The sequence below is a fragment of the Aliivibrio fischeri genome, from assembly GCF_009727955.1.
GTDB classification, from domain to species: Bacteria; Pseudomonadota; Gammaproteobacteria; order Enterobacterales; family Vibrionaceae; genus Aliivibrio; species Aliivibrio fischeri_A.
In genome coordinates, this window is sequence record NZ_WOBR01000003.1 from 115,344 (window position 1) to 346,029 (window position 230,686).

At 38.2% G+C, this 230,686-nt stretch carries 207 protein-coding genes and 2 pseudogenes (1 of these 209 running past the window's edge); 90 read left to right on the plus strand and 119 right to left on the minus strand.

What is annotated here, in order from left to right:
* Positions 1 to 120 precede the first annotated feature (120 nt).
* From GNP81_RS02355 to GNP81_RS02410, 12 genes are all read right to left on the minus strand, one after another.
* Positions 121 to 1,746: a methyl-accepting chemotaxis protein gene (locus GNP81_RS02355; RefSeq protein WP_155674090.1), complete on the minus strand. Its 1,626-nt coding sequence runs from the start codon at positions 1,744 to 1,746 to the stop codon at positions 121 to 123.
* A gap of 320 nt (positions 1,747 to 2,066) precedes the next feature.
* The gene (locus GNP81_RS02360) at positions 2,067 to 3,317 is read right to left on the minus strand and encodes an MCP four helix bundle domain-containing protein (protein WP_155670427.1); all 1,251 of its coding nucleotides are present in this window, start codon (positions 3,315 to 3,317) and stop codon (positions 2,067 to 2,069) included.
* Between the two features lie 236 nt (positions 3,318 to 3,553).
* Entirely contained in the window at positions 3,554 to 4,006 is a 453-nt protein-coding gene (locus GNP81_RS02365) for an NfeD family protein (protein ID WP_155670425.1), read from the minus strand.
* Between the two features lie 9 nt (positions 4,007 to 4,015).
* Positions 4,016 to 4,939 carry an SPFH domain-containing protein gene (locus tag GNP81_RS02370; RefSeq protein ID WP_017019351.1) on the minus strand — a complete coding sequence of 308 codons (924 nt, stop codon included), beginning with the start codon at positions 4,937 to 4,939 and terminating at the stop codon, positions 4,016 to 4,018.
* A 184-nt stretch (positions 4,940 to 5,123) separates the two neighbouring features.
* A complete protein-coding gene (locus GNP81_RS02375) occupies positions 5,124 to 7,298 on the minus strand; it encodes a TonB-dependent receptor (protein ID WP_155674091.1) in 2,175 nt (724 codons plus the stop codon).
* Positions 7,299 to 7,402: 104 nt separating this feature from the next.
* On the minus strand, positions 7,403 to 8,701 hold the full coding sequence (locus GNP81_RS02380; RefSeq protein WP_155674092.1) for a lysine N(6)-hydroxylase/L-ornithine N(5)-oxygenase family protein: 1,299 nt from the start codon (positions 8,699 to 8,701) through the stop codon (positions 7,403 to 7,405).
* 28 nt (positions 8,702 to 8,729) lie between these two features.
* Positions 8,730 to 10,490: an IucA/IucC family protein gene (locus GNP81_RS02385; protein ID WP_155674093.1), complete on the minus strand. Its 1,761-nt coding sequence runs from the start codon at positions 10,488 to 10,490 to the stop codon at positions 8,730 to 8,732.
* Entirely contained in the window at positions 10,490 to 11,401 is a 912-nt protein-coding gene (locus tag GNP81_RS02390; RefSeq protein WP_155674094.1) for a GNAT family N-acetyltransferase, read from the minus strand. The genes GNP81_RS02385 and GNP81_RS02390 overlap by 1 nt, the downstream gene beginning before the upstream one ends.
* On the minus strand, positions 11,394 to 13,169 hold the full coding sequence (locus tag GNP81_RS02395) for an IucA/IucC family protein (protein WP_155674095.1): 1,776 nt from the start codon (positions 13,167 to 13,169) through the stop codon (positions 11,394 to 11,396). The genes GNP81_RS02390 and GNP81_RS02395 overlap by 8 nt, the downstream gene beginning before the upstream one ends.
* Before the next feature lie 148 nt (positions 13,170 to 13,317).
* Positions 13,318 to 15,321: a Fe(3+)-hydroxamate ABC transporter permease FhuB gene (fhuB, locus tag GNP81_RS02400; protein WP_155674096.1), complete on the minus strand. Its 2,004-nt coding sequence runs from the start codon at positions 15,319 to 15,321 to the stop codon at positions 13,318 to 13,320.
* 11 nt (positions 15,322 to 15,332) lie between these two features.
* A complete protein-coding gene (locus GNP81_RS02405) occupies positions 15,333 to 16,220 on the minus strand; it encodes an iron-siderophore ABC transporter substrate-binding protein (RefSeq protein ID WP_155674097.1) in 888 nt (295 codons plus the stop codon).
* A gap of 37 nt (positions 16,221 to 16,257) precedes the next feature.
* Positions 16,258 to 17,025, minus strand: coding sequence for an ABC transporter ATP-binding protein (locus GNP81_RS02410; RefSeq protein ID WP_196587394.1), 768 nt, complete (start codon positions 17,023 to 17,025; stop codon positions 16,258 to 16,260).
* A gap of 134 nt (positions 17,026 to 17,159) precedes the next feature.
* On the opposite strand from GNP81_RS02410, the gene GNP81_RS02415 reads away from it, so the two are divergent.
* The gene (locus GNP81_RS02415; protein WP_155674099.1) at positions 17,160 to 18,365 is read left to right on the plus strand and encodes an MFS transporter; all 1,206 of its coding nucleotides are present in this window, start codon (positions 17,160 to 17,162) and stop codon (positions 18,363 to 18,365) included.
* A 3-nt stretch (positions 18,366 to 18,368) separates the two neighbouring features.
* Here the strand turns inward: GNP81_RS02415 and GNP81_RS02420 are convergent, their stop codons facing one another.
* Complete coding sequence (locus tag GNP81_RS02420; RefSeq protein ID WP_155674100.1) at positions 18,369 to 19,100, minus strand: siderophore ferric iron reductase; 732 nt, start codon at positions 19,098 to 19,100, stop codon at positions 18,369 to 18,371.
* Positions 19,101 to 19,178: 78 nt separating this feature from the next.
* Positions 19,179 to 20,627 (minus strand): sensor domain-containing diguanylate cyclase, encoded by a 1,449-nt coding sequence (locus GNP81_RS02425; RefSeq protein WP_155670403.1) that lies wholly within the window; start codon positions 20,625 to 20,627, stop codon positions 19,179 to 19,181.
* A 269-nt stretch (positions 20,628 to 20,896) separates the two neighbouring features.
* Here GNP81_RS02425 and dbpA point away from each other — a divergent pair, with 269 nt between their 5' ends.
* The gene (gene dbpA / locus GNP81_RS02430) at positions 20,897 to 22,285 is read left to right on the plus strand and encodes an ATP-dependent RNA helicase DbpA (RefSeq protein WP_012535236.1); all 1,389 of its coding nucleotides are present in this window, start codon (positions 20,897 to 20,899) and stop codon (positions 22,283 to 22,285) included.
* Positions 22,286 to 22,383: 98 nt separating this feature from the next.
* Here dbpA and emrD read toward each other — a convergent pair whose 3' ends face one another.
* The 5 genes from emrD to GNP81_RS02455 all read right to left on the minus strand — a co-directional run bounded on the left by emrD (position 22,384) and on the right by GNP81_RS02455 (position 28,226).
* A complete protein-coding gene (gene emrD / locus GNP81_RS02435; protein WP_155674101.1) occupies positions 22,384 to 23,586 on the minus strand; it encodes a multidrug efflux MFS transporter EmrD in 1,203 nt (400 codons plus the stop codon).
* Between the two features lie 275 nt (positions 23,587 to 23,861).
* Positions 23,862 to 25,313, minus strand: a complete 1,452-nt coding sequence (locus GNP81_RS02440) for a sensor domain-containing diguanylate cyclase (protein ID WP_155670397.1) — start codon at positions 25,311 to 25,313, stop codon at positions 23,862 to 23,864.
* Between the two features lie 236 nt (positions 25,314 to 25,549).
* On the minus strand, positions 25,550 to 27,052 hold the full coding sequence (locus GNP81_RS02445) for a DEAD/DEAH box helicase (protein WP_155674102.1): 1,503 nt from the start codon (positions 27,050 to 27,052) through the stop codon (positions 25,550 to 25,552).
* A gap of 154 nt (positions 27,053 to 27,206) precedes the next feature.
* The gene (locus tag GNP81_RS02450) at positions 27,207 to 27,929 is read right to left on the minus strand and encodes a YebC/PmpR family DNA-binding transcriptional regulator (RefSeq protein WP_017019338.1); all 723 of its coding nucleotides are present in this window, start codon (positions 27,927 to 27,929) and stop codon (positions 27,207 to 27,209) included.
* Positions 27,930 to 28,019: 90 nt separating this feature from the next.
* Positions 28,020 to 28,226 carry a DUF3283 family protein gene (locus GNP81_RS02455; protein ID WP_012535376.1) on the minus strand — a complete coding sequence of 69 codons (207 nt, stop codon included), beginning with the start codon at positions 28,224 to 28,226 and terminating at the stop codon, positions 28,020 to 28,022.
* A gap of 376 nt (positions 28,227 to 28,602) precedes the next feature.
* Between GNP81_RS02455 and GNP81_RS02460 the strand changes: the two genes are divergently transcribed.
* A complete protein-coding gene (locus GNP81_RS02460; protein WP_155674103.1) occupies positions 28,603 to 28,989 on the plus strand; it encodes a pilus assembly protein PilA in 387 nt (128 codons plus the stop codon).
* A 66-nt stretch (positions 28,990 to 29,055) separates the two neighbouring features.
* Here the strand turns inward: GNP81_RS02460 and GNP81_RS02465 are convergent, their stop codons facing one another.
* Positions 29,056 to 29,250: a PA3496 family putative envelope integrity protein gene (locus tag GNP81_RS02465; protein ID WP_155650836.1), complete on the minus strand. Its 195-nt coding sequence runs from the start codon at positions 29,248 to 29,250 to the stop codon at positions 29,056 to 29,058.
* Between the two features lie 303 nt (positions 29,251 to 29,553).
* Between GNP81_RS02465 and GNP81_RS02470 the strand changes: the two genes are divergently transcribed.
* A complete protein-coding gene (locus GNP81_RS02470; RefSeq protein ID WP_336495460.1) occupies positions 29,554 to 29,871 on the plus strand; it encodes a YkgJ family cysteine cluster protein in 318 nt (105 codons plus the stop codon).
* Between the two features lie 24 nt (positions 29,872 to 29,895).
* On the opposite strand, the gene GNP81_RS02475 is transcribed toward GNP81_RS02470, so the two are convergent.
* Positions 29,896 to 30,387: a M48 metallopeptidase family protein gene (locus GNP81_RS02475; protein ID WP_005421957.1), complete on the minus strand. Its 492-nt coding sequence runs from the start codon at positions 30,385 to 30,387 to the stop codon at positions 29,896 to 29,898.
* A 317-nt stretch (positions 30,388 to 30,704) separates the two neighbouring features.
* Between GNP81_RS02475 and GNP81_RS02480 the strand changes: the two genes are divergently transcribed.
* Positions 30,705 to 31,643, plus strand: a complete 939-nt coding sequence (locus GNP81_RS02480; protein ID WP_155651841.1) for a halovibrin HvnB — start codon at positions 30,705 to 30,707, stop codon at positions 31,641 to 31,643.
* Positions 31,644 to 31,757: 114 nt separating this feature from the next.
* Here GNP81_RS02480 and gbpA read toward each other — a convergent pair whose 3' ends face one another.
* On the minus strand, positions 31,758 to 33,236 hold the full coding sequence (gene gbpA / locus GNP81_RS02485; RefSeq protein WP_155674104.1) for an N-acetylglucosamine-binding protein GbpA: 1,479 nt from the start codon (positions 33,234 to 33,236) through the stop codon (positions 31,758 to 31,760).
* Between the two features lie 303 nt (positions 33,237 to 33,539).
* Between gbpA and GNP81_RS02490 the strand changes: the two genes are divergently transcribed.
* Entirely contained in the window at positions 33,540 to 33,725 is a 186-nt protein-coding gene (locus GNP81_RS02490) for a ParB family protein (protein WP_155674105.1), read from the plus strand.
* A gap of 276 nt (positions 33,726 to 34,001) precedes the next feature.
* On the opposite strand, the gene GNP81_RS19360 is transcribed toward GNP81_RS02490, so the two are convergent.
* Positions 34,002 to 34,172, minus strand: a complete 171-nt coding sequence (locus tag GNP81_RS19360; protein WP_236798260.1) for a hypothetical protein — start codon at positions 34,170 to 34,172, stop codon at positions 34,002 to 34,004.
* 26 nt (positions 34,173 to 34,198) lie between these two features.
* Between GNP81_RS19360 and GNP81_RS02500 the strand changes: the two are divergent.
* The 3 genes and pseudogenes from GNP81_RS02500 to GNP81_RS02510 all read left to right on the plus strand — a co-directional run.
* Positions 34,199 to 34,664: pseudogene (locus tag GNP81_RS02500) on the plus strand (glycine radical domain-containing protein); the annotation flags it as partial.
* 468 nt (positions 34,665 to 35,132) lie between these two features.
* The gene (locus GNP81_RS02505; protein WP_155674106.1) at positions 35,133 to 36,398 is read left to right on the plus strand and encodes a RidA family protein; all 1,266 of its coding nucleotides are present in this window, start codon (positions 35,133 to 35,135) and stop codon (positions 36,396 to 36,398) included.
* 370 nt (positions 36,399 to 36,768) lie between these two features.
* Positions 36,769 to 38,157 carry an SLC13 family permease gene (locus GNP81_RS02510; RefSeq protein ID WP_155674107.1) on the plus strand — a complete coding sequence of 463 codons (1,389 nt, stop codon included), beginning with the start codon at positions 36,769 to 36,771 and terminating at the stop codon, positions 38,155 to 38,157.
* Positions 38,158 to 38,241: 84 nt separating this feature from the next.
* Here GNP81_RS02510 and GNP81_RS02515 read toward each other — a convergent pair whose 3' ends face one another.
* Positions 38,242 to 39,189 (minus strand): hypothetical protein, encoded by a 948-nt coding sequence (locus GNP81_RS02515; protein WP_155674108.1) that lies wholly within the window; start codon positions 39,187 to 39,189, stop codon positions 38,242 to 38,244.
* 555 nt (positions 39,190 to 39,744) lie between these two features.
* On the opposite strand from GNP81_RS02515, the gene GNP81_RS02520 reads away from it, so the two are divergent.
* On the plus strand, positions 39,745 to 40,776 hold the full coding sequence (locus GNP81_RS02520) for an alpha/beta hydrolase (protein WP_155674109.1): 1,032 nt from the start codon (positions 39,745 to 39,747) through the stop codon (positions 40,774 to 40,776).
* A gap of 27 nt (positions 40,777 to 40,803) precedes the next feature.
* On the opposite strand, the gene GNP81_RS02525 is transcribed toward GNP81_RS02520, so the two are convergent.
* The 6 genes from GNP81_RS02525 to GNP81_RS02550 form a co-directional block, all read right to left on the minus strand.
* The gene (locus GNP81_RS02525; RefSeq protein ID WP_155674110.1) at positions 40,804 to 42,504 is read right to left on the minus strand and encodes a class I SAM-dependent methyltransferase; all 1,701 of its coding nucleotides are present in this window, start codon (positions 42,502 to 42,504) and stop codon (positions 40,804 to 40,806) included.
* Positions 42,505 to 42,758: 254 nt separating this feature from the next.
* Positions 42,759 to 44,042 (minus strand): LlaJI family restriction endonuclease, encoded by a 1,284-nt coding sequence (locus GNP81_RS02530; protein WP_155674111.1) that lies wholly within the window; start codon positions 44,040 to 44,042, stop codon positions 42,759 to 42,761.
* Positions 44,029 to 46,026, minus strand: coding sequence for an McrB family protein (locus tag GNP81_RS02535; protein ID WP_155674112.1), 1,998 nt, complete (start codon positions 46,024 to 46,026; stop codon positions 44,029 to 44,031). Before GNP81_RS02535 ends, GNP81_RS02530 begins: the two co-directional genes overlap by 14 nt.
* Before the next feature lie 55 nt (positions 46,027 to 46,081).
* The gene (locus tag GNP81_RS02540) at positions 46,082 to 47,005 is read right to left on the minus strand and encodes a hypothetical protein (RefSeq protein ID WP_155674113.1); all 924 of its coding nucleotides are present in this window, start codon (positions 47,003 to 47,005) and stop codon (positions 46,082 to 46,084) included.
* Positions 47,002 to 48,597, minus strand: coding sequence for an ATP-binding protein (locus GNP81_RS02545; protein ID WP_155674114.1), 1,596 nt, complete (start codon positions 48,595 to 48,597; stop codon positions 47,002 to 47,004). The genes GNP81_RS02540 and GNP81_RS02545 overlap by 4 nt, the downstream gene beginning before the upstream one ends.
* Positions 48,594 to 50,414, minus strand: a complete 1,821-nt coding sequence (locus tag GNP81_RS02550) for a DEAD/DEAH box helicase (RefSeq protein ID WP_236782300.1) — start codon at positions 50,412 to 50,414, stop codon at positions 48,594 to 48,596. The genes GNP81_RS02545 and GNP81_RS02550 overlap by 4 nt, the downstream gene beginning before the upstream one ends.
* Positions 50,415 to 50,558: 144 nt before the next feature.
* Between GNP81_RS02550 and dcm the strand changes: the two genes are divergently transcribed.
* The gene (dcm, locus tag GNP81_RS02555) at positions 50,559 to 51,878 is read left to right on the plus strand and encodes a DNA cytosine methyltransferase (RefSeq protein WP_336495211.1); all 1,320 of its coding nucleotides are present in this window, start codon (positions 50,559 to 50,561) and stop codon (positions 51,876 to 51,878) included.
* Positions 51,879 to 51,922: 44 nt separating this feature from the next.
* Here dcm and GNP81_RS02560 read toward each other — a convergent pair whose 3' ends face one another.
* Positions 51,923 to 52,267 (minus strand): type II restriction endonuclease, encoded by a 345-nt coding sequence (locus GNP81_RS02560; RefSeq protein ID WP_155674117.1) that lies wholly within the window; start codon positions 52,265 to 52,267, stop codon positions 51,923 to 51,925.
* A 393-nt stretch (positions 52,268 to 52,660) separates the two neighbouring features.
* On the opposite strand from GNP81_RS02560, the gene GNP81_RS02565 reads away from it, so the two are divergent.
* Positions 52,661 to 53,080: a hypothetical protein gene (locus GNP81_RS02565; RefSeq protein ID WP_155674118.1), complete on the plus strand. Its 420-nt coding sequence runs from the start codon at positions 52,661 to 52,663 to the stop codon at positions 53,078 to 53,080.
* A 60-nt stretch (positions 53,081 to 53,140) separates the two neighbouring features.
* Here GNP81_RS02565 and GNP81_RS02570 read toward each other — a convergent pair whose 3' ends face one another.
* From GNP81_RS02570 to GNP81_RS02595, 6 genes are all read right to left on the minus strand, one after another.
* Positions 53,141 to 53,377: a hypothetical protein gene (locus GNP81_RS02570; RefSeq protein ID WP_011263032.1), complete on the minus strand. Its 237-nt coding sequence runs from the start codon at positions 53,375 to 53,377 to the stop codon at positions 53,141 to 53,143.
* A 164-nt stretch (positions 53,378 to 53,541) separates the two neighbouring features.
* Positions 53,542 to 54,369, minus strand: a complete 828-nt coding sequence (locus GNP81_RS02575; RefSeq protein ID WP_155674119.1) for a CPBP family intramembrane glutamic endopeptidase — start codon at positions 54,367 to 54,369, stop codon at positions 53,542 to 53,544.
* 157 nt (positions 54,370 to 54,526) lie between these two features.
* Positions 54,527 to 54,976 carry a PTS sugar transporter subunit IIA gene (locus tag GNP81_RS02580; protein ID WP_196587387.1) on the minus strand — a complete coding sequence of 150 codons (450 nt, stop codon included), beginning with the start codon at positions 54,974 to 54,976 and terminating at the stop codon, positions 54,527 to 54,529.
* The gene (locus tag GNP81_RS02585) at positions 54,973 to 56,229 is read right to left on the minus strand and encodes a PTS ascorbate transporter subunit IIC (RefSeq protein WP_011263029.1); all 1,257 of its coding nucleotides are present in this window, start codon (positions 56,227 to 56,229) and stop codon (positions 54,973 to 54,975) included. Before GNP81_RS02585 ends, GNP81_RS02580 begins: the two co-directional genes overlap by 4 nt.
* Before the next feature lie 15 nt (positions 56,230 to 56,244).
* On the minus strand, positions 56,245 to 56,514 hold the full coding sequence (locus GNP81_RS02590) for a PTS sugar transporter subunit IIB (RefSeq protein WP_011263028.1): 270 nt from the start codon (positions 56,512 to 56,514) through the stop codon (positions 56,245 to 56,247).
* 291 nt (positions 56,515 to 56,805) lie between these two features.
* Positions 56,806 to 57,276, minus strand: coding sequence for a hypothetical protein (locus GNP81_RS02595; protein ID WP_196582732.1), 471 nt, complete (start codon positions 57,274 to 57,276; stop codon positions 56,806 to 56,808).
* 201 nt (positions 57,277 to 57,477) lie between these two features.
* Between GNP81_RS02595 and GNP81_RS02600 the strand changes: the two genes are divergently transcribed.
* Positions 57,478 to 58,185 (plus strand): DNA-3-methyladenine glycosylase I, encoded by a 708-nt coding sequence (locus GNP81_RS02600; RefSeq protein ID WP_155674121.1) that lies wholly within the window; start codon positions 57,478 to 57,480, stop codon positions 58,183 to 58,185.
* Between the two features lie 9 nt (positions 58,186 to 58,194).
* Here the strand turns inward: GNP81_RS02600 and GNP81_RS02605 are convergent, their stop codons facing one another.
* From GNP81_RS02605 to GNP81_RS02615, 3 genes are all read right to left on the minus strand, one after another.
* On the minus strand, positions 58,195 to 58,545 hold the full coding sequence (locus tag GNP81_RS02605; RefSeq protein WP_063646209.1) for a rhodanese-like domain-containing protein: 351 nt from the start codon (positions 58,543 to 58,545) through the stop codon (positions 58,195 to 58,197).
* Positions 58,546 to 58,729: 184 nt separating this feature from the next.
* Positions 58,730 to 60,214: a dipeptide/tripeptide permease DtpA gene (gene dtpA / locus GNP81_RS02610; protein WP_155663786.1), complete on the minus strand. Its 1,485-nt coding sequence runs from the start codon at positions 60,212 to 60,214 to the stop codon at positions 58,730 to 58,732.
* Between the two features lie 344 nt (positions 60,215 to 60,558).
* On the minus strand, positions 60,559 to 62,025 hold the full coding sequence (locus GNP81_RS02615) for a peptide MFS transporter (protein WP_155658275.1): 1,467 nt from the start codon (positions 62,023 to 62,025) through the stop codon (positions 60,559 to 60,561).
* Positions 62,026 to 62,356: 331 nt separating this feature from the next.
* On the opposite strand from GNP81_RS02615, the gene GNP81_RS02620 reads away from it, so the two are divergent.
* The 4 genes from GNP81_RS02620 to GNP81_RS02635 all read left to right on the plus strand — a co-directional run bounded on the left by GNP81_RS02620 (position 62,357) and on the right by GNP81_RS02635 (position 66,118).
* Complete coding sequence (locus GNP81_RS02620; protein WP_155674122.1) at positions 62,357 to 63,469, plus strand: NADH:flavin oxidoreductase; 1,113 nt, start codon at positions 62,357 to 62,359, stop codon at positions 63,467 to 63,469.
* Between the two features lie 189 nt (positions 63,470 to 63,658).
* Entirely contained in the window at positions 63,659 to 64,039 is a 381-nt protein-coding gene (gene gloA / locus GNP81_RS02625) for a lactoylglutathione lyase (RefSeq protein ID WP_005421912.1), read from the plus strand.
* A 12-nt stretch (positions 64,040 to 64,051) separates the two neighbouring features.
* Entirely contained in the window at positions 64,052 to 65,155 is a 1,104-nt protein-coding gene (locus GNP81_RS02630) for an alkene reductase (RefSeq protein ID WP_155674123.1), read from the plus strand.
* A 111-nt stretch (positions 65,156 to 65,266) separates the two neighbouring features.
* Positions 65,267 to 66,118 carry a DMT family transporter gene (locus GNP81_RS02635; RefSeq protein WP_196587395.1) on the plus strand — a complete coding sequence of 284 codons (852 nt, stop codon included), beginning with the start codon at positions 65,267 to 65,269 and terminating at the stop codon, positions 66,116 to 66,118.
* 3 nt (positions 66,119 to 66,121) lie between these two features.
* Here GNP81_RS02635 and GNP81_RS02640 read toward each other — a convergent pair whose 3' ends face one another.
* From GNP81_RS02640 to GNP81_RS02650, 3 genes are all read right to left on the minus strand, one after another.
* Positions 66,122 to 67,051: a Gfo/Idh/MocA family protein gene (locus GNP81_RS02640; RefSeq protein ID WP_155665460.1), complete on the minus strand. Its 930-nt coding sequence runs from the start codon at positions 67,049 to 67,051 to the stop codon at positions 66,122 to 66,124.
* A gap of 196 nt (positions 67,052 to 67,247) precedes the next feature.
* Positions 67,248 to 67,784 carry a GNAT family N-acetyltransferase gene (locus GNP81_RS02645; protein ID WP_155674125.1) on the minus strand — a complete coding sequence of 179 codons (537 nt, stop codon included), beginning with the start codon at positions 67,782 to 67,784 and terminating at the stop codon, positions 67,248 to 67,250.
* Positions 67,785 to 67,859: 75 nt separating this feature from the next.
* Entirely contained in the window at positions 67,860 to 69,029 is a 1,170-nt protein-coding gene (locus GNP81_RS02650) for a MerR family transcriptional regulator (protein ID WP_155674126.1), read from the minus strand.
* A gap of 218 nt (positions 69,030 to 69,247) precedes the next feature.
* Between GNP81_RS02650 and GNP81_RS02655 the strand changes: the two genes are divergently transcribed.
* On the plus strand, positions 69,248 to 69,907 hold the full coding sequence (locus tag GNP81_RS02655) for a nitroreductase family protein (protein ID WP_005421904.1): 660 nt from the start codon (positions 69,248 to 69,250) through the stop codon (positions 69,905 to 69,907).
* Positions 69,908 to 69,982: 75 nt separating this feature from the next.
* On the opposite strand, the gene GNP81_RS19435 is transcribed toward GNP81_RS02655, so the two are convergent.
* The 4 genes from GNP81_RS19435 to GNP81_RS02675 form a co-directional block, all read right to left on the minus strand.
* Entirely contained in the window at positions 69,983 to 70,105 is a 123-nt protein-coding gene (locus GNP81_RS19435) for a hypothetical protein (protein ID WP_005421903.1), read from the minus strand.
* 450 nt (positions 70,106 to 70,555) lie between these two features.
* Positions 70,556 to 71,656: an ABC transporter permease gene (locus GNP81_RS02665; RefSeq protein ID WP_005421902.1), complete on the minus strand. Its 1,101-nt coding sequence runs from the start codon at positions 71,654 to 71,656 to the stop codon at positions 70,556 to 70,558.
* Positions 71,653 to 72,579, minus strand: a complete 927-nt coding sequence (locus GNP81_RS02670; protein WP_011263012.1) for an ABC transporter ATP-binding protein — start codon at positions 72,577 to 72,579, stop codon at positions 71,653 to 71,655. The genes GNP81_RS02665 and GNP81_RS02670 overlap by 4 nt, the downstream gene beginning before the upstream one ends.
* Before the next feature lie 4 nt (positions 72,580 to 72,583).
* On the minus strand, positions 72,584 to 73,534 hold the full coding sequence (locus GNP81_RS02675) for an HlyD family secretion protein (RefSeq protein ID WP_155674127.1): 951 nt from the start codon (positions 73,532 to 73,534) through the stop codon (positions 72,584 to 72,586).
* Positions 73,535 to 73,725: 191 nt separating this feature from the next.
* Here GNP81_RS02675 and GNP81_RS02680 point away from each other — a divergent pair, with 191 nt between their 5' ends.
* Positions 73,726 to 74,211, plus strand: a complete 486-nt coding sequence (locus GNP81_RS02680) for a hypothetical protein (protein ID WP_012535577.1) — start codon at positions 73,726 to 73,728, stop codon at positions 74,209 to 74,211.
* On the opposite strand, the gene GNP81_RS02685 is transcribed toward GNP81_RS02680, so the two are convergent.
* On the minus strand, positions 74,203 to 74,631 hold the full coding sequence (locus GNP81_RS02685) for a hypothetical protein (protein WP_146866155.1): 429 nt from the start codon (positions 74,629 to 74,631) through the stop codon (positions 74,203 to 74,205). The two genes, GNP81_RS02680 and GNP81_RS02685, sit on opposite strands and share 9 nt — an antisense overlap.
* 34 nt (positions 74,632 to 74,665) lie before the next feature.
* Entirely contained in the window at positions 74,666 to 74,950 is a 285-nt protein-coding gene (locus GNP81_RS02690; protein ID WP_065621266.1) for a hypothetical protein, read from the minus strand.
* A gap of 392 nt (positions 74,951 to 75,342) precedes the next feature.
* On the opposite strand from GNP81_RS02690, the gene GNP81_RS02695 reads away from it, so the two are divergent.
* The gene (locus tag GNP81_RS02695; protein WP_236798250.1) at positions 75,343 to 76,050 is read left to right on the plus strand and encodes a LuxR C-terminal-related transcriptional regulator; all 708 of its coding nucleotides are present in this window, start codon (positions 75,343 to 75,345) and stop codon (positions 76,048 to 76,050) included.
* Between the two features lie 328 nt (positions 76,051 to 76,378).
* Here GNP81_RS02695 and GNP81_RS02700 read toward each other — a convergent pair whose 3' ends face one another.
* The gene (locus tag GNP81_RS02700) at positions 76,379 to 78,262 is read right to left on the minus strand and encodes a methyl-accepting chemotaxis protein (protein ID WP_155674128.1); all 1,884 of its coding nucleotides are present in this window, start codon (positions 78,260 to 78,262) and stop codon (positions 76,379 to 76,381) included.
* A gap of 445 nt (positions 78,263 to 78,707) precedes the next feature.
* Between GNP81_RS02700 and GNP81_RS02705 the strand changes: the two genes are divergently transcribed.
* Entirely contained in the window at positions 78,708 to 81,116 is a 2,409-nt protein-coding gene (locus GNP81_RS02705; RefSeq protein WP_155674129.1) for a beta-mannosidase, read from the plus strand.
* A 67-nt stretch (positions 81,117 to 81,183) separates the two neighbouring features.
* Here the strand turns inward: GNP81_RS02705 and GNP81_RS02710 are convergent, their stop codons facing one another.
* The 4 genes from GNP81_RS02710 to GNP81_RS02725 form a co-directional block, all read right to left on the minus strand.
* Positions 81,184 to 82,119 carry a LysR family transcriptional regulator gene (locus GNP81_RS02710; protein WP_041941167.1) on the minus strand — a complete coding sequence of 312 codons (936 nt, stop codon included), beginning with the start codon at positions 82,117 to 82,119 and terminating at the stop codon, positions 81,184 to 81,186.
* A 78-nt stretch (positions 82,120 to 82,197) separates the two neighbouring features.
* Positions 82,198 to 82,872 carry an NAD(P)H-binding protein gene (locus tag GNP81_RS02715; RefSeq protein ID WP_155674130.1) on the minus strand — a complete coding sequence of 225 codons (675 nt, stop codon included), beginning with the start codon at positions 82,870 to 82,872 and terminating at the stop codon, positions 82,198 to 82,200.
* A 93-nt stretch (positions 82,873 to 82,965) separates the two neighbouring features.
* Entirely contained in the window at positions 82,966 to 83,583 is a 618-nt protein-coding gene (locus GNP81_RS02720) for a response regulator transcription factor (RefSeq protein ID WP_155674131.1), read from the minus strand.
* Between the two features lie 8 nt (positions 83,584 to 83,591).
* Complete coding sequence (locus GNP81_RS02725) at positions 83,592 to 85,289, minus strand: sensor histidine kinase (RefSeq protein ID WP_155674213.1); 1,698 nt, start codon at positions 85,287 to 85,289, stop codon at positions 83,592 to 83,594.
* Positions 85,290 to 85,701: 412 nt separating this feature from the next.
* Between GNP81_RS02725 and GNP81_RS02730 the strand changes: the two genes are divergently transcribed.
* From GNP81_RS02730 to GNP81_RS02765, 8 genes are all read left to right on the plus strand, one after another.
* The gene (locus GNP81_RS02730) at positions 85,702 to 86,685 is read left to right on the plus strand and encodes a sulfurtransferase (protein ID WP_065624504.1); all 984 of its coding nucleotides are present in this window, start codon (positions 85,702 to 85,704) and stop codon (positions 86,683 to 86,685) included.
* 29 nt (positions 86,686 to 86,714) lie between these two features.
* Complete coding sequence (locus tag GNP81_RS02735) at positions 86,715 to 88,511, plus strand: FAD-dependent oxidoreductase (RefSeq protein ID WP_063649920.1); 1,797 nt, start codon at positions 86,715 to 86,717, stop codon at positions 88,509 to 88,511.
* A complete protein-coding gene (locus tag GNP81_RS02740) occupies positions 88,508 to 89,281 on the plus strand; it encodes a heterodisulfide reductase-related iron-sulfur binding cluster (protein ID WP_005421872.1) in 774 nt (257 codons plus the stop codon). Before GNP81_RS02735 ends, GNP81_RS02740 begins: the two co-directional genes overlap by 4 nt.
* 15 nt (positions 89,282 to 89,296) lie before the next feature.
* Positions 89,297 to 89,974 (plus strand): TVP38/TMEM64 family protein, encoded by a 678-nt coding sequence (locus tag GNP81_RS02745; protein ID WP_005421869.1) that lies wholly within the window; start codon positions 89,297 to 89,299, stop codon positions 89,972 to 89,974.
* 240 nt (positions 89,975 to 90,214) lie between these two features.
* Positions 90,215 to 91,360, plus strand: coding sequence for an ABC transporter substrate-binding protein (locus tag GNP81_RS02750; RefSeq protein WP_054776211.1), 1,146 nt, complete (start codon positions 90,215 to 90,217; stop codon positions 91,358 to 91,360).
* 17 nt (positions 91,361 to 91,377) lie between these two features.
* A complete protein-coding gene (locus GNP81_RS02755) occupies positions 91,378 to 93,039 on the plus strand; it encodes an ABC transporter permease (RefSeq protein ID WP_155674132.1) in 1,662 nt (553 codons plus the stop codon).
* Positions 93,040 to 93,052: 13 nt separating this feature from the next.
* Positions 93,053 to 93,700 (plus strand): ATP-binding cassette domain-containing protein, encoded by a 648-nt coding sequence (locus tag GNP81_RS02760; RefSeq protein WP_069594206.1) that lies wholly within the window; start codon positions 93,053 to 93,055, stop codon positions 93,698 to 93,700.
* Positions 93,693 to 94,301: a CDP-alcohol phosphatidyltransferase family protein gene (locus GNP81_RS02765; RefSeq protein WP_155663768.1), complete on the plus strand. Its 609-nt coding sequence runs from the start codon at positions 93,693 to 93,695 to the stop codon at positions 94,299 to 94,301. The genes GNP81_RS02760 and GNP81_RS02765 overlap by 8 nt, the downstream gene beginning before the upstream one ends.
* A 78-nt stretch (positions 94,302 to 94,379) precedes the next feature.
* Here the strand turns inward: GNP81_RS02765 and GNP81_RS02770 are convergent, their stop codons facing one another.
* Entirely contained in the window at positions 94,380 to 95,750 is a 1,371-nt protein-coding gene (locus GNP81_RS02770) for an NCS2 family permease (protein ID WP_155674133.1), read from the minus strand.
* 476 nt (positions 95,751 to 96,226) lie between these two features.
* Between GNP81_RS02770 and GNP81_RS02775 the strand changes: the two genes are divergently transcribed.
* On the plus strand, positions 96,227 to 97,783 hold the full coding sequence (locus GNP81_RS02775) for a methyl-accepting chemotaxis protein (protein ID WP_155674134.1): 1,557 nt from the start codon (positions 96,227 to 96,229) through the stop codon (positions 97,781 to 97,783).
* 160 nt (positions 97,784 to 97,943) lie between these two features.
* Complete coding sequence (locus GNP81_RS02780) at positions 97,944 to 99,791, plus strand: M3 family metallopeptidase (RefSeq protein ID WP_155674135.1); 1,848 nt, start codon at positions 97,944 to 97,946, stop codon at positions 99,789 to 99,791.
* Positions 99,792 to 99,837: 46 nt separating this feature from the next.
* Here the strand turns inward: GNP81_RS02780 and GNP81_RS02785 are convergent, their stop codons facing one another.
* Both GNP81_RS02785 and GNP81_RS02790 read right to left on the minus strand, forming a co-directional pair.
* Positions 99,838 to 100,827: an esterase/lipase family protein gene (locus tag GNP81_RS02785; RefSeq protein ID WP_155674136.1), complete on the minus strand. Its 990-nt coding sequence runs from the start codon at positions 100,825 to 100,827 to the stop codon at positions 99,838 to 99,840.
* 122 nt (positions 100,828 to 100,949) lie between these two features.
* Positions 100,950 to 101,564, minus strand: a complete 615-nt coding sequence (locus GNP81_RS02790) for a TetR/AcrR family transcriptional regulator (RefSeq protein WP_063649259.1) — start codon at positions 101,562 to 101,564, stop codon at positions 100,950 to 100,952.
* A gap of 234 nt (positions 101,565 to 101,798) precedes the next feature.
* On the opposite strand from GNP81_RS02790, the gene GNP81_RS02795 reads away from it, so the two are divergent.
* From GNP81_RS02795 to GNP81_RS02805, 3 genes are all read left to right on the plus strand, one after another.
* Positions 101,799 to 102,866: an MBL fold metallo-hydrolase gene (locus GNP81_RS02795; protein ID WP_155674137.1), complete on the plus strand. Its 1,068-nt coding sequence runs from the start codon at positions 101,799 to 101,801 to the stop codon at positions 102,864 to 102,866.
* Between the two features lie 160 nt (positions 102,867 to 103,026).
* The gene (ggt, locus tag GNP81_RS02800) at positions 103,027 to 104,781 is read left to right on the plus strand and encodes a gamma-glutamyltransferase (protein ID WP_155674138.1); all 1,755 of its coding nucleotides are present in this window, start codon (positions 103,027 to 103,029) and stop codon (positions 104,779 to 104,781) included.
* Between the two features lie 167 nt (positions 104,782 to 104,948).
* Positions 104,949 to 106,043 carry a YdcF family protein gene (locus tag GNP81_RS02805; protein WP_155674139.1) on the plus strand — a complete coding sequence of 365 codons (1,095 nt, stop codon included), beginning with the start codon at positions 104,949 to 104,951 and terminating at the stop codon, positions 106,041 to 106,043.
* Positions 106,044 to 106,121: 78 nt separating this feature from the next.
* On the opposite strand, the gene GNP81_RS02810 is transcribed toward GNP81_RS02805, so the two are convergent.
* Together GNP81_RS02810 and GNP81_RS02815 are read right to left on the minus strand one after the other, a co-directional pair.
* Positions 106,122 to 106,679 (minus strand): ferredoxin-type protein NapF, encoded by a 558-nt coding sequence (locus GNP81_RS02810; RefSeq protein WP_012535515.1) that lies wholly within the window; start codon positions 106,677 to 106,679, stop codon positions 106,122 to 106,124.
* Positions 106,679 to 107,263: a molecular chaperone TorD family protein gene (locus GNP81_RS02815; RefSeq protein ID WP_005421852.1), complete on the minus strand. Its 585-nt coding sequence runs from the start codon at positions 107,261 to 107,263 to the stop codon at positions 106,679 to 106,681. Before GNP81_RS02815 ends, GNP81_RS02810 begins: the two co-directional genes overlap by 1 nt.
* 336 nt (positions 107,264 to 107,599) lie before the next feature.
* Between GNP81_RS02815 and GNP81_RS02820 the strand changes: the two genes are divergently transcribed.
* The 10 genes from GNP81_RS02820 to GNP81_RS02865 all read left to right on the plus strand — a co-directional run bounded on the left by GNP81_RS02820 (position 107,600) and on the right by GNP81_RS02865 (position 121,205).
* Positions 107,600 to 110,038: a DmsA/YnfE/YnfF family dimethyl sulfoxide reductase gene (locus tag GNP81_RS02820; protein WP_155674140.1), complete on the plus strand. Its 2,439-nt coding sequence runs from the start codon at positions 107,600 to 107,602 to the stop codon at positions 110,036 to 110,038.
* A gap of 10 nt (positions 110,039 to 110,048) precedes the next feature.
* A complete protein-coding gene (locus GNP81_RS02825; RefSeq protein WP_005421848.1) occupies positions 110,049 to 110,663 on the plus strand; it encodes a DMSO/selenate family reductase complex B subunit in 615 nt (204 codons plus the stop codon).
* A gap of 1 nt (position 110,664) precedes the next feature.
* A complete protein-coding gene (locus GNP81_RS02830) occupies positions 110,665 to 111,510 on the plus strand; it encodes a dimethyl sulfoxide reductase anchor subunit family protein (RefSeq protein ID WP_155674141.1) in 846 nt (281 codons plus the stop codon).
* Positions 111,511 to 111,881: 371 nt separating this feature from the next.
* Positions 111,882 to 112,406 (plus strand): pilus assembly FimT family protein, encoded by a 525-nt coding sequence (locus tag GNP81_RS02835; RefSeq protein WP_133416295.1) that lies wholly within the window; start codon positions 111,882 to 111,884, stop codon positions 112,404 to 112,406.
* On the plus strand, positions 112,396 to 112,935 hold the full coding sequence (locus GNP81_RS02840) for a type IV pilus modification PilV family protein (protein ID WP_155658246.1): 540 nt from the start codon (positions 112,396 to 112,398) through the stop codon (positions 112,933 to 112,935). Before GNP81_RS02835 ends, GNP81_RS02840 begins: the two co-directional genes overlap by 11 nt.
* Positions 112,935 to 113,729 carry a PulJ/GspJ family protein gene (locus GNP81_RS02845; protein ID WP_155674142.1) on the plus strand — a complete coding sequence of 265 codons (795 nt, stop codon included), beginning with the start codon at positions 112,935 to 112,937 and terminating at the stop codon, positions 113,727 to 113,729. Before GNP81_RS02840 ends, GNP81_RS02845 begins: the two co-directional genes overlap by 1 nt.
* Positions 113,701 to 114,135, plus strand: coding sequence for an MSHA biogenesis protein MshP (locus tag GNP81_RS02850; RefSeq protein WP_155674143.1), 435 nt, complete (start codon positions 113,701 to 113,703; stop codon positions 114,133 to 114,135). The genes GNP81_RS02845 and GNP81_RS02850 overlap by 29 nt, the downstream gene beginning before the upstream one ends.
* Positions 114,128 to 118,522, plus strand: coding sequence for a DUF6701 domain-containing protein (locus GNP81_RS02855; RefSeq protein ID WP_155674214.1), 4,395 nt, complete (start codon positions 114,128 to 114,130; stop codon positions 118,520 to 118,522). Before GNP81_RS02850 ends, GNP81_RS02855 begins: the two co-directional genes overlap by 8 nt.
* Before the next feature lie 22 nt (positions 118,523 to 118,544).
* Complete coding sequence (locus tag GNP81_RS02860) at positions 118,545 to 119,465, plus strand: M14 family metallopeptidase (protein WP_155674144.1); 921 nt, start codon at positions 118,545 to 118,547, stop codon at positions 119,463 to 119,465.
* Between the two features lie 264 nt (positions 119,466 to 119,729).
* Positions 119,730 to 121,205 carry a peptide MFS transporter gene (locus GNP81_RS02865; RefSeq protein WP_155674145.1) on the plus strand — a complete coding sequence of 492 codons (1,476 nt, stop codon included), beginning with the start codon at positions 119,730 to 119,732 and terminating at the stop codon, positions 121,203 to 121,205.
* 67 nt (positions 121,206 to 121,272) lie between these two features.
* Here the strand turns inward: GNP81_RS02865 and GNP81_RS02870 are convergent, their stop codons facing one another.
* Positions 121,273 to 123,000, minus strand: coding sequence for an ATP-binding protein (locus GNP81_RS02870; protein ID WP_155674146.1), 1,728 nt, complete (start codon positions 122,998 to 123,000; stop codon positions 121,273 to 121,275).
* Positions 123,001 to 123,018: 18 nt separating this feature from the next.
* Positions 123,019 to 123,552 carry a heme NO-binding domain-containing protein gene (locus GNP81_RS02875; protein ID WP_155674147.1) on the minus strand — a complete coding sequence of 178 codons (534 nt, stop codon included), beginning with the start codon at positions 123,550 to 123,552 and terminating at the stop codon, positions 123,019 to 123,021.
* A 280-nt stretch (positions 123,553 to 123,832) separates the two neighbouring features.
* Between GNP81_RS02875 and GNP81_RS02880 the strand changes: the two genes are divergently transcribed.
* The gene (locus GNP81_RS02880) at positions 123,833 to 124,294 is read left to right on the plus strand and encodes a hypothetical protein (RefSeq protein ID WP_133416288.1); all 462 of its coding nucleotides are present in this window, start codon (positions 123,833 to 123,835) and stop codon (positions 124,292 to 124,294) included.
* Positions 124,295 to 124,347: 53 nt separating this feature from the next.
* Here GNP81_RS02880 and GNP81_RS02885 read toward each other — a convergent pair whose 3' ends face one another.
* Entirely contained in the window at positions 124,348 to 125,121 is a 774-nt protein-coding gene (locus GNP81_RS02885; protein ID WP_133416287.1) for a hypothetical protein, read from the minus strand.
* 379 nt (positions 125,122 to 125,500) lie between these two features.
* Between GNP81_RS02885 and GNP81_RS02890 the strand changes: the two genes are divergently transcribed.
* Entirely contained in the window at positions 125,501 to 125,683 is a 183-nt protein-coding gene (locus tag GNP81_RS02890; RefSeq protein ID WP_011262970.1) for a hypothetical protein, read from the plus strand.
* A 9-nt stretch (positions 125,684 to 125,692) separates the two neighbouring features.
* A complete protein-coding gene (locus GNP81_RS02895; protein WP_155674148.1) occupies positions 125,693 to 126,901 on the plus strand; it encodes an MFS transporter in 1,209 nt (402 codons plus the stop codon).
* Between the two features lie 88 nt (positions 126,902 to 126,989).
* On the opposite strand, the gene GNP81_RS02900 is transcribed toward GNP81_RS02895, so the two are convergent.
* Genes GNP81_RS02900 through GNP81_RS02925 form a run of 6 tightly spaced genes read right to left on the minus strand, consistent with a single transcriptional unit; the run spans position 126,990 to position 132,243 of the window.
* The gene (locus tag GNP81_RS02900) at positions 126,990 to 127,736 is read right to left on the minus strand and encodes a phosphatase (protein WP_155674149.1); all 747 of its coding nucleotides are present in this window, start codon (positions 127,734 to 127,736) and stop codon (positions 126,990 to 126,992) included.
* 9 nt (positions 127,737 to 127,745) lie between these two features.
* Positions 127,746 to 128,480: a nucleoside/nucleotide kinase family protein gene (locus GNP81_RS02905; protein ID WP_155670277.1), complete on the minus strand. Its 735-nt coding sequence runs from the start codon at positions 128,478 to 128,480 to the stop codon at positions 127,746 to 127,748.
* Between the two features lie 9 nt (positions 128,481 to 128,489).
* The gene (locus tag GNP81_RS02910; protein ID WP_155670275.1) at positions 128,490 to 129,008 is read right to left on the minus strand and encodes an MltR family transcriptional regulator; all 519 of its coding nucleotides are present in this window, start codon (positions 129,006 to 129,008) and stop codon (positions 128,490 to 128,492) included.
* A gap of 58 nt (positions 129,009 to 129,066) precedes the next feature.
* Positions 129,067 to 130,338 carry a zinc-binding dehydrogenase gene (locus tag GNP81_RS02915; protein ID WP_155670273.1) on the minus strand — a complete coding sequence of 424 codons (1,272 nt, stop codon included), beginning with the start codon at positions 130,336 to 130,338 and terminating at the stop codon, positions 129,067 to 129,069.
* Between the two features lie 50 nt (positions 130,339 to 130,388).
* Entirely contained in the window at positions 130,389 to 131,786 is a 1,398-nt protein-coding gene (locus tag GNP81_RS02920) for a PTS mannitol transporter subunit IIBC (protein WP_155674150.1), read from the minus strand.
* 13 nt (positions 131,787 to 131,799) lie between these two features.
* Complete coding sequence (locus GNP81_RS02925; RefSeq protein WP_005421821.1) at positions 131,800 to 132,243, minus strand: PTS sugar transporter subunit IIA; 444 nt, start codon at positions 132,241 to 132,243, stop codon at positions 131,800 to 131,802.
* 558 nt (positions 132,244 to 132,801) lie between these two features.
* Between GNP81_RS02925 and GNP81_RS02930 the strand changes: the two genes are divergently transcribed.
* Genes GNP81_RS02930 through GNP81_RS02940 form a run of 3 tightly spaced genes read left to right on the plus strand, consistent with a single transcriptional unit; the run spans position 132,802 to position 137,557 of the window.
* Positions 132,802 to 134,985: a TonB-dependent receptor plug domain-containing protein gene (locus GNP81_RS02930; protein ID WP_155674151.1), complete on the plus strand. Its 2,184-nt coding sequence runs from the start codon at positions 132,802 to 132,804 to the stop codon at positions 134,983 to 134,985.
* Positions 134,986 to 134,987: 2 nt separating this feature from the next.
* Positions 134,988 to 135,569, plus strand: coding sequence for a YfiR family protein (locus GNP81_RS02935; protein WP_155674152.1), 582 nt, complete (start codon positions 134,988 to 134,990; stop codon positions 135,567 to 135,569).
* Positions 135,566 to 137,557 (plus strand): sensor domain-containing diguanylate cyclase, encoded by a 1,992-nt coding sequence (locus GNP81_RS02940; protein ID WP_155674153.1) that lies wholly within the window; start codon positions 135,566 to 135,568, stop codon positions 137,555 to 137,557. Before GNP81_RS02935 ends, GNP81_RS02940 begins: the two co-directional genes overlap by 4 nt.
* Here GNP81_RS02940 and GNP81_RS02945 read toward each other — a convergent pair.
* Entirely contained in the window at positions 137,538 to 138,839 is a 1,302-nt protein-coding gene (locus GNP81_RS02945; protein ID WP_196587388.1) for a diguanylate cyclase domain-containing protein, read from the minus strand. The two genes, GNP81_RS02940 and GNP81_RS02945, sit on opposite strands and share 20 nt — an antisense overlap.
* Positions 138,840 to 139,079: 240 nt before the next feature.
* Between GNP81_RS02945 and GNP81_RS02950 the strand changes: the two genes are divergently transcribed.
* Positions 139,080 to 139,610, plus strand: a complete 531-nt coding sequence (locus tag GNP81_RS02950; protein ID WP_196587389.1) for a DUF2975 domain-containing protein — start codon at positions 139,080 to 139,082, stop codon at positions 139,608 to 139,610.
* An 11-nt stretch (positions 139,611 to 139,621) separates the two neighbouring features.
* Positions 139,622 to 139,834: a helix-turn-helix domain-containing protein gene (locus tag GNP81_RS02955; RefSeq protein ID WP_005421814.1), complete on the plus strand. Its 213-nt coding sequence runs from the start codon at positions 139,622 to 139,624 to the stop codon at positions 139,832 to 139,834.
* A 63-nt stretch (positions 139,835 to 139,897) separates the two neighbouring features.
* On the opposite strand, the gene GNP81_RS02960 is transcribed toward GNP81_RS02955, so the two are convergent.
* Entirely contained in the window at positions 139,898 to 140,797 is a 900-nt protein-coding gene (locus GNP81_RS02960; protein WP_196587396.1) for a LysR family transcriptional regulator, read from the minus strand.
* Positions 140,798 to 140,962: 165 nt separating this feature from the next.
* Here GNP81_RS02960 and GNP81_RS02965 point away from each other — a divergent pair, with 165 nt between their 5' ends.
* Positions 140,963 to 141,682, plus strand: coding sequence for an SDR family oxidoreductase (locus GNP81_RS02965; RefSeq protein WP_011262955.1), 720 nt, complete (start codon positions 140,963 to 140,965; stop codon positions 141,680 to 141,682).
* A 141-nt stretch (positions 141,683 to 141,823) separates the two neighbouring features.
* Here GNP81_RS02965 and GNP81_RS02970 read toward each other — a convergent pair whose 3' ends face one another.
* The gene (locus GNP81_RS02970; RefSeq protein ID WP_063646273.1) at positions 141,824 to 142,240 is read right to left on the minus strand and encodes a VF530 family protein; all 417 of its coding nucleotides are present in this window, start codon (positions 142,238 to 142,240) and stop codon (positions 141,824 to 141,826) included.
* A gap of 201 nt (positions 142,241 to 142,441) precedes the next feature.
* Here GNP81_RS02970 and GNP81_RS02975 point away from each other — a divergent pair, with 201 nt between their 5' ends.
* Genes GNP81_RS02975 through GNP81_RS02985 form a run of 3 tightly spaced genes read left to right on the plus strand, consistent with a single transcriptional unit; the run spans position 142,442 to position 144,271 of the window.
* On the plus strand, positions 142,442 to 143,362 hold the full coding sequence (locus tag GNP81_RS02975; RefSeq protein WP_162200288.1) for a permease: 921 nt from the start codon (positions 142,442 to 142,444) through the stop codon (positions 143,360 to 143,362).
* A gap of 55 nt (positions 143,363 to 143,417) precedes the next feature.
* Positions 143,418 to 143,813, plus strand: a complete 396-nt coding sequence (locus GNP81_RS02980; protein WP_155674157.1) for an ArsR/SmtB family transcription factor — start codon at positions 143,418 to 143,420, stop codon at positions 143,811 to 143,813.
* A gap of 8 nt (positions 143,814 to 143,821) precedes the next feature.
* Positions 143,822 to 144,271, plus strand: coding sequence for a pentapeptide repeat-containing protein (locus GNP81_RS02985; protein WP_196587397.1), 450 nt, complete (start codon positions 143,822 to 143,824; stop codon positions 144,269 to 144,271).
* A gap of 99 nt (positions 144,272 to 144,370) precedes the next feature.
* Here GNP81_RS02985 and GNP81_RS02990 read toward each other — a convergent pair whose 3' ends face one another.
* Genes GNP81_RS02990 through GNP81_RS03000 form a run of 3 tightly spaced genes read right to left on the minus strand, consistent with a single transcriptional unit; the run spans position 144,371 to position 149,567 of the window.
* The gene (locus GNP81_RS02990) at positions 144,371 to 147,433 is read right to left on the minus strand and encodes an efflux RND transporter permease subunit (protein WP_155674159.1); all 3,063 of its coding nucleotides are present in this window, start codon (positions 147,431 to 147,433) and stop codon (positions 144,371 to 144,373) included.
* Positions 147,433 to 148,494 (minus strand): efflux RND transporter periplasmic adaptor subunit, encoded by a 1,062-nt coding sequence (locus GNP81_RS02995; protein WP_155663746.1) that lies wholly within the window; start codon positions 148,492 to 148,494, stop codon positions 147,433 to 147,435. Before GNP81_RS02995 ends, GNP81_RS02990 begins: the two co-directional genes overlap by 1 nt.
* Entirely contained in the window at positions 148,494 to 149,567 is a 1,074-nt protein-coding gene (locus GNP81_RS03000; RefSeq protein WP_011262948.1) for an efflux RND transporter periplasmic adaptor subunit, read from the minus strand. The genes GNP81_RS02995 and GNP81_RS03000 overlap by 1 nt, the downstream gene beginning before the upstream one ends.
* 242 nt (positions 149,568 to 149,809) lie before the next feature.
* Here GNP81_RS03000 and GNP81_RS03005 point away from each other — a divergent pair, with 242 nt between their 5' ends.
* The 3 genes from GNP81_RS03005 to GNP81_RS03015 all read left to right on the plus strand — a co-directional run bounded on the left by GNP81_RS03005 (position 149,810) and on the right by GNP81_RS03015 (position 152,401).
* Entirely contained in the window at positions 149,810 to 150,550 is a 741-nt protein-coding gene (locus GNP81_RS03005; protein ID WP_155674160.1) for a TetR/AcrR family transcriptional regulator, read from the plus strand.
* Positions 150,551 to 150,555: 5 nt separating this feature from the next.
* On the plus strand, positions 150,556 to 151,434 hold the full coding sequence (locus GNP81_RS03010) for an AraC family transcriptional regulator (protein ID WP_155674161.1): 879 nt from the start codon (positions 150,556 to 150,558) through the stop codon (positions 151,432 to 151,434).
* Positions 151,435 to 151,546: 112 nt separating this feature from the next.
* The gene (locus GNP81_RS03015) at positions 151,547 to 152,401 is read left to right on the plus strand and encodes a nuclear transport factor 2 family protein (RefSeq protein WP_155674162.1); all 855 of its coding nucleotides are present in this window, start codon (positions 151,547 to 151,549) and stop codon (positions 152,399 to 152,401) included.
* A gap of 68 nt (positions 152,402 to 152,469) precedes the next feature.
* On the opposite strand, the gene GNP81_RS03020 is transcribed toward GNP81_RS03015, so the two are convergent.
* On the minus strand, positions 152,470 to 153,534 hold the full coding sequence (locus tag GNP81_RS03020; RefSeq protein ID WP_196587390.1) for a DUF1214 domain-containing protein: 1,065 nt from the start codon (positions 153,532 to 153,534) through the stop codon (positions 152,470 to 152,472).
* 145 nt (positions 153,535 to 153,679) lie between these two features.
* On the opposite strand from GNP81_RS03020, the gene GNP81_RS03025 reads away from it, so the two are divergent.
* Positions 153,680 to 154,624 carry a LysR family transcriptional regulator gene (locus GNP81_RS03025; RefSeq protein WP_155674163.1) on the plus strand — a complete coding sequence of 315 codons (945 nt, stop codon included), beginning with the start codon at positions 153,680 to 153,682 and terminating at the stop codon, positions 154,622 to 154,624.
* A 345-nt stretch (positions 154,625 to 154,969) separates the two neighbouring features.
* On the opposite strand, the gene GNP81_RS03035 is transcribed toward GNP81_RS03025, so the two are convergent.
* Together GNP81_RS03035 and GNP81_RS03040 are read right to left on the minus strand one after the other, a co-directional pair.
* On the minus strand, positions 154,970 to 155,809 hold the full coding sequence (locus tag GNP81_RS03035) for a LysR family transcriptional regulator (RefSeq protein WP_155674164.1): 840 nt from the start codon (positions 155,807 to 155,809) through the stop codon (positions 154,970 to 154,972).
* Positions 155,810 to 155,843: 34 nt separating this feature from the next.
* Positions 155,844 to 156,731 carry an AraC family transcriptional regulator gene (locus GNP81_RS03040; RefSeq protein WP_155674165.1) on the minus strand — a complete coding sequence of 296 codons (888 nt, stop codon included), beginning with the start codon at positions 156,729 to 156,731 and terminating at the stop codon, positions 155,844 to 155,846.
* 204 nt (positions 156,732 to 156,935) lie between these two features.
* Between GNP81_RS03040 and GNP81_RS03045 the strand changes: the two genes are divergently transcribed.
* Positions 156,936 to 158,141, plus strand: coding sequence for a sugar efflux transporter (locus tag GNP81_RS03045; protein ID WP_155674166.1), 1,206 nt, complete (start codon positions 156,936 to 156,938; stop codon positions 158,139 to 158,141).
* Positions 158,142 to 158,298: 157 nt separating this feature from the next.
* Complete coding sequence (locus GNP81_RS03050; protein WP_155674167.1) at positions 158,299 to 158,673, plus strand: hypothetical protein; 375 nt, start codon at positions 158,299 to 158,301, stop codon at positions 158,671 to 158,673.
* A gap of 124 nt (positions 158,674 to 158,797) precedes the next feature.
* Here GNP81_RS03050 and GNP81_RS03055 read toward each other — a convergent pair whose 3' ends face one another.
* A complete protein-coding gene (locus GNP81_RS03055; RefSeq protein ID WP_155674168.1) occupies positions 158,798 to 159,160 on the minus strand; it encodes a DoxX family protein in 363 nt (120 codons plus the stop codon).
* A 99-nt stretch (positions 159,161 to 159,259) separates the two neighbouring features.
* On the opposite strand from GNP81_RS03055, the gene GNP81_RS03060 reads away from it, so the two are divergent.
* The gene (locus GNP81_RS03060; RefSeq protein WP_155670236.1) at positions 159,260 to 160,141 is read left to right on the plus strand and encodes a LysR family transcriptional regulator; all 882 of its coding nucleotides are present in this window, start codon (positions 159,260 to 159,262) and stop codon (positions 160,139 to 160,141) included.
* Here the strand turns inward: GNP81_RS03060 and GNP81_RS03065 are convergent.
* On the minus strand, positions 160,119 to 160,847 hold the full coding sequence (locus GNP81_RS03065) for a DMT family transporter (protein WP_155674169.1): 729 nt from the start codon (positions 160,845 to 160,847) through the stop codon (positions 160,119 to 160,121). The two genes, GNP81_RS03060 and GNP81_RS03065, sit on opposite strands and share 23 nt — an antisense overlap.
* 314 nt (positions 160,848 to 161,161) lie before the next feature.
* Between GNP81_RS03065 and GNP81_RS03070 the strand changes: the two genes are divergently transcribed.
* Complete coding sequence (locus GNP81_RS03070; protein ID WP_155659691.1) at positions 161,162 to 162,091, plus strand: LysR family transcriptional regulator; 930 nt, start codon at positions 161,162 to 161,164, stop codon at positions 162,089 to 162,091.
* Between the two features lie 62 nt (positions 162,092 to 162,153).
* Here the strand turns inward: GNP81_RS03070 and GNP81_RS19365 are convergent, their stop codons facing one another.
* Together GNP81_RS19365 and GNP81_RS19370 are read right to left on the minus strand one after the other, a co-directional pair.
* The gene (locus tag GNP81_RS19365) at positions 162,154 to 162,780 is read right to left on the minus strand and encodes an alpha/beta hydrolase (protein WP_336495474.1); all 627 of its coding nucleotides are present in this window, start codon (positions 162,778 to 162,780) and stop codon (positions 162,154 to 162,156) included.
* Positions 162,781 to 162,786: 6 nt separating this feature from the next.
* The gene (locus tag GNP81_RS19370) at positions 162,787 to 163,194 is read right to left on the minus strand and encodes a hypothetical protein (RefSeq protein ID WP_236798251.1); all 408 of its coding nucleotides are present in this window, start codon (positions 163,192 to 163,194) and stop codon (positions 162,787 to 162,789) included.
* 747 nt (positions 163,195 to 163,941) lie between these two features.
* On the opposite strand from GNP81_RS19370, the gene GNP81_RS03080 reads away from it, so the two are divergent.
* Both GNP81_RS03080 and GNP81_RS03085 read left to right on the plus strand, forming a co-directional pair.
* Positions 163,942 to 164,646, plus strand: a complete 705-nt coding sequence (locus GNP81_RS03080) for a hypothetical protein (protein ID WP_155674170.1) — start codon at positions 163,942 to 163,944, stop codon at positions 164,644 to 164,646.
* A gap of 86 nt (positions 164,647 to 164,732) precedes the next feature.
* The gene (locus GNP81_RS03085; RefSeq protein WP_146864501.1) at positions 164,733 to 165,755 is read left to right on the plus strand and encodes a DUF1214 domain-containing protein; all 1,023 of its coding nucleotides are present in this window, start codon (positions 164,733 to 164,735) and stop codon (positions 165,753 to 165,755) included.
* Here the strand turns inward: GNP81_RS03085 and GNP81_RS19440 are convergent.
* A complete protein-coding gene (locus tag GNP81_RS19440; protein WP_272870214.1) occupies positions 165,745 to 165,873 on the minus strand; it encodes a hypothetical protein in 129 nt (42 codons plus the stop codon). The two genes, GNP81_RS03085 and GNP81_RS19440, sit on opposite strands and share 11 nt — an antisense overlap.
* A gap of 301 nt (positions 165,874 to 166,174) precedes the next feature.
* On the opposite strand from GNP81_RS19440, the gene GNP81_RS03095 reads away from it, so the two are divergent.
* The 4 genes from GNP81_RS03095 to GNP81_RS03110 all read left to right on the plus strand — a co-directional run bounded on the left by GNP81_RS03095 (position 166,175) and on the right by GNP81_RS03110 (position 170,121).
* Entirely contained in the window at positions 166,175 to 167,266 is a 1,092-nt protein-coding gene (locus GNP81_RS03095) for a calcium:cation antiporter (protein ID WP_155674171.1), read from the plus strand.
* 63 nt (positions 167,267 to 167,329) lie between these two features.
* Positions 167,330 to 167,974 carry a DedA family protein gene (locus GNP81_RS03100; protein WP_155674172.1) on the plus strand — a complete coding sequence of 215 codons (645 nt, stop codon included), beginning with the start codon at positions 167,330 to 167,332 and terminating at the stop codon, positions 167,972 to 167,974.
* A gap of 9 nt (positions 167,975 to 167,983) precedes the next feature.
* Positions 167,984 to 169,375 (plus strand): magnesium transporter, encoded by a 1,392-nt coding sequence (locus GNP81_RS03105; RefSeq protein WP_155659686.1) that lies wholly within the window; start codon positions 167,984 to 167,986, stop codon positions 169,373 to 169,375.
* 95 nt (positions 169,376 to 169,470) lie between these two features.
* On the plus strand, positions 169,471 to 170,121 hold the full coding sequence (locus GNP81_RS03110) for a MarC family NAAT transporter (protein ID WP_155659685.1): 651 nt from the start codon (positions 169,471 to 169,473) through the stop codon (positions 170,119 to 170,121).
* A 125-nt stretch (positions 170,122 to 170,246) separates the two neighbouring features.
* On the opposite strand, the gene GNP81_RS03115 is transcribed toward GNP81_RS03110, so the two are convergent.
* The 6 genes from GNP81_RS03115 to secD form a co-directional block, all read right to left on the minus strand.
* Positions 170,247 to 173,300, minus strand: coding sequence for an efflux RND transporter permease subunit (locus GNP81_RS03115; protein WP_155674173.1), 3,054 nt, complete (start codon positions 173,298 to 173,300; stop codon positions 170,247 to 170,249).
* Complete coding sequence (locus tag GNP81_RS03120; protein WP_146864513.1) at positions 173,300 to 174,391, minus strand: efflux RND transporter periplasmic adaptor subunit; 1,092 nt, start codon at positions 174,389 to 174,391, stop codon at positions 173,300 to 173,302. The genes GNP81_RS03115 and GNP81_RS03120 overlap by 1 nt, the downstream gene beginning before the upstream one ends.
* A gap of 117 nt (positions 174,392 to 174,508) precedes the next feature.
* A complete protein-coding gene (locus tag GNP81_RS03125) occupies positions 174,509 to 176,308 on the minus strand; it encodes a mechanosensitive ion channel family protein (RefSeq protein ID WP_146864515.1) in 1,800 nt (599 codons plus the stop codon).
* Between the two features lie 488 nt (positions 176,309 to 176,796).
* Positions 176,797 to 177,480 (minus strand): hypothetical protein, encoded by a 684-nt coding sequence (locus GNP81_RS03130; protein WP_155674174.1) that lies wholly within the window; start codon positions 177,478 to 177,480, stop codon positions 176,797 to 176,799.
* 232 nt (positions 177,481 to 177,712) lie between these two features.
* Complete coding sequence (gene secF, locus GNP81_RS03135; RefSeq protein ID WP_155674175.1) at positions 177,713 to 178,654, minus strand: protein translocase subunit SecF; 942 nt, start codon at positions 178,652 to 178,654, stop codon at positions 177,713 to 177,715.
* Positions 178,641 to 180,401 carry a protein translocase subunit SecD gene (gene secD, locus GNP81_RS03140; RefSeq protein ID WP_155659680.1) on the minus strand — a complete coding sequence of 587 codons (1,761 nt, stop codon included), beginning with the start codon at positions 180,399 to 180,401 and terminating at the stop codon, positions 178,641 to 178,643. Before secD ends, secF begins: the two co-directional genes overlap by 14 nt.
* A 251-nt stretch (positions 180,402 to 180,652) precedes the next feature.
* Between secD and GNP81_RS03145 the strand changes: the two genes are divergently transcribed.
* From GNP81_RS03145 to GNP81_RS03165, 5 genes are all read left to right on the plus strand, one after another.
* Entirely contained in the window at positions 180,653 to 181,012 is a 360-nt protein-coding gene (locus GNP81_RS03145) for a hypothetical protein (RefSeq protein ID WP_155659679.1), read from the plus strand.
* 219 nt (positions 181,013 to 181,231) lie between these two features.
* Complete coding sequence (gloA, locus tag GNP81_RS03150) at positions 181,232 to 181,615, plus strand: lactoylglutathione lyase (RefSeq protein ID WP_155674176.1); 384 nt, start codon at positions 181,232 to 181,234, stop codon at positions 181,613 to 181,615.
* A 29-nt stretch (positions 181,616 to 181,644) separates the two neighbouring features.
* Positions 181,645 to 182,742 (plus strand): alkene reductase, encoded by a 1,098-nt coding sequence (locus GNP81_RS03155; protein ID WP_155674177.1) that lies wholly within the window; start codon positions 181,645 to 181,647, stop codon positions 182,740 to 182,742.
* Positions 182,743 to 182,858: 116 nt separating this feature from the next.
* Positions 182,859 to 183,710 carry a DMT family transporter gene (locus tag GNP81_RS03160; protein ID WP_155674178.1) on the plus strand — a complete coding sequence of 284 codons (852 nt, stop codon included), beginning with the start codon at positions 182,859 to 182,861 and terminating at the stop codon, positions 183,708 to 183,710.
* 103 nt (positions 183,711 to 183,813) lie between these two features.
* Complete coding sequence (locus tag GNP81_RS03165) at positions 183,814 to 185,049, plus strand: dipeptidase (RefSeq protein ID WP_155659675.1); 1,236 nt, start codon at positions 183,814 to 183,816, stop codon at positions 185,047 to 185,049.
* 46 nt (positions 185,050 to 185,095) lie between these two features.
* Here the strand turns inward: GNP81_RS03165 and GNP81_RS03170 are convergent, their stop codons facing one another.
* Both GNP81_RS03170 and GNP81_RS03175 read right to left on the minus strand, forming a co-directional pair.
* Positions 185,096 to 186,076 carry a helix-turn-helix domain-containing protein gene (locus tag GNP81_RS03170; RefSeq protein WP_155659674.1) on the minus strand — a complete coding sequence of 327 codons (981 nt, stop codon included), beginning with the start codon at positions 186,074 to 186,076 and terminating at the stop codon, positions 185,096 to 185,098.
* Entirely contained in the window at positions 186,073 to 187,071 is a 999-nt protein-coding gene (locus tag GNP81_RS03175) for an AraC family transcriptional regulator (protein WP_155659673.1), read from the minus strand. The genes GNP81_RS03170 and GNP81_RS03175 overlap by 4 nt, the downstream gene beginning before the upstream one ends.
* A 214-nt stretch (positions 187,072 to 187,285) precedes the next feature.
* Here GNP81_RS03175 and GNP81_RS03180 point away from each other — a divergent pair, with 214 nt between their 5' ends.
* From GNP81_RS03180 to GNP81_RS03195, 4 genes are all read left to right on the plus strand, one after another.
* Positions 187,286 to 187,927 (plus strand): DUF3299 domain-containing protein, encoded by a 642-nt coding sequence (locus tag GNP81_RS03180; RefSeq protein ID WP_155659672.1) that lies wholly within the window; start codon positions 187,286 to 187,288, stop codon positions 187,925 to 187,927.
* Between the two features lie 11 nt (positions 187,928 to 187,938).
* A complete protein-coding gene (locus tag GNP81_RS03185) occupies positions 187,939 to 189,111 on the plus strand; it encodes a dipeptidase (RefSeq protein WP_155659671.1) in 1,173 nt (390 codons plus the stop codon).
* A gap of 203 nt (positions 189,112 to 189,314) precedes the next feature.
* Positions 189,315 to 190,637 (plus strand): carbohydrate porin, encoded by a 1,323-nt coding sequence (locus GNP81_RS03190; protein ID WP_155674179.1) that lies wholly within the window; start codon positions 189,315 to 189,317, stop codon positions 190,635 to 190,637.
* 96 nt (positions 190,638 to 190,733) lie between these two features.
* A complete protein-coding gene (locus GNP81_RS03195) occupies positions 190,734 to 191,978 on the plus strand; it encodes an NADH:flavin oxidoreductase/NADH oxidase family protein (protein ID WP_155659669.1) in 1,245 nt (414 codons plus the stop codon).
* A 111-nt stretch (positions 191,979 to 192,089) separates the two neighbouring features.
* Here the strand turns inward: GNP81_RS03195 and GNP81_RS03200 are convergent, their stop codons facing one another.
* Together GNP81_RS03200 and GNP81_RS03205 are read right to left on the minus strand one after the other, a co-directional pair.
* The gene (locus GNP81_RS03200) at positions 192,090 to 192,392 is read right to left on the minus strand and encodes a DUF3861 domain-containing protein (protein ID WP_012534959.1); all 303 of its coding nucleotides are present in this window, start codon (positions 192,390 to 192,392) and stop codon (positions 192,090 to 192,092) included.
* A 124-nt stretch (positions 192,393 to 192,516) separates the two neighbouring features.
* A complete protein-coding gene (locus GNP81_RS03205; protein ID WP_155674180.1) occupies positions 192,517 to 193,122 on the minus strand; it encodes a TetR/AcrR family transcriptional regulator in 606 nt (201 codons plus the stop codon).
* A gap of 152 nt (positions 193,123 to 193,274) precedes the next feature.
* On the opposite strand from GNP81_RS03205, the gene GNP81_RS03210 reads away from it, so the two are divergent.
* Positions 193,275 to 195,134, plus strand: coding sequence for a methyl-accepting chemotaxis protein (locus tag GNP81_RS03210; protein ID WP_155674181.1), 1,860 nt, complete (start codon positions 193,275 to 193,277; stop codon positions 195,132 to 195,134).
* 41 nt (positions 195,135 to 195,175) lie between these two features.
* Here the strand turns inward: GNP81_RS03210 and GNP81_RS03215 are convergent.
* A pseudogene (locus GNP81_RS03215) lies at positions 195,176 to 195,613 on the minus strand (DDE-type integrase/transposase/recombinase); the annotation flags it as partial.
* Between the two features lie 9 nt (positions 195,614 to 195,622).
* Positions 195,623 to 195,934 carry a DUF3861 domain-containing protein gene (locus tag GNP81_RS03220; RefSeq protein ID WP_155674182.1) on the minus strand — a complete coding sequence of 104 codons (312 nt, stop codon included), beginning with the start codon at positions 195,932 to 195,934 and terminating at the stop codon, positions 195,623 to 195,625.
* Between the two features lie 147 nt (positions 195,935 to 196,081).
* On the opposite strand from GNP81_RS03220, the gene GNP81_RS03225 reads away from it, so the two are divergent.
* The gene (locus tag GNP81_RS03225) at positions 196,082 to 196,507 is read left to right on the plus strand and encodes a MarR family winged helix-turn-helix transcriptional regulator (protein ID WP_186809414.1); all 426 of its coding nucleotides are present in this window, start codon (positions 196,082 to 196,084) and stop codon (positions 196,505 to 196,507) included.
* A gap of 26 nt (positions 196,508 to 196,533) precedes the next feature.
* Here the strand turns inward: GNP81_RS03225 and GNP81_RS03230 are convergent, their stop codons facing one another.
* A complete protein-coding gene (locus GNP81_RS03230) occupies positions 196,534 to 197,484 on the minus strand; it encodes a LysR family transcriptional regulator (RefSeq protein WP_155652889.1) in 951 nt (316 codons plus the stop codon).
* Between the two features lie 177 nt (positions 197,485 to 197,661).
* Here GNP81_RS03230 and GNP81_RS03235 point away from each other — a divergent pair, with 177 nt between their 5' ends.
* The 3 genes from GNP81_RS03235 to GNP81_RS03245 all read left to right on the plus strand — a co-directional run bounded on the left by GNP81_RS03235 (position 197,662) and on the right by GNP81_RS03245 (position 200,841).
* On the plus strand, positions 197,662 to 198,474 hold the full coding sequence (locus GNP81_RS03235) for an enoyl-CoA hydratase/isomerase family protein (RefSeq protein ID WP_045103431.1): 813 nt from the start codon (positions 197,662 to 197,664) through the stop codon (positions 198,472 to 198,474).
* An 80-nt stretch (positions 198,475 to 198,554) separates the two neighbouring features.
* The gene (locus GNP81_RS03240; protein ID WP_155674183.1) at positions 198,555 to 199,436 is read left to right on the plus strand and encodes a radical SAM protein; all 882 of its coding nucleotides are present in this window, start codon (positions 198,555 to 198,557) and stop codon (positions 199,434 to 199,436) included.
* 283 nt (positions 199,437 to 199,719) lie between these two features.
* Complete coding sequence (locus GNP81_RS03245) at positions 199,720 to 200,841, plus strand: DUF1254 domain-containing protein (protein ID WP_155674184.1); 1,122 nt, start codon at positions 199,720 to 199,722, stop codon at positions 200,839 to 200,841.
* Positions 200,842 to 200,905: 64 nt separating this feature from the next.
* Here GNP81_RS03245 and GNP81_RS03250 read toward each other — a convergent pair whose 3' ends face one another.
* Complete coding sequence (locus GNP81_RS03250) at positions 200,906 to 202,420, minus strand: peptide MFS transporter (RefSeq protein ID WP_155674185.1); 1,515 nt, start codon at positions 202,418 to 202,420, stop codon at positions 200,906 to 200,908.
* A gap of 333 nt (positions 202,421 to 202,753) precedes the next feature.
* Entirely contained in the window at positions 202,754 to 202,939 is a 186-nt protein-coding gene (locus GNP81_RS03255) for a hypothetical protein (protein ID WP_155674186.1), read from the minus strand.
* Positions 202,940 to 203,255: 316 nt separating this feature from the next.
* Here GNP81_RS03255 and GNP81_RS03260 point away from each other — a divergent pair, with 316 nt between their 5' ends.
* Both GNP81_RS03260 and GNP81_RS03265 read left to right on the plus strand, forming a co-directional pair.
* Positions 203,256 to 203,486, plus strand: a complete 231-nt coding sequence (locus GNP81_RS03260; RefSeq protein ID WP_155674187.1) for a D-fructose-6-phosphate amidotransferase — start codon at positions 203,256 to 203,258, stop codon at positions 203,484 to 203,486.
* Between the two features lie 145 nt (positions 203,487 to 203,631).
* Entirely contained in the window at positions 203,632 to 203,784 is a 153-nt protein-coding gene (locus tag GNP81_RS03265) for a hypothetical protein (RefSeq protein ID WP_155656287.1), read from the plus strand.
* Positions 203,785 to 203,840: 56 nt separating this feature from the next.
* On the opposite strand, the gene GNP81_RS03270 is transcribed toward GNP81_RS03265, so the two are convergent.
* The 11 genes from GNP81_RS03270 to rsgA form a co-directional block, all read right to left on the minus strand.
* Positions 203,841 to 204,092 carry a hypothetical protein gene (locus GNP81_RS03270; RefSeq protein WP_005421716.1) on the minus strand — a complete coding sequence of 84 codons (252 nt, stop codon included), beginning with the start codon at positions 204,090 to 204,092 and terminating at the stop codon, positions 203,841 to 203,843.
* A gap of 178 nt (positions 204,093 to 204,270) precedes the next feature.
* On the minus strand, positions 204,271 to 205,176 hold the full coding sequence (locus GNP81_RS03275; RefSeq protein WP_155674188.1) for a dihydrodipicolinate synthase family protein: 906 nt from the start codon (positions 205,174 to 205,176) through the stop codon (positions 204,271 to 204,273).
* Entirely contained in the window at positions 205,173 to 206,864 is a 1,692-nt protein-coding gene (gene ilvD, locus GNP81_RS03280; RefSeq protein WP_155670212.1) for a dihydroxy-acid dehydratase, read from the minus strand. The genes GNP81_RS03275 and ilvD overlap by 4 nt, the downstream gene beginning before the upstream one ends.
* 2 nt (positions 206,865 to 206,866) lie before the next feature.
* Positions 206,867 to 208,015: a galactonate dehydratase gene (dgoD, locus tag GNP81_RS03285; RefSeq protein ID WP_155670211.1), complete on the minus strand. Its 1,149-nt coding sequence runs from the start codon at positions 208,013 to 208,015 to the stop codon at positions 206,867 to 206,869.
* An 11-nt stretch (positions 208,016 to 208,026) separates the two neighbouring features.
* Positions 208,027 to 209,307, minus strand: coding sequence for a TRAP transporter large permease (locus tag GNP81_RS03290; RefSeq protein WP_017019957.1), 1,281 nt, complete (start codon positions 209,305 to 209,307; stop codon positions 208,027 to 208,029).
* Positions 209,307 to 209,813: a TRAP transporter small permease gene (locus GNP81_RS03295; RefSeq protein WP_155670209.1), complete on the minus strand. Its 507-nt coding sequence runs from the start codon at positions 209,811 to 209,813 to the stop codon at positions 209,307 to 209,309. The genes GNP81_RS03290 and GNP81_RS03295 overlap by 1 nt, the downstream gene beginning before the upstream one ends.
* A gap of 57 nt (positions 209,814 to 209,870) precedes the next feature.
* Positions 209,871 to 210,863: a TRAP transporter substrate-binding protein gene (locus GNP81_RS03300; protein WP_012535649.1), complete on the minus strand. Its 993-nt coding sequence runs from the start codon at positions 210,861 to 210,863 to the stop codon at positions 209,871 to 209,873.
* Positions 210,864 to 210,895: 32 nt separating this feature from the next.
* A complete protein-coding gene (locus tag GNP81_RS03305; protein WP_005421707.1) occupies positions 210,896 to 211,537 on the minus strand; it encodes a 2-dehydro-3-deoxy-6-phosphogalactonate aldolase in 642 nt (213 codons plus the stop codon).
* Positions 211,530 to 212,435: a 2-dehydro-3-deoxygalactonokinase gene (locus GNP81_RS03310; protein ID WP_336495459.1), complete on the minus strand. Its 906-nt coding sequence runs from the start codon at positions 212,433 to 212,435 to the stop codon at positions 211,530 to 211,532. The genes GNP81_RS03305 and GNP81_RS03310 overlap by 8 nt, the downstream gene beginning before the upstream one ends.
* A gap of 93 nt (positions 212,436 to 212,528) precedes the next feature.
* On the minus strand, positions 212,529 to 213,248 hold the full coding sequence (locus GNP81_RS03315; RefSeq protein WP_155674189.1) for a FadR/GntR family transcriptional regulator: 720 nt from the start codon (positions 213,246 to 213,248) through the stop codon (positions 212,529 to 212,531).
* 127 nt (positions 213,249 to 213,375) lie between these two features.
* A complete protein-coding gene (gene rsgA / locus GNP81_RS03320) occupies positions 213,376 to 214,437 on the minus strand; it encodes a ribosome small subunit-dependent GTPase A (RefSeq protein WP_155674190.1) in 1,062 nt (353 codons plus the stop codon).
* 524 nt (positions 214,438 to 214,961) lie between these two features.
* Between rsgA and GNP81_RS03325 the strand changes: the two genes are divergently transcribed.
* Positions 214,962 to 216,431: a lipid-binding SYLF domain-containing protein gene (locus GNP81_RS03325; RefSeq protein ID WP_155674191.1), complete on the plus strand. Its 1,470-nt coding sequence runs from the start codon at positions 214,962 to 214,964 to the stop codon at positions 216,429 to 216,431.
* 46 nt (positions 216,432 to 216,477) lie between these two features.
* Here the strand turns inward: GNP81_RS03325 and GNP81_RS03330 are convergent, their stop codons facing one another.
* The 7 genes from GNP81_RS03330 to GNP81_RS03365 all read right to left on the minus strand — a co-directional run bounded on the left by GNP81_RS03330 (position 216,478) and on the right by GNP81_RS03365 (position 224,374).
* Complete coding sequence (locus tag GNP81_RS03330; RefSeq protein ID WP_155674192.1) at positions 216,478 to 217,116, minus strand: 3'-5' exonuclease; 639 nt, start codon at positions 217,114 to 217,116, stop codon at positions 216,478 to 216,480.
* A gap of 79 nt (positions 217,117 to 217,195) precedes the next feature.
* A complete protein-coding gene (locus GNP81_RS03335) occupies positions 217,196 to 218,809 on the minus strand; it encodes an ABC-F family ATPase (RefSeq protein ID WP_155674193.1) in 1,614 nt (537 codons plus the stop codon).
* A gap of 227 nt (positions 218,810 to 219,036) precedes the next feature.
* The gene (locus tag GNP81_RS03340; RefSeq protein ID WP_155674194.1) at positions 219,037 to 219,576 is read right to left on the minus strand and encodes a porin family protein; all 540 of its coding nucleotides are present in this window, start codon (positions 219,574 to 219,576) and stop codon (positions 219,037 to 219,039) included.
* Positions 219,577 to 219,787: 211 nt separating this feature from the next.
* On the minus strand, positions 219,788 to 220,966 hold the full coding sequence (locus tag GNP81_RS03345; RefSeq protein WP_155674195.1) for a lytic polysaccharide monooxygenase: 1,179 nt from the start codon (positions 220,964 to 220,966) through the stop codon (positions 219,788 to 219,790).
* A 271-nt stretch (positions 220,967 to 221,237) separates the two neighbouring features.
* Positions 221,238 to 221,777, minus strand: a complete 540-nt coding sequence (locus tag GNP81_RS03350; RefSeq protein ID WP_155674196.1) for a hypothetical protein — start codon at positions 221,775 to 221,777, stop codon at positions 221,238 to 221,240.
* Positions 221,778 to 221,998: 221 nt separating this feature from the next.
* Complete coding sequence (gene katE2, locus GNP81_RS03360; protein WP_005421686.1) at positions 221,999 to 223,447, minus strand: catalase KatE2; 1,449 nt, start codon at positions 223,445 to 223,447, stop codon at positions 221,999 to 222,001.
* 54 nt (positions 223,448 to 223,501) lie between these two features.
* A complete protein-coding gene (locus tag GNP81_RS03365; protein ID WP_155670191.1) occupies positions 223,502 to 224,374 on the minus strand; it encodes a patatin-like phospholipase family protein in 873 nt (290 codons plus the stop codon).
* A 406-nt stretch (positions 224,375 to 224,780) separates the two neighbouring features.
* Between GNP81_RS03365 and gfa the strand changes: the two genes are divergently transcribed.
* Positions 224,781 to 225,344, plus strand: coding sequence for an S-(hydroxymethyl)glutathione synthase (gene gfa / locus GNP81_RS03370; protein ID WP_155674197.1), 564 nt, complete (start codon positions 224,781 to 224,783; stop codon positions 225,342 to 225,344).
* A gap of 90 nt (positions 225,345 to 225,434) precedes the next feature.
* Here the strand turns inward: gfa and GNP81_RS03375 are convergent, their stop codons facing one another.
* Together GNP81_RS03375 and msrB are read right to left on the minus strand one after the other, a co-directional pair.
* Positions 225,435 to 225,737: a VF_A0006 family four-cysteine protein gene (locus GNP81_RS03375; protein ID WP_017019972.1), complete on the minus strand. Its 303-nt coding sequence runs from the start codon at positions 225,735 to 225,737 to the stop codon at positions 225,435 to 225,437.
* 139 nt (positions 225,738 to 225,876) lie between these two features.
* Positions 225,877 to 227,013 (minus strand): peptide-methionine (R)-S-oxide reductase MsrB, encoded by a 1,137-nt coding sequence (gene msrB, locus GNP81_RS03380; protein WP_155674198.1) that lies wholly within the window; start codon positions 227,011 to 227,013, stop codon positions 225,877 to 225,879.
* Between the two features lie 225 nt (positions 227,014 to 227,238).
* Between msrB and GNP81_RS03385 the strand changes: the two genes are divergently transcribed.
* Positions 227,239 to 228,345 (plus strand): M20/M25/M40 family metallo-hydrolase, encoded by a 1,107-nt coding sequence (locus tag GNP81_RS03385; RefSeq protein ID WP_155670185.1) that lies wholly within the window; start codon positions 227,239 to 227,241, stop codon positions 228,343 to 228,345.
* Positions 228,346 to 228,522: 177 nt separating this feature from the next.
* Positions 228,523 to 228,693, plus strand: coding sequence for a hypothetical protein (locus GNP81_RS03390; RefSeq protein WP_155674199.1), 171 nt, complete (start codon positions 228,523 to 228,525; stop codon positions 228,691 to 228,693).
* Between the two features lie 5 nt (positions 228,694 to 228,698).
* On the opposite strand, the gene GNP81_RS03395 is transcribed toward GNP81_RS03390, so the two are convergent.
* Positions 228,699 to 230,240, minus strand: coding sequence for a DUF4832 domain-containing protein (locus tag GNP81_RS03395; protein ID WP_155674200.1), 1,542 nt, complete (start codon positions 230,238 to 230,240; stop codon positions 228,699 to 228,701).
* Positions 230,241 to 230,548: 308 nt separating this feature from the next.
* Positions 230,549 to 230,686 carry the 3' portion of a RidA family protein gene (locus GNP81_RS03400; RefSeq protein WP_155674201.1) on the minus strand. The gene runs 210 nt beyond the window's last position, so only the last 138 of its 348 coding nucleotides appear in the window; its start codon lies off the right edge, out of view; the stop codon is at positions 230,549 to 230,551.

The window sequence follows — 230,686 nt, forward strand, 5'->3', positions numbered from 1 at the left end:
CAGTGCAATTTTTTTAAAAAAATTTTTATTCATTCCTTAAATTATTATTGTTCTCCAATGAATTCATAAAAAAAAGTGATGACATTTGCCATCACTTTACTCTTTAAATTCAATCAAAAATTAAACTTTAAAATACGATAAAGAAGTTTGTAATTTATTTGCTAGTTGCGCTAATTCAATACTAGATTGAGCCGTTTGCTCTGCACCTAACGCAACTTCGCTTGCCGATAAACTCATGCTTTGAATATTACGGCCTAGCTCTTCTGTTACTGAGTCTTGTTGACTACATGCACTTGCAATTTGAATGCTCGTATCCGTTACTTTCATCATGGTTTCTTCAATCATTTGAATTGAGTTACCCGTTTGAACGCTTTGCTCTACACAAACACGGATCTTAGAACAACTTTGATCTGTCGCTGATTTAGCGTGTGCAGCACTTGCTTGTAACTTTTCAATAATCTCAACGATTTCACTTGTTGATGATTGAGTACGACCAGCAAGAGAACGAACTTCATCGGCAACAACCGCAAAACCACGACCTTGCTCACCAGCACGAGCCGCTTCAATCGCTGCATTCAGTGCTAATAGGTTAGTTTGATCAGCAATACCACGGATAACTTCAACAACTACGCTGATGTTATTTGATTCACGTTCTAGCTCTTCAACCAACTCACCTGCTTGCTCGATATCACGAGAAACAATCTGAATTTGCTCAATGTTAGATTGAACGTCTTGGTTACCTTGCTTCGCTTCTTCTGACGCTTCTAAAGCAGACGTTGATGCTGTTTCAGTGTTATTTGCTACATCAGCAACCGTTGCCTTCATTTCTTCCATTGCAGCGGCAACCATTGTGATGTCTGATTGCTGTTGTTGCATGCCACGTGAAGATTGCTCAGAGATCGCACTCATTTCTTCAACCGCAGCTGAAAGTTGAGTTACCGCAGAAATCGTATCTTCAATTAAAATACGCAATTGGTTCTGCATCTCAATATTAGTATCAGCCAATGCACCTAATTCATCATTACCAATTTCTTCTCGATTAAGTTCAAAAGTTAAATCACCTGATGCTATGGCTTTAGATTGCTCAACCACTAAGTTTAATGGACGACAAATTTGGCGAGCTAAAAAGAAAGTAACAAAGATCATGAATGCTATTAATGCACTGAATGAAACTTTTGTTGCCATTGTTACACTATCAACACTACGCATAATTGAAGAACGGTTGTTAGCAACAAAACCCAAATTAGTTTCAACCAACGCATCCATCGCATCACCTAATTCAAGAAACTGTGTAATAGATTTAGAAAGCTCTAATTGTGCTTGCTCAATATCTCTATTTTGAATCAACACAGGGAAGTTTTTTAAAAGATCTTCATACTTTTTCCAATGTGTTAAAACGCGATCAAAAACTCTACGTTCATTATCACTACTTACCGTACTTTCATATTTTGCTAACTCTGCATTTATCATACTTTCCTGAGATGCCAATGTCGCAATCAAGTTTGGTAAGTCTTCTTGCTTAAGTGTTAATCCTGCATATTGATTACGTCGATGCGTATTCATATCAAAATACAAATTTTCAACAGAAATAACACTAGGAACCGTTGAATCAGCAAAATTAACAACCCTTTCCTCAACTTTATTTAATTCCTGCAATAAAAAAGTAGCAAATGCTACAATAACTAATGCAATAACTAAAAATACAGCGGCAATTTTATTACGAACCGCTAAATTCTTATAACTCATAATTCACAACCTTTGGTTTAATTTATATTTTTATTGTCATTATTTTTATTAGATATCTGACAAGGGCGCGGAAGGTATACGAAATGAGTATAAAAGTACACCACATTATAAATGTGATAAATATCAACAATTAAAGTAAATTAAGTAAAAACATTAATTCAATTGAAATATTGGGGTAGGTATGTAAAAAAAGTGAACAATTCATCACATCTAATATAATAAATTATTCACTTTAAATAATATAATTGTGAAATTACTTTTTTAAACGTTCAAAAGTCAAAATAATAACGTCAAATAACATTACATCCATTATTATATAGTTACACTTTAAAATAAGATAAAAATGTTTGTAGTGTATTTGCTAATTGAGATAATTTTATTCTCGATTGCTCTATGTTTTTATACGTCATATTTTCTTGCAATGATTCTATAAACGTCACTGCTTTTTTCGTTGAGAGTTGAGTATGACTAGCAAGAGCATGAGCTTCAGTAACCATCACTTCAAAACGAGTATTCTGCTTATCCAAATTAGAAGCTTCATTCGCAATATTCGTAGCAAATGTATGCGTTGCTTCAGCAATATTGTTCATTATTTCAATGATGCTATTTAATTTAATTGACTCTTTTTTAGGCTCATCAATAGCTGTTTTTATATCGTCAATTGCAGCCGCAACAATCGTAATATCAGCAGGAGTTGTCGTATTAGTAAACGATTTTTCCGAGCTGTCATTCATTTCTTTAACTTCGATGGAAAGTTGAGTTACCGCTGAAATTGTATTTTCAATTAACGTTCGTAATTGATGTTGCATTTCAATATTTGTATCCGCTAATGCACCTAGCTCATCATTGCCAATTTCTTCACGACGAAGTTCAAAGGTTAAATCTCCCGCTGCGATCGCTTTAGATTGCTCAACAACCAAATGTAATGGACGGCAAATTTGACGAGCTAAAAAGAAGGTGATAAAAATCATAAATACAATTAATGCACTAAATGACACTTTTGTCGCAGTGGTTACGTTATCAACACTGTGCATGATGGCTGTTCGGTTATTCGCAACAAACCCTATATTGATTTGTATTAACCCATCTAATGCCGCACCTACGTTTTCAAATAAAATGAACGAACTCACTAACTCTTTCTGTGCTTGTTTGATTTCTTGATTACTAACTAAGCTATTAAAACCTTTAAGTTGAGTCGTATAGGTTTCCCAGCTATTTTTAACACGATCAAAAATCCGACGTTCATGTTCAGTAATAACTGTTGCTTCATACGCTGCAAGTTCAGCTTTAATGTCATTTTCTTGCTTAGACAAAATGGTTAAAAAGCCTAATGCATCTTTTGTTTCATAATTTAATGCTGCATATTGATTTCGACGATATGCATTCATTTCAAAATATAATTCTTCTGCTGACAACACACTCGGTACTGTAGAGTCAGTAAAGTTAATTACTTCTGCTTCTACTTTATTTAATTCTTGTAAAAGGAATAGAGCAAACGCCACCATTACCAAACCAATAACAGAAAAAACAGTAGCAATTTTCTTTTGCACCGTTAGGTTTTTATAATCCATAATTTTTGTCCATTGAATTAACTTATAATTATTTTTATCGCCATAGCTAGATTCTTTGGCTAGGATGCAAAAAGTAAAATAAAAAGACACAAAAGTACATTAATTTATGAATATATGAATGCAAGATAATTATATTTGAAACAAAGAAATATGTTTCACAGAGAATATGTAAAAAAAGTGAATAATTCATTGCGCTTAAATACAACAAATCATCCACTTTAAATAAAAATGTTAAATTATTTCTTTACTGGTTCAATCGTCAAAATAATACCGTCAACAGAAACCACACGAACTAATGTTCCTTTTTCTATATCAACGGCACTTTTGGCTGACCATGTTGTATCACCTAATACAATTCGACAAGAACCGGCATGAATATCTTCTTCCAAACGAGATGTTTGACCAATCAGTTGCTTCTCTTTTTGATTAAGCGCTCTTTTTGCATCAGAGCTCATGTCTTTTTTATGCTGATATCGCCACCACAACCAAGTTGTAAAAAGTGAAAATACAGCAAAACTGATCCACTGCATTTGCCAACTAAGTGGAATTACGGCATAGAGTGCTCCAACAGCCACCGCTGATAACCCTATCCATAAAAAATAACCAGCCGTTCCTAGTAACTCACCAGCAAGCAGCAGTAATCCTAATGTCAGCCAATGCCAATGGTTCATTTGTTCAAAAAATTCCATGATGAACTCCTATTTTTGGACCTCTTTATCTGCTTTGAACATCTCAGCAATACCAGCGACAGAGCCCATTAAACCAGTAGCTTCTAATGGTAGCATAATAATTTTTCCATTCTCTGCTTGGCCAATCGATTTAATTGCCTCAGTATAACCCTGAGCAATAAAGTAATTTACGGCTTGTACGTCACCTTGAGCGATCGCTTCTGATACCATTCGAGTTGCATTTGCTTCTGCCTCAGCGGCACGTTCACGAGCTTCTGCTTGTAAAATTGCAGCTTGCTTATCACCCTCAGCTTTAAGAATTTCCGCTTGCTTATGGCCTTCTGCTTTTAAGATCTCTGCTTGACGTACCCCTTCTGCTTCTAGTACATCTGCTCGTTTATTACGTTCAGCTTTCATTTGTGCATTCATTGCAGCAGTTAGATCTGCTGGCGGTTGCACATCTTTAATCTCAATACGGGTAACTTTTACACCCCATGGATTTGTTGCGGCATCGACAATAGCTAACAGTTTTACGTTAATCATATCTCGTTGGCTTAGCATTTCATCTAGTTCCATCGAGCCCAAAACCGTACGCATGTTCGTTAATGTAAGATTGCGAATAGCATGTTGAAGGTCACTCACTTCATAAGCGGCTTTTGCTGCATCAACGACTTGAACAAAACAAACAGCATCAATAGTTACATTAGCGTTATCTTTAGAAATAACTTCTTGTGCAGGAATATCAAGAACTTGTTCCATCATATTAATTTTCTGTCCAATACCATCAACAAACGGGATAATAATATTTAGACCAGGTTGCAATGTTTGCGTATATCGACCAAAGCGTTCTACGGTCCAATTATACCCTTGAGGTACCATTTTAACCCCTAGAGCAATAAGAATTAAGACCAAGAAAACCAAAACGCCAATGGTAATTAATGTGTCATATGTCATTAGTTGTCATCCTTTTCTAATTTATAAATAGCTAAACTTTCTACACCTTATAAATAAAATGCTTATATTTCAATCATACCGAATTATCATCATCAATATATGGACACACTCGGCAGTTATTAATAAAAAATAAGGCTATCTAACTAGAGATAGCCTTACCAATTTATTTATTAACAAACGATAATTAATACTTAACTTGATAATTCAGGGTATAAGTTCGACCTCGGCCTTTGTAATCGTATGCTGCTGCATCGTAGTGGCTAGAATATAAGATCTGAGCTCGTTGTCCCCAAGCCGTTGTATAATCTTTATCAAATAGATTTTGAATACCAAAACCTAGACTTCCTACAGGCAATTCATAACTACCGACTAAGTCAAATACGGTATAGCCAGATAGTTCATTATCACTTGAATCTTTATAATCAAACATGGTTTGACTTTGCACTTTTAACGCCAAATCAGATTCATACCAACCTACCCACGAGTTTGCTTTAGATGTACTTGCCTCCCCCGCACTTAAATCATCCCATTTTCCATCCGTTTGTAATTCTGAAATTACATAATGACCAGAAGCCCCTACTTGAAGGTTATCCATCACCCAATACGATACTAATGCTTCAGCACCATAAACTCGTTTTTCATTATCTACATCTTCAATTAACAACGTTTTCTTATTGTATTTAACTGAATTATCCGATTGAGAAAAATACGCCGCAGTTTGAAAACTCAAAGCACTTTGATCGGTTCTAAAACCAACCTCATAGCTGTTTGTTTTTATCCCTGACATTTTAGAACCAGCAACATTAATGCTATTTTGAAGCGTGTAATGACCATTTGCATCAGCTGCAGAATACGAGCCTTGCCCGTAATATTTAGCAGGGTCGGCCAAATCAAACCCTTGTGAGAAGTTCGCCCATATTTGTGACTCTGGAGTCAATTTATATATCGTACCAAAGTTAAACAAACCAACGGTATAGTCTGTTTCACCACCAGGTACGGCATCAGCTGAAACACCATTTCCTGCGGCAATTTTCTTTTGAATCTTATAATCGACAAAATCATCGATCTTATTATTCATATATTGATAACGATAACCGCCTTCAATAGACCAATCATCAGTGATATTAATATCGGCTTGAATAAAGCCAGCAACAGAGCCAACTTCTACACCTGGATAACGCCCAACTTTTGCATACGTTTTATTAACCAAATTTCCAGAGTTATTGGCAATGGTTGGATCAAATAAAGCCTGATTACTATCAAACTTATCCATATAAGCATCTACACCATAAACCAAATTCACTTTTCCAAATGATTTCGCAAGTGCTGTTTTTAAAGAGATAACATCCGTCGTTTGCTGAGAAGCACTTTGGTAATATGGCGTATAAGTTTGATCTTCTTTACGATAAGACGCTTCTACAACCAACTGGTGACCGAATACTTCTGAATCACTATAAGCAGCACTTAACATAATACGTTCGGTACCATGTTGGCGATCCGACTCAAATCCTTCTCTTACGTCAATAAACTGATTATTTTTAATGTAAAGCCCGTAAGGAGAATCTTGTTGGCTATCATAATATTGAGCTAAAAAATTGATGTTCTTCGTATCAGAGATAGCAAAATCAACCGTACTTTGTAAATCAATCGTCTCATTATATTGCAATGAACCTTGAGAAATATCAGGCGTAACAATATCGCCATTTGCATCATAGTATCCCTGAGTTTCAGTATATACGGCAGATACTCTCGCTTTTACTTTCTCTGTACCACCAGAGATGGATTGTGCAAGTTTATAATCAAAATCATCTCCACTATTAAAACCTGAGCTGCCACTCACATAACTTTCAAATTGCAATTCATCACTGTCTGCTTTTTTTGTAATGATGTTAATTACACCACCAGTAGCACCCGCACCATAAATCGAGGTTGCACCAGAGAGTACTTCAATTCGCTCAATATTAAATGGATCAATTGCATCAAGCTGACGACTAATTGGGCGAGAAGATTGCAACGAAACACCATCAATCATCACAAGCATTGCACGGCCACGTAAATTCTGACCGTAATTGGTTCTTGCGCCACTACTCACATCTAAAGATGGGATCGTCGCTGATAGAATCTCACCCAGTGTTTTACCACCGCGATATTCTTGTTCAATTTGCTCCGAATCAACAAACCATACTGTTCCTGGAATTTCACAGATCGCTTTAGGCGTTCGGCTTGAAACCACCACCATGGTTTCTTCAGTTGTCGATGTATATTCCTCAGCCTGAACAGACATAGCAACACTCGTCGTTGCAACAGCGACTGCCATTGCCACTAGAGTTAACGGATAATTCCCTTTTTTAACGTTCATCTACTTTCTCTTTTTTATATTATTACCACAACAAATGAATACGAATGATAAAAATCCGTATTCAACTATTTTTTTAAATTTTTATAAAACCAAACCATAAAGATTCACACGGTTGTGGGTTCACACACCTTCGGTTCGGAGATCCAATCAATCATTCCAGGGTTAGACGCAATGTCATATACCGCGCTCCCTGTTAACTGATTAATAATACGAGCACTACGCCATGCCATTAGACTCAATTGAGGCTCTGCAATACCATGACTATGCATACCGGCATTAACAGCAAATATCTTGTTGTTCTTGCTACCTTTCCATTTCAATTCAAATTCAGGCGTTAATTGATATCGGCCTTGTTCATCAAGATCCAACAAAGGAAGAATGGAATTCAAACAAGCCGGATAAGGAGACTTAAAACCAGTTGCTAAAATGACAATGTCCGCTTGATGTATTTCTAACTGCTGGCTTAATGCGTTATGAAGACCTAGCGAAAATTCAGACTCATTAATATTTAATGAATTCATTGTTCTATGTGGTAACAACCGAACCCATTTATCTTCTTTTAATACATCAAAACGATGGTATAACTCTCGATATATGTCTAATAGTGCAAGTTGAGTTATGCCGTCTGAAGTGAGTTTTTGAGCCTCAATTTCCGATTGTTTAACATTAGGAGCCAAGTTAACAAACGCATTAACATAATCAGGAGTAAAAAATTCATTAGTAAATGATGCTTCATCTAATGGCTGAAAATTAGAACGTCGTGAAACCCAATCTAATGAGGCAGGTTTACCCCATTTTTCTCGCAGCACATTTAAAAATATGTCAGCACCACTTTGGCCACCACCCACAATCACAACACGCTTATTCGTAAAATCACGAGAACGTAATCCCATCTCCGCAGCATGAAAAACACTTGGACCTATATGTGGAACGGCACACTCTGGAATAAAAGGAACCTTACCAGTACCAATGCATAAGTTTTTCGCCTCATACACTCCATTAGTCGTTTGGATTTCAAACGAATCACCGTTAAATTCAACACTCTCAACATGGGTTGAGAATTTCACATTACTTAATTGCTGAGAAACCCATACCAAATAATCTGAAAACTCATGACGGCTAATACAACTTAATTCTGCGGATAAAAACCGATAGAATTTCTTATTCTTCACTAAATAAGATACAAAAGAGTAAGGGCTTTCAGGATACACCGCACTGACTAAGTCTTTTAAAAACATCGTCTGCATATTGGTGTTATCAAGTAATAAGCCGGGGTGCCAAGCAAAAGACTCTCGACTTTCAAAAAAAGTCGCATTAATGTGTTTTTCAGGCTCCAAAAGCGACGCTATGCTTAGGTTAAAGGGACCAACACCAATCCCTGCCAAATCCAATCTGACTGTCATGTTATTCTTTCTCCATTTAATATTATTGTTATTGATTTAAAGCGATGTACAGTGGGTTATCTACCTTATCGTCCATATCAGGAAACATACGAGAAACACTCGAATCCGTACTATGTCGAAATTTAGCTAAATTAAGCCCTATACGTAATATTCTGGGTTTAAACAGATCCAAACGTTCAAATCTATCTTTATATTCAGGGGTCATAGCCATATAGGTATTAACTCGTTGAGCAAGTACCTTATAGAACTCAATTTCTGGCAATCCTAGAGTTTCGACAAGTGGTGAAATAAAACGAAGAACCGTCACGAAATGGCCTGTTTGCAAATCATGAATAATTAACTCTTCAGGTAATTTAACGGTTACGTCTTTAACTAAAGGATTAAGGGTTTCTTGCTCTGGAATGTCTCGTTCAACAAGGCGCATATCTCCCTGAAAATCTTTCAATAAAATGCGCTTTGGTACCCCATTTTCCATAACTAACGTTACGTTTTGCCCGTGGGCAATGAGGGATACACCATATTTACAGAGTAGGTGATAGAAAGGGATCACAACGGCATCAAACAGCTTATCTAACCACCCTTCTATTGATAATCCAGAGGTTTGAATGTACTCAGAAATCAGAGGCACACCAGATTCATCAGACTCCATCAGTGCTGCTATTAATATCGCACTCTCATTTTCACCAAGTTTAGATTGCGCTGATTCTCTCCATATCACACCAAGTAACTCATGGTAACGATAAGGCGCATCGGTCAGTCGCTTATAATCTGCTTGAGCAACAAATCCTGCAGCCGGCTCTTGCAACACTTCAGCTTTCTTATCAACGAATAAAGAATCCGATTTAAAAACAGAATCCAACCAATCAGATGCTACTGGGCCTGCAAGAATATAACGCCCAGGAATACCACGATAACAAGAAGTATTCATGATCGTTAAAGGCAGCTTAATATCATAACTCTCTGGACGAGTTACATTACTCAGTGTTCTAATTGATAATTGCGGTAAAAAGTCATCTCCAAATTCCCCCAAATAAACCAACGTTTTCTCGGCCATTTCTCTGGAATATAGAATTGATAATTTTTGATCCCATTGCCAAGGATGCACTGGCACAAACGTATATTCGCTACTATCAACATTAAATGATGAAAGCTGTGAATTCATAACATGCAGTTCATCATTACTTACAGCAGAAAGTACCAACTGTTTCCAGTCCACTTTATTGCTCATCGCTTTCTCTAAGATGGATTCATGCACCGCCACCCAAGCTAATTGAAATGCTCTCTCAGCTTCTGGGGCGTACAATGAAAGATCTTGTGTTCCCCACCCTCGACGACCTTTGTTAAAAGCAAACTTAGGATGACCATTAAACAAAAGCTGTTGTTGTTCACATGATAAAAAAGCCAACTCATTTGCAGACATATTCATTTTACGCCGTGCAAGCTTGCAATCACCTAACAAAGTGGCATTCAAATCTTCAAAATGTTCAGCTAACGATTCATCACTAATGTCAATAACATCTTGAATATCAATCATAAATTGAGCTGCTAACACATCAGAATTCAAACTTTTCTGTTTACGAATTAGCGAACTAGGTTCGATAACTATTTGTCCCCAAATATTGGTTTTACCTAAGAATTGGTAACAAACACCATCATCAAGGAACAATACATAACCTTGATTATTTTGCTCTATTTTAAACGCTTGTTCATAAGCTAACTCACTGATTAATTTAGCCACCATTTTACGATTTGCCGCTGGCCAGTGAGTATGTAATGCAATTTGATCCATCACCACTGCTCCAAAAAGAATGCCTGTCGTTTAATCATCATTAATGCTGAACGTTTATGAGGGAAATTAAATTCAAAACATTTTTTGTATCCAACTTCTTGTATGCGATTGAATAAACGATGATTATCCGCCCTTGGCTCCAATACAATTCGCTGAGTTCTCACCTCATCTATAAAGAGGTAATGGCTGATCGCTCGCATCCAACAATTAAAATATTCTGGTCCTCTAAATGCTTCCTCACCCACCAAAAGGTGAATCCCACGATCATAAGGTTGAACATCGTAATACGGACTTAATCTGTCTTCACTTACCCAATATGCTTCAACATAACCAAATGGTTCACCATTAAACTCACCAATAAGAGGAATAATATGTGGATCATCCAAACGTTCTTTAATGAATTCAGCCAACTTTTCATAACTCCATGCTTGCTCCCAAAAATTAGCGACTCGAGGATCATTCATCCATGCTGTAAATCGCTCTAAATCCTTCTCAAGCTCAAACACTCTAAAGCTAATTTTTGCATCAATATTATGGTCATGGCGTTGATATACTTTTCCTTTTGGCATTTCAGGACGCAACGGATGATGACGATACTGTAGTAGTGTTTGAACTTCTCGCCAAGGAAACAAAGTAGAGGGAGAATGCAAATGCCATGGTTCAACTTGTTGATAAAACCCTTCTCTTGATAACCTATTTTGATAAAGACTCGGAAGTGATTGAAGCAATAGGCTTGGTATCTCTGATTCACAATCAATCTCTGAGAGAGTTGGGTTGGTACTAAAAATATGATCAATTTCTTGTAAAGATGTCTCGATAAGCTGAGTGTCTTCAAGATCCTGATTTGAAACGGTAAAAGTAATTGTGGGGCTTGGCTCTACGTTAAAAATGAGCGTTGTATATTTACACATTCATCACATCCTTTATATGAACTAGTGGATTGGGTAAATCAAAATAAATAACTGATGGATCAGGAATTGAATTCTCATTCATGTTTTGCAAATAACAATAAAAGTTACCTTTACAGCACAACGCTTCACTCTCTAACACATAGTCTAAACAACGAGGAGCCCTTACGCCTTTTGCTTTTAATACCTCAAGTTGTTTACGCAACTCTTTTAATAAGGTTTGTTCACTCACGCCGCAATAAGCTGAAATAGATGCAATGACATTAAACGTAGAATTGATAATTAAGTAATAAGCAAAATAACGTCTTACCTTGTCATCATTCCAATAGTTTTCAATATCTTGCTTTGTTTGTTTTAAAGCTTCGGGAAAACGCTCAAACGCTAAATCTGTATATCCTGTTCCTTGACAATCACGATAGTACATACCGATAGGAAACCCTGACTTCATCTGCATAACAATATTCTGCTGATGAGCTAAAAAGACCAAGCCATAATTAGCCTGAAGATTAAATAAAGGGATAACTGTGTATTGACAATAAGCACTAAACCATTGCTCTGCAACTTGGGATAACGACTGCTGGGACAATTTTGTATAATGCTTAATTCTTTTCGCCAATAAGCTTTCACCACCATAAGGATTTTGTTGTGTTAATGTAGCAAGAACAACTGCTTCTTCTTCTGGTTTTGAGCTTAATGGATTATCACGAAATGCCACAAGACTCTCGTCCACGACCTCACCCGACTTATTAGTTAGCCCCAAATAACTGGGTTCTTGCATAACTTGAAAACCTTGTTCTTGTCCCAATTCATTACTTAACTCAGTATCATGAAATAATTGGTTTAATCGGGTTCCGCGTATCACTTCTTTTAAAGATAAATTACGAATGGAATTGGTTAACTTCACACTTAATGAAAACTTCAACATATACGGTAAAGTCGGTGAATACAGTGAACGAGTTGATGAGGTTGGATACCATGTTGAACCGATCTCACCAAGCTCTCTAATTAGCCCAGACTGAATATAAGATTTAATATCTTCATTATCTTGTAAGACCGTCCACTGCCAAGGATGAACCGGAAATAGGTGCTCACCTTCATGAGTAACACCACTCAAAGCTAAAGATAAGAGATGATCTTGAGAAACCAGTTGGTCTAACCGCTCTTTCGCATTGTACTGTCCAGAAGAACCAGAAATCAGAATTGATGAATCAACAACCAACCAACATAAAGCAAACTCACCACCTAGCTCGGGAGAATACTTTCTCGCATCTTCTTCGCTAAATTGCTCACGACTTTTAGGGGCTGGATGGAAAGAATGTCCAATCAGTAAACCTTGTTCTGCTTGTTGAAAATTTAATGCTTCAGAGAATAGAATCGTTGAATATGGATTGTTTCTAGCTCCAATATACGTATTACTGTAACTCTCATTTACTCGCTCTAGAAAAGTTTCTTTCTGCTCTTTCGTTATTAACCCTATCAACGCTGGTTGTTCTAATATTTTCTCTACGACCTCTTCAAAGCCGATGGCTCTGGACTCCTCTGCATACAATACTGCAGGGAAACAATATTCATGCAGCCCAACTGATGATACATAATTTAATGGAATTTGAATCTCATCAGTGTTCCCTAAAGGAATTCGGTAATAAGCTTCATATTGATTGTTTATTATTTGAATTGCAGCGCATTCTCTAGCCAAAGAATTAAGGAAACAGGCAGCAGGAACATCATTCCCTCCCCTTATTGCGTAGTCAAACTCATCATTAGTTTTCATAACATTTCCGTTGTTTTTAATTAACGAATGCGAATGCTAATAATTCTCATTAAAATGATCAACTGTTTTTTATCGAATTTATAAAATAATTTAAATTTTGTGCTGCACCATAAAAATATGTTTAATATCAATAATTAAAACAAGGGTATTACTTTCGCATTAAATATAAAAAGTAGATACCACCAATTAATGATGCCAATAATCCTGCTGGGAATTGCCATGGGAACCACATAACTCGGCCTATCCAATCCGCTAAAATCATTAAACAACCGCCTAACAAACTCGCAGCAATAAGTTGATGTGAAGCTTGATATTGATGAAGAGAGCGTGCCATGTGGGGAGCTAATAAGCCAATAAAACTAAGAGGTCCGATAATAATCGTACATAGCGTGGTTAAGGCGGCGACAAACAATAATAGTAACAATCGAACTCGACGGCAGCACAAACCTACACTACTCGCTACCGTGTCTCCCAACCTCATTAAATCTAACCATCGATGAAATTTCAGCGCTAAGATAAGAAACAACAACACCCCTATCGCAAGTAAATACACATCATTCATCGAGACTAAATAAGTTGAACCAGATAACCAGGTTAATAGTGCTTTAACGTTATCTTGTCCTGATGATAAGGCAATTCGTAAAAACGCATCTAACCCTGCACTTAAGGCTATTCCTGTTAGTAGCATTTGAATTGGAGCAAAATGATGTTTTCTTCCCATAAGCCATATTACCAACGTGACAATTAATGCCCCTAAAGTACCCAGTAACATCTGTTCATGCCTATCTATTGCAACACCAGAAACAGCGCCTAAAACTAACGCCAGTGCCGCACCAGAACTAATCCCTAAAATCTCAGGACTTGCCATTGGATTCATTGATACCCTTTGGATCACGGTTCCAGCAATAGCTAATCCAACCCCGGCTAAGAACGCAACAAATACTCGCGGTATTCTTAACTCGATAATGGATATATCAAAGGTTATCGCCCAGCCAAGTTGTCCTTTACCAAGTAATACTGCGCCAATAAACAAAACAACAATCAAAAAAGACAATGGAACAGCAACAAATCTAAGGCTTCTTACTCGATATACAATTTGCGAGGTTGCTCTCACCTTCATCTCTGACTGTAATTGTTGTCGATTTAATAACCACAACAAAAAAGGAGCACCAAGTAATGCGGTCATGGCTCCCGTTGGTAATAACTCACCACCCACACCTGAAAATGGCTGTATAATTAAATCAGCAAACAAAAGCATTACACTACCAATAACACCACTCATTAAAATTTGAGTAGATAACCCTCTTGCACCACACATTCGAGCTATTGCAGGAGCAACTATCCCAACAAAACCAATCAAACCAACTTCACTCACCACAGCTGCGGTAATACATATAGCTAAGGTCAACGATATCACTTTAATCTGCTTTATATTAATCCCGATAGAGGAAGCTACATGCTCACCTAGCTGAAGTGCAGACAAGGGGCGAGCAAGTAATAAGATTGCGATAACAGGAAAGATAACGAATGGAATAAGCCTTGATACACTACTCCAATCATTTTGATTTAATGTACCCGCCCCCCACACAAATACGCTCGTTAATTGTTGCTCATTTAATAACAACAACATGGTATTTAAAGACCCAAAAAACAGACTAACAACCATTCCAGCTAGCACCATATGTACAGGTGAAAAACCACGTTTTGCTGATAATAAAAACACTAATCCGGTGGCAAATGCTCCTCCTAAAAATGCAGGAATAAATCCATTAATAGAACTACTAACAGGTAAAAACAAAATACCAAGAACCATCCCCAATTCAGCTCCAGCAGCAACCCCTAACGTCGTTGGTGAAGCGATAGGATTACGTAATACAAACTGCATAACACAACCAGCAATCGCCAAACCAAAACCTGATAGCACAGCAATGGATATACGGGGAAGATAAGTTAAATACGTAATTAATTGCTGATAATCAGATGAATCATAATGAAATACGGTTTTCCATAATAAATCGATACCTTGAGAATAAGGTGCGGTCCATTGCAATAAGCTCAATAAAACAATACAAACAAATACAACATAGCCAACGTTCTGTTTACTTCTATTATGACCTACCTTAGGGTGGTGTGCTGGACTCAATATACGCATTCGTTCATCCGTTACTGAGTTAATTGTTGAGTAATATGATTACTAAACCGTTGTGCAGATATGAGTCCTCCAAAAGTCCAAATAGCGGGAAGTTCATAAACTGAATTTGTACGTGTGAATGCCATCGCTTGCCATAAGGCTGATTGAGTTAATTTTACTTTCTCTTCTTCTTTTAATGGACCAAAGATAAGCACATTCGCTTGTTGATATTGAGCGAGCTTCTCAATACCTGCAGTCGTGAATCCCCACAAATTTGTCGGTTCATACCAAGCATTTGTTAACCCCATAGCATTGATTGTTGATTGTGCTAATGACCCCTCGCTATGAATGCGAACGGTTTTTTCATTAATAAAACGAATAAAAAGCAATGGGTTTTCCTGATGTTGTCGTATTTTATTCCCATTTTCAGCCAATATGTTTTCTGTTTGTTTAATTAACTGCAATGCGTGCTGCTCTTTATTTAGCAAACGGCCTAATTGTATCGTCACGTCTTTAGCAGAAATTAGGGGCGTTTTTTTATTGCTATAAACGGTATAAACCAAGGTAGGAGCAATCGTGTTTAATTTTTCATACATTGCACTCATGTGCTGACTAATTAAAATAACATCAGGGTTCAACTCTGTAATCAGCTCTAAATTGGGTTCTCGTCGTGAGCCAACATCCAATACGTTCGAAGAAAGCTCAGGCGTCATCACCCACGCTTGATACCCTTTCGCATCTGCAACGCCCAATGGTTCCCCCCCCAAACTTAAAACAGTTTCGGCTAACACCCAATCTAACGCTATAATTTTTTGTGGTGCCCTTGTTATCTCAGTTAAACCTAATTCATGTTTAATCTCTGCTGTTTGTGCAGGCATCGCGTACATCACCAACATCATCAGGCTAATCACTTTATACATGGTTGTTTTCCTTTTCTGATTCTCTTATTTTCCACAATTAGGGGATATAGCTGATCACTTGCCCTGTATCAGGATGAGAAAATAGCGCTAAATCCATACCGTAAATTTGCTTTAAGGTTTGAGTATTCATCACACTCTTTGGCGCTCCTTGCGCAATGACACACCCAGAATGCAGAGCAATCAAATGATCGCTAAATTTCGCAGCCATATTTACATCATGTAATACCATAATGACGGTTAGATTTAGGGTTTGATTCAACTCTCTTATCAAGGCCAATAATTCATATTGGTGTGCAATATCTAATGCTGATGTGGGTTCATCCAATAAAATACACTGACTTTGTTGAGCCAATAACATCGCCACCCAAGCTCTCTGCCTCTCACCACCAGATAATGTCGCTACAAAACGATCTCGAAATGGCGTCAACCCCACTTTTTCAATCGCCTCATCTACCAATTGATTGTCTTTTCTACTATAGCGTCCAAATGCGCCTTTCCATGGATAGCGTCCAAAACAAACCAATTCACGAACCGTCACACCATCGGTAATCGGAGGGTGTTGGGGTAAATAAGCAACCTGCAATGCAAAATCTTGTTGTGAAAACTGGTTAATTGATTTGCCATCAAATAGCACATGGCCTGATGTCGGTGCATTTTGACGACTAAGTAATTTCATTAACGTAGATTTGCCGCACCCATTGTGCCCTAAGAGCGTAGTAACTTTATTGGTAGGAAAAGATAAACAAGTTGACGCTAAGATTGTTTGTCCGTCGATTTCAAACGACGCATCGACAAGCTGATACATGAGGGTAATAAAATAATCTGTCCATGAATGATGAGCAGACCTTAACATAAAGAAATGTTAATGATAATTATTTTTATTCACATATTTTAAAAAGTAAGATATAAAGAGCGAGACATTTAAAACAGGAAGTTCAAATGCCCTCTTTTTTCGACAAAAATACCCATATATCAATTCAACTCATCATTATTGGATTAGTGGCCGCGCTAATGGGTATTGGGCAGAACGGCTTACTTGTCTCGCTTCCATTTTTAGTCACTAATTCAGCTTTTGCACTACCGACGTGGTCAATTATCATTGCAGTTGGTAGCTTTCTCTTTCTACCCTCAGCACCATTTTGGGGGAAATACAGTGATAAAAAAGGCCCTAAATGTGTGGTATTGCAAGCTTTGTTCGGAATGAGCTTCAGCTTCTTACTTCTGCTTACTTTTACATTTCTAAGTAATGACCATCCCAATTACGCTGGTTTTTGTTTAATCGGATTGATCATTGCACGAGTCATCTACGGTTGTACCGTTTCTGGAATGGTTCCAGCTAGCCAGCATTGGGCCATTCTTCTATGTGGTGAGGAGAATCGATTACAAGCCATTACATCCGTCAGCATTGGGTTAAGTTTAGGCCGCCTTCTTGGGCCAATATTATCAATTCTGCTATTAAAATCAGGTCCCTATTCACCTTTGATTATGATGGTTTGTTTTCCTCTTCTCGCTCTATTCGCCGCTTTTATGTTGCCAAACCCATCGCAAATAAATAACCACAATAAATCGTCTCACCAAGTGAGTTCTTTTATTCCAAGCATAAGATTAATGCCTTACCTGCTTACAGGACTATTCTTGTGTCTAACCATTGCGCTATTGCAATACAGTTTCTCGCCATTAATAGAGAGCATTACCGATTGGTCACCAAATAAAATCAGTGATGTGATTGGAATACTATTAACCATTAGCGCAACAGTTACCTTGATCACCCAAGTATTCGTCATCAAAAAGAAAAAAATACAAATCACGACCATGTATTACTTAGGAGCAATCTGCTTGCTACTGGGTTATCTAATATTCACGCTACATTCAATATGGCTATTAGGAATTGGAATGGCAATAACCGCCTGTGGAGCTGCCTTATTAGTACCAGCCTATACAACAAAGGCCACCTCCATGGATAAAGATAACCCTGGTTCTGTGGCTGGCTATATATCAATGTCACACACCCTTGGTTACGGTATCGCTTCATTATTTGCTTATACTGCAACCATTTCACCTATTTACCCTATCTACATCTGTATTCTATTTTCTGTAGGAATTTTAGTCATTGCCTTCATGAAACCTCAAATAAACAAGGCGTAGCAGTTAACGTTTATTATCCGGATGACGAGGGCAATCGGGGCATAATTTACGACCATCACATTTATACACTAAACAGCAACTAGTACGCACCAATCGAAGTTGATTCGTGTTCCTATCAATCTGTAAACTGGATAAATGCTTATTAGGTAATGAAAATGCCTCTAACCAAAGCTTAGCCTGTTCAAGTAAATATTCGTTAGATAATGTAGGTAAGTAGGTTTGCAATTTTACAATGCAATTAAGCAAACCATCAGCCAATAAATGATGAGTAAAACCCGGTCTAATCCGAGTCCATTGAGATATATCTTCTCGATATGAAGAAAAAAGCTCACTCAGTTGCAAAGCAACAGATGAAATTAAATGTTCATTGGTTCCAAACGTTAAATCTGAATGATGAAACGTATAACCCGCTACAAAATCAGCCTTAATCTCTTGGCTCATTTCTTTAATATTAGGGAGCGCTCTAAGCTGATAAATGGAGATAAATGCAATGTACACAGGCTGCCAACACAATAAATCCCATGTTCTTGTTAACCAATATGCCTTCCCGCTTTCAGGAGAAATCTTAGATAAGCGATCATAAAGCGCTTTTATTTGTTCACTATTGTTTTTCGATATATGGAGTTGCGGATCTGCATGAGCACAATCAGTTTGATTAACAAAATGTCCATTCAGATAAGGAGTAACCTCTTTTGAGGACTGAAAAAGTAATTCAAAATATTCGCTATTTCGCATATAAAAAGTACAACACCAACCAATAAAGCAGAGGCGTAAGAATAATCATCAAACAGGATAAATGCAAATAATTATCAATTACAATTCACATTTAACACAATTACGCCCAAATTCTTTTGCTTTATAAAGTTGAGTATCTGCAATATTTAATAACTCATGAAGGCTCGTTGTTGCTTCATTTACTGTTGTAACACCCATACTGCATGTCATTGATAATTCTTGACCATCAACCAAAACAGAAAGATCTCTAATCACATTTTGTAGACTTTCAGCAATCATCATGGCCTGCTCTTTATCTTTATTATGAAGAAGAACAATAAACTCATCGCCACCCAGTCGAGCTACAATATCATCTTGATTAATTTGTGCTGAACACGCCTCAGAAAATGCTGTGATCATTTGGTCACCAACATCATGTCCAAATTTATCGTTATATTCTTTAAAATTATCAATATCACACATGATCAACGAGAAAACTTGTTTATCGTTTTGATACGTTTTAAATACTTTGTTCGCCTGTTTCTCGAAGGCTCGACGATTATTTACACCAGTAAGGTAATCGTTATAAGCCAACTCTGAATATTTATCTTTTTGTGCGCGTGTTTTCTTTAAATAATTAAGATTAAATAACAATAAACCGATAATAACCGCAAAGCAGCCAATCACAGCCATTAATGAAAGAGATAGTTTTGTTTGCCAATAATCTTGCTCTTTCGTTACCACCACAATAAAGGGTAGGCCTTTAATCTTACGAGCATAGATCGTATCAAGTGTCCCATTATCATAAATATCAGAAGACATAATCACTTCATTATCATGATAAAATTTCTCTAAAATACTAGGATCCACAGACGATAAATCAATGCCTTTCCCTAAAGGTAAATTACCTTTAGGTATTGCAGAAAGAAGCTTCATATTGGTACTTAAAATCGCGATACCCATTGAAGATGGAAGCTGAAGCTGACTTAACGTTATATTAAAAAAGCTTAAATTAGTCGAAAGACATACGATACCTTTTAGCTTCCCTTCATCATCAATGATCTTTTTTCCATGAACCACAACATTTCGCCCAGCTAGATCGATAAAAGGCAAAGTGACAACACTGTCTTTAGTCTTTTGATTAATAAGAGATTTACAATATTCACGTTCAGAAAGATTAATATTACGAAGCGTTTCACTGTGAGTTAATACACAAGTGTCATCAACCACAAATGCAAGTGTTGCATTAGGCAAGGCATCTTCTTTTTCTTTTAAATAAAATTGTTCATTTTGATGCTTAACAAGATCGTCTTCGATACGAGTTGGTCCTGATTCAGCTAAATCACGAGCCATATCATTTAGCACCGCATCAGAATCTGAAAAAGACTTAATTAACCATAGCTCAACAAAGCTCGCATTAAACTTTAAGCGTTCAACAACACGAGAGCTATCCGTTTGATAAGAAGTGAAAAGATAAAATAAAGATAAAAGGAAAAGTAAGACCCCAATCGCCATTGAGCTATAAAAAAAAGCACTTTTATTTTTCATCTGACCCTTATTTGACGCTTATTATAATTATTTGACGCCGAAATATAACATAAGATGTAAATTTGTAAAATTTATAAGTAGGTCACTTTTTTACACTATTTTATGCCTTTATTTACGCTAATACCTTAATACCTCCTACACCATCTAAATGGTGATGCTTTTATATACAGAAAAACTGTGATCTCCCTTGCTTTTTTAGCCTCTTATCTTTACTCTGCCATCCATTGGACAATTATCACTTTGTCACTACTTGTTTAAAGGAAATTACCTTGAGTCAAACATCTTTCTCATCATTAGATCTGCATCCGTCACTTTTACAAAACCTAGAAACACTAGGTTATAACGAAATGACACCAATCCAAGCACAAAGCTTACCTTTCATGCTAAAAGGGAAAGATGTTATTGCCCAAGGAAAAACGGGCTCAGGTAAAACAGCGGCATTTGGTTTAGGTTTATTAGCTAACCTAAATGTAAAACGCTTTCGTGTTCAATCTTTGGTTTTATGCCCAACACGTGAACTGGCTGATCAAGTAGCAAAAGAAATTCGTAAACTTGCTCGTGCAATTCATAACATTAAAGTACTCACTTTATGTGGCGGCGTTCCTTTTGGCCCACAAATTGGTTCATTAGAACACGGTGCTCACATTATCGTTGGTACTCCTGGTCGTGTTGAAGAACATCTTCGTAAAGGTTACCTAAACTTAGATAACCTAAATACATTTGTTCTTGATGAAGCTGACCGTATGTTAGAAATGGGCTTCCAAGATGCAATTGATGCGGTATTAGATCACGCTCCAGTTAAACGTCAAAATCTTCTATTTAGTGCGACTTTCCCACCGCAGATCAAATCCATTGCTGATCGCATCATGAACGATCCAATCATGACGAAAGCGGAAGAAACCGTTGAAAATACTTCTATTAATCAGCACTTCTTTAAAGTGGGTGATTTTGAAGATCGTCTAGAAGCACTGCAAATTCTATTACTTAAGCATCAGCCTGAATCAACGGTTATCTTCTGTAATACAAAACGTGTAACCCAAGAAGTGGCAGATGAACTTCGCCATTACGATTTCAGCGTAACCGCACTTCACGGTGATTTAGAACAACGTGACCGTGATAAAGCGCTAGTACGTTTTGCAAATAAGAGTACGTCGATTCTTGTTGCAACCGACGTTGCTGCACGTGGTTTAGATATCGAATCTCTTGATGCTGTTGTTAACTTTGAATTATCTCGTGATCCTGAAGTACACGTTCACCGTATCGGTCGTACAGGCCGTGCTGGTAATAAAGGTATTGCTCTAAGCCTTTTCAATGAAAAAGAGATGCACAACATTGCTCAAATCGAAGAGTACATGAACATTGATATTCGTGATGAAGCCCTACCAAGTGCTGATTACCTAAAAGAGCCTGCTTACTACGCTGAGATGGTAACTCTATGGATTGACGGTGGTAAGAAAAACAAACTACGTCCGGGTGATATCTTAGGTGCACTTACTGGTAAAGACGGTATCGAAGGCAAGATGGTTGGTAAGATCAACGTATTTGATTTCCATGCTTATGTTGCTGTTCATAATACCGTTGCAAAAGCAGCGCTTAAGAAACTAGAAAGTGGCAAAATGAAAGGCCGTAGCTTCCGCGTAAGCCGTATGCGTGGCTAAACCCCGATTCATATCAAGTAGTGACCATATCACTATAAATAAAAAGGCCGAGTAGAGATTATCTACTCGGCCTTTCTTTTCAAAAAATACCAATCCAGTTAGACCGCTAATGGCATTTCGCTTGATGGCGGAATTGAATGCACTTTACGCAAACCATATACCGCAAGTAACGCCATTAAGAACATAATCAAGCCTACTGGCATTTGGCTATCAGCAGGAATGAACGACGCCACCATAGTTGCTAAACCAGCACCCAAGTTTTGCATACCACCTAATAAGGCACCAGCTGTACCTGCATGGTATGGAAATGGTGATAAAGCACCTGTTGTTGCTGCTGGAAACAAAATGCCCGCCCCCAAGAAATACAACACCGCACCACCAATCAATGTTAATGCTGTGGTTAATCCCATTAAACCCGGAATTAATACAATTGCAGCGCCCAACACAATTGAAACTAGGCCAACATCAAGTGACTTCTTCTCAGACCAATGCTTAGCAATAACACTTGATAGCGCTGCACCCGCTAAATAACCGGGAATAGGCAGAATAAACAAAATACTTACCGTTGTTGCTGGCAATTTTAATTTACCACCGAGCAATACACCGGCAGCAGCTTCAAAAACAGCAACACCAGCAAAAGTGGCAACAAGACAAATTAGATAGCCTTGGAAGCGGTGCTCAGATAAAACATGGCGATAGCTTTTCCAAACCGCATCTTTACGACGAACTTCTAAAGGAAGGGTTTCCTTCATTGAAGTCACCATAATGATCATAACCGCGATACTAAACAGAGCTAAAAATAAGTAGCTTGAACGCCAACCAAATGCTTCAGTTAAGTAACCACCTAACACTGGAGCCAAAAGTGGTGAAAACATCATACACATACTGATAATACTATTGGTTCTATGTAGTTCATCACCAGAATAGCAATCACGTGGAACTGTACGGCACATTACACCTGCTGCACCAATACCTAAACCCTGAACAAAACAGCCAGCTAAAAACAGCGCATAATCATGAGCAAATAACGCAACTAATGTGCCGGCAATATATAATGCTAAGCCAGATAAAATCACAATACGACGACCAACACGATCAGAAATCGGGCCATAGAAAAATTGTGATAAGCCATAAGGGATCAGATACACCGCCATTACCGCCTGTAAAGAGGCAGGACTTACCTTGAATTCACTTGCCATGTAACCAATTGATGGCACATACATAGTTTGGCTCATTTGACCAACAGCAACTAAAATAACGATCAAAAAACTGAACGTCGCAAGTGAATACGACTTTTGCATGACTGCTCTCCACAAAAACAGTAATTATTAATAAAAAATAATAAGGTGTGATAATTAATAAAAAATAATAAGGTGTGATAATTAATAAAAGAAAGGTTAGGAATAAAAGTTGAATTATCCTCTAACCTTATGGCGCGAGATGATAAGGCGTATAAGAGAAACTGGCAATCAAATTACCTTATATTTCACAAGAGATTTTTTGTGGATTTTGGATTAGTTTTTCTAATGAAAAATCCAGCAAGATAACTCACTGGATTTAATGGGGGGAGGAAATATTAAACTGATATAAAAACTTGGTTTCGCCCTAAACGCTTTGCTTCATAAAGCGCTTCATCGGCACGGCTTAATAGTTTGCAGGCATCGAAAACATCATCATGCATTTCACTTACACCGATGCTGCTCGTTAGTTGTACCAATTGACCATTAATTCTTATTTCTATATTGCGTATTGAACAAAGCAGTTCATTAAGTATCACGTCCGCCTCATCCCTGCTTTTATTACTTAACAACATGACAAACTCATCGCCACCTAAACGAGCAAAATGATCATCAGTGTCACAGATATTTTCACAAGCACGACTAAATAAACGCAACACCTCATCACCAACTTCATGACCATAGGTATCATTTATTTGTTTAAAATAATCAATATCAAACAGTGCAACAGAAAATGTCTGGTTTTTAGAGTGATAGTTTTGAATAAAGCCTAACACTTTCGCTTCAAAGCAACGTCGATTACATGACCCTGTCAAATCATCAAACAAGGCAAGTTTAGAGTAATGCTCAGCTTCACTACTGAGTTTTCCAAAATAATAAGCGTTTTTAACAAGGAAAATGGCAAATATAAGTAATAAAGCAAAAACGGTAGAAATTGCAATATAGAGAGGCGTAACCCAATGAGATTTGGCTTTGGTGACTAATATAATAAATGGGAGATCAGATACTTTTTTTACAAAAACTCCCTGATAAGAACCATCATATTTCTCATGCGATTCAAACATGATCTCTTGATTATATTTTAACCCTTTAATTTCTTTCTTAGGAATATACTCAAAGTTTAATTTTTTACCTATTGGCAAAAATTTAGGAACCGTAGAAGCCAATACCGTGAAATCACTGCTCAATACTGAAATAGAACTAATATTCGTTAAATTTACACTTCTTAACGCTTTAGAAAAAAAAGAAAAATCCGTAATGATACCTACAATTCCTGCAAAATTTCCGTACTTATCATTAACCGTTACACTTTGAGAAATCACATTTCGGTTTAAAATGTCTTTAAAAGGAGTAGTAATAACCGAGTTTATTTCTTGATCGCTTTTCTTTAATTTTTGGCAGTACTCTCTAGAAGAAAGATCAACACCACCAATTGTCTTAGTATTTAATAAAACACAATCTTTATCGACAGCAAAGACATGAACAGCATTCATCAATGTTTGATAATGAATTTCAAATAACTCTCCATACTCTTCATCATGAACCTCATCAAAAGGCAGGGAAGCAAAGTCCTCTTCTGTTAATGAATCAGAGAGCTCATGTAATACATTATTGGAATGGTAAAAAGCCGTCTGAATCCAAGAAGACACATAATTCGCATTAAACTTTAACTCGTTCTCAATCAATCGACTTTGTTTGTTATAGCTCTTTGTCACATAAAAAATAGCACAGGTCATTGCGATACTTAACAGTAGCAAAGACCCAACAGCAACGATATTTTTTATCCTCATTATTCCTCAAAGCATTCACTTGACTAATTTATACCCACAAAGGTACACCAAGTTTATTAACATACACATGGTTTCATAAGACTTTTGATAAGTGTATCAATAAAAAGTCACCATCTCACATCCAAGACAACCAGCATCTAACAACTAATACCGTCTCAAGTAAGGAGATATATAGCTTATAAAAAAACCGGCGAAAATGGCCGGTTTTATTACTTTTTTACATAAGCAAAAAAAGATCAGTCTGCTTTTGGTTTGCGTGCTGGTCGTGGACCTTGACGACGTGGTTTTACATCCGATTTTGGAGTAGATTTTGATTTACCAAAGTTACTGCCATTACCGCGATTTTCGCCAGTTCCTTTCGTTTTAGGTTTACCAGAAAATGGACGTTTTTTCTTATCCGAACCCGTACCCTCTTTCTTAGAAGATGGATTATTTATAGGAGCACGTTTAGCCGCTGGCTTTTGACCTTGTTTTGCACCTTGTTTATTGCCATTACGATTTTCACCTGAACGCTGACCATCTTTATGTTCAACTCTTGGTGCTTTTGGCTTCTTAGGTTTTTTCGGTTTAATCGGGCGAGTATCCAGTTTTGATTCTGGTACTTTATTTACTGGCTCAAAACCTTCTAACACATGACGAGGCAATACTTTTTGAATTAAACGCTCAATAGCAAACAATTCTTTCGCTTCATCTTCGCTCACAAAAGAAATGGCTTTACCCGTTGCACCAGCACGACCAGTACGACCAATACGGTGAACATAATCTTCAGGTACTTTTGGTAAATCAACGTTAATCACTTGAGGCAGTTGCTCGATATCCAAACCACGCGCTGCAATATCCGTCGCTACAAGTACTCGTACTTGACCACTCTTAAAGTTTGCTAACGCTTTAGTACGCGCACCTTGGCTCTTATTTCCATGAATGGCCGCCGCACTTACGCCCTTCTCTTCTAGCGTTTTAGCAAGGCGGTTTGCACCATGTTTGGTTTTACTAAAGACTAAAACTTGCTTCCAATCATTGTCTTTAATCAGTTTAGTAAGCACTTTAGGTTTACGGCCTTTATCCATTACATAAACTGATTGCTCTACTGTTTCAGCCGTTGTGTTACGTTTAGCGACTGAAATCTCAACAGGATCTTTCACTAGCCCTTTTGCTAATTGACGGATCTCATCTGAAAACGTTGCAGAAAAAAGCAAGTTTTGACGGTTTTTAGGAAGCTTAGCTAAGATTTTTTTAATGTCATGAATAAAGCCCATGTCTAACATACGGTCAGCTTCATCCAGAACAAGAATTTCTAATTGATCAAACTTAATCGCATTTTGATTAGCAAGATCCAGTAAACGACCTGGTGTTGCTACCAAAACATCCACACCACGACGCAAACGTTGCATTTGTGGATTTACTTTTACGCCACCAAAAACAACATCAGAAGTAAGCGGTAGGTTCTTACTATACTTCTCAACACTTTCGTGTACTTGCGCAGCTAACTCACGTGTAGGCGTTAATACTAACGCACGAACTTGATTAAACTTACGCTTTGGGCCGTTCGATAAACGCTCTAATAGAGGTAATGTGAAGCCTGCTGTTTTACCTGTCCCTGTCTGTGCAGCAGCCATAACATCCTTGCCTTCAATTACTGCTGGAATTGCTTGTAATTGAATTGGTGAAGGCGTGCTATAACCTTGTTCTTCTACAGCTTTTAAAATAGGGGCAGATAAGCCCAGAGAGGTAAAACCCATACAATCATTATCTCTATATAAATATTATGCGCAAAACTGCGAGCGCTGTAGGATACAGTAAGTTCGAGATTACTCAATCCTAAAGCCATTATTAAAAAGAAAAAGCCGAGCAACATAGGCTCGGCTTTTATCATTTTGAAAATTAAAGGACTGATTAGTCTTCTAATTCTGCGTTGTGATAAACCTGTTGAACATCATCACAATCGTCTAGCATGTCTAAGAATTTTTGGAATTTCTCAGCATCTTCACCAGTTACTGGTGTGTGGTTTTGAGGAACAAAAGTGATCTCTTCAACATCTAGAACTAAGTCTGGGTATTCTGCAGCTAAAGCAGTTTTTACTTTAAAGAACTCAGTGTTTGGAGCAAATACTGTGATTACGCCATCTTCAAGTTCAATATCAGTAACGTCAGCATCTTGCATCATTAGTGCTTCAAGTACTGCTTCTTCGTCGTCGCCTTTAAACTGGAATACAGCTTGGTGATCGAACATGTGAGCACTTGTGCCTGGGCTACCAATTTTAGCACCAGTTTTAACGAAACATTGGCGAACGTCTTGGAAAGTACGGTTACCATTGTCAGTTAGACAGTCAACGATTACGCTTGCGCCGCCTGGTGCAAAGCCTTCGTAGCGTGCGTGTTGGTAATCTTCACCACCGCCGCCAGTTGCTTTATCAAGGGCTTTGTCAATTACGTGTGCAGGAACTTGGTCCTTTTTCGCTTTTGAAATAAGGTGTCTTAGAGACAAGTTCATGTCTGGATCTGCACCGCCATTCTTAGCACACATGTAAATTTCTTTACCGTATTTAGAATAAACTTTGATTTTTGCGCCCTGTGTTTTAGCCATTGAGGCCTTGCGCACTTCAAAACTTCTTCCCATCGGGATTCTCTCTTATGTTTGTTGACTTAAAATTATGGGCAGGATTCTACCAAAATACTTAAGGGGTACGCTAGTAAAGATCAAGGAACCTTACGCTACGCCCATTTTTGTTTTATATTTTTCGATAGATTGCTGAAAAAACAGACGCTCGGTCTCATCTTCTAGCTTCTCTGCTTCTATCGTCCAAAGTTCTGGACCTGCTTTTGCATTTTTTACCTTCCAAACAAAGAACGCAGCTTGTTTATCGAGTTCGATTTTATTTTTTTCTTCTGGAGGTAATAGCGAAAGGTTATTCATAACAAGCTCATTTAATTAATCACGCCCAAATTCTAATGCTTCGGCACCAAATTTTCTAGCAATAAAAAATGACACCGCATTCTAACTTTAAAAATCATAGATTTAATGGATGTATTTCACTTCTATCATTTAGTGAACATCCCACTAATGAAGGCATTCTCTAAATTAATTTGATATTGCACCCATTTTTTCTCAAAAGTGCTACATTGCTAATATGTTAATTATCAATTATTACTATAGAATAGATCGATTCGCTTTTGTTTCTATGAAATACAATTTAGAAATGAGAGCTTGTATTAAGCTCCTTCGTGAAAATAGTCCGTTGAATAGTCAAAACGGCACACCATGAAGTGTATGGTTCAGTGAGTAACTCAAAATGAAAAGTAATAAAAAAATCCACCCAAAAGAGTTGATCGTTGCAGTCATGATTTTAGGTGCACTGGGTTTTGCAGCTAAGCCTTTCTTCTCAAACATTGAAAGTAAGGCAAAACAAAGAGTATTAAGTAACATTAAAACTTCTGTTGAGCATGCTAACCAAATTGCAAGTGATAACCCACTTGATAACAACTCAGTAATTAGACTGATAAAGCCTGAAGATAATCTACTTGTTTCTATTCAAGAAGTGGATGGTCAACAGAAACTGTATATCGGATTTGCAGATTCAGCTGAGAACATTAAAAACGCAGATTGTTACTTTATGTATAATCAAGCAAATCAATCTGATTCTGTATCAAGCAGTAAACTTGAAACGAGCGGTTGTTAAAAACAAGAATGCGCCGGTTCTGGCGCATCTATAAGTATTTAAAGGTATGAAGGTAGAAATCAAAAACTAATGGATAAGACCTAATTCTTTTGCTTCTTCAAGCGTAAGTCCGCTTTCTCTAATCTCACGCATCGCTTCAATACGACGACGTGCCGCTGCTTTTCTTTGACACTCTGTAATATTTGTTACCACTTCATCACTTACTTCGTACTTGCCTTTCATATCGGTGATTTCACCGTGATCAATTGAATTAATAGACATAATAATAACCTCCTAAATCCATACCTTTCAGGTGTATGTTTAGCAAAGGAGATTACCGATGTTAAACCTATTCATTCGAGAATGTGAGCTAAGTAATATTTGTGATTTTTTTTCAAAAAAAGACTATCACTAATATTGTCAATTGAACTACATTTAAGGTTCTACCCTACGCAAAACCTCATTGACCCAGATCACGACTTAGCATATCAAGACATTCTATTTTTTAAATAAATTATCGAGACTTTCTAGAAAGTAGCGCGTACCCTGTGAATATTAACAAAAAACACATTAACTGGAGCACCAGTGAGTATTAATATCGTAGAGCTACCTTCTGACACACATAGTCCTTCTAACATTACCTGTTCTAATTGCCGTGCATGCTGTTGCCGCTTAGAAGTCATGCTCATCACAGATACGGGTGTACCAAAAGAACTCATTGAGAAAGATCAATGGGGTGGTGAAATAATGAAAAGATTAGATGATGGCTGGTGTGCCGCAGTGGATCGCGACACCTTGATGTGCACCATCTATGAAAACCGTCCATGGATTTGCAGAGAATTTGAAATGGCTTCTTATGAATGTGAAACCGAGCGCAAAGATAACGAGATCGACCCTCGCTAAATATCAAGTTTAGAGATTAAAAAATCACACCGTTTCTAAATAAGTTAGATACAAACGAGCATCAAACTCTAACTGGTGATATTCCGGCTCCATATGACAACAGAGAGCATAAAACGCTTTATTATGCTCTTTCTCTTTAATGTGAGCCAACTCATGCACCACTAACATTCGCAGTAACGGCTCTGGTGCTTTTCTAAATACACTTGAAATCCGAATTTCATTTTTGGCTTTCAACTTATTTCCGTGAATACGTGAAACAAACGTATGCAAACCTAATGCGTTATTTACAACATGGATCTTAGGGTCATACACCACTTTACTTAATGGTGATGATTTCTTTATGTATTTATTTTTCAATGCTTGAGTGTACTCGAACAGCGCTTTTTCTGACGTAATATCATGCATGGTTGGGTACTTATTTTTTACCCATTCTGCTAATTTTCCATTCTCAATCATTGGAGCAACTTGCGCCAAAATATGTTCAGGGTAGCCCTGAAGGTACTTTAATTTATTCATTTTATGTTATATCAACACCATTATCGTAGTGCTATTGTACCTCTCTTTTGATTCGACTCAATAAATAACCGTAATTCATTACTTAGTTGAATTAATTCCATATTCAGTACATTTATATTATCAAGACATTAATTTTAGTTTGTTTATTTCACAAAATTTATTTTTACTTTTAATTTATATTCTTAGCAGACTAGGTCAAAAAAATTAAATATAACGTTTTTTTACACATAGTTTATGCTCAAATAACAATTTAAGATTCATTTCGATTATTAAAAACAATCAATTTTTATTTATATAATTATTAAAAGGAATGAATTATGTCTAAGTTGGTATTAAGCGTTTTTCTCATTATAAGCAGTGCCAATGCCTTTGCTTTTGCTAAGCCACCACCACCCCAACCACCAACAAACCCGCCTGGTTATTCTGTTGTTACGCCTGAATTAGGTAATAAAGTGGTTAAGAACTTAATGGAGAATTATTACGATACAAGAGCCAATTGCGGCGCTTCGCATCGTTCTTCTTATCTATGTAGTGGGGTCACATTACGAGGTACTCAACCGGGTAATTACCATGTATGGGAGCCGAGCCCATCATCAGAAAAAAGCGGCGGTGTTTCTTTCTCATACCTTCGTACTGATGCTAAGTTCTCACGCCTTGCTTATGGATACAAAAGTGGCTTTACCATTTATCCAACGTTTGAGTTAGTTGGTAGTGCCTTAGACCTTGAATATCTTTGCTTTTTCCCTGTGGATGCAGATACAAACCGACGTGATGATGCTGGTTGTGGCGCTCATAGCTCGTACCAATCAAACAGCGGTGAGTGTAATGCACAAGGTATTTATTCGGAAGGTCAATGGGTAAATCACTACAATTCAACATCAAGTAATGGTGATAACCGCGATCATCATCAATGTGGTTTTAACATTCAATATTACTACCCTAATGCCACAGAATTTGTCGCATCTAACTTTTATCAAGGGCTGCAAGCAATGCGTGATGTGAGTGGTCAAACGAATAACAAGCAAAACGAAATTCGTATTAAAACATGGGATAAAAGCTTAGGCCGTCAAACTCCAGTTCAAGCTTTCTTTTATATTGATATAACAGGTCAAGAAGGATTAAATGAAGCGAGATCTTACCAGCAAGATTTCTATAATATGTATGGTTTAATAAAACCTGTGGTTAAATTAGACTTGCCAGCAACTTGGGATGATGAAGCTAAATTTACGTTCTCAATGGATGATCAAGGTATTTAATTTATAAATAAGATAATCTTATAAATTATATATAATCTATAAATAAAAAGAGCCTTCAAATTATATATTGAAGGCTCTCTTATTATTTTTATCGCTATAATCTAATAAACAATATTAGTTTACTTTATCCCAAGCCATAGACCAATCAGAGCCTACACCTGGTGCAAAGTTAGTTGCTGTTTCAGTCCATTGCACACAGTAACCAGAGTATGGAAATTCTTTACATTGGTAAACATTGCCATCTTCTGCTAATACTTTCGTACCTGCTTTATAGCCCTTCACACCTTCTGGGAATACAAAGTCAAAGTCACCTGATGATGGAGGCGTTACCGCTTCTTCAACTAAGTGGAAATCAGACATCTCTTGTTTGATTAGCTCGCCATCCATGTTTTTGATACGAGAAACCAACATGTGATGACCTTTCTCAGACTTAGATAGTGCCATTACTACTGATTTTGCATCGCCATCTTTTAACGTTACATTCGTGTTTGCTAGCGCTTCTTTACCGTGGTTATAAACCGTTAGCTCAACATTCATGTCACCTGTTGCATATAGACTTAAATCTAATTCAGTCGCTGAATCACCAATTGTGTATTCAGACGCCAAACCTTCAATATCTAAGTTATATACAGGCTCAACAACCTCTAGATCGTAGCCAATTTCAACGCTCTTTAAACCACTTCCCGCTTTCAGATAAACAGGGTTAGCACCGTATTGAGGTGAAAATTCACTCTTATCATTTAGTTGACCAGCACCAATATTTTGCTGCTCTTTATTGATCTTTGTTGCTAACGCATGTGTCCAGTTATTTGCTTGGCCTTGTGTTTCATTCTCAATCACTAATTCAGTAGAAAGAGAAGCGTTTTCGCCAGATGCATCAAACACACGAGTAAATACACGATCACCCACGTTTAAATCACGAGTTGGATTAATTTGACCACCTTGAGACCAAGTTGGATCAACCACACCACCATTACCGTCAAACTTAACGTCAATTACATTATAGAATGCAGCTGCAGTATCACCCACATCCCAAACAGCAAGAATAACTTGGTAGCCTTCACGCTCAGGAACAATACATTCGTGTGAGAACGTATTTGGGTATAGAGGCGGTTTTTCCATGTTGTATTCAAGTTCACAGAACGGAGTCAGATCAAATGAATCACGCGTTAATACCGCATTTGGATTCCAGTTCTGTTTCGTCATGTAGTACTTCCACGTTCTTGTTACGTGGTTTGCTGTAAACGTCCATTCAAACGTTTGTGCACCAGCAGTAATTGGACGTTTAACCCAACGATCAGCTGTTTGTTCGTTTAATTCAGAAAATTGAACCAGACCAGCACCTGCGATTTGACCATCAGCAGGACCTTTCTCAGGGAAACCTTCAGGGCCTTCAACACTTTGTGGTTCCCATTGAACAGCACCACAGTCGCGGTTTTTTTCTTGAGTATCTGATGTTGGGAATTTACACAGCGCTGCGCGAGAGCCAGCAATACCATCATTAGTTTCAGATACATAACCATGTGCCGATACGCCTGAGCTTACCGCCATCATAGATAACGCAATCAGCGTTTTTGTTGAGCTTTTGTTCATTACTTTACCTTTAATACAGTTATTATTATGTTTTTTGTTCTGCACAGTCTTTCAATAAGTTTGGTCGCCTATTTTTGATAATTTGACATGATTGGGCAGGCGCTGAAATGTAATGGAAAGAATTTATAAAAACGATTTTTACTGCATTAAAATGGAATTCAAATCACACATTATTATTTTTTGTAACTTATTGTAAATAAAGAAATAAAAGAGACCTTAGCATTCCAACCGCCAAGCAAATAACCACAACAAAAACCATTCGTAAAGCAAATACAACCAAACAATTAATCAACAAGATAAATAATGGAAGCCAAACTTAAAAAGCCGACAGATAAAGTTACCTGGAATACGACAACACTAGCCGATTTTGATGATAAAAATACGTATGCAAAAGTTGTAAAAAGTAGTGATAACCGTGGGTTGAAAATTGAGTTAAGCCGCTTACCTTCTGAGCTTTACGATGACATTATCAATGTATGTATCGGATAAAATGAACGCAGGATCGATAGATAATTAAAGTGGGGACAATGGGGGTTGTTTTTAAATCTTAGGAAAACACAATCATCTTAACGTTAAAATTTGTAGACTACTAAATTCAGGTTGAATAGGCCTACTAATGCTAAATACGATTAGGCATTGGCCTCCAAGAACTTATATAGTTACTCCCTCGTGAATTCGTCTTAGCTCTTCTAATGCAAGAGCGATAATGTTTTGCTTATCCGTGTCTTCTTCATTGATAATAAACGATTCAATAATATCAAGGGGTTAAGATTCAGGCGTCAGTATGACTTGTTTAACAATCTCCTTTATCTTTGCTCGATATTGCAAGCGTTGTTGATCTGGCTTTACTAGCTCTTGTTTTACGGCTAGGTATTCTTTTGTTGGACGCTCGTACGCCCATAAATACAGATCACGAAGCAGCTCAATTCTATTCATTTCGTACACACCAAGTACCGCTTCCAGTTGAATACGGTAAGAAAACAGGTAACACCCCGATGGTCGTCGTGCAGGTATGCCTTTTGGTCCGGGTGCAAACCCAATGCATGGACGAGATGAAAATGGAGCAGTAGCGTCGCTAACATCCGTATCAAAACTGCCATTTGCTTACGCTAAAGATGGTATTTCTTATACTTTCTCTATCGTACCAAATGCACTTGGTAAAGATGAAGATGCACAAAAACAAAACCTTGCAGCACTTATGGATGGTTACTTCCACCACGAAGCCGCAAGCGTAAATGAGGGAATTGAAGGTGGTCAACATCTAAATGTTAACGTATTAAACCGTGATACATTGCTAGATGCTGTTGAACATCCAGAAAAATACCCACAATTAACCATTCGAGTATCAGGCATGCTGTACGCTTTAACTCACTAACTCGTGAACAACAACAAGACGTAATTAGCCGTACATTTACAGAGCAAATGTAACATTCATTATATTATGAATAGCAACGCCACTTCATTATGAGGTGGCGTTATTTTTAGATGCTAATATATTCATGGTCAGTAGAAATAAATATTGATTACGATAGATTTCACTTTCAACATTATATTCATAAAAAAGTAACGTAAATTAATTTAGCCCTAAACCACTAGAACTAGTAATTAATTTCTTTTAATAGATTTCAAACCAAACAACAAAGAATATAAGATACTGATAAATAAGATTAAAATCCAATAAAATATAAACCACCCATTAAATAAACTGATAATTCAATCCCATATAAACATAAATGAATGTAACTTCAAATATAAATCACTTATATATGTAGATATATTCATAATCAGCAATAAATTACCTTATAGCCTTATATTGGTCATATTTTTACATTACGCTCTTTTTTAATTGAGATTACCCACCAACTCAAATAATTAATTTCACAAAGGAAATATCACATGAGTAATCGTATAATTAAATTATCAAGAAACACTGAAAATGCCCCAATTAATGCAGAATCAACACAATCTGTCGCCTTCTCTCATTACAATAATATTTCGGCTCAATTACCTATAGAGCCAAAGACAGGCAAGTTGATCTCTAATGAAGTAAAAGAACAAGCATTGCAGTGTTTAAAAAACATTGAATCGATTGTAAAAAGCATTGATCACGTAAAAGAAGACATCATTAAAATTACTGTTTTTGTAAAAAATATCGAAGATACTAACGCTATAGATAGCATTTATGCTGATTTCTTCCAAAATGAATTTCCTACTCGAACCGTTGTTGCTGTCGCTGATTTACCAATGGATAACGCATTAGTACAGATGGATGCACTTATCTCAAATGGTGAAGGAACGTACCCACAAGCACCGTGTGCACTGCTCAAAATGGCAAGAAATACAAACAATGCCCCAACGAACGAAGTGTCGACACAAACCGTTGCTTTTTCTCACTACAACAATATTTCAGCGCAACTGCCTATCGACCCAGTAACCAATCAATTAATCACAGGCGATGTAACAGAACAAACCACTCAATGCTTAAAAAACATCAAAGCAATTTTAGAAAGCATTGATGTACCTTTTGATGACATCGTTAAAGTTAATATTTTCCACAAAAATGCCTCAGATATTGATGCGATAAACAAAGCGTATACTACGTTCTTCCCCGATTCAGCCATCGCAAGAACACACGCCTACGTCCCAGCAAGAACAACGGTTATTGCCGCCGATCTACCAATGGGAGCTCTAGTTCAAATAGATGTTGTCGTATCACATGGTGATGGTACGCCACCACAAGCCATTGAAGATCGCCACGGCATTGTTATTAAAGCAAATAACACAAACAATGCTCCACTCAATGCATTATCAACACAAACCGTTGCTTTCTCGCATTACAACCATATTTCAGCACAGTTACCGATCAATCCTCAATCTAATAAGGTTGAAGTAAATACGATTGCAGAACAAACAGAACAATGTTTAAACAATATTAAAGCCATTGTAGAAAGCATTAACCATGAAATGGACGATATTGTAAAAGTGAACATTCAACTTAAAGATATCTCAGATATAACCACGGTAAATGAAATCTACACCTCATTTTTTAATAGCGAACTTCCAGCAAGAACCGTTATTGGTGTATCTGATATTTCTATGAATGCTCTCATTCAAATCGATGCAGTAGTCTCAAACGCAGAAGGCACTCCACCGCAACAATAAATTCATGATTCATACTCAGGCTTACTTAAGATAGTAAGCCTGTTCATACTTACCTCACATTACATCAATACCGAGAATCAAACCCTAACTCATTATAAATAAAAAAAAACCAACAAACCCTCTCATTTCAATACTATTTTAAGTTGCTATCCCCCTACAAATAACAGTTAACACAAGAGTAACATTTAAAGTGCAATTTCTGTTTAAAACGTGATCTTAAATAGAGTTACAACATTATATAAACGATCTAAACGACACTCCTCATAACCTTCCATTTACTACGGTTAATATTCTGTAACAATAACAAGTGATATCAAAACATATTGATAGAAAGTTGGTCTGAAAATTCATCGTTAGAATGGAGTTCATCATGCTCAAAAATGAAAACCTACCGTTACCCACAAATACCAGGGAATGGTTCTTGAATAAAAACAGTCTTATTATCGTTGCAGATATCATTCTGTTTATCCTGCTCTATAATTTCCTCCCATTTGAAAGAGACGTTGTGCTTGGATTAAGTATCTTAGCGTTTGTTGCTATTTTATGGCTCACCGAAGCCATGCACGTTAGTATCACCGCCCTTTTAGTTCCTATGTTTGCCATTGGTTTTGGCATTTTTGATACAGGAAAGGCACTCAGTAACTTCGCAAACCCGATTATTTTCCTTTTTCTTGGTGGTTTTGCTCTGGCTGCCGCACTTCACAGACAAGAGTTAGACAAAGCCATTGCAGATAAAGTATTGGTCTTAGCAAATGGCAAAATGAGCACCGCTATTTACATGCTATTTGGGGTAACAGCAGGGCTATCAATGTGGATAAGTAACACGGCCACCACAGCCATGATGCTTCCTCTAGTCTTAGGTGTATTAAACAAAGTAAATTCCAAATCAGGCCACAATACTTATGTGTTCGTTTTACTGGGTATTGCTTACTGTGCCAGCATTGGCGGGATCTCAACTATCGTTGGTAGCCCACCTAACGCCATTGCAGCGGCAGAAGTTGGTCTGAGCTTTACTGAATGGATGGCTTTTGGTGTACCAATTACTTTGGTTCTACTGCCAACTACAGTAGCACTTTTATACTTCATGCTAAAACCCAACTTAAATGAAGTGTTTGAGTTAAATCGAGAACCAATTGCATGGGATAAAGGCAAAGTCGTTACTCTCATGATTTTTGCCCTTACGGTTACCTTATGGATTTTCAGCAAACCAATTAATGCCATGCTAGGCGGATTCTCAAAATTCGATACTCTAGTAGCATTAATGGCGATCATTCTGGTTGGATTTGCGCGAGTCGTGCAGTGGAAAGACATTGAAAAAACCACAGACTGGGGCGTACTGCTATTGTTTGGTGGTGGTATCTGTTTAAGTAACATCCTAAAAGCAACCGGAACCAGTACCTTCTTAGCGCATAGCCTGAGTGATATTCTTTCCCAAGCTGGCATACTATTCACCATCTTAACCGTAGCGGCTTTTGTGGTGTTCTTAACTGAGTTTGCAAGTAACACAGCAAGTGCTGCTCTGCTTATTCCTGTATTTGCAAGTGTTGCTGAAGCTCTTGGTATCTCACCGGTTGTGCTTTCAGCCATGATAGCTATCTCAGCTTCTTGTGCCTTCATGCTGCCAGTTGCAACCCCACCTAATGCCATTGTCTTTGGCTCTGGTCATATTAAACAATCTGAAATGATGCGAGTAGGTATTTACTTAAACCTTGTCTGTATCGTTATTTTAACTGGATTCGCCGCTATTTTCTGGGCGTAACCTATTACTATCAATAATAAAAAAGCCTTGGTGAACACTTATGTCACCAAGGCTTTTATTTTAAGATTCCATTTCTAAGCGGCTTTACTCGTTCCAAAACTCATCATTTGGATCCTTTTCTTCACGCCATTTAGGATCTTGTCTTGCCGTTAAATACCACTGTAATCCATCAAATAATGCAAAAGCCGTTGGCCCACCTAAATGTTCAAACGCACCAAAAAAAGCATCTTCCATATGCATCAAGGTTTCTAAATCTGCACATTGGTGTTCAATCGCCCACTCTATCGCCTCAGGCTGAACGGTGGCTTCAGGCATAACAATAGAAACTAATGGAAAAGTAACATCATTATTATCAAGTTGAGACTCTTCTAGAATATCGACTCTGTCTTGCTCTTGTTTTTGGATCTCATCAATAATGGCATTTCGCTCTTTATTACTGATATCACGATTTAACTCAGCAATACGTAATCCATAAGCAAATCGCTCAGAACCAACAAGTTCAACTAGTGTTTCTAGTAATATTTTATCTAATGATAAAGCTTTAACATGGTGATCAATACACGCTTGAACACTTAAATAACGCACACCGTTAAACTCAAACCCATAACTCTCATCTCCTTCTAGTGGAGATCCATCAACACACAGCTCCCAACCGACATAATCAACTCGTGCTTTTGCTATTTCATACATTTGCCATGCACTTTTTCCAAAACCTTCAAGTACTGCGCCATGAAACTCAGCCTCTTCAAGCTCTTCTTTTGTCCATTGCAAACCAATACCCAAATGCTTGGCGTATTTATTCATTAATGCGTGTTTTACTTTATCTCGATAAGACCAAATAGATTCAGACACACCAGAGGATGAAAAAGACAAACACTCTTTACATGCTGGTAGTTCAATTGGTTGATGGAATATATGATGAACTTGACGTGAAGAACTAGGAAAAGAGAGAAGATCATACGAAGGCTCGCCACAAAACCAGCATGTATGTCTTAGATTAAAAGGAACATCAATAAGAGAGTAATTAACCATGGGGCATCCAACAACGCATTCGAAAAATGCATTCTACCCCATGATAACGGAAATTGGATTACTCTTTTCTTCTTAAGATCCCCAACGTATGAAAAGCCATTGGAATTATCACGACGATAAGAATCGAGATTAAAATTTCCATAAACGTCATAAATGAACTTTGATCACTTATATAGAACATACTGTTACCCTGTGTTATGTAAGCCAATGTCGCCTAGCCTCACAATGCATATATTTGCATTTTTATTTTTGTGAGTGTTTTTGAGTTGTACTACTCTTTTATTTTTATAAATCTATTATGAGCTTTTTTTATGACAAAATGAAACTATTCAATACAAACATATGCACCAGATTCACAAACTGAGAATAAAATTAACCTATTGATATATATGATAATAAACACAAGTATCAGTAAGGGTCTTAAAATCGATACATCTGTACATATCTTTACATAATCACTTAGCTCTCATCCGCAACTCAGTATCTTTTCACTTCTCAAATTATTCATTCATCCTATCCTTATAGCTTACGATTAATGCATCTCAGGGACATGAAATGATCTTCATATTAAGCACTCGCAAGCGCATCGGATTTTTTCCAAATGAAAAGCACACCAATGAACCAGGTGAAGCTCATTATCTAATGCTGCCAGATGAAGCAACGAGCCCTAATTTAAGCCAACATCAACTGCCACAAGATGCATGGGTAACCGCATTAACCAACCAAGCCACAACGGGACGCCACCCAGAGACTCATCCCCTAGCCCAATATAAAACCGGCAATATCCTGTTTTTTGCTCATGGCTATAACAACACCCAAGAAGAAATCGTTTCACGCCATAAACTGCTTGAGAAACAGCTAAAACAACATGGGTATACAGGAACAGTAGTGAGTTTTGATTGGCCTTGTGCGAACTACACATTAAATTACTTAGAAGACAGAATGGACGCCTACAAAAGCGCTATTCAATTGGTGACAGGTGGCATAACCCCATTAGCGATAAACCAACTGCATGAGAAAGAAAACCAGTGCGACATCGATATTCATTTACTAGGCCACTCAACAGGGGCTTATGTGATTAGAGAGGCATTTTATCAAGCAAGTAAAAATCGAACTTTGCAGCGAATTCACTGGAACGTGAGTCAAATCTGCTTTATTGGTGGGGATATTGCGCAAAAATCATTAATCCAATGTGACAGTAAATCTGCCCCTATGTTTGCTCAATCGAGCCGAATTACCAACTACCAAAGCCCTTATGATAGCGCATTAAAAATCTCTAATATTAAGCGAGCTGGGTTATTCCCTCGTTGTGGACGTGTTGGGTTACCTAGCGATGCACCCTCAAACCTTGTTAACGTGCACTGCGGCGATCACTGGAAACTGCTTACAGAGCCAGAAGAAAATAAATCCATAGGCAACTGGAGCCACTCTTGGCACTTTCACTGTAATCACTTTATGGAAGATTTGGCTCACACCTTAAAAGGCGATATAGATAGACACGCCATTCCCACCCGTGAATGCGTCAATGGCGAATTAAGACTAACGGTAAAAACACCGGTGACAATTAGCAAGAAAAGACTGAAATGATGGGAATGATGGGAATGGTGAAAAAGATCACCACTCATTAATTAATAAGCGACTTTGGACGCCTTTGATTTGAAATCCCATTGCATCGAATACTTCTTCAAAATCTCTACATTGTTGCGGAATATTTGGTAAGGATAGCGTTGCTTCATTAAAAAAGCGTTTCTGCTCACTTGGTGTTTGCCATGCTAATTGCCACCAATCCAAAATAGTTGATTTTGATTTCTCAAGTCTATCTCGTGAAGGCACTTTATCACTTTTCTTTAAATTTAATGACTGACTCGAAGGTAATAGATTCCAATGATCATTATTTGGCCAATACGCAAAAGGTAAGCAATGATCAACATGATATTCTCGCTTAAGTTTTGTTTGTCCCCAAACGCACCTAATCGAATATCCATCAGCTTGTAAGGCTTCTATTTTCGAGCGAACTCTATGAGTATCATGCTTTTTATCTAACCACATTAAACAGTCATGATACGTTTGTAGCGTTATATTGTTTTCTCTATTAGCTTCAAAACGCTGCATTTCAGATATCCACTGATTAACAACTAATGGTTCAATCCAAGAATAATAAAGGCGAAAACACTCCCAAAGATTTTGCTTTAAAACAAACGAGCCAAAACTTTCAAAGAACGTCGGATCAAGAACAATACTTGATTCCATTTTACGTCTCTTCGATGGTGCTAATGTTGAAAACTCTTTATTATTTTCTTTTAAAGTACCCGAATAAATAAATTTAATCGGTCCATCTTTCATGGTTTTAATCGCAGCTTGAATCGCTTTTTGTAATGCTTCCGCTTCTTCGTTATAAAATACAGCACCAATAGCCAGATCATCCGCAGATAAATGCTTTAACTGCTCCCAACCATCTGCCGTTATAAACGCTAAACCTTTTTTGGTATTACTATTTTGTTGAATATTACCAACATCAATTAATCGTTTATAAGCCTTAATCCAATAAAGAGCGACTAAACCTAGTGGTATCGATACTTCTCCATCCGTTCGATCCATAACGCAGCCTGAGTGAGCATCTGCAATACGAAGTAGTACACGAAGTAACGCTAATTTATAAGTCGAACTTTTACTATCATTAACAATAATGTGACGAACTTTATTAAGATCGCCTGAACCATCATCAGGTAAGCTCATCACAACCGTTTGCCATTGAATAGCACCACGTTTTAAAGCATCAGATTCAATCTCAGTAACTAAGCGAGTATGTAAGCAAGCATCTTTTGCAAATTGAGCTAACTCATCAGAAGAACAAGAATATCCTTCCCTTCCATCAGAAAAGCCACCATGTCGTAAGCTAATGACTAAGCAACCATTAGGAGCTAATAAATTAGAAAGTTTTCGAAAAGCACGAGCTCTATATGATGGTGCGATATGCATCCATACCGCACTCACTAAAATAACATCAAAGCGCATACCTAACGCTTGAACACGGCTTAATTCAGGAAGTACATCATCGAGCCATTGAACCTGCTTTCCGGTATAGTTTTGACCTAGTTCACGCATTGATTTTGCAGGCTCAAGTGCGATGACAGAGCAGCCTTGCTCAGAAAACCACTTAGAATCACGTCCAACTCCAGCGCCAACATCTAAAACCTTATCCCCCGAACATGGCCAAAATGGCTTCCAACAGGCATGAACATCTTCAAAATTAACCGAAGTATAATCTTGAAAAAGAGTTTCAGAATTTTGATTATAGAATTGAATATTATCCATATGCTTTGTTGAACTACCTTAATTAACCAACGGAAAGCTTTGCTGTATCATGCCACATATAAGCGGGCATTAGTGCTTTAGTTTCCAAGTAATATTCACAAATACTATGTAAACAGAACCTATCCCAAAATAATTAATAGTGCTACACAAAAGAACCGTACTTATAGTCTCTTTCATGCTATATTAAGTGGGCCAATTTAAAGTAAACTAACTTTCAAAGTTAGATCTAAAAAGCCACCTCGTGTGGCTTTTCTTTATTCATTCTTTGAAAATATTTCATTAGTCAAATTACTTAATTTTTCACCCTTAACATAAAATTCAAGTAACTCAATCGGGTCTTGATAATGACAATGAATTGTCCCATATTCATCTAAACAGTCTGTTGGTAATTTCACTTCAACCCCTCGACTAGCAATATGTGCTGATTTGAGTTTTGCATTGCAACCAGGGAATATGAAGTGATTGGACACTAAAGTTCCTTCACCTTCCAGCTGACGTACTGCTTGTTGGTAATAAAACTGTTTTACTAAATCAGGCCAGCCAGGCGCAGTTGCTGATGAACTTGCCTCATAGTATTTTGCATCTATAACTGCAAATCGGCGCTCATCAGAATGTTTAAGTACTGTATCAGTTCGCTGGCCTTTTTGAGGCACAGAAATAAATTCCTCATTAACTGTTTGATACACAGGGACAGGTAATTTACTGTTTACTGCATATTTTCCAATTAAGCATTCATCAAGCATCGACTCCCAAAGGTTGTGAAATTTGCGAACCCCTATCAATATATAATTACTCTCATTTCCCTTTTTTTCTCTAAGATATTTAATCAAGGCTTTTATCAAAAACATATCTCTTTCAGAATAACTAAGCTGCAATTGCCGTTCAAGATATGAAACCTTCGCTTCAATGCTCCTTATAGAGCTAACAAGAGATTCTACTTTCAAATCGAAATGAGAAAAAGCACCAAACCATAAAGTTCCATAATCTAACAGTAATTCTTTGATAATTTCTGCATGTATCTTTGCTGTTTCACAATATGTAAGATACCTAGCACGAGATGATTGCAACTCTAAATAAACAGAACCACCAGAAGCTGGATAAGATGAACTACGAGAGATAGTACGGGACCAATTAACTTTACCAGAGTTAACAGTATTCTCTTTTACTCGACGGACGTATAACCCATTAGTTCGGTAATCATCGAGTAACGAGATCGCTAAAGAGAACTGCCTGCCGCCGATAACCTCATCGTTATTCTCTTGTGCATAAACACCACTATCTTTATCTTGATAATATTTAAGTAAAGCTTGAAGAAGATAGTAACCTGCGATGCCACCATCTTTAATTGAAGCAAGATGGTTACGAGGTAAAAATACAGCTAAACCATCGCTGTAAGATATAACACCGCAAAAATGTATCCTCTGCATATCAGGAGCAATAAGTCCTTGGTCACGTAATGCATCAATAACTGAACTAGGTATGGACGCATCCGTAAGAGAAATACGATCCGATAAGTAGAAAATTTTATTCTGAGGCATCTTTTACAGTCTCAGTAATTCCTAATTTTTGACCTTTCTCTGCAATTTTTTCTTCTATCTGTGAATTAAAAACTGCAGTATTTTTCCTAAAAGCACTCGATAACTTCCCGAACGTTTTGTATTTAGCTGAGAAAATTTTCTTTGGGCCTATATGACGTAAAACATCATCCCATAAGTAAACAAACAGCTTTCCATTCAAAGTTTCTTTTGCTGTCAGGCTATTTTTCATTTCCCTTTTAGTTAAGAAAAATGGGCCAATTAGTCGGTCTTCAGCCACGTTGCAGTCAATTAAAGCATCATTAATAATCTTAGCTAGCTCCGCCCAAAAAATGTTATATTCACCATCGCTGGTGGCAATCTGAAAGTTATGATTAGGCACGTCAGGGTTAGAAAAGTCTATATCAATATATTGAAAGCTCCAACGACGTTTAAACGCTGCATCCATCGGCATGACCGCTTGATCACTACTGTTCATAGTGGCGAGTATCGATAGGTTAGCAGGTATTTCTAGCTGCAATAATTCAGGCGCACCTACTGAACTAAGTTGTTCATTAATATGCATAAGCATATCTGGGTCAGACGCATCTATTTTATAAGTACTTTGACCATTCTTATCCCTATCTAAAAGTTGGAACAACTCGCCAAATACAGCTGCAGCAGGAGCTCGATTGATCTCTTCAATAATTAAGCAGATATGTTTACTTGGATGGGATTTTGCTTCTATTAATGCCTTAGTAAACGGACCTTGGCGGAATTGATAAGCAACGTTGGATTTACCGTTTTCGTCTGTTGCCATGTTAGGTTTAAGAGCACCGACAAAATCACCGTATTGAGTGTCTGGATGAAAGACTGTTACGATGGTGTCGGCTCCTTCACACTCTACATTATGAATGTGGTGGCTCTTACCTGTTCCAGGTGCACCATAAAAAATTTTATTGGTCGCGCCTGTAAATGCGGGGGATGTATCGTCAAAGCGAAGCGAAGATCTAAAGAAAAACTCACCATTCTCTTTTTGAATAGACATGTTTTTCCAATGTACAGAAACAAGATCAGAAACCACTTCCACTAGCTCATCTGTATCGAGTAATCCTTTTTTAATATATACATACTTATACAGCGATGAATGATGAATAGGCACTTCAACATACTGACTATTACCCGACTCCTGTGAGCCGCTAAACAAAAATGCTTTATCTACAGTTCCCCAATCTGAATAACGGTCTGAATCTTTTGAGAAATAAGAATCGAGTAAGCCTTGCCATCCCAATGTAGATAAAATCTGAACAATTAGCTCGTCTCCATTTTCAGCCTTAAATAAATATGGAACTGAGGTAGAGTAGTTTTCCATAAGAATTGCGTATGCGAGTGGAGCCTGAGAAAACGCATAGAGTAACTGTCCAAGTAGATCAGAACTCGCATTTGGAACAGGTATAGCTTGCAACAAAATTGATGACATGAAATCACTCTCTGAGCGATACTTCTTCCCTTTAGTTTTACCATCGTTAATAATATTTTTGCCGCCCATTCGATTAGAGCTATCTTTAAAAGCGCTAATGAAGTTAGCTTTACTATGTGAATCTAAAGTATTTAATACATGATTTGACGGTTGCTGGGTATTGATTAAATTTTCAAAGTCAGAAGCGGTGGGAACAGAATTTTTTACTTGAGAGAAAAGCCTCATATAGTTGTTTAATAAAACAACTAAAGGTTGAAGTTTTACTGCATACAAGAAATATTGACTAGGGATATAACATTGATTAGTTGTCTTTGTTTTTTTGTTGTTAATCGTAACTAATGCATGTTGATCGAACATTTCTATGTCTATTGGAAGTTGGTTAAAAGCTTTTTTGACCTCATCATCAAATGTTATGTCGTCAAACATAAATCCATTTAACCACTGGTTATTATATCGGTTATTTTCTAACTCTTTATTGTCAGAGTCATTCTTAAACCAACTTCCGACAGTATTTATTCTTGAAAGCATTACTTTCTTATCCCTAAAATTCAATTACAACTACCCGTAGGTAGCTGTATAGAGGTTAATCGTGCTTAATCCAAAGACTACGTGAGATCTCTTGGCGTAGGTTTTCTATCAATTTCTTGTTGGTATCTGAAAACTGGCCGTTCTCAAACTCACCCATAAAAAACAGACATTCAGCTAACGGCCTTGATTGCTCTTCCGACAGGTTACGCATAAGGGGGTGTTCATTATTAAGCGTGATAAAATGATCATCTTCATACCCCGGTTCCCATAGCGAACCATCACTTGTTTTAGCCAGACGAACATCAATATCTTCGATCAGAGGAGCGACTATTCTGTAGTTACTCAAATGCTCTCCTCGACCAGAACAAAGGATACGAAAATCCAGTAAGCCATTAAAAATAGCGACTAAAGCGTCACCAAATCCAGCTCTATAAATACCGTAGCGATCCGCAATAATATTGCCAAACATATCCGTATTAGCTGTACCAACCCTCTCACAATCAGGAATCAAAGCGTAATGCGCTTTTACCGCTTCAGGCATAAAAATACGAGCATATTTTTTACCTTGGTGTTGAAGTGCCTCAGCAACTTTTTCAGTTAAGAAGGTGAACGCATCAAGCCCTAAGATGTCCGCTATTTCATAAGCCATACGAGTAATTTCAGAACGTTCTGGTAATTGCTCATTGAGCCAAGCTAGCAAGACGGAGTGCTTTTTCTTTAAGTCTCCCTTAGGGAGATCGGTCACTGCAACCTCAAAGGTACTTTCAAATTGCTCTTGATGGCTAAATGCCACAGCACTTGCCGCTAGCTGGTAAACGTAATCAGTAACGATATGATCTGATTCATTAAAAATTCGGTTGAACAAATCTATGGGGATAGGAATTGTCGTCTTCCAAAAAATCAGGCCATCCACTCGATACTTCGGATTTTTATCATTCAAATAACGTTTAAAATCGGATAAATCATATTGGTAACTCATTCATCTTCCTCCACATCAGGTAGCTCTATACTTAAATGGCGCAGTGTTTGACTTACCTTTTGGCGAAATCCATTCAACGTATGCTTGTTAGTATCAGAGAATTCACCGTGCTCAGCATTTGATAAACTCCACAGCAGCATATCGAGAGCTTTCATGGCCTCGACGTTATCCTTACAGACGTTATACATTTTGTGAAAATAAGGGTGAGACTTACCTAGCGTGACACATGTATTTCCTTCTTCATCACATGAAGGTTCCCATAAACAATCACCTAGTAATGATTCTTCCTCATGTACTCTCACGGCTTTGTCATCATATACACGAATGCCCTCAATCACGGTCGGTTTCATCTGATTTTGATTGCGAATTGTCACCGTGTCACCATCAACTTTAATTTCAGAGTTCTTGGTGTGCTTTTTATGTTTATCAATCGCCTTATCTGCAGGGCCATGCGCACGTTTAGTATTAGCAGAAGTTAAGCGCTCTTGACCCTTCAACAACTCTTGACGCCAAGGAGCAATAAGACGCTTTAGCTCTTCTCTCACTTCGACAGGAATAATGACTCGGCTCTTACGAAAATCAATACTGAACACATCATCGAGTTCATGGCTGAAATTCAGCTCAACTCTAAGTCGCGTGATCTTACTTTCTTTTTTATACATACGATGTGGCCAGCCATCGTGCCAGATAAGGCGACCTTCACGATAAATGTACAGCCCTTGATTATCTAGGCTATAGCGAACGTATTCTCGTTCATCTGCATCAAGTTCGTTTTGAGAGGGGATAACACCGCCTTTAACGGTAAAGTGAAGCTCTTTATTACCAACTTCAATTGGTACTGGCCTCTCTTTCAAAATACGAGAGCGAGCACCGTCGGCATTACGATTCAAGTCAGCACAGAGAGGGTCCCAACCTTTTAAATTGACAGCTGGGTTGTCTCCAACTTTCATTGAGATGGTTACTTCACCAGAGTCTAAGAACTTAAAGAATACAGCGCTTAACTCTAAAGAAAGCTCTTTACCAAGAGACTTAATTTGATCGCGCATTTGCTTTTCACTGCCAGCTTTAACCAAACGGTCGATATTTTCCCAAATGATCATGGTACCGCTAGTTTCAGATAAATCGTTGAGTGCATCAAAGTAATCGTAATACTCATCTTCATCTGGAGTTTCTAGCTCCCAACGGTCTGACTTAATGATGTTATCAATGTCCCATGCTCGCCCGACATTGCAGCCATTTTGGTGAGATAACACGACAAGGCGGCGACAGAATGCAGTAGAAGCCGTTTTAAGCCCCATACCGAATTTACCCAATGATTTAGGGTTATCACGGCGTGGCGAGCCATAACGCATAGCATTTCGAAGTTGCTCTTCTGACATACCATCACCATTATCACTTATGATGACTCTAAACTCTCCAAACATATATTGGAGCTCAACCTCTATGTGAGTGGCATTCGCTGCAATAGAGTTATCAATAATGTCGGCAAATGCAGCCTCTTTGTTATAACCGGTATCACGTAAACTCTCGACGAGTCGGGCCGCTGAGGGACGAAAGTCATCTTCTTCTGGTAGTTCTATTGTTTTATTCATGAGCCTAGCGTTTCCAAATATTCAAGCATAATCTGCTTATCTGTTTCTTTATCATCAGTGACCGAGACTACACGATCACTAAGCTGCTGTTTTAAGCGAATACGTTCATCAATTTTTTCTTCAATTGTATCTGCATAGTACATGTAGTAGACATTCACTACGGATTTCTGGCCATTACGCCAAGCCCTTGCAGTCGCTTGCTCTTCGAGGGCAGGATTCCATTGACGACAGTAATGAATCACATTCGTTGCAGCTGTAATATTTAACCCCATCCCAGCGGTTCTAGGATGCAGTAACAGAACATCAAAGCCTTTTGATGAAGAAAAGGTATCAATTAGTGATTGCCGTTCATCATTGGGTGTCCTACCATCAATAACACCACTCAGTATGCCATATCGCTCATTTATTGCACCCTGAATTAAATCAATTATCTTTTGGAAAGTGGCAAAAATAATAACCTTCTCATTAGCTTGCACAATGTTATCCAACTGAAGCATAAGTAACTCAAATTTAGCACTATGCTTAATGAGAGAGCTGACATCATGAGTTAATGTGGGCTCAACCAAAGCTGGGTGAGCAGTAAATTGTTGGAGTTTATTTATCAATGGTAAAATCCCACCGCCGCCACTTTCATTATCGCGCTGCATCTCTTCTATCAATGACTCGTATTTTACTTTTTCAGTTTCCCCCAAAGAAACAGCCGTGTGTATATCAAGCTTTTCTGGCAATTGCTCTAACACATCTTTTTTCATTCTTCGTAAAGTAATTTGACGTAAGCTGCTTTCAAGCTCTTCCAAATTTTCATTAAGAGTTTCTAACAAATCAGAATGTACATAACGACTCTTAAAGTCGTCTTGCTTCCCTAGAAACCCCTTAAATACAAGGTCGGTTAGCGCCCAAGCATCCATCAAGCTATTCTCTACAGGGGTCCCCGACATAGCTACAGTTACACCTAGATTCAATCGACGCGCGGACAGTGAACGACTGGATTTGGGATTCTTCAACATACTTGCTTCATCGAACAATGCGAGATCAAAATACATTTCTTCGAACATCGTAATATCCGATGACATTGTCGTGTAAGGAGTGATCACAACATTATGCTCATCAAAAGCAGAGGAAACCCCTCTGCGATACTTTCCATAGTGAAGGTATGGGATAATACTTGGAGCAAAAAACTGGAACTCTCTAACCCAGTTATCGAGTAAAGGGTTCGGAACCACAATAAGAATTTTACTATTGTGATTTTTCTCCAAAACATCACAACACAGTGCTATCACTTGTGCTGTTTTCCCTAACCCCATATCATCTGCAAGAATTGTCCCTACGCCACTTTCAACACAAAAACTAAGCCAGTTAACTCCTTCTTCTTGGTACGGATATAGCGATTGTACAAACAATTTTTCATGATGAGCTTGCTTTTTCTTACTCTCTCTAAGCTGTTCAATTAAATAATCAGGGAACTCATCAATCAAACCTTCTAAGCGCAAAGAACGGAGGAGTTTCATTAACTTAGATAACGGTAAATCTCCAAAAGCAATAGCTAAGTATTCATAGATACGAGAGCTCACAAAATGCACTCTTCTACCAGTCGAGATAAAGTAACCATACTTAACTAATGCATTCGTTTGCTCTTCATCTAACCGCTGCCCTCGAAAAAACAACTTAAAATTAGGAGTTGGTTCTATTTCAAATTCAAAATGAACTTGAGCTGGACGTTTTGATATAACCAAATTGACTTCAACATCATTTACAATGGCAGATAATTTACCAAGCTTAAACAAAAGCTCAGCTTCAACGTAATTATTATCTTGCATGACAACTCCATTACATATTGTATAAGTCATTCTTACCTTCTTTTTACAGGGTTAAAAACAGGATAAACGCTTGCATTTTTTCATGTTTAAATATACAGTGCCAGAAATAACAGGGGCACAAACCGGATACTTGAAAAAAACATGGTGCATACATTGAATACTTCTAACTATATCAAAGAATTACGAATTAAACTTGGTTTGGGTCAACGAGAATTAGCAAATTTGATAGGATTAGGGAAAGACGGCGAGCGAACAATTAGAGGCTGGGAAGCTGGTGAACATAAGCCTTCACCTCTAAAGTGGGGAAAAATTGTTGATCTCGAAAATGAAATGCAAAAATACTACGACAATGCCCCTTTAAAACAAGGGAAAGTAGAAAATGCTAATTTTCGATTTATCGATCTTTTTGCTGGTATTGGTGGTATTCGTTACCCATTCCAACAATTAGGTGGTCACTGTGTATTTACTTCTGAATGGGATAAATTCGCACAAAAAACCTACCTAGCTAATTACGGTGATATGCCAAATGGTGATATTACTAAAATTTCTGCAAATGAGATTTCAGATCACGACATTCTTTTAGGTGGATTTCCTTGCCAAGCGTTTTCTCAGGCTGGGTTAAAGCAAGGGTTTAGCGACACTCGAGGAACAATGTTCTTCGAAGTTCAAAGGATTTTAGCTACGAAACGACCTAAAGCTTTTCTACTTGAAAATGTTAAACAGCTTAAAGGGCATGACAAAGGACGAACTCTAAAAACGATCATGGATATCTTACAAGGTAAACATGAACAGCAAATTCCTGAAGATGTACCTATGAGTGAAGAAGCTCGTCATGCTTTACAAGATAAGTTGAACTATTGGGTTGACGTACGTGTACTAAGAGCAGGAGACTTTGGTGCTCCTCAAAATAGAGAGCGTGTTTTCATCATCGGTTTCAATAAAGATGAATATCCAAACATTGATTTTGACAATGCTTTCACTTGGCCTGAACCACCAAAGACACCAACACGTGTTGGAGATATCTTGGAAACAGAAGCTGAACTAGCTGCAGATCATAATAAATATGCTAAAGACCGCTTTACAATTTCAGATAGACTATGGGAAGGGCACCAAAAGCGTAAAGCAGAACATAAAACAAAAGGAAATGGGTTTGGTTACTCTCTCTTCAATGCTGAAAGTGAATACACCAATACGATTAGTGCTCGATATTATAAAGATGGTTCAGAGATTCTAATTGACCAAAGCCAACTAAACAAAAATCCACGTAAGCTCACACCACGCGAGTGCGCAAGATTACAAGGTTTTCCTGAAAACTTTAAAGTTGATGCAGTTTCGCAAAATCAAGTGTATCAACAGTTTGGTAATTCAGTCTGCATGAATGTCATCCATGCGGTAGCAGAACAGATGGTTGATACGCTGACAGCAGCAGAACAGCTGACTAATGAGCAGATACAAGCAGGCTAATTTGTTAAGAATCAGCCCCATTTGGGGCTGAAATAAATGAAAATTTAGATAATCAGCTCAACCCAAAAATTATCAGACGTATCCACACCTAATACTAATGTGCTGTTTTCTTTAGCGAGGTTCATGACTTCATTTGTTTGGAAGTAAAGTCGATACTCAGAGCGAGTTGCATGATTCACTCGAGCATCATACCAAGTCACACCAGACTCAATATAGCCATCTTGCCCTCGAATAGAGAACCGAGCGGTAAAAGATTGCTTTGCTGTACCTAAAATATCTTTTAACTGAATAACACCATTCAGTTCGTGCTGATTAGAACGATTAGGTAAAGCTTCAACTGCTGACAGCGTTTTTACGCATGATGGACTTAAATTCAGAGCACCTTTCATATTATAGATCCTATGTTTACAACTAATATGAATATATATGGGGATACCCTGCGGCATATCAAATAGATAAATAAATCATAGATAAAACTTGTGATTTAAAGCACTCTCTAACTCATTACTTATATAGCATATATAATTTGATAAACAGCAACACTAAACAAGCTTCATTTCTCTTAAGGCTGAAAATATTTTTCTACTGCTCCCCCTAGCCCTGATTGTGACCCGTAGGGACAAGACACAGTGAAGCGTTTTGTGGCTTGGTTGAGCCATTGGTGTGTTGCGAAGAATGAGTAATGCACCAATTCGCGAAATAAAGCAGGTTGCCCGCAGGGTGCTTCTTACCTTTATACCGTGCTAGAATTAAACATTCCCCAAATGAATGATATGTATTAAATGAAAAAGTATTTCTTATTGTTAGCTCTGTTCTCTGGTGTTTGTTTCGCAAAACCACAGGTGTATTTTGGTGCTGATGCCCTCTCAAACTCTAGCGCTTATTCTTTACAGTCTGGCTTTTATTTCCCTGTTAACCAAGAACTGGATTTTGGGTATGAGTTAGATTTCACGCAATGGAACCAAGATGTTCATTCATTTGGTATCAACATTAAACCGGCTTTTCGTAAGCAACAATTCTACCTAGCGCCAATTGTCGGCATGCATTACTTTAATAGAGATATTGATTACAGCTACAGCCTTGGGGCTGAGGTAGGGTACGATTTTGAACGTGTGACTATCAGAGCTGGATACAAAGACGTATCTGAAGCCTTTTATGATAATGATGCGTTTTATGTGGGTGTCGCGGTTCGTTTTGATTAATCATTAACGAGTAAATATCTTGATGATTAAGCAATTATAAAATTCCTTAATCATCAAGCGTTATGCGATGTTGTTTAGCTCTCGCTGCTTATCCATGTAAATCTTTAAACGGTTTACTCTGGATTCTATTTCTTGCTCTTTTATCTCTCCGCGCTTTAGGGCAAAGTTGATGGCTTGTTGGTCGTAGACGCCTTCGTTTTGCATTTTCATGTTGCTAATGCTGTTCTTTAATACTTCTTGGCTTTTTTCTCTTTCAATGGATTCCATTTGAATTTTGCCAACAGCTTCTACCTTCATATAACCTCAGTGAATGATTGTCTCTTATATGTGAGACTTTAGTTCTAAGCGTGATGGCGGTCAAGATATACTGAATGGGGTTTCGCAAATTATTGGCTTAAGTCAGTAAATAAATGCAAAAGCCCACTCAGTTTCATTTATAAAAGTTATTTAAATTGAGTGAGTTATTTCATTATTGGGTATGTGAAAAACACCAAGTGAATGAAGTTAAACAAGAAGTGGAACGCAACCGCTACCCACAAGCGTGCGCTGTAGTGAAAGGCTAATCCATAACCCACACCTGCTAAGGTAGCAAAAACAACCAAGAGTAAACCGCCGCCAATATGGGCTGCACCAAATAGTACACTGGCTACGGCTACCCCTGCTATCCAACCAAATCGTTTACTGAGTGATTGTTGTATAAAACCTCGGAAAAAGGCTTCTTCGGCTACACAAGTTAGCAATAAGTTATTTAATGCAAACAACCACCACCAATTAGGGATCGTGAACTCTGGTTTTAATGCACCTAATCCCCACGCAAGAGGCAACAAGCTAAAAAGTGGAATCGCGGTATAAATAAGTGCTTTTTTGTTGATGCTGGCTTTGCTTCCCAATAGAGCGGGATAAGCAAGTAGTAATCCAAATAAGATAAGTGGTTTATCTAGATTTAAATATAAGGTGAATGGAACGCTTAATGGGCCGGTAACAACGGCATCCAATACTTTGGCATTGTTAAAACCGGGGATTAAATGAAGAAATAATGCAATGCACCATAAGAAGATAAATAGGTATGCCCCTAGTTGCCATTTTTTCTCTAAGCTTGGTGTTTTGTAGGCAACAAGCAAACCTGCTGCTATCCCTACTAACCCAACAATGTTTAGTCGTTGCTCTATAATAGCACCAATTAAGGTGATACCAAGTAGGGCAAAACTGGCTTTGGTTTGATTGATAAATGCTAAGATGATAGCCAACGCAAGCGGGATCCAAATCCACATAGAAATATCTAATATCATTACTTTTTCCTTTGAAGTGATGTGACGTCTAACGCGTCTTAAATGTGAAACGAGATTACTTCAATATTGCTGAAAAAAATAGTGAAAAAAGTGCAGATTTGTTAAATAAAAACCTCGCTGCAAGAGCGAGGTTTGGTTTGAATTACTAGGGGGGATTCTAGTATTTTTTTAGGATATCTTTAATGTCTGATTCAGTTTCAGCTTGAATGATTGCATCTACATCTTCTTCATTTTGGAATAACTCTGAAAGCGCCATAATGGTATGAATGTGACTATCAGAATCCATCGCAGCAAGAGTAACAGAGAAGTACACATCACCATTATCTTCTGACTCTAAATCAACACCATTTTTAAACACTGTAATTTGCAGTGCAGCTTCGTTTACGCCATCTTCTGGCCTTGCGTGTGGCATTGCGATTTTAGGAGCCAGTACATAATAAGCACCAATTTCTTTATGCTTTTGTTTAATGGCTTCTAGATAACTTGCTTCTACTTTTCCATTTTTGATCAGTAGTGAACAGGTTAAATCTAATGCTGCATCCAGTGTTAGCTCTTTTTCTGTCGTAATAACAATGCCTTCGTTACCAATTAAATCTAATAAACTCATGACACAATCCATCCAAGAACAAGACCAACAACACCAAAGTCAAAATCAGCAAATGTTGTTGCTTCTAGACCTAAGCCACCAAGTACTGGAAGCAGTAGCATTGGTAAGAATGAGATACATAGACCTTGAGTAAATGCGCCTAGTACCGCACCACGTAAACCACCCGTTGCATTACCGTATACGCCTGCTGCACCACCTACGAAGAAGTGAGGAACAACACCCGCAACAATAATTGTCCAACCAAATGCACCTTGAATACCCATTGCAACTAGACCTGCTGTGAATGAGCTTAAGAAACCGATTAATACTGCGTTAGGTGCCACTGGGAATACCATTGGACAATCTAGCGCTGGTTTTGCACCTGGTACTAATGTATCTGAAATACCTTTAAATGCAGGAACGATTTCAGCAATCAGCATTTTTACACCTTGCAGTACGATGTATACACCACCAGCAAACGTTAATGACTGCATGAAAGTAAATACAACCCAGTTTTGGCCGCCAGATACACTTTCTACAAACTCACCACCTGCAAATACAGAAGCAAGTAAGAAGAACAGAAGCATGGTAGTTGCTACGGCTACTGGAGTATCACGTAGGAACATTAAGCTTTTTGGTACATTAATGTCTTCTGTTGATTTTGATGTGTCACCAAATTTGCTACCAATGTAACCTGAAATCACATAAGACAAGGTTGAGAAGTGACCCATCGCCAGCTGATCGGTACCCATTACTTTTTCAGTATATTTTTGGGCAATAGCAGGCATGATAACCATTAATGAACCAACAATAACTGACCCCAGCGCCACTAATGTTGTGCCTGTAATATCTGCTGTCGATAGAATTACCGCGACAAGCATAGACATAAACATGGTGTGGTGACCCGTTAAAAAGATATATTTTAAAGGTGTGAAACGAGCTAATAATATATTTACGATGAACGCAAAGAACATAATTAATGCCATTTCATAACCAAACGCTTCTTGTGCTAATGCCACAATCGCTTCGTTATTTGGAATAACACCACTTACACCAAAAGCTTCTGTAAATACCGCTGAGAAATTATTTAATGCACCAACTAATGCGCCTGCACCAAAACCAAGAATTAAGAATCCCATTACGGTTTTAATTGTGCCTTTTAGAATGGTTGATATATCTGATTTTTGGGCAACAAGGCCAATAAATGCAATTAAACCAACCATAATTGCTGGCTCTTTTAATAAGCCGAGCATGAACTCAAAGAAATTTGCCATAATAGTGACCTTAGCTTAGATGAATGTTTTTAACTGCGCTTCGATTGATGCTTTATCAAAAATATTGGCAAGACTTACGATGTTTTGTTTACCCGCTTCTTCAAGCTGAGTCGCTACATCTGTTGCTGCAACCCAAATATCGGCATTGCTAGATGCTGCTGATGACAAATCTTCATGATCAATTTCAGCTTCTAAACCAATTTTCTTTGCCACTTCTTTTACTGCCATTTCCATCATTAAAGAAGTGCCTAAACCGTTTCCACATACAACTAAGATCTTTTTCATTTTATATACTCTACTGTAGGGTTTCAGGAACTAAATAATAAGCTCCCGAGTTATTATGTAATGAATCTTAAAGAGTAAAACGGAGATTTAAATAGATCTAAATCACAAAGTCAAAATGAGATTGTGACGCAGATCTACTTAATAAGGTCTTATTGATAGGGATATTTCTTATTTTATTTTTTAGGGTTTTATTATATTTGAAGAGTGTGATCTAGATTGGAATTTATATTTTAATTAAGCTCGTAATTATTTAGCGCGTATTTTCTCGTTATTTTATTTCGAATAAATCTATTATTTACCGTAATCAGTAAGCATTTTTTTCAGTAAATTATTCACATCCTTGGTTTTTTTGTTTCTCTTAGTTAATGCACTTAACGAGGTTGGCAATTCAGGCTCTTCTTTGGTAGTTGTTGGCTCTTCTGCTTTGGTTTTCATTTTTTGAACCGCAGGCAATAGCATGCGTACTTCTTCACCACTTTCTGTAGTAAGTAATACGATATTTTCAGATTCAACTTGAACAATGGTTAAGATGCCGTGTTTTACAGACTCAACCTTCTCCCCCACCATGATCGATTCTGGTGGCACTGAACGGTCTGCCAATTGGCCACTTCTTAATTTGGCTGCACTAATTGCACGAATGTTGCCCGTATTCTCAAAAGCAACAATCACGGTGTGAGTATTGTAGTATTCAATAACAGTGACATAACCGTGTTTTTTTGTTTTAAATCGCGCCCCATTTTGCATATCCAATGGCGCATCCATCTTTTTTGCTAGCATTACTTCTTCCTACTTCACTCTACTAAACACTTTATGTAATACAGATTTTTGCACCATTTAAATGTTCAGTTACTAGTAAGTATATATATTTCACTAATATACATCTATCATTACGCCTCTTTCTTGTGCAGTTCTTACCATTATTGTTACTATCTTAGTCTCATTTCTCTATCGTCGGTTTTTATCATGAGCATTGAAAAGTTTGAATCTATTTATGAGCGAGCAGCACTCCGCAAAGGTGGAACTGCGCAGCTTGAGTTGTTATTAAACAAACCATTACCTCGTAGTGAATTAGCAAAAATTCCTGATGATCGTTGGTTAGCGGCATTTACAGAGAAGGTTTTTCAATGTGGTATTTCTTGGAATGTAGTGAGAAAGAAATGGCCTAATTTTGAAGAGGTCTTTTTCCAATTTCGCATTCAACCATTATTAATGCAGCCTGACGAAGTATGGGAAGAAAAAGCACAAGACCCACGCATTATTCGTCATTTAACCAAAGTAAAAACCATTCCTGCAAATGCGATGATGATCTATTCTGCCGGATTACAACACGACTCTTTTGGTAACATGGTAGCGAACTGGCCAAGTGAAGACATCACCGGATTATGGGCTTACTTAAAGAAACACGGTCAACGTTTAGGTGGCAATACTGGTGCTTATGCATTACGCCAAATGGGAGTTGATACCTTTATCTTATCTTCTGATGTGGAGTCTTACTTACGTAATTACGACATTATTGATGGTGGTCGAGATACAAAACGTGTGCATCTCGCAGCAAACCAAGCGTTTAATCAATGGAAAGAGGAATCAGGCCGCAGCTTATCTGAGATCAGCCAAGTGATCGCTTATAGCTGCGGTGATAATCGAGTGCTTATTTCAGCCTCCGAGCAGTAAAACATATCACTATGGTGTTGGTTTAGTCGATTGCATTTCAACTAGACCACCACCGTTATATACCTCTTTGAATCCCACTTGCTTTAAGTAACTCATGGCTTTTCCTGAACGAGCACCACTTCGGCAATACACTACTATCGGTGTGTCTTTATCTATTTTAGCAAACGCTTTATCTACCGTATTTAACGGGTAGTTCGTTGCGCCATCTAAATGCCCTTGGTCAAATTCCCCAGGAGTTCGCACATCAATTAATAATGCGCCCTGCTCTACTTGCTCCCATGCTTGTTCACTTCGCTCTGAGCTCCAGCTATTAAAAGAGAACATAGCCAATAGCGCACATAAACCTGCTTTTATTTTCATGTGTTTATCCTTCACAATTCGATTTATGCTAATCCTAATTCAGAGTGGGATACCTCACCTATTCTATTGTTCAAATTTATAAGCAGAGATCAAAAAAACCAGCCTATTTCTTCTATGATAAGAAGAAATAACACTGGTTTTTTATTATTTCAGCCTAATCACATTAAGCTGATGCAAATCTTAATTATGCGTTTGCTGCTTCTGTTTGACCTTCAGATTCACCACGAATAATACGAGTTAACTTAGGTGCAATTAATAGCGTAATCACAGCAACACCTGCAGTTGCATAACCAATCTTACCAAATACATCACTGTAGATAGCTAGCGTTTGGTTTGCGTCAGTTAAACCTGCTGGTGCAGTTGTTAATGCAGCAACCCAACCTGCGATAACCGCAGCCGTTGCTGATGTTAAGAACCACATACCCATTGCAAAGCCCATCATACGTTGTGGTACCAGTTGAGCTACCATCGCAAGACCTAGACCAGACACTAAAAGCTCACCTAAAGATTGGAAAGCGTAACAGATAACCAACCAGTTAGAGCTCATGATCCCATCTTCATTTGCAAAGTTAGCGCCGAACTTTAGAACTAAGAAAGACAATGCACACAGCACCATACCGAAAGCGAACTTGTAAGGCATCGCAAAACGCTCACCTAAGTTTGTGTAAGCCATCGCTAGGATTGGGCTCGCAATCATGATCCAGAATGGGTTTAGTGCTTGGAATTGCTCAGGAGCAACAGAAATACCCAGGATGTTGTGTTCGATATTATGAATCGCAAAGAAGTTTAATGACGTTGGCATTTGGAAATACAGCACAAAGAACACAACGCCTTGCAGCATTAATACGAACGCTACCAGCATTTTTGCACGCTCTAAACCAGAGATTTTAAATGCTTCTCTCATGTAAAGCGCAACAATCGCAATACCAACCACAACTAAAATAGCGTGAGCGTAAAATAGGTTTTGCAGTAATACTGAGCATAAGAAGCTAAGAGCAACCGTTGCTGCAACGACACCTAAGTAATGCGTTTTATTTACTGCGATAAGATCCGGTTCTGAACCAACACCTTTCACCATACGAGAGCACATAATGAAATTAAGAACAGTGATGATCAGACCAACCGCACTCACACTAAATGCCATGCCATAGCCAAACTGGTTTGCAATCCAAGGCGTTAACAGCATAGAGAAGAATGAACCAAGGTTAATCGCCATGTAATACATTGTGAATGCACCATCTAAACGGTTATCGTCTTTATCATAAACTTTAGCGAGTAGACTTGATGGGTTCGCTTTAAATAGACCATTACCCATAGTAATAAAGCCCATTGCGACATAAATTAGACCAGAACCACCAATATTACCCGCCGATGCCGACACACCTAATAGTGCGTAACCAATGGTCAATATCAAGGCACCTAAAGTAATGGTTCGTTTGGTACCAATGACTTTATCACCAACCCAGCCACCGATAGCAACAGAGCCAAAGATAAGCGCTGAGAAAGCACCGAAAAGTACAAATGATTCAGACTCTGACATTCCTAGAATTTTAACCAGATAAACCGCTAAAATTGCTTGCATGCCATAGAAGCCAAAACGCTCCCAAAACTCTATAGAAAAGATCAGATAAAACTGCTTAGGCTGCTTGAATACATTCAAGTTAGACATAAATTAATCCCTGTGTATGTGTTGTGATTGCTTCTTTTTTTATGCATTTTTACGCATTACACAACCAACTTACGTTTTTAACATTTACTTATCACTAGCCATAAATGAAATCTAAATTATCATTTTTAAAAAATAGAGATAACCGTTTAATGATCAATAATTTACACAAAGTTACCAACAGAAACATTTTGCAACATTTTATACTGACATTGCCATGACAATTAATTTGGAACACAGCAATTCGGCATTTATTGATTCTTAGAAGTTAAGGGAAATTTGAATGATTAAGAGGAAAGAGATAAGGAACAGCAAGCCATAGCAGCTTGCTGTTATTTATAATGGAATTAAATAGTTGCTTGTTTACGGTGTTTAAAGTCCACCAATAAACCTAAAACAAACACGCCAATTGTTACAAAAAGGATACTTTGGAATACATGGTGATATTGCGTTGCCGATACAATTAAATCCAGTGTTCCTGCATTTTCACCCGTCCCCGTTGATGTGAATTGAGCAATATCTGCAGCAAGATAATTTGCTACCGAGCCACCAGCAAGCATATAAATGCCAGCTAACGTACCTGTTGCACCGTGTGGATTTAAACGTGTAATCGCAGCTAATGCCACAGGATCAATAAACAGTTCTGCTACTCCAATGCACAATAAACCAATTAATAACCACACAAAGGTAGTTTGACCACTTGCCATTGCTAATTTTGATGACAAAGTAATTAAACTAAAGCCAGCAGTAAGCAATAAAAGACCGATATTCAGTTTAGTTAGCGTTCTCACTGAGATGCTTTTTGAATCTAACATTTTCCATAGCCACGCCACCGCAGCACCACCTGCAATCACAGCAATTGGGTTAATGGATTGAAAAAAAGCCGTTGGGATAATAAAACCACCAATATTGGTATCTATATTACGTTCAATGAATAGACTAATTGAGCTACCACCTTGTTGATCAAACGCCCAAAATACCGTACCAAACAACATAAAATACATGATGGAATTTAGCTTTTGACGATCTTCTTCATCACTCTTACGGTATAAGTTGATGATGTGAACCAAAGACATTAAGCAAATCACTAATAGAATGTAACCTGCCCATAAGTTTTTAAGCACAAATACTAAACCAACAGCAGCGACAACCAATGAAGCAAGTAGCAATGACCAATGTGGAATGCCTGCACTTTTTTTCTGAAGTGCTGGTAAATTTGGTTTACTTACATGAGAAAAGTTTTTACGCCCTGTCATGAAAATACATAGACCAAGTAACATCCCAATCCCTGCAAGTGAGAAACCCACGTGCCATCCCCATTTCATTGCAGCGAAGCCACATAGAATTGGAGAAATCATCGAGCCAATATTGCCACCAATATAAGAGATTGAGAAACCCGCCTCACGGCCATGTTCTTGCTCTTTCGTTTGATACAGTTCACCCAACAAACAGCTTGAATTGGTTTTAAAAAATCCGTAACCACAAATAATCAAAGACAAGGCAATATATAAGGTGGTGTGATCGCTGCTTGGAAAGCTCAGCACAAAGTGCCCACCCACCATCAACAAGCTACCTAAAATTACCGACCAGTAATTACCTAAATACTTATCCGCTAAATAGCCACCAATAATAGGAGTTACATACACAAGCGATGTATACGCACCATACAAAGCGTAGGCATGTTGATCTGACATTAATAGCTTTTCAGTTAAGAAAAGAATTAATAAAGAGCGCATACCGTAGTAACTAAAGAATTCCCACATTTGGATTGCAATAATATGGAATATCCCTTTAGGTTGTTTGATTGTATTCATCTATTGTCCCACAACTGCTAGAGAGAATAAGAGCACCCCATTTTCATTGGTACTTATTCATTAATATTGGGTAAACATACACAGCATCGATAAAAACACCAAGAAGTTTGCGGCGAAACTCGTGCAACATAAGTTTTCAAAAATAGTGTTCTATAAATAACCAAAAAAAATCATATAAAAACAGCTATATAGGAAAGAAGTAAGAATAATTATCCCTATTTTGTTTGTTGTTTAATCGGATATGACATGAACTTAATACAGATTAAGTTTTTTGCTTTATATTGACGCTAAAATCGCCCCATAAAATAAAACCAGTAATAGAGGAACACACTTGAGCACTTTGTTTACCGAAACCCGCATTGGCAACATGACACTTAAAAACCGCTTCATGAGAAGTGCAACGTGGGAAAATATGGCAACAGAAGACGGCCATATGACAGACAAGTTATACGATATCTACGAAGAGCTCGCTAAAGGTGAAGTTGGCTTAATTGTTACTGGCTATGCAAACATTGTTGAAGAAGAAAAACCCAACGCTGGCATGATGGGTATGTATAACGATTCTTTCATTGAAGAGTACAAAAAGCTGACTGAACTTGTACACCTAAATGATTCAAAAATTGTTATGCAGCTTGCTTATGGTGGCACTAAAACGACTTATAATGTTGGCGAACGTGTTATTTTTGCTCCAAGTGATGTGTGTGAACGTGGTACACAAACACAAGGCAAAGCGATGACAAAAGACGAAATCGACTACATTGTTAATGCGTTTGCCAAAGCAAGCCTAAGAGCAAAAGAATCTGGTTTTGATGGTGTTGAAATCCATGCGGCTCACACCTATTTAATCAACCAGTTTTTAAGCCCTTACTATAACCGTCGTGAAGATGAATATGGCGGTAGCTTAGATAATCGTATGCGTTTCTTACTAGAGATCTACGCTGAGATCAGAAAACAAGTGGGTGACGATTACCCTATACTAGTAAAATTAACGGCTTCTGAGTTCTTTGAAGGTGGTTTAACGTTCGATGAGACTCGAATCATCTGTAAAAAACTGGAAGAGATCGGTGTTGATGGGATCATCATTTCAGGCAACATTCACGGTAATGCAAGCACACTTGTTGGTGAATCTTTTGATGGCTATACACTTCAAGAAGAAGGTTATTTCCATGAATATGGTAATGTGATCAGCCAAGATGTTAACGTTCCTGTGATCACCGTTGGTGGTTTAAACGACATTAATGCCATTGAAAAGATTGCTGAAGAAACGAATATCCAATACTTCGCTTTATCGCGTCCTTTACTTGCAGAGCCTCAGCTAATTAAACGTTGGAAAGAAGGCAATAGAGCCGAAGTCGATTGTGAGCGTTGTTCTAAGTGCCGAACCAAACGTGGCAACTTCTGTGTGGTTTATAAAAAAAGAAAACCAAAGAAAGAATGCGCTTAATCCATACGTTATAAATTAAAAAATGCCGCAGATAACACTGCGGCATTTTTGTATCTATCATTAAAACCGCCCGATCTTAATAACAAAAAATTATTAAATTAATAAAAAATCATAATTTCATAAATTTAGTCATCTTGCGTATCGTTAGCTCATACAAACGACAACAATCAGCACTGGCAAGGTGAAATCATGCAATTTCTACATACGATGATCAGAGTGACAGACTTAAAACAATCTATTGAATTTTATACCAAAGTTTTAGGGATGAAAGTGCTCGATCACAGCGAAAACAGTGAATATCGCTACACACTCGTTTTCATTGGTTATGAAGAAGGCGGAACAAGTATCGAGTTGACGTATAACTGGGATACCGATAATTACGACATGGGTAATGCGTTTGGTCATTTAGCCTTAGGTGTCCAAGATATTTATGCGGCTTGCGATAACATCAAAGCACTAGGCGGTAACGTGACTCGTGAAGCAGGGCCAGTAAAAGGCGGTACAACGCATATTGCGTTTATTACAGACCCTGATGGTTATCAAATTGAGCTTATTCAATTAAGCAAATAAGAGGATTTATTGATGAAAAATGCACTATTTCAACCAATGCAACTTGGTAATCTGACACTAAAAAACCGTATCGTTATGCCTCCTATGACTCGCTCTCGTGCAAGCCAACCGGGTAATATTGCGAACGATATGATGGCCGAATACTATGCTCAACGTGCAAGTGCGGGTCTTATTATCGCAGAGGGAACTCAAATTTCAGAAATGGGCCAAGGCTACGCATGGACTCCGGGAATTTATTCTCAAGAACAAATCATTGGTTGGAAAAAAGTGACTGATGCCGTTCACACTAAAGGCGGTACTATTTTCGCTCAGCTTTGGCATGTAGGCCGTGTCACTCACCCTGAAAACATTGGTGGTCAACAACCTATTTCTTCTTCTGCACTTAAAGCAGAGAACGTAAAAGTATTCATCGATAACGGTACTGATGCTCCAGGTTTTGTTGATGTTGTTGAGCCTCGTGAAATGACTCAGCAAGATATTAACGATGTTATCGCAGAATATCGCCAAGCGGCATTAAACGCGATTGAAGCGGGCTTTGATGGTATTGAGCTTCACGCTGCCAATGGTTATTTAATTAACCAATTCATTGACTCTGAAGCAAACAACCGTACCGATGAATACGGTGGTACTATCGAAAATCGTCTGCGTTTTCTAGGCGAAGTTGTCGAAGCAGTAAATGAAGCTATTGGTCACGACCGTGTTGGTGTTCGCCTTGCTCCATTTACTTCTCTAAATGGCACAGTCGATAAAACACCAGTAGAAACCTACACGGCAGCAGCAGCATTATTAAACAAACTCAACGTGGTTTACATGCACATTGCAGAAGTGGACTGGGATAATGCTCCTGAGACGCCAGCAGAATTTAAAACAGCAATTCGTGAGGCTTATCAAGGCACGATTATTTATGCTGGTCGTTATAATACAGGTAAAGCGGCGCAAGCACTGACAGACAACCTTGCAGATCTAGTTGGATTTGGTCGCCCATTTATTGCGAATCCTGATTTGCCTAATCGTATTAAAAACGATTATCCATTAGCAGAGCACGATCCAAACACGCTATTTGGTGGTACACAACAAGGACTTGTAGATTACCCTGAGTACCAAGAAGCGCATTAAATTTAAAACAAGTGAACCAACTGCACATAACCCTGCTCTTTTGAGTGGGGTTATTTTTTATAAATGATGATAACACTGGTATTATCGTCATTTTTATCAAGAGATAACATCATGCGCGGAATGATCTATTTAATTATTGCTACCATTCTGGCTGCCATTGGCTGGGGAGCATCAAAAATGGTCGTGATGACCATACCCGGTGATATTTTTATTGGAACTCGATTTCTGCTAGCTAGTTTTGTGCTTGCACCCTTTTGTTTTAAACAATTTCGCACATTAACTGGCAAACAAATTTTAGCCTTAAGTGGGGTTGGGTTGGTTTTATCTTTTGCTCTGCAAGTTTGGGTGTATGCCGTATCCATCACCACATCACTTGCTGAAGGCGCATTCATCATGAGTTTAGCGATGATCATTGCACCTATCATTTCATGGATATTATTTCGCAATAAACCCAATAGAGCCTTTTGGATTGCCCTACCAATATCAGTACTTGGAATGATTTTGCTGACGTTAGGAAATGGTTGGAAGTTGGAAGCCAGTCAACTTGGCTTTATGCTATCTGCATTATTACTTTCCATGCATTTTGTGCTTAATAAACGCATTATTGGCTCAGTAACACCATTGCTATCGATTTGTGTTCAGCTATTTATTGTCGGTATTAGTGGATGCTTATATGCCTCTTTTAATTCTCATCCTCCATTTGAAATCACTCAACACGCCATCTTTTGGTTTTTGATTTCTACCATTGTTGCCACAGCAATTCGATACCTTGCACAAACACTCGGGCAATTCTCAGTTAACATTGAAACCGCTTCACTCATCATGATATTAGAGCCGGTTTGGACGCTTGTATTGAGTATTAGCGTACTTCATGAAGTTGTCGCACCTCAAAAACTCATTGGAGGTGCGGTCATATTTTTATCTTTATTTGTTTATATTAAACTATCAAGAAGGCTGAAATAATTGTTATTTCAATTGGTTGTGTATTTTCTGATACACAGCCTCCGCCAATTGGTGACTGGCAAGGTTACGATCCGCTGTTGCGGTTGATAACTTGCCTTTTTCCACCACTCGAATCCAATCTTTAATCATAGTTTCAAACCCTTTACTTGTTAGCATTGGCGTCCAATCTTTCAATACTAACTTTTGCTCTGTGCTGTCTTTCCATTGTCGGCCTTCAACAAATGACGGAAACTCAAAAGATTGATTTTCATAACCAACAGAAACTCGCTCTGTGGTCACACCAAAATGACGATCCATCGAGGCATGCAGTATTGTCTCTCCAACTTGCCATTGAACGTCTAATCTTGCTAACTGTGTTCCCTGCATTTGATGAATAACATGAACATCATCAATGGTGGACTGAGCGTTTAAATTTACGCTATCCAATGGGTGTATAAAATCATCAAAGATAAAGGTTCGTAAATCACCCGGTAAAGCATGACGATGTTTTTCCCAACGTAATGAACGCAATTTACCTACCGTTCCGTTCGCCAGCTCTGGTACAAATTGGTTATACAATGGAATATGTCGGCGATTAAACCCAACATAAAGTGGCGTGTTATATTGCTCTGCAATCGTATACAACAACTCCGCTTCTTGTGCAGAATCCGCAAGTGGTTTATCAACAAAGGTTGGGATACCGTTTTTCAAGAAAAAAGAAGCAATATCAAAATGAACTTGAGTTGCAGCATGGATCATTACAGCATCCACACCCATTTTTAGAAGCTGATGATAATCTTGGCAAGTCCCTTCTATACGATATTTAGACGATAATTGTATGAGCGTGTCAGGGTTTCGTGTACAAAAAAGCGGTTGAATGCCCGGAAGTTGAGTAATGACGGGCAAATACGCTTTTTGCGCAATGTCACCTAAGCCGATTATTCCTATTTTCATTATTATCCTTTTAAAGGCGAGTATGCCTTAGTGTTATTATAATAATGAGAATGCCAAATCAAATACGTCCTGTCTAAACATTCGTACTGGAAAGGTGAATAGAATGGGTAAATATACGCAAAAAGGGATAACCGTACTTACTACAAAGTACAATTATCCCTTTTTATCGATATACTAAAGAAACAATGAGTAACGGTTACCAGAGTCGCAAATTATTAAGAGCAGCAACGCATTTTGAGCGCCCCGGAATATAAGTTAATACTTCATCATTTAAAGATTGAGCTAACCAGCTATACAAATAACTCAATGGAATTGGAGACTTAAATTGTTCTTCGCTTATGACCTCAAAACCAACTCTTTCATAAAACTTTGGCTCACCATAAGTAAATACCAACTCAACACCTTCTTGTTTCAAAACTTCAAGACCATGATTAATAAGCATCTGACCAACACCTTTATTTTGATATTCAGTATCGATCACAACAGGGCAAAGTAAAAATGCCGTTGTATCTATTTCAAATGTTAAGCGTGTAAAAAAGATACTTCCAACAATTTTGCCGTTATCTTTCGCAACAAAAATAAACATATCATCAGAGTCTGTTGTTGCAAAAAGATCTTTGATTAATGCACCAATCAATGTACCTTCATCAACCCCTTCTGATTTTGAAAAAGTACGAGTAACCAGATCCGTAATTTCTTGAGTTTGTTCAACATGATATTGAGAGTAATCCATTCCACAACCTTATATGTTTTATCGTTTTTCAAAGCATAATCTGTAAAATGACAAATAGGTCAGTAGTTTTTGTTCTTAACGAGACCTTAGTATAAAAATCTCATAATCGAACTCATTTGCTCTCTGTTTAAAAGCGGTTATTTCATTCTCAAAATCAATTAATACTGGAGAATCTATTAATTTATCTTTTAATGTATCTAATCGCTCGATTAAGGGATGGTAATACGCTTCCCATGCGGCATCACTAAGAGAAAAGTGTTCAATAACCTCATAACCTGCTTGTTGTGCATGCTTAATTCGCTCTGAAACTGACACCATATCTGGGTACTCTTTTTTCCAAAAAGACAAGGCACTCTCGCTTGGTTTATCCGTACTCCAAACTAAATCGCTTACCACAAGAACACCATCTTCACTTAATAATGGTTTCCATGCTTTTAACGCATTTTGAACTCCCATAATGTAGGCACTGCCTTCTGACCAAATAAGATCAAAACTCTTTGCCTCAAACGGCATTTTAGCCATATCTGCACACACCGTTGTGATCTTATCTTCTAAACCATTTTGTTGCATTTTTTTCATTAAATGCTTGAGTGCAAACTCTTCGTTATCAACTGCGGTAATCATCGCATCGGAATGTCGAGCAAAAAGTTCAGTCGCAATACCTTGTCCACAACCAATTTCAAGTAGTGTCATTGGTTTATTAGGTACTTTCTGTAATGCTTTTAATGTGTCACTTTCAGAACCTGGCCCCCATCTTTCTAACTCTTTAAAAATCAAATCAAAATCTTGCATGTAGCGTTCATGTTCGTTCATATCTTTAGATAACCATTTCAGTCTCATTGCTTGCTTTTCATCAAAGCCTTGTTTCATTAACCATTCAATATGCGCTTCTGGTGCTAGTTGGTCTAATGACTCGTGCCAGTCTGTTAAACTGCTTTCTCCTAATAAAGCGGCAAGCAACTGGCGTGAATTTTGTTTTTGCTCTATCTCTTGATCCAATTGTTCTAAACGCTCAACTAAAACCTCACGGTTCACTTTAGCATCAAGACAAGCTTGGCACTCTTTAAGCGTTAATCCACCTGCTTGAAGGTTTTGTAATAACACCAATCGTTGCGCATCTTTCTCACTGTATTGACGGTAACCATTGTTTAAACGTTCGCCTTTTATCAAACCCAATTTTTCGTAATAGAGTAAGGTCGTTCTTGATAACCCCACTAACTCTGCAAGTTGTGATATACGGTACATGGTTGGCTCCTGTTAAATAAGACTTACCGTTCAATTGATACCCATCATAAACTGTAAAGCTATAGACAGGTCAACAATTATGGAACTTTTATTCCATAGTGATTGGATCTTTCATCTCTTTTTCTCGTCTTTGATTTTCTTTATCTTACTCACATCAACGACGAGTAAAGAAAATATAAACTCGCGCTTTTGTTCACCAGATTTAGGAAATAGCTCATATGACTCACCCAATTATTGCTGATTTAAATTCTCGTTATACTGCTAAAAAATACGACGCAACAAAGCGCATTTCAGCAGAAGATATGGACGTAATTAAAGAAGCGATTCGTCTATCTGCATCTTCAATTAACTCTCAGCCTTGGAAATTCATTGTTCTTGAAAGTGAAGAAGCAAAAGAACGTTTTCATGGTACATTTGCGAACATGTTTGAATTTAATCAACCACACGCAAAAGAAGCATCGCACACGATTTTATTTGCACACAACCCAAACTATACAAAAGACCAATACCGTAAAGTAGTGGATGCAGAAGTTGCTTCTGGCCACTTACCTGCTGAGCGTTACAACGATATGCTAGATGGCGCTTTTGGCTTTGTTGAATTAAATACTAACGAAGCAGGTTTTAATGGTAACTGGACAAAAGCACAAAGCTATATTGCTCTAGGTAACACACTGCATACTCTTGCTCGTATGGGCATTGCATCAACATCAATGGAAGGTGTTGACTCTGCATTGATTGGTGAAGAGTTTAAAGATGAGTTAGATGGTTATGTATGTGATTTTGCCCTTGCTTTGGGTTATCACAAAGATGGCGAAGATTATAACCACGGCCTACCAAAAGCACGTTTACCAATGGAAGATGTGATTACAACACTTTAATTTTTCCTAATGTAAATAAAAAAAGAGCACATAACCAATGTGCTCTTTTTTATTTTTAAGATAAGTCATCGTGTCTTACTCTTTTTTACTGAATTCAACGATAACAGCAACCGTCAACGCACAAATTACAATCGTGATGGCATAACTTATCCATATAATTAACTCTGTAAGTGGGCTTAACCCTTCCAATAAAAACATGACTCCTCCTTGAGCATACTTTCTCTTTTGGATTCTCATTTTATACACAGAGACAATATTCATAATGTGACAGCCCGCAAAATTTACGACGCTTATCTCTTAAAAATGTAATTAAAATAAACGTATTGCTATTAACTAATCTCATAGTTACATCAAAGTGTTGCTTATGTCGAATTGAGACTCACAAGCTCATATTTTGATTTGATAAGATAAGTTTTCTTCCCATACTAGATCTTGATAATAAAAAAAGATAAGGGAAACTTATGGATAAAATAGTCTGCCCATGCTGCCAACAACATCAAGAATGGTTCTATAGCGAAACCCGCCATATTTGGGTTTGTATCTGCGGAAATGTGATTTTTATCGCTTAAGGTACACAAGCTTTAGATTGGAATAAAAACGCCCTGAATTGGTGCTCAAACAATCAGGGCATTCTCTCTATTTAACCAATCAATCCAATGATTTCTTAAACCGTTTAGACGCGACAAACAGTCCTATTAATGTAAACACAATCATCCAAATCGTGTCACGCCATAAGTCCATTAAATCAGCCCCTCTTAATACGATACCTCTAATCAACCGCATAAAGTGGGTTGCGGGTAATACCTCTGCTATCCATTGAGCTATGACAGGCATACCTTCGTACGGAAACATAAAACCAGATAACAGTATAGATGGAAGGAGTATAAAGATCGTCATTTGCATCGCTTGCAACTGTGTTTTTGCGATTGTTGAAATTACCAAACCAAGCGTCAAACTTGCTGATATAAATAGCAATGTTCCAAATAATATTTGTGATAACGAACCATTAATAGGCACATCAAAAATAGCGTAGCCTAAACCAAGAATGATCAAAACTTGAATTAAGCCGACAAAGATATAAGGGATAATTTTTGCGACCATGAGTTCAAATGAGCGGATCGGAGTGGTGATCAATAACTCTAAATTGCCTCTTTCACGCTCTCTAACAATTGCAGAGCTAGTAAAAAGTACCATGGTCATGGTTAATATAACGCCCAATAAACCAGGAACAATATTGACCGCAGAACGTCGGCTAGGGTTATAAAACAAAGTAACTTCAAATGTTTTGGCTTTGGCTGTATTTCTTACATCAAAATCCAAATCAACCAATGGCATGGTCTGTAATGACAAAATAGCAGCACTTATCATGGTATCTGAGCCATCAACTATCCATTGGCCAAGTTCTCTTTTTTGCATGACTCGTTGAGTAATGTCTTTTGGTAAGACTAAGGCGGCACGAACCACACCTTGTTGAATGGCCTTTTCAGCTTCTTCAACCGTAGGGTAATACTGCTTTATACTAACCACTTGAGTTACTTTAACTGACTCCGTAATTAAGCGTCCTAATGTACTCTCACTTTGATCAACAACAGCGACCGGAATATCCCTAATATCCGTGTTAATGGCATAGCCAAACAACAACAATTGAATTAATGGGATCATAATAACCATTCCGAACGTCAACTTATCTCTAGATAGCTGGCGTATTTCTTTCATCATGATGGCTTTCATGCGATTCATTGATTTCATTGACGTCCCTTCCCTGTTACGGTAACGAAAACATCTTCTAAGCTAGGACGAGCGATATTCATTTCCGCGTCTTTTAATTCACTAAAATTCGTTCTTAACCATAAAATAGGGTCATCAATATGTTGGTGAATAAGCACTCGTAAACGGATCCCTAGTTGAGCGGCAGAACGTACCTCATCACAAGCGATTAATTTTGCTTTTAACGCTCGTAAGTTATTCGCTTTTACCTCGACAATATTAACCCCCATGTTTGCCATGAGTTCTTCAGGCTCACCATCAGCCCGAATAATACCTGACTCCATAATCGCTAAACGATGACAACGTTCAGCCTCATCCATGTAGTGAGTCGTCACGAGAATGGTGGTGCCTTTATCTGAAAGATCGAATAATTGCTCCCAAAACTCTCGTCGATTTTCAGGGTCAACCGCTGATGTAGGCTCATCTAAAAACAAAAGTTCTGGATTATGCATAGTGGCAGCGGCCAATGATAATCTCTGCTTTTGGCCACCACTCATTCCTGATACTCGTTGTTTGCGTAGCTGATCAAGGCCATATGTCGCTAATTGTTCAGAAACTCGTGCATTTAATAATTGCTTTTCCATACCAAAGATTTGGCCAATAAATTCTAGGTTCTCTTCAACACTTAAATCATCGTATAACGAGAACTTTTGAGTCATGTAACCAATCTTTAAGCGTAACGCTTCCGACTCTTTTGGTATGCATAAACCCAGTACATCAACGGTTCCTGATGTTGGACTTAATAAGCCTGTTAGGGTTCGAATAGTTGTTGATTTACCACACCCATTCGGCCCTAAAAAACCATAAATGCTGCCTTTAGGTACGGATAAGTTAATCCCATCAATCGCGGTAAAATCACCGAATTTTTTTACGACCTCTTTTGCTTGAATTGCCAATTCAGTCATATGCTTAATCCTTACTCAATTGAACTTGAGCAGGTACACCTGAAGGTAATAAAGCGGCTGATTCGGGTAAGTCAACCTCAGCTAAATAAACAAGATGTGAACGATCTTCTTCTGTTAATGCGTAATAAGGCGTAAATGATGGATCCGTTGCAACCCATCGTACCGTTCCCTCAAAAGGAGTATCAATACCATCAACTTTAACGGAGAATTTTTCCCCTGGTACAAAACCTACACGATACGATGCTGGAACATAAACACGAGCATAAGGAACTCTATTGGCTTGAATAACAGCGACAAAGCCATTAACAGGAACACGCTCACCTAGGTTATATGGCAGGTTATCTAAAATGCCATCACGAGTAGCTACAATGGTTAATTCATCAAGTTTCTGTTGTTGCAAAATGGCTTCAGCTTTCATTGCATCAAGCTCAGCTCTTGCTTGCTCAATATCCTCAGGCCTTGCTCCAGCGGTCAGTTTTGAAAACTCTTCATTTGCTGAATTTAATGCCGCTCTGGCTGAATCTCTTGATGCTAACGCGGCATCCTTATTTGATTGACTGGCAAGATTTTTCTTTACTAACTCAACCATTCTGCGATACGTTTTTTCAGCATCGATCAGTTGAGCTTTAGCTTGATCAACCCTTGCTTGCGCAGAGGCAATATCCTCTGGGCGCTCTCCATTCGTTAAACGTAATAAATACGCTTGCGCTTTAGCCGTATTCGCAATGGCATGAGCAAGAATGGCCTCTTGATTTTTGGTATCTAACTGCACCAAAACATCACCAACTTTGACTTCACTTCCCTCTTTAACTGGTAATGCTCGAATAATTTCATTTGAGGTAGCAGAAAAAGTCACTCTATCTCGCTCTAATGTACCTAATGCTTCATCACCTTTATCTGGCGAGCACGCTTGCAGTGTCACAATACATGCTAATCCTAATAGTATTTTACGCATTTTCATCCCTTAAGTGATTACCTAGTCTTTATCATATTACTCCTAATAAAATACGATTAAATCCCTTAATACTAATATTGCGATAATAAACAAAAAGGGGAAAGTTATGGCAAATTCAATAAAAGAAGTAAGCAAAACAAATAACTGCCTACTACTATTAATAATATGTTTGCTCAAATTTTAGGATAAATATGAAATGGATTTCTGTATTTGCATTCCTACTTATTGCTCTTTATCACCCCGTTCAGGCGACGTCAGTCGAAGTGGCTTTCCTTGGTTACAGTAACCATTATGTTGATAGAGACTATGACTATAACGAACGACATAAGCTGATAGGTTTTAGCATCAATAACGGTTTTAGTGTTGCGAATTTCACTAATTCGTATAATCGAAAATCAACGCTTGTTGGCTGGAAATTTCAAACAGATGACGCTGTAATGCTTAGCAAGTTATCATTTGATGCGGGAGTGGTTTTAGGTGTGGTAACTGGCTATAAACAGGATGAAATCATCACTTATATAAACGAAGATATTAGCCTTTATCTTATACCTGAGCTTATTATTTCTTACCCTATTACCGACACAATCTCTCTATCATTAGTGAATGGGATTGTGCCGGATTCAAAAGGGATAATACTCATGCACCATCTTGAGCTCTCTTTTGATGATTTATTTTAACTTTTTAGCCTGCACAAAAGCACTAAGCAACTCATCAAAATAATTACGATTCAGACTTTTGCCTATCGTCCCTTTATTGCCATTATTTCGCTCTAATTCTAACGTACACCCTTTCCGCGAAATATATCCTATAATACTGAAAATAATGAATACAATTGAAGTCACTACCTCTGTTATATAGGTATAAGGTGCTTCTTCACTGAGCGCCCCTAATATCGGTAACACTAAAAACCAACCAATGGTATAAAACATAACGACACTAAAAATACCAAGACCCAATCCATATTTAATACGTTGAGCTTTGCTCCATTCAATAATGTTAAGGCTCATAACATTATCAATATTGTCTTTATATCCTTTGTAAGTAAAAGAGGTATTCGTTACCTTATATCCATTAGAATCAAAAAACACCTTATCCATAATCCTCATCCTTTTGTTTTTATTAAAATAAAACTTATGCGCTTTTCTTAAATAATTTTTTATAAATAGATTGAATAAAAATAGCAAAGCCATAACTGACATCAGCTTTTCCATATTCATCTACCGCATAAACAAAATTAGATTGGAATTTTTCAACGGCTTCTTCTGACGTTTCTGCATAGATAACATCATCTTCAACTTCAAAGCCTTGTGCGAGTATGACGGACTTCTCTTTTAAAAAAGACTCCGATGCCATATCTAGGAAGGTATATTTTTTACGATCACTATTGGGGATGCAAAAAAATTGGTACTTAGCCATATTGGTTTCCTCTGTTAAATAAAACGTCTCAAAATAGGGTTTAAATTGGTTTCGATACTTTATTTACAGAAATGAAACTTAAGTAACTTATAAATTACATGAATTAATCTAAAGATATTCGCTATGATTAACAATAAGTATAAGCCAAAAGGATGATCGCCATCACGCACTGTAATGATTGCATGCAATAGGTTCACAAAATAAATACAAAGGTAAGACACATGCAAAAATACTATAAATACTGAAAATCCCTTTTAACGAACAACACACTTCCTTGCTAGTATCTATTGATAGAAATATTATTTAATTAAGAATTACCTATCTGTATGCATACTGTTTTTGAATCATTGCTAATAACTCAATCTAATCGGTTACTTAAATGTGAGCCTTCCTTGTTCGAAATTACGTGGAGAGAATGCGCCGTTGAGGCTTTAGAACTTTTTAAAATTGATAGATTATCCCTTTTTCCAAACTCTCTTATTCTATTCAATGAAGGAAAGCTCATTAATGCCCAGAGACAAGGGGTTGCTGAAGTCCAAAGAGCAAAGTATTCAAGTAAAAAACCAACAGAATATTTAAAACTGCTTTCTTCTTCTAAACAAACCATCACTTTTTCTGCATATGAGTTGAAAAATAGTAACTTAGAGGTTTTACGCTCTCTTTACCAAGATGGCGCTAGATGGCATTGCATCATCCCACTATCAATGCACGGTAAAGTATGGGGAGCAGCAACGCTAGGTCGATTGGATCAAGCTGAAAAAGAAATCGATGATATACAAATAAATCGTTTAAAAATGCTATGTGAAATGTGGTTATGCTATTGGCAGCACTCCGTACTTACCCGCAACTTACAAAGTGAAGAACAACGCCATATTAATGAAGGTGAGCAACTGCTATTACTCAGTAAGAAGCAGACGATTATTCTTAACTTACTTGCGACAGGTCATTCAGCAAAAGAATGTGCTGAGAAGCTAAACCTTAGCCCTAGAACCATTGAATCACATAAATATAGAATGCTGACAACGCTTCAATTAGAGAATCACTCTGAGCTAATACAGTTTGCGCTACGTAATGATTTAGGGAAAAAATATAATCCTTAAATGCGGTAGTTTTACGGTATTAATTTCAACCAATTTCAATAAAATCTATCTCACATATAACGTGTACCTACAACGATAGAGATAACAATGAAATTAATCATGAAGTTCTACAGCATAGTTACGAAAAAAGAGCAATTAAAGCGACAACACTTAAAAGCAAAACTGCATTTTGCTATGGCTCAAAACTATGGAATAGAAGGTTAATCAACAGTTATTAGGTTCTTTATCCCCCCAAAAGAATCTGCAACTTGTTTTGCTCTCTAATAAAAAAGCCTCTTAAATTTAGCTGCCACTAAATGAAAGAGGCTATTTTTTTAGGGGGATTTTATTAATACTTAAACAAGTTCACTTGATTGTTCAAACGAGTCGCGATTTCACGTAACTCTTCAGATAATTGTTGTGAATTGTTTGCTTCTGTCGACATTTGATCAGATACATCGCTCGCCGATTGAATGTTTTGGTTTACTTCATCGGTTACGGTTCTTTGCTCTGCTGCTGCGTTAGAAATTTGCATCGCCATGTCTGATATTTGTTGAATAGAGTAAGAGATTTCTTCTAACGCTGTGGTCGCATTACTCGCATCATCAACACTTGATTGAGCAAATTTCTTACTCTCATCCATACTTTGAACTGCTGAATGAGTATTTCGTTGTAAGGTTTCAATCATATGGCGGATTTCATCTGTTGAGCTATGAGTACGTTGCGATAACACTCGGACTTCATCTGCCACGACCGCAAAACCTCGACCTTGCTCTCCAGCTCTCGCCGCTTCAATCGCAGCATTCAGTGCCAACAAATTAGTTTGTTCTGCAATTTCTCTGATCGTTGAAAGAATGGTATTTATTTGCTGAGCGTTGCTCTCTAACTCTTGAATAATGTTTGATGCATTATCAACTTGATTAGCTAGGTTCACGATAGACTCTTGGTTGCGAATAATAACCTGCTTTCCTTGCTCACAGCTTTCTGTAGAGCTCACTGCTGATTCAGCCGTTAATTGTGCATTATTAGCAACTTCTTGAGCGGTAGCTGACATTTCATGAACCGCTGCGGCAATTTGTGTAATTTCATTTACCTGAATCGCTAAGCCTTCGCTGGTTTTACCTGCCATTTGAGTACTTAATCTTGATTGAGAATTTAACTCTAACGAAGAAGAAGCAATGTCTTTAATGATTAAATGTAATTTATCAATAAAAGCATTCACATGATCGGCTAATTGACCAATTTCATCTTTTGAATCAACCGTGATGCGTTGTGTTAAATCCCCTTCCCCTTTAGATAAATCTTCCATTGCTTTACTTAACAACGTAAGTGGAGATAGAGCTTGTTTTATCAAGTATGCTGCTAATGCCGCGATAATAATAAGCTGCAACATCACCATAAAAAGAGAATCACTAATCACACTTCTTACAGAAGCAAATGCATACTCCTTATCGATAATAGTGACAAAATACCAACCAGAAATTGCTTCTTTTGCCACAGTGATAAATACGTCTTTACCATTAATTACCGCTTCAGATAAAGAACCGCTTTTTGATAGTGCTTCAATGCCAGCAACAGACAGTTTATCACTTAATGTTGAAACGGATTTTTGCAGCATGTTGTGATCTTGATGCGCAACAAAATGCCCATCTTTATCCACCAAATAAGCAGATACACCATCTTGGTTAACAGCGAGTACATCGGCAACAATAGATTGGATTCCAATATCAGCACCAATAACGCCTGCGTAGTTATCGGTATTAAATGAATCAGCAATGGTCACAACAAGATTACCAGTCCCCGCATCCATATATGGGCTTGTAACAATAGGATCGGATGAATTTTGTGCAGCTAAATACCAATCTCTAGCTCTTGGATCATAATCATCAGGAATGGGCAAATCACGGCTTTGATAAAATTCACCCGTTGATAAACCTGCATAAGCGATATCAAATTGACCTGCTTTTTCTGCTTGAGCAAAGTAACTAATTGGTTTATCCGAATAAGAAAACGACTTTTCTGTCGCTAATAAGATCTGTACCTTTCCATCAATCCACTTCTCAATACCCGCAATACTGGATTGCGTAATGGCTAATGAGAATTGCTCAACAGACCGATGTGTTTCTTTCATCAATTGCTTACCTGTCATATAAGTTTGAATTGATGCCATAACCAAAATAACCACCACAAACATGAGGGTTAACTTATTTTTTATTGAGATATTTTTGTACATGATCGTGCCTAACTACTATAAATTCCATTTAAACTCAAAATAACAGCGCTTTGCTGCTTCATTTTGGACTACACCAAATAAAATCCTGAATGTCTTATACAACTGACAGATAACGAATGCATTCACTAGAATTATATATAATGATTTACATCAATAAGATTAAATTCAAAATTGAACCAAGAACACATTCAAGCGATTTATACTTCCAAACAAGTCTATTAATTAGGCTAGTGTATGGCGTTCTGACCTCAATAACAATACATCATTCTAATTATATTAAGGGTAGAGAATAAACAACACACATTTGAATTGTGGCTACGATCTAAATTATTGAATTTAAAAAAGGATTCACTCTCATCCGAGAATAGAGTCACATATTTTCTCTGCTTTCAGACATACACTTCTTGCAATTTCTTCACTATATACGGCATCAGAAGGATTTTTTATGTCGCAAATTTCTCTTAATGGCAAATGGATACTCACCTCTCCAGCGCATTCACATCTTGCAATTCCAATGACGGTTCCCGGCGATAATTACCATGCTTTATACCAAGCAGGAGTCATTACCAATCCATATATGGGAACGAACGAAAATGAGGTTCAATGGGTAAGAGAATGCGATTGGCATCTATCTCAAGAATTTTCTCTTTCACCACAAGAGATGAGTGCTGCATCTTTAATACTCAATTTAAGTCGTGTTGATACATTAGCTAATGTCTTTATTAATAACGAACTTGTTTTAAGCTCTACTAACCAATTTCAACGCCACCGCATTGATATCAAGCCATTTGTTAAACCGGGTGATAACACAATTTCGGTTCATTTCTCTCGAGTCGATGAAGAGGCGCTATCAAGAGCGAAGAAATTACCTATGCCTATTCCATGGGCAGTAGGGAATAACCAGCTTCCGCACATGAACCTAATACGAAAAACACAATGCCACTCTGGTTGGGATTGGGGAATTTGCTTAATGGTTTCTGGTATCTACGATCCAATTTATATTGAGGTGGTAAAAAAGATTGAATTAATCTCAATCGAAACTGCACAAATTTGGTATCAAGGTGCTGTTGATCTTACGGTTAATGTGAAGCATGAGTGCGTTGCAGGACAAGCGATTACCGTTAATTTCAATGACGAAATTCACACGTTAATTAGTCATGAGAGCGGTGAAACAAGCACCATTTTCCATATTGAAAATCCTGAACTTTGGTGGCCTTCTGGCTACGGTGAACAACCTTTATATTCACTCACCGTTGAACTGGATGAACAAACAATCACAAAGAGAATTGGCTTACGTCAATTAGAGCTTAATAACAAAAATGATGAAATTGGCTCAGCGATGGAATTTGTGATTAATGGTTTTCCTATTAACTCAAAAGGAGCAAATTGGATCCCTATGGATGCAATGCCAAGTCTTGAGTCTGAAAGCCGTTACCGAGAATTATTAACCAGTGCCAAAGACGCTAACATGAACATGATCCGTGTTTGGGGAGGGGGTCAATATGAGTCAGAACTATTCTACGATCTCTGTGATGAGCTGGGATTAATGGTATGGCAAGACATGATGTTTGCTTGCTCTCTTTATCCTTCTACGGATGCATTTTTAAAAGACGTTGAACCTGAGATCCGACAACAAATTCAACGCTTAAAAGATCACCCCTCAATTGTTCTTTGGTGTGGCGATAACGAAGTTATTGGGGCGATTGGTTGGTACGATGAATCTAAGAACAATAAAACAACCTATACGGTTAATTACGATCGCTTAAATCGCAATATTGCTCAATGGATTGCAGAAGAAGATCCAAGTCGTCGGTTCTGGACTAGCTCTCCTTGTAATGGCGATATGGATTTTGGTGATGCTTGGCATAATGATAACCGCGGTGATATGCACTTTTGGGATGTTTGGCACTCAGGAAAATCATTTGATGCTTATCAAGATATCAAACCACGCTTTTGCTCTGAATTTGGTTTTCAATCTTGGCCTTCTTTTTCAGAGGTAAAAACCTTTGTTCCTGAAGAAGACTGGAATGTCACCTCTCCCACCTTTGAAGGACACCAAAAAAATGGACGTGGTAATAGCATCATCACTGAGATGTTTACTCGTTATTTCCGCTTTCCATCTAACTTTGAACAAATGCTGTATTTAAGCCAAGTGCAACAGGCTATCGCGATTAAAACTGGTTGCGAATATTGGCGTGCAATCAGTCCTATATGTCGAGGCATGCTCTATTGGCAACTCAATGATAATTGGCCAGTGAGTTCATGGTCGAGTATCGAATACAGTGGTCGTTGGAAGCAACTTCATTACCATGCGAAACGCTTCTTCGCGCCAACTTACGTGCCTTTTGAAGAAACAAATTCTGAATTACGCATTCGAGCGGTCAATGATCATCGAACCGAAGCTCATATTGATGGTACGGTTTATTGGATGGATTTTAATGGGGAACTACTGGGTAAATGGGCAGTAAATTACACCATTGAAGAAGATGGCAATGATGTTATTTGGTCATTAAGCAAAGAAAAATTCCAAGTTAGTGAGCATAATAGCTTTTTCTTTATTGAAATCGAAGTGAACGGTGAGTCTGTTCAGAACACGTGGTTTGCAACCCCTAAACTCAAACAGTTAACAATGAAGAAGGCTAAAATCAATCTTATTCAGTCGGGAACGATGCTTACTCTTCAATCAGATAATCCTGCTTTCTTTGTTCACTTAGAGCATGACGGTAAAGGACGATTTAGTGATTCGAGTTTTACATTATTACCTGAAAAACCGGTAACCATTGAGTATCTTGGTGATGATATCGAAACTCTAAAAAATACACTCCGAGTGTATGATTTATCCAATAGCTACTGAGAAAACTCACCACTCTAATAAAAAAGCCAATGATCATTTCATTGGCTTTTTTCATTGTACGATGGAGTTATTTGACCAAATATTCCTTGGACACTTTATCAATAATTAACTCTCTGAACCAACGATGTGAATGATCAAATTCAAAGTGTTTATGCCACATTAATACATAACAACCCGGTTCCATTGAGATTGGTGCTGGTAATTTTTTTAATGGTGAACCTTTAAGCATATTGTCTATGTACTTTGAAGGAGCACACAAAATCAAATCACTGTTCTCACATAGCTCCATCGCTGAATGGAAATCCGTTAAATTCACTGCGATATCTCTTTTTAAATGCTGCAAGTTTAAGATATCGTCCAAAAGCCATTGCTCAATCCCGCCAAAAACCACCTGTAAGTGACGGTATTTTAAGAAGGTGTCGAGTCCCCATTCTTCATCAAATAGAGGATGGTCTTCACGAACTAAACACACTGAGTGGTCTCTCGCTAACTCAATATAATTCAACTCTGAAGGTATGTTGTTCACGTGCCATTTTGAACGTGTGTCCCACTCCCAACAACTGATCGCTAAATCAATCTCACAACGTAATAATTGATCTAAACTGTCACGTCGCCATGTTTTTGCATCCACATTTATTTGGGGGGCTTGCTTTAATAAAGCGGGCATAAAATGAGGGTAAGTCAGAGAATACGCAGGCTCTACCATATGAATATCAAACGTTCGATTACTCTTCTCTGGCTCAAAATTATTTGGGCGTGTAAATAACTCAAGCTGTTGCAATACTTGGCGCAGTTCAGGGGCTAATTGCTTCGCTCTAGGTGTTGCTCTTAATCCATAAGGCGTTCGCTCAAACAAAGGATCATCAAAGACTTCACGTAACTTTGCTAATTGCTTACTCACTGCTGACTGACTTAAATGCAGTCTTGAAGCTGCGGATGTAACACTTTGCTCTTCTAATAGAACCTCAAGCGTATTCAATAAATTATAATCAAATTGCAACACGATATCCCACCCCTAACATACCTTTATCTTTACTGCTGATTATTATCATTACTCAATACTTTGATTGTGAAATTCACGTCATGATTTCATTTCAAACATCGCTTTTGAACGATACCGATGAACCCCAACAGCATTATCATTCTGTAATGCAAGATCAAGCATACATTCAGCAACTACTTCACCTTCAATTGGCTTGTAGTTTAGTAGCCCCCCCTTAATTAAGGGGTTAATAATGCTCATTACGCCTTGCAATAAGACTTCATCTTTTCTAGTTTCACTTCGGTCACCCGATAGTGGTCCTGGCTGCATAAAAGTCGTACTAGAAAAGCCTAATAACGCGATACTGTCTTCCATCTCTCCCTTACACTTTAAATAGTGAGAGAATGCAGAAGAAGACGCTCCAATACACGAAACCACATAAATGTGTCGTACACCCACTTCTCGCATTGATTGAGCAACAGAAACAACAAGATCAGTATCTATCGCTTTTAGTGCGGCTTTACTGCCTGCCTTTTTGATTGTAGTACCTAATGTAATAAAACCAATATCAGGAGTCTGCTCTTCTAGCTGGTTTTTATCTATTGATAAGTCATCACTCACCATTTGAACTAATTTTGAACTCGTTTCATCAAGTGGTCGACGAGATAAACTATAAACTCGATTAACGAATTCATTTTTTAGTGCGAAATTCAATAAATGGTGGCCAATCAATCCTGTTGAACCTGCGATTATGATCGATGCTGAATCAAACATAATTTACTCCTGAGTATTTGTGTTTATCATTATAATTTTAGCTTAATTACATAAACGGAAACACAAATTGGTTATTCATTGTTGTTGGTTTAGCTAATTACTAATGCTATTTCCATAGCGCATGATCAAATCCACCACGCTATTTACGCCCAGTTTTTTCATTAAATTGGAACGATGAACTTCAATAGTTCGTAAGGAAACACACATTGAATCAGCCATTTGTTGGTTTTTCATTCCTTGAACAATCAATTTAAGTACTTCTTGCTCTCTGGCCGTTAAAGAAAGATAAGAGCGATGTGCATCTTGGCTTTTATAACGCTTTTCAGATGCGACTAATCCATTTTTAATTGCGATAAACAGCTCTTCACCATCCACTGGCTTTTGAAAAAAATCAGCGGCTCCCGCTTTAAGTGCATCAACTGCCATGGGGATATCTCCATGACCGGTTAAGAAAATAACACTTAAGGGGCTGTTTTGTTGCTTCAATAATTCATGTACGTCTTGACCTCTTAGCTCTGGCATCCGGCTATCTAGAATTGCACACCCCGGCGTTGATACATCAACGGAATCTAAAAACGCTCGTCCACTGCAAAATTCAGAAACAGACAAACCGTATCCTTCCAGCATGAAAACCAACGATTCTCGAACTGAGAGCTCATCATCAACCACATAAACGTTTGAATTACTTATGTCGATATGTCCTTTACTCATTCCCTTTGTTATCCCTTTTGATAAGGTAAAATTACCTCAACACAGCAGCCTCTTGGTTTGACTGAGCTGTATTTCATCATTCCATCATGATTTTCAATTACATCACGACAAATCGCTAAACCAAGCCCCAACCCATCTTTTTTGGTTGTATAGAATGCCTGCTCTAACGGTGTCGTTTCATCTTCAATACCAACGCCATTATCTATGATCATAATCCGTACTTGATCAACGAGATATATCAACTCAATCCTGACAACAAGTGCCTCTGTTGTTTGCCCCATCTTAATGCAGGCATCTTTGGCGTTATTTAATAGATTAAGTAACAATTGTTGTAGACCAGTATAATCCGCTGAAACCATATTAGGCTCACCGTTACTGTTAATCTCTATCGATATGTTATTTCGCTGAAAATCATGTTCAACCAAACGATAAGTATCATTAACTAACGTGCCTAACCAGAAACGTCGTTTCTCTATTGGTTTTTTATGAATGAGATCTCTTAGGCGTTGAATAATATCACTGGCTGCGGTGACCTGCTGTTGAATTTTTTCCATAACAGGAAGCAGTTCTTCGGATTTATTTCCTTTTTCAATGCGTAATTTTACCCCATGGCTGTAATTTTTAATCGCCGACAAAGGTTGATTGATCTCATGAGCCAAACTGCTTCCTAACTCACCAACAATCATTATTCGTTGTGCGTGTTCAAGCATGGAGCTTTTCTCTCGCAAATCTTCTAACGTTTTACGCAACACTTTTTTACTGCGCTTAAAACGTAGCTCAAGTAACACATGGTAGATATTTAAACCAAACAGCCCAGCAATCAAGGTTAAAGCTAAATACGGATTGCGGTGTAGCCAATCTTCCATTTTCTGTGTCCATGGCTTCTGCAGTGGGTGCATATCAAAATGTTGATATACCTTATCTACATTTAAACTGCTTTCTGGAAGTGTCCAACCTACGTTTTTTGCCGATTCGGCGGCAAAGGCATTAGCAGGCATAGCCAACAAGGCTTGCGTGACTTTCTTACCAATTTCATTAGAAGCGCGATCCGTCTTTGCAAACGTCCAATTTGGATACAATGGTGTACTGACTGCACAAGTGAATCCATCATGCTCTTGCTGACCTAAAACACGGAAATCAGAACGATCAATAAATCCTTCTTCGACCATTTCTTCCAGTGTACAAGCCGGGGCTATCGCGACATCTAACTCTCCATTCTCTACCGAACGGATCAGATTGTCCGTTGGTGGGCCAGTGAATTGAATACGATCAAAAAAAGACGAATTAAAATAACCCAATTTATCCATTTCAAAATGAAAGGCGATAAAACCACCGAAAGCTTTTTCTGATACGGCAGCTATTTTAGCGTATTCAATATCTTGTAAAGAGTGATATGGCGAATCTGCCCGAACGATCACTGAAGATGCAATGGCTTTACTAAAAGGCAGTTCATGCCCTTTCTTCTGAGTCGCTAGCCAGTTAATTGGTAATCGTCTTGCAAATGTGGTGGCTTGTCCTGGACTGGTTAATAGAAAATCTAACTCGCCATTTTGAAATGCATTTTCTAACCCATCAAAATTGTAAGAATGCAGAACAAATTTACTGTTTGGAATTTGTGATTCCAACCATTTCATTGTCGGCTCCCATGCAATATTACAATGATAATGTCCTCTTAATGCCAGAACACCAACATCATATTGCTTCATTTTTACTGAATTTGCATAGCAAACCGTAGGGCAAATAAGCAGAACAAATAAACAACAACATAGAAGAAATGAAAGTCGTTTTTGGTAATAGTTATCAGTCAATGAAAAGGGCCTTATACATCACATTTAGGAATGCAGTTATCATCGATTTTCACAATAATTTTATTGCTTTAGATCAAGTCCTTAGCATTATTGTGGTTTACCACAATAGTGACAATTTAATGAATAACTCAAAATCCCACTACTACCTTAGAGGTAAGTGGGATAACACCCTTTTGTGTCACTTCTAACACCAAATTAAAATAAAAAAGTTAGCGGCCACTTCCTCCAGTTTTAGGTTCAAAAATTCAATCTGTTTTGTTTATACCGATGAACAAAACATAAAAACTTTAAACTTACTGGAAAATACACAATGAAAAAATCAACAATTGCCATCGGCGTTTTAGCCGCTGCGGTCGCAATAGGGTACCCAACTTATAAATCCATGTTTTCTGCTCCCGCTTTTGAGATCAGTGAACAACACCTAACTGAAAAATTCTCTCACTACGCTCATCCAGAGCACTTTATCGCCGCTCAAGATCTAAAAGAGATGATGGATAACGGTGATAATGTTGTGGTTATTGGTGCATTAAATCCAATGAAACCTGACGCTCCTATCGAAGGCTCTTTTACCATGTGGCGTGATGGTTACTCGGCAAAAGAAGGCACTTATGAGTTCGATGGCATGAGTAACACAACCGAAGAGATGGAAAAAATTCTAAGCTCTTACGGTGCAACGCCTGAATCAACTATCGTTGTTTATGCAGCAACATCACACCACGATGCTGCTCGTCTATTTTGGCAAATTGAAGCACTAGGCCACAGCGATATTCGCTACCTAGATGGCGGCTTAAACGCTTGGGTTGGTGCTGATTTACCAACAGGCAATGCAAATCCATCGGTTGCTCAAAGTGATTATCAAGCATCACAACCTGCACATAAACACACAGCTCTTGCTACGTTAGATATGGTGATTGAAGCTCAAAACAATGATGAGTGGGTAATCATTGATACGCGTGGTAACGACGAATTTAATGGCACAACAACGGTTGGTGGCGCATTTGGACCAGGAACGATTCCAAAGAGTGTACACATTAACTGGACTAAAGCAGTAAACGAAGACACCACGTTAAAATCAGCAGAAGAATTACAAGCGCTATACGGCGATGTTATTAAAGGCAAAAAAGTCATTGCCTACTGTCAATCAGGCGTTCGCTCTGCACATACAACCATGATTCTACAAAACGTGCTTGGTGCAGAGGAAGTTTACAACTATGACGGCTCATGGATTGAGTACAGCCACGCTCACTATGAAGAAAAACAGCCGAACGTTACCGTTATCAACGGCCAAATCTAATTCAATCTTAAATTGGAATCATAATAAAAATGAGCAATGTAATTTTTAGTCAAAAACTCTACGATACCGCCCAAATGGTCGTAGATGGCTGCATGGGTGATGCCGACCCAGCATGTCAAACTGCATGTCCAATGCACACGGATGTGAAACAATATGTACGCTTAGCGGGTGAAGGTAACTACCAAGAAGCCTTAGATCTGATCCGCGGCAAACTTTTCTTACCTCAAACTCTTGGCCGTATTTGTGCTCACCCATGTGAAGCTGCATGTCGTCGTAATACTGAATTTAACCAACCAATCAGTGTTGCAGGGATCAAACGCTTTGTTGCCGAAAAAATGGATAAACAAAGCAATTGGGATCTCACCGTTGCCAATGACAGCGGTAAAAAAATCGCTATCGTTGGCGCAGGCCCTGCTGGTGCACAAGCAGCGATTGAGCTTCGCCGTAGCGGTCACCAAGTGACGATCTATGAAAAGCTGAATGTTTACGGTGGCATGATGCGTGTGGGTATTCCTGAATACCGTTTACCGCGTGATGTTATCGATTTTGAATACGGCTATTTAGATATGTTAGGCATTGAAACGAAATTCGGAGTAGAGATAGGTAAAGATATCTCTTTCAATGAACTTCGTCTTTCTCATGACGCTATTGTTTTAGCTCACGGTGCTCATGTTGGTTCAATCATTCCACTTCCAGGTCACAAAGCGCAAGGCGTATTCTCTGCGGTTGAGTATCTAAAAGAAGTATCAGAAACTCGTGATTTCCCTCGTGCAGGTAAGCGAATCATGGTCATTGGCGGCGGAGACGTTGCTATGGACTGTGCTCGTTCATCATGGCGCATCGGTGCAGATGAAGTACACCAATGTTCATTAGAAGAAATGGCGAAACTGCCTGCAAGCCAAATTGAAATTGATGAATCTCTAGAAGAAGGCGTGTTATTTAACGCTGGCTGGGGACCGATTTCAATTGAAGAAACAGACGGAAAAGTAACTGGAATCGTACTTAAAAAAGTCATTTCTATTTTTGATGAAAATGGCAACTTTGCACCAAGTTACTCAGATGAGACCCGTACGATCGCTGTAGATACCGTTATTTTCGCAACAGGACAAGTAGTAGCAGACATTACTGATGGTGCTCTTGAACAAACTCGTGGCGGCCGTTACGTAGTTGATAAAGATACACTAGCGTCTTCTGTTGACGGTGTTTACGTTGCTGGTGATGCCTGTGGCGGTAACATTGTTGTTGAGGCAATGGCACTAGGTCATAAAGCGGCACTGAGTATTGAGCGTCAATTCGCTAAGCGCCCTCTTACTGAAAATCGTGATTTTGAGAAAGAGTACAACTACCCTTCTCGCCTTGATATTCCGCTTCCAAAAGGCACGACTGACACGCCTCGCCTACACGGCCAATTACGTGATGCTGAAGAACGTAAGCAAGATTTTAAACAAGTTGATCTTGGTTTTTCAGAAGAACAAATCAAGCAAGAAGCATCTCGCTGTCTGCAATGTACTTGTAAATTGTGCATGAATGAATGTGTGATGATGAATGACTTTGGCGATTGCCCTAAAACCTTGTTTAGTGACTTCATTAATAACAAAGCCATGGATCCCCTATTGGCTTATTCATGTAATGCCTGTGACCAATGTACGATTGTTTGCCCTAAAGACTACCCAATGAAAGAGATGTTCTTAAGTGCTCGTGTGGATTTTGTTAATGCCAATGGCGGTAACTCTCCAATTCCGGGACACAAAGCAATCAATATGCACCAGAAGCTTGGCTTCTCTAAATTCTTCACTATGGCTAAACGTACGGTGGCTTCAAAATGAGTAATAAAGTATTTATGCCAGGATGCAGTCTGCCATCCTACTCGCCAGAAGGCGTTGCAAGCATCGCAAAATATCTAAAAGAAGTGTACCCAGATATGGGGGCAGTACAAAAGTGTTGTGGTAAACCAACATCAGCTATCGGTCAAACAGAGCTATTTAAAGAGCGTTACGGTCAACTGCAAGCGGATTTCGATAAGCTTGATGCACAAGAAGTGATCGTGGCTTGTCAAAGCTGCTATGCGGTCATTAAAAAATCAGGCGGTAATCAAAAACCGGTATCACTATGGAAATTGCTACCTCAAATCGGCCTTCCTGCTGAGTTAATTGGTAAAGCGAAAAACAGCGATGTGGTATTCACCATTCATGACTCTTGTTCTACACGTTATGAAAGTGAGCTTCAAGCAGGTATTCGCTGGATCTTAACTGAACTTGGTTACCAAATTGCAGAGCCAGAATACACAAAAGAGAACACACGTTGTTGTGGCTTTGGTGGCATGGTGGTTCCTGCCAACCCTGATGTGGCTAAACGTGTTATTCAACGTCGTGTTGAAGAGTTTAAAACGGGTCACGTTGTAGTGTATTGCTCTGCATGTCGTGCTTCTATGATGGGCGTAGGTACTAAAGCGTGGCATATCCTTGATTTAATGTTTGGTCCCGTGATCATGAATGGTGATGAACCACCAGTCAACGTATTAGCAAGTCCTGTGAAATCATGGTTCAACCGCTATAAATCAAAAGCTGGCTTAATCAAATGTATGTCTGTTGACTAATTAAAGGGATGTAAAATGAAATTCGTAAAAATTGCACTTATCATTGCGGTAATTGCACTGGCATTATTTGCAGCAAAACAAACCGGTATTCTTGAGATCATTACCGATATCAAGAGTCTTCAAGAGTGGATCGCAGGCTTTGGTGCTTGGGGTTACATAGTATTTGTCGCAGCATTTGTGTTTGCTTGTGTATTTTTACTACCAGGCAGTGCCTTCACAATTGTGGCTGGCATCGTATTTGGCCCAATCAAAGGTGGCGTTTTAGCGCTATTTTCAGCGACATTAGGCGCAGTTGTAGCATTTATCGTTGCTCGTTTCTTACTTCGTAATACCATCATGAAAAAATTTGGCGATAACCCAATCTTTAAGAAAATTGATGATGGTGTGGCAAAGAACGGTACAAGCTTCTTAATCTTAACTCGCTTAGTTCCTGTGTTCCCATTTAGCTTACAAAACTACGCTTATGGTTTAACGAGCTTAAACTTAGGTACTTACGCTTTAGTTTCTTTAATCACAATGGCACCGGGCGCATTCATTTTTGCTTACATGGCAGGTGATATTGCAACGAACGGCGTATCTGCAATGTTATTAGTTAAATTTGCGGTTGCGGGTCTGATCCTATTTGGCATGTCTCTAATTCCAAAATACATTGCGAAGAAGAAAGGCATCAATATGGAAGAGTTAGCAAAATAATAAAGCGATAACCTTAGAACATTGGTATCCAACGTATTGCTAAACGTTATTAAAAAGGATGGTAATTGTTTGAAACTATTATTAATACCAGAGGTATAATAGTTAAGAACACATTACTGTCCTTTTGTTGTTACTACCAATACAACAAAAAACTCTTACCGCTATCACACTTTTTATAATAAATAAGAGTAATAAACAGTACGCTTGCTATAACCAATAAAATACTCAACGGATGACTTTATGAATAAGCAACTTACCACCATCGGGATCATGGCTTCACTTTTTGCAACCTCCTCTTTTGCCACCGATTGGACACAAATTGAAAAAGAAGCTCAAGGACAAACGGTTTATTTTCATGCTTGGGGCGGTAGCCAAGAGATTAACCATTATCTTCAATGGGCAAATAAAGAACTGCAATCAAAATACCAAGTGACGTTAAAACACGTAAAAGTCAGTGATATTTCTGAAACTATTCCACGCCTGATTGCCGAAAAAGCAGCAGATAAAAACACGAACGGTAGTGTCGATATGGTTTGGATTAACGGTGAAAACTTCAAATCCATGAAAGACAATCAATTATTGTTTGGTCCGTTTACTCAAGATTTACCAAGTTGGAAATACGTCGATAAAATGCTACCAGTCGATGTAGACTTTTCAGAGCCAACCGATGGTTTAGAAGCGCCTTGGGGAGTGGGTCAACTGGTATTTATTCATGACTCTGAGAACCTAACGAACCCACCACATTCATTTGCTGAAATGTTAAGTTATGCTCAGAAAAAACCAAACAGCTTAAGTTACCCTCGCCCACCAGAGTTTCATGGGACGAGCGTCTTAAAATCTATGTTGATTGAGCTAACCGATAACAATCCTGCGCTGCAAAAACCCGTTTCTGAATCGGATTTTAATGCCGTAACCGCACCACTGTGGGATTACCTAGAAAAATTCCATAAAGTGGCCTGGCGTGGCGGTAAGCAGTTCCCTGCAGGTACATCAGAAACCATTCAACTACTTGATGATGGACAGCTTGATTTAGCCGTTACTTTCAATCCAAACGCTGTATATTCTGCACAAGCCAATGGTAACTTAGCTAATACGACTAAAGCTTATGCCATGGATTCTGGTGCACTATCTAACATTCACTTTTTAGCCATTCCATGGAATGCAAAAGCAAGTGCAGGTGCACAAGTTGCCATTAATTTCTTATTAAGCCCAGAGGCACAATCTCGTAAAGGGGATTTGAATGTCTGGGGTGATCCCTCTGTATTAAGTAGCAAATACCTAACGGGTAGCGCAAAGAATACACAACAATTTAAATCTGTTTCTGAACCGCACCCAAGTTGGCAAGCGGCTATCGAAAAAGAATGGTTAAAACGCTTCGGTAGTTAAGTTTAAGTAAAATTAGTATGTTACGAGCTCTATATCTTATTATTATTGCAGTCTGTATTCTGCCTACACTTCCCGGTTTACTGGGAGTTGCAGTGTCTGCTCTGGGCTATATTCCACCTCTTGGTATGCATCACTTTTCTTTGGATGGTTTTGCATTGGTCTTTTCTTGGGAGGGAGTATGGCGCTCAATCGGGCTCACAATATATTCAGCCATTGCAAGCAGCTACTTAGCGTGTTTGATCACCTTCGCTGTTTTACAAGCCACATGGGGAAGTAAATTTTGGCGAAAAGTGGAGTTATCACTATCGCCTTTATTAGCTACACCCCATGTCGCTTTTGCTATTGGTTTTGCTTTTTTGTTTGCACCAACAGGGATGGGAGTTCGCGCTCTTCATAGCCTATTTGGTTACGATGCTTCACCTCAAGACATTAATGATCTCGCATTCTTAATCAAAGACCCTCATGCACTTGGTTTAATTGTGATGCTGGCATTAAAAGAAGTGCCGTTTTTACTGCTAATGAGCATCTCAATTCTTACTCAACTCAAAATTGACCAAATTGAGAAAGTCAGTGCCTCTTTGGGTTATAGCAAAGCACAAATGTGGTGGAAATGCGTGTTTCCACAATGGTTAACAAAATTGCGTTTCCCTATGCTTGCGGTTATTGCGTACAGTTTATCTGTTGTTGATGTCGCATTAATTATTGGGCCAACCAACCCACCGACTTTTGCGGTTTTAGTTTGGCAATGGTTTACGGAGCCTGACTTGAGCTTACTGCCTCGTGCAGCGGCTGGAGCTGTTGTACTTTTTGCCATTGCTTCTCTATTAATCGCTTTTGCTCGCTTGGTTGAATGGACGATAACAAAAGGCATTAGATGCTGGCAATATTCAGGCCGTAGCGGTATTTCTCTTCCTGGTAAATCACTTTTCTTACTCATCATTTCACTCACAGTGTTAATGGTGCCATTAATGCTTATCTGGAGTTTTGCACAACGTTGGCGCTTCCCAGATTTATTACCAAGTCGTTATAGTGAACGATTTTGGCAACTAGAATGGGACAGCATTTTAAGCACCATAAATCAGAGTCTTTCCATTGCTATCATTACCGCTTCTATTGCGCTAGTGCTTGCGGTGTTAGCTCATGAATACCGCATTAAATACAAATGGCAAGTTCCGGGCTATATCATTGCGATTCCAATGCTTATCCCTCAACTTTCTATATTATTTGGCTTGCAAGTGGTGACACTTTATCTAAGTAGCGATTCCTATTTCTTCTGGGTGTGTTGGGCACATATTTTCTTTGCTTTCCCATTTGTTTACTTAGCTCTCGATGGTCCTTGGAAGAGTTTTGATACGGGTCTTACTCGTGTTGCTCTAAGCTTAGGAAAATCACCATTTCAAGCGTGGTGGAAGGTAAAAATGCCGATCTTACTTCCTGCTATTGTTTTTGCGTGGGCGGTTGGGATCAGCGTGAGTTTAGCGCAATACCTTCCGACATTAATGCTCGGCGCGGGTCGAATTAGCACGATTACAACTGAAGCGGTTGCGCTTTCAAGCGGTTTTGATCGTAGAGTGACTGCGATATACGCAATTTGGCAGGCTTTACTACCGTTATTTTTCTTTACCTTTGCGATTATGATCAGCCGTTTGCCGATGAAATGTCGCCGTCTTTCTATTTAAGGTTAATTACCAAATGTGTCTTTATCTCGAAAACCTCGCTATTCATAAAACTGGTGGTGAAGCTCTATTTACCTCTCTGAATATGAGAGTAAAAAAAGGAGAAATCCTAACCTTAATGGGGCCTAGTGGCTGTGGAAAATCAACTTTGCTAGATGTCATTGCTGGCCATCTGTCTGATGAATTTTCTTATTCTGGAAACCTAACTCTAGACAGTACTGATTTAACCAAGCTCCCTGCTCACAAACGTAATGTCGGGATCTTATTTCAAGACGATTTGTTATTTCCTCACCTCACCGTTTGGGAAAACTTAGCGTTTGCACTGCCTAATGCAATCAAAGGCAATGATCGTAAAACACAAGCAATGCAAGCATTAGAGCATATCTCATTAACTAAACTCGCCAACTCTTTTCCTGCTCAGATTTCTGGTGGTCAACGAGCTCGCATCAGTTTAACTCGTATGCTACTTGCAAAACCCAAAGTGGCCCTTCTGGATGAACCATTTAGTAAACTAGATAAAGACCTTCGTATTCAATTTAGAGATTGGGTGGTTGAACAGCTAAAAGAAGCCAATATTCCGGCTTTAATGGTGACGCACGATAAAGAAGATGTACCACAAGGAAGTCGAGTTCTTACTTGGCCTTGGGAGATAACTCATGCTTGATAGTTTCAGTATTAAAGTAATTCGTTGGCCTTTAGCGCAAAGTGCCAAACTAGTTAATAAACTGGGAGTTACAGCCAACCAAACGACGCTATTTGGCTTTGTTTTAGGTTGCTTAGCTTTCCCAGCTCTTATTGCAGAGCAATATTTGTTGGCTCTAGTATTTATTGTTTTGAATCGCATTTGTGATGGATTAGATGGGGCATTAGCTCGAATACAGGGCATCACCGATGCGGGAGGCTTTCTTGATATCAGTTTGGATTTTCTGTTTTATTCTTTGATCCCTTTTGGATTTGTTCTTGCTAATCCTGATCAAAATGCCATTGCGGGTGCGTTTTTAATTTTCTCGTTTGTTGGGACAGGAAGTAGTTTTTTAGCTTTTGCCATCATGGCAAGTAAGCAAGGAATTGATAATCCAGTTTATAAACACAAATCCCTTTATTACATGAGCGGCTTAACCGAAGGAACAGAAACCATTGCGTGTTTTATCGCATTTTGTCTGTTTCCAACCCATTTTGCCATTATCGCCTATGTTTTTGGTGCCGCTTGTTGGTTTACCACCTTTACTCGCATTTACTCTGGATTCCATACTCTAAAACCGTAAGTTTAATCAACTTCACGCATAAAAAAACGGATGGCTTATACCATCCGTTTTTAATTTTGAACAATCTATTATGGCAACTTAAATAGCCCAACCACCAACATAGAAAATAATCAATGCAATCGTAATAGAGACAATACCAACATTCAGTTTCTTAATCTCGCCAGCAAAAACACGGCCAACAACAAGTGTAGTAAAACCGATCATAATACCTGTTACGATGTTTGCAGAAAGAATAATGAATACCGCACACACAAGGCCAGATAACGCATCAACTGAATCTTCAAAATCCAGTTTAGATACATTACTTAGCATTAATAAACCAACGTACATAAGTGCAGGAGCAGTTGCATAAGTAGGTACTAAGTAACTTACTGGTGATAAGAAGATCATCACTAGGAACAACACCCCAACAACCGTTGCAGTAAGGCCGGTTTTACCACCAGCAGCAGTACCTGCCGCCGATTCAATGTACACAGCAGCCGGTGCACCACCAACAAGACCAGCAACCATTGAGCTTGCAGAATCCGCCGTTAATGCTTTACCGCCATCAATGATTTTACCGTCTTTATCTAATAAGTTTGCTTGACCTGCTAACGCACGGATAGTACCAGTCGCATCGAACACTGCCGTCATAACTAAAGCAACGACAACAGGAAGAATCGCAGGTGTTAAAGCACCCATGATATCCATAGAACCGATCAATGAACTACCGTCAGCGGTTTCTAGACTCGGCAAAGCAAAGAACCCATTGTAAGTTACGCTTGGATCAAAAATTAAACCGATGATTGAGATAGCAACAATCACTAATAAAATGCCACCAGGAACTCGTTTCTTTTCTAAACCAAAGATAGCAGCAAGACCAAGTACTGACATGATCACAGAAAACGAAGTAATATCACCTAGCATAATAGGCAGACCCGCATGTGCATTTTTTACGATAAGCCCCGTACCATCTGCTGCAATTAGCAGTAAGAAGAGACCGATACCAATACCAGTACCATGAGCAATACCTGATGGTAAGTTATTTAAAATCCACTGACGAATGCCTGTTACCGTAATAAGTGTAAACAAAGCACCCATAATAAATACGGCACCAAGCGCAACAGGAATACTTACGCCTTGACCTAATACTAAACTGAACGCAGTAAACGCGGTTAGTGAGATAGCACAACCAATTGCCATTGGTAAGTTAACCCATAACCCCATTAACAGTGAGCCAAATGCAGCAACTAAACAGGTAGCAACGAATACTGCACCAGTATCAAAACCTGCCGCTCCTAACATGCTTGGTACAACAATAACCGAATAAACCATCGCTAAAAAAGTAGTTAAACCCGCAATCATTTCTGTTCGAACTGAACTACCACGTTGTGAAATCTTAAAAAAACCATCTAATTTCTTTTCAAAATTTGATGTTGTTTCAGTTTGCTGTGCATTGTCCTGAGACATGGAACTATCCTTACTAAAGTGCGTTAAAGTTGCAGTCATAATTTGCGCGCATTTTCACACAAACTGAGCAAAATATAAATAAGCAATCGTTACCGTAATGAGATTTCAATAGGTTACAGTGAATAAAAGTCTAATGAGAAATGAAGTGATTTATTGATTTTTAAAAGAAAAATATCAACTTATACACTCGCATATTATTTTAATAATTATTGATTTTCCCTTGTCAAAAATATGACCCACCTGATTCACTCAGCTTTTTATTTAACAAAAAATAAAACTTGTATTAAACAAGACCACTAAAGCATCACACAACAGCAATGAATCAGATTTGATTTCACAACATAAATAATAAATTGGACAAGGTTATAGAAGGCATCAAGAAAAAATAGGCACAAAACCTCAATAAAAATACAGTATGGTGTAATATTTGCTTACATTTAGCTGCTGAATTTATCGAGACAAAAAGAGACAAAGACATGAAGACAGATCCGTCTAACAATAAAGAAGTTCTATTTCCCAAAGAATATAACTTGTTATCAATCACCTCCCCATCAAGTCATATTACCTACGCAAGTAGCAATTTTTGTGAAGTAGCTGGATTTACGTTAGATGAACTGAATTCACAACCCCATAATATCGTTCGCCATCCAGATATGCCGAGTGAAGCATTTAAAGATATGTGGTCTCACCTAAAAAACAAAAAATCATGGATGGGATTAGTTAAAAATAAATGTAAAGACGGAAATTACTATTGGGTTGACGCCTTCGCATCTCCTATCCTTCAAAATGGTGAAATAAAAGAGTATCAATCTGTTAGATTAAGTCCTTCTCGAAAGCATATTGCTAACGCTGAAAAAGTATATGCATCATTAAAATCAGGTAAGAAACCATTAAAACTAACATTGCCAAGAACTCGTTTATGGCAACGCTTTGCTTTAACATTAATACCTAGTTTTATTGTCGCGGCTCTGATTTCATATCAATGGTCCCCTTTATTTGGTTTAAGCCTCTTGAGTACACTTTCGCTATTGAGTGTCTATTCATTAACTCGTCGTTTAGAGCAATTATCAACTAAAGCAAAAGCGGTCTTTGATAATCCACTAATGGAATTAATTTACACGAATCATGTGGATGATATTTCAGAAATCGAACTTGCGTTAAAAATGCGCCAATCTGAAATTAATGCCATTATTGGACGCATTCAAGACTCTAACGAGCAGATTGAAACACTAGCGAAATCATCAACTTCTAACTGCCTAGATACCGTTAATAACCTAAACGAACAAACTCAAGAAACCAATCAGGTTGCTAATGCTATCCAAGAAATGTCAGCTTCCGTTAACGATATTGCGGCAAATGTTCTAAGTACAGCTCAAGCAACAGAAGAAGCATATCAAGTCACTTCTGAGGGAATGACAACAGTCACAGAGACAGTAAACTCAATCCAAATGCTTTCAACACAATTAACCAATGCCTCCAATATCATTGCAACACTGGAAGCTCGCGGAAACGAAATTGGTTCTGTATTAACCGTGATACAAGCGATTGCAGAACAAACAAATCTATTAGCATTAAATGCGGCAATCGAAGCTGCACGAGCCGGAGAGCAAGGCAGAGGGTTTGCTGTTGTTGCTGATGAGGTCAGAGCATTAGCTCAGCGAAGTCAAGATTCAGCAAAAGAAATTCAAGATATGATCAAACAGATACAACAAAGTACACAAGATGCCGTTGAAGCAATGGAACAAGGAAAATCACTCTCTGGTGTATGCGTAGATTCAGCAAATAAATCAGGCCATACGTTACAAGAATCCTTTGAGCAAGTGAGTGCAATTGCTGAAAAAAACACTCAAATATCCGTTGCGATTGAGCAAATTGTCAAAGTATCCGAAGACATGAATACAAATATTCAATCAATTAATAATGTCTGTGAGCATACACACAACATTGCAAATGAAACGATGAAAGAGTGCAGCACTCTCTCAGAAACAATTGATTCTCAAGGAGCTCTGGTCGCTCAATTCCGAAACGTATAAATATCCAATAAAGACAAAGCCCAATGTGATTCATCTTAGAGCTTTCGTCTTTAAATCTGCGTCTTTTTAACTACAAATTGAGCTTTTTATTTATCCGACTTTCTCCTTACTCAATTTATGCCATAATCACAGTTCACAAGTCTGCATTAAAGGGAAGAAAATGACTGCTACCGCTTATCTTAATGACTTAAATCAACGTTATTTATCTATTCATCGCACCAAAGAAAACTTCTTCTGGGATACTTACATGGGGCTGAGTGATGATCATAACGGCTCAACAGAAGCTGAAACCGCTTGGACGCAATTCTTAAGTGACGCCACACAAATTCCAGCCATAAAGCAACAAATCAAACAAGCTCAATCTATTACAAATACAGAGGAAAAAGAGCAAACTCTGATTGGATTACAAGGCTGGTTAGCTACATTTGAATCACACGCTATTGAGTCTGAAACCGCACAGAAACTAAAATCAGAGCTGATAAAATTTGAAGCTGGTTTGTTTGAGAAAAAACAAAACCACACCATGACTTATGTGAATGAAGCGGGTGATACCGTTGAAGGATCTCTTCCTGTTCTTGCATCGGTTGTTCGTACCAGCTCTAATGAAGCGACACGTCGCTCTGCTCACCAAGCCTTTCTCGATTTAGAACAATGGCTACTACAAAATGGCTTTATTGAACTGATCAAACTTCGTAACCAATTTGCTCGCTCTCAAGGATTTGAGACTTTCTTTGATTATTCAGTAACGAAAAAAGAGAAAATGAGTGCTGATGAGTTATTTACCATTTTGGATGACTTTGAAAAGCGTACTCATGAATGTCATCAACGAAGTTTAAACCAACTAGCTGCAGATAAAGGGAAAGATGCACTACTTGCACATAACTTCGTTTTCTCATTTGCTGGCGATGCTATGCGAGATTTAGATCCATATGTACCTTTCTCTAAATCATTACGCCGTTGGGTTGAATCATTTGGTCGCTTGAACATTGAATTTTCAGGCGCAGAGTTAACATTGGATTTATTAGATCGTAAAGGTAAATATCCAAATGGATTCTGCCATGGTCCAATTCCTTCGTTCTACGATCAAAACCAATGGATTGCAGCAAAAGTTAACTTCACAAGTAACGCTAAGCCAGATCAAATTGGTAGTGGTTATGATGGTATGAATACCTTATTCCACGAAGGTGGTCATGCCGCTCACTTCTCAAATGTAAAAATGAACGCACCATGTTTTTCTCAAGAGTTTGCTCCAACATCAATGGCATACGCTGAAACTCAATCGATGTTTTGTGACAGCTTATTAACCGATGCAGACTGGTTAAAACAATACGCATTAGATGATAATGGTACTCCTGTTCCTGATGAGATTATTAAGGCTATCATTGATTCCAAACAACCGTTTAAAGCATACCAAGAGCGCAGCATTTTGGTGGTGCCTTACTTTGAGCGTGCGTTATATCGATTAAGCGACGAAGAACTCACACCAGAAAACATCACTGCATTAGCTCGTGCTTCAGAGAAAAAAATCTTAGGACTAGCATGTAGCCCTCGCCCATTAATGGCAATACCACATTTAGTATCAGATGAAGCGGCTTGTGCTTATCATGGCTATTTACTTGCGCACATGGCGGTATACCAAACTCGCGCTTATTTCACTGAGAAGTTTGGCTACTTAACCGATAACCCTGAGATCGGCCCATTACTTGCAAAACATTATTGGAATGCGGGTAATAGTGTTAGTCACAATGACTCTATCATTGCATTGACAGGGGAAGGGTTTAACGCGAAATACTTAGCTGACGAGTGTAACTTATCTGCACAAGATGCATGGAAAGTAGAGCAAGATAAAATCGCAGAGTTAAACTCTCGAACTCAAGCAGACGTTGCACCTCTACATGCCAACATCACGATTATTGATGGGCCAACAACATTAGCAAGTAATGCTGAGTCTAACCAAAAAATGTGTGATGATTTTGAAGCTTATATTAAAAAGACGTACGGTAGGTAGATAACCATCATCATTTAAATAAACCAGCCTCCACCGGCTGGTTTTTTTATAGATTTGATTCTTGTGGCGTTGAATAAAGAAGTTGAAGTAAACGAGCTTGTTCTTGTTGATTGATATCCGATTTATCCACCAATACTTCTTTCTGTTTTAATATATTAATTAGATCTGTTGGTACTGACTCTCCATTTCCAACAATCTCAACATGACCTGCTTTTACGGTTACTAAATCCGTGTTCACACCATCATCAACTTGATTGTTTGATTGTTCATTAACACTAAAAACGTAATCGTCCTCAATACACTCTCCTTTGTCATTTTCCTTACGACACGAATTTCGCTCATCGGTTTTGATCACCAAATGCTGAGAGACTGATGCGACAAGATCACCTGGTTGCTCGATAAAATCAGCATTCGGCGGTATTTGTTGATATTTTTCTCCCGTCACGGCATAACAAATCAAATCGACAATACCTAATGAGAGAATACGTAACGGTGTGATTCCGCAGTGCGATGAAATTTCAATACCATTAAAGGGAGATGAAACCGTTGTTAATTGCACTTTCTTAGCCGTGACCGTTTGTTGGTCTTCTCTTTCTGAAGTTAATGCACGTCGGGCAACCAACCCTCCTTGGCTATGGCCAATGACATGCAGGTCTTGATTCGGATTTTGAGTTGATAGCTGATTTAAAGCCGCTACAAGCTCACCTGATGTGTCTTCTAGACTTTTTCTATCATCATATTCAAAACAAATGGCTTGTTGGTCGTATAGTCCATAAACATCGGCTAAGGTCTCAAAGCGTCCAGCAGACGAAAAACAACCATGAACAATAATTGTTAAGGGTTCATCTGGGTTTAAGTGAATTGAGTCGTTACCTTCGTTATTACAATGTTTTAGACCAGCAATTTGTAATGTTTGTTTTGTATGAGCTATCTCAGAAGTACCTACATTCTGCTTGATGTCTGAAGATGATGCACATCCTTGCATACCTAAAAACACACTCATAACGGCATATAGAAAAAAATCCTTTTGTTTCATTAAGCCCACCTACTCATTGAATATACACACAATGATAGAGTATTTTTTAGCCGATTATTACTGTAACTGGTGGATCTTTTTGGTATGTATTTGAGCCTTGTGACGTTTATCGTATTTCTTTTTTATCTTTTTAAATAACGACTCAAAAACATATCAGCCGTTTCAGTAACCAGTTGTTCTTTCTCTTCCGAAGATAAAACAGCCCTCATACCCACTAACTGAGGCCAAAAAGCACTGCCTTTTAATAAGCTATGTAATTGAACTCCCGCTTTATGCTTATCTTCAATAGTCAGCTTTTTTGTGTCCATCATTAACTGTAACCAACGAGATAACGCCGTCTCTTGCTCTGCCATTTTTTCAACCTGAAGTTGCAATTCATCAGGTTTATAAAAGAAATGACCAAAGGCCACTTTCGCTAAGTCTAGATACGATTGAGCACCAATAACGTTCAACTCAGCGAGCAGCAATCGCTCTAGTTGGTCTTGAATACTCACATTTTCAGAAAACTGAATATCAATATCTGCCATCGAGTTTTGCCATAAATCAGACAATAACTCCATAACTAAGGCTTCTTTAGATGAGAAGTGATTATAAACCGTGCGTTTTGATACTTGAGCTAAAGATGCCAGTTTATCCATGCTAGTATTTTGCACACCATCATCTTGATATGCCTTTTTCGCTGCCGCAAGAATCGCTTCACGCTTTAATTCACTTCTGTTTTTTTTCTTTTCAATCATAAAGATACCTTAAATATAGAACATGATAACGATTAAAAACTGTCACCACTGCGATTCATTTTACACTAACTAGTTTACTTTTCACTTTTAAAATGTAAACTAGTCGGTGTAGTTTACTTCATGAGAGGGCTGAATCCTCGTAAGGAAAACGACGAAATAAGGAAAATTAGCTACTCTAATACCAATCACAGTAAGAAAGTGTTTAGAAATGACGAGTGGTTAAAAGGGATAAATATGAAAAAAGAACGTACTTTGATTATCAATAAAAAGATCGCTTTAATAGGAGTTACCGTCATGGCTTTCACTTTTTCTTATTTCCAACAAGGTGAGAAGGATTCCCAAGCTCGTTTTAAAAACAGCGAAATGGAATACACTTCCAGTGCAAGTAATATTTGGGATATCGCTAAAGCATACATTTCAACGACAAGAACTGAGGCCACACCTAAAAATACGGTACCTGTCCAAGCCATTTCTATTGATGATTTAATGCAAGAAAAAGAAGCCGTGCTATATCGCCTCGGGCACTCTTCTGTTTTGATTAAACTTGATGGTCAACTTATCTTAACTGACCCTGTTTTTAGTGATCGCGCTTCACCTGTTCAATGGGCAGGACCAAAACGTTTTCACGCTGCGCCTATCTCGATTTCTGATCTCCCAACAATTCAAGTGGTTGCTATTAGCCATGACCATTATGATCATCTCGATAAGCATGCAGTAAAACAGTTAAACGATAAAGTAGAGCACTTTGTCGTTCCTCTTCGTGTTGGGAAGTTACTCAAAAAATGGGGTGTAGAAGAGAATAAGATCACCGAGTTTGATTGGTGGCAATCTCATACGATTAATCATGTTGAGTTTTCTTTTGCACCAACCCAACATTTTTCTGGTCGTGGTTTAACTGATAAAAACAGCACGCTATGGGGGAGTTGGGCTATCAAAGGCAAGCAAGCCAACCTTTTCTTTAGTGGTGACTCGGGCTATTTTTCTGGATTTAAAGAGATCGGCGATAAATATGGTCCATTTGATTTAACGATGATTGAAACTGGCGCATATAATGAATTATGGTCAGATATTCATATGTTCCCATCACAAAGTGTACAAGCACATTTAGATGTTAAAGGGCAAACTATGATGCCAATTCATAACAGTACGTTTGATTTAGCTCTGCACGATTGGCAAGACCCTCTAGAGCAGGTATCTGCTATTAGTACCGAAAAAAAAGTACGTTTAATCACCCCAATTATTGGGGAGAAAATCATGATCACAGATCCAAAAATAACATCTCATTGGTGGCGTGAAATGTAACTTCACTTCATAAAACATAATATTGAGAGTGAATGACTCACTCTCAATTCGTTTAAAATGTGAGCATCAACCAAGAACCATAATAAGCTATTCGACACTCTTCTTTTCCTCTGTCAGTCTTTTTCTAACTCAACCGTCTTTGTTAGATTAAGGATCCGCTATGCAATGGAAAGCATCAACACTCGCCTTATTAATCTCTACTTCTATCGTAAGTCCTGCATCATTCTCAGCTCAAAGCACGGACAATATTGCTCCAGAAGCCTCAACAGGATTAACCAAGCAAAGCCTAGTAAAAGGCAAAGAATGGATGATTGCTTCTGCAAATCCTTATGCGAGTGAAGCAGGAGCAGAAATGCTACGCAAAGGTGGTAATGCTATTGATGCTATGGTGGCGACCCAATTAGTTCTTGGCTTAGTTGAACCTCAATCTTCAGGCATCGGTGGCGGTGCATTCCTTGTTTACTGGGATGCAAAAAAACAAGATCTAACGACTTTTGATGGTAGAGAAACTGCCCCACTAGCAGTTACGCCTCAACTCTTTCAAGATCAAAAAGGAGAGCCTCTTAAGTTTTATGACGCTGTTGTAGGAGGACGATCGGTTGGTACACCTGGCACAATAAAACTAATGTGGGATACCCACCAAAAGCTTGGGAAATTAGATTGGAAAACCTTATTTAAACCAGCAATTAAGTTGGCAACGGAAGGCTTTATAGTTAGTCCTCGTTTAGCTAAATTGGTTGATAATGACCAAGAATTTCTACAGCGTTCTCCAGTAACAAAAGCCTATTTCTTTAATCAAGATGGTTCCTCAATTAAAGCAGGACAACAACTTAAAAACCCTCAATATGCCAATACATTAGAAGCGATTTCAGAGCAAGGAGCTAAAGCGTTCTATCAAGGAGAAATCGCAGAAGATATTGTAAATACAGTAAGAAATGAAACCTCTAACCCTGGGGTGCTTAATTTAATTGATTTTACAGCTTATCAAGTGAAAGAGCGTGAGCCTGTCTGTGCACCTTATCGTCAATATGCTATTTGTGGAATGGGACCGCCAAGTTCCGGCGCATTAGCCCTTGGGCAAATCATGGGAATACTCAGCCATTACCCAATCTCAAACATGGGTAAGGATAACGTACAAAGCTGGAGATTGCTCGGTGATGCTTCTCGGTTGGCTTTTGCAGATCGAGGTAAGTACATAACTGACAGTGATTATGTACCAATGCCAACTCAAGGCTTATTAGACAAAAACTATTTGGAACAACGAGCTCAATTATTACAAGGTGAAAATGCGTTAGTTGAGACCACAGCAGGTTCACCTCCATGGTCACATGCCAATAATTACGCTTTAGACGAAGCGATTGAATTACCTTCTACGAGCCATTTTTCTATTGTCGATAATGAGCGTAATGTCGTTTCAATTACCACCACAATAGAGAATGGTTTTGGTTCTCGCTTAATGGTCAGAGGATTCTTATTAAATAATGAGTTAACCGATTTTTCCTTTAGAAGCCACGTTAATGGCATACCAATCGCCAACCGTATTGAACCGGGAAAACGCCCGAGATCCTCCATGGCACCGACGATTGTGATGAAAGACAATAAACCTTATATAGCAATTGGCTCTCCCGGTGGCAGCCAAATTATAGGGTATGTAGCTAAAACCTTGGTTGCTCATCTTGATTGGGGCTTAAATTTACAACAAGCGATTGACTTACCTAATATGAATAATCGATTTGGGGCATTTGAAATAGAGAAAGATACACCAGCCGAAGCGTGGGTTCCTAAATTAGAAAAGCTAGGATTTAAAGTTCAAGTTAAAGAACTAAACTCTGGCGTTCAAGCGATTAAACTGCAAGAAAACTCACTTATTGGTGCAGCGGATCCCCGTCGTGAAGGTAAGGTTATTACAAAATAAAACACATAAAGTAGGGTTATCATGCCCTACTTATTTTCTTGTGTGACATTAGTTCACACTATTAGGATTCATTTCAATCCAATAAAACCAAATACGATTGCGCTCACAATACTCTTTATTTTCAAGTAATAGGATTAAACTACGTTTACCCTTTGGAATAAAAAATAATGAAACGCACCCTACTTACCCTTTCTCTTGCTGTTATTTTCTCTGGCTCACTGTACTCAACAAACGTTGCTGCTGCTTTAGATACCGTTCAACCACAAGTTGACTATACAGAGATGACCTCTCAACGTCAGGTTGTGGATCAGCTTTTAAATGATGCTTATCAGGTATTTAAGAACCCTTCACGTATTTCGCATGCAGGATTTACGGCAAAAATGCCAAGCAACATGGAGATGATAACTAATCGCCTTCTTGAAGCTTACCAACTTGAACCTTACCGAGTTGACCTACTTTTTTCTGCTGCTAATGCTCAGATCTATAACAGCAATGTTGATCGCGCAATCGAACTCTTTACTCAAATTTTAAGCGTGGCTCCAGATGATGTTGATGCACATTCTTATCTTGTGATCTGGCAAAACTTCAAAGGGAATAAAAGCGAAGTTACACGTCACTTAACGGCATTAGAGCAGCTTAATAAAGGCCGTGTTGCAGATCTGAAGAAGATAATGTCAACCATTGACCGAATCGTTGAAACACCATTAAGTAATACCATCAAAAAACAAGGTAAAGGCAAAAATGCCATTATTACTTTAGGCTATGCTCTGAACCCAGATGGCAGCATGAACCCAATCTTGATTGATCGCTTAAACGCAACATTGGATATGGCGAAGAAAAACCCTAACTCATACATTGTTGTAACGGGAGGCGTTCCTAAAAACCACAAAACCGAAGGCAAACTGATGGCTGATTGGTTAGTGAAAAACGGCATTGATGCATCACGTATCATTGAAGACAATTACGCAAGAAGTACTGTTGAAAATGCCTTATACAGTAGCTATGCATTAGCTCGACATAATATCGATCATGCTACTATCATCAGCTCTGCAAGTCATGTTCGTCGTGGACAAGCATTATTTGAAGTGGCAAGTTGGCAAACCGGCCCTAAAGGGATCACGTTTGATACTTACTCTGCAAATGATCGCCCACTTGAAGAGCTAAAAGTGCCTACAGATAAAGAACTATTAGGTATCTATCGAGATGCATTACGTGTTTACGGAATGTGGAGTTACCGCTCTTATCCATTAGAGCAGCGTTAATACGCCGGTTATTTTCTCGCATAATAATAAAAAAGGTGACGTTCAATCGTCACCTTTTTTAATGCATTAAAATACATACTAGCTTGGAACAGCAAAGGTCATTTGCACAGCACCAATAAAGCATGCAGAACGACATAAACCACAACCATTACATAAAGATGCGTCCACCTGTGGCAACTTTCTAGGTTCGATAATTATCGCTTTCTGCGGGCAGGCATCAGCACACACTTCACACCCTCCAGAAAGTTTATTATTACAACTTGAAATAAACTCAGGTTGTAAATTGATAATACCTAGATCTTTACCCAGAGCGCCTGAATCACATACCAACTGACACTCTCCACAAAAAGTACAGTGATTATAATCAAGATTCAATTGAGGGCGAGCATCCACCATCTCTATTACATGTTGAGGGCATACAGCAGCGCACTGTTCGCAATCTTGGCAAAGCTCTCTGAATAGCCCCTCTTCAATAGCATAAGGAGATCTTGCTACTGTCGGTTTAATTGTATTTTGAGATGACTCTTTTAACGATTTATTTGCACCTGACAATAGTCCACGAAATAAACCACGTCGGCTTACGGTTTTATGCTCCAAATAAGAACGATAATAGTTTTCATCTCTTTTATCTTTCATTAAAAATATAACTTATATTCGTGTGGTATAATATTAAGTTCTTTTTGTAATGCCGCTAACCAACCAGCAGTAATATCCGATAATGTTTTATATACATCTGTTTTACTGTGTTTTTTAACTAACTCTAAATAATGATATGACCAAGGCAATAAATGCTCTGAAAGTAGCTCTGAAATAACACTTTCATCTTTTTCTTGATCGATCATCATAGCCATTGCTAATAAAGAGAGACCAAACTGATCTTCTGGCTCCCTCATTCCTGTGTTTAACTCAATATTATGGTTAAGTAAAAACTGGCGGAAACGTAAAGTTGAATCACCAAATATAACTTGTTCTCTATCTAGGTATACTGAACCCCAAGGCGGTGCTGGCATAACATCACACCCTTCAAACAAACGCTGAAAATCATCAGCAACAAGTTCATTATCTGTCACTTCATACGCTCGGATAAAATCTGAAAACTCAGTATCATTCAAATCTTCACTTTGCTTAATATAATTTATGTATTGAGTATTATTCTCATTATTTAGTGGGTAATAAAAAAGACTACCAAATAATTTCGCCGCAGCACTTATACTTTCCATTAATATTCTTATATAAAAATTTAACCATTGATTTAAATCTTACTATAAGTGTTAAGGTTTTTTTTGTTCTCGCTCAAATAAATTCGCTATTAATATATTCAATATTTAGCAAAGTTATTCTTCCCATGAAACAACATTCCCAAAATCGATACATTTAGGCTTATTAATAGTCATATTTATAACTCAGTCTCTTTTGCTTGATCAAAAACAATGTTTATTTATATATAAAAATTAAATTATGTGAATAACTACCCATAGAGAGGTAGTGATCGTAATGATAATAATTTCCATCGGAACATATCAATCCCAAGATATAAATTTAGAGAATGTCGATACATGAAATTAAAACAATTGCTAACCCCAAAAATAAGCCGTCGCAGTTTTGTAAAAGGCGGGTCTATATTGGGTGGAATAACAGCTATTACTAGTGGTATGGCGCTTCCTTTTGCTTCTCGCTCTGCTTCTGCTGCACCACAACCTGCAACGACTGAAGATAAAGTCGTTTGGAGTGCATGTACCGTTAACTGTGGCAGCCGCTGCCCATTACGTATGCATGTGTCTAATGGTGAAATTAAGTGGGTCGAAACCGACAATACTGGTGATGATGAATATGGAAATCACCAAGTAAGAGCTTGTTTACGTGGTCGTTCAATGCGTCGACGTGTTTATAATCCTGACCGTTTAAAATACCCAATGAAGCGCATTGGTGCTCGTGGTGAAGGTAAATTTAAACGTATTAGCTGGGATGAAGCTTTTACTGAAATTGCAGACAACATTAACCGTATTAAAAAAGAATATGGTAACGAAGCGATTTACCTAAACTACGGAACAGGTACTCTAGGTGGTACAGTTACTAAATCTTGGCCTCCAGGCGGCAGTTTGATTGCTCGCTTAATGAATTTAAACGGCGGTTATCTTAACCACTATGGTGATTACTCAACGGCACAAATTGCAGAAGGTTTAAACCATACTTACGGTGGTTTTGCTGCTAATAACTCACCATCAGATTTAGAAAATACCAAATTAATCGTTCAATTTGGTAATAACCCAGCTGAAACTCGCATGTCTGGTGGCGGTGTTATCCATCATTTCATGGAAGGTAAAGCGAAATCTAATGCTCGCATGATCGTTATCGACCCGCGTTATACTGATACCGCAGGTGGCCGTGAAGATCAGTGGATCCCTATTCGTCCAGGAACCGATACAGCTTTCATTGCTGCGATGGCTCACGTCATGATCAAAGAAGACTTAGTTGATCAAGCCTTCCTTGATAAATATTGTGTTGGTTACGATGAAAAAACACTTCCAGCATCAGCGCCTGCAAATAGTGATTATAAGTCTTATATTTTAGGTCTTGGTGGTAATAATACTGAAAAGACACCAAAATGGGCGTCAACAATTACTGGTATTCCTGAAGACATTATCATTAAAACTGCTCGTGAAATCGGTTCAACAAAACCGTGTGCAATTATCCAAGGCTGGGGCTTACAACGTACCGCTAATGGTGAAATTGCTTCTCGTGCAATCTCTATGCTAGCTCTTCTAACTGGTAATGTCGGTATTAACGGTGGTGGTACTGGTGCTCGTGAAGGTAGCTCAAGCATTCCATTTGTTCGCTTCCCAACGCTTAGTAACCCAGTAGAAGCCTCTATTCCGATGTTCTTATGGACAGATGCAATCGTTCGTGGCCCTGAAATGACAGCAACGAAAGATGGTATCCGAGGAAAAGAAAAACTGGATGTGCCAATCAAGTTTATTTGGAACTACGCTGGTAACTGTATTATTAACCAACATGCTGATATCAACCGTACGCATACTATCTTACAAGATGACAGCGCCTGTGAAATGATCGTGGTTATTGATAATCACATGACGTCATCTGCAAAATACGCGGATATCGTTCTACCCGATTTAACCACCTCTGAGCAATCTGATTTCTGTATGGACGCATCAGCAGGTAACATGCCTTACTTTATCTTTGCTTCTCAAGCGATCAAACCTCAATTTGAAGCTAGAAGTATCTATGATATTTGTACTGGCCTTGCTGATAAGTTAGGTGTGAAAGAAGCATTTACTGAAGGTCGAGATCAAGAAGGTTGGCTGCGTCACCTCTACCAATTAACCCGAGCTCAAGATCCAAGCTTACCTGAATTTGACGCTATGCGTGAACAAGGTATTTATAAGCGTAAAGTTGACGAACATTTCGTTGCTTATAAAGAGTTCCGTAAAGATCCTGAAGCCAATCCGCTTAAAACACCAACAGGAAAAATCGAGATTTATTCTGAAAAACTGGCTGAATTAGCAAGTACGTGGACACTAAAAGAAGACGAGGTTATTCACCCTCTTCCAATTTATGTACCTAACTTTGAAGGCTATGAAGAATCAAAAACGGGTAATTACCCACTTCAATTAACCGGATTCCACTATAAAGCTCGTGCTCACTCAACCTATGGAAATGTAAGCATCTTAAAAGATGCAGCACCTCAAGAAATGTGGATTAACCCAATGGATGCTCAACAACGCGGCATTAACAATGGTGATTTAATCCGTATCTTTAATGACCGTGGTGAAGTTCATATCGCGGCAAAAGTGACCCCTCGTATGATGCCGGGCGTAGTTGCTCTTGGCGAAGGTGGTTGGTATGCCCCTGATGGTCAAAGAGTTGATCACGGCGGTTGTATTAACGTACTAACAACTCAACGTCCAAGTCCGTTAGCAAAAGGTAATCCGCAACATACGAACTTAGTAGATGTGCAACTGGTTAAGAAGGCATAAGGGTTAAATAATGAAACAATACGGTTTTTATATTGATTCAAGTAAGTGTACTGGTTGTAAAACATGCCAACTTTCTTGTAAAGATAACAAAGACTTGGATGTCGGTGTTAATTTTCGTCGTATCTATGAATATGCCGGTGGTGATTGGCTAAAAGAAGGCGAAATTTATCGCCAAAGTGTGTACTCATACTACCTATCTATTGCGTGTAACCATTGTGATGAACCTGCTTGTACTAAAGTATGTCCATCAGGTGCAATGCATAAACGAGAAGATGGATTCGTTGTTGTCGACGAGGAAGTTTGTATCGGTTGTAAATATTGTACGATGGCCTGCCCATATGGTGCACCTCAGTACAATGAAGAAAAAGGTCACATGACAAAATGTGATGGTTGCTATGAACGTGTTGGCCAAGGCTTAGAGCCGATTTGTGTCGGTTCTTGCCCATTAAGAGCTCTTGAATTTGGTCCAATTGCAGAGTTACGTGAAAAATACGGAACAAATGCAGATGTCGCTCCTTTGCCTTCATCATTAATTACAAAACCAAACATTGTGATTAAACCAAACCGTAATGCTCGTCCAACAGATGACCAAACGGGTCATCTAGCAAACCCTAAGGAGGTATAACATGGCTTGGCATGAATGGCCGTTGATTTTATTCACGGTACTCTCTCAAACTACTGTCGGCGCCTTCTTAGTATTAGGTTGCGTAACATTAAGTGGTAAATTATCACAAGATGAAGATGTACGATTACACCGTAATATGTTCTTTATCTGGGTATTAATGGGACTAGGGTTAATCGCATCAACAATGCATTTAGGTAGTCCACTTAGAGCATTTAACGCCCTTAATCGTGTTGGTAGCTCTTGGTTATCAAATGAGATCTTTGCTTCTAGCTTATTCTTTGCCGCTGGTGGCTTTTACTGGCTATTAAAAGTGGTGAATAAAGGCTCTGATGCATTGAAAAAAGGCTTATTGCTCATCTCTATGGTTATCGGTATTGGTTTTATGTATGCCATGATCAAGGTGTATTTAATTAATACCGTACCAACATGGAACAGCATTTACACACCAATAATGTTCCTATTAACCATGGCTATATCTGGTCTAGCATTTGCTCACACGTTATTGGTCGCGACTAATCATAAACACGCAGAGTTAAATAATGCTTTACCAGTATTTGCATCAATTGCTCTTGCTATTAGTTTAATGGCAACGGTTGGCCAATTGATTGGTTTGAGCCATATCAGTTCTGCAATCATTGTTGCATCTGACATCATACCTAACATGGCAACACTTCAAGTTTTACGCCTTGGCTTATTATTTGTTGGTTTGGTTCTGATGTTTTCGCCACGTTTGATGTCAAGCCAACCAAAGCTTCCAGTAATATTATTAAGCTTTGTTTGTATTCTCGTGTCTGAACTTATCAACCGAGGCGTGTTTTATGGATTACACATGTCAGTAGGCATGTAATTTAAACACCATATATCGGCTACTTTTAGGCAATAATGTTTCATGCATTATTGCCTTTTTTACACCCACTTCTTATAAAAATGAATAGCTAAAATAATCACTTATATTTTAGATTAAAGTGTTCAACCTCTCCCTTTTAGCTCCACAATCAACTTATCCATTGACAGTTTTAAAAATACGAGTATTTTCGGTAAAAATTATAATTTGAACCTCGTCGCAATAACCTTGATGAATACTTATGAGTTTTTACATAAAAAAACAACATAGATAATGCATTGTTCACTTTAATGCTTCTTATTTTACTTCTATTAAAAACTTTTATCCGTAAACTACCCAACCTTCATACGGTTTAAATATTTTGTAACGAAAAAATGACTCGTAATCAAATAGATGGATTTACATTAATTGAACTTATTGCCGTAATCGTTTTAATTTCAATTATCTCACTCAGTGCAAGCAGCTATTTCTCTGGAATTAGTAGCGTTTCTGCACAAACATTAGAAACGGAATTATTACGTTCATTACGTTTAACTCAAACTCGTGCAATGAATCGAAACGGTTACTGTAACCGATGGCTAATAAATGAAAATCGAGCACAACAAGTTAGCCTTGATAAAACGACTGAATGCGCAACCTCTTTCCCAAATACCCAACGTAGCGATGAGTATCTTGAAAACCAAGACATTACTTATGTGGCTATTTTAGAAAAACAAAATGCCTATTTCGCATTACAGATAGGAAACCAATACAAAACATTAGCGACGCCTTTTGCTTTTGATTTTGATGTGATGGGACGTATAAAACAGTGCCAAAGCACATCATGTGAAATTTTAATTAATGCCAAAACACAAACGAAAATTTGCATTGAAAAAGAGGGATATATCCATGCTTGCTAAACACCAACGAGGATTTAGCTTAGTTTCGATTGTGTTATCAATTGTTCTTATGAGTGCTGCTTTGCTTATTGTAACCACTTCTCTCGTTCCTCGTTCACAGCATAATGCTGAATTAATGTACTCAACAAAAGCATCTGAGTTGGGTGCTGCGGTAATGGATGAAATTGTAGGGCGTCAATTTGACCAAAATAGTGGCCCGAATGGAGGGTTGCCAGTATGTGGTTCAATAAGCACCCCTTGTACAAGCCCAGACGATCTTGGTGAAGACGGGGATCAAGAAAAGGGTAATCGAACACTCTACAACGATGTGGATGACTTTAATGGACTATCCGGCTCAGTAAAAGATGTATTAGGTAACGATTTAGCTGGTATCTACCCTAACTTCTCTATTTCTATTAAGGTTTTCTACGATGCGAATTTAGATGGAGAACCTGATGCTATTAGTGGAAACCGAAAGCGTATTGTTGTTGATGTGGTCGACCCATCAGGACAACACTACGTATTTTCAGTAATTCGAGGTAACTATTAATGAAACGCTCCCTTGGATTTACTCTACTTGAGATGGTTATTTCTATCATTTTACTTGCGGTGGTTGGTTTGTCTCTTGGTGCCATTATTCAGCACAGTATGTCTCTTTATGCGGATACAACAACCAGAGAAGAACTGCTCCTTCAAGGACGTTTTGTAACGGAACGTATGCACAAAGAAATTCGAGATGCAGTACCCAACAGCGTAGAAGTCAACCAAACGACACAATGCATAGAATGGCTACCAATCACAAATACGGCGGTTTATGAAACCTTACCTTTATCACCTGCTAAATCAACCGAAATCCGAGTGTTACCTGAACATGGATTTTCAGTTGGTGATCGCATCGTTGTTATGCCAGTGAATGCTCAGAACTTACGTTCGACTTTACCAACCAATGGTATTAGCCGTATGGCTGAAGTAAAGCGTGATATCGATTTTCAGCCAAGTGAAAATGCACAAATGATTGATGTGACACTCACTCGCTCAACTAGCTTTAGTGCAAACTCTCCGGCTCACCGACTCTATGCTTATAAAACACCGATAGCTTATTGCTTAGAAGGAAGTCGATTATATCGCTATGCTGATTACCCTCTTTCTCGAGCTGAATTATCGCCACATGAACTTAGTGTTGGTACTCGTCAATTAATGGCTGAAAAAATTAAGCTCGCAACATTTAATGTTGAACAAGCGTCTTTAGTTCGTAATGGCTTAGTAAAAATGCAATTTGTTTTCACTGATAACAATGAAGAGGTGCAGTTGGATCATGACGTCCTTATCGCCAATACGCCTTAATAAATCTCAACGTGGATCTGCCTTAATTCTTACGATTTTTGTTCTTATCGTCGTCGGTTTTATTGCTTTAATGGCAACGAAGAACCAACAAAAAATGAGCACCCATGTCGTCACCTCTATTATGGGAACCAGAACAAACATGGCAGCTCAATCAGGCTCTCAAATTGAGATCAGTCGTTTCTATATGGAAAAAACAGGCAGTTGCTTTGTCATCGATAATCCACCAAGTATTTACACCTTCTCTGGTGATGGATTATCGCAATGTGAAGCACAAGTAAAATGCAAACCTATTGGTGAATTAGATTCAGGCCGAAAGGTATACAGCTTAACAAGCACTGCCACATGTAAATTTGGAACCACCACCTTGCAACGTATTATTGAAGTAGGTATTCGTAGTGATGATTAAACCTTTCTCTCGCTCACTGATTATTTCAGCGTTTAGCTTATGTTTAATGCCATTGAACGCATTCGCTTTTCAAACAATTAATCCGAATACTTACTTTCCAGGAATAGCTCAAGGGCATTCAATGAAATGCTCTAGCCCAAAACAACTGACCATGTATAACGATGCTAAAATCGAAGGTACACAAGGTCGTAGTTTGGATTTTTGTTCAAGTATAAGCCAATACGAATTACCAGATGATAGCTGTGATGATGGCAATGGTGGCTATCACCAATGTTCAATCACAGGAAGAAATACACCTGCCCTTAATTTAGGCTCATTTATTCACAACAACTCTTCTCGCTCAGAAACTTGTGACTCAGGCACATCTTACTTTGATAAGAAAAAGTATTCGAATATCACCTTACGTGGCACCTGTGATGGCTATCTAGGCCATAATAGCCAAGAGCAGCTAATCAAAACGCTAACATTAGAAAGCACTCAAGTCACTTTAAGTTCAGGCGATTACTGGGTCGAAAATTTAAATATGTTCGGAACAGCACATATTAATGTGACTGGGAGTGCTCGCTTATTTGTAAAAAATGACATTGAATTAAATAACGATGCGAAAATCACTAAAACAGGAAATGTCTCACTTTTTGTTGTTGGTTATGATGATATATCTCTACACAATAACAGCTATATCGAAGGCTATGTTTACGCTTATGATAAACTAACCTTAAACAACCAGTCCCATATTGATGGTCGAGCCTCTAGTCGAAGTCTATTCATGGAAGGTGATGCCTATATCAATAGAACACTAACCCCACCGCCAACCCTTCCACCAGCCGCATTATCTTTACGCTTAGATGAAAATTCATGGAGTGGTGCAATTGGTGAAGTTAAGGACAGTTCTGGTAACGATTTTAACGGCACAGCCAAAAACCGAATTCAACCAAAGAAAGACAACCCGGCACTGCCTGTTGATATGGCAAACATGGGTACATGTGGCTACGGTGACTTCAAAAAAAGCCAAACGCAATACATTGAAGTACCACATAATAGTAAGTTATCTAACGAAGATACGATTACAGTAAGTGCATGGATCAACCCTAGCTCTTACCCTTCTTATAATCGTTTAAATACCATTGTATCTAAAAATGGAAACTATGAATTTCACCTAAACTCTCAAGGTCAAATAAATTGGTATTGGGAACTAAAAGATACTTATTATCCAATAAATTTAACCACAAGAGAGAGTATTCCTCTTAACCGTTGGTCACATATTGTGATCCGTTATGACGCTCATAACACGCATAAAGCGTCTATTTTCGTTAATGGTGTGGAAGTTCGTTCAATTATAGAGCCGGTTTACCCACTCAAGCACTTAAAAGAAAATACACAACCATTACAAGTGGGTAATGATTACGACTTAACACGTACTTTTGATGGTTTAATTGACGAAGTAAACGTTTATGATCAAGCACTGACTGATGAACAAGTTAATCAACTTTATCAGCAACGCCACCCATGTCCTGATAACGTCGAAATGACCTGTTATGAAGACAATTTTGACAGTCTAACCACGAGTTGGGTAACAAGCCGAAGCAGTGGGTCTTTTACACCGACAGTCATAAATGGACGTCTACAATTAACACAAGCTCGAAGAGCACAATCAACCGCTTCTTCTTATCAATATTTGTACCCTGCACTTGGCAACAAAATCGAAGTTGAATTTGATTACATGGCCTATGGCGGCAACGGTGCTGATGGTTTAGCTATTGTATTTTCTGATGCCGAAGTAACCCCACAAGCGGGTGCTTTTGGTGGTCCATTAGGCTATGGCTTTAAAAATAACTCCGAAGCCGTTAAACCCGGATTTACGGGCGGTTGGCTTGGTATCGGTCTAGATGAATACGGTAACTATTCAAAAGAAGGCGGGTCTAAAAACTACAACTCTTATAATACAGCTCAATCTGTTGTATTACGTGGTTCTGGTGCTCGATATTCAGGCTATAACTACATTGCCGGAAATCGAGTATCTCCAGATATTGATAATAATACTGGCTACAATAAAACACATCGTTACCGCATTACTATTGACTCCACCAACAGAAATAACGCAAATGTAACGGTTGAGCGTAGTGTCGTAAATGCAGGGCACGCACCTAGCTTTAGTAAAGTGATTGGGCCTATTGACGTATTAAGACCACCATACAACCAAGATGAGCCACCTGAAAATTTCATCATGTCATTAACTGGTTCAACAGGTCAGCTTTATAACACCCATGAGATTGATAATTTCAAAGTGTGTGCACTCTACTCAAAACCAATTGGTGAGCAAATTGATCACTTTGAATTTGATCATTCAGGACAAGGCTCTACTTGTGATGTTTCTAATGTCACATTACGTGCTTGTGCTGACGAATCTTGTTCAACTCTATTTACTGAAGATGTTGATGTTACCTTAGATACCAGTAATTTAGGTGGCGATGGCTATTGGCTAAACGGCAATAATATTACGGTTAGGAACGGGATTGCTAACCTATCAATAGGTAAACCTACTCAAGGTAACGTTAAATTAGATGTTGTGAGTTCATCACCATCAACAAAACCATTTAGTCACACGTTATGTAGCATTAATGGTCAATCATTGAGTGATCAAAACTGTACTCTAAACTTCGAATCAGAAGGTTTGACGGTTATTGTTCCTGACAAATTAGCCAATAAACCTGTTGAGGCTACCATCAAAGGCTGTGGCAACTCGTTTACTGGTACCAAAAACATTCAGCTATGGTCTGATTACATTACACCAAAACAAAGTAATTTAATTGGTTCACCTACACTGTATGGATTGGTAAATAATTCATGGAAAGACATAGGAAAACAAGAAAGTGCAGCAACCACATTTGCATTAAACTTTACCAATAATGAAGCAAAAATAACGCTAAATTACGCGGATGCAGGCCAACTGCAACTTAATGCTAAATATCAAAAAAGTTACTACCAAAATATTGAAGGTAGTGACTTATTTGTCAGTATCCCTGTTGGTTTAAGTGCTTATGTTACCGATAAAAACAATTCAAGTGCTAACAGTAACTGTCCATCAGAAGATGTAAGCTGCTCTATTTTTGCTCACGCTGGTGAAACCTTTAATTTAAATGTAAAAGCACATGCATGGATGGGAGATAACGACACCTATCTTGCTGATAACCCAGTGACACCAAACTATGCTCAAGATAACTTAATTTTAGATCATACGTTAGTTGCTCCTTCTCAGCAGTTAGGAGGGAATACAGGTAACTTATCAACCAACCACTACGATCATCAAATAGCACAAGGGAGTACCAACCGTGTTCCTCAAAGTATTAGTGAAGTGGGTGTGTTCGATATATCAGTTACCCCACCAGAAGGCTATTTAGGCAGTTCCGCATATCAAATTAAAGCAGCAAACACAGGCTCTATTGGTCGATTTACTCCTGCTTATTTTAATGTCTTGGGGGACAAACCAAGCATTCAAGAGGGTTGTAATGATTTTACTTACATGGGACAAACGTTCAGCTTTACAGAATCACCAACATTAAGTCTTTACCCGTTATCTGAAACAGGAACCTTACTGCAAAACTACACGATTGGTTCATGGTGGCGTTATAACAACGGCTGGAATTTAAGAACCTATACGGCTTCACCATCAAATATGTCCATCATTGATAGTGAAACTCTTTCAGTTTTAGGTCAGCGCTCTGGTTTTGCAACTCCGGGGAACGTAATTAAATTACCAGCACAATCTAAAATGCAACTGCAAGGGGCGAATTTACGCTACATCAAACCTTTCAATCCTAAAGCCCCCGTTGAAGATACAATAACACTGCAATTAGCGGCGGATGACTTAAGAGACCAAGACCAAATTTGTTATAAAACCAATGCTTCTGGTGATTGTCTGGGCTACGCATTTCCAGCCACTGATACTCAACGACAAGAATGGGGACGTATCACTATGGAAGATGCATATGGCTCTGAATTGAATGATCTTGAATCTAAAATACAAACGGAATCTTATACCGGCAATCAATTCGTCAAAATCGATGACAGCTGTACCGTTTTATCTATGCCTGAATTCAGTTTTGATGTGGGTAAAGATCCTAGTGCGCTACCCGTAGGAAAAGGGACAACAGCAGCAAGTTTAAATAAAACTGATAATGACGATAGCTTAATAAATTTGAAATTCACAGCACCAGGTAATGGCAACCAAGGACAAGTTGTACCAACGCTTTCTTTATTAAACTTACCGTGGTTGCAACAAGATGCCGATAATAACCAATCTTTTGAAGATTCTATAAAAGCGATCATTCATTTTGGCATTTATAGAGGAAGTGATCGTATTATATGGAACCGAGAACAAACAAACTGATCATCAAAAGTAAGGATTGATAATGAAAGACGAATACAGTTACCCAATTGGCATTAAAGGCCAACCTTGGGGAGAGCAAGAAAAAGCAGCATGGCTTTCAACGATGACAGTAAAACGCTCATATCAAGAAGAAGTCGTAACAAAAATCACGGCTCTATCTGAGCGTTTCGATGTATCACAATATGGTGCTTTATCTTATGATACTGAACGCTTTCCGCTTTTGTGTATCAAAACAAAACAATGGGATGATACAAAACCAACATTGCTGATCAGTGGTGGCGTGCACGGTTACGAAACCTCTGGAGTTCATGGTGCGCTGCAATTTGTCGATACAAAAGCTGAGCACTACAGCCAATGGTTCAATATTGTTGTTGCTCCTTGTGTAAGCCCATGGGGTTATGAAGTGATCAACCGTTGGAACCCAACAGCGACGGATCCTAACCGCTCGTTTTATCCAAATAGCCCAGCTGAAGAATCGGCAGGATTAATGACATTAGTTGCTTCACTAGATGCACCAGTATTTGCTCATATCGATTTGCACGAAACAACCGATAGTGATGAAACAGAGTTTCGCCCAGCATTGGCTGCTCGTGATGGTATCGCTTACATTGAAGGCTATATTCCCGATGGTTTTTATACGGTTGGAGATACAGAAAAGCCAGCTCCAGAGTTCCAAAAAGCCATTATTGATTCTGTTCGTACCGTGACTCACATTGCGCCACCAGATGAAAATAACCAAATTATCGGTTCTGATGTGGTTCAAGAAGGGGTAATTAATTATCCGACTAAAAAGTTAGGACTATGTGCAGGCTTAACTGATGCTGATTACGTATCAACAACGGAAGTCTACCCAGATAGCGAAAAAGTAACCGATCAGGAGTGTAATGACGCGCAAGTTGCGGCAATTGTCGGCGCTTTAGAATACCTACTAGCTCAACGATAACGATTCCGTTCTCTTATTTAAAAAATAGATGATATCGTTCGAAAAGAAACCTCTTTGAATGATTCATCTATTCCCTACCTTATTATTGATTACTTAAGAAACAATAAAAACATATTATAAACAAATAATACAAAATAACGAAACAAACGACCACAAAACACTATTACTTACAATATTTAAACGATGCTTTTTTGAGAATATCGTACTTTGTTACATTCTTTTAATGATAAAATACGAAAAGTAATTATCTAAAAGAGACTCCTTATGTGGAACAAACTAAATAAGTCCATGATGTTTTGCCAAATGATGTTTGGCTTATCATTTTATGGCGTAATGGTTATTTTAACTCGCTTTTTCCTTGAAGAACTAAACTACAGCGAAGCTGACACCATGATGGTTGTTGGTGCATTTTCATCAATTGGTCCATTATTTGCGATTGCTGGTGGATTCATTGCTGACAAATTTTTAGGTGCTTATCGCTCACTGACGATAAGTTACTTTGGTTTCGCTACCGGCTATGCTTTACTCGTTTTAGGATCTTACACTGCAAATGTTCCAATGGCACTTTGCGGTATCGCTTTAGCAAGTTATGGTAGAGGATTAATGTCTCCTTCATACCCAAGCTTATATAAGCGTACTTTTGATACTCAAGAACATTTTGAAAACTGCTACCCAGTAAACTATTCAGTCAATAATGTTGGTGCCCTATTAGGCCAATACTTATTCCCAATGTTTGTTCTTGTTTTAGGGTTCCACGGAAGTTTCTTATTATCATGTGTTCTTGCTTTATTAGCTTTTTCGACTCTGGTTATCTTCCGAAAACCACTGCTAACCGTTGGTGCTCATATTGATCAAAAACCAGTTAGCACACAAAACTGGATCTCTTTTTTAATCACCTCAGCAGCAATGATTGCATTGGTATTCTTCATGTTCTCTAACATGGATATTGGGCAAAATATTGTTTATGCCATTGGTCTTGCTGCTATCGGTTACTTCGTATTGTTAATGCTGAAATCAGGGAAATCTGACGCGTTAAAAATGGGAACTATCCTAATAATGACAGCACTAACAACGGCATTCTTCGTATACTACGGTCAAATGATGACATCAATGACCATGGTAACGATCAATACTATGCGCGGTGATTTATTCGACCTAATCCCTATTGCTCCTGAAGCCTCAATGGCAATGAACCCATTATGGTGTATTGTTGCAGGACCAATTATTTCAATGCTTTTCTCTGCGCTTGAAAAACGTGATATTCACTTTTCAACTGCAACGAAAATCGGTTTTGCCTTTATTCTAACGGCCATTGCTTTTGGCATTTTAACTATGGCCGTAATGGGCGTTGGTGAAGATGCGATTATTCGTCCAGAAGTATTCTTACTTATTCACTTCTTCCAAGCATTTGCAGAAGTAATTGTAGGTAGCTTAGTGGTGGCATTCATTCTGTCTGTTGCACCAAAACACATTGAGAACTTCTCAGTAAGTCTTTTCTCTGTTGCGATGGCATTAAGTGGCATCATTGGCGCAGTTTTCTCAACATCTATTGCGCAAGAAAAAGGTCACGTGATTACTCAAGAGTTTGTACAAACAGTATATGGTAGTTACTTCCAATTACTCACCGTGCTTGCTGTTGTAATGGTTGCTGTCGCTTTTGTTGCTTCATTCATCATTCGTAAAATGCTTGAAAGCAGTAAACAAGCGGAAGATACTGAATTGAAAGAACAAAAAGCATAAGTCTCGTTCTAAAATTCAGCTATATGCCTTATAACTGAAAGCCTTACCATTATATGGTGAGGCTTTTTTATATAAGCTTAGCTCCCCACGATTTTAGCATTGCTTCCAATTCCGCAGCTTTATAAGGTTTACTTAAAGTATCGTCCATTCCAGCATCTATACACGCTTTAACCTCCATTGAGGTGGTTCCGGCAGTTAACGCTAAAATTGGTTTTCTATACCCTTGCTCTCTTAAACGCTTTGTTGTTTCAAATCCATCAAGAATCGGCATTCGACAATCCATTAAAACAATATCAACATCATGCTCTTGTAAATAGGTTAACGCTTCCATCCCGTCATTAGCAAAATCAGGGGTTATTCCAAGTTTATTTAGCATCATATTTAAAATTACTTGATTCATTTTAATATCTTCAACAGCCAAAATAGACAGGTTTTCAATTGAACAAGACAACTGATTATTTTCACTTGAATGTATTCTTTGTTCGCAAACTACCTCTAATGGTAGTTTAACTTGAAATTCAGAACCTTTACCTAGCTCACTTTTAAAACTTAACTCACCAGACATCGCATCAACGAGTAACTTACAAATAGATAAGCCCAGTCCCGTGCCTTCAAACTGTCGTTGACTAGAGTTATCAACTTGAGTAAATGGTTCAAAAAGAGACTTTTGTTTGTCTTGTGGGATCCCACACCCCGTATCAGAAACAATTAATAATAAAGCATTTTCCTGCCAACCTACCTTTAAACTAATATGCCCACTTTTCGTAAACTTAAATGCGTTACCAATTAAATTCACTAAAATTTGCTGAACTCTGTCAATATCTCCCATAAGAAATTGAGGCAAATTATCTGCAATGTGAATATCAAATCGTAAGCACTTTTCTGCCATCTGTGGCGTAAAGATCTGCTCGATAGTTTTCACTAATACGCAAGGTTTAAATTGCGCAAGCTTTAGCTCTAACATTCCTGCACTCATCTTACTAAAGTCCAACAAATCATTAATTATAATTCTAAGCATTTGACCTGATTGATGAATGGTCTCTAGAAGTTTATTTTGATATTCCGTTATTTCTGTATCTTCCATAAGTTCAGCTGAACCTAATAACCCATTTAATGGAGTTCTTAATTCATGATTTATCATAACGACGAAATCCCTCGTAGCCCTTTCTGAACTTTCAGCTCTTCTTTTTTCTTTTAATGTTTTATCAAGTAGGTATTTACGTTCAAACGCAGCGTTAATCATTTCAGAAATAAGGCTAAACTGTTTCTCGATTGTATCGCGCCACATAGTATTTGGAGAGGCATTAAAAATAAGCTGAATTGCACCCGATTCAATATTTTCAAGCTCAAAGAAAACAGTCATCTGAGTTAGGCTTTCATTCCATTTAACAGGATGTGAAGCATGAGAAAGAGACTCAAATTCACGTGTCTTCCCTGCATATAATTGAGTGAGTGTACCATTAACATTGGATGAAAAAGACAGACATACTGATTGAATACTATTAAGACAACCTAAATCATTAACTAAGCTCTGCAACAACATTTGTGTGGGTTGCTCTCTTAGTAATCGTTGGTTGTAATCCAATAAAATGGAATCGAGATAGCTTTTAAACTCGAGTAAAACAACGTCTTTTTCCGCCTTTTCTTGGACAGTAAACAATGTATCTTCTACCAATTGCTTTGCCATATAAAGCTCATGACTTTTACGCTCTAATAACTCTTCAGCCGCTTTTCTCGCGGATTTCTCTCGTTTAATTTTCCGATTCAATAATTCAATTGTTTTATCAACATCCATTTATTTTGCCTTAATCTTTTATGATTTGGTTAAGGTGAAACGAACTTGAGAACCATCATCTAAAATAGGAGTCATCTGGATATCAATGCTCTCATTAAAATGTTCTGCACAACCTAAAATCAATCCAAAACAAACATGAGAGAAGCAACGAGCAGAAATATAATCCATCACCATTTCGGTCTCTGTACTTGATATAAACTTAAAACGGGGGGGATTAGCTTCAGCGTATAGCTTCTTCACTTCTAAATGAATATAGCTTTCTACTTGCCTGATAAAGTCAAACGTAGTTAATGCTTGCCCATCTAGCCCCGGCATACTTTGAAATAAAGTAAGAAAAACAGATTTACCATATACTTGCTGTAAATCTTCAATGCTTATGCCAGTCACTTTACTTAATGATATAATAAGCTTTACCAGATGCTTATGATCATAAGTACCAACAGCGGTATAAGCTCCTTCATCATCATTTTCATCTAATATTTTCTGACAAACGTCTAACCCAAATTGATCTTCAACTAACTCTAAGAACTCTGAAAAAATGATCCCTTTCATAAACACTCCTTTTTATACTCATTTAAGTGTAGGAAAAAATAGAAAAATTACCAATACTCATAGAGATAAAGAAACTGTAAATAAAGTGCATAACGAGACAAAATAAAAATATGATTTAAAATGGCATTCGAATAATAAATATATAAATATCTTCTATATGCATGCCAAATCTTATAAAATCTGCGCTCGCTTCCATAATTATCAAAATAAAGACACCTTTTTGACAGTTTATTCTATAAACTTATAAATATACTTATAACTAACTTGCAGAAATTCACAAATGAAAGCACTTCTTTCGTTCATATCATTATTAGCGCTTCTTTCTGGCTGTAGTCCTGAATCCCAATTAATCTCAAATACAGTAACATGTAATAATGACGAATATATATTGTCGTTACCTGAAGATATTTACGCATATCGTCATGCAATGGCTGAGTTTTCACAAATAGGTGGAACCAACCCATTACAATCGACCTCTTATAAAAATAAGTGCATTCCGAAAACATCATTTAAAGACTTATCTCAAACAAGCGCTCAAGAGATATTCGATACAACTTATAAGGATGCGGGAAGAGTGACACACTTTAGAATCAAAAATAATGTCGCTTATGTAGAATTAAAAGCAAATACAGAGGGGTGGGCTGGCGTCTCTGCATCATTAGCAGCAGTAAACCCAATTATAAAACGGAATTTATTTTTAAATAGTAAAGTTGAAGAAGTTATTGTTGGTGAAATAAAATAAAAAGCCATGGTAGTAGCTACCATGGCTTATCTATTAATAACTTTATTAGAGTATTAGTTTACTGAGTAATTAATTGCGATATCTTCAGATGAACCGGTAGTTAAACCAATAACTTTTAAATTAGCTGTGTGGCTACCTGACTCTGCTGTATTCACACCACCGATAATAGCAACCTCTTCATTGCTATCTACTGTTGCACCTGAATCTACAAATAATTGCTCAGGAGTAACCGCTTGGTTTAATCCGTATGAAGGTGTATTAGTTCCTGGAGTAACGATAATGTTATTGCCATATTCAATCTTATATTCAACATCAGCAACTGACTCACCATCAACAATCAATGGTAAGTTATATGAAGCTGCACCAGCACTTGCATCAATAGCTTCATTCAATTCTTTTCCATCAAGGGTAACAGTGCTTGGTGAATAAATGTGAATACCTGCATCATCTAGCAATTTTGTACCTGTTACGCTCGTTCCTAGCACATAACTAGGAACGATATCTTGTGTGTAATCATTAACGATTACATCGTATTTAACCGTTGATGAATCTTGAGAACCGGTTGTTAAGCCAAACACAGTAATAGTATGAGAGTTTGCACCACCAGTTTCAGTATCAACAGTATTTGTTTCTAAAATCATGTACTGCTCGTCAGCAACAACTGTTGTTAAGCTATCATTAACGAGTTGAGTATTGCTTACGCCATCATGCTGAAAATAAGCAGGTGTTTTTTGCTGTTCATGAATAACAACAGATGCAGAAGCTACGCTAGAAAAAACAATTGCAGTTGAGCAACATAATAGCGTTTTTTTAAAGATCTTATTCATTTTCATATTCCATATATTTATATTAAAAACTGACGTTAATTGTGATTAACACAAAAATGTTACTAATATATAATCCTGTTGCTCAATACTTATTTAAATAAAGCAGTAAATTATGCAACTATTTAAGCAAAACAGGCCTAAATATAAAAAACAAACATATCTAAATTAAAAACATATATTAAACAAATAACCAATTTAATATAAGAAATATGTAATGAAATAGTGAAAATGAAAAAATAAACGCATTATTTACTATTAAAAAGCCTTATTGTCGTTATATATGCAAAAAATGCATACATCACTTTACAAATGGTCATTTGCCTAATCAAGCCTCTTTCCATACTATTCGCGCTCTTATTTTTAACCCTAAGAGCGCAGCATGTTTTCACAATCCATTTTCGCTCAATTGGTCAGAATGAGTGTTTTATTGGTTTTAAGTCTAATTGCAGTTCACAACTCACCAACCTTATTAAATTTATTAGCTCAGCAAGCAGTTAATAGCGGTTGTCATCAGCAAACAGGGCAAGATCATAACCACCATCATTCTCACCACCATCACTAAGAGCACATTATGAGTATTTTTCGTTTTCCACCACTAGTATGGCTTGGGATCGGGATTTTAATTATCAGTCTAGGGATCAGACAATCGTTCGGCATTTTTATGATGCCAATATCAGAGCACTTCCAAACAGGTCGTGAATTTTTCAGTTTTGCTATTGCACTACAAAACCTTTTATTTGGTATTTTCCAACCATTTATAGGCATGGCATCTGACAAATGGGGCTCTAAACGCATTATCATTATTGGTGCTATCGCTTATGCATTAGGTCTTGCTCTCACGTCTATAACAACTGAATCAAGTATGCTTTATGTCTCTCTTGGTGCATTAGTTGGCCTTGGATTAAGTGCAACAAGCTATGTGATCATTTTAGGAGCGGTAGCAAAAGTGGTTCCTGCTGAGCACGCAGCTAAAGCATTTGGCTTAACGACAGCCGCTGGTTCATTTGGTATGTTTGCCATGATCCCTGGTGCACAAACGCTGCTACACGATTTTAACTGGCAAATTGCAATGCAAGTGTTTGCAATGTTATGTACGCTTATGGCGGCTTTTGCGTTATTTATGAAAACCGCAAAACCAAGCTCACAAACAGCAGCAATAGAAGACACTCAAACCCTTACTGAAGCGCTAAAAGAGGCATTTTCACATAAAGGATACTGGCTAATTCATGCTGGGTTCTTTGTATGTGGCTTCCATGTAATGTTTATTGCAACGCATTTACCAAGTTATTTAGCAGATAAACACTTACCAGCATCAAGCGCGGCCATGGCACTGGCTTATGTTGGCATCTTCAATATCTTTGGATCTTACTTCTGGGGTGTAATGGGTGACAAATTCAACAAGCGTCATGTTATGTCTGCGTTGTATTTTGTACGTACCATTGTGATTGGCGCATTCGTAACTTTACCGGTAACAGAACATACAGCAGCTATCTTCGGCGGTGCAATTGGTTTCTGTTGGTTAGGTACAGTGCCGTTAACCTCTGGATTAGTTCGTCAAATCTTCGGTGCGCGTTACTTATCGACTTTATATGGCTTAGTGTTCTTTACTCACCAAGTGGGCAGCTTTTTAGGGGCTTGGGCTGGTGGTCGTATTTACGATTATTACGGTTCTTACGAGCCAATTTGGTGGTCTACAGTTGTGCTTGCTTTCTGTGCGGCATTAATTCATTTACCAATAAATGATAAACCAGTAGAAAGACTGAGATTACAAACTGCATAAATGTATCTCAGAGCAATACGAATAACAAAGCCGATACTCGTCATGTGTATCGGCTTTTTGGTGTCTATTAGCAGTTCAGTTTTATCAGTTAATACAAACTCTCAAATTCTGGAATAGCTGGCTTTCCTCTTAACAGAAGAAAATTAAGAAAACGGGAGGTCGATGTTGTAATGATTTTATCTTCTGCAATCTCGTATTTTTCAAGCAATGCTATCGCCAGATCTAACCGCGCAATTTCCTCACAAAAATGAGCATCAGACCCTGTTGTAAAGTACACACCAATCTCTTTGCCTATTTCAACAATTTTATCGCAACGAACATCACTTCCTTTACGGCTTTTTCCTGTTAACGATGTGTTGTTTACTTCTATTGCAACGTTATATTCTTTTGCGCATTGTAAGACTCGTTCAATATCAAACGGATAATTAGGGTTTCCTGAATGGCCAAGCACATCAATACGCCCACTTTTTATCACATTAAGCAAAGCGGCGGTATGTTCTGCTTCACTTGCAGGCGCAAATACAGGTTCATGAAAACTCGCAATAACCCAATCTAAATGTTGATCTGACGAAAAAGGCAAATCTATTTCACCTTTCACATTTAATATATTTGCTTCAACACCACGAAGAATACCAACTTGATGAAGAAAGCGGGGCAAAATTCTCTGATTATTGAAATACCAGTAATGGGGGGCTCCCGGCATCTCAGGAGCATGATCAGTGGTACAAAGAAGTTTTAACCCCTTATTCTGTGCGGATTGTGCGTTTTCAATGATCGTACTATAAGCATGACCACTAGCAAGAGTGTGTGTGTGGGTATCAACAACAACGTTCATTCTTCTCTCCTACTGAATTTCAAACGATCCATTTTGATTCATATACAAATTCAAATCAGCTTTAATACTATGATTGAGTACTTTCTCTACATTTATCGCATCTGAATTCTCATAAAATGCTAATGCATCCTCTTCTGATACTCCACCCCGTATTTTACGATTAACCAATCTGTCTTTTAAAAACTCCGCATCCGTATCAATAAATACAGTAAAATCAGCAAGTTTATATAGTTCGCTCCAAACAGGCTCATCCAGTAATAACCAGTTCCCTTCTACTACTACAATATTTTTATTAACCTGAATCGCATCATCAACAGGATCATGCAAATTACGGTCATAATAAGGCCACTTTGGAGCCTGAGTTTTCAGCTGTTTTAATTTACGAATAAGATCCGTGAGATTAAACGTTTCAAACCCACCTTTAATGCTTCTTAACGAGATGGTTTCGCCATTTCTTTGTGTGGTATTACTTTCTAAAATTTCATTGGTGTAATGAAAACCATCAAATGGCAATACTTGAAGTGGCTCAATGGACGAAGATTGCTGAGATAAATACTCCCAAAAGGCAGCCAATGTTGACTTACCACTTCCTGGGGGAGCGCAAAGAAAAATAACGACTCGTTCTTCTTGCTCTTGATATAACCGAGTAAATTTTTCCACTAACGGTTTGTGAATTCTTGCGATGTCTTTATCTGGGAAAAACGCTTCGGTATCAAAACCACTAACATTTAAATTCACTTTCATTTGGAAACCTTATTGAGTGATTTCCTCTTCTATCTTTTCTAATAACATTTCACAGGAAAGTTTGAGAACGGTTTTTATTAGAGACTCATATCTCATTTGAGAAAAGACTTCAAAAGAAGAAAACTTTAACTGATTGATTGACTCAAGATAAAAGCTGTCTTGCTGTGTTGATAATATCGCTTGATTACTAATAAAGTCATAGATCATATCATCACCAAATGACAGTTTATTTGGCTGACTTTGCGCGTATTCTAAAACTTGGGCATACAATCCAATATCCGCGTAAGTTTCTAATGAGATCTTTCCCATAGCAAACATCAATTTAGATACCACATCTGTTGTCACAAGCGGACCATCTTCTTTTAAAAGTGGCTCAACGGCATACTCCATAACCAATTCATCTTGAACAAAGATATTTGGTAATAATGCTTTTAATTTGAGATTAATTAATTTGTTAGAAGCATGAAGAAATGACGTTGCATCATCACATTCTTCTACGGTTTCTAACAATTCAACATTTTGTGACAAGGCTTAAACCTCTCTGTATGTGGTAACCTCTAGAGGCTACCACATAAAGTTAATAGAATTAAACGCTTAAGCTCACGTCATAGAACTCTAATAGTGCTTTTTCTGCATGTTGATTCCATACATAATTATTCTTCGCTAAGATTGCATCTAATTCAGAGAAAAACGGATCTTGCTTTGCAAGTGAAGTGAAATTATCAATTGCAGTTAAAGGCAAATCGATATGAGGATAAATCAGTTTTTTACCACCTGGGATTTCCAGCTGATTTAAAATGGTATGAGGTGCAGCTTGTAAGCCTCCAACATGTGTGATCATAAAAGAAGGATTAATGTCACCTTTCGCTGATAACTCTAAAGACTCCACCATATCACCTGTAGAACCACCAGAAGTTCCAACAATATGCGTTGATTCATAATGCACATTATAGAAATTAAATGGCACTTTAAACTCTTTATCTGTAGGGCCTGCGAAGAAATTTAAACAACCATCATTACCAAGTAATGCATCGGCCTGCTCTAATACTTGTGCTACTGCAGCATATACCATTACATCATCATACCCTTGATCATCGTTCAGGGATTTAAGGTAAGTAACTGGATCGTCCATCTCAATCGTATTGACATAAATCAGCTCAATACCCTGTGCTTTTGCTGCACTAACCGGGATTAAACTTTCAGCACGAGATAAGCGAGCCTCATCAATATCAGTAACCACTATTCGTCTTGGTTTTACTGGTCCGTTAATCGCATAATCAATCGCACCGATCCCCATAGGTCCAGCACATGCAAGTAACGCCAACGTTCCTCCCTCTTTAATTCCCATTTCATGTTCATATACATATTGAGTTGTATGATAACTTGCATGGAAAGCACCGATAATGCATGACATTGGCTCAGCCAAAGAAGCATCAGCGTAATACGAACCGTCATAAGGCAATACACAACCTAAATCGATAGCAATTTTAGGAATAACTGAATACGTTGCATTTCCACCAAAGGTTTCGTAACTATAACCTGCAGAATACCCCGTAGGTAACCCCATCGCAGGTTGAAGTACAAAAGAGTCACCAGCTTTAAATTGATTTTTTAAATTCTCCCCAACTTCAACAATGACTCCTGCATATTCATGGCCGGTAATAACAGGAACTTCATCAATATTCTCTGGTACTCGCTTATGCTTACTACCAAGTAACGCCGCTTTGTATGTTGATAGACACACGCTGTTTGAAATATTTTTAACCAGTAATTCATCAGCAGAAATTGGCGGTAATTCAAATGTTCTTAATTGGATGTCTTTTTCACCACAAATAACCGCAGCTGTTGTTTGAGTCATAATTTTTTCTCCTACTTGGGGGACATTCCATCCCCCAGAAATAAATATCGTTAAGCCTGTTGTGTCTCAATCGTATTGAGTAACTCGTTAAGTGCTGGGTCATTAAGAAAGTTGGTAATCGTAATCACAGGTAATCCTGTTGCTTTAATTGCACGCTCTTCTAAACTTTCATGAGTTACAACAACATCCGCATCACTTGGTACTTTTTCTATCGCGAAGTTCTTAACCTCAATGTCATAACCCGCTTTAACTAGTTTTCTCTTAAAGGTTGAAGCCCCCATTGCACTTGACCCCATTCCTGCATCACAAGCAAAAGCGACAAATTTAATTGGTTGTACATCTGCTTTTTCTACTGATGCTTGAGACTGTGCTTTACCTTCAGCTTTCATGTCTTTCATATCGATAACCGATTGCTCAAACTCATCTTCAGATTGTTCTTTCTTGCTCATCTTAAGAATCGCACTAGCAACAAGGAATGAAACAACCGTGGCGCTTGCTACGCCCGCAAGCATCGCGATAAAGCTACCTTTTGGTGTTAATGCTAAATAAGAGAAGATAGAGCCAGGACTTGGACCAGCGACCAAGCCAGCATCCAGTAAGTTGAATGTTGCTATACCTGTCGCGGCACCGGCAATCATGGCTACAATCATAATTGGTTTCATTAGTACGTAAGGGAAATACAACTCATGAATACCACCAAAGAAATGGATAATAATCGCACTAGGTGCAGAGCGTTTACTTAGCCCTTGACCAAATTTGGCATAAGCTAACAACATACCTAGGCCCGGTCCTGGGTTAGATGCCACCATGAAGAAAATGGATTTACCCGTTTCCGCTGCCGCTTGTAAGCCAAGTGGATAATAAATACCTTGGTCGATGGCGTTATTTAAAAAGAGAACTTTTGCAGGTTCATTAATGACTGCAAGTAAAGGAAGGAAGCCAGTTGCTACTAAAGCTTCGATGCCAGATTTTACAAATAAATTCGCCGCAGTTACTGCAGGTCCTACAATCTCATATGCCACCAAACAACAGATCATACCTATGATGCCAAGAGAGAAATTATTCACTACCATCTCAAAACCTGATGGAATTTTATGTTCAACTCGTTTATCAAACTGAACTATGGCCCATGCACTCACAGGCCCCATGATCATGGCACCAACGAACATAGGAATATCAGCACCAACGATGACACCCATCGTACCAATAGCACCAGCAACAGCGCCTCGTTTATCACCAACAAGTTGACCACCGGTATAACCGATAAGTAATGGCAATAAATAAGTAATCATAGGGCCAACGATTTCACCAAACTGTTCATTTGGCATCCAACCGGTTGGAATAAATAACGCAGTAATAAAGCCCCATGCAATAAAGGCTCCGATATTTGGCAATACCATCGCGGTCAAATGACCACCGAAGGCTTGCACTTTTGCTCTAGCGTTCATGAGATATCCTTTCTTAATATGCTTTAATAATATCGAGCACTTCATTTTTTGAAGTTGCTGCGGTTAATTTTGCAATGTTTTCTTCATCGACAAGCATCTCACTCAATGCTTGAATGACTTCAATATGTGTATCTGAATCTTTTGCAGCTAAGGTAAGTAATATATTGGCAGGACCAAGATCAGAGCCAAACTCGATGGCTGATGGGAATATATGAATGCCTAATCCTGTTTTTATCACCCCAGCCTCAGGACGGGCATGAGGCATAGCGATACCTGGACAAAGTACATAATATGGGCCATTATCATATGTCGATTGAATAATAGCATCGGCATAATTTGCAGTTACGTACCCTTTTTGTTCTAAGTAACGCGTTGTTGTTTTTACTGCGTCTTCCCACGCATCAATATCGTGATTAACAACATCAATTAAATCATGATCAATTAAATCGTATAGCATGAGCGAGCCTTCTTCTTGGTCTGTATTTGATAAAACTATTATCAATATAGAAGATGGCAGTCGGCAATAGATGACATTTTGTGATCGATAACTCAAAATAATCACAGTCAATAGGAAAGAAAGAACAAATCTCACAAAAAAAATAAGTAATATTTATACAAATTTTAGTTTTGCTACATTTCAATAGATTAAATTTGATATAACCCACATATTAATATAAATATTAAAACTTATTTTTTATGATTAAAATCACACTTGGATAATTGACAAGCTTTAAAGTGTGATTGGATATTTATTTTATTTTTTAAACACTATTATTTAGCACATCATCATAGGTGATTTAGATCACTAATATTCTTTTATTAACTCATAATGTTTTTTTATTACATTCTAATTTCACGTCTGTATGATGAAATAAATTACACAAATACAGAGTTAACTCGTAAATCTCTTTCCTAACATTATCTTAAACTTAAGAATTACATCAAAATATACAAAATGGGTATTCAGTTAATACCTTATATTTATTTCAGTTATATTTGGTGTTAATTCAATATCATGTCGATGCTATCTCGTGCTCCATTTTTGTATGCTTTATGTATCTTTGTGTCTTCACCCGTTATCGCAAACATAGATAATGAATTTGATGATCTTGATGCATTACTCAATATGCCACTTGAATCGCTAGCCGATACGAAAGTCGTCACTGCAACCAAAACATCACTTAGTCTGTCAGATGTTCCAGCTTCTGTTCATGTAATCACTTCCAAAGAAATAGAACGTTCTAGTGCCCGTTCTATTGCCGATGTATTAATTCTTGCTCCAGGGCTTCATGTTGCCAAATTTTCCGATTACGACTGGACCATTTCAGCTCGCAGTAAAAACCAAGGTGAAAATAATACGCTTTTGGTCATGATAGATGGCCGAAGTGCCGTTAACCCAATGTACTCTGGTGTTAACTGGGATACTTTACCTGTCAGCCTAGATAGTATTGACCGTATTGAAGTGGTCTTAGGCCCTGTAGGTACAATGTGGGGAGGAAACGCGGTTAATGGTGTCATAAATATCATTACAAAAGATGCAGAAAGCGCACCTAAAGCACAATTAAGTGCTTCGACAGGTAATTTTGACTACAAAGAGTTTAAAGCTCACCACAGCGGTCAAATTAGCGAAAACACACATTTATCTGGCTATATTGAATCATTACAACACTCACCGTTTACTGATACTGATGAACATTTTAAAGAGCTTAGACACCTAAAAGTATTAACCGAACGTTTTGGGATGCGCGCTGATTACCAAAACTTACAAAATACGGTTTCTGTTCAGTTTGGCGGGATCCAGTCTCGTGAAGATTATCAGTGGCTAACTTATACTCCTGCTTTTCTTGATCCTACGACACATAAAAATGACTATGATGTGTTTTTAACTGAAATGAACTCACAAGAGTTATTTGCAGGTTTCCAATACCTTCACGAAAAACTAAACGGTAACCAATGGGAAAACCAACTATGGGTTACTCATAGTGAATCTGATAGCACCAATGAACCAGCAAGTTTTACTCGCATTGATCTTGATACTCGTTACACCTTTAATACTCAAGATTGGGGAATATTAACACTTGGTGCAAATGCTCGTATTATTGATGAAGAGTACGCTCAATTCTCTGAAAAAGAGCAGTACTTCTCACCTTATATTCGCACCATTGATGATCATAAGTTCTTAAACCAAAGCTATGGTTTTTATGCAAACTGGGCTGTTGATGTAACTGATTCAACAGAAATCACACTAGGTAACCGCATTCAATATGCCAATATTACTGAAGAGTGGTACTCACAACCTCAAGTTCGTGCATTACAAAAATTAACGGACAACCAACGCTTATGGATGGGTTGGGGCCGAGCAGTCATTACACCTTCTCGTTTAGAGTTAGATACACAGTTTCAAGAAAACAGTTATTGCAGTAGTTGTGCTTATACCGTCAATCCTGATGGTAGCGTAAATTATTATGACTACATGATGTCCTATCATTACTTAGGTAATCGTGATTTAGACATGGAATCTGTTGATACGTATGAAATTGGTTACCGTTATTGGCAAGATAATCAATTCCAAGTAAGCCTAAGCCTATTCTATAGTCAGCATGATAATGTTAGAGCTTATAGAGGTCTCGGAGGAAGTCGATACTTTACACCTGATAGCTCTCAGCATTCTAGCGGCACAATTATTGATGATATGTTTGCTCAATTAGTTGACCCTCTCTCCCAAGAAACCATGGGAGGAGAGGTGAGTATCCAATGGCAACCAATCGATGTCTTGCAAATCAATGCCAATTACAGCTATAAGACAATCGAGGGAGATTGTAACGGCTCTATCTGTGGTTCAAATGAACTGCCTATTTTAGATCTAGAAAATACGCCTCATCACTATGCCACACTGCATGTGATGTGGGATATTCATCCAACAGTCTGGGTTTCATCAGTAGTGAATTATGTTTCAGCATCAGAACCTGACGAAGCATTAATTCAAGCGTATCAATCTTATGGTGACGATTATACGATCTGGCCAGAAGTCATTACACTTGATATGTCGATTAATTGGCAACATAAACCAACATGGCCAAGCATAAAATTAAGTGCTGAGAACCTAGGTAGTGACCAATTAAAAGAATACCCAGAGCAATTTGGGCCATTTGCAAATGGTACTCAATACTATGCTGAATTAAGTTGGAATTTTATATAGCCATGTTCAAAACAAAAACACAGGCAAATTTATCCACACCGTTATTTTATGGGCTTCGCTCTAAAGTAATAGGCTGCCTGCTGCTTTTACTTATAAGTTTTAATCTCAAAGCTAACGATAACAACATTCAAGACCATAATTTGAAAGCGGTTTATTTATTTCGTTTTGCTTTTTTAACCTCCTGGGGTGAGTTCGCCCCAAACAATAAACAATTTAATTTCTGCAGTGAATTAGATCTAGATGTTAGTAATACATTACAAGCATTGATAACCAAAAAACCAACACAAGCTAACTATATTCCCTATTCATCCGTAAAAGATCTCGAACGAGAAACGTGCCACGTCATTTATCTCTCGACTCAAGACCCTAGCATTATCAATACATTTAAAATCTCGCAACCACACGCACTGTTGATCGGTGATGGCCAGCCGTTTATTACAGCAGGTGGAATGATTGCTTTCATTAAAGTAAATAATAGAATTAAACCTTTGATCAGTTTACATAATATTAAACCAACAGAGCTTTCTCTTCGTTCACAATTATTGTCAGTTTCTGAAATTGCAACCAATGAGGGGTCATTATGATACTTCAATGGTTCAGCGCTTTGCCGTTACGTAAAAAAGTTATCTACCCTATTTGGACATTACTAACCCTTAGTACGATGATTCTTGGCGCAAGCGTCGCCCATTTTATGGGTGTCACTCACAGTGCAAATTTATACACTCGAACCTCTATTTTAGCTCAAGGTATCGCAAGTAATTTATCAGGGGCATTAATCTTTAATGATAAGCAAACGGGTTTAGATCAAATGAATGCACTTTCCTTTGATCCTGAAGTGATAGCTGCTCGAGTTGAGCATATTAATAACGAACCTTTCGCCAAATTAGATAACTTACCTGAAAACTGTTCATGGCACGAACGAGATATCCAATGTTCACACTCAGTCTTTTTTGCAATTACACACCCAATAACATTAGATAATGAACACCTTGGTAATCTGACAGTATGGGCCTCAAAAGACAGCATGTTTGAACAACGCAATCAGATTTTAACCATTTTCTTAATTACTACGGTTATCTTCTCACTTTTAGCGTTATTCTTTGCACACAGAGTACACCGATTAATTGCCACGCCTTTATTGTCTATATTTAATTCAATGCAAACAGTTATCAAAAAAGGGGTAACAGAACAAAGGCTGCATATTGTTCATCCTGACGAAATTGGAAAGCTCACTCATTGCTTTAATGAAATGCTTGATAACTTAAGTCAACGTGACTCTCAATTAACACTTGCATTTCAAAGACTTGAAGATAAAACTCATTACATTAATCAAGTGTTAGATTCACTTGATCAAGGACTATTAGTTGTCTCTCCTAACAAAAAAGTAATTTATCATAATCCCGCAGCTCGTTTATTGTTGCCTCAAATTCAGCTAAATAATGATGAAATGACGTCTCTTAATCAGCAGCATATTGAAAATTTGTTGTCTGATTTTGAACCAATAAACCGATTAACTCTGCTTCGTGAATGCATCGAAACACATCAACGATTAGAACCAACAACCCTTCGCCACCAAGGTACAGGGCAACAATATCAAATATCGACTTACCCGATTGCGGGTGAAAATAACTCATTAGTACACATAGAAGATATTAGCCAACGCTATTTCATTGAACAACGTCAACGAATGGCTGAAATGATTTTTGACCAAAATCCAAGTTCAGTAATTGTTGTAACAAGAAAAATGGCGATAGAAACTAAAAATAATGCATTTATTCAAACATTTGGAAACATCACCAATCTAAATCAACTGCATTTACGTCAACCTATCGAGCTCAATACATCGGTATTAAAACAGGTGCTAAAAGTAGGTTATTTTAAACTTCAAACAGATGTTACAAGTCAGTTTTTTTCAAGAAAGCACGGTAACAAATCACATTGGTTACCTTGTTTACTTACCATTAAATTAATCAAAAATGGCGATAATAAAGTAGAGTCATTTGTAATATCACTTAATGACCAAACTCAAGTAAAAGAGCTTCAGCGCCTTAACTTTGAAGCCAACCATGATGGGTTAACACAATTAGCTAACCGTCAAAATGCTTATAAACAGCTACTTAATGCACATAAAAAACAGAAATCCGTTTATCTAATCTTCCTTGATTTAGATGGATTTAAGGCGGTAAATGATACTTATGGGCATCAATGTGGTGACGATTTATTGAAAATCATTTCACAACGCTTGACCAATAATGTTTTTGAAAACGATCTTGTCGCTCGTCTATCTGGCGATGAATTTTTACTTGGTTTGTACTTAACAAATCCGAGGGTAGCGACTCAAGAAATTAATGCTATTTTGCAACGTATCTTAAATGCAATTAGCTACCCTATTAATATTAATGGAGCCACTCCTTATGTATCAGCAAGTATTGGAGCATACTACTGGTCTGGTAACGATCAGACCCCATTAGAAGAGGCTTTAGAAAAAGCTGATAAGGCCATGTACCAAGCTAAACTTTCAGGAAAAAATCGTTACCATATAGCAAAAGAAATCAATCCGTTTCTCGTTTAAGCATAATAGGGGCAAACTCTTTATATGAGTTGCCTTTATCTTTTTTGGCCTCATACATGGCGATGTCAGCAAACTTTATTAGCTCTTCGCCATCAATGCTGTCATCAGGATAAATAGCAACACCGACACTAGGGGAAATAGATAGAGATTCACTGCCAATATTTACGGGAAACTTAAACTGCTCTAATAATTTCGAGGTAAGCTTTTTCACCCCAGAGCATTGAGCTATACCTTGACCAATAACTAAAAACTCATCCCCACCAAGACGGAATACATTATCACGACATCTAACAGTATCAGTTAATAGTTGAGCCGTTTTCTTTAAAACCTCATCACCCACATCATGACCTAATGTGTCATTAATCTCTTTAAACTTATTTAAATCAAGAAAATATACGGCGACTTTCGTATTGGTTTTTGCTGCTTGATGAAGTGCTGCTTGTAATTCAGTATTAACCATACTACGGTTTTTAAGCCCAGTAAGTTCATCATGATGCGCTTTGTAAGTTAGCGCTTCTGTTTTTTCATGAACAACTTCATTCATTTGATAGAAAGCTGATAATAACTTACCCATTTCATTTTTCTCGACGATATCCGCAATATCAAGCTTATGGCCTTTTTGCATTTTCTTCGTACTAAATAGCAATAATTTTAATGGGTCAAATACATTACGCTTCATAAAGAAAAAAGATCCTATTGCCAAAAAGATTAAAAAAGCAATTTGCATTTTAATGAGGGTAACAAGTTGACTGCGATTCTCTTTAAAGTCACCTTTTCTTTGCTCAAGTAACAATAACTCAATATTAGTAAACTGGTTTAAATCTTCTCTTAAATCATCCATATAAGCTTTACCTTTATCTTCTTTGACAAGAGATAACGCTTTAGGCAATTGTTCTTGTTGCACTAAATCAATAGTGGTTGCTAACTCTTCAAATTTAAGAGTCATTGATTTTTCAATGTATTTAAGAGCTTCTTGTTGTTTTTGATTGTCTTTTGTTAACTCTTGTAAAGTAGACAATAGCTGCTTGGATTCCGCAATTCCTGTATAGTAAGGCTGCAAATAGTGAATCTCTTGGGTCAATAAAAAACCTCTCTGACCCGTTTCTGCATCTTTCATACTACTCAGTAATTTTTCTGAATTAGTAATAACATTATGAGTATGAATTACCCATGCAAGCTTCTCTTCTCCATAAGATTCAAGCTTAAATGTCAAAGCTGAACTTGTAATAGCCACAGAAAACAGCACTAATAAGAATAAAATCAGTTTTAATCGAACACTCATACAACACCGAAACATATAATTAACAATCCAATGTATTGTATACTAACAATTATTGATAAAATTACTAATAAATACTTAAAAAATGAGTGATTCAATTAAGAAATTAAGAACAGGAAAATTAAACCTTTAACATTAACGCCGTAAAGAACGATAAAAACTTATCGTAAAACAATAAATATTTATTGTTATTTATTTAAAATAGACATATATTCTCATCACACACACTGAATGGGAAATACCATGAATAATTTAAATCACATCCAATCTTTTAGCTCAAAATTACTTATTGTTTTTGGGTTTGCTTTTGTTGCTTTGCCACTAATGGATACCGTCCTTTGGTTTGCTGCTACTCTTTATAACTCGCAGTCATTCCAGAGTACGTTTCCTATTGAAGTTACTCTTCCACTCTCTTTTTCACGTTCTATGCTAGGTTATCTGCCAAGTATGCTACCAACACTATTAAGCTGTGCGATTCTATGGCAGTTAATTCTTTTATTTCGTTTATACAAAAAAGGACAAGTTTTTACCCTTGATAACACCATCAGATATCGTAAAATCGCTAACATCTTAATTATGATGCCATTTGTTCAAGTGTTATCCGATATACTACTCAGTATCGCACTTTCTTATACTGAAGATAATGTGGAAGGAGGCTTTAACATTTCAGACAGCGAAATCAGTATGTTAGTAATTGGTTTAATCGTACGAGTTATCGCAAAAGTAATGGAAGAAGCAAGCCTTATTCGTGAAGAACAAGAACTCACAATCTAGAGACAATATATATGCCTATCGTTGTAAACCTCGATATCATGTTAGCCAAGCGGAAAATGCGCTCAAATCAGTTGGCTCAATTAATTGGTATCACGGAACAGAATTTATCTGTGCTAAAAAATAGCAGAGCAAAGGCAATAAAGTTCTCAACCTTAGAAGCCATTTGCAAACATTTAGAGTGTCAACCTGCGGATATTTTAGAATATCAAGCAGAGGAAGAATAAGACCATCCAACAATAAAACGCCATGATTCACTCAAGTGTGCTTCATGGCGATTGTAATTATGTTTAAGTAAATAAAGAGTCTGAATACTGTTTCACAAAATCAATAAAGGTTCTTATTCTCTTAGGCTGATAACGATCTCGATGATAAATCGCAGAAAAATCAACGGTTGGAATTCCCCATTCTTCAAATACTTGCTCAAGCTTTTTATCATCTAATTCTTGCTGACAATAAATCAGTGGTACCCGAATAATACCATTACCAGCAATAGCCCCTGCAACCAAGACTCGTCCATTTTTACACTGTAAATTTCCTTTAATCGATACATCATAATGTTCCTTATTAACTAACGATTGGAAATGCCACTTACGAACAGAACCGGTTAAACAATGATGTTGCTGCAATTCTTTAGGATGTGAAGGACGACCATATTGTTGTAAATACTTTGGACTGGCTAATGTTCCCATCTCAATATCAAGTAATTTCTTCGCAACAAAACCTGAATCCTCAAGACTGCCCATACGAAAAGCAATATCAAACTCTTCTTCAATTAAATCCACTCGATTACTACTAAAATCTAAACTGATAGATACATCTGGGTACTGCTGCATAAAGGCATTAACGATATCAGCCAGAAATACCTCACCTAAATAACCACCCACACAGTTTATTTTTATCTCCCCTTGCACCTTTTCAACATCATCCACAGCAGAAAGCAGAGCTTGATCTATAGTATGAAGAGCTTGTTCACATTGATGATAAAAATGCTTACCCGCTTCCGTTAAACGTAGCGTTCGAGTTGTACGAATTAATAACGTCACGCCCATTTGTTTCTCTAGGCTACTTATTTGGCGTGACACATGGGAACGAGAGACGTCGAGAGTTTCCGCCGCCTTAGTAAAATTCCCTAAGCGAGCAATAAGAACAAACGAGCGGATATCGGTAAGGTTAATGCGATTGATCATCATAGTTAACTCTGTAGTAATTGACATCTTATTGTTGCAGTACGGCAACAGAGTTTCAAGTAAATAGCTATATATCAACAATAAGAGTCGCAGTAATATACATCCATCGCAACAAAACAGGGGTTTAAATCCCGTTGCTTATTGAATTTATTGAGGAAATAGAAGATGAAAAAATTAGTTGTTATTACAGGTGCAAGTTCTGGTATTGGTGAAGCAATCGCTCGTCGTTTAAGCGATGAAGGTCATCCTCTACTTCTTCTTGCTCGTCGTATTGATCGCCTTGAAGCACTTAACCTACCAAACTCTTTATCTGTAAAAGTAGACGTAACAGACAAAGCCTCTTTTGAAGCTGCTATTGCTCAGGGCGAAGCAAAGTTTGGTCCTGTAGATGCTATCGTAAACAACGCTGGTGCAATGCTTCTTGGTCAAATTGACACTCAAGATGCACAAGAGTGGAAAACCATGTTTGATGTTAACGTTCTTGGTCTTCTAAATGGTATGCAAGCAGTTCTTGCGCCTATGATGGAGCGTAACAGCGGTACTATCATTAACATCAGTTCTATTGCTGGTAAGAAAACGTTCCCTAACCATGCAGCTTACTGTGGAACTAAGTTTGCCGTTCACGCTATCTCTGAAAACGTGCGTGAAGAAGTGGCTTTATCAAACGTTCGTGTAACAACAATTGCACCGGGAGCGGTTGAGACTGAACTTCTATCTCATACGTCTTCTCAAGAAATTAAAGACGGCTACGGTGAGTGGAAAGAAAGCATGGGTGGCGTACTAGCTGCTGACGACATTGCTCGTGCAGTATCTTTTGCTTACCAACAACCTCAAAACGTTTGTATTCGTGAAATTGCGCTAGCACCAACTAAACAGCAACCATAGTAGGCACTAACTTACTAATCAACGCATCATTAAATAATAAACACAAAAAAGCCAAGCTTGAATTCCCTAATAATTGAGGAACTTGCTTGGCTTTTTTATTTTGTTCAAACTAAAGAGTCACATCAATTAATGACGTATATCTTATCGGCGATAGTTACCACCACGGTTAGAAGTACGAGCTTTATGCGCTGATGCCGCTTTTGCTTGTGATTTCAAAATCGAATCAACCGTCAATTCCATTGGCTCTTTTGGTTCAAGACCATGTGGGAATGTACGAGCACGTGGCGGTTTGTCATATTCAAGGTTAGATGCACGAGGCATACGCTTAAAACGGTACAGGTAAAAGTTTTCTAGCTTCTCTCTCGCCCATTCTGTTTTCTTTAGGTATTTAACACTACTTGCAATTGATGGGTTCGTATTAAAACAGTTCAAACGCATTGCTGTATCTAGAATTTCCCAACCGTAAAAATCAACCAACTCTTGTAGCAAGGTTTCTAACTTAAGACCGTGTAATGGGTTGTTTTGTTGCAGTTCAATTCTTTCTTCATCAGTCATCATAACGAGTTCCTAAGTATCGGTTGTTCAAACAGGGTGAATAGGCGGCGAATTATACAGAGTTATCACTCAAAATATAGTATTAACACATGAAAACAAATCAACTCATGTATTGCCTATCTATTTTTTAAAAAACAAAACGCTTGCACAAATGCGCATATGTACTTATATTTGCATTTCTTTTACTTATTAGAGATTCAAATTTTGGATGCGAAACTAGCTATTGCTTTAAACGAGTTCTTTTATGTTGCTAAAGGCTTAGTCGTTATTATTGCTATTGTGTCAGTACTAACAGGCTTAATGCGTGAATATATACCTCAAGATAAGCTTCAGAAAACGTTAACTAAACATGATAGATGGGGAAGTCTATTAGGCGCCTTATTCGGCATGTTGACTCCATTTTGCAGTGCCGCTGTTGTACCTGTCACGATGGCAATGGCATCAATGGGAGCTTCACTTGGTACCGTCATGAGCTTCATCATTTCAGCACCATTGTGTAACTTCATTGTTTTAGCCATGATTTATGCTGCATTTGGTTTTAAGATCACTATCGTTTATTTTTTGGTCACATTCACTGCCGCTGTTCTTGGTGGTTTCTTAATTTCCAAATCACCTTGGAGAAATGAGATTAAACGAGGAGGTGAACTAGAAGATACTAAAGCTAAAGGATGCAGTGGAAATAAGCCCAACACTTGCGGTGCTGCACCATCTTCAAAATCAAGAATGCGAAACGCAATGAATGGCGCGCTTTCTTTATTCAAAAGAATCATTCCATACGTTCTGCTAGGCGCAGCAATTAGTGGGTTCTCTGCAGCTTACTTACCTGCAGACTTAGTCGAGAAATATGTTGGTGGTGATGGGTTCCAATCAATTGTTATTGCTTCATTGATTGGTATTCCACTTTATTTACGTATTGAAATGGCAATTCCTCTACTTAATGTATTGATTGCTAAAGGAATGGGACTTGGTGCTGCATTAGCATTAATTATTGGTGGTACTGGTGCCAGTTTGCCTGAAATTGCGCTAGTATCAGCGGTTCTAAAAAGAAAAGCGGTCATCGCTTTTGTGGGGATAGTATTAACTACCGCGATTATCGGTGGTGCCATCTTCCAATACGTAATATAAACATATCGCGCCACTACCGTTAGTGGCGCAATAATCAACATAAAAGGTAGCACCCATGATGGATGAAAAATATATCGACGCGTTAAAAGCACTGTCAGAACCCAATAGATTGCGTTTGTTTTGGTTGTTTCTTCATGTCGATGAATGTATAGCTGTTGCTGAAGCACTAGATATCATTGGTGACACTCAATACAACGTTTCACGTAATCTGAAGATGTTTTATCGAGCTGGGCTTCTTAACCACCAAAAGAAAGGCAAATGGGTATTTTATACTTTAAAAGAACAAGCAGCTCCTCACTGTAAAGCATTGGTAGATTCGGTTCGATTTTTACCAAAAGATGAATTTGAAGAGGTAACTAGACGTTGTGTATTACGATTGTCACTTCGAGTAAATGGTGAATGCGTATTAGGAGCGGATACAGAAACATGGCAGAAAAAATTAAATGAGTAGACACAATGATGAAAAAACTCACTCAAACTGAACTTGATTATATTCTTCAACAACACTCTCTTTGGTTACAACATCAAGGAGGCGAACGTGCTGTTTTAAACAATACCGATTTAAGTCATCTTAACCTTGAAGGCGCGGTTCTTCATCGCGCAAATTTGACTCGAACTAACTTCACTAACGCTAACTTATTTGACGCTGATATGAGTGATGCTGACATTACTTATGCGATATTTAAAGAAGCCGACCTCAACAATGCAAGCTTTAGAGACGCCGATTTACGTAATGCAAATTTCAGTTATGCACAAATGCCAAATGTCGATTTATATCGCGCTGATGTTTATCGTGCTGACTTTAATAATGCAAATCTAAATGATGATGCATTTAATAAACCAACAATAGGCAACACCATCATGACATTACGAGGTTCTGGTAAATCAGAGTGTCTTGCTTTTCATTAAAAGAGGAAGGGTTAAGTGCAGACTTTAAACAAAAAAAACAATCACTGTGAATAATACAACACAGTGATTGGTCAGATAGGTTATCTAAAATAGCAGTAATTAAATAGTTTGTGCTGCTGGCTTTATCTTAAATAAAATAGCGAACATAACAGGCACCACAATTAAGGTTAATACGGTAGCAAAACCCAAACCAGCCATGATGGTTATCGCCATTGAGCTAAAAAACGCATCAAACAGTAATGGGATAAGCCCCAAAATTGTCGTCAATGCCGCCATACTTACGGGACGAACACGACTAATAGCACTGTCTACGATAGCAAGGTATGGATCTTTACCTGACGCCAATTCAAGGTTGATTTGATCAAGCAAAACAATACCATTTTTCAAAATCATTCCACTTAAGCTCAATAGCCCCAAAAATGCCGTAAAGCTGAATGGCATGTTTGTACCAAGCAAACCAAAGGCCACACCAATAATAGACAGTGGAACCGTAAACCAAATCACTAGTGGTTTTTTAACCGAGTTAAATAGCAACATGGTGATAATAAACATAAATAGGTAGCCCATTGGTAATGAACCAAATAAAGACTCTTGTGCATCTTTAGACGATTCATATTCACCACCCCACGTAATCTCATACCCTTCAGGCAATGGTAATTCCATCACTTTTGGTTGAATACGCGCTAGCAGGCTTGCTGGAGTATCATCACTTAATAAATCATGATCTGCCATTACTGTGATCGTACGTTTTCTATCACGACGCTGAATCAATGGTTCACTCCAATCTAAATTTACTCCATCAATTACTTGATCTACTGGAATATAAGTTTGAAGCGATGGACTCCAGATTTTTACGTTTTGTAAAGATTCAAAATCCACACGTTCTGACTCTGGTAAACGTGTCACGATCGGCAATGTATGAGTACCATCACGCAACATACCTAACGTAGAGCCACCAAACGCCATTTGTAATGTGTTCGATAAGTCTTCTTTTGAAATACCTAAACGACGCGCTTTTGATTCATTAAATATTGGCGTAAGTTCCTTTGTTCGCTCACGCCAATCATGTCGAATATTTCTCGAACCTGGATCCGTTAATATAATATCTTCAACATTTGTAGCTAAGTTACGTAAGATTTGAGGATCTGGTCCTGAAATTCGAACTTCAATTTTTGATGCTGGAGACGGGCCAAACTCCATCATTTTGAATTGGAATGTTGGCTTATCAAAGCGTTGATCTAATGAATTGGTTAGGTTTTCTAACAAGCTAAACATTGATTCGCGATCTGTGGTTCGGATCTGAAATTGTGCATACGCTTCATAGCTTTTTTCTGGTTGATAAGTTAGCGCAAAACGCTGCATACCTTGACCAATCGACGCTGATACAAACTCAATGTTGTCTAGCTTATTAATGTAACTCTCAACCGCTTCTGATTGCTTAATTGTCTCACGAATATCAGTGCCCTCTGGCATCCACATATCCACATAGAACATTGGCGTGTTTGATGCTGGGAAGAATTGCTGCTTCACATTACCAAACGCCATTACTGCGACAACAAGTAGACCCACTAGCGATGCCACTGTTAACCAACGGAAACGTAATGCCAACTTAAGCGATGAACCAAATGCAGTAAATAAGAACCCTTTGTAAGCGTCTTCTTCTACACCTGTATTTTTATCTTCTTCTTTCAATAGCAAGTCAGCTAAGAATGGCGTGATTGTGATAGCTGTTACCCAACTTAAAAACAGTGAGTAACACAACACCCAATACAAGTCCCCCATGAACTCACCGGTAGCATCTTCTGATAAACCTATCGGAGCAAACGCAGCAATTGCTATAACTGTTGCACCCAATAAAGGCCATTGCGTTTGTTTTACAATATCCGCAGCTGCTTGAACTTTGGTTCGTCCTTTTTTGAGACCAACTAAAATCCCCTCAACCACTACAATGGCATTATCAACCAACATCCCTAGCGCAATGATCAGCGCACCTAATGAGATACGGTGAAGATCAATGTTGTTGTAGCTCATTAAGATAAACGTACCAAACACGGTCAGTAGTAACACCACACCAATAATTAGGCCGCTTCGCATCCCCATCGCAAACAATAAAACAACAATAACGATTGCTACTGCTTCCGCTAAACTAATAATAAAGTCACGAACAGATGTATCAACTTCTTGAGCTTGATTATAGAAATAGCTTAACTCAAGTCCTGCAGGTTTGATCGACTCTAAATACGTTAGCTCTTCTTGGACACGTTGACCAACTTCCACCACGTTCACACCTGACGCAAAAGATAGTCCGATATTTAAGGCATTTTTACCATTAAATCGAATAATGTTGCCCGGCTTTTCTTGTAAACCACGAGTGATCGTTGCAACATCCTTTAGACGGATAAGATTACCAGTATTACGACCATGGATGATCAAATCCCCCAACGATTCAACAGTAGTTAATGTTCCACTTGGTCGAATCGTTAAGCTTTCTCCATTCACTAATACTTCACCTGCTTGAACCACATTGTTTTGTTGATTCAATAAGCCTGCAACCGTATTCATATCTAGATTAAGGGCTGCTAGGCGATCCAACGAAATCTCTACAAACAGCATTTCTTGTTGATCACCCGCAATCGAGATCTTACCAACACCATCAATAAGCTCTAATTCACGAGTTAATGTGTCAGCATAACGCTTAAGTTCAACGTAATTATAATCGTCTCCAGTAAGCATCATCATCACACCAAACACGTCACCAAAATCATCAATGATTTGTAAAGATTGAATACCTTGAGGCAGAGTTGGTTTTAAATCATTAATTTTTCTACGCATTTCATCCCAGATTTGAGGTAGTTCATCTGGGCCATAGTCCATTTTCATGCTCACCATAATCTGTGACATGCCATTGGATGAGGTCGACGTAATTTTATCAATATAAGGTAATTTACGGATCGCTTTTTCTAACGGGTAGGTTAGTTCTTCTTCCACTTCTTTTGACGTTGCTCCTGGATAGGTAGCAACAACCATTGCATCTTTAATCGTAAATGCAGGGTCCTCCAAGCGTCCTAAATCAAGAAATGAAGTAATACCGCCAATCGTTAAAATGGTAATAAATAACCAGCTAATGACTTTATTTTTAATTGAATATTCAGCAATGTTCATTAGTGTTGATTCTCCATTAGCATTACTTTTTTACCATCACGTAGCTTTCGTAAATTTGAATTAGCTAAGACATCACCTTGTTTGATACCAGAAGAAACAATCGCGCCTTCGCCACTAATTTTGCGGATAGTTACAGGCACTTTAGTTGCTTGCCCATCACGTATGCTCCAAACATAGAACAGACCTGATTTTTGACCTGCTTGTAATGCCGTCACAGGCACTTGATAACCATCAATTGAAGTGATCCCTGCTTCAACCATATCAACATTCACTGTTGCACTGGTTCCCGGTAAGATCTCTACATTAGGCTGCGGCATAGATAGATACATTTCATACGTCTGAGTTTGAGCATTTGGCTCGCTTGTGTGCTCCAAATACTTCATAGAGTAAGAGTCTGATAAACCAACAAACGTTGTCATCGGATGGTAAGAATCTCGATTTGTCTCAGGGTTTATCATGGCTAACACGTTATCTGAAAGATCAATACGCACGTACACTTTATCGTTTTGATACACATTCATAATCGGCTCGCCTGCTGCAGCTCGTTCAAACTGCTCTTTATAGACATCAAGCACTTTACCGTTAAACGGTGCAACAAGATGGGTATAAGCTAATTGATTTTTTGCCGCACGATACGTCGCTTGAGCCAGCTCTCTATTCGCAAATAATTCATCAAGTTCAGCTTTTGAAATCATAGCTCGGCGGTTCAATTCTTTACCACGCAAGTACTGTTTTGACGCTAACGAATACTGTGCCTTAGTATCATTAACTGCTTGCTTTACCTTACTGTCTTCTAGCTTTGCAACCAGTTGTCCTTGTTTAACCACATCTCCGGCTTTAACCAACACTTCTTCGATTTCACCCGTTACTCGAAACGCTATCGGTGTTTGCTCAGCAGGCACAACTTGCCCTTTGAAAGAACGAAATTGTTGAGTCACAGGTGCATTTACAGTAACACCTGAAATATAAAGTGGTTTACTTTGTTCTGTTGTATTTTCTTCTTGGCAACCAGTTAATATAAACAAAGTTAATACAAGCAATGAATATAATGAACGATTCATTAAATACCTTCCTCACGCTGCCATGCTTTCACCGTTTGACCTTCAACAAGACTATCAACACCCGCAATAACGATGTAATCATTTGCATGTAAACCAGAAATAACTAATCCTTGCTCATTTAATGGCAACGTTGTTTTCGTTACTGTTTTCGTCTCTTGGTTCATTAACCATACTTGTCCTTGATTAAGGCCTTTATTTACCCACGCACTCTGTGGTAACTGTAAATAATCAGAACTTTTTTGTTTAGGTATATGAACCTGACCAGTCATGCCAGTTAACAGATTACGGCCTTGTGGCAATGTCATCGTTACTATGGCTTCATAACTATTGGTGTCTAAATTGGGTTGAGTGGAGATCTCTTTAAATCTACCTTTAATTTCATTGTTAGGCTCATTATCCATCGTCACCCACATATCACTGCTGATTAACGCTGGAATAGAAATAGAATCTACATAAGTAATTGGCAATGTTACTGATACATCCAGTGTTGAATTATCAATAAGATTTAAGATCTCTTGTTTTTCACCTACGATCTGATGTGGTTTTACATAGGTGTAAGAAATAATGCCTGAAAACGGTGCGTGAATTTCGGTATAACTTAAATCTGTTTTTGCTTGCTCATAGTTTGCCAATGCCGCTTGATATTGCGTTTCACGCTGGTCGTAATCATTGGTACTGATTAGCTTCTTGCTGTATAAACTCTTAGCGCGGTTCCATTGTGTTTTTGCTAATGAAAACTGAGCGTCAGCGGCATCTAATGCCAATTGCAGATCGTTTGGATCTAGCGATGCCAATAACTCACCTTTCGTTACCGCTTGCCCCATCTTTACTTTGATGTCAGAAACTTCACCACCTACTTGGAATGATAACTGCGCTCGATACGTCGCATCGATACGCGCAAGAAAAGCATCAGAATCAGCCATAGCAAGATCTTTAACTGACAACAGTTTTACTGGCTTAATCGTTTGATCCGTTGTTTCTGATACTGCTTTTTCACAACCAGTAAGCATTCCTGACAAACTTAGTGCTATTACAGCACCTAGGAATGTGCGTTTTATATTTTGTTTTCGCACAATGTTCTCCACTCAATATTATTTACTACACAGCTGTGCAGTATAGTTTTAATTTGAAGTAGATCAATATATTTTACACTCGTGCAGTAAAATAATTAAAAAGTGCATTTTTAAGTACGCGTTAGACGTTGAACTTGATATGCTTAAGCCATCAATACGTCTTAAGCTGCTCAGAAATCACAGTTATTAGCAACTCTTAATTCGTATATATTGGTAATTAACGCACAAGCTAAGGGTGAGTAATGACAGAGAAAAAGCAGGGAAAAAGAAGTACCGAAACTGCTGAACAAACAAAATGTCAAATCTTAATGGTTGCGGCAACGATGTTTGGTGAGTTAGGTTACGAACGTGTATCACTGCGTAATATCAGTGAAAAAGCGGGCGTTTCTCATAGTCTTATTCGTCACCATTTTGGTAGTAAAGATATGATTTGGAAAGCAATTTGTGATGCTTGTGATAAACATATGCAGACCTATCTACACGCTATCATTGCTTCTCTGCCAACAGACAAAACGCCGAGTTATCGTATCTACTTATTCATTGTTAAGTTGTCTGCATTCACCTTAATGAACCCACAACCAATCAAAATGATTGCCGATGCCATTCGACAAGATGATAACGCATTACTTGAGTATTTTTTAAAAACAAAATGTGAATTTGAATCTATATTCAAAGACTTATTTGAAGAATACAACCAAGTAAATCCAGAAAGTAAACTCGATATATGGGAAACAAAATGGCAAATGCTGATCTTTTCTCATGGGGCTTCTAGCTTAACGCCAATGATGTCTGAAACCTGGCCGCAATTTGCAAATAACCAAGAAAAACTATTATTGCAACATTGGAACTTATTCAATCAAATTATGGTTGCTAAGTTTTCAGTGACAAAAGAAGAAATGCTGTGCCCGGCTGAACTTAGTGAGTTATTAATTGATGTGGAATGCCCATTAGAGCAAGAAAATCTTATTGTTATCAATGAATAAATAATATGAATATACCTAACATTACATTTAATCACGATAAAAATAATAAAGCTGAATTCGAAATAATAGAACTCTCTTCCTTATATGAAAGAACAACACTTTCTCATTCACCAGAAGCTCCACACCGCGTCTCGTTTTTTATGGTTATTCATATTGAACGAGGTGAAGGTAAGCATATGGTAGATTTTGAAAAATACCCTTTTAGTGCTGGCTCTATGATTTTTGTACAAAGAGAGCAAGTCCATGCGTTTGATTTCTCTTCTAAGCCTCAAGGGAAAGTGCTTCTATTTACTCAAACCTTCCTTGATCATGTTCATATCAACATGCGTTTACCTAATTACACACCAACACATCTTAATCATCAGCACACACCACTACTAACGCTTGATCTTCAAAACAATCAACGCAGTCACACCTTAATTAATGAAATGATTGCCGAGATCAAATTAAGTAATTCTGATCCTCTAATCATCATGTATCTCTTTTCTGCTTTAGCTCTGTTGCTGCATCGTTTACGCCCAGAAATGCGCCACGATAAATTATCAACAGAACAAAGCATAAAGCTAGCGAGATTCTTTACCTTGATGCAAAAACACTTTCAACAAATCAGAGATGCCAATTGGTATGCAAACCAAATCAACACCACCTATAAAACCTTAAATCAAGTGTGTAAACTCGCTACCGGCTTAACCGCAAAACAAATGATCGATGCGTTTGTTGTAATAGAAATAAAGCGACGCTTAATTATTACCAATACCGCATCACAGCAAATTGCTTATGACTTTGGATTTGAAGACGCCAGTAATTTCGTAAAATACTTTAAAAAACAAACATCACTCACTCCGGCACAGTTCCAAAAACATTATATCAAAACTGCTCTGTGATTTTATTAATCTCAACTCGGTTCGATATTCACCATTTTTAAGCCCATATCCACTCTGCACAGGTAATTGGAATCTCTCTATTATTGCTCTCAAGCCAACAGAGGACAATAAGATGAAAAACACAATTAAAAGCACAATATTAGCCACAAGCATTTTAAGCCTAGCAGCATCTGCAAACACTGATACACCAGAGCAATTAACCAATAAAGAGAAAGCCGTTGCGGTTATTTCAAGTATTGAAACAGGTAATCCAGATGCAATTAGCTATATAAACCCTAATAAATACATTCAACATAATTTAGCTGTGGCTGATGGGTTAGAAGGCTTTGGTGCTGTACTGCAGCAGTTGCCTAAAGGAAGTGCAAAAGCCAATGTAATTCGCTCACTCCAAGATGGTGATTATGTTGTGACTCATACTGAATATAACTTCTTTGGTCCAAAAGCTGGGTTTGATGTATTCCGCTTTGAAGAGGGAAAAATCGTCGAACATTGGGATAACTTACAAGAGTTAATGCCTAAAAACGCCAGTGGTCACACACAATTAGATGGCACTACTATCATAACGGATTTGGATAAAACAGAAGTAAACAAAGCGATTGTGGCTGATTTCGTAAACACCATTTTAATGAATGGCGACATGGAGAAAATTAACCAATTTATTGATAACGAAGACGATGCTTACTTACAGCATAACCCTAATATTGCAGATGGTTTGAGTGGTTTAAGCATCGCGTTAGGTGAATTGACAAAAGCGAATATGCCAATGTCATATACAACTAATCATAAAGTATTGGGAGAAGGGAATTTCGTACTTTCTATCAGTGAAGGAATATTTATGAACAAGCATGTGGCTTTTTATGACTTATTCCGTCTAGATGACGGCAAGATCGTAGAACACTGGGACACGATTGAAGCGATCCCTGAAAAATTGGAATGGAAAAACAGTAATGGAAAATTTGGATTTTAACTAAAAAAAGTAATAAAAAGCCGTTAGAGAATATCTAACGGCTTACTCATTTCTGCGGTTTATTTCGCTTACTGCGCTTTCACCATTGGTAAAACTCGATAACCATCGATTCGAACTTTATCGCTTGGTTGGTAATGACGAATACCTAAGTTAAATACACCAGAATCATTTGCTGTTTCGATATTATTTGGTGCATCAGCACCACAGCCAAAGCTTACGGTATAGGTGCCATCTTTATTTACCGTCGCCGTATTCGAGCTTACATTCGCAACATCATTAAACATAAAGCCTGCTTTGTTATACACAGTGATAGACCAAAACGCTTTATTCTTAGGATCTTCAAACGTTGCTTGATAACACGTGCCTGTTGGGTAGTTACCTGACACTTCATAAATATTATCAATCATTTGAGCCCCGCCCCAACCAATAGCAGCCCCTACCTCATACTTTTCTTGAGTGAATAATTTCGTCGATTCATCATTAAATCCAGTAAACATGCCTGTTAATGCAGCGCTGCCATCACGTTTATTGATCATTGGCATTTTAGCTTTTAGGCTATCCTCTACCTTTTTAAATGAGGCTTGATTTACGCTTTCAGAAGTAAATAGTTCTGCACTGTTCGCATTGATTTTCATTTGGTCTTGATACATTGCCGCTTCTTTTTCAGTAAATGTCGCATCAAGACGAATCACTAAATATAAATGCTTACCCGTATGCGTTGATAAATCAAACGTGCCACCACCGTAATACATTGGTTGAATGTGGTGATCTTCTGTAATGGGTTGCACAGAGATATATTTACCTTCTGGCAATTCGGGCATAGTCACTGTTGCCCCTTTTGATACATCAACAACAGCCATTGAGTAATAAGTATCACGGTTCATCCGAACCACAGGCTGTGCATCTGTTGGTGTAAGCTGGCGTTTATGTAAAAACTCGTTCACGCCTACTAAATCTTGATTTTTAAGGATCTGATGAGAAGTTTCATCTGTTGGGTATGTCTGAGTTGTCACCATTTTTCCATCAGCGGTAAAAAATCCATCTAAATTTGTCGTAGGCTGAGCAGCCGAAACACAAGTTGCCGTAACCATCGCGCCTAGTAAAACACTTTTTGTAATTAAGGAAAATTTCATTTAATAGCTCCTCAGCTGTTATTCAATTCTGTTGGATTGATTAAATAATAGTCTGGAACTTTCATTTATAGAAATCATAAGATCACATAACTGATATGCTATGATGTAATATCACTGTTTGTTATTAATACAATTAAGGGGAAGTATGAAAACACTTGAACAGGAGCTTTCTAGAGTTGATCTCAATCTACTTGTTTCTCTCAGCGTCTTGATCAAAGAAAAAAATGTATCAAGAGCAGCTGAAAAATTGTATTTATCTCAACCCGCAATGAGTCGGATCTTAGGTCGCCTGAGAGAATTATTCGATGACCCTTTGTTTTATAGAGAATCAAATGGCTTACAGCCGACCGCTAAAATCTTAGAGTTAGAATCACAACTCGATAACCTCTTATTCTCTATTGATAGCCTAATAAAGAGTTCTAATTTTTCAGCAAAAACATGTGAAAAAGCCTTTCGACTATCGACACCACCTCTTATGAGTAAATTACTCACGGCACCGTTAGCCAAAGCAATCCATGACATCGCACCAAAAGTTACCCTTGAAGAGTACCCTTCTGCTATCGACCCTATTTTATTGCTAAAAGAAGGCCATGTTGATTTCTCAATACACATTGAAGATATCGTTACCAGTGATGAATATCGCTCAGAGAAGATCGGTTATACCTACCCTGTTATTTATGGTGCTTCAGATCATCCTTTATTAAAAAAAGAAAACATCACTATTGATGATTGCCTTGAATACTCATTTGTGGAGTTGTCATTGGATATTCGCTCGACAGGTGAATATCTTAACCCAATAGATGTAGAGCTAAGAAAACAAGGGAAATGCAGAAGCATTGCACTTAAATCAGGGCAGTTATCGACATTAATTGAATCAATTAAAGGCACTGATAGACTCATTATTGGGGGGCATTTACTAGGACAAGACCCTATTTTAGGTTCAAGCTTTAAAGCAATAAAAACGTTTGATAGCAAACCATATACTGTTGGTATTTATTTAATAGAGCACAAAAGAACGCTTACTAGCTCGCCTCATCGCTGGTTAAAATTGATGATCAGTGAGTCAATAAAGAAAAGCTTTCAAGATTAATAAAAAAGAGGATAAAGCGGTAGATTAGGAAATTTAGCGGTCAAGTAGAGGAGTTCTGTTAGCTCACTAACCTATACTTGTACCGCTGGCAGTGTATTTATATCTCGCTCAGCTATACATTAGGGGCAATAATTAAAACAGCGATAATAGTAGCGATTAGTGTGCGAGGAATAAGAACATCTTTATCAATTTTCATCAAACAACTCCGGTTTACCTGTAACTAAAATAAATCTAATTTTTCATTAAAGATGAATAAATTAGACTCTAATCAGGTAATACTATGATGCTTGATAACGAGAAACTATTGGTCACTGACTATTCAATACATAGTTTTTATCTATGTATTTATCGATGCAGTGCATTTAGCCTAGCCTTAATCTGCTCACGTATGTATTTATGTGTTTTATTACTTATATTACGACGATGATAAATAAGCTTTATCTCATACGGTTGAAGTGGAAAAGGAGACTCTAATACCTTTAAACCGAGCTCTTGAGCTAAACCAAACATACTTTCAGCCACAATGCAGATCGCATCCGTATTCCTCACACTCAACAATAAGTTAGATGGCCCACTCACTTCACGAACAATGTTACGCTCAAATATCTCATCAGGACGAGTCTCAAACGCACCCACATTCTCATTTTTTAATTTAAGCATGACATGCTCAGCTTGGTTAAATTGCTCTAAACTTAATGAGTTTCCCGTAATGCTTGGGTGATCACATCGACAAGCAAAGGCAATATCCAGCTTACCCAAACTCTCACTCACAAAGGTGTAATCCGTCACGGTAATATCATCAATCAAAATATCGATTTCACCTGAGCGAATTTTATCGAGCATTTGGTACTCAACCGCTGGGCTTTCTGTCAGCAAGGCATCGTCCATATCAGGCAGAGATTGCAATACGATTTCTGGCGCGCTGATAATCAAACGACGTGGAGACTCCAAGGCCACCACTAATTGCTCCATAATAGGGCGAACTTGGTAGGCTAATGAATGGGCTGCATCGGTTGGCTCAAGTGAACGCCCTACTTTTAGAAATAATGGTTGCCCGTAACTCTCTTCAAATTTTTTAATCGCACTGCTCATTGAAGGCTGGGTAATATCCAAATGATCCGCCGCTTTTGTCACGCTACCAAAGTCATACACTGCCAAAAAATGTTTGATAAAGTTTAAATTCATTTCGCTTCCCTACTCTAGATTCATGAAGAAATGCTTAATTAAATCGGCGTCGAAACTCACTCGGCGTCATGTTTTTTAGTCCTTTAAACTGACGATTAAAGTTCGATATGTTTTTAAATCCTGTTTTCTCTGCCACCAACGTAACTGGTAAGTTAGTACTTGCTAATAGTTCACACGCTTTACCAATACGGTATTGCTTTAAATGATCAGAAAAACTCATTCCATAATGCTTCTCAAACATTCGATAAGCCGAGCTCTCACTCATATGGAGTCGCTTACATAAATCAGAGATTTTAATTGCATCACCATAATGCTTTTCTATATAGCGAGTCGCCCTCTCAATTCGATGATTTAATTCAGAATCGTCCGAAAGAGGTTTAATTCGATAGGGTGTAGTTGATAATTTTTTTGCTTTCGCATCATCAGAAAGACTAACTAATACTTCAATCACTTTTATCGCCTGTAAATGGCGATCTGGCATATTGGATTCTTTTAATAACTCCGATACTTTTAGCGCTGTATCTGGACTAAACGATAAACCATAAGCAGAGTTATCTAATAACCGCTTTAAGTTACGCGCTTCGGGGATCAATGCCATTAAGCGCTCAACCCAATGATGAGCAAACCAAATAATTACCGTGTGATGCTTCGACTGCTCTAATTTTATGCTTCGCCCTGCCACCATATGAGGTAAACCCGGTCCATAAAGAAACAGAGAGTTATGGTGGATATCACCAATTGCATCTCCTGCAAAATAACTGCCTTGAAATGCCTCATCAGGGTCGAGATACAATACCAATTCATATTCAGAATGATAATGCCAAGAACACGCAAACTCATTGTCTTCGACACGACAACGAAACTCTCTTACTATCCAATCAAAACTAGGTACATTTTGCACGTGTTCTTTAAATGGTTTCATTCTTGGCCTTATAATTAATACCATTCGAAATTAGTCACTTTCAGGCTAATCGTGTAAGCATCATCTGTCAAAGAAAGATAACAAAATGACTGAATAGTATTAGAGGTAGCTCGAATAACATCAATCTCCTTCCCTATCTTTGAGTAAACTACGCCTAAATAAAACGGTTAAATCACATTCTATTTCGTACACTGGAGCTTCACTATGCCGCAAAACAAGAAGACATTTTTGTTTATTTTTATCGCCTTTATTACCGGACTTTGCAGTGCGTTTTTTTACCCACTATCAAGCTTGTTTATTGTAGAGGAGTTGGACGCATCACCAATGATGTTAAGCCTGTATATGACGCTCGCGGTCAGCAGTTCCGTAATCGTATCTCAATTTATTGCCAAACGCTCAGACACGCATTGGAACCGTAAAACCATTTTGATGGTATCTTTAGCAAGTTACTTAATTTTGGTCGCCAGCTTTACCGTTATTCGTGATTATTGGTTAGCAATTACGATGGCAGTAGTCTTTGGTAGCGTCAGTGGCGCTTCATTTGGTCAACTGTTTGCCCTAGGCAGAGAATATGGTGACAGACACGTATCCAACAGCACCAGTTTTTTAGCAAAGATGCGTGCAGGCCTTGCCATTGCGTGGGTATTTGGTCCGCCAGCCGCATTCATGCTTAAAGCACAGTTTGGCTTTAGTGCTGCGTTTGTGGTCTCTGCCATTACGGTCTCTATTGCGATATTAATCATCGCTAAATTTATTCCTGATAATGTGGTGACAAAAGAAGAACGAACTACAAACATTGTTGAGCATAAACCGTTAGGTCGTATGGTGATTCTCTATTGCTTCATCATTGTGTGTGCGTTTTCTGCCAACAACTTATATATCACTAGTATGCCTCTGTATCTTTCACAAGAGCTGCAAGTGGATGTGAGTTGGTTAGGCTTAATGTTTGGTATGGCGGCAGCTTGTGAGATCCCAGTAATGCTTAGTGCAGGGAAAATGGCTGAAAAACTAGGTACAACGAGAGTGATGACACTTGGTGTTCTATCTGGTGCTACGTTCTTTCTTGTTATGTTATCAACCACCAGTTTTGCAGGAATGCTAATTGCTCAAATACTTAATGGTTTCTTCATTGGTGTGTGTGCCACACTTGGTATGGTCGCACTGCAAGACATGATGAAAGACCGATTAGGTACCGCTTCTACCCTGTTCTCAAATATGCTGAACATCAGTGTCTTGGTATCAAGCGTGATGGTTGGTGTTGTGGGTGAGTTATACAACTACTACAGCGCACTGTATTTATGCCTTATTGGTGCTGTTATGGCAACAGTATTACTGATTGTATTTGAGATATTAGAGAAAAAACAGAAGGTGATGATTGAAGGTCAATGTGCGGTGGCTGGAGAGATTTAGGGTTAATACGATTTAAACGTTGGGGTAATAATTAACTATTGCTCCTTTACTTTTTAACCCATGACTGATTAGTTTCAGGATAATAACCCTATTAATATAGTATTTTCCTCAAAAACGCGCATAATCTTACCATACAACACTCAAAGAGAAATTACCGATGACTAATTTTCAATATTACTTTCATAAACTGCCTTGTTTTGACTGTAAAAAAACCAAAGTGAACACTGATCTTGGTTGGTTAACAGCAACAATGAAAGACGATGTTCAAGCACAATTGGCTGCAATTATTGAGCAAGGCAACGTTGAAGCTGATCTTTCAGTAAATGTGACTTGTACTAAAGCAGAAGCTCGTGATTACTTATTGCTGAATTTCTACGGTTACTCTGAAGAAGAACTAGAAGATAAAATTGAAGCTGATGATGAAAAAGAAGTTGCAGATGAAATCGCAGAGTTACTAAAAGACGGTAACGAGGTAGCAGTATTTGAGCACGAAATTGCTCTACAATGCTGTACTAATTGCGACGTTGAGTAACACTCACATACATAGCATTATACATTCTAGGGGGCTAACAAAGTAGAGTTGTTGACCCTTCTTTAATGCTATTCAATTACGACTTCTGTTTAAGTGCATTGATAGAATATTATTCTAAATCGCTTCAAATCAATATTTCCAATAGCGGTGATACAATAATAAAAGACAACACTAACGTCACCATTGATGGAATAGCGTCTTTCCAAGTATCAAATCGAAAATGAAAGAACATCGCCCCAATGGAAGTTAGCGTGATCAAACTAGCCCCCATCGCACTTAATACTGAGCTTGCTGTAAACATCCCAACTAACATAACAACAGCACCTGTGGCTTCAATAACCCCCACAGCGAACATTGCCGCACGGTTAAGACCATAACGATGAAAAAAGGCAAGTTGTGGCTCAAATATCGCCTTTACCCAGCCAAACATTTTAATTGAACTAGCAAACAAGAAAATCGCGATTAATAACCCTTGAATAAGCAACATAATTTAACTCCTCTATAAACAATAGAGACATTAAACCATTCCAATTAATGCTGAAGAATACTAACATTAGTCTTATTACTATTCCAAATAGGAATGACTATGGATAAGTTTGATTGTTTAAACGTCTTTACTCGTGTTGCTAGATTAGGCACATTTACTGCTGCTGCGAACGAACTCAATACAACCCAAAGTGCGGTCAGTAAAAAGATTGCATGGCTTGAAAAACAAGTAGGCATTACCTTATTTCACCGACATGCTCGTGCGATCAGTCTAACAACAGGTGGCAAACAATATTTACATTTAGCGCTGAAACTTACTGATGAAATGAACCTTGTTGAATCTCAATTACGACAGGAACAAACGTCCATCTCTGGTACTTTAAAGCTGTCTGTTCCTAGTGCTTTTAGTGTTCAGAAACTCTCTAAACCACTCAATGAGTTTCTGAATTTACATCCAGAACTTTCTGTTGATGTGTCGGTTTCAGATAAGTTTGTTGATTTGGTTGAGAGCGACATAGACATCGCTATTCGAGCGGCCTACCTCAAGGATTCAGGGTTAAAAGCAAAATGGTTTATGGATAATGAACTGGTCTATTTTGCGTCGCCAGAATATTTAGCACAGCATCCAAGCATTACAGATGCCCATGCATTAACCCAACACCAATGCTTAACCTACTCATTATTTACCCCATCAAACCTATGGCGTTTTTCAGAGGGTAATACTGAGCTAAAGATTAAAGTGAAAGAGCAACTGCGAAGTGACAGCCCTGAAATGCTCGTTACAATGGCAACGTTAGGGCAAGGCGTAGCGGCAATGCCAAAATGGATGGTAGAGCACGAATTAAAATCGGGCTCACTAACGCAGATATTAGACCAATATAAAACAGTGAAACTACCAATGTATATGCTCTATAAAGATAGTGAGCACCAACCCCAACGCATTCGTGCATTTATTGATTTTATTTCAAATTACTTTTCTTAGGGATAGTGACAGATTGTTTCCCGAATACATTAATAAGAGCACCAGTCACAATCAATCCACCACCTAGATAGGTCCAAATAGATGGTATTTCATTAAATATCCAGACACCTAATAACGCAGAAAAGACGATCTGAACATAAGAGTAGGCAGATGCTTTGCCCGCCGCTTGGGTTTGCATTGCCTTAGTCAATCCATATTGCCCAATTTGCGTGAAGATGCCGATTAAAATCAAGATCATCGTAAGGAACAAACTTGGCCATACAAAGTCATTCCAAATCAGTACGCTTGAGATAGGTAATGCCACTAATGGGAAATAAAAGATAATCACTGAACTATCTTCTGTCTGACTGAGTTTTCTAACTATCACATAAGCAATAGAACTTCCTAGCGCACCACACAAAGCAACAGCGATACTAAAAATTGGCAATTCACTCGTGCTTCCACTGTCCATGCTTGGCTGAACCATGACAAACAACCCAGCAAGACAGAACGCAATGCAGATCATGGTTGATTTTTGAATGTGCTCTTTAAGAAACAACACCCCAAGTAATGCGGTAAATATAGGGTGGACATATTGCAATATCGTAGCTTCAGCCAAAGGTAGAGTCGTCACCGCATAGTAAACACACATAAGCGCAAATCCAAGGGCAGAAAGAAACATGAATCTAACCCTAACAGGGATCAGTGAAAAAGAGATGGTAGGCATAAGAACATCAACCAAGTTTGGAAGGTAATGAATGATAGCCTAATTTACTCGCTGCACAATTATCTAATCGCATATTTATCTGTATTGATATAAGCCAACGACGAAACTCACTCGGAATCATAAATTTTAGATATTTAAACTAACGATTAAAGCTAGATATATTTTTAAATCCGGTTTTCTCAACCACTAACAAAATAGGTAAGTTAGTAGTCACTGATCATTAAAAATATAAATAAATAGTTGAACTCACGTATGTTTCATATAATTATGATTATACCATGAGTATTGCACTCTCAAATAACTAAGGATCGGTTATGAAAGAACTTCGCGATTTAGACTTAAACCTGCTGAAGCTATTGCAAGCGGTCGTAGAAACACGCAACACACATCAAGCTGCTGACAAATTAGGGATATCACAAACCAGTGTGAGTCGTGGCTTAGCAAAACTTCGAGAAACGTTTGGCGATCAACTATTTATACGTAAAGCACATGGGGTAGAGCCTTCTGAACTTGCAGAAAAATTATCCGAAGCCGCCGATGAAATGTTCACACCACTGGTAAAAGTGGTCGAATCTTATCAAAATTTTGACCCTCAACAATTTACTGGTGAAATATCGGTCGCAATGAACATTTTCATGCTTGAACAATGGGGTGATGGCATTTTTAGTGCTCTAAAAGAAGCATTACCTGTAGCCAGTTTCAAATTGGTTTATTGGCAAGAACAGAGCTTAAATGAAATGCTTAATGGCCAGATAGATTACTTACTCCTTTTTTCTCAGTTCCAATTGCCACAAGAGATTTATCAACACCGTTTGAAAGACATAAAGCTCAGCCTGATTGCGCGTAAAGATCATCCAGTACTAAGTAAGAGTACCGCCTTAGAAGACATTCATCACCTTCCTATTACTCGGATACTAGCTGATGGAATTAATTCAAAACGCGCCCCTGTTGAAGACTTTTACTTAGCAAGAGGGTATAAGGCAAATATCGTTTTAACGACTCACAGTATTCGAGTTTTACTCAATAAATTGAAACATTCTGACGCCTTATCTTTTGGCAGTACGCTAGTGACTGAGAATGAGCCAGAGCTGAGTTGTTACCCTCTTCCGACGGTTCCAAAAGAGATGAGATCAATCCAAATCAATGGTGGTTACTTACAATCAAAGCGTGGTTTCCCTTTAAACCAATTATTGCACCAAACGATGCAAAACTTCTTCGACAAGGTGGTGCAACCTGAGAAATAACCCTTTAATTAGGACAACTTAATCTAGGTTGCTATTATCAATCTATCTCCAAAATTATTATATTAATTGATGTACTTATTAAAAAATAAACCAATCTCTTTGAGCGCATCTATCGATTCAGGCATATCCGCAACGAGTCCATTCATATAATCACCATGAGACTGACCATCATAAACATGAAGCTCAGTTTCAACATCAGCGCTGCGTAGTAATCGGTGCATTCGAACCGTATCACTTAGCAAGAGATCTCGAGTGCCTGAAATGAATATCGTTGGTGGGAATTCATCAATGTCAGCGTATATTGGTGAGATAAGAGGGTTATCAAGTGCCTCTCCATCAGCATATACATCGAAAGCCCCCTCAATAAGCCCTTCTCGCTGACCTAGAGGATCTAAGCCTTGCAACGTTAACCATGAATCCGATGTCTCTTTAAGATCGACGGCTGGTGTCCCGACAAACAATGCACCAGGTACGGGAAAGTCGAGTTCCTGGAGCTTAAGTGTCGTTGCCAACGTTAAGTTACCGCCCGCAGATGTGCCAAAAATAGCGGTCGACTCTGCTGTTTGGGTTTTCATTAACTCTTTCCATACTGCAACGGCATCATCAATTGCCGCTGGAAATGGATGCAATGGAGGTTGACGATAATCAACAGAGATCACTTGAGCACCAAGCCCGTTGGCAACCCAAATGGCTTCTCACAAAGCTGATTCACCGCCACCAAAAACAAACGCACCACCATGGATATGTACTAGCCACTTGTCTTTATATTCAGGAGCGATATTTTTCGGCGTAACAAAGAACGTCTCGACTCCGGCAAACTGCTTAACTTCATAAGTAACGTCCAAACGCTCTAGGCCTTGTTGAGCCATTTTTATACCCGGTGCATCAAACTGGGCTTGTAACGCCAACCACTCTGCTGTGTTGTTCGGAACAGGAAGTGCCGGCGGAGTAACTCTGTTCTCAAATAACTGAGCAAACTCTGTCGAGATTCCTACTGGGGTCGGAACGGTTCGTTCTTGCAGTTCCATTCCAGAGAACGCCGCTGTACTCGATAAGCTAAGTAACAATGCAGGGATAGCTGAGCGTAGTAATTTGGTTTTCATAATAACTCCGGTAATGAATCTAAAAGCCGTGATTGGCGAACTGAGGCTATTATTCACGAGCTAATCCATTGGCACTATGAATTAGAGAAATTCAATTCTGATTACAGCTAAGTCGCAATAATGAATTTCTCTAATTCCTACTCCATATTCACGACACTATTCATAATCAACTTACTGACATGAGGATTGATAATGAAATATTTACCTATAAGCATGATATTTATAAGTTACTTAGCCTTCTTTTTCTTCTTAGTTATTAGGCTAAATAGCTAGCTTTTCGACATTATAGGAAAGGCAAACTGATCTTGGAAAATTAAGTTCATATTGGTTTCCAACATTAGAAAAGGTAGAACTATGTGAGCATGATTGTTTAGCTACGAGTAACTGCTCTAACTTAGTTTGGGGCAAAACCTACTTAGAGAATCAGTTCTTTCGTTTCCCCTCGGATAATCTCTGGTGTTGTAAATGACTAGAGACCTTCATCGTTCCCTCTAACTAATGACTAAATTCAGCACAACATTACACTCTCCTCTGAGCTAAAAATGCGCTGACAAAATAATGAAAATAAAAATATTTATTTTCTCATGATGCCCTTAGATTCATCTTCATTTCAATTATTAATAAGCCTGTAAACTTAAAGTCTGAGTAATTATATAAATGCTCTCCAATTATGAATCTCTGTAATTCATAGATTCAGTTTGTCTTTCTCAATAACATGTCCCTAACAACATGAACTAGAGAAAAACAATGAACCATAAACCACTAATTTCAATACCTATTGCCCTGGCATTATCGACTGCAGCGTATGCTGAAAGTTCGATTAAAAACTCAAACGACACTATTGACTTTTCAGACCCTACCGTCATTTATTCTTCGGTCGAAGCTGCATATGGAACCGAAGGTACGACTCTCGGTTTAGGCTTAGCTATACCAATTGACGAGTCATGGGGAGCACTCACAAAATACGAAGCAAAAGAGGACTTGAACCTCCACAGAATCCGAGCGGCGGCAACCAATACGGATTTAGGAACAGGCTTTATGCTTGATTATATATGGGACACTAATTTTGCAGATCTAGGCGCTAGTTCTCATTCTCTTGTCCTCAACGGTTTACAAGTTATGCCTCTTAGCGAGAAGTTACTATTTGTTCCGATGATAGGAGCCGGGTTCACCACCAATGATTTTTCAGAAAACCAAGCTGCGATAGGTATGCTCCAAGCCATGTTGGTATATAACGTTACCTCCGACGTTTGGGTCAACATGATCCCTCAATACACATACAGCTTTAATGATCTAAGACTTGAAAACACAGAAAAACAAACGATCAGAAAGTACGAATTTGAATCGGTTGTAGGTTATCGATTTAACAATAATCAAAATATTCGTCTGCTCTACAAATACAACGAAAATAAAGACCACGAGGCAACCGTTAGCTATACCTATGCGCTCTAAGCATTAACCAGCAAACGTGATTTTCTGAAATCTAAGTATCTAAATCCATATTGTGTCGATACCAAATAAATTCAAAGAGGAATATAATGAGCACTAAAAAACGATTAAAACTATCGGCCATTGCATTATTCATTTCATCACTTTCTGTAGGTACAGCCCTTGCTGTAGAAAATGTTAATGTCGATAACTTTGCCCGAGCAGAAAGTGACTCCATGATACGCTCTCAGCTATCTGTCATTGGTGACATTGGGAAATTATTTCATATGAGAGGACCAATACCGCTCGATCAGCAAGCTATTATTCGGATGAATATGGATACACTTTACTCTAGTGTAATCCTTGATTTGAGCGAACCAGCGGTGATCTCGTTACCAGATGGTGGCGACCGCTATATTAGTATGCAAGTGATTAATCAAGACCACTACATCTATGGCAATACCGAAGCCGGTACATATACATTGACAAAGGAAAGTACCGGCAGTCGTTATGTCACAGTATCATTTAGAGTGCTGGCGAATGCGAATGATCCTACAGATATAATGCTGGCTAACCAGCTGCAAGATCAGATCTCGGTTAATACCCCATTCGTAGGCGTTGATCTTGAATTACCTGAGTGGGATCAGCACCAATTAAAAATAGCAAGAGATGCGCTAAATACTCTCGCTCTACTGGGTCTTGATGCATCTAAAGGTTTAGGCTTAAAAAACAAAGTAGATCCTGTTCATCACCTACTTAGCACAGCATCTGGATGGGGAGGGTTACCGATTGAGAATGCTGCGTATGAAATACTCAGTGTCGAAAATAACGAGGCCGATGCACCTTATCAAGTCACCGTTAACGATGTGCCAGTAGACGCATTCTGGTCAATTACGGTTTACAATCGAGATGGGTTCTTAGAAGCTAATGATTTAGGCGTTAATAGTTATAATAGCTTAACAGCTAAACCCAATGATGATGGAAGTATCACCATTAACTTTGGTGACTGCACACCAGATAAACGAAACTGTTTACCAATAACGAATGGATGGAATTACCTAGTTAGAATGTATGAGCCCCAAGCAGAAGTAATTTCTGGAGAATGGCGCTTCCCTGAGTTAACTAAGGTTTAAGCATTCGCTGCACATTATCAAAACCTAGCTGAATTCCATGTTCAGCAATACATAGGTAGCCACATTGACATGAATACCAACAATAACATGCTGGCATATCCGCAACGAGTCCATTCATATCATCACCATGAGACTGACCATCATAAATATGAAGCTCAGTCTCAACATCAGCGCAGTGCCGTAATCGATGTATTCGAGCAATACAACGAAGCAGTACGTATCAAAAATATCATCGATGAGAAAAATTCAGATTTGAGGTGAACATTGATGCATTTATGAATTTCTCTAATTCATATTCAACCTCTCCTCACAACCATAAACTATGAGCAAATCACTACCTTATGGAGGATGTAGTGAACATTCGCTAATCAACAACGTTACTAGGACCTTACGATGTTGATATCAACGAGAAGCTCAAAATGTATAAAACTTTAAAACAAGAGAAAACGCTGCTCCTCGGTATCCTAACGGTTATCTTTTTTAAGGCCGTAGGTGAAAACTTACTAAGCTCTGACCTTTCTATCTTTTCTTATGTCCTCACTACCGCTGTTCTTTTTTATGTTTCAATGACAGCCATTTTTGCGGTTGTTCGTCATTCAGATTCTTTAGCAATCAAACTTGGTGACCCGCTTGGAACACTCATTTTGACATTATCAGTGATCTCACTAGAAGTGATTATGATCTCTTCTGTTATGCTGACTGGCGATCCAAATCCAGTCCTTGCCAGAGATACGATGTTCGCTGTGATCATGGCGGTATTGAATGGCTTTGTGGGTATAACTTTATTGGTTGGTGGGATGAAGTATCACACCCAGTCCTACAATCTAGATGGCATTAAAGCGTATTTGGTTGCCATTATTCCTCTTGCAATGCTTTGTTTGATTTTACCGAATTTCACTAGTAGCAGTGAGAACGGAAACATGTCTTTCAGCTTAATGGGCACATTAATTCTAGCATCTATTGCCTTGTACGGTGTATTCCTCTTCATCCAGACACGCAGCCACACTCATTTCTTCATTGATGCCGATAATAAAAGTGAACACGACCACCACGGCCCTATCCGTAGCAACTTATTCCATACCGTGATGCTGATCAGTTACTTAATCGTCGTAATATTTCTGGCTAAAGGACTGGCGATCCCGATTAACGACAGCATTAGTGTTATGGGAGCTCCAGCAGCCCTTGGTGGCCTTATTGTTGCGCTAATCATTCTCGCTCCAGAAGCCGTTGGTGCCATCAAAGCCGCTCTCACAAACCAACTTCAGCGTGCTATTAACCTATTTTTCGGTTCTGTATTAGCAACAATTGCACTGACCGTACCAGCCGTTTTACTCATCTCTGGCGTAATGGATCAGCCCTTGAGATTAGGCCTAGAGCCAGCAGAGATGGTGTTACTGACCGCCACGCTTCTCATGACTAGCGTTAGCTTTAGCAGTGGCAGAACCAATTCACTTAATGGTGCAACCCACCTTGTGCTCTTCTTCGCTTATTTGATTTTGATGTTCGATTAATACTATTCATAACAGCCAGAAACCTCTCTGGCTGTTATGTTTTTATACAATTAAGGAAATAGCATGAATGAAATATTATCCGCCATTTGGGTACAAGATTTTGACGCACTGCTTGAAATAAACTCATTGCATATCTTGTTATTATTACTCGCCGTTGTCTTATTTCTAGAGTCGAGTTTCGTCTTTCTACCACTCCCTGGGGATGGGCTTGTATTGTTTGTGGGAGGTTTGGTTGGATTAGAAGCTGTGGATTTTTATGCCGCATTCATTCTTCTCAGCTTATCTGCTTCTTTAGGTACGATTATCGGCTATCTACAAGGACGTTGGTTAGAGAGCTCACACTTTATGACTAAAATTGAAACCATATTACCCGATGACTCATTGCCTAGAGCGAGACGTCTACTTAACAAGTTTGGTTTTCTCTCTTTATTTGTTTCTCGTTTCATTCCTTTTGTTCGAGTACTAACACCAATGCTGATGGGCGTTGCTCGTCTTAATATTTTCCGCACCATAATGATAAGCGTAACCAGTTCTGTTATATGGGTATTAACGCTGCTTTATGCCGGGAAATCGATCATGCGTCATCCTTTTTTAAGTCAACATCAAGAGTTACTCACCAAATGGTTCCTTCTCATAAGCCTAACATTGATGATAACCGCTTTTATTACCCTCTTTATTAGAATTATCCGTAAACGTATTACTGTGTAGCCAATTATTATGACATTAATTACTGTTCCTTTACCGAATACAGAATCCGAACAATTGTTCTTTCAATTAAACACCGCAATACACTCAGGAAATGGGTCACACCTTCAACAGTATATCGAACAAGCGGATTCGGCAGATCTTCCCTTTGTGATCCGCAAACTTAATAACGCACAACCAGAGCAATTTTGGTCTTTACTCTGTACTCAAAATGCTCAGTTAGCCTCTAATCTTTTAGATTATTTAACCGAACCAGAGCGTTCACTCTTATTTTCAAACCTTCCTATCGACAGCGCAAAAGACATTCTTTTACATATGCGTTCAGACGTTCGCCGCTCTCTATTACGTAGTTTACCTAAACCTCTCAACAAAGCCCTTGAATCCTCACTACCCGATACTTGGGAAAACGAAGAAAAAGCCTCAATGTCTTTTCCTAATGGTTCAGTAGGACGTATTTGCAAAAATGAGATCATCAAACTAGAAAGCTGCGCAACCACTTCAGACTTAGAAACCGTCTTGCGTGAAGGGGAGCAAAGCTCTGAACGAATTGAATGGCGTTACATTTATTTGCACGACAAAAACGGAAACTATTTAGGAGCGGTCAAAACTCGAGAACTGTTTCTCGCTCAATCTTGGGATAAATTAGTCGACCATATCGATACAAGTATTCCTACAGTGCATGCAAATTTTGATCTCCAATCATTAAAAAGTGTGCTCGATTCAACCTCACATTCAACCATTCCTGTAATTAACGAACATGGCTTTCAAATTGGCATTGTTGGTCGTACACAGCTAAACCACGCTTTATATGAAAAGTCCGAACAACAACAACTAGAAACCGGAGGGATCTTCGGTGGCGATGAGTTCCGCACAATGCCATTACTCAAACGTAATATTCGACGACTCACTTTTCTACTCCCTTCGGTCATTTTAAGCTATGCCGCGGTATCGATTATCGCTTCTTTCGAGCCTATTATTGAACAAATTGCAGTACTTGCAGCAATTTTACCTCTAGTGGCTAATTTATCTGGAGCGGCTGGGAACCAATCTGTCGCCGTTTCTATTCGAGAATTATCTACTGGGTATATTTCAGCTAAAGATTGGTTATTTGTCGTCGCCAAAGAGTTACCGATTGGCGCCATTAATGGTCTTGCTATTGGTTTGGTTATTGCCCTACTCATGTTACTCACTCATGGTCAGCAAAATCACTTATTACCGATACTGGTCGCTATTGCCTACACAATATCATCAACTTTAGCAGTCATGATCGGTGGTGCTTTACCATTGATACTTAAACGCGCAAAGCTTGATCCTGCCATGTTATCTAGCCCACTGCTCACCACATTAACCGATGCGATTTCATTCTTTAGTGTTCTATATCTTGCTCAGTTAATGCTTCTTTAATTTAGTCATTTATTTGATTCAAGATTAAACCGACACCTAATAATTTAACCACCACCCAATGACACAAAAAACCACCCATATTTAAAGGAAACCGTATGCACCTAGAAACGTTATTCACCTATTTGACTCTCACCGTTCTCGGCTTGTTGCCAATGATGAACCCACCAGCTGCTGCCACCGTTCTTCTTGGTTTAAGTAAAGGCCGAGACAAAAGTTACATCGTTTCACAAGCGAAAACCGTTGGGCTTTACCTATTCATCGCCATGTGCATCACCTTTTTTATTGGTGCTTCTGTTTTGGAGTTGTTTAGTATCTCAATTCCGAGCTTACGTTTGGGTGGCGGGATCATCATTTGTGCGATTGGCTTTAACATGCTGTTTCCAAAAACAGAAAGTATGGATGGCAGTGTCGGACAAGATTCTATTGCTTTAGTGCCCCTTACGATTCCATCGTTGTGCGGCCCGGGAACAATGGCACTGATCATTAGTCTTGCCGCTGAAATCGCATCTAGTGAAGAAGATTTAGAAAAGATAAGTATTTATACAGGAGTAATTGGCGGATTTGGTGTCGTGAGCTTAGTCGCTGCTTTCATTCTGAGTATGGCTTACCCGTTACTTAAAGCTTTGGGCCAAAATGGTATCAATGCGTTTACCCGAATTATGGGCTTTTTGCTTATCTGTATGGGTGTGCAGTTCTTTACTATCGGTATTACTGAGATCGTACAAGACATTGCCGTATTGCTGTAATTTTTCGTATCTTCCTAGCTAATACAAACACAAAAGCTGATACCAACATTATTGGTATCAGCTTAATCCTACGTACTTCTGGACGTTCTTTCTTATCCTAATGAAAGGTATTGAACATGTAGATGTTAACGATAGCTTACTCGATACAGCAAGGCATAAATCACAGGCAATACCACTAATGTTAGTAGTGTAGCAAACCCAAGTCCGAATATGATGGTCACCGCCATCGACTGGAAGAAGGCATCAAACACCAGCGGGATCATGCCTAGCATGGTAGTAATTGCCGCCATGCACACAGGTCGTACACGACTCACACTCGCATCCACAATCGCACGGTTAAGGTTTGAACCTTGGTCGGTTTCGATATTGATTTGCTCCACCAACACAATACCATTCTTCACAATCATGCCTGATAAGCTCAATAGTCCTAGCAATGCCGTGAACGAGAACGGAATATTCATTAATAGTAAGCCCGCAGTCACACCAATCAATGCCAGTGGTACGGTTAACCAAATCGCCAAAGGCTGACGAATGGTGTTGAATAACAATACCGTAATCAAGAACATGATCAGGTATCCCATTGGCAATGAACCCATTAGGTTGTTGGTCGCCTTTTGCTGACTTTCATATTCACCGCCCCACTCAAAATGATAGCCCTGAGGGAGTTCAATCGCTTCGATTTGAGGAGCGACCAAACGGCGTAAAGACTCAGCCGTATCATCACCAAATGGTGTCACATCGGCCATAACGGAAATCACCCGTTTAAAGTTACGACGAACAATTAGAGAGTCTTCCATAGTCAAATTAAAGTCGGAAACGACCTGTGTTATTGGGATATAACGGCTTTGGTCTTGGCTCCACACTTGTAACTCAGGTAATCTATCGATATCAAAACGTTCTTCATCTGGCGCGCGCATCACAATCGGCATGATATGACTGCCATCTCTGAACAAGCCAATCTGCTCACCATTTAAATTGCGTAACAAGGTTCTATCAAGATCACTTTTGGTTATCCCAACTCGCCTTGCTGCTGCACCATCGAGTTGCGGTTCAAGCACTTGAGTTTTCTCTCGCCATGAGTGACGAACTGCGGTTGCTTTTGGCTCATTACGCATGATCTCATTCGCTTGAGCAGCAAGTTGTCTCAACACCTGTGGGTCCGCACCATAAAAGCGCGCTTCGACTTTAGCGGCGGGGGCTGGACCTAAGTCCATTAACTTAAACTTGAAATCAATATCCGGATGTAGACTTTCAAGCCTTGCTTTCATCTGGGGTAACATCGTTTCGATCGCGGCTAAGTCTTTCGCTTCAACAATCAATTGCCCGTAACTGCTGTATGATTTTTCAGGTGCATAAGTCAGAATAAATCGCTGAGCACCCGCACCTACGACGGTTGTAACATTATGAACATCATTAAAGCCGCTCACGGTACGTTCAATTTGCTTTAAGCGTCGTTCTGTTTCACGAACGTCTGTGCCTTGTTGCAGCCATACATCCACATAGAAAATTGGCGTATTCGATGGTGGAAAAAAGGCCTGTTTTACAGAGCCAAACCCGATCACAGCAGAAATAAGCAAGACCAGAGTGATGACCATAGTCGCGACGCGGTTTTTTAGTGCGGTATTAAGAACCGTGCGATATAGGGTAAATATCAACCCTCGATAAGGATCGATATGCTCTGACTCACCTTTGGCGATTTCTTCTTTAAACATCAGTTCGCAGAAGAACGGCGTTAACGTGATAGCAAGCACCCAACTTAGTAATAAAGAAATCGCTAATACTTGGAATAAAGACCCTAAGAAATCCCCCGTTGCATCGGCAGACAAGCCAATCGGGGCAAATGCAATGATACCAATCAGTGTTGCACCAAGCAGCGGCCACTGGGTCTGTTTAACAACGGATTCAATGGCTTTGCGTTTAGTCAATCCACGCTTCAGGCCGATTAAGACACCTTCAGTTATCACTATCGCATTATCAACCAGCATCCCGAGTGCAATGATCAAAGCACCAAGTGAAATGATTTGAATCTCAACGCCTAGAATACTCATTCCAATGAAGGTACCGAGGATAGTCAGTAATAAAATAACCCCCATTAAAATGCCAGAACGCAAGCCCATCGCAAATAACAGCACGACAATAACAATCAATACCGCTTCGACTAGGCTCATCACAAAGTCAGATACCGATTTATCAACCGCATCGCCTTGGTCGTACACCTTGTTTAATTCAATCCCGATTGGGCGAGCAAAATCGAGTTCAGACAATTGATTACTGACACGTTCACTCACATCAACCACATTGACACTGTTCGCAAACGAGACCCCAAGAGAAATGGCTTGTTCACCATTGCTACGATACAAGGTATAAGCTTTATCCTGAAACTGGCGGCTTACCTCTGCGATATCACCTAATTGGATCAGGTCATTGCTTCCCGGCGGGCTAAATTTAAATGACTTTAACGCTTCAATTTCATTAAACTCACCAGAAGAATGGATTCGGATCGATTGTCCATCAAGTAGCAAATCACCACCGTTAGACACCATATTCTGATTTTGAATCAAACGAGAAAGCCAAGCAGGATCAAGATTCAACGTATTAAGATCTTGCTGAGCAATCTCAATCACAATATGTTCAGAGACTAGCCCGGCCAAGTTAACTTTCTTTACCCCTTTAATGGCAAGAAGCTCACGCTGAAGGAATTCACCGTAATTTTGCAGTTCGCGATAAGTGTATTCATTACTCGTAATGTTGTAGAGAATGCCATACACATCGCTAAAATCATCAATGACTTGCGATGGATTCACTCCCGGTGGCATTCTAGGCTGAATATCATTCACCTTGCGTCGCAATTCATCCCATACCTGAGGCTGTTGTTCTGCTTGTATGGTCTCTTTTAATATCACCGCAATCTGAGACAACCCAGCACTGGTAAAAGATTCGACATCTTTGACATATTCGAGCTGAGAAATCGCACGCTCAAGCGGTAAGGTGACCTCCTCCTCAACTTGCATTGCAGAAGCACCAGGATACGTGGTGTTAACCATGGCTTGTGGAATAGGGAATGCTGGAAATTCCAATTGCCCTAAACCACGAAAAGAAAGCACACCGCCCACCAATAAAATGGCAACGACGAGCCAGCTTATGACTTTGTTTTTAATTGCGTAATTAGTTAGGTTCATTATAAACCTCGCTCACGAACGATGGGCGTAACTCTCATGCCCTCTGACAATTGACTGACACCAGCACTCACCACATAGCTATTCTGAGAGAGATCTCCAGAAACAATCGCACCACGCGCCGACACTCCTTGAATGGTGATATCTAACGGAGAAACTAGCCCGTTCTGAAATACCCAGACTTGAGGTTGACCAATCAGGTCATTGTCTAAAATGGCACTAGCAGGAACGACAAAACGTTGAGCACCTTGCTTATCGGCAATGATTTTATCGATATCAAGGTGTAGCGTTGCTCCCATACCTGGATACACCGTATGGTTATCTTTTGGCGCGACCAGAGTAAAGGTCACTTCATAGCTTTGTGTACCTGCTGTTGCTTGCGTTTTATGCTGTTTATAAGTCACAGGGTAGGAAACCGACGAGCCATTAAAGGTTGCTAAGGGCTGATAAGATGGGTCAATTCTTTTAGTATCCATCTGGCTAAGTACGTTCTCAGGTAGCTGGATCGTGACATCAATCATTTCATGATCTTGTAAAAGGACGATACCTTGGTGAGCTTGCACTTGTTGATGGTTTTCAATGTGAGTCGTTGCAATTCGACCACCGTAAGGCGCAGTAATGACGGTATCTTTCAACCTGTCTTGTGCAAGCTGTAAAGCCCCCTGTGCGACTTCAAGACGAGCTTTGATGCTATCAAACTCCGCTTGAGCCAATAGGTTCTTTTTCATCATTTGGGTCGCTCGATCTAATTCCCTTTTGACTAAATCAAACTCAGACTTTTTCAAAGCGACTTCAGTTTTAAAATCTCGCTGATCAAGTCGAGCAATGACTTCGCCTTTTGTCACTCTTTGCGATGGCTTTAAGTTAAATTCCACCACTTCACCACCCACCCTGAAGGCAAGTTCAACTTCCTTAGACGCAGAAACTTGAGCAGGGAAACGGCGTATATCTTGATGACCCACGGTTTGAACTTCAGTCAAACGAACAGGGCGAGGAGTGTCTCCTATAAGTGGTGAGTCTTCAATCGAACATCCTGTCGACATAAGTAAAACAGAAAAATAAAGAAGTATGCGTGAAGAACGAATACGAGGCATGGAGATCTCCAAAGTAGCTTAAATATTTGACGCTACTTTGGAGTAAACTGAAGAAAAACACGATGAATTAGAGAAATTCAAATTAGCGATAATCATCTTAAGGTAAAGCTTCTTGTTTTAACCATTCCCATTTGCACGCACCGCTGAACTTTTCGCAGGGTACATAATGCTGTCTTTGATTCCATCTTTAAATTCATAGCTAAAGTCTGGGAATGGGTAGTTATTATTATCTTGCCATTGCTTAACTGTTTCGGTCGCTTTCTCTTTGAGTTCATCATCAATAGGGTTAAGTGCTTGCGTTAGTTGGTATTGATTAGAGAATGCTAACTGGGCACCTACCGCTTCAACTTGCTGCATCACCGAAAACATCACATCCTCTTGCACAGCAAGAAACTCATCATGATCACGACAGATAATATAAGCTAATATGTCAATGTGTATCGCAAACTCACCAACCCCGACAAACCTTGCTCTGACTGGGTCTTCGTCAAGTTTTGGATGTTGAAGCAACAACCGTCTGATACCAACCACAAGTAGTTTGAGTTGATCTTGAGTGACTTCATTACGCAGCTTCAAACGATGCTCCATTCTACGTTTATCACGACGTTCTAAGTTATCTATTTCCATATTAGCGAACTCTGAATTAGGAATAGTAATTAAGGAACGTTCTAGCGTTCTGATCCGTGTAGAACGTAGCCCTATGCTCTCAATCGTTCCCAAATTATTACCATAACGGCACAACTCACCAATTTTAATTCCACCATCAGCATACAGTGTGAGTCCATTAATTACGTTTTCTAGAACCGGACGAATTGCAAGTGCCACCGCCAAACCACCAACCCCTAAACCAGTCACGATAGGGGATATTGAAAAGCCCATAAAGTCGACCACATAAATACCCAAAATAGCAATCGTGAGGCCACCAAAAATACGTGCGAGTACCGTAATTAGAGAAGAATCAACATACTTACCTTCGTGTTTGTTAAATACATAAAGTTCAGCGAAGTAATTAAAGATGGTCATGATCAACCAAGCCACGAAGAAAAACTGACCGATCAAAAATGAAGTCGACAAAAATTGATAAATCCCTCCAGTAATCCATATCCCATCATCAATCAGTTTTCGTGTAATAAACAAAATAACAACAACCCCAATCAAAGACAGTTGACGACCAATTTGCCACTTTAATCCATCTCGGTACCAATATAAATTCCAACGTTCACCCAGAGAAAAACTAAGTTTAATCATCACTTTACATAGATAAAAAACACCCGCTAAAGCAATCCATTGCCAAAGAGGAATAGATGCGTACAAAGTATTAAAGTTATCGGGTAAAGATTGAATCAATGCAGTTGAGAATAATGGCCCAGGGCGGATTAAGAACTCACGATATAAATCTTTTACCGTCTCATCTTGACCTGAAATTACAGAGAGAGATTGATACCATTTTAATAAGTGCTGAATCGAAGAAGCCGTAAATAAGAATTGTCCAGCCTTCTCACCATTTGTTTGTTTCGCAATGACAATATCTGTATTTCCTAATCTCCATTGCTCTACAGGCTCTCCTGCCGCTGAGATAAATTCTGAAAGGTGTAATTGGCGATCATCACCCAGCTTCTCTAAGATCCCATGCAATAAAACGATCTTTTCCATCACAACCACTTTTCTACTGCGATTAGGTAACTGAGATATATCTAAAGTTCGAATAACTTGGGAATAAGCATGTTGAGCTTTTGGTAGATGAAGTTCTTCATTTAACCAATAATGAATAACAAGATCAGAAGAAACGACAAAGCTAGATAAAGTATGAGTAGGTGTTGATGTATCGACAAAATCGAACTTTTCATTAGCGAAAGTAAGCGAACTCAATAGAATGGTTGCACTAAAAATAAGAGATTTTAAAAATTGAATTATCATGACTTCCCTTAGTTCTAAAATATGAAGATTCACCTTACTCAATAATGAATTTCTCTAATTCATACTTTGTTAAGCTATTTTGTGTGATAAATAGATATCTAACATTGATGGAGGTGTATAATGAAATATTTTCCAATTATTATGATTGTTGTTGGTTATTTATTTTTCCTATCATTATTGGTGCTACGAATATCATAAAAAATAAAATAATCTATAAATTAAAATATCGCATCGATTTTATCTCCATGCGATATTTTCATAAACAAAGAACACCCATCTAACTCAACCATAATAATAAACCACACATAAAAAAAACATAAACAGACAATATAAAAAATATATATTTAAATGGTAACCTTCCATAAAGAATAAATGGTTTCCCTATTCTTTTCATTTTATTAAATCCTTATTAATGCAAATTTAGTATGAGTTAAGTAATCGTAAACCTTTACCTTATACGATTACTTAACACCAATAATGACAATTGATTAGAATCTTAGGTTGTAACTAATCCCTGTGTGGTGATCATTGTTTTCATCATAACGATAAGTTGCTTCAAGAAATTGGTTTTGTGTAACCTTGACGCCTATGTTTGTTTCAATAGACAAGTCTCGGTAGCTCTCTTTGCCCCCTACCTTTTGTTTTTGATCGTTAAAACTGTAAGTGTACTCTGGCGTTACATCAAGCCAAACTGCATCAGTAAATGAGTAAGTCATTGTAAGTGCTGCATTTGCTAAATAGCTTGTATTTGTCGATAAATCATTGGTATTCAAACCTAACCCCATTGATGGAGAAAGACTTAAATTGGAATTAATCGATTTAGTTTTAATCGCATTAAAAAATACAGTATGAGAATTTTTACTTTCATCTTTAAAGTCTGTATCCCACAGATAATCTAATTGAAGTGCCGCATCACTCTTACTATTCGCTAATGTTGCAATAATATTATGTCGATTAAAATCATCCGACCCCACATACTCTAGCATGGTAGACCCATTATCAAGATCTTGACTCAATGCAACTGCTGCACCAAACCCATCACTATCATAACCAAAATTGGCATACGAATAAGTAGAGATAGGATTTGAAAAGTCCACATCTTGGTTTGCGATTACAGCAGAAGACATAGCTAATGGAGAAACAGCGGCAATAGTTAAAATAATCTTTTTCATTTTTAATTCCTTAATGTTTAAATTCGAGTTAATTATAACTATCCATTTTTTTTAATCGATGAATTACAGAAATTCAAAATAGAGCTAACTATTTTTAAATATTACAAACATTATATATAGGTCATTTTAAATAACGACAAGTATTAATTTAATACTTATTTATATATAAAAACGGCCCCAATTCTGGAGCCGTTATATATATCGTAACTGATAATAAATTTAATTATTATATTTACGCATGGATCGGATTACCTGCCTCATCCAGTAATGGAGATTTAGGTTTATAGTGCTCAGGTGATAATCCAATGCGTTCCGGTATTGCCGTGCCAATGACCAATGAAGACCACGTACCTACAATAATCCCAGCAAACAAGGCAAATGCAAAACCACTTAGTGTTCCGCCAGCAATTAAACCTATACTACTCACGGTCACCAAAGTGGTACCCGATGTCACTAAAGTTCTAAATAATGAGGCGCGTATTGCTTGATCGGTCGATAGAGCAGTACTCTGGTTTGGTTTACGGGCTAAAAATTCACGGATCCGATCACCAATAACAATAGAGTCATTCAATGAATAACCAACAACGGCAAGTAATGCGGCCAGTGCAGTTAAATTAAATTCAATCGAAAAGACCACAAACAGCGCTAAAACGATCAATACATCATGTAACAGTGCCACAATAGCACCTAATGATAAACGCCATTCAAATCTTATAGTTAGGTAAATCATAATGGCAATGGATGCAACAATTAAAGCTAAACCACCTTGTTCAAATAATTGCTCACCAACTTGGGCACCAACGACCGAACTTGATATCAAGTTCAATGGCTGATCAAGATCTGCACTAACAATACTCAGCCATTGCAATAACTCTAGCTCGCCAGTTCCTCCAATAGGAAATTGCAACTGCCAAGTCTGATATGTAACATCTGGCACCAAATTAGGTAACTCATCAAACACTGAACCCAAAGCGGCTTCCATCTCCTCTAATCCTACAGGAATATCAAGATGTACCACATGAGCAATACCACCAGTAAACTCAAGTCCTAACGTAAACCCTTTTGTCGCAATTAATGTGATAGCAACCAACATTAATCCTAACGATACTAATAAACCATTCCATCTTACTGTAGACCAACGAATATTTTCTGTTAGTTGATTAAGCTTTGTCATTACTATTTCCCCACAATTTTGTCATCCACATTTGGCTTAATAAGAGACCAGTAAACATACTGGTTATCAGCCCAATACCTAATGTAATAGCAAACCCTTTCACTGCGCCGTAACCAATAGCAAACAAGATTATTGCGGTGATAAGAGAAGTTAGATTTGCATCAATAATGGTACTTCTCGCCTCTTTATAGCCTCGTGGAATTGCACTTGCGAGTGGTCTTCCTGCTCTCATTTCTTCTTTTATTCGTTCAAACACCAATACATTAGTATCCACTGCCATTCCCATAGTAAGAACAAGACCTGCGATCCCTGGTAAAGTCAGCGTTGCTCCTGGGATCAGAGATAACAGACCAATTATCATAACCATATTGGCGATAAGTGCCGTACATGCAATAACACCAAATTTTCGGTACAACACAAGCATCGACACAAATGTTAAAGCCAAGCCAACAACTACAGCCAATAATCCTTTCTGGATATTTTCTTCCCCTAAACTTGGGCCTATCACTTGCTCATCAATAATAGTGACTGGTACCGTTAATGAACCAGAGCGCAGAATAAGTGCCAAATCTTGCGCATCAGATAATTGCCCAATGCCTGTAATTCTAAAACGGCTTCCTAATTGGCTTTGAATCGTCGCCATATTAATCACTTCATGACGTTGGACAAGTTGGTTATTGTGGTCTTGATGATATTCGCTATAAAGTGTTGCCATTGGTTTACCAATATTGCTTCGGGAGAAATCAGACATTTTGTTACCGCCTACCCCACTCAATACTAGATTAACTTCGGGTTGGCCAAACTCTCCCATAGATGCCGATGCACCAGTAATGTATTCACCAGTTAAAACGGGTTGCCTTGATAAGCGAACAGGCTCTCCATCACGAGTATTATGTATTTGTGCAGCTTGGTTTGAATCAACAACCGTATGAAAAGAGATCGTCGCTGTCGCACCAATAACACGTTTAGCAACTTGTGGATCTTGAACTCCGGGAAGCTCTATCAATATACGATCACGTCCTTGGCGTTGAGTAACGGCTTCGGTAATACCTAAACTTTCAATACGTTGACGCATAATGTTTAATGTTTGTTGCATTGCTAAACTGGCTTGCTCTTCTTGAACTTTTTCATCAAGTATAAAGTGCAATGTATTTCCATTTTCACTAATACTCCATTCTGAAAATTGAGGACGTAATTGCTCCATTAACCGATTAATACTGTCTGTTTCATTTCTTTCTGATTGAGTAATAAGCAGTGAAAAACCACTCTGATCACTGCCTGTAACTCGACTACGCAGTCCTTCAGTACGTACTTGCTGTCGAACATTAATCGACGTCGCCTCAATTAAACCTTTAACACTATCATCGACTTCAACTTGCAGCATGAACTGAACACCACCACGAAGATCTAGCCCAAGATTAATCGGTGTTAGTCCAAGCTGACTAAACAATTGAGGTGCAGCACTCACGAACGAAAAGTGAGAATGAGCAGAAGGAAACGCCACTGATAACACTTTCTCAGCTTCTCGTTGTTCACTTTTGCTATTAAAAATTAATGTCGTTTCATGCTGTTGGTTCTCCACACTCAGGGGAGTCAATTGATTTTCTTCTAATATATGTAATAAGGGCTCTATTAAAATAGTGTCTTCTGAATAATTAAGAACCAGTGCCGGTTTTTCACCAAAAAAACTCGGTATGGCACTAATAAAAAATAGAATTAACATGAGATAAGCAAATATTTTTTTCATCGGTTTGATAACTATGATTGATGCTATTTAGGCTCACGCTAGAACCTAAATCCATTGCAGTATTAAGTACCCCTTCCTAGGAAACTATGAATGCAACGATCATAAGTAGACAACTCCCTCTTGGACATGGTTTACAGAAATTCATATATGACTTGCGTTATTCATATTTGAATTTCTGTAATTCTTTGAGTCCAAAGAATGAATAAAGCAAACTGAATGAGGTCACATAATTCAGAGAAGGAGTCAAAAACGTGAAATTTAATATTATCTATCTCAATGATAGACGTTATAAAATTTATGACATTGGGGAAGGAGAAAGCATTATTTTTATCTTTCATCGAGCTAAGTGTTCGATGGAGTTAGAAGATATTGTAAAAGTAAAACTAAAGAAGCATCAACGCGTGATACTGGTTGATTTAAGTGATGATTTCCCTAACGATATTTCAGAAATTTGTGAAGATAATTGTCAAGCATTACTTGAAGATCTTCACCTATTAGCAGATATCTACTGGCTTGAGAATGTCGCCGTTGAGAGTAACTATATTAATAAACCAATGCATACCAATCTTACGAACTTACTTGGTTCTCGCTGTTCTACCTTAGTTAATTAAGCGTTTTATTAATAGTTCTAATGAGTTTAGTAAGAGTAAATCAGTCATTACAACCATAACCCTAAGATGACAACCAACCTAATGGTTTATTGTTGTCACTTTTTCTATCATTACACTTTGTTATTAAAACAATAAATAATCATAATTTCATGCAACTCTCTTTTTTGTATATCTTACTCCCATACAAAATAACAACCGTTAGTTAGGTAAGGGGAAGCAATGAAGTTTCTACACACTATGATCCGCGTTACCGATTTAGATAAATCTATTGAGTTTTATACTAAAGTGTTGGGCATGAAAGAGCTTGAACGCACTGATAATACGGATTATCGCTATACTTTGGTTTTTGTTGGTTATGAGCAAGGCGATACTACTATCGAGCTAACTTATAACTGGGATACCAACGAATATGATATGGGTAATGCGTTTGGTCACTTGGCTCTAGGTGTAGAAGATATTTACGTTGCTTGCGATACAATTAAACGCTTAGGCGGCAAGGTAACAAGAGAAGCAGGACCAGTAAAAGGAGGCACGACCCATATTGCTTTCATTACTGACCCTGATGGCTACCAAATTGAGTTAATCCAAGTAGACAATCAATAACCTTAGCATAAGCAAAAAGAGGATTTACCATGACAAATGCACTATTTCAACCAATGCAACTGGGTAACCTTACGCTTAAAAACCGTATTGTTATGCCCCCAATGACTCGCTCTCGTGCTACCCAACCAGGTAACCTAGCAAACGATATGATGGCACAATACTACGCTCAACGAGCAAGTGCGGGGCTTATCATTGCAGAGGGAACTCAGATCTCTGAAATGGGTCAAGGTTATGCATGGACTCCGGGTATTTACTCTCAAGAGCAAATTGCTGGTTGGAAAAAGGTGACTGATGCCGTGCACGCAAAAGACGGCGCTATTTTTGCCCAGCTTTGGCACGTTGGTCGTGTTACTCACCCAGATAATATTGGTGGAAAGCAACCTATTTCATCTTCTGCATTAAAAGCAGAAAACGTAAAAGTATTTATTGATAATGGCAGCGATGCACCGGGCTTTGTTGATGTTGTTGAACCTCGTGAAATGACAAAACAAGACATTGCAGATGTCATTGCAGAGTATCGCCAAGCTGCATTAAATGCAGTAGAAGCCGGTTTTGATGGCGTAGAACTTCATGCTGCAAATGGCTATTTAATTAACCAATTTATTGATTCAGAAGCCAATAATCGTACCGATGAGTACGGTGGATCTATCGAGAATCGTCTGCGCTTTTTAGGTGAAGTGGTTGAGGCAATGACTGACGCTATTGGTCATGATCGCGTTGGTGTTCGTCTTGCTCCGTTTACCTCATTAAATGGCACGGTTGATAACACTCCAACAGAAACCTATACCGCTGCCGCTGTACTATTGAATAAACTCAATGTCGTTTATATGCACATTGCTGAAGTTGATTGGGACGATGCACCTGATACACCAGCAGAATTTAAAGAAGCCATTCGTGATGCATTCAAAGGGACGATTATCTACGCGGGTCGTTACAATACAGAAAAAGCAGAAAACGCATTAACAAGCGGTTTAGCAAATATGGTTAGCTTTGGTCGTCCATTTATTTCTAATCCTGATTTACCAACTCGAATTAAACACGGTTATCCTCTAGCTCAACATGACCCAGATACCTTATTTGGCGGTGCAGAGCAAGGCTTAACTGACTACCCTGAGTATCAAGCGTAATTGCCTTAATATTGAAACACCAAAAATAAATGATATAACCCTGCTTATTTAAGTGGGGTTATTTTTTATATCACGTAATATTGCCTTTCTTCTTTTTATATTCAGAGTATACGTCTATGCGTGGAGTCCTTTATCTGGTTATCGCTACCATTCTTGCCGCTATTGGTTGGGGTGCATCAAAAATGGTCGTCATGACGATTCCCGGTGATATTTTTATTGGCACACGATTTCTGCTCGCAAGTTTGGTGCTTCTTCCTTTTTGTTATAAACAACTTCGCAACTTAACCATCAAACAAGGCTTTGCGCTTACTGGCGTTGGTTTAGTGCTATCGCTTGCTCTGCAAGTCTGGGTGTATGCTGTAGCTATCACTTCGTCATTAGCAGAAGGCGCATTTATTATGAGTTTAGCCATGCTAATTGCCCCTCTGATTGCTTGGGTTTTATTTCGTCAAAAAACCAATAAAGCCTTTTGGTTAGCCTTGCCTATTTCTATTTTTGGTATGATGTTATTAACCCTAGGAAATGGTTGGAAAATGGAACCAAGCCAACTTGGGTTTATGCTCTCTTCCCTTTTGTTGTCATTACACTTTGTATTAAATAAGCGCGTTATTGGTTCTATCACACCGTTATTATCCATTTGTGTTCAAATGTTTGTTGTGGGAATTAGCGGCTGTTTATATGCATCATTCAATTCACATGCGCCATTTGAACTCACAGAGCATGCTATTTTTTGGTTTTTAATCTCAACCATTGTGGCAACGGCCATTCGTTATCTCGCTCAAACCCTTGGGCAATTTTCGGTAGAGATAGAAACCGCCTCACTGATTATGATCTTAGAACCTATCTGGACATTACTGATCAGTGTTACCTTACTTAATGAAGTATTAGAAACGCAAAAAATGCTCGGTGGTGCTGCCATTATTCTAGCTCTACTGCTTTATATTAAGTTATCACGAAGGCTCAAATAAGCTTCACTTGGCGTAATATGCACATTTTAGTGTTCTGATTACCTTATTATTTCCTACATCAACAGCGGCCTAAACACCACTTAATAATGTATGGGGTAATACAATGAAAAAAGTAATCTTAGCAACTATAATCGCATCACTTTCAACAACAGCTACGGCATCAATTGAAACTAAGGATTGGTATGAATTCGCCTCGCCTGAAGCCAAAGAATTTGTAAAAAATAACCTCGTATTAGACTTCTATGCCTCTCCTAGTGCGGTAGGTTTTACTGCAGATTCAGAGGTTGCACAGTATATTGATTTAGCCCATGAACGTGGTGTGACAGGTGCTTCAGTGACCATTGCAGCTCCTCATACTCCCAATATGCTTGCATTTAAGTCCGAGCATGCAAAATGGAAAAAAGCATCATCTTCAGCAAAAACACCCATTCGTTATGTCAATAGCGTAGAAGATTTCCAGTTGGCTCATGATAATGGTGAATACGCCATTATGTGGGCGAGCCAAACAACAATGCCTTTAGAAGGAGATGCTTCAAACGTCGCTGTAATGGCAGAATATGGAATTAAAACAATGCAGCTGACCTATAATGAAACCGAACTAACAGGATCAGGCGTTATCTCTATGATAAATGGTGATAAATCTGGTTTAACTGATTTTGGTAAAGAAGTCATTGATGAAATGGTTAAACATGGCATTACCGTCGATTTATCTCATACTTCTCATTACACGACCGAAGGCATTACAGATTATATGCAAAAGCATCATAAAGGGGTGCCAGTTATCTATTCACACTCCCCTATTGCTTCAACTTATGGTTGTCAGCCACATGAAACTCTCAGTCAAACAAAGCAACGAATGGCTGAGATAAACCTACAAAAAGGCCATCCAGATTATCGTTTAGCTGCATGTTACCGATTGATTTCTGATGAACAAGCTAAAACTGTAGCTAAAATGGGCGGCGTAATAGCAGTGACAGCTACTGAGTGGATGATGGATGGTGTTTGGCCTGAAGATATCACTCCAAAACAATTCGCTGAGATGATTGATGGTGCTGTAAAAGTTGCAGGGATTGATCATGTCGGCATTGCCACTGACGATATGATGACAACAGCTAAAGTCATTCCATTTGCGGTGACTAATGCCAATAAATATGCGGATAACGGATACATGGTTGATGCCTTTAGCAAAGGGGCAACAGGATGTGCTGAATTATCTAAACATATTGTAGGCGTTGTGGATGAATTATGGAAGATGGGTTATTCAAATGAAGATTTGGCGAAACTATTCGCAGGCAATTTACTTCGAGTCTATCAACAAACTTGGACTCCTAAAGCTTAAAACATTTGCCAACATTCACGTTGGCATTTTTATATACCCAAGACAGTTAAGGTTTCCTTGCTGTCTTGGTTTGTTTACGCCATTGAAGTGGAGTTATGTTTTCAACTCTCTTAAAAGCACGAATAAATTGTGAAGGATTCGTATAACCCAAATGCTCAGATATATCAGAGATCGATGCATCTCTTTCAATCATAACTCGCTTAGCAAATGTCATATTTAACGACTCTTTTATTTCTCTATAACTAGAGCCATCATGTGTTAAGTAACGCTGAATCGTACGCACAGACATACCAATAATGCCACTAAATGCCTCTAAGCTTAAATCTTGTCGCCCAATATAACCTTCGAGCGCATTTGATAATTGCTTCACAAAAGGTTGACTGTTTTTTTTCCAAGTTAATTGCTGCGTGCTCGTTGATGTCTCAGTAGAAGATCGATAAAAAAGAGCGGTACTTACTTGTCCCATAAATTGAGGAGTGTCAGTTGAAATTTGGAGCTTATCTAAGCCCGATTTTTCTTGTGATACCAAATGATATTTTGACGGTTCTTTAATATCAGAGCGCTCCCGAGTTAAATAGTGATGAGCAACACAAATAGCATAAAGCTCACAGACGAAACCAAAAGGGTCCATATCCTCTACTTTTAATTCAATACAAAGCTGGGAGTTTTGCTTACTAAAAGAGCTATATAAGAACTCGGCTCGTTGTATAGGAAGCGCCTCACCTAATACATCAAGTAAAGGCCGCTTTGTTTTCGTAGAAGGTTTAATGGTATCAATGACCATCGAATACCTCTCAGCTCCCTGCTGTATAAAAGTCGTAAATTCTTGTGCTGGAAGCTGCTCAAATGTAGCTTGTAACAGTCTCGACAACACTCGAAAAGGGATATATTGCGCAGAAGTAGACTCCAGGTAAATAGGCAATTGAGCCTCATTGACTATTGGCCAAACATCTTCCACATATTGTTTAAGAATGTCTAATTGTATTATTGCGGCGGCTTTATGAATAAGTGGGATAGTTTTACTCATAATGAACCTCGATTATAAATTCGGTACTCACTCGGGCTTAGTCCTGTTAGCACTTTGAACGCACGTGAGAAATTTTTGGGATTGCTGTAACCCAATTCTTGAGCAATCGATTGAATAGGTCGATCGCCCTCATTAAGTAACATTATCGCCTTATGACGAATAGCAAGATTAGAGATATCTCTAAATGAAGTGTTCAAATTTGCAAGTTCTCGTTGCAGATGCCGCTCATTAACACCAATAGCTCGGGTCACAGATTGTAAATTGGCATTCCCATGAAAAGTATTCTGGCTGATCAAGTCCCATAGTTGCTGGTCAATAACAAGAGACTGACTATTTTGTAAAAGACTCATCGGCATCACAGGTTTTTCAAACATTTTGTGATTCAGCAATTGTGACTTATGTATTGGAAGCACACCATAAGCTTGCTCATAAATAATGTTTAGATCTCTCAGTGTTGAAGAAAGCTTAACTCCACGCGCAGAGCTAGATTGAATATTTAGATACTTTGGAGACCAAGCCTCTCCCAAATATGATCTCACTAATTCAATAAAAAGAACCATAATGTGTTGCTCTACCTGGTGTTTACCGACATTAATTCCCGGAGTCCCTATTCTACACAGTTCTACATATTCCCCTCTCTCTTGCAGCCAGTAGCTTTGATAATTAGCATGATCTCGCAAATCATGAATAAGACGCTGTAACGCAGTATACAAGCTAGGCGCATTTAAAAGATGTTCACCAAATGCCCCATAACGGTCAAATGCATATTGTTCTGAAATATAACTGCCTAAATTATCAATACCTTGTGAGTGACTAACGTAGTCAAGTAAGTGCCATGCGGCATATTCTGGAATAAAAACCTCGCCCTCAATTACTTTGTCGGGGTTAAGCCCTACATATTCAAGAGAACGTTCTATTGACACACCGATGGTAGAAAAAACCGCTATAAAAGGATGCAAATGGTTGGATTTGACTAAAGGAATTGTATGTCTCATATAGATAAATTCTTATACCTAAACTGTTGATATTAATGGTGTCGTAAAATGATACCATTAGATAACATATTGATTATTTATATGTTAGATTTATTTTTATTAACAATGCAGAAACATTTATCATCCATTATATTAAACTGAATGGTGCAAATTGCACATCGTTATAATCTCTAAATCTGTATTCTTGAATCAAAACATAGCGAAGGAACGCTTTATGATTTCACTTTCTCGTTTTCTATTTTTAGTCTGTTGTTTATTTTTGAGCTCGAATAGCTATGCTTCTGAACAATGGAGTTGGCGTGATTTAGTTTCAGAAGAATCTAAATCTTTCATTGACCCATTTATACGTTTTTCTTCTATGCAAAAGTACGATTTGTATAACATTATGAATTATATAGAGGATAAAAATAACCTCGAACTAAAAGCCAACTATGAGATTGCAATTCAACGCTTTAGTGATTCCAATATCGATATTCTAAAACTAATAGAACAACGGCTTGAAATCGCCAAGCAACGAAACTCTGCCCAAAACTCAATCAATAAAAGCTTAATAGGTAAGACAGGACGCTTGCCTGGCTACATCGTGCCATTAGAAATGGACGGTATGTTAGTAACACAATTTTTACTTGTACCAACAGCTGGGGCCTGTATTCACACCCCACCACCACCAGCCAATCAAATCGTATTAGTCACTCCAAAAGAAGGTATCGAATTAATTAGTCTGTATACGCCAGTGTGGATCGAAGGAGAATTAAGCGCAGGCAACAGTAAATCAGACGTTCAATTATCAGATGGTATCGCAGAAGTCGATACGGCTTACACAATGTTAGCAACTTCAGTAGAGCTCTATAATTAAAGGTAAAGGATATGCTTAAAAAATTATCAGTGTCATTAATCTCTATCGCATTAGCCTCAAGCAGTGCTTACGCCAGTCAAGAAAGTAAAAACTGGGATGCTTCGAAAAAAGCACAGGCATTTGTAAAAGACGCGTTAGTCATGGATATGTTTGCCTCACCATACGGTGCTGGTTGGACAGAAGATAAACAAATGGAAGACTACATTCAACGAGCTATTGATACGGGGATCTCCGGGGTAAGTGCCACATTAGCGGCAACGTATTACACATTTGAACAGTTCGAAGCTGAACGTAATAAGTGGCAAAGTGTGATCAATAAACACCCTGACACAATGACCGTTGGGTACACCGTAGAAGATATTAAGCAAGCAAAAGAAAACGGTAAATATGTCTTCATTTGGAACTCGCAAACACCAACGATTTTAAATGGTGACCTTAATAAAGTAGCAACGGTTAAAGCCATGGGGGTAAATACCATGCAGCTCGTTTATAACGGTCGTTACCGAACAGGTCTAGGTGTTATTGAAGCGCTTCATTATGATGATATCGGCTTATCTGATTGGGGACGTTCACTCATTGATGAAATGGTGAAGAACGGTATTTTGGTCGACATGAGTCATACTTCATATCAAACAACAATGGACATCATGAGTTACATGGAAGAGAAACATCCTGGTGTTCCTGCTGTATTCTCTCATTCTGGTCCTGCTGGGCTATATGAATGCAGTCCGAAAGAAAAAATAAAGAAAGATGCACTAGCTCCTTGTTATCGTTTAATTACGGATGAACAAGCTATCCGCGTTGCGAAGATGGGTGGTGTTGTCAGCCCAACATTTACTGAGTGGATGTTAGATGGCATCTTCCCTGACGATATCACCCCAGAACAAGGCGCTGATATGCTTGAATACTACATCAAGCTAGTTGGCATAGATCATGTTGGGATTGCTACTGATGATATGTTCAGTACAGCCTTAGTTAAAACATTCGCTAAAAACAGTCCTCAAAGTTACAACGACTTTGGCTATATGATTGATGCATTTGATCGCGGTGCAGACAGCGGAGCCGAACTTGCGAAGTTTTTACCTGCGCTGACTGACGAGCTTTGGAAGCGTGGATATTCAAATGATGACATTCTGAAAATGTATTCTGGAAACTTAATGCGAGTTTGGGAACAAACGTGGTAATGCAGCTCTAAAACAACTTCAAGGCCGCCTAGTACTGTGTTAATACGCAGATAGGCGGTATTTTTCTTATACCCTTCTCTTTATAAAACACTCTAACTTGATGAGTTCAATCTTAAATAGAGTTATTTAAAATGGCGTAAAATGACAATTTAATAATCAAAACTTCGTCATAATTTCTTTTTATGTCACTTATAGGAAAGCCCATGAATAAAAATACTGCTTCATCAACATCGTATCTTCCTCCTCAAATTAATCGTAAATGTTCTCTACTGCCTATCAGTATATTGGGAGCAAGTATCGTATTTACATTATCAACACCTCTACTCGCAAGTGCGAACTTTGGCAGCCCAGATACTGTCGATAACACGCTTGCTGAGAATACTCGACAAAAGAAAAGCTGGCGAGAAAACTTAGCAGAGCAGCACAACCTCACTTTTGGTCTAGATTATCAAGTACTTGGCTTAAGTGCTTCTGATCCCGTGTCTGGCGGTGAAGATAAAGCCTCTTCTGGTGTTGCACGCTTTTATGGTTCATGGAATTTAGTTGGATTAGAAACAGGTAATACCGGAGGCGTTGTATGGAAAATAGAACACCGCCATGGATATTCAGACATGACACCGAAAGAGTTTGCCTTCCAAGGTAATTTTACAGGCGCAGGTAACGGCATCGGGTATGGCGGAATGATTGGTCCAGCTTACAGTGATCAAGGTACTCGATTAACCAACTTATACTGGAAACAAAAACTCAATAACGGTAATACTTCATTTATGGTCGGTTATTTAGATACCACCGACTATGTCGATGTCTATGCGCTAGCAAGCCCATGGAATGGATTTACTAACCTTGCTTTTAGTACTGGGTCTGGTGCGATTGGTTTACCAGATGATGGTATTCTTGGCCTCGCTATAGGGCATATGATTACTGATAATCTTTACACCATTACAGGTATTGCTGATGGTAAAGGTAAATCAGACGAACCATTAGAAGGTTTCGACACTTTATTTAATGATCACCGACTGTTTACAACATTTGAGCTTGGTTGGACTGCATCTAAAGAGCAAATTTACACCGATAATATTCACCTAACTTTTTGGCACTTAGACTCAGGAACTCAGCATAGTCTTGTCAATGGAGGGAGCGGGCAAGGGGTTAACTTTTCAGCTAGCTTTATGGCAACACCACAACTTATGCCGTTTTTACGAGGCGGGTTCTCAGAAGGGGATGTTGCACTCTACAATAAATCAATTACAGCAGGTATTGGATACTTTGGCTTAGGAAACGCAAAGAGTAATTTAGGGTTTGCGTTTAACTGGAGTGAAGTAAACGATGACTTCTCTAATGTAATAAAAAGAATTAACTCGGTAGCTGACTCAAGTGACTCTCAGTTAACCAGTGAGTTATATTACAAAATGGCATTAGGAGAATTTGTCGAACTCACTCCTAATCTTCAATATATTAAAGATCCTGCATTTTCAAATGAAGACAGTACATGGGTAGCAGGAATTAGAGCTCGCATCATTATCTAGTTAGTATTTACTCATAACGCTTGAATATTACTTACATTCACATCAATAAATAGGTCATACTGACTCACGACATAATAATATAACCATAAGGCACGTATGAATTCGATAGATCTCAATCAACCATTTACTCTTACTCATGGTCAAGTTATTAAAAACCGTCTGTTCAAATCAGCAATGAGTGAACAGCTTGGCGATAAGCAGCATAACCCGACTTCTGGTTTGGTAACCTTATACCAACGTTGGGCTAAAGGCGGTATTGGTTTATCGATGACAGGTAATGTCATGGTGGATAGAACCGCCCTTGGCGAGCCTAAGAATGTGGTTTTAGATGAGAAAAGTGACCTTAGATTATTTAGTGAATGGGCAAAGGCAGGCACGCTAAATAACTCACACATATGGATGCAACTTAACCATCCAGGTAAGCAAATTCCAAAATTTCTATGCGCAGATCCAGTAGCCCCTTCAGCAATACCGTTAGAGCGTGGACTAGAAAAAAGTTTTAATACCCCACGAGAACTCACTGAGAGTGAAATCCATGAGATCATTACTAAATTCGCTACCAGTGCCAAACTAGCAAAGCAAGCAGGCTTTACTGGGGTACAAATTCATGGTGCTCATGGTTATCTTGTTAGTCAATTTTTATCCTCAAGGCACAATCAACGAAACGACAAATGGGGTGGCTCATTAGAAAACCGACTGCGTTTCGTACTCGAAGTATATAATGCTATTCGTAAAGAAGTTGGAGCTGAATTCCCGGTAGGCATTAAGCTTAATAGTGCCGATTTTATGAAAGGCGGTTTCACTGAAGAAGAATCAATGCAGGTTGTGCAAACTTTAAGTAATAACGGCATCGACTTAATTGAGATATCTGGTGGCACTTACGAGAGTCCATCAATGATGGGATCCAAAGATAAAAATAAACCAGTAAAAGAAAGTACCGTTAAACGTGAAGCTTACTTTATGGATTACATGGAAAAAGTAAGAACGCTAGTTAATACACCTTTGGTTGTGACTGGTGGTTTTCGCTCTGCTCCTGCAATGAATGAAGCCTTAAATACCTCTGCGACTGACTTTATCGGTATTGCACGAACCATGGCTGTTGACCCTGATTTCCCAAATAAATTAATGCAAAATTCAGACTATGGAATGCTGTTAGCAGAACCAACAACAGGCAAACCTGCATTAGATAAAATGGCGATGGTAGGGCTTGTTTGGTATGAGCATCAAATGTGGCGTATTGCAGATGGAAAGGACGCTGATCCTCAATTGAGTGCATTTAGTGTGGTACTTAAAACCTTACTAAGCGCCGGTTGGTATGCTTTTAAAAAGCGGAGAGCGTAAGCAGAGACGGTAGAGACCAACACACCTCTAACGACTGAACCATATTAGTTATGCTATATCGCGTAGCTAATATGGATACCTATCACTCAACTTCGAATTTTTAATATTCTCTTATTTGCCTTTCACTTTACTCTTCAAGTTCTGCATAAAGGTTTTAAAGTGCGGCATAAAATCAGCAAACAATTCATGTTTACGGTTTGCCATCATAACAGGGCCGAGTAAGCGCAATGCTACGCCTACCTTTGTTGCTGTTTCTGGTTCTAAACCACTTTTTTGCTTTAATTTGTTCACGATATTAAAAACATCTTCACGATCTTGAAATTCAAACGCCAATGTTTGAGCTGTTTCTTGCTCTGGTGTTATCTCTTCAATCGTCACTCGGTAACACTTATCTTTTCTAATTTTAGGGATCATAGTTCTACCTTATTTATACCTTTAGCAAAGGTCCGATAAGAATGTATTAAACAATCTAAACTATTTTCAGGTATCTAAGGCATGTCTATCAACAGACTTAGATACCTAAAGCCTAAACCATTTACTAAAAATTAGGTTTTTGATAATAACTTAAGAAAAAATCTGCCGTACGTTGAACTAATTGTTGCTTTTCATCCTCAGTTAATAAAGGCGCTATCCCTACCGCTTGACACCAATAAGCTGGATGAGAAATTAAGCTTTGTAATTGAGCTTCAGCATAAGATATATCAGATATAAGTAATTGCTTGCTATCTACCATTCTTTGCAGCCACTCCAATATCTTTGTTTCTTTTTTAACCATTCTTTGGATGCATTCTTTTTTATCTACCGCACAATCTCTGTACAAGAAATAACCGATCGTCACTTTCGATAAACTCAAATACTCTTCACTTGTGAATAAATTAATTTCACTGAGTAACAAATGCTCTAATTGCAGTCGAATATCACTGATATTTAATATTTGCTCTTCAGCATGATCCATCGCTTTTTGCCATAGATCACCTAATAACTCAATAACCAAAGCTTCTTTAGATGAAAAGTACTGATATACCGTACTCTTTGAGACATTCGCAAGGGCTGAAAGCTTATCCATACTGGTGTTATCAACCCCATACTCTCTAAATGCCTCTTTTGCTGCCAACAGAATAATGTCTTTTTTTGTCGTTTTCATTATGTGATTTTGGTCTCAAATATATAATTATTCAATTCTACATCAATTTAGTTTATTTGTTCATAAAAAACAGGTATGCTCCGCGCGCTCAAAATCGAACTAACCAGTACAGTTTTTAAGTAGTTATATTTAATTTGGAATAAACATAAATCATGATAAAAAAAATTGTTGCTCTATTCTTTGTTATTATTAGCATTTTGCTTGCTTTAACTTTAGTTCTTTCTAAACCATTTTTGAATGACTTTAAAAAGAACAATATGGACCACGCCAATGTATTGGCACTCAATGTAATAACATCTAGCTATAATGCCGTCACAGAAGGACTAATTAATGGTTTAAAATCATTATCTTACTCTGTATACACAGACCCAAACAAAGGGTTTGATGAGGGACGTATTCTACAAGATTTAAAAAATATTGTTGCCACCAATTCTGCTTATAAAGACATCATCATCACAACTCTTGATGGTCGTGCATTTGCTGCATCAAGTAATGGATGGAACAAAGGATTCAACGCTCGCACAAGTCAAAGAGAATGGTTTACGACTATCATTGATGACAAAAAGAGCGCACATATCGCTCAACCTTATAAATCCAATACGGGTGAATATGATTTCACCGTTAGTGCACCGATTTTACTCGATGGTAACGTCGTTGGTGTATTAGCAATTGTAGCTAACCTAAACGTATTAATGCCAAAGAGTGGCGTTGAGTTTGGTATTACCACACAAGATGGTTATGTGGTAGCTATTGATGACTCTTCACAGAATTGGTTAGGTAAAAACCTATTTGATGTTCGACCTACGTACAAAAACATCAGCACGGAACCAACGTTACTGGTATCACCATCTGGCAGCACCTATAGCTTATTTAAGACACCACTTAATCACGGATTAGTCGGTTACATTTTTACCAACCAAGGCAAAACGGTTGATAATGCTAACATGATCCGAAATGCATTAATTATTGTATTAATCACAATTGGTACAGTTTTAACAGCGGCTCAATTTATCGTGGTTCGTCGTGAACTGTCACAAATTGATACGGTTGTGAATAGCATTAAACAGATGGCAGATGGTAACTTCCAAGCGATCAATATTCCAAAAACGGGCAATGAAATTGATTTAATTTCAGCGTCATTACACCAATTACAACAGCGCGTTTGGAATGTAATGAACTCAGCAACAAGCATTATGTCTCAATTATCAGCACACCAACAAAGCATTACATTAAGTACGGCAAATAACATTAAGTGTTCTGAATCAGAGCTGAGCAACATTGACTTAGTCTCAATTGAAATTAATGACATGGCGACAACAGCAAATGAGATTGCAACCAATGCGCAATCGGCAGAAGAGAATACCAGTGCCACACTGAGCTTATCTGCAACCAGTTTAGCGACGCTACAACAGTCATCAACGATTGTGGATCAAGTGACTGGATCGGTGCAAGAGTCAGCCTCTATCTTTGAAGAGTTAAAAACACTTTCTGATAACATCAGTTCGGTTGTCGATGTGATCGGTAACATCTCAGATCAAACAAATTTACTGGCATTAAATGCGGCAATTGAAGCTGCACGAGCGGGTGAACAAGGTCGTGGGTTCTCAGTAGTGGCCGATGAAGTACGTGCATTAGCCGTGAAAACTCAAGATTCAACGGCTGACATCCAACGTATCATTGTTACGCTTCAAGCGGGGGTAACCAAAGCAACCAATGCAATGGGCACCAACTTGCAGTTAACCGAGAAGCTATCGGTTATTTCGGGTGAAATTGAACAAGCCTTTACCGATATTTCTGAAAAAGTCTCTTTGCTTTCTGATATTAATTCATTTGTGGCGACGTCTTCTGAAGCCCAGTTTGTGGTAAACCAGAGAGTGACGCAAAATATTGATGAAATCAAAAAAATGGTAAGCAACAATGTGTCTGGTGTACAAAATACCATCGATGCTAACCATGAAATGACGCTACTAGTTAATAATTTAAATGAAGAAATCCGCTTCTTTAAAATATAAATGTCTCGTCCTAAAATACGTTGACGATTTTTAATTGAAAGCTAAGTGCGCATGCTCTTGGCTTTTTTATGTACTTGATTTGGTATACTCATTCCCAAACTTAAATGCAATCGCATTTCATTATAAATAAAAATAGATTCTTCAACTAGGAATCTTAATTCGTCTAAATCTTTGCATTCATATAGAAGGAACTCTTGCTTAAGGATCCCATTAATTCTTTCAGCTAATGCATTTTGATAGCAATCATATCCATCAGTCATTAACGGCTTAATATCATTTTCGTTTAGTTTTTTTTGATAAACCTTTGAACAATATTGTAAACCCCGATCTGAATGGTGGATAGTATCTCTTTGATACTGACGACTATCTATTGCCATATCAAGAGCCTTGACTACATCTGTCGCTTTCATCTAGTCACTTAATTCATATCCCATAATCTTTCGACTATAAGCATCTGTTACTAAAGATAAATAATGAACAGCAAAACATCACTCTCTTAATTTGCCTTTCACTTTACTCTTCAAATTCTGCATAAAGCTTTTAAAGTGCGGCATAAAATCAGCAAACAATTCATGTTTACGGTTTGCCATCATCACAGGACCCAATAAACGCAATGCAACACCCACTCTGGTTGCCACTTCTGGCTCCAAACCACTTTTTTGCTTTAAGTTGTTCACGATATTAAAAACATCTTCACGATCTTGAAATTCAAACGCCAATGTTTGAGCCGTTTCTTGCTCTGGTGTTATCTCTTCAATTGTCACTCGGTAACACTTATCTTTTCTAATTTTAGGGATCATAGTTCTACCTTCTAATAATCTGAATTGTGTCGTAAATAACAACAAACTGATTTGAGCTTCCTCTTGAAAGAATGCTCAATTAAGTTGATAATATCAACTATATATTTTTAGTTGACAATGTCAACCACTTTTCATGGTGAGAGTTTAATGTCAGAAAGAAAATCGTTAGAGAGTTTGTTCACGCTCGTGCATACATTAAAGCGTAATTTACATGACCAAATTGAAGAATTAGCGCTTGGGATCACACCTATGCATGTACGAGTTATCAAGATCATTAACCACAAACCACATTGCACAGCCGTTGATATTGCTAATTATTTACATAGAGATAAAGCTCAAGTAACACGCCTTTTAAGCTCTTTATTAACACAAGAACTCATCATTAAAGAGCCTAATCCTGAAGATAAGCGCAGCCAATGCCTCCGTATCACTGAAAGTGGCAAAGAGATTATGAAAAAAATCTCGGGGATTGATAAAAGTATGTTTGAAAAGATGTCGATGGATCTCTCTGATGAAGAGATCGCTGAATTTAAGCGTATTGCAGAGAAGATGGCGAAAAACCTTAACGCTTAAAAACAGCTCAAAGCTAAACCGACAAACTACTTCGTACCGCCGTATAATTTGGAGAAATCTGGTATATTTTTCTCCCACACTGGTGAGTCCTCTCCAATAATCGATTTTAAAACATCGATAAATAACTTGGTTTTGATGGGGGCATCTCGGTGTGGGTATACGGCATAAAACGTTCCAAAATCTTCAAGATTCAAATGGGTCATTATTGGGATAAGCTTTCCTTCAATAATTTCGTTTTCAATCATTTGAGCAGTGACTACTGCAAGCGTATTACCCGCTACCGCACTTTTTACTACCATTTCAACGTCATTCACTTTATACGCGACATTCAAATGAAATTGTTGCTCAACCTTGTTTTCATCAAGATAAGTGAACTTATCAATAAATAGACCAGGAGCTGCATAAATCGTCGCGGGTAGAGATTCTAGCTTTTCGATCGTCTCTACTTTGCCGTGTTGTTGAATGAAATCAGGCGACGCAACAATTAACAAACGACTTCGAGCAATTTTACGTGAGATCAAACTGGAGTTCTTTGGTCTACCAATACGAAAACCAATATCAAAGCCTTCTTGCACGATATCCACCACTCTATCTTCTAATCTCAGCTCGCACTTCACATCTGGATATTGCTTTTGAAAAACCGAGATAGCATCTTGAACGTACTGTCGCCCAAACATCATTGAACTGGTAATTCGTAATATCCCTCTTGGCTCAGAATGGTAGTTTTGCGCTAAACGATGAGTGTTATTAAGTAAATCACGTAATAGCTTTGCTTGGTTGACCATCTCATTACCCGCAGCGGTTAATGATAACGAGCGCGTGGTGCGGTTAAGTAAGCGAACCCCTAACTCTTCTTCTAAACGACTTATCTGCTTTGAAATGACTGAGCGATCAAGATTCTTTTGCTCGGCAACATTAGTAAAAGAGCCAAGTTCAGTGACTTCTAACAATAAAAGTAAGCGATTAGAAAAATCCATTTGAGCCTCACGAGAATAAATAAAAACATCATTGGTGCAATTTTAGCATCAATATTGTGCCTTTATTAGTATTTTTCTCATCTAATTGATTGCTTATAGTTACCTCACTGACGCAGAGGACGCCCTCTCACGTAACTATATTTAACTAGCCGATTGGCGATTTAGAGGAAGTACATTATGAAAACATTATCAATCACTAACCAAAATGGCATCGCAACAGTAGCTATCAATAACCCACCAGTGAATGTATTAACCATTAATCTTATCAACGAAATTAATGAATATGTTCTTTCTTTAAAAGATGACCGAGATACAAAAGTGGTTGTGTTTAAGTCACTGCATGAAACCTTCTTTTTAGCGCACCTTGATCTTAATGTGATTAATGGTACGCAAGGTGGCCAAGCAGCGTCGATTGAGTTCAACCACATGATCATGAACATCAAGGCGATGAAACAAGTCTCTGTTGCTTTAGTTGATGGTGTGGCTCGTGGGGGCGGTAACGAGTTTGTTATGGCGTGTGACCTTGCTTATGGCACTGAAAATGCGGCATTTGCTCAACCAGAAGTTCACGTAAATATTCCTACTGGTGGACAAGGTGCGGTTCAGTTCGCAAGAAGAATGGGCAAAAACAAAGCATTACAAGCTCTTCTATTAGGTAACGATTTCACAGCACAACAAGCTGAGAACTTAAATATCATTACTCAATTTGTACCTAAAGCAGAAATGGATAACTTTTTAGCCATGACTTTAGGTGTGATTAGCACATTAGAAGTGCGTGATATTGTGATGTACAAAGAGATCATTGCGGCATCAATTAAAGATGAAGACGCGGGTGCAGAATTAGAATTACGTTACTTTTTAGAGCGTGCTAAAGAACAAAAAACAGCCGCTATTATCTCTGCATTTTTAAAACACGGCGGACAAACAGAGCGTGAAGCAAAAGATATCCAAGGTATTTTTGTTGATACTGCGGCTGAACTGTCTAAATAACATTCAATCACTCCATTATTAGCCGTCATATTGGCGGCTAATTGTCGTTGAAAACTAACATAATACTGCGAAGGTAACTCATGAGATACGAAGGTGATATTTATCGTCCGCCGCCAGAGGCTGACGCTTATATTTTGCAATGTACGATTGGTTGTTCTTACAATAAATGTACCTATTGCTCAATGTACAAAGATGTTCGTTATAGAGTTCGTCCTATTGAGGACTTAAAAGAAGATATCCGTATGGCGAAAGAGGCATTCGGAAATAAAGTCGAAAAAGTATTCTTGAGTGATGGTGATGCGATTTCATTACCAACAGAGATGCTGTTAGAGATTTTATCTGAGCTTTATACGGCCTTTCCAAAGTTGACACATGTGAGTACTTACGCAGGACCACAAAGCACGCTTGATAAAACACTGGATGAGTTTAAGCAACTAAAAGCGGCAGGATTAAGCATGACTTACCTTGGTGTTGAGTCCGGCTCTGATGAGGTTTTAAAAGCGGTTCGTAAAGGGGTTAACTCGGCAGAAATGCTCGCAGCAGGTCAAAATATTGTAGGTGCTGGCATTAAACTGGTTGCTATGGTGATGATTGGTCTTGGTGGTAGTCCTGAACTATCTAAACGTCATGCGTTAGAGACCGCTCAGTTGATTAACCAAATGAACCCGTATTTATTGGGTTTATTAACCACAGTGCCAATGGAAGGAACGGCACTATTTAGACAAGTCACTAAGGGCGATTTCAAACTGCTCGATCCTTATGAAGTTCTTGAGGAGTTGAAACTCTTATTAGAAACTTTAGACAATGACAGTTTGTTGATTGATAGCACGCATGGCTCAAATTTATTATCGATGAAAGGGACATTAAATGAGATTAAATCAAGCACATTGGCGCATATTAACAACCATTTACTAAAGAAAGATAACGACCTTATTGGTAAAGCTTATGTTGGTCGGTTTTAGCTGACATATAAAAAGGGCGGTATTCGCCCTTTTATGTGTATTGCGTAAATACCTCACTCGATGTTTAAGAATAGTTTAATTAACCGCACCACCAAATAGGTTCCAACACGCCCAACTAACGTAACATACCTCTAGTTTTATTCGACTTATTCCCCTGAAACAGTACCTGCCTCAAAAATGAACTTATCTTTTATCAATAAAGAGATCTATTTATACCTATGCTTATTCTATCGGCACAAACAGTGGCGTCACAAAAATTATTTTTACGTATTAGAGGTTTATTATGAAGCGAAATATTATTCTTTCAGCGATTCTTGCAACAGGTCTTTTTTCAGGTTTTGTATCAGCTCATGACCTTGGTGACAACTTACCAAAGAAAGGGAAACCAACGGCTCTACAGATTAAAAATGGCGGAACGATTCAAGTTACTAAAGATAATTTTATTGCTGCTGAGTCTGATAAATACTTCTTTGAGCAACAAGAAAAGTCAGGTATTAATCACTTCACTCATGATCGCATTCTACTAACAATGGATACACAAACCGTTGTTCGTCAAAATAGAGATACACTATATTCTAAGTCAATTTGGGATACTTCTGGAGGCGTAACTTTTGAGCTTCCAATACTTGATACATACCAAACATTACAAGTCATTGATGAGAACCATCGTAGCATCGCCGTTCTTTATGCTGAAGAAGGTAAAAACAAAATTACTATCACTCCTGATATGCTCAGCTCTGGCCAACATGTCTGGACGGTAGCTCGAACTCAAGTGGACTCAAATACACCGAGTGCAATAGAAGATGGCAACAAAAAGCAAGATATGATCAAGGGCACTGCGAACTCAGATAATCTTTATATACCAAAGGGCTTTGATCAAGTAACAAGAGAAAACATACGATTATCACTTGAAGATGATGTGCTAAAACTCGATTTTACCAAAGCAATGGGCGCACCAGAAGAGAAGACGATTAAACCCGTTCAAAATCTTAAAGATCGTCAAGTAGAGCTATTTCATGCTCGTGGGTTAACATCAATGGGCTTTGGTGGTTTATCAAGCGAACATGCTTTCTATAAAGTATTACTTGCTGATGACCGAAGCGGTGTTTGCCAAACGATGACTTTCAACACCCCACCGCTAACAGAAAAAGGATTTTTCTCCATTACAACCTATGGTTCTGATGCCTATGTTCATACTGAGAACTTTGCGTTATCAAGTCGTAAGGATGAATTACAAGCCAATAAAGATGGTTCGTACACGGTAAACTTTAATTGTGGCGATACTGCAATAAATAACATCGATGTAGAAGCAGGATGGACAGGAATCTTACGTATGTATCAACCTAAATCAGAAGAGCAAATTGTTAAGTACGCAAAGGAAATTAAACAACCTCATTCTTTGTAATTGAAAAAGAAGAAAAGGGCCATACTAGCCCTTTTCTTTTATCAAAATTAGAAAGTGATATTCATTAAATCACTTCTGGTTTCACTATCGCCTCTACTTTTTCTTCCGCTTCTAGCGCTTCACCACGAGCAATTAATCTTTGAATCACTTTAGATAACCCTAGGGTTAAAATTGTCATGAAGGCAGCCACTTGCGCTAGCATATAAAAGTAACTGGTATACACCGTCTCCACTACTTCTGGTGTAAATACGATGTCTTTTGGTAACGCGATTTTCGTTGCAATTACCGCAGCTAAAATACCACTTAATGAAATAGCAACCGCACGTAAACCGATTGAAAACGCAGCAAGGTAACGAGGCACCATTTCAAAAATAAATCCAGCCCCCAAAGCCCCAACAATAAGCTCAGCGCCAGATTGGAAAAAGTGAACCAGTAATATCCAATCTGCTGATATTTTACCATTCTCACCAATTGAGCCAGCAGAAAGCCCTAATAACCCAAAGGCAATGGTACTTAGCATGAATGCACCCGCAATTTTGGTCGGAATTGTTGGCGAATATCCTTTACGATCTAACCATGCATAAAGTTGAATCATTGGCCCACCAAGCACAAAACACCATAGAGGGTTAAATGCCATATTCGATTCAGGGTGAATTGGAATAAAACCAAGTAAAGTGTCGTCCATTAGATTAATGGCGTACATATTCATCGAAGTAAACATTTGGCCATAGAAGAAATAGAACACAATAAGGATACAAACGGTGATCAGCACTGCCACCATTTTATATTGAAAAGCACGTGTCGCTCTTGTGATTTCAAAAATAAAGTAACCAATAGCACCAAAACCCAAGGTATAAAGAATATATTTACCCGTTTCAAGGTTTGAAAATATCCAAAATATTAGGCCGAGCATAGCTGCTGAACCAGCAAAAAACAGAACCCAAGTTTTTAGTGGTAATGGCGTTTTATCTAAATCATTACCAACACTCACTAGCTCTTTACGGAACTTATAAAACATAAGTAAATTTAGCGCCATTAAAATAGCAGATACAAAAAATACGCCTTGGTAAGCTAGATAAGCAATTAAAAAAGGAAAAAGGTATTTAGCAGAAAAAGAACCAAGGTTGTTAATTGAATAATTTACGGTAAGACCTTGTTGAAAAGCCTCGCGGTTCGTCTCTGAATATGAATTCCCAAAAAGAACCGTTGGGCATGTTGCTGATAATCCACGAGCAAAACCAATTAAGGCAATAGCCAGAATACTCATAGGCACATTAAGGTGACTCGCACCAATACCTAGTAATAAAAAACCGGCTAAATAAGTGGCATAACCTATGTATACAGCACGAAATGCACCTATAAACTTATCTGCTAAAAAACCACCAACGGCAGAGAATACAGGGCCAACGGCACCAAAGGCCCCCATCATCATTATGGTATCAGCTTCGCTATAATTAAGATCATCGAGAAAAAATTTAGTGAGAAGTACAAAGGCACCATAAAAAGCGGCACCCCATAAAAATTGTCTGAGGATCAAAACCTTAGCTATCGTGGGAAATCGTGCATTATTGTCTTGCATACTACTACTCCAGAATTATAATGACATTATTAACACCTACTTTTTGTGGGTGTATTTTTGCCTTTATATCATCTGAAGCTTTCACCATTTGATGCATAAGTCCCAAACTTAAGTGTCAACTTTTTCCATTTAACAGAATGAGAACTACCCCTTAAAATTATTTATTAATAACTAACAATATTGTTATTTGCACTCATATAAATTAAAAATAACGCACCATTGCAGATAAATCATCTATATACGTGACTATTTATAGTTATTAAATAAAAAGGACAACGTTAATTTATCGTTGTCCTTTATATTCATGCACTGCAAATTGCATTTTATTCTCTTTTACTCAATTGGTAGTAATTCAATAGAATCCTGATTAAGCGACTGTCGAAAGAAATCAGGCATGGATTCCATAGTAAAAACAACAGCATCTTCAAAAATGGTTGTAGAACCACTAAGTGTCCAATAAGAGCTTCCTTTGCTTGTGTTCACTTTAACTTTAAAACGCGCTGGAGTGGTGGTAACCATTTTTCTATTCCTTAAATAACACACCAGATCATGCTACCACTTTCATATTATGAAACCAGACTTTTGACTTATAATTCTCAAAATTTCTCTTTCTTATCAAGAGGTTGTATAAAAATAGTTACTTAAGTGTTAATTATTGCCAATTAATTAGCACTATAAAAGAACGTAATTAACAGCAATAATCCAATTTTTCTTTAATTATCAAATAGTAAATCTTACTTTCCACGCACAAAAAATAATTATTGATATAGCGCAAAAAATCACCGGATGATTAGGCGTAAGTTATTTTGTACCTAACATTTTTGAAGGAATAAAAATGACGATATCAAAAGCTTATCAAAGAGATATTCTCGGCTTGGCTTTCATCATTTCAAGTGTATTAGCAACACTCTATATCCTTTTGGATATATCGGCTTTATTTGCTTACTTAAACCATGAAGAGAAAATAGCATCCATATTCATCCATGAATCCATCTATTTTTTAATCTTTTTAATTCCTCCTTACTTTATCGCTAAGCACATGAATCGAAAGGATACAATCAAATAAACAGTAGATAAAAAGGGAGTGGCGCCCCTTATCTTCTTTTCCATTTATTTAATTTAATTAAACACTGGTTTTAAATTATTCAATTTTTCTAAACTAAAAGGAACGATAAGATCACTTTAAATTTCAGACATAAAAAGGAATGGCTATGTGCGATTTAAATGACGATTTTGAAGACTTAGAAATCAAACTAACGAAAGCAGAGATAAAACTATTAGGTTGGGATGACACAGAGTGGCTGATTGAAGCAATGGTGTTTGTTTTCTTCATATGCACAATCATTACTTTCTATTGTTCCTAACCATTACTTTATAAATCAGTTTTCCTAGTTAGAAACAATAGAACTTAGAACAATAATTAATGTGTTGTTCGGCTTGGACCGTTACGCACTAAATCTTGACCCGTTTGAAACACTTCCTCTGTTACCCAACGAGACAATAAAAGCTGGTGCTTATCATCCAATACGGCAACAAAACGGCGACCATCTTTATTGCTTGTTGCTAATGCAATACCGGCAACATTTGTTAAGCCAAAACCACCATTTTCAATTGAGATTAAAAACGTTTCTAGATCTTCTAGGTTTGTGATGATGTCTGCATCGTTGTTCATAATTACATACTCTTACTGGGCTATATTGATTCTTTTTTAATCGTGCATCTAAAACGAGCTATTTTACAAGTTTCGAAACAAACGGAATGTTACGGTGTTTAGCCTGCCAAGGCAATCCATTCAAAGAGCTGAAACAAATAAAATAGCCTTTAACTATCTAGATAAAGGCTATGTAACATTATTTATAACTCAATTTAAATTCACTAAGAAATTGTTCTATCCTTTCTTCATCACGTTCATTTAATTGGTAGTCAGGCTTTCGATTATAATCGGAACTGATAATGCCGCGCTTCTGCAAAATCCGCTTCTCAATAGCAATAATATATTCACAATGTCCCATCCACTCAGTAATGTATTCGAACAATGTATTATGTAACTCTTTCGCTCGACTACGATTTCCACTTATCCAATGTTGGTATATTTGAACATATACCTCAGTAAACGAACATCCCGGCATCACGCCTTTACCACCGATACTCAACATATCTAGCATGAACAACCCAGCATAACCGTTCATAACAATCGCTTCAGGACAAAGCGATAATAGCTCTTTTGTATATTCAACTGGCGGGTTGCATTCAATTTTAAATACCGCATGAGGGAACTCTTTTGCTAATGCGGTCATTTCACTCGGTTCGATAGGTAAACCTGTTTCAGCAGGTGCGTATTGCACTAATACCGGAACAGTTACAGCACTTAATACCGCTCGAATGTGCTCAATAATTTGCTTATTACTCGGTTTTAAAAAGAATGGGGGCAATAACATCAGAGAGTCTACCCCTTTGTTCTGATATTCTCTTGCCGCTTTTACAGCGAGCTCTGTAGAGTGTTCGGTTACAGAAATACAGCTATAGATATCACTGTCTTTTAAACTACCAATAAACTCTGTTGCTAATATTTGTTTCTCATTTTGACCTAATTTATAAAATTCACTCGCAATACCAAAAAGAGTGAGTCCATGGCATTGTGTCTGTTTTAAATGGTCCAATAATTTAATAAAACTAATAAAATCCACTTCACCATTACTTAAAAATGGCATAGCAATAATAGGATTTACCCCATAGATGTCTTTTGCATTTATCATCGTAAAATAGCTCCTGTGGCAGAAGTTCCTACTCGTTCACGATATAAGTCCATAAAACCGCTTGGTGTTTGTTTATTGATTGGAGCCCAATATTGTCTGCGTCTATCAAGTTCTTCTTCAGATACCTCTAAGGTAAGCTCTCGATTATCCAAATCAAACGTAACTGTATCGCCATCTTCAACCAAACCGATAATGCCACCCTCTTCGGCCTCGGGCGAGATATGACCAACAAATAATCCTCTATTCGAGCCAGAGAAACGGCCATCAGTAATCAGAGCGCATTCATTGGCTAGTCCCATACCTTCTAACAATTTCATTGGCTTATACATCTCAGGTAAGCCTGGACCACCTTTTACGCCTTCATATCGAATAACTAATACTGAACCTTTTTGAATCTTTTTATCCATAATGGCTTCGATGGCACTTATCTCAGAATCAAAGACCACGGCTTTTCCTTTAAAAGTAAACATATCTGCAGGAACAGCAGCAGGCTTAATCACGGCACCTAAAGGAGATAAGTTCCCTTTTAAAACACCAACACCAGCTTCTTTTAAAAATGGAGATGACAAAGGTTTAATAATTTCACGACGAGTTGTTTCTGTAATTTGAGAAAGAGATTCCGCCTTTGTTCCTACAACTGTCATCGCATCTAAGTGAAGCAGAGAAGCTATTTCTTTTTCTACCGCAGCCATTCCTCCCGCTTCATGAAAATCAATCATGTCGTATTCAGATGCTGGATAAATAGAGGCAACTAATGGAATGGTTTTGCTTAATTTATCAAACTCATCTAATGCGAGTTCACCTAATCCAGCTTCATAATGAAGTGCTTGTAGATGTAAAATGGCATTAGTCGACCCACCCGTTGCTAATAAACAGCAAATGGCATTATGAATTGATTTTTTGTTGATGATTTGACGAGCATTAACTCCATCGTATGCCATATCAACAATACGTTTACCACTTAAATAACCGACATTGAGTCGTTCTGTTGCGATTGCAGGGATTGTTGAGGTTTGTGGTAATGTCATCCCTAAGCTTTCAGCCAAACATGACATTGTATTAGCCGTTCCATACATGGTGCATGATCCGACGGTAGGTTCTGCAATATCCTCGATATGACGAAATTCTTCTTCATCAATCTGACCCTGCTCTTTCCATCCAATAGCTTCAGTGACAATATTTCCATCCCAATGCTTACCTTTATATTCTGCAGGATACATTGGTCCACCATTAACCATAATTGCTGGTATATCTAAACGTGCAGCAGCCATCAACATTGCTGGAACGATTTTATCACATGAACCAAGAAGTACCATTGCATCAAAATTATGAGCTCTTACCATCACTTCAATTGATGCGGTAATCACCTCACGAGCAGCTAAAATGTAGCGCATTCCTATATGACCTTCAGCAATACCATCACATGGAGCAATAGTGCCAAAAGTCATGGCTGTTCCACCGGCCTCTTCAATTCCTTTAATAACTTCTGCACCAACCTTATCTAAATTAGCGTGACCTGCCGTGGCATTGGTATAACTGTTTACAACGGCAATGATGGGTTTACGCAACCCTTCATCTGAATGCCCCATTGATTTATATAAGGCGCGTTTTAGTGCACCATTATCTTCTTTCAAAATATCATTAAAATGCGGTGTGCCACATTGATTACAAGAATTACAATTACTCATGATTACCACTCCGCAAATGAACCGTCTTTATTTGTCCAATGAGGGTTACGCCAGCGTGGATTAATCTTGCCCTGCTCTCGCATAAATGCTTCGTTAATCTCAACACCTAAACCATCCCCTTCTAAATTTAAGCAATAGCCCTCTTCAAAAGAAAAAGCGTCTTTATTATCAATATAATCAAGAACATCATTACCTTTGTTATAATGAATCCCAATACTCTGTTCCTGAATAATCGCATTTTGAGAACACGTATCTACATGAACAGATGAAGCCAGCGCAACAGGCCCTAGAGGGCAATGAGGAGCAAGAGCAACATCATAAGTTTCTGCCATACTCGCAATTTTTTTCATCTCAGTAATACCACCGCAATGGCATACATCAGGCTGAATAATATCAATACCACCACGCTCAAGAAGTGTTTTAAAATCCCAACGTGAGTGCAAACGTTCACCCGTTGCAATTGGGATTGCTCCATACTGTGCTATTTCATGAATCGCATCTAAATGTTCAGGCAAAACAATCTCTTCCACAAACATTGGGTGCATTGGCTCAAGTTCCCGCATAAGAATTTTTGCCATCGCTTTATGCACTCGTCCATGAAAATCAATGCCAATTCCCATATCAGATCCAACCGCATCTCGAATAGATTGCACTCGAGTTAACAGAGCATCTATTTTGCTGTAATCATCAATATAATTAAGCTCTTCTGTGGCATTCATTTTTATCGCAGTAAATCCCTCATCTTGCTTTTCTTTAGCCATTCGCACCACATCGTCTGGACGATCTCCCCCAATCCATGAATAAGTACGAATTTTATCTCGACACTTTCCACCAAGGAGTTGATAAGCAGGAACACCCAATGCCTTTCCTTTTATGTCCCATAAAGCCTGATCAATACCAGCTAATGCACTCATGAATACAGGGCCACCACGATAAAATGACGAACGGTGAAGATAGTTCCAATGTAATTCAATATCCCTAGGATCTTTCCCTATTAGGTACTCCATCATTTCATCAACACAAGTATGTACTGTGTGCGTTCGTCCTTCTAAGCTTGGTTCACCCCATCCGACAATGCCTTCATCAGTGACTATTTTGATAAAGCCCCAACGAGGTGGAACAATGAATGTTTCATAACTTACAATTTTCATATCATCACCAATTAACCAAACAGATTAGGTAGAAACGTAATAACTTCAGGAAGTAAAACGAGGGAGAATTGAACCAATAACATACTTAATAAGAATGGTACGATTGCTCGACTTAACTGAACCATTGATGATCCTGTTATGCCTTTTGCCACAAAGAGATTAACCCCAACAGGCGGAGTAATAAGCCCTAATTCAGTACCAACAATTAAAATGATACCGAAATGATATGGACTCACTCCAAGTTGAACCAAGATAGGTAAAAATAGTGGGGTATAAATAAGTATTTGAGCAGCTGTTTCGATAAATAGGCCAGTAAACATAATAAGCACAACAAAAATCATTAAGATAAGTGTCGCGTTATTAGTGTATGACAGAATAAGCTCGCCTATCATTTGTGGTATTTGGCTGATCGTTAAATAACGAGCAAATGCCGTGGCAAAGCCTAATATGATGATTACACAACCCGTCGTCAGTGCAGCTTTAACGATCACTGGGCGTAAATCACTAAATTTCATTTCCTTATGAACGAACAAACTAATAATTAAGGTATAAATCACCGTAATACAAGCGGCTTCTGTTGCGGTAAAAATACCTGAATAGATACCACCAAGAATAATAATAGGTGTTAGTAGTGCCCACTTTGCTTCTTTTAATGTGGTCTTCACTTGCTGTAAGCTAAAGTCTTCATCCTGCCCTTTATACCCACGACGTTTAGAGATCCAATACACAACCAAGATAAGTCCAGTACCTATCATCGCACCAGGAATAAACCCAGCCAAAAACATATCACCAATCGATATTTCAGCTGTAACCGCATAAATAATCATTGGAATTGACGGTGGGATAAGAATACCAAGCGAGCCTGCGGATGCAGTTAATGCACCTGCAAAATGACGGTTATAACCTTTTTCTATCATCGATGGCACCATCATAGAACCAATGGCAGCAACCGTTGCAGGAGATGAACCAGAAATAGCGGCAAAAAACATACACGCCACAACAGTAACAATACCTAAGCCGCCAGCAGTACGCCCAACAAGACTTGAAGCAAAGTTAACAATGCGACGAGATAATCCGCCCGTTTCCATAACAAAACCGGCCATAATAAACATAGGTATTGCAAGATAGGTAAACGAATCTAATGCTGAAAATGAAAGTTGAGCGATAAATGAAACAGGGATATCACTTAAAAATAGAGCAAAAGCCGTTGTCATACCAATACTAATGGCAATAGGCATACCAACAAAAAGTAAGACCACAAAAGCCAACATCGCGATTCCGAAAGTAGCCATTAGTCACACCCCACTGATATATTTGGTTCATCTAATTTATTCGTTAATCGTAAATAAGCACGCTGAATTAAGCGCAGTGATATTAAATAAAATGAAAAAGGAACAACGGCGTATACCCAGCCAGAACTCCAACCAAGAGCAGGCGTTGTTTGCTCAACATCAAGAGTTTCAATGGTAATTTCAATACCGTAATAACCGATATAAATCATAAAGATTGCAAAAGATAGATCGATAATAGTGTCTAAAATTCGCTTGTTTGCTCCTTTGATATAATTATCAATCACCTCAACACGAACATGTGCACCTCGAATAACCGCTAAACTTGCCGAAATATAAACAAGTGCAATAAAAACATATCGAGATAATTCTTCTGTCCACGACAACGAAAAGTTAAAAACAAAACGAAATAATATTTGCAAAAAACAGAGAATAATAAGAGAAGAGAACAGTAATATACTGACGTATTCTTCAATATTATTCATAAAATAATTAATTTTATTTTTCATAATACAAACCTAAAACAGTCAGAGCTCCTATATAAAAAAGGAGCTCTATTTCCATGTTTATTGAAGGGAATCCACAGTTGCTGTTAGCTCACGATATAATTCAGGATTAATATCATCGGCAAACTGCTGAACAACAGGCGCTACGATTTCACGCATTTTTGCTTTTTCTTCTGGGGAGATCTCAGTGTAAACCAGCCCTGCATCAATCATACTTTGTAATGATTGCTTATCTTGTTCACGTACTGAAGTTCGCATATGATCTATAGCGACTTTCGCTGCATCATTTAATGCCGTTTGTTCTTCTTCAGATAAACCATTGTAGAATCGCTTACCGACAACAAACACAACCCAACTATAAACATGACCAGTATTCGATACGTATTTTTGTACTTCATACAAACGCTGTGAATAGATATTGGTATATGGATTTTCTTGGCCATCTACCACTCCTTGTTGAAGTGATGAAAATAGCTCAGAAAAAGCCATTGGCGTTGGGTTTGCACCTAAAGCACGGAATGAATCTAAGTGTGCTTTGTTCTGCATGGTTCTTAATTTTAGCCCATCAAAATCTTTTGCCGTAGCAATAGGACGAGTGTTATTCGTTACATGTCGAAAACCAAAGTTCCCATACCCTAAACCAACATAACCAGCTCTTTCTAATTTAGAAGCTAATTTCTGTCCCCATTCACCATCAACAACTTGATTAGCAATATCTTCTGTAGGAAAAATAAAAGGCAAAGATAAAATATTAAAATCCTTGACGATATTTGCTAGTACAGCTGGAGATGGAAGGTTCATTTGTACAATATTTTGCTTAATAGCTTCGAGAGCTTCTTGGTCATTTCCTAACTGATTATTAGCAAAAACCTTCACATCGATACTATTATTTGTTGCTTGTTCAACGTGCTCTTCAAATTTCTTCATTGCAGCGTATTCGAAGTGTGATTCAGGAACCCCAATCCCGATTCTCATTGTTTTAGCAGCATTTGCATAGGATGAAACAGCAATCATCGACACAGCACATAGCGTAAAAAGTTTGTTCAGTTTCATAATTTATTCCTTTGTAGGGAGAGTAAATTGTTTTATTTTTGTGTGCCTAACCAAGCTTTTTTATAGGCATGACTACGGCTTTTTAGCTCTTCTAGTGACATACCTTTTTGATATAATCCAGACCCAAGACCAAATCCATCAGCCCCAACATCTAAATACTCTTGCATACTTTCTTTATTTGCAGCCACACCACCAACAGGAAGGCAAACCGTTCCTTCTGGCAGCACTGACTTCATTGCTTTTATTCCTTTTGCTCCAATCACTTCAGCAGGAAAAAACTTCAATGCAGAAGCACCACAAGATAATGCAGTAAATGCTTCTGTTGTTGTTTGAACCCCTGGCATAACAATACAACCCCGCTTAGATGCAATACTAATTACATCTGGATTCATATTTGGTGTGACAATTAATTTTGCTCCAGTCTCTAATACGTCAATCAATTTTTGTTGATCGGTTACTGTACCAGCTCCTACGATAGCTTCATCACCATATTCATCCACAAGTAACTTAATACTCATTAATGCGTCAGGACTATTAAGAGGAACTTCAATAAACCGATATCCCTCTTCAATCAGTATCTTGGCTGCAGGTAAAATTTCACTTGGCAAAATACCGCGTAAAATAGCGACAAGAGGTAATGATTGAAAAAATGGATTTGCTTTTAAGTTAGCCATTACTCTTATTTTCTCCTTTAAATGATTGATATAAATGATTCATACCAGCCAAAAAGCACTCATCTCCACTGACTTGTTGAGCATCAAAACCAAGATGGTTCAGTGCTTGAACATAACGCTCAGTCAATAAAGAGTTACCAACAACAAAACACGGTTCTGTTATCGATAATTGACTTAATTCATGGCCAATTAATAAACCGGATAAATAGGATTCAATATTGTTTTCATCAATTTGATCGAATAAGCGTCTTGTTCGAACACTGAATAAGATTTGATTTAGCGGATGTTGACGTCCTAAACAAACGCCATCTAAAAAGACATGTTGAGAATTATTTTGAATAGGTAAGTCTTTACCTAAAATGGAATGGTGCTTTAAAAGAGAGAACAGCTCTCCTGTCATCACGGTAGAAAAACGCTCTAACAGACCATTTTTCCAGTAAACATGTTTACTATGAGTACCAGGTAGAATAGAAAAGAATGTCGACTTATTAATAATATCTGACAAACCAATCAACTGTACCTCTTCTCCTCTCATGACATCAGGCATTCCTACCGAATTATGAGAACAACTCACACCAGCAATAATGTTAGCCTGCCCATTAAAAACAGTAACCGTATTTCCTATAAACTCAGAAATACTTGCTGGCGTTTTGATGTATTGTGCTTCTTTCCAACCTTGTTTTGAGCCAACCATGCCAGCCATCAAAATCGGAAGAGTTGGACAAGCCGTTAACCAATGACCAATTAACCCTTCAAGAGTGTCAGGAAAGTCACCTTTCTTAACACTCAATAATCCTTTTGATTCTTCTACACGTGAAAGACATTCCCCTTGCCCATTCATTAAAAATGCACGGAAATTGGTTGTCCCCCAATCTATCGCTACCCAATTATTTTCCACCAGACCTCCAAGTCAGACAAACAATAACAACTTGTATGACAAGAATACTAGTGATAAAAAAACAGTGATACCGTGATCACCGTCTAAAATTGATTAATTAATATACTTAATGTATTTATTTGCAACATTGGTAACCTTATTTATAGCATTAACAACAATCATCTTCATTTCATTACGAGCGATTTCTGGTTCTCTCATACGAACAGCATCCATCACTCTAAAGTGTTCATCCAATGCAGGCTTACTTAAAGTCAAATCGTTATCACAAGTTTGCTTGAACGAGACTGTCATAGCAGTAGTAAGAGCATCTCCCATTGCGATTAAAAATGGATTATGTGTTGCTAAAAGTAATGAGTGGTGAAAACGAATATCACCTTTGGTCATCATTTCCTGATCTTTTAACTTCACACCTTTTACCATTAAATCATAAGCTTCCTCTATAAGAGCAAGATCTTTTCCTGTTGCATTTATTGCTGCAAGAGAGGCTATATTTGGTTCAAAAACTAATCTTGTAGCCATTAAATGACCAATAATTTCATCATTTACCTGAAATTCTGCAACCCAATTAAGAACATCATTATCCAGCCAATTCCACTCTTCTGGAGAGTTAACCACACTGCCACTTTTCGGTATTATGGTTATGATTCCTTTACTTGATAAATTCTGTAATGCCGCTCTTACAGAGGTTCTTGATACATCTAATTCCTTTGCAAGGTAGTTTTCTCCCATTAAAGAGTCCCCACAAACTAAGTCATTAGTAAAGATTAATTTCACTACATATTGTTGTACTATTTCTGTTTTAGAAAGGCTCATTCTTATCATACAAGTTAGAAGACATTAAGAACATAATATGCGTAATATTGATGATTGTATAGCCAGATAACAAAAAACCGCCTTTATTCAAAATAATAAAGGCGGTTTTATAAGTTATCTTTGTATATTAATAAGCGCTTGTCTCATACCCTTTTTTACGGCTACGAGCTTCGGCAATAGCACCATGTACCATTTTACCAAAGGCTTTATCTTTCGCGCGCTGTTCAGCTAGGCTTGCTCCATTAATCGCTTGCTCACGCATTAGCTTTTGGTAGCTAACTAAACGTCGCTCATCTAGAACACCAGAATCTACTGCTTTTAATACTGCACAGCCAGGCTCTTTAGTGTGTGAACAATCACTAAAGCGACAAGTTAACGCAAGATCCGTAATCTCACTAAATGTTGCATTAACGCCTTGCTCGCAATCTGCTAATTGCAATTCACGCATTCCAGGAGTATCCATTAACAGACCGCCTTGAGGCATTAGCTTAAGTGCACGATGCGTCGTTGTATGTCTACCTTTACTGTCATCCTCACGGATTTCGCCCGTCTCCTGAGCTTCAAATCCAAGTAATCCATTCACTAATGTTGATTTACCAACACCAGATGAACCTAAGAAAGCAATAGTTTGGCCATTTTTACAATAGCTATGTAACGCTGTTAGCTCTCTCGCATCTAATGCATTCACACTGTATACGCTCATCATACGATTCAGTTTTTGCACTTGATCTTGTTTATCATCAGCATCGTCGCATAAATCAGCTTTAGTCAGAACAACCACAGGCTCTACTTCAGCTTCTTTTGCAATAGCAAGATAACGCTCAATACGGCTCAAATTGAAATCGTTATTCAAAGAACATACGATCATGACACTATCAACATTCGCAGCAATCAGCTGTGATGCGACTTTAGAACCCGGTGCTTTACGATCAAACAATGATTGTCTATCTAGTACACGCTGAATTCGTAGATCTTCATCAAATAGTACCCAATCACCCACACAAACACGCTCATCACCAGATGGTGGTAATAAACTCACTTGGCCTTGCTCACTCAAAACAATCACATTGCTTCGATGCTGTTCAATAATTCGACCAACCTGAAAATCAGTTAAATCTTCAAAAGTCAGTTGTTGTTGAAAATAAGGTCGCCAGCCTAGTTGCGATAGTGTGAGAATTTGCTCACTCATTTGTTGCTCCATACATATGGTAGATTGTTTACCATTGATAGGGATATATAAAAATCAATGGTAAGCAATCTAATGCAAATCCCTCATAAAACAAGGTGTTTAAACTGCTCTATTTTGCTCCGAGATTTTACCACCGTATACAGAAAAAATAGCAATGAAAGTTTTTCGATGAACCTCTCTTTTTCATCGTTTTAAGATCTTGGTAGCAATTATTTACAACAAGATGATAAACAAATGAAGTTTTACTTTTTTTCTCATCAATTAGCCCCACTATTTTTCCGTTTTTACAGAAAAAATATGATTAGTTCAGAGTATGATAACCTTCCTATTCATTTGAAAATTGAACAAAAGCGGCAATGAATAATGAAAACAACAAATAGTGATTTTATTTCCTTAAAAGCCAAGCAGTCACAAATAAATACCTTATACTTAATTATTCACAAATACGGTGGCCAAAAGAATTAATGCGCTTTAGATCCCACTATCTTTTTCGCTCCGATCAGCTTAGCTAAAGGATTATGCATATGGTGATTCGTATTTTATGGTTTTTTTATTTAGGAATATTGGTAGGTTGCAGCTCTCATGTTCCCAAAAAAGACAGGGATAACGTAAGAAACGAAATAAATACTACCTCTTCTGAAATCATCACAAAAATAAGTAAAGACTACCCTGATGTAGCAGACCAACTTCAATCAGCAAAAGGTTACGGTACAGTCAGTTTATCTGGCATCATGGTTCCTGCAATTGGAGGGGCGACAGGAAGAGGCGCTATCTATAACAATGAAGATTCTTCAATTACTTATATTGATGTTAACCGATATGATCTTGGTATAGGTTTAGCTCTTGGTAATTATCAAGCTCTCGCAATTTTTGATACTGAAGAAGCAATAGCAGAGTACAAGCGAGGCGTTCACACTCTTTCACTTGAAGCGGCCTTAAATCTTGATGATGAAGGGACAACAACTTCAGCCGCACTTCTTGATGCAGAAAATGATGTCCCAGTCTATGTACTATCAAATTCTGGTTTCGGTGCAACAGGAACATTGCGCTACTTATCAACCTCCGTTAACCATGATTTAAACGATACAGGATTAGGTGACTTTACCATTCCAAATAAAACCGAGCCTACAGAAACTGATAGCCATTCACCAGAATCAACAAAAGCCCCGAAAAAATGGGAAAGATCACTTCCTTTTTATGCACAAGCCGTCATTGATAAAGGTTACTCATTGCCCAAACCTTATGGCGTAAGCATCATCTATACAGATACTTTTCAATACATGGATATCAGTGATTTAGATGTGGGTATTAATGGCTCTAAACAGTACCCTATTGATTTTGTTTCTTTTGATAACAACAGTAATAACACAAAATCGCCTCAGCTAAAGCTGGATGCGTGGCTATTTCCTTTTATGAATGTCTTTGGAGCGGTAGGGAAAATTAAAGGGACGGCTGATATAGGAATACAATTCAGCGGCGATGATTTACTTAATCAACTTGGCAAAGATTGCAGCCTAATAAAAAACAAACCCATATGTAAAATATTTCAAGGTAGAGATCCTAGTGTAAATGTTACCGCTCATTTAGAAGGTACAAACTATACCTTAGGAACCGTATTGGCTTCAGGGTGGAACAGTTATTTCGTCACTCTACCTATTTCAGTAACTTACGCTGATATGAAAAAGAATGATGCAGAAGGCTTAATCGTCAATATCTCACCTAGGGTAGGAAAGATATTCCCGATCACAGGCCCTCAATCTATCGCCGTATATGCTGGCGGTACCTATTTAGATAGCACATTAACACTAACCGGAACGTATAACTACGAAGGGTTTGGCATTGACTATAAAGTAAAACAAAGTAATACGGATAAATGGGCTAGCTTAGTTGGGGCTAACTACGTATTTAATCAAAATTGGTCATTAGCTATGGAATACGGATGGAAGTCAGATAGAAAAAGACAATTTATCACACTTCTAAATCGACGCTTTTAATATGCAATGAGTATAACGATAAAATAAATCGCTCTATGCCAACTGATTAGCGATTCTTTTTCAAAAAATTTGTAATAGAAGATTTAGGCGTTTTACCTATCTTCATCATTAATTCAAAACTTGGATTTACTATTCCGTGCTCTCTTTCTAACGTCTCTAATAATACCAACCATAATGAGGCAGTTACCTCGGCATCCGCTAATGCCCGGTGAAATACACCATCATTTTCAATTTGATGATAAGCGACCAAATCACCTAATTTATGCGATGACGCTTCTTGAGTTAATCGTCTTGATACTAATAATGAACACGCAAAATCACCATCATATCCACGCTCAATTAACGCTAACTCACCATCTAAAAAACGCTTATCAAACGAGGCATTATGAGCAACTAAATTGCAACCTTGAATAAAGTTGGCAAACTCATTCATAACTTCATCACAACTAGCAGCATCAGCTAACATTCGATTTGAAATACCGGTGTAATTCTCGATGAATGAACTCACTCTAAAGCCCGGATTCATTAGATCTTGAAAGCGATCAACCACCACACCATTTTCTAACTTAACCGCACCAATCTCGATGGCACGATCACCCTGATTAGGAGATAAGCCTGTGGTTTCAAAATCGAGTACAACAACTGTATTTGCTGGTACTGTTTTTTTAGAGCAAATGAATGACATGTATATTTCCTAAATAAACAAATAAAAAAACGCGAGCTGATAATCAGTCTCGCGTTTTAAAGTGTAATGATAGTAGCGCTTATTTTGCAATATTCACTTGTAGCATTTTCACTTGGTGATCTAAGTACTCATCGTAAGTACCTTGGAAGTTCACTACTTTTTTATCTTTAATATCAATAATGTGTGTTGCTAGTGATGATACAAACTCACGGTCATGACTAACGAAAATTAAGGTACCTGTGTACACTTTTAGGGCTTCGTTTAGTGCTTCAATCGCTTCCATGTCCATGTGGTTGGTTGGTTCATCCATAACAAGTACGTTAATGTCTTGCATCATTAACTTGCCAAACAATAGGCGGTTTTTCTCACCACCTGAACAGCTTTTGGCTTTTTTGTTTGCATCATCAGCAGTAAACAAAAGACGACCTAAAATACCACGAACCATCAAGTCATCGTGCTTAACAGTACGCCACTGAGAAATCCAATCAAAAATACTTAGATCGTTATCAAAATCAGCTGTGCTGTCTTGCGGGCAGTAACCAAACGTTGCGTTTTCAGACCACTTAACAATACCTTCGTTTTGTTGTAAATCTTGAACTAAACAACGTAAGAAAGTTGTTTTACCCACACCATTCTCACCGATTACAGCGAGACGAGTGCCAGCTTCTAGCAGTAAGTTACCGCCAGAAAACAGAGTATCACCATCAAAACCATGACCTAGGTTCTCAATCTCTAGTGCTTGACGGTGCAGTTTTTTACCTTCACCGAAATTAATTGATGGGCTCATACGGCTTGATGATTTCACTTCATCCAGTGTAATTTTGTCCATTTTCTTTGCACGAGAACTGGCTTGTTTCGCTTTCGATGCGTTAGCACCAAAACGGTTTACAAAGTCTTGTAGTTCACTGATCTCTGCTTCTTTCTTCGCGTTACCCGCTAATAGTTGTTCACGGATCAAGCTTGATGCTTCTAAGAAGTACTCGTAGTTACCTGGGTAAATACGCAGTTCACCGTAGTCAATATCTGCCATGTGCGTACATACAGAGTTTAAGAAGTGTCTGTCGTGCGAGATGATGATCATGGTACATTTACGTTTGTTTAGCTCTTCTGCTAACCAGTTGATCGTATGAATGTCCAAGTTGTTGGTTGGTTCATCAAGTAACAAGATATCTGGGTTTGCAAACAAGGCTTGTGCCAGTAACACACGCAGTTTCCAACCAGGAGAAACTTGCTGCATTAAACCAAAATGAAGAGATTCATCAATACCAGCTTGGATTAGAATATCACCCGCACGGCTCTCTGCGCTGTAGCCATCCATTTCAGCGAATTCACTTTCAAGCTCAGCTACTTTCATGCCATCTTCTTCACTCATTTCTGGTAGTGAATAGATACGATCACGCTCTTGTTTGATTTCCCATAGTTTCTTATCACCCATGATCACAACATCAACTACATTGTATTTCTCAAACGCAAACTGGTCTTGGCTTAATACGCCTAACTTTTGTCCCGGAGTCATTGATACGTTACCAGAACTCGGCGTTAATGCACCACTTAGAATCTTCATGAAGGTTGATTTTCCGCAACCATTCGCGCCGATCAAACCATAACGGTTACCGTTGCCAAATTTTGCTGAAATGTTTTCAAATAGAGGCTCTGCGCCAAATTGCATGGTGATATTGTTTGATTGTATCAACGAAATAATTCCTAGGGTTTACTGACAAGTCATGATTAGGCGCTAAAAAGCCAAAAGATGAAGGACGAAAGTATGATGAATGAGAAAATCTAGGCGCGGATTATACAGAGATCTCGATCACATTGTCGAGAAGTATGACGTTTTAATACACAATAAAAAAGCTCCGGAAAAATCCAGAGCTTTAAGAATTAAAAAGAGAACTTAAATTAGGTATTAATCAAGCTTGATTAAAATTTATAACCCACAGTAAAAGAGAATTGATCAGCAAAAATATTATCTCCACTCTCTTTTAAGTTAATGAAATCCAATCTTAAATCAGTATAAAAGTGCTGATTAAATGTAGCTCTTGTACCAATGCCAGCAAAAATAGTTGAATCATTCCACTTTGAAATATTTTGACCCAAAATACTGTATTCTTCTTTAAATTTAGCAAAGCCCAATACACCATAAGGCTTAATCGATGCATTTTGCATATGGAACGTATAACCAATATCAGCATCGAACTTAAAGGTTGAGGTATCAATATCTACAATTGATTCACTTCCACTGCCTTTATTTAAAGAAAGGTTAATACCAACAATATCGTTAATGTCATAACCATAAGCCAATGTAAAACCACTTGTTGAATATTTATCCTCCCAAGCGACATCATCAATACTAGTTGAATTAAAGCCTAATCCAATTCGATGGCCTTCTAAAACATTAGCATAAAGAGTGGTTGAAGATAAAAGTGCTGTTGCTAGAAGTGTTTTTTGTACTAATTTCATAATTACTCTCATTTTTTAAAATAATGATTTCATCCTTGAATTCGTGTTCTTAATCATTGAGTGCATAATATGGAATCAATGTAATTTAGACTAAACAGATCTCATTATGTTATTCATAAGCATTACTTATAATAAAAGCCCTAAACAAATAATTTAGGGCTTAAATATTAAATAGTACGTCTTTTAATTAATATGAATTTAATACTGAGTCTTATCGCCATACACCCCATTCGCCAGTCGTTCCAGGCTCTTCTCCTTTTGTCCACCACTGCGCCACCCATACTTTATCTTTATGAGTAACGGTATCGCCTGCATTATACGTTGCGGTTTTATCCCATTGATTTGAAGGTTCTACTGGCGGCTCAACGGGTGGAGTAATATCGGCTTTAATTAAAGAAAGCTGATAACTCACATTCGCTGTAGGTGCAAAGACTTTATTTGCATAAATATTATTTGAATCATACATATAATGATTCATTTCTTGATGCCAAATACCAATGAACCACTCTTTGTTTTTGAGTTGATTAAACTGTCCAGCCAACTCTGCTGACCATGTTGATGTGTTATTGGCTGTAATGGCTAAGCTAATATCAGTGGTTTCAGCTCCTGTAGAATCAAACGTTCTGAAACGAACCGTATCTCCAGATTCAACGGGACCAAATCCTTGATTAATGTAATAACCTAGGTCCAAATATTGTGGTGGTTCAACAGGATCAGTTGGTTTTGGTGGCGTTGTACCTGAGCCGTTAAAAGAAATGTCACTACAGTTATAGAATCCCTCACCAGCGGCATCCTCACGCTGCCAACGCGTATAGAGAACCGCTGAATCACTCCTATCTACCGGAAGTGTTATTTTAATTCGGTATTTTTTATCTTCTCCAACAGGAACATTTCCTGCAGTATCAACTAAAGTTAGGTCTGCCCAAGTTAATGGAGCCGTTGGATCATAATTTTCATTAGAAAGATAAAACTGCCAATAAGAAGGATTATGTGGAGCCGTCGCATTAAATATGAGTTCTATCTGATTATTTTCATCCAGAGTTATCGATGTTTTCTGCCAGTGTGATGAGCCTAAGTTTAATCCAGACTTAGCAGCATCACCTGCGGAACATAAGTGACCATCACGAACAATCGCTTGAACATGTGCCATATCTTGATAGTTAGGTACGTTAGCAGCAACTTCATTACGTTGAACAAAAGGAAAAGCGCCTGATTCATCATAAGCAGCCTGACACGCTTGATTGGGAATGGTGTTATCCCAAAAACCTCCATCTAAATAACAGGTATTTTGTCTTGCACTAGGGTATTCAACCCAGCCGTGCGCTTGTGCTCCCATTGAAGATAGTGCGCCAACAAAAGCAATGGTGAGCGAAGTTAATTTATTAGTCATTTTCTTTCCTTGTTTATGAACGATAAAGTACTTAGTAGCACAATACTTACACCCACAAAGCTAGCAAAAAAAGACGATTTCACTCTATGTATAGATTCAATATTGAATAAGATTTCATCATTTTGTTATCTGCTTTCCAATCACTTATGAACAAAATGAAAAAAGAAATTTCCCTTTCGACCCACATCATGAAATTTACAATGTAAACTCACACTAAACCATCATGATTAAGAGCGATTAAATCAAAGAGATAACCGCTCATAAAATCAGACTAAACCCAGTTATCTGCGGTGATCTTATTCTCAAATAATCGTGAGAATAAAATGCCACGAATATAGCTGTTAAATAAATCAAAATTAAAGTCTTTTGCGTCAATATGAATAAGCTCAGATTCAATGACTTCTTTCACATCATTTTGACTCATCATGCTCATGATGAATGCTGGAATAGAAAAACACTGACTTACCGTTTTTCCACATTGAAAAGTTAAATTATCAAAATTAATTTCAACGGTTTGATGCGCATCAAGCGGAACTGGGGATACATTCAATAAAGCAGAACTCATCAAATTAACGATATAATCAGCACGAGACTCTTTAATCTCAGATGATTCACGAGCTTTCTCAATAAAGTCTTTATTCTCAGAAACCAGCAACGACAATAATCCTTGTGCCTCAGCTGAATCTTTACTGAACTTCAAGATGTAATCATAAATAACTTGGTCAATCATGACTTCTTGTTCATCTTCACCATAAGCTATTGGTGACGTTTGATTAAAAATATCTTTTGAAAATTGAATGTATGCACTCATGGGGTACTTCTCCGGTTCATTTAATGCAATTAAATTTGACTATATCCCCATAAATAAAAAAATGAATATGGCCATTTCTTAAAGTGAACACTCTGTCTCATTTTTTACAGAGAAAAAAACCATAACAGTAACGACTTTATCATTTTGATAAATTTTATTTAAATCAAAATGATAGGCATAAAAAAAGGCGACTCATTCGTCGCCTTTTATTAATTTTTTTATCAATTAAATTCGCTTACATCGATATCAAGCAGTTTACCGATACCTTCACCATAAGCAGGGTCAGCTTTATAACAATGTCTTAAATGACGAAGTTGAATTTCTTTTGGTACGCCATTTAAGTTACGAGCAGTATTATCAAACAAAATAGCTTGTTGTTCCGCAGTCATTAAGCGGAATAGATCACCCGGTTGTGAGAAATAATCATCATCTTCACGGTGATCCCAATGTGCAGCTGCACCATCAAGGTTTAATGCTGGTTCTGCAAAATCAGGTTGCTCAGCCCATTGGCCTTCATTGTTTGGTTCATAACCTAGTGTGCTACCAAAGTTACCATCAACACGCATTGCACCATCACGGTGATAGCTGTGAACAGGACAACGAGGTGCGTTCACTGGAATGTGTTGGTGATTTACCCCTAAACGGTAACGTTGTGCATCACCATACGCAAATAAACGACCTTGTAGCATCTTATCTGGCGAGAAGCTGATACCAGGAACTACGTTTGCTGGGTTAAATGCCGACTGTTCAACTTCAGCAAAGAAGTTTTGCGGATTACGGTTTAACTCAAATTCACCCACTTCAATCAACGGATAATCTTTATGTGGCCATACTTTTGTTAAATCGAATGGGTTGTAAGACACTTTTGCCGCATCAGCTTCAGGCATGATCTGCACTTTTAGTGTCCATTTAGGGAAATCTTGATTATCAATGCTTTCAAGTAAATCACGTTGATGACTTTCACGATCTTGACCAATCACTTGTGCAGCTTCAGCATCTGACAAGTTTTTAATACCTTGCTGTGATTTAAAGTGGAACTTAACCCAAAAACGCTCATTATCGCTATTAATAAAGCTAAACGTGTGGCTACCAAAGCCATGCATGTGACGGTATGTTGCAGGAATACCACGATCACTCATTACAATAGTCACTTGGTGAAGTGCTTCAGGTAATGATGTCCAGAAATCCCAGTTATTTTTCGCGCTTCGCATATTTGTGCGAGGATCACGTTTCACGGCGTGGTTTAAATCAGGGAATTTTAGTGGATCACGTAAGAAGAATACTGGCGTATTGTTACCAACCAAGTCCCAGTTACCTTCTTCTGTATAGAATTTTAGCGCAAAACCACGGATATCACGTTCAGCATCTGCTGCACCACGTTCACCAGCTACCGTTGTAAAACGTGCGAATAGTTCGGTTTGTTTACCAATTTCAGAAAACAATTTTGCTTTAGTGTATTTCGTAATGTCATGAGTAACCGTAAATGTACCATAAGCACCAGAACCTTTAGCATGCATACGACGCTCAGGAATAACTTCACGATCAAAATGCGCCAGTTTTTCTAAAAACCACACATCTTGCAATAATTGAGGACCGCGTTTACCCGCAGTTTGAACATTTTGGTTATGTGCAACAGGACAACCCGCTGCCGTTGTTAACTTCTTACTCATGATTAGTTCCTTGTTTATGTAAAGTGCACGATAAAACTGTTTATAAAAATAGGCTTAAATACAAAAATGACAATTTTCGGTATCTAGCCCAAATGTACCGTCACGACTTGATAAATGATTTAATCCAGCAGAAACACCCATTTTATAACCCTCCACTAATATAGGAGACTTCATAGAAAGGCGCTTAACAGAAAAATCTTCAGGTGGAGCAATAACACGAACCGTTGTTCCCTCAGGAGGATTACGAATGAAATCTAATGATAAATTGTAGTTATCAGCACGAACAAGCATCGCTTTTGCTATTTGTGGGTAACGTGACAATAATTTCGTAATTAACCAAGATGACTTAGGTGCCTTCATTTCATAGCTTAATGGATGAGATAAAATGACCGTAATATCTCTTGCACCACGACGATAAGCCTCTCTTACTGGGATTGAATCAGCTACACCACCATCGGTATAACATCCCCCAGAAAAACAAGGCGTTGATTTATAAGCAATAGGTAAGGCTGTCGTCGCTTCAATAACTTCATTAAGGTTATGCTCTTTTACTTGGTAGTAATCAGCATTGCCATTATCTATATTCGTTACAGCAGCATACATAGGAATCGATGAAAATAATTGATCTAAATCTAATGGATGTCTTGTATTTGATTCATCAATCAACCATTTAACATCGACTAGATCCCCGCCTTTTGCAAATCTAGGGATATTAAAAAAGCGTTTCTGGGTAGCCAATTTAGTAATGACATGAAAACTGCGTTGTGGTGCATTAGAAAGATATCCTAATAAATTAGATGCTCCAGCAGAAACACCAATTGCAAAATCATAAGGCATAAATTCATTTTTCATGAAAATATCCAATACGCCACTAGCAAAAATGCCGCGCATTGCACCACCTTCAACAACTAATGCACTTTTTGTCATCTCTAAATCCCCAAATAAACTACGGGGATAGAGTAAACCTATAAATACATTAAAGATAATAGCTTGTACTTATAGTTGTGATTTACAAAACCTATTAAATTAACCAGAATACTTAGAAAAGATAAACAAGACAAAATTAACTTTAATAATCATATAGATACAACAAAACAAACAAAGATAAACAACCTTCAAACAAGTAATAAACACATCCATAAAAACACAAATTATTACATATTAGTAATAATGAATTACAATTTACCTAATTGTTTACCACCGAAGAAAGGAGAAAAATGCCTCCCATCGTTTGAGCGCTCATATAACGAAAACAACTAACTAAATTTTGATAAAGGTTCAAAGCTTGAACAATGCATTACGAAAAATACTGAACGTATTTACAGGAAAAAAAATGACAATTACAAAACTACACCCAGCAATCGACAATGGCTTTACAGCGACAGATGAACACTTCCAAGGCGGTACATTACACTGTCAATGTAAAGAGGATAAAGTAGCGGTTAAGCTAACGGCTCAAACTGCTCACAACCATGCTTGTGGCTGTTCTAAATGTTGGAAACCAGAAGGCGCTATCTTCTCTCAAGTTGCCGTTATTCCACGTGACAATGTTGACGTTATCGCAAATGCTGAAAAATTAGTTGTTATTGATGAAACAGCAACAATTAAACGTCATGCATGTAAAGAGTGTGGTACTCACATGTACGGTCGCATTGATAACGAAGGTCACCCGTTCTTCGGTTTAGACTTTGTTCACACAGAACTATCAACCGATAAAGGTTGGTCTGCACCACAATTTGCTGCATTTGTATCATCAATCATTGAAACAGGTACTGATCCTAAAAATATGGATGCGATCCGTGCTCGTTTTGTTGAACTAGGCCTTCCTACTTACGATTGCCTATCTCCAGCATTAATGGATGCTATTGCAACTCATATTGCAGCACAAAATAAATAAAATTATACCTATCTTGTATAAATAAAAACCCCGACTTAACCACTGATGAGCCGGGGTTTTCTTACGATTGATTTAAGTAACGTCAATTTATTAATTAAAAAAGCTACGGTATTTCTGATCACATGCCTGCTTAACTTTCAATGATGCTATTTTATTTTTAGAGCTTTGAAGGTTATCAAGTAAGCATTGATTATAATTGGCATCTTTTTCTTCTAGCATAAAGTTATCAATATAAAGTTTCTTACACGCATTGGTTAGCATCAGTGAAACACTAGGCTCTTCAGTCCCTGTGACATATTGAAAAATACAATCCTGGTATGCCTCTTTATCTTCTTTAGCTTGAACACTATTTGCAATAAATAGCCAAAGTAACATTATCTTGAACTTATTCATGGTAATAAACTGACTCATTAAGTAAAACGACACTTATATTTAAATTTAACTACACATAGAAGACTAACTGAAAAGGGCTACAAATAAAAATTTATAACCCCCCTTGATATAAAGCCATTTAAATACAGCTACAAACTATTTAATTAAACAAATACAAATATTCACCATAACCTTCTTTCTCTAAATCCGCTTTTGCAACAAAACGCATCGCTGCAGAATTCATGCAATAACGTAAGCCTGTAGGCTTCGGGCCATCGTTGAAAACATGCCCTAAATGTGAATCTGCAAATTTGCTTCGGATTTCAGTTCGTTTAGTAAATAGCTGAAAATCATCCTCTTCAACAATGTACGCTTTATTAATCGGTTTAGTAAAACTTGGCCAACCAGTCCCTGATTTATACTTATCAGTTGATGAAAATAAAGGCTCACCACTTACAATATCAACATAAATGCCTTCCGCTTTATTATCCCAATACGCATTATCAAACGGACGTTCTGTTCCTTCTTCTTGCGTTACATAATATTGCAGTTCTGTCAGAGACTTCTTGATCTGGCTTTTAGAAGGCTTACTGTAAGGTTTCACATTAGCAGCCATTTCATATTCAGTAATGTACTGACGTAATGTTTTCGGGTTTTCCTCTCTATCTTCACCAAATACAGAATCTAAATACTTATCACGACCAGAACCATGACGATAATATTTATAACGAATAGGGTTACGTTTGTAATAATCTTGATGGTACGCTTCTGCTGGCCAGAACGTCTTAAACTCAATCAACTCAGTAGCTAACGGCTTTGGAAAAATCCCTGCTGCATCAATATCTTTCATAAAATTCTGAGCGATCACTTTCTGATCTTTATTATGATAAAAAATAGCAGGACGATACTGAGGACCGCGATCAACAAACGATCCTTTGTTATCTGTTGGGTCTATATGCCTGAAAAGATGATCAAGGATCTGTTCATAAGAAACCACTTTGGGATCAAACGTCACTTGAATCACTTCTATGTGACCAGATGTTCCTGATGACACTTGTTTATAGGTTGGATTTTCAAGAGTTCCCCCAGAATAACCAGAAACCACATCCACCACCCCATCTAATTTTTCTAAATCAGATTCGGTGCACCAGAAGCATCCCCCAGCTAAAGTAGCAATTTGAACCTCACCTTTCACAGGAGTTCCCATCTCTTTTGCTGTTACAAAATAACTGCTAAAGAGCGCAAATAATGAAACAAACAGCAAAGACACCATTTTATTTTTTAAATGATATTTCATAGCAACCTCGTTACCTTTCTTATTAATATATAGATAAGAGTGATATGAATCGAGAAAGTTGCAAAATGTTATAAAACATTGATTATTTGTTATGCCTTTTGATTATTAAGATATAGCGCATAAATATGGTAAAGCTGTCGGCGCTTTTATTGATTCAGTTCATCTTTCTGGGCGCTTTCTTTGGTTAGAGTGATTTTAAGTTTCCTTTAAGAAAGAAGAAAAATCATGACTCAAGTGAATCAAGAACGTTTAGTAAATCACTTTCTAGATATTATCCAGATTGATAGTGAATCAAAAAATGAAAAAGCCATTGCAGAAGCGTTAGCAGAACAATTAGGCGAGCTTGGCTTTACCGTATCAAAATTACCAGTACCAGAACACGTATCAAATGGTTTCAATATCTATGCTCGATTAGACGGTACATTAGAGGGCAGCATTGTATTTAGCTCTCACATGGATACAGTAACGCCAGGTAACGGCATTGAACCAATTATTGAAGATGGAGTTATCCGCTCTAAAGGTAACACTATTCTTGGTGGCGATGACAAATCAGGTATCGCTGCGGTAATGGAAGCGGTTCGAGTTATTAAAGAAAACAACCAAGAACACAAAACACTAGAGCTAGCTTTTACCGTTTATGAAGAAGGCGGTTTACACGGTTCTAAAAACTTCGATATGAGCTACATTCAATCTAACCACGCAATCGTGCTAGATTCAGGCGGCCCTATCGGTACCATCATTACCTCAGCACCAGGTCAACAAAACCTTAAAGTAACCATTACAGGTCGTCCAGCACATGCAGGTTTAGCACCAGAAGAAGGCATCAATGCCCTAACAGTTGCTGCTGATGCAATTACTAACATGACCCTATCTCGCATTGATGAAGAGACAACAGCAAACATCGGTGTTGTTCGTGGTGGTCAGGCAACAAACATTGTAATGCCAGAGTTATACATTGAAGGTGAAGCTCGTTCTCTAGACGATGAAAAATTAGCAAAGCAAGTTGAACATATGGAATCAACATTTAAAGCAGCTGCAGACAAGCACGGTGCTGAAATTGAAATCATCTCAACTCGAGCATATAACGCTTACAAAATTGCAGATGAAAACCCACATGTAGCAAGCATTAAAGAAGCATTTGAAAGCATCAACATCGAGCCATTTACTAAACCAACTGGTGGTGGTTCTGATGCAAACGTATTTAATGAAAAAGGCTTAACAACGGTTAACCTTTCTACTGGTATGTCAAAAGTACATACAACAGAAGAATTCATTAAAGTATCAGATATGGTTGATATTACTCGTTTCGTTGCAGCATATCTAACTCGTTAATCTTAACGTTTGTCGTAAATATAATAAAACAGCCACTCGATGATAGTGGCTGTTTTTTTGGATAAAAATTCAACTTTGTGTTGTTTTTTTAATCCAGTTATCAGAATTAAAGCCACAATTAATATATGGTTAATTTAAGCAGTCGTTATCATTGATTTTTCAATAAGGTGGGGCAGCATGAACATATCAAATCATACTATTATCTACGTCATTGCGTTTATACTTATCTCTATTGTCGGTTTTCGGATCTACACGATTAAACATCAATTCATCCAAATCAATGAGCAAGCACCAACTCGCTCAGAGACCATACATCTTTACGATTTCTTATTGCTTAGACTACCTTAAAGATATTATTTAATCGTAACACCAGAGATCGTATACCAATTATTTTCTTGGGGCATGTCTATCGCAAGCTTAATTTTTGCATCCCCAAGATCATTAACTAAAGCGATTTGTAAATCATATAGACCTGTTGATGCAGGAGCCTTAATGTCATCTTGAAGATTAATCATAGGTGCGGCACCCGTTCTTGTTTCAGCAGGTAACCAATCAAGAACATTTCTTGAGGTCTCTTGTTTTGCTTCTACATTTCCAGAAGCATCAACAAAGCGATAAGCAAGTCGATATGGATAGTAAGAAGGTGCTACACCACTGTTTTTCCATTCAGAAGTAATAGACATCAAACTTGATGCTAAAACCTCTTTAGAATGCGTTAGAGATATTAATTCAAAACGATAGCCGAGTTTTTTAAGTACCTCTTGAACCGCAGGTTGAAATTCATCAGGAATCGGCTTTGATTTTGCGTTAATCAATGATGCGTGGTGATCAAGTGCGTAATTAAACACTTCGGTGACATCATTAATTGTGTATGAGTGATGCGTTTTCCATACCGTCATATCATCACAAGTTTCAAACTGAACTGGGGCTTGTTTCCAGATGCTTTTAATATTCGGCGAACCATGTTGTTCAGCGTTTACTAATGCCTCAGGGTAACCTTCATCCATATGACTCCAACTATTAGAAAAATAACCGTATTTATCACCCAAACAATCAGCACGCCACCCTGCAGGGCTTGTACTGCTTGTTGCTTGGGCCAAAAAGGTTTCATTTTCATTTGAAGAACCAATTAACATTACTCTGGGTACTTGGGTAAAAGCAGATTCGAACATATTAGCGTATTCAGAAAAACGAGAAAAATTAGAAAATAGTCCTTCCTCACCATTAGCGTATAACCCTAATGTACCATCACCAGGATAAGCATCTTCTAAATTCCACTCTCCCCAAGAGCCAACCATACCGATATCAATGCTGGTAATTAAATCAGGATCATCAAATTCTTCTCCTAACTTAGTTATCAGCTTATTGACTGCACTTAAAAACTCAGAGCTAGTATAATCAGGAACAAACACGCCACTTGGAGCATCTGTTCCTGAAATTGTGTCCATTAACCATTTTGGTAATTTACTTTCTGCTGCTCCATAGCCCGTATTTTCCATTGCTACAATGCGTAGAGCTAATTTTTTATTGGCTTTTTTCGCTTTAGTTACCACTTCTTCTATTTCAGAGAAATCGAATGAATCAGAATCCGTAGGCTGCAAAACAGACCAATCCCATCGATAATAAACCGTACTGGTTTCAGGATATGAAGGGACAGGCTTCCATTGGTTATCTTTAATTGAAATAGAGTGAAAATCAGTAAACCCCATATCCGGATTCACTAAAACTTGGCAGCTGATTTTAGGAAATGTTGTTTTCATACTTCCATTTTCACTCACCCTACTCCCCATACTTGTATCACAATAATTTGAAGTATCAGATGAGCCATTAGAATCTGAACCACAAGCAGTTAAAAACAAAGAGAAAAAGAGCGGTGAATATTTGAAAACAGACATGAAAAAACCAAACTAATTAAGACGCGGGCAGTGTACGGAATAAAAAAGGAATTCTGTTAGAGGAATGTCAGGGAGATTAAATTTCTTATATATGAAATACATAGTTATAAAACATGAGAAAATAATGAATAAGAACAGAAGCATGATCATGATAAATCGATGCGGATCTTATACTTTTCCCTGAAACATGATCAAGGTATAACGAGATAGAGATCAAAGAAAGCGGAAAAATTACGGAAAGATGATCAAGTATGTTTGATTAAAAAAGCAGTGATCACCAATAAAAATCGGTAATCACTTAATTTATATTACTTTTCAGCTGCAATAATGGAGATCTCAACCAATAAGGCATCACGAGCCATACTTGCCTCAACACATGCACGTGCTGGAGCGTAACCTTCAGGAACCCATGCATCCCATACCGCATTCATTTCAGCAAAATCTTT

Excerpts from the sequence above, each read along its gene's own strand:
- GNP81_RS03255 (WP_155674186.1), bottom strand. The coding sequence starts at position 202,939 with ATGGTTACCACCACTCCAGCGCGTTTTAAAGTTAAAGTGAACACAAGC.
- GNP81_RS02895 (WP_155674148.1), top strand. The coding sequence starts at position 125,693 with ATGAGTATTTTTCGTTTTCCACCACTAGTATGGCTTGGGATCGGGATT.
- GNP81_RS02770 (WP_155674133.1), bottom strand. The coding sequence starts at position 95,750 with ATGTCTCAGGACAATGCACAGCAAACTGAAACAACATCAAATTTTGAA.
- GNP81_RS02560 (WP_155674117.1), bottom strand. The coding sequence starts at position 52,267 with ATGAAAGGTGCTCTGAATTTAAGTCCATCATGCGTAAAAACGCTGTCA.
- GNP81_RS03120 (WP_146864513.1), bottom strand. The coding sequence starts at position 174,391 with ATGCCTCGTATTCGTTCTTCACGCATACTTCTTTATTTTTCTGTTTTA.
- GNP81_RS03395 (WP_155674200.1), bottom strand. The coding sequence starts at position 230,240 with ATGTCTGTTTTCAAATATTCACCGCTCTTTTTCTCTTTGTTTTTAACT.
- GNP81_RS02635 (WP_196587395.1), top strand. The coding sequence starts at position 65,267 with ATGCGCGGAATGATCTATTTAATTATTGCTACCATTCTGGCTGCCATT.
- GNP81_RS03045 (WP_155674166.1), top strand. The coding sequence starts at position 156,936 with ATGCCGCAAAACAAGAAGACATTTTTGTTTATTTTTATCGCCTTTATT.
- GNP81_RS03100 (WP_155674172.1), top strand. The coding sequence starts at position 167,330 with ATGAATGAAATATTATCCGCCATTTGGGTACAAGATTTTGACGCACTG.
- GNP81_RS03325 (WP_155674191.1), top strand. The coding sequence starts at position 214,962 with ATGGTGATTCGTATTTTATGGTTTTTTTATTTAGGAATATTGGTAGGT.
- GNP81_RS03365 (WP_155670191.1), bottom strand. The coding sequence starts at position 224,374 with ATGACAAAAAGTGCATTAGTTGTTGAAGGTGGTGCAATGCGCGGCATT.
- GNP81_RS02575 (WP_155674119.1), bottom strand. The coding sequence starts at position 54,369 with ATGATATTAGATATTTCTATGTGGATTTGGATCCCGCTTGCGTTGGCT.
- GNP81_RS02725 (WP_155674213.1), bottom strand. The coding sequence starts at position 85,289 with ATGAAGCAATATGATGTTGGTGTTCTGGCATTAAGAGGACATTATCAT.
- GNP81_RS02480 (WP_155651841.1), top strand. The coding sequence starts at position 30,705 with ATGTCTAAGTTGGTATTAAGCGTTTTTCTCATTATAAGCAGTGCCAAT.
- GNP81_RS02915 (WP_155670273.1), bottom strand. The coding sequence starts at position 130,338 with ATGACTCAAACAACAGCTGCGGTTATTTGTGGTGAAAAAGACATCCAA.
- GNP81_RS02735 (WP_063649920.1), top strand. The coding sequence starts at position 86,715 with ATGAGCAATGTAATTTTTAGTCAAAAACTCTACGATACCGCCCAAATG.
- GNP81_RS02995 (WP_155663746.1), bottom strand. The coding sequence starts at position 148,494 with ATGAATCGTTCATTATATTCATTGCTTGTATTAACTTTGTTTATATTA.
- GNP81_RS02855 (WP_155674214.1), top strand. The coding sequence starts at position 114,128 with ATGATTAAACCTTTCTCTCGCTCACTGATTATTTCAGCGTTTAGCTTA.
- GNP81_RS02840 (WP_155658246.1), top strand. The coding sequence starts at position 112,396 with ATGCTTGCTAAACACCAACGAGGATTTAGCTTAGTTTCGATTGTGTTA.
- GNP81_RS02760 (WP_069594206.1), top strand. The coding sequence starts at position 93,053 with ATGTGTCTTTATCTCGAAAACCTCGCTATTCATAAAACTGGTGGTGAA.
- GNP81_RS02950 (WP_196587389.1), top strand. The coding sequence starts at position 139,080 with ATGAATAATTTAAATCACATCCAATCTTTTAGCTCAAAATTACTTATT.
- GNP81_RS02740 (WP_005421872.1), top strand. The coding sequence starts at position 88,508 with ATGAGTAATAAAGTATTTATGCCAGGATGCAGTCTGCCATCCTACTCG.
- GNP81_RS02675 (WP_155674127.1), bottom strand. The coding sequence starts at position 73,534 with ATGCGTAAAATACTATTAGGATTAGCATGTATTGTGACACTGCAAGCG.
- GNP81_RS03160 (WP_155674178.1), top strand. The coding sequence starts at position 182,859 with ATGCGTGGAGTCCTTTATCTGGTTATCGCTACCATTCTTGCCGCTATT.
- GNP81_RS02785 (WP_155674136.1), bottom strand. The coding sequence starts at position 100,827 with ATGAAACAAAAGGATTTTTTTCTATATGCCGTTATGAGTGTGTTTTTA.
- GNP81_RS02960 (WP_196587396.1), bottom strand. The coding sequence starts at position 140,797 with ATGATCAATCGCATTAACCTTACCGATATCCGCTCGTTTGTTCTTATT.
- rsgA (WP_155674190.1), bottom strand. The coding sequence starts at position 214,437 with ATGAGTGAGCAAATTCTCACACTATCGCAACTAGGCTGGCGACCTTAT.
- GNP81_RS03070 (WP_155659691.1), top strand. The coding sequence starts at position 161,162 with ATGAAAGAACTTCGCGATTTAGACTTAAACCTGCTGAAGCTATTGCAA.
- dgoD (WP_155670211.1), bottom strand. The coding sequence starts at position 208,015 with ATGAAAATTGTAAGTTATGAAACATTCATTGTTCCACCTCGTTGGGGC.
- GNP81_RS02540 (WP_155674113.1), bottom strand. The coding sequence starts at position 47,005 with ATGAGTTACCAATATGATTTATCCGATTTTAAACGTTATTTGAATGAT.
- GNP81_RS02940 (WP_155674153.1), top strand. The coding sequence starts at position 135,566 with ATGATACTTCAATGGTTCAGCGCTTTGCCGTTACGTAAAAAAGTTATC.
- GNP81_RS02410 (WP_196587394.1), bottom strand. The coding sequence starts at position 17,025 with ATGTATCAGCTTGTCGATGCGTCGTTTGAAATCGACGGACAAACAATC.
- GNP81_RS02395 (WP_155674095.1), bottom strand. The coding sequence starts at position 13,169 with ATGAAAACTAATGATGAGTTTGACTACGCAATAAGGGGAGGGAATGAT.
- GNP81_RS03190 (WP_155674179.1), top strand. The coding sequence starts at position 189,315 with ATGAATAAAAATACTGCTTCATCAACATCGTATCTTCCTCCTCAAATT.
- GNP81_RS02715 (WP_155674130.1), bottom strand. The coding sequence starts at position 82,872 with ATGTTTGATTCAGCATCGATCATAATCGCAGGTTCAACAGGATTGATT.
- GNP81_RS02955 (WP_005421814.1), top strand. The coding sequence starts at position 139,622 with ATGCCTATCGTTGTAAACCTCGATATCATGTTAGCCAAGCGGAAAATG.
- GNP81_RS02590 (WP_011263028.1), bottom strand. The coding sequence starts at position 56,514 with ATGAAAAAGATCTTAGTTGTATGTGGAAACGGTTTAGGCACTTCTTTA.
- GNP81_RS03105 (WP_155659686.1), top strand. The coding sequence starts at position 167,984 with ATGACATTAATTACTGTTCCTTTACCGAATACAGAATCCGAACAATTG.
- GNP81_RS03200 (WP_012534959.1), bottom strand. The coding sequence starts at position 192,392 with ATGATCCCTAAAATTAGAAAAGATAAGTGTTACCGAGTGACGATTGAA.
- GNP81_RS03305 (WP_005421707.1), bottom strand. The coding sequence starts at position 211,537 with ATGGCTAACTTAAAAGCAAATCCATTTTTTCAATCATTACCTCTTGTC.
- GNP81_RS03015 (WP_155674162.1), top strand. The coding sequence starts at position 151,547 with ATGAAAAACACAATTAAAAGCACAATATTAGCCACAAGCATTTTAAGC.
- GNP81_RS03025 (WP_155674163.1), top strand. The coding sequence starts at position 153,680 with ATGAAAACACTTGAACAGGAGCTTTCTAGAGTTGATCTCAATCTACTT.
- GNP81_RS02450 (WP_017019338.1), bottom strand. The coding sequence starts at position 27,929 with ATGGGAAGAAGTTTTGAAGTGCGCAAGGCCTCAATGGCTAAAACACAG.
- GNP81_RS02820 (WP_155674140.1), top strand. The coding sequence starts at position 107,600 with ATGAAATTAAAACAATTGCTAACCCCAAAAATAAGCCGTCGCAGTTTT.
- ggt (WP_155674138.1), top strand. The coding sequence starts at position 103,027 with ATGCAATGGAAAGCATCAACACTCGCCTTATTAATCTCTACTTCTATC.
- GNP81_RS02850 (WP_155674143.1), top strand. The coding sequence starts at position 113,701 with ATGACGTCCTTATCGCCAATACGCCTTAATAAATCTCAACGTGGATCT.
- GNP81_RS03115 (WP_155674173.1), bottom strand. The coding sequence starts at position 173,300 with ATGAACCTAACTAATTACGCAATTAAAAACAAAGTCATAAGCTGGCTC.
- GNP81_RS02460 (WP_155674103.1), top strand. The coding sequence starts at position 28,603 with ATGAAAAGTAATAAAAAAATCCACCCAAAAGAGTTGATCGTTGCAGTC.
- GNP81_RS02880 (WP_133416288.1), top strand. The coding sequence starts at position 123,833 with ATGAAAGCACTTCTTTCGTTCATATCATTATTAGCGCTTCTTTCTGGC.
- GNP81_RS02925 (WP_005421821.1), bottom strand. The coding sequence starts at position 132,243 with ATGCTATACGATTTAATTGATCATGATTTAATTGATGTTGTTAATCAC.
- GNP81_RS03245 (WP_155674184.1), top strand. The coding sequence starts at position 199,720 with ATGAAGCGAAATATTATTCTTTCAGCGATTCTTGCAACAGGTCTTTTT.
- GNP81_RS02720 (WP_155674131.1), bottom strand. The coding sequence starts at position 83,583 with ATGAGTAAAGGACATATCGACATAAGTAATTCAAACGTTTATGTGGTT.
- GNP81_RS02365 (WP_155670425.1), bottom strand. The coding sequence starts at position 4,006 with ATGGAATTTTTTGAACAAATGAACCATTGGCATTGGCTGACATTAGGA.
- GNP81_RS03095 (WP_155674171.1), top strand. The coding sequence starts at position 166,175 with ATGTATAAAACTTTAAAACAAGAGAAAACGCTGCTCCTCGGTATCCTA.
- GNP81_RS02845 (WP_155674142.1), top strand. The coding sequence starts at position 112,935 with ATGAAACGCTCCCTTGGATTTACTCTACTTGAGATGGTTATTTCTATC.
- GNP81_RS02705 (WP_155674129.1), top strand. The coding sequence starts at position 78,708 with ATGTCGCAAATTTCTCTTAATGGCAAATGGATACTCACCTCTCCAGCG.
- GNP81_RS02630 (WP_155674123.1), top strand. The coding sequence starts at position 64,052 with ATGAAAAATGCACTATTTCAACCAATGCAACTTGGTAATCTGACACTA.
- GNP81_RS03205 (WP_155674180.1), bottom strand. The coding sequence starts at position 193,122 with ATGAAAACGACAAAAAAAGACATTATTCTGTTGGCAGCAAAAGAGGCA.
- GNP81_RS03390 (WP_155674199.1), top strand. The coding sequence starts at position 228,523 with ATGAACATATCAAATCATACTATTATCTACGTCATTGCGTTTATACTT.
- GNP81_RS02565 (WP_155674118.1), top strand. The coding sequence starts at position 52,661 with ATGAAAAAGTATTTCTTATTGTTAGCTCTGTTCTCTGGTGTTTGTTTC.
- GNP81_RS02945 (WP_196587388.1), bottom strand. The coding sequence starts at position 138,839 with ATGAGTGTTCGATTAAAACTGATTTTATTCTTATTAGTGCTGTTTTCT.
- GNP81_RS03055 (WP_155674168.1), bottom strand. The coding sequence starts at position 159,160 with ATGTTGCTTATTCAAGGGTTATTAATCGCGATTTTCTTGTTTGCTAGT.
- GNP81_RS02405 (WP_155674097.1), bottom strand. The coding sequence starts at position 16,220 with ATGTATAAAGTGATTAGCCTGATGATGTTGGTGATGTACGCGATGCCT.
- GNP81_RS02360 (WP_155670427.1), bottom strand. The coding sequence starts at position 3,317 with ATGGATTATAAAAACCTAACGGTGCAAAAGAAAATTGCTACTGTTTTT.
- GNP81_RS03300 (WP_012535649.1), bottom strand. The coding sequence starts at position 210,863 with ATGAAACTGAACAAACTTTTTACGCTATGTGCTGTGTCGATGATTGCT.
- GNP81_RS02390 (WP_155674094.1), bottom strand. The coding sequence starts at position 11,401 with ATGTGTAAATATACAACGCTCATTTTTAACGTAGAGCCAAGCCCCACA.
- GNP81_RS03290 (WP_017019957.1), bottom strand. The coding sequence starts at position 209,307 with ATGGCTACTTTCGGAATCGCGATGTTGGCTTTTGTGGTCTTACTTTTT.
- GNP81_RS02970 (WP_063646273.1), bottom strand. The coding sequence starts at position 142,240 with ATGATGACTGATGAAGAAAGAATTGAACTGCAACAAAACAACCCATTA.
- GNP81_RS02865 (WP_155674145.1), top strand. The coding sequence starts at position 119,730 with ATGTGGAACAAACTAAATAAGTCCATGATGTTTTGCCAAATGATGTTT.
- GNP81_RS02585 (WP_011263029.1), bottom strand. The coding sequence starts at position 56,229 with ATGGCAAATTTCTTTGAGTTCATGCTCGGCTTATTAAAAGAGCCAGCA.
- GNP81_RS02535 (WP_155674112.1), bottom strand. The coding sequence starts at position 46,026 with ATGCTTTCAAGAATAAATACTGTCGGAAGTTGGTTTAAGAATGACTCT.
- dtpA (WP_155663786.1), bottom strand. The coding sequence starts at position 60,214 with ATGTCTAACTTGAATGTATTCAAGCAGCCTAAGCAGTTTTATCTGATC.
- GNP81_RS19435 (WP_005421903.1), bottom strand. The coding sequence starts at position 70,105 with ATGTTTTTATTGGAAGGGTTAAGCCCACTTACAGAGTTAATTATATGG.
- GNP81_RS03270 (WP_005421716.1), bottom strand. The coding sequence starts at position 204,092 with ATGAACAACGATGCAGACATCATCACAAACCTAGAAGATCTAGAAACG.
- GNP81_RS03005 (WP_155674160.1), top strand. The coding sequence starts at position 149,810 with ATGACAGAGAAAAAGCAGGGAAAAAGAAGTACCGAAACTGCTGAACAA.
- GNP81_RS03085 (WP_146864501.1), top strand. The coding sequence starts at position 164,733 with ATGAGCACTAAAAAACGATTAAAACTATCGGCCATTGCATTATTCATT.
- GNP81_RS03210 (WP_155674181.1), top strand. The coding sequence starts at position 193,275 with ATGATAAAAAAAATTGTTGCTCTATTCTTTGTTATTATTAGCATTTTG.
- GNP81_RS03340 (WP_155674194.1), bottom strand. The coding sequence starts at position 219,576 with ATGAAATTAGTACAAAAAACACTTCTAGCAACAGCACTTTTATCTTCA.
- GNP81_RS03265 (WP_155656287.1), top strand. The coding sequence starts at position 203,632 with ATGTGCGATTTAAATGACGATTTTGAAGACTTAGAAATCAAACTAACG.
- GNP81_RS03080 (WP_155674170.1), top strand. The coding sequence starts at position 163,942 with ATGAACCATAAACCACTAATTTCAATACCTATTGCCCTGGCATTATCG.
- emrD (WP_155674101.1), bottom strand. The coding sequence starts at position 23,586 with ATGCAAAAGTCGTATTCACTTGCGACGTTCAGTTTTTTGATCGTTATT.
- GNP81_RS02930 (WP_155674151.1), top strand. The coding sequence starts at position 132,802 with ATGTCGATGCTATCTCGTGCTCCATTTTTGTATGCTTTATGTATCTTT.
- GNP81_RS02445 (WP_155674102.1), bottom strand. The coding sequence starts at position 27,052 with ATGGGTTTTACCTCTCTGGGCTTATCTGCCCCTATTTTAAAAGCTGTA.
- GNP81_RS02375 (WP_155674091.1), bottom strand. The coding sequence starts at position 7,298 with ATGAACGTTAAAAAAGGGAATTATCCGTTAACTCTAGTGGCAATGGCA.
- GNP81_RS02550 (WP_236782300.1), bottom strand. The coding sequence starts at position 50,414 with ATGCAAGATAATAATTACGTTGAAGCTGAGCTTTTGTTTAAGCTTGGT.
- GNP81_RS02605 (WP_063646209.1), bottom strand. The coding sequence starts at position 58,545 with ATGAAAATAAAAGCAGGTTTATGTGCGCTATTGGCTATGTTCTCTTTT.
- GNP81_RS02640 (WP_155665460.1), bottom strand. The coding sequence starts at position 67,051 with ATGAAAATAGGAATAATCGGCTTAGGTGACATTGCGCAAAAAGCGTAT.
- GNP81_RS02795 (WP_155674137.1), top strand. The coding sequence starts at position 101,799 with ATGAAAAAAGAACGTACTTTGATTATCAATAAAAAGATCGCTTTAATA.
- GNP81_RS02815 (WP_005421852.1), bottom strand. The coding sequence starts at position 107,263 with ATGGAAAGTATAAGTGCTGCGGCGAAATTATTTGGTAGTCTTTTTTAT.
- GNP81_RS03275 (WP_155674188.1), bottom strand. The coding sequence starts at position 205,176 with ATGATAAATGCAAAAGACATCTATGGGGTAAATCCTATTATTGCTATG.
- ilvD (WP_155670212.1), bottom strand. The coding sequence starts at position 206,864 with ATGAGTAATTGTAATTCTTGTAATCAATGTGGCACACCGCATTTTAAT.
- GNP81_RS03375 (WP_017019972.1), bottom strand. The coding sequence starts at position 225,737 with ATGAATAAGTTCAAGATAATGTTACTTTGGCTATTTATTGCAAATAGT.
- fhuB (WP_155674096.1), bottom strand. The coding sequence starts at position 15,321 with ATGCGTATATTGAGTCCAGCACACCACCCTAAGGTAGGTCATAATAGA.
- GNP81_RS02420 (WP_155674100.1), bottom strand. The coding sequence starts at position 19,100 with ATGCGAAATAGCGAATATTTTGAATTACTTTTTCAGTCCTCAAAAGAG.
- GNP81_RS03220 (WP_155674182.1), bottom strand. The coding sequence starts at position 195,934 with ATGATCCCTAAAATTAGAAAAGATAAGTGTTACCGAGTGACAATTGAA.
- GNP81_RS02510 (WP_155674107.1), top strand. The coding sequence starts at position 36,769 with ATGCTCAAAAATGAAAACCTACCGTTACCCACAAATACCAGGGAATGG.
- GNP81_RS02615 (WP_155658275.1), bottom strand. The coding sequence starts at position 62,025 with ATGAATACAATCAAACAACCTAAAGGGATATTCCATATTATTGCAATC.
- GNP81_RS02990 (WP_155674159.1), bottom strand. The coding sequence starts at position 147,433 with ATGAACATTGCTGAATATTCAATTAAAAATAAAGTCATTAGCTGGTTA.
- secD (WP_155659680.1), bottom strand. The coding sequence starts at position 180,401 with ATGAAAAAAATATTTGCTTATCTCATGTTAATTCTATTTTTTATTAGT.
- GNP81_RS03165 (WP_155659675.1), top strand. The coding sequence starts at position 183,814 with ATGAAAAAAGTAATCTTAGCAACTATAATCGCATCACTTTCAACAACA.
- GNP81_RS02860 (WP_155674144.1), top strand. The coding sequence starts at position 118,545 with ATGAAAGACGAATACAGTTACCCAATTGGCATTAAAGGCCAACCTTGG.
- GNP81_RS02885 (WP_133416287.1), bottom strand. The coding sequence starts at position 125,121 with ATGAATAAGATCTTTAAAAAAACGCTATTATGTTGCTCAACTGCAATT.
- GNP81_RS03010 (WP_155674161.1), top strand. The coding sequence starts at position 150,556 with ATGAATATACCTAACATTACATTTAATCACGATAAAAATAATAAAGCT.
- GNP81_RS02380 (WP_155674092.1), bottom strand. The coding sequence starts at position 8,701 with ATGACAGTCAGATTGGATTTGGCAGGGATTGGTGTTGGTCCCTTTAAC.
- GNP81_RS03330 (WP_155674192.1), bottom strand. The coding sequence starts at position 217,116 with ATGTCATTCATTTGCTCTAAAAAAACAGTACCAGCAAATACAGTTGTT.
- GNP81_RS02515 (WP_155674108.1), bottom strand. The coding sequence starts at position 39,189 with ATGGTTAATTACTCTCTTATTGATGTTCCTTTTAATCTAAGACATACA.
- GNP81_RS03065 (WP_155674169.1), bottom strand. The coding sequence starts at position 160,847 with ATGCCTACCATCTCTTTTTCACTGATCCCTGTTAGGGTTAGATTCATG.
- GNP81_RS02440 (WP_155670397.1), bottom strand. The coding sequence starts at position 25,313 with ATGAGGATAAAAAATATCGTTGCTGTTGGGTCTTTGCTACTGTTAAGT.
- GNP81_RS02935 (WP_155674152.1), top strand. The coding sequence starts at position 134,988 with ATGTTCAAAACAAAAACACAGGCAAATTTATCCACACCGTTATTTTAT.
- GNP81_RS02655 (WP_005421904.1), top strand. The coding sequence starts at position 69,248 with ATGACTCACCCAATTATTGCTGATTTAAATTCTCGTTATACTGCTAAA.
- GNP81_RS02415 (WP_155674099.1), top strand. The coding sequence starts at position 17,160 with ATGCCCTCTTTTTTCGACAAAAATACCCATATATCAATTCAACTCATC.
- GNP81_RS02790 (WP_063649259.1), bottom strand. The coding sequence starts at position 101,564 with ATGATTGAAAAGAAAAAAAACAGAAGTGAATTAAAGCGTGAAGCGATT.
- GNP81_RS03250 (WP_155674185.1), bottom strand. The coding sequence starts at position 202,420 with ATGCAAGACAATAATGCACGATTTCCCACGATAGCTAAGGTTTTGATC.
- GNP81_RS19440 (WP_272870214.1), bottom strand. The coding sequence starts at position 165,873 with ATGAATGGACTCGTTGCGGATATGCCAGCATGTTATTGTTGGTATTCA.
- GNP81_RS02595 (WP_196582732.1), bottom strand. The coding sequence starts at position 57,276 with ATGGATGCGCCATTGGATATGCAAAATGGGGCGCGATTTAAAACAAAA.
- GNP81_RS02665 (WP_005421902.1), bottom strand. The coding sequence starts at position 71,656 with ATGAAATCAATGAATCGCATGAAAGCCATCATGATGAAAGAAATACGC.
- GNP81_RS03180 (WP_155659672.1), top strand. The coding sequence starts at position 187,286 with ATGATTTCACTTTCTCGTTTTCTATTTTTAGTCTGTTGTTTATTTTTG.
- GNP81_RS02680 (WP_012535577.1), top strand. The coding sequence starts at position 73,726 with ATGAAATGGATTTCTGTATTTGCATTCCTACTTATTGCTCTTTATCAC.
- GNP81_RS02905 (WP_155670277.1), bottom strand. The coding sequence starts at position 128,480 with ATGAAAGTGAATTTAAATGTTAGTGGTTTTGATACCGAAGCGTTTTTC.
- GNP81_RS03110 (WP_155659685.1), top strand. The coding sequence starts at position 169,471 with ATGCACCTAGAAACGTTATTCACCTATTTGACTCTCACCGTTCTCGGC.
- GNP81_RS03230 (WP_155652889.1), bottom strand. The coding sequence starts at position 197,484 with ATGGATTTTTCTAATCGCTTACTTTTATTGTTAGAAGTCACTGAACTT.
- GNP81_RS02455 (WP_012535376.1), bottom strand. The coding sequence starts at position 28,226 with ATGAATAACCTTTCGCTATTACCTCCAGAAGAAAAAAATAAAATCGAA.
- GNP81_RS03315 (WP_155674189.1), bottom strand. The coding sequence starts at position 213,248 with ATGAGCCTTTCTAAAACAGAAATAGTACAACAATATGTAGTGAAATTA.
- GNP81_RS02900 (WP_155674149.1), bottom strand. The coding sequence starts at position 127,736 with ATGAACGTTGTTGTTGATACCCACACACACACTCTTGCTAGTGGTCAT.
- GNP81_RS03155 (WP_155674177.1), top strand. The coding sequence starts at position 181,645 with ATGACAAATGCACTATTTCAACCAATGCAACTGGGTAACCTTACGCTT.
- GNP81_RS03235 (WP_045103431.1), top strand. The coding sequence starts at position 197,662 with ATGAAAACATTATCAATCACTAACCAAAATGGCATCGCAACAGTAGCT.
- gfa (WP_155674197.1), top strand. The coding sequence starts at position 224,781 with ATGACAATTACAAAACTACACCCAGCAATCGACAATGGCTTTACAGCG.
- GNP81_RS02355 (WP_155674090.1), bottom strand. The coding sequence starts at position 1,746 with ATGAGTTATAAGAATTTAGCGGTTCGTAATAAAATTGCCGCTGTATTT.
- GNP81_RS03130 (WP_155674174.1), bottom strand. The coding sequence starts at position 177,480 with ATGAAAAAGATTATTTTAACTATTGCCGCTGTTTCTCCATTAGCTATG.
- gbpA (WP_155674104.1), bottom strand. The coding sequence starts at position 33,236 with ATGAACAAAAGCTCAACAAAAACGCTGATTGCGTTATCTATGATGGCG.
- GNP81_RS02505 (WP_155674106.1), top strand. The coding sequence starts at position 35,133 with ATGAGTAATCGTATAATTAAATTATCAAGAAACACTGAAAATGCCCCA.
- GNP81_RS02690 (WP_065621266.1), bottom strand. The coding sequence starts at position 74,950 with ATGGCTAAGTACCAATTTTTTTGCATCCCCAATAGTGATCGTAAAAAA.
- GNP81_RS03385 (WP_155670185.1), top strand. The coding sequence starts at position 227,239 with ATGACTCAAGTGAATCAAGAACGTTTAGTAAATCACTTTCTAGATATT.
- GNP81_RS02775 (WP_155674134.1), top strand. The coding sequence starts at position 96,227 with ATGAAGACAGATCCGTCTAACAATAAAGAAGTTCTATTTCCCAAAGAA.
- GNP81_RS02750 (WP_054776211.1), top strand. The coding sequence starts at position 90,215 with ATGAATAAGCAACTTACCACCATCGGGATCATGGCTTCACTTTTTGCA.
- GNP81_RS02645 (WP_155674125.1), bottom strand. The coding sequence starts at position 67,784 with ATGGATTACTCTCAATATCATGTTGAACAAACTCAAGAAATTACGGAT.
- GNP81_RS02385 (WP_155674093.1), bottom strand. The coding sequence starts at position 10,490 with ATGGATCAAATTGCATTACATACTCACTGGCCAGCGGCAAATCGTAAA.
- GNP81_RS02685 (WP_146866155.1), bottom strand. The coding sequence starts at position 74,631 with ATGGATAAGGTGTTTTTTGATTCTAATGGATATAAGGTAACGAATACC.
- GNP81_RS19370 (WP_236798251.1), bottom strand. The coding sequence starts at position 163,194 with ATGAAAACCAAATTACTACGCTCAGCTATCCCTGCATTGTTACTTAGC.
- GNP81_RS03295 (WP_155670209.1), bottom strand. The coding sequence starts at position 209,813 with ATGAAAAATAAAATTAATTATTTTATGAATAATATTGAAGAATACGTC.
- GNP81_RS02835 (WP_133416295.1), top strand. The coding sequence starts at position 111,882 with ATGACTCGTAATCAAATAGATGGATTTACATTAATTGAACTTATTGCC.
- GNP81_RS03020 (WP_196587390.1), bottom strand. The coding sequence starts at position 153,534 with ATGAAATTTTCCTTAATTACAAAAAGTGTTTTACTAGGCGCGATGGTT.
- GNP81_RS03350 (WP_155674196.1), bottom strand. The coding sequence starts at position 221,777 with ATGAGTGCATACATTCAATTTTCAAAAGATATTTTTAATCAAACGTCA.
- GNP81_RS02765 (WP_155663768.1), top strand. The coding sequence starts at position 93,693 with ATGCTTGATAGTTTCAGTATTAAAGTAATTCGTTGGCCTTTAGCGCAA.
- GNP81_RS02745 (WP_005421869.1), top strand. The coding sequence starts at position 89,297 with ATGAAATTCGTAAAAATTGCACTTATCATTGCGGTAATTGCACTGGCA.
- GNP81_RS02985 (WP_196587397.1), top strand. The coding sequence starts at position 143,822 with ATGAAAAAACTCACTCAAACTGAACTTGATTATATTCTTCAACAACAC.
- GNP81_RS02700 (WP_155674128.1), bottom strand. The coding sequence starts at position 78,262 with ATGTACAAAAATATCTCAATAAAAAATAAGTTAACCCTCATGTTTGTG.
- GNP81_RS03240 (WP_155674183.1), top strand. The coding sequence starts at position 198,555 with ATGAGATACGAAGGTGATATTTATCGTCCGCCGCCAGAGGCTGACGCT.
- GNP81_RS02650 (WP_155674126.1), bottom strand. The coding sequence starts at position 69,029 with ATGTACCGTATATCACAACTTGCAGAGTTAGTGGGGTTATCAAGAACG.
- GNP81_RS03035 (WP_155674164.1), bottom strand. The coding sequence starts at position 155,809 with ATGAATTTAAACTTTATCAAACATTTTTTGGCAGTGTATGACTTTGGT.
- GNP81_RS02980 (WP_155674157.1), top strand. The coding sequence starts at position 143,418 with ATGATGGATGAAAAATATATCGACGCGTTAAAAGCACTGTCAGAACCC.
- secF (WP_155674175.1), bottom strand. The coding sequence starts at position 178,654 with ATGACAAAGCTTAATCAACTAACAGAAAATATTCGTTGGTCTACAGTA.
- gloA (WP_155674176.1), top strand. The coding sequence starts at position 181,232 with ATGAAGTTTCTACACACTATGATCCGCGTTACCGATTTAGATAAATCT.
- GNP81_RS03260 (WP_155674187.1), top strand. The coding sequence starts at position 203,256 with ATGACGATATCAAAAGCTTATCAAAGAGATATTCTCGGCTTGGCTTTC.
- GNP81_RS19360 (WP_236798260.1), bottom strand. The coding sequence starts at position 34,172 with ATGAATAGAATTGAGCTGCTTCGTGATCTGTATTTATGGGCGTACGAG.
- katE2 (WP_005421686.1), bottom strand. The coding sequence starts at position 223,447 with ATGAGTAAGAAGTTAACAACGGCAGCGGGTTGTCCTGTTGCACATAAC.
- GNP81_RS02570 (WP_011263032.1), bottom strand. The coding sequence starts at position 53,377 with ATGAAGGTAGAAGCTGTTGGCAAAATTCAAATGGAATCCATTGAAAGA.
- GNP81_RS02670 (WP_011263012.1), bottom strand. The coding sequence starts at position 72,579 with ATGACTGAATTGGCAATTCAAGCAAAAGAGGTCGTAAAAAAATTCGGT.
- GNP81_RS03170 (WP_155659674.1), bottom strand. The coding sequence starts at position 186,076 with ATGAGTAAAACTATCCCACTTATTCATAAAGCCGCCGCAATAATACAA.
- GNP81_RS02755 (WP_155674132.1), top strand. The coding sequence starts at position 91,378 with ATGTTACGAGCTCTATATCTTATTATTATTGCAGTCTGTATTCTGCCT.
- GNP81_RS02870 (WP_155674146.1), bottom strand. The coding sequence starts at position 123,000 with ATGGATGTTGATAAAACAATTGAATTATTGAATCGGAAAATTAAACGA.
- GNP81_RS03175 (WP_155659673.1), bottom strand. The coding sequence starts at position 187,071 with ATGAGACATACAATTCCTTTAGTCAAATCCAACCATTTGCATCCTTTT.
- GNP81_RS02530 (WP_155674111.1), bottom strand. The coding sequence starts at position 44,042 with ATGCCTCAGAATAAAATTTTCTACTTATCGGATCGTATTTCTCTTACG.
- GNP81_RS03125 (WP_146864515.1), bottom strand. The coding sequence starts at position 176,308 with ATGATAATTCAATTTTTAAAATCTCTTATTTTTAGTGCAACCATTCTA.
- GNP81_RS02370 (WP_017019351.1), bottom strand. The coding sequence starts at position 4,939 with ATGACATATGACACATTAATTACCATTGGCGTTTTGGTTTTCTTGGTC.
- GNP81_RS02475 (WP_005421957.1), bottom strand. The coding sequence starts at position 30,387 with ATGAATAAATTAAAGTACCTTCAGGGCTACCCTGAACATATTTTGGCG.
- GNP81_RS02780 (WP_155674135.1), top strand. The coding sequence starts at position 97,944 with ATGACTGCTACCGCTTATCTTAATGACTTAAATCAACGTTATTTATCT.
- GNP81_RS02830 (WP_155674141.1), top strand. The coding sequence starts at position 110,665 with ATGGCTTGGCATGAATGGCCGTTGATTTTATTCACGGTACTCTCTCAA.
- GNP81_RS02810 (WP_012535515.1), bottom strand. The coding sequence starts at position 106,679 with ATGAAAGATAAAAGAGATGAAAACTATTATCGTTCTTATTTGGAGCAT.
- gloA (WP_005421912.1), top strand. The coding sequence starts at position 63,659 with ATGCAATTTCTACATACGATGATCAGAGTGACAGACTTAAAACAATCT.
- GNP81_RS02875 (WP_155674147.1), bottom strand. The coding sequence starts at position 123,552 with ATGAAAGGGATCATTTTTTCAGAGTTCTTAGAGTTAGTTGAAGATCAA.
- GNP81_RS02490 (WP_155674105.1), top strand. The coding sequence starts at position 33,540 with ATGGAAGCCAAACTTAAAAAGCCGACAGATAAAGTTACCTGGAATACG.
- GNP81_RS03185 (WP_155659671.1), top strand. The coding sequence starts at position 187,939 with ATGCTTAAAAAATTATCAGTGTCATTAATCTCTATCGCATTAGCCTCA.
- GNP81_RS02805 (WP_155674139.1), top strand. The coding sequence starts at position 104,949 with ATGAAACGCACCCTACTTACCCTTTCTCTTGCTGTTATTTTCTCTGGC.
- GNP81_RS02520 (WP_155674109.1), top strand. The coding sequence starts at position 39,745 with ATGATCTTCATATTAAGCACTCGCAAGCGCATCGGATTTTTTCCAAAT.
- GNP81_RS02545 (WP_155674114.1), bottom strand. The coding sequence starts at position 48,597 with ATGAATAAAACAATAGAACTACCAGAAGAAGATGACTTTCGTCCCTCA.
- msrB (WP_155674198.1), bottom strand. The coding sequence starts at position 227,013 with ATGAAATATCATTTAAAAAATAAAATGGTGTCTTTGCTGTTTGTTTCA.
- GNP81_RS02890 (WP_011262970.1), top strand. The coding sequence starts at position 125,501 with ATGTTTTCACAATCCATTTTCGCTCAATTGGTCAGAATGAGTGTTTTA.
- GNP81_RS02600 (WP_155674121.1), top strand. The coding sequence starts at position 57,478 with ATGAGCATTGAAAAGTTTGAATCTATTTATGAGCGAGCAGCACTCCGC.
- GNP81_RS02965 (WP_011262955.1), top strand. The coding sequence starts at position 140,963 with ATGAAAAAATTAGTTGTTATTACAGGTGCAAGTTCTGGTATTGGTGAA.
- GNP81_RS03345 (WP_155674195.1), bottom strand. The coding sequence starts at position 220,966 with ATGACTAATAAATTAACTTCGCTCACCATTGCTTTTGTTGGCGCACTA.
- GNP81_RS03040 (WP_155674165.1), bottom strand. The coding sequence starts at position 156,731 with ATGAAACCATTTAAAGAACACGTGCAAAATGTACCTAGTTTTGATTGG.
- GNP81_RS02465 (WP_155650836.1), bottom strand. The coding sequence starts at position 29,250 with ATGTCTATTAATTCAATTGATCACGGTGAAATCACCGATATGAAAGGC.
- GNP81_RS02525 (WP_155674110.1), bottom strand. The coding sequence starts at position 42,504 with ATGGATAATATTCAATTCTATAATCAAAATTCTGAAACTCTTTTTCAA.
- GNP81_RS03225 (WP_186809414.1), top strand. The coding sequence starts at position 196,082 with ATGTCAGAAAGAAAATCGTTAGAGAGTTTGTTCACGCTCGTGCATACA.
- GNP81_RS02825 (WP_005421848.1), top strand. The coding sequence starts at position 110,049 with ATGAAACAATACGGTTTTTATATTGATTCAAGTAAGTGTACTGGTTGT.
- GNP81_RS02920 (WP_155674150.1), bottom strand. The coding sequence starts at position 131,786 with ATGAACGCTAGAGCAAAAGTGCAAGCCTTCGGTGGTCATTTGACCGCG.
- GNP81_RS03060 (WP_155670236.1), top strand. The coding sequence starts at position 159,260 with ATGGATAAGTTTGATTGTTTAAACGTCTTTACTCGTGTTGCTAGATTA.
- GNP81_RS02580 (WP_196587387.1), bottom strand. The coding sequence starts at position 54,976 with ATGAGTTTATTAGATTTAATTGGTAACGAAGGCATTGTTATTACGACA.
- GNP81_RS02730 (WP_065624504.1), top strand. The coding sequence starts at position 85,702 with ATGAAAAAATCAACAATTGCCATCGGCGTTTTAGCCGCTGCGGTCGCA.
- GNP81_RS02425 (WP_155670403.1), bottom strand. The coding sequence starts at position 20,627 with ATGAAAAATAAAAGTGCTTTTTTTTATAGCTCAATGGCGATTGGGGTC.
- GNP81_RS03050 (WP_155674167.1), top strand. The coding sequence starts at position 158,299 with ATGACTAATTTTCAATATTACTTTCATAAACTGCCTTGTTTTGACTGT.
- GNP81_RS03195 (WP_155659669.1), top strand. The coding sequence starts at position 190,734 with ATGAATTCGATAGATCTCAATCAACCATTTACTCTTACTCATGGTCAA.